Source organism: Kitasatospora sp. NPDC048239, from assembly GCF_043202015.1.
GTDB lineage: Bacteria > Actinomycetota > Actinomycetes > Streptomycetales > Streptomycetaceae > Kitasatospora.
Genome location: NZ_JBICZP010000003.1, coordinates 386,687 through 612,823, shown reverse-complemented (window position 1 = coordinate 612,823; position 226,137 = coordinate 386,687). Strand labels below are relative to the sequence as shown.

Genomic DNA, 226,137 nt, shown 5'->3' with positions numbered 1-226,137 from the left:
TCGACGAGCAGCCGCTTCCATGTGTCGTAGTCGGTGCTCGGCACCAACGGCCACCCGAAGGGAGAGGTGAAGACGTATCCGCTGTCGTGCCACTCCTGCCCGGCCCGGCGGCGGTCGCGCTCCTGCTCCTCCCGGTGAAGCTCCAGCAGCCGGATCAGTTCGTCCGGCAACCCCATGACCCGGCGGCCGGCCTTCGACTTGGTGTTCGCGGTGTCCTCGTTCCTCCGCAGCCGCTGCTTGCAGTAGCCGGGCTTCCGGCCGCAGTCGCCCCCGCAGCCGTGCTTGTACTTCGGCCGGAGACGGTTCTTCCGCACCCGCAGAGTGCCCGTCTTGAGGTCGACGTCCATCCAGCGCAGACCCAACGTCTCCCCCTGCCGGAGCCCCAGCGCGAGGGCGATGGACCACCGGGTGCTGTTGGGCAGCTTGGTGGCCTCGGCAAGCAGCCGCTGCACCTCCTCGATGTCGTAGGGCTCCACCTCTTCCTCCTCGATCCGGGGCGGCACGGCGAGGGAGGCCACGTTCCGGGTCACGTGACCGCGGCGGAGGGCGTGGTTCAGGGCGGTGTGGACTGTGCGGTGGACCTGGTGGACCGTGCCGGCCTTGCTGCCCTTGGTGCGCATCTTCGTGTAGAAGCGCTCCAAGTGCTCCGGCTCCAGCTTGTCGAGCCGGTGTGCGCCGACCCCGGGGATCAGGTGCACCCGGACAGCCACCTCGTAGCCGCTGTAGGTGGTATCGCGGACGGAGGGCTTGGCGATCTCCTCAACCCAGTGCAGCAGCCACGCCTTCAGGGTCCAGGGCTTCCCGGGCTTGCGCACCTTTCCCGCGTCGCGCTGCTTCTCCAGCTCCCGCACCTTGCGGATGACTTCGGCCTCGCTGACCTTGCTCATCACGTGGCGGCGGTCAGGCTTGCCGTCGTCGCGGACTCCGACGGTGACACGGCCGTGCCAATAGCCGTCCGAGCCGAAGTAGATGGACGATGTCCCGTCAGGGCGCTTGGCGCGCTTGGTCACAGGCACTTCTCCTCAGGCGGCGATCGGGGTGGTGGTGTGCATCTGCATGCGGCGGCGGGTGAACTCGACAACGGCCTCAGCCGGCACCCGGCGGGCTCGGCCGATGGGGATGGTCTCGATCTCGCCGCCCTTGATCAGGGCGTACATGGTGGTGCGGCCGATGCTGAGTCGGCGGGCGGCCTCTTCGACGGTGAGAGCCACCAGGGTGGGGTCATGCTCGGGCTGGGCGTCGCCCGTGTCATCAGCCATGCGGAACCTCCTGCGAGGGACGGCGCTGAAGCCTGGAAGGCCCCAGGGGCCGACAGAACTGACAGAACCCCGCTACATGCGCCCTGACCTGCGGTTTCGCCCTTGATCACCGCTCTGACAGAACCGGTAAAAACCTCGACAGAACCTCGACGGAGGGGGTTTCGCGCGGCGGGGCGGGCTGCGTGGAAACCTGGGCGCGGGGGGTTCTGTCAGAGTTTTAAGTGGTTCTGTCAGAGCGGCGATCTTGAGCATTTCCGCAGGTCGGGCGGCATTTCGGGGAGTTGTGTCAGTTCTGTCGGCGCCCCGGGGGTTGTCGGCGAGTCAGGGCGTGGAGTGAGTCAGGTGGGGGTGGGCCTGGTAGCGGGGGGAGGGCGGGCGGCCGCCCTTGCCGGAGCGCGGCGGCGGGGCCTGCATCCGCACCCAGCCGTGTTCCTCCAACAGGTCCAGGGCGGGGTCGAGGTCGCCCATGGTGGGGAAGTCGGCGCGGGAGGCGGAGCGGAACAGGTCACGCTTGGTGAACCCGCCGGGGGCCGCGGGGTTGGTGCGCAGGTGGCCCAGGAGCAGGCGGGCGGCGTCGCGGGCGGGGTCGGCGCCCATGGCGTCGAAGACGTGCAGGGCGTGGATGGTGAAGTAGTCGCCCAGGCGGCAGGCGTCGGCCATGGTGGCGGCGTCGATAGGCAGGCGCCAGCCGTCGGTGGGGTGGGCGGCGAGGTGGAGCAGGGCGGCGATCCGGGCGACGGCGCCGTCACGCTTGCTGGCCCACTTCACGATCGGGGCCAGGGTTCCGCCCTTGCCGAGCCTGGATTCGGTGACCTTCTGGAAGGCGAGCAGGACGGCGTTGGCCTCGGGGGTGAGCTGGATGATCGCCGGGTCCGTCCAGTCGGCCAGTTCCGTGGTCAGCGCCACCAGATGCTGGCCGTAGGTGTTGACGACCTCATCCGAAATCGGGTCGGGTTCCACGTCGCGGGAGCCGACCAGGGAGACGGGGACGGAGTAGAGGTAGCGGGCGAGCAGCCCGCGCCCGTCCGCGCCCTTCACCTTGGCGATCGCCTCCAAAACTTCGGGCTGGATGGCCAGGCCCATGGTGACGGCCGGGCGCTCGACATGCTGGGAGGGGCGGCCCTGCCGGTTGACCCGGACCCGGTCCCCGGCATGGCCCTTGAGAAAGATGGTCATGTCCGGGGGACCGGAGTAGAGGCCCGCGATGATGTCGAACACCCCGCCCTCGGGGCTCATGATGGCGATCCGCCCGCCCTGCTCGGCCAGCAGCGTGGCCAGAGAGGCCTGCGTGGCGTCGTCGGCGATGAGCTGCGTCTCGGCCGGGACCGTGACGGCCTCAGCCTCCCGGGCGAGCGCTACGGCCTCGGCGGTGGCCTTGGCCCGGTCGTCCGGTTCGGCGTTCGCGGCCTTGGTGGCAGCGCGTTCGGCGGCGGCCTTCAGCAGCCGCTGCGTGGTCTCCGCCTCGGTCCGGCGGATCACACTCGCCGCGCACAGCTGCTTCTCCACCTCCATGAGCGGCCTGGTCATCAGGTCGAACACCGCGCTCTTGCGGTTGCCCGGGGGCAGGGCGACGGCGGTGTAGATGTTCACCGGCTCGTGCCACCGGCCCCGGATCCGGACGACCACGCGGCCGCCGGCCGAAGCGGCCAGGGCCGCCAGGGCCAGGCACCCGGCGAGGTCGGCCGGGGTCTGCGTCTCCTCGGCCACCGCCGAGACCATGTCGCCCAGCCAGCCGGGCAGGACATCGGTGGGGAAGGCGGGCAGAGTGCGGGACTCGCCGAGCTGGACCGGCGCGTCCCATGCATCCGGTCCGGCCTGGGGCTCGGCGTCGTCCTCCCAGCCGTCGCGGAACAGCGGGCTCACATTGTCGGGCGGTCCGTCAGGGCGGGGGGCGGGGACGGTCACGTGTGCTCCTTCGGGCGTGTGGTCGGGTGGTGAGGTGGCCCGCGCGGGGCCGGGGGCGTGTGGGCGGGACGGGGCCATGGGGAGGCCGGATAAGCGCTGTTCCGGTCCCCCATGGCGGCGGGCCCGTTCTCAGGCGGCGCGGGAGGCGGTGGCGGCGGCCAGGAACCCGCGCCGGATGGTGTACTCGCATTCGGCGGGCTTCAGGCCGGTGGCCAGTCCGGCGTCCAGCAGCGCGTCATGGGCCAGGGCCTCATCGAGGGCTCGGGTGTGGATGAGGCGTCCGACAGCAGCGCTGCTGGCCCACAGGCGGTTCTTGCGGCCGCCCTGGGTGGTGGCGCGGACCTTGTCGGCCTCGCGGGTTAAGACGGCCCGGGTGTAGGCGTCTTGGTGGTGGATCCGTTCCCGGAGCCGGTTCGAGTCCGGGGCGGCGGCCGGGACGGGTTTGGGGGCCAACGCGGTGAGCAACTCCAGTGGGGCGGGGGCGATGGTGCCCGGGTCGGTGCCGGGAACGAACCGGTAGCGGCCGGCGGCGCCGATGGAGCCGGGGCCGACGAGGTAGCCGCCGGAGCCGCGGACGTCCAAGCCGTGCGAGTGGTCGCGCTGCTTGCCCACGGAGTTGAGCACGCGGGTGCCGGGCGGGGTGGTCAGCCACAGGTGCCAACCCCCGCTCGGCGTGGCCACGGTGGCGGTAGCCGGGACCGCGAACGCGTGCGCGGCCTCCAACGCTCGAAGGTCGGCGACGCCGTCGAGACCGTCCTTCACATCGAGGTCGATGCCGATGAGGCGGTGCGGGGCCCGGCCGCAGGCGATGCCATAGCCGGTGGACCATGGGGCCCGCTCGAACATCCGCTGAACGACGGCGTGGTCGGTGGCGGCGTCGTGGACTCCGTGACCGAGACGCCCGCACTCGCCCCGGCACTGGCCTGCCTGCCGGGATGGGTGGGCGCGGGGAAGGGCCGGCTTCTTGTGGGCCGTGAGCGGGAACACCGCGAGACCCCGTTCAACAGCATGGCGGGCGGCGCCGAGGGCGCTCTCCCAATCAGGCATGGGCTGCTCCTTGCCGAGTATCGGAGCGAAGTCGGGGAATAGCGTGTCGGCCCCGGACGGGACCGGGGCCGACACGGTCAGGGGCGGGTGGTGCTGCTCGTCCCACGACAGGGTGGGGCGACCGCACCAACGACACGGCCGGACTCCGGCCCGCGCGCCTTCCGGGGCTGTGGGCGGGGGCTGCAGTCGGGGTGTGGGGTCAGCTCCGGGGGAGGCCGCGGCGGCGCTCCCACTCCCGGATGCAGCTCTGGACGATGCTCTGCGTGACGGGGTCGGTGTCGTCCTGGTGCCGCTCGATCGCGGTGGCCAGCTCGGTGTCGGTGTACTCGGGGACGGGCTTGTCGGGCCAGCGCTGCTCGGTCATGGCGGGCGCCTTTCGTGTGGGTGGATCAGGCGGCGGGGGTGTGGCTGACGATGATCGTTCGGGCGGGGTTGTCGGGGTCGGAGCGCATGACGAACCCCTCTCGGGTGGACCACTCCTGGGCGTTGTTGTGGTTGTTGTTGTTGCTCTGACCTGCAACAACACCGGACTCAGGGGAGGGATCGGAGGGGGAGGGGAGCGGGGGCACGTCGTCGTGGTGGATGCCGGGCACGCTGATGCCGCCCACCTTCACCCCGTCGCGGACCCTCACGCGGGCCTCCCGCAGGAGTGCCTTGGTGGCCTTCCCGGAGCGGTCCCAGAGGGGGTGGGCGGCGGCCAGGTGGGCGGTCACGGCGGTGAGGGCGACGTGGGTGCCGGCGGCGCCGAGGAGGGCCACCGTGTGGCGGGCGTCAGCGGGGGTCGGGTCGGCGGTCACGGTGGGTGTCTGGGCGGGCTCTTGACCGGGGGTCGGAAGCGGGTCCTCCTGGGCGCCGTCCTGGTCGGTCTGCGGCCCCTGCTCGGCGTCGTCGGCGGTGTCCTTGCCGGGGGAGGGGGCGTGGATGAGCGCGGCGATCCACCACGCGCCGATCAGGAGGCCGATGCCGGGCTCGATCAGGGGTCGGGCGAGGGACCAGATGAGCGGGCCGCCGACGATCAGCAGCAGGGCGCCCGCGCCGGCGGTGTCGCCGAGCTTGCCGCGGGCGGCCTTGCGGGCGGTCTTGGCCTGCTCCAGCTCGAACTGGCGGGCCGCCACCTGCGCGGCCTCCCGGGCCTGGAGCATGGCAGCACGCTTGGCGGGGTCGGTTTCCGCGGCGGCCTTCGCTGCCCAGGCGGTCTCGGCGTCGATGAGGGCCTGGGCGGCGAGTTCGTTCTGCTTGGTCTTGAGTGCGGCGGCTTCGGCGCGGCGCTCGCGCTGGGGGGCGGTCAGCTTGCGGATGAGGACGGGCGTGCCTGCGGCGAGGCCGGTGACCGGGTACAGGATGGTGGAGATGACCGTGTCGGTGGGGAAGATGTTCTCCATCGCCGTCAGCCGATGAACGAGGTGATCAGGCCGCTGAGGATGCTGGCCGGGAGGGCCCAGAGGCCGCCGGCAGCGGCGAACAGGGACGGGGCGACGGCGCCGCACAGCGCGTCCTTCCACGGCTTCGGCTTGAGCCCGAACACGGCGATCGTCAGGACGGCCGCGGTGGCGCCGGTCTGCCACTCCCCCAGGGCGGCGTTCCCCTGGAAAGAGCTGCTCAGCTGCTGGCCGATGCCCGCCAGCTGCTGGAACGCGGTGCCCGCGTTGGCCGACAGCAGACCGATCCCGAACGCCCAGTAGGGGACGTGCTCGTCCGCGACGTTGATCTTGTTCTTGCCGCGGACGCCGACGTAGAGGTACATGGTGGTGACGGTGGCGGCGCCGCCGGTGCCGAGTGCGATGAGGCTGCTCATGGTGTGTCTCCTTGGCCGAGAGTTAGAGGGAGAGGGCGGCGAGAACGTGGTCGAGGCCGGCGGCGACGGCCAGGCCGGAGGCGACCGGGATGCGCACGAGGACCAGCAGCACGAGCGGTCCGGGCCGGGTCACCTCGCTGACGCGTTGGCGGCCCCGGTCGCGGATGTGGAGGTCGAGGGCCCAGCCGCCGGCGGCCAGCAGCAGGCCGACGTAGGGGCCGCCGGGGGCGATCAGCGTTACGAGGCCGGTCGAGCAGCCGCCGATCGCGCTGATCGCGGTGAGCACGCACCAGCGCCGGAAGCGGCGGGTGCGGTCGGAGGGACCGGCGGTGCGGGCGGCGCGGCGGCGCTCGCGCCGGGCCCGGGTCGAGGCCGTGCGCTTGTCGGCGAGCCGCTGCTGGCGGTGCCGGCGGGTGCGCTGTTCCGGGGTTTCCCCGGCCGCGGCCCGCTCGGCGTCCTCCCGGGCCCGCGCCCGCCGCTTGTCGAGCTCCCGCTCGGCGTCCAGGCGGGCGGCCCGCTCGTCGGGCGTCTCGCCGATCCGCTCGGCGAGCAGGTCGACCATGCCGACGAGGTCGTCGCGGCGGTGGCTGGGGGTGAGGACGTTCTCGACGCGGTGGCGTTCGGCGCGCTGGGCGGCGCTCTCCCCCGCGGCGGCGAACTGGGCGTCGCGCACGGCTCGCTGGGCGTCGCGCACGGCCTCGTACTGCACCTGCTCGCGGGCCGAGCGCTGGGCCTCGGTCTCGGTCATGAGCTGGGTGACCTGCTGGCCGATCTGCTCGGCGATGTGCGGGACCTGCTCGGCCAGGATCCGGCCGACGGGGGCCCAGAACGCCTGCGCGGCGGCCTCCATCGAGGCCGGGGCGGCCGGGCCGCCGGCGGCGATCGGGACGGGGGTGTGCACGGTGGCACCCGGGGCCGGGGCGGGGATGCGCGGGCCGTCCTTGCGCCACCACTCGGCCACGGGCTCGGAGGCGGGGGTGGGCATGCCGGCGGTGGGCGGGTAGCCGGGGGGCGGGGGCGGAGTGGTCACCGGTTCCACCCCTCGGCGCGGATGAGGAGGCGGATGCAGTACCAGGCCAGCCCCGCGTCCCCGAGGACCAGGGCCAGGCAGATGAGCGTGCCGATCACGGCGTATCTCCAAGTCGGGTGGGGGCCCCGGCCGGTGGTGGCCGGGGCACCCCGGGGCGGTCAGGAGGAGGCGGGGTGGCCGAGCTGGTCGCGGCTGTGGCCGGTGCGCGGGGCGTGCACCGTGCTGCCGTTGGCGCGGGCCTCGTCGTAGTCGGCGCCGGTCCAGGTGCGGCCGTCGGCGGCGACGTGGTCCGGGGTCTCGGTACGCGTCGACGGCTTGGCCTCGGAGCGGGAGCGACCGAACATCAGGGGTTCTCCTTCGGTTCAGCGGTTGGCGACGGGCTTGTCGAGGTCGCGGTGGGTGAGGTGCACGGGGGTACCGGTCTTGGCGAGGCGCCGGGCTAGGGCCATGGCGACGGCGGCGGCGCGGTGGCGGCCGCCCGCGCAGCCGACCGCGACGGTCAGCGGCGCCTCGGACGGACCGGCGTCGAACGCGTCGACCAGCAGCGCGGCCGAGGTGATCAGCTCCCGGATGCCCGGGGTGGCCATGACGGCGACGCGGACCGGCAGGTCGGCCGCGGTCTGGTGCCGGAGGGCAGGGTCGACGTGCGGGTCGCGGAAGTGGCGGCGCAGATCGAGGGTGAGGGTGGCGTCCGCGGGCGGGGCGCCGTGAAGGTAGCCGAAGCTCACGACGCGGATTTCGGTCACGGACATGACATGAGCCTCCTGTTGCTGGTGGCAGCGGGGCGGTTCAGGGGTGGTTTCAGGCGGCCATCGGGGCGCTGTCGGCGCACGGCAGGCAGGTGCCGAGGTGCGCGGGGAGCACGTAACCCGCGTCGTGCCCGCAGGCCGGGCAGGTCCGGCGGGCGGCGTTGGCCTTGGCGAGGGCCGCGGCCCTCGCGGGGGTCATCGGCCTCACGGGCTTGGCGAGGGTCAGGCGGTAGAGGTAGGCGGCCCGCATGCCAGACGTGCTGCGGCGGGAGCGCCAGAGGACCTGCGCGGCGACCGGCTGGCCGCCGGGGCGAAGGCCCCGGGCGCGCAGCTGCCGCTTGGTGAGGTAGCCGGTCGGGGCCATCCGCCACGGGTAGGTGGGGTGCCGCCGTGCCGGTCGCCGGTCGGGTCCCAGAAGCGTGGGCGTCCCATGGCGCTACTCGCCGGTGCCGTCGGTGTCGGGCAGGTTGTAGAAGCCGTTGACCTCAACGGGGACGCCGTGGCGGGTGCCGTGTGCGGTCAGCCAGTGGGTGGTGTCGCACTCGCCGGTGTCGGTGGTGGCGGGGTCCAGGCCCAGGGCTTCGCGCCACTGCTCGAACGCGTCGAGGCCGCGGTGCAGCGACAGCGTCACGCCCCACGCACCCCACGGGATGTCGGTGCCGGGCCGGAAGAACTGCTTCAGTCCAGCGGTGGGGGTGGGCAGGTCGGCGTGGGCGCTGAGGATGGCCAGCAGGGCGCCGGCCGCGCTGAGCTGGCCGGTCACGGTGGTGGCGTTCTCGGTGGTGGTCACGATGCCTTCTCCTCGACGTTGCTCGGGGTGCCGGTGGCGGGCACGGCGTGCAGGGCGGGCCGCTCGGCTTGGGCGGTGCGCAGTTCCTGGTAGCGGGCTGCGATCCACCCGGCGGACCAGCCGGTCAGCTCAGCGGCCGAGCGCTGGGGCAGGCCGGCCGCGAACGCGCCCTTGGCGATCTCGCGGGCGCGTTCCTCCGGGAGCCGCTCGGCGGCCGGGGCGGCGGACAGCAACTCCTCGCGGGCGCGGTCGGCGGCCTCCCGCTCACGCTGCTCACGGGTCTGGGCGGCTTCGCGCTCACGGCGCTCACGCTCGCTCACCGCGTGCTCACGGCGTTCGCGCTCGACCCGGTCGGCGGCCTCCCGTTGGGCCCGTTCGGCCCGTTCCTCGCGCACCATCCTGGCCTCGTGCTCACGCTGATCGCGGGCCATGCGCTCCTCGTGCTCACGGCGCTCACGCTCGCGCCGCTCGGCCGCGGCGAACTCGGCCAGCCGGTCCTCGCGGGCCTGGCGGCGCTTGTCCTCGGCGAGGCGTTCGCGTCCCTCCCGCTCGGCGCGCTCAGCGGCTTCACGGGCGGCCAGCGCCGCGGCGATCGCCCGCCGGTAGGCCAGTGAGGCTTCGGCGGTGACGATCAGCAGCAGGGGCGCCACCGCGTGCACCGCCACGCCGACCGGGTCGCGGTCCAGGGCCGACTGACCGGTGTTGAGCAGCACGGTCATGAGGCCGGTCATCCAGCGCAGCACCACCGGCCAGCGCCCGCCGTCCCCGCCAAGGCGTACAAGCGTGCTGTCGAGGCGGACCACGATCACCACGGCCGCGTCCACGACCAGCGGCAGGATCGGCGCCGTCCACTCCCAGCCCGCCGGGCTGTGTCCGGACATCAGCGGGGTCACCGTGAGCACGCTGTAGAGGACAGCGCCGAACGTGATCGTCCACGTCCCGACGCTCAGCGCCTGCTCGGCGGAGCGGATCTGTGCGGGACTCACCGGGGCCCTCACCACGACCACCGCCCCCGCCGGGATGAGCGGGTGGTGAGCGCGGACAGGGCGCCCGTGAGCGCCGTGAGCGCGACGGTGCGCATCGCCAGCCAGGCCAGGACATCCATCCGGCCGGCGGCCCGCTTCACGCCGCCACCCGGTCGACGCTCGCCGTGCGGCGGATCACGGCCGGGCGCCGCAGCGGCACCGGCGCCATCCTCAGCAGCGCGGCGGCGTAGGCGGCCAGCTCCGGGTCCTCCCGACGCAGGTCCGCCAGCACCGCGCCCGCCGCGTCCAGCCGGGCCGCACGCTCCAACTCGCTCTCACCGGGCACCCCGGCGAACAGCTCCTCGTCCACGCCGAGCGCCAACTCGGCGAACTCGGCCCCGCCCAGGGGCATCTGGCCTGCAACAATCGACCTCACGGGTCTACCTCTTCTCAGTTGGGGGCGTGGACCCGAGGGCCGCCGCGCGTTCCTTGGCCGGAGCGCGGCGGCCCGACTTCGTTCGGGTCCGAGCCACTCGTCATGTCACGAGCAGCCATGGCCCCCGACCCGGCCGACGAGCGGACGGATCGGGGACCAAAGACACTCGAAACGCTGCGGACGTCACCCGGTCCGCACGGGGACGGGGACGAGCCCCGTCGTGAAGCACTCTGTGGAGTTTTCAAAGGTCGAGCGCTGCCTTCGGGGGGCTGTCACCCCACCCCTCCGGGCTTTTGACGTGCAGGAATAACGAGGCTCGGGAGAGCTTTGTTCTCTCTGCCTCAGAGCCCACTGTGAGGCAGAGAGGCAGAGTTGGCAAGTCCATCGGCTGGGCAACATGCGGAAGCATTGGTTCCGGCCGGGCATTGCGGCACTATGAGGCAGAGACGCAGAGGGATGTGGAGTGTTGATGGTCGAATGGACCGGAGAGAGGCCCGCCTACCGGCAGGTGGCGGACGACCTTTGCGCGCGGATCGCGACTGGCGAGTTCGCTGCCGACGGGAAGATCCCGTCGCTGGCCAAACTTCAGGAGCGCTACGAGGTGACTCCGACGGTGGCGCGCGCTGCCGTCGCCCACCTCCGCGAGGCGGGCCTCGTGAGGAGCCACCAGGGCAAGGCTGCGTTCCTTACTCCCGATGCCGCCGCCAGGGCGGCCGAGGCCTCGCCGGCAGCGGAGGCCGGGCAGTTGCGCCAGGAGCTGGCAGCGGTCCGCGGCGAACTCCAGGAGCTGAAGGCTCGGGTCGCGGAGCTCGAGGCCCGGTGACGCGAGAGCGGGGGAGTCAGGGGATCGCAGTCTCGCTGCGGTCCCCTGACTGCATATTGGGGCGGGTGGACTTTCATTGATCCCTCCTGGGGGCGGAATGAGTCCAGTTCACACCCGCCAGCACGGAATCTGTATCACGGAACCTTACCTGTCTCTGGTTGCAGATTCTTATACGCCTGCTATCACGACTGCTATCACGATTTTCGGGTGACTCAACGAGCCGCTACACTCGCGGCACGAGCAGTTTCCTAGGAGGGGAATATGGCTCGGCAACGCTCAGAATGGAATCCGGCGATCCTCAAGCAGGTCAGAGAATCCCACAACCTGACGCTTGAGGAAGTCGGCGAGAAGCTGCGAGAAATCGGCGAGCGGCACAATCTCAGCCTTGCCGCAAATTTTCAGACCGTCTGGTCACACGAGAGTGGGGGTTCATGCCCTCGCCCCAACTATCGCCGAGCGTACTGCATTCTCTACCGCCTGAACGAGGCGGAACTGGGCTTTCGCCGGGCTCTCCCCGGAGAGGTCACCACGGTGCCCAACCAGCGTGCAGCAGAGACCACCCTGGACCTGACCGAGGCCGTCCGCGAAGCTCTCGGTAGCATCCGTGAGGGCGCGGGCGGCGTTGACGCCGAAGCCTTCCGGAACCGTTTGGTCGATGAGTGGAAGCGCCGAGCAGACGGAGAGGGAACAGGTCCGTTCATCCTGTTGATCGGCGGGTACGCAGGGTCCGGCAAGAGCGAGTTCGCCAAATTCATCGGCCGCCTCACTGGATGGCCGATCCTCGACAAGGACTCACTGACCCGCCCGCTGGTGGACCAGCTACTAGTGGCACTCGGTGGCGAGGCTAACGATCGGAGCTCCGCCCTCTACCGCGAGAAGATCCGGCCGCTGGAATACCGCTGCCTCATGGAGGCCGCATGGGACAACGTCGATTGCGGCACGTCCGTAATCCTTGACGCACCTTTCCTACTAGAGTTCTCGCAGCCGGATTGGATGCAACGATTCCACAATCGGTGCAGGGCGAAGCGTTCCACGGGCGTATCGATCTGGGTGGAATGCGACCCGGAGTCAATGCGGGAGTACATCGAATTCCGTGGCGCCGCCCGCGACATGTGGAAGATGGAGGCTTGGACGGAGTACCTGGCCACCGTCGACCTGGCGATGCGCCCGCAAGGCCCGCATTTCGTCGTGGACAACCGCCTGGGTGCGGCCATCGCCGCCGCCGACCAGGCCCGCGATGTGCTGAGCGGCGGTGGACTGTGACCGCCAGGGGCCTCATCCTTTATGGCCCGCCAGCCGCCGGAAAGGACACGGTGACCAGGGCTCTCCAAGAGGTCAGCGCGGAATACATGCTGTACTCCCGGTTGAAGGTCGGATCGGGGAAGTCCGCGGGCTACCGGATGGGCACTGCCGAGCAGCTTGCCGAACTGGAGAAGTCCGGCGACGTCGTGTACCAGAACAGCCGGTACGACAACACCTACGTTATCGATCGCCCCGGACTGGGCGGCGCGTTCAACGCCGGCGTTCCGATCGTGCATCTGGGGCAGATCGAGGGCATCGACGCCCTGGTGACGGGCTACACGGCGGACTGGTCAGCCGTGCTGCTCTGGTGCTCGCGCGAGGTGGCCGAGGCCCGTTCCGCCGGCCGCGGCGACAGCGACACCGAGGCCCGGCTAACCGCGTGGGATGCCACGCAGGCCGACATCGATGCGCACCCGGGGCAGGCCTGGGACCTGTCGCTGGACACCACCAGCGTTGGACCGGTGGAGGCTGCTCGGCACATCCACGCTCTGCTCTCACGCGGCGGTGAAGGCGGTCGGCCGCAGTAGATGACTCCGGCCGCTACGGACGGGCCAGACGGTCAAGGGCCTCGTCGGGCGTCAGCCCGACGAGGTCTTTGCTGTCCTCCCATCGGGCCAGGGTCTGGGCTGCTGCACGCAGCAGCTCGTCAGGGAGGCCAGCGGCGGACAACATGTCGGCGGCCTCTTCCATCTCCGGACCCCAGCGCCACGCCCGCGCCGCAGTCTTCGCGATGTATCCCGTCTCCACCAGGTAGCTGCCCTGCCGCTTGCCGGCCACGTCGAGCAACGCCTCGTCCACGCCGTGCGCCCGCGCCGCGCCGAACGCCACGGCTGCCAGCACGCGGGACGCCTTCTGGTAGGAGCTGTACGCCAACTTCAGGGCCGACGCCTGGCCAACGGCACTACCCAGCACGGGAGTCTCCACCAGGCTTCCGGCGAACAGGCCTTCCAGCAACGAGACGGCGTCAGCTGGCCCGGAGAGGTAAAGCCGGGTCCGCTTGCCACCGACCGGCGGTGAACCGATCACGGCGCCGTCGACCACCGCTCGGGCGCATCCGTCCAACACCGCGGCGATGCGCTGCGTCCGTTCGGGGTTGATCGCGTTGGCTTCCACATAGACTCCCGCGTATCGCCGGTCGGCGACAGCGCGGGCCAAGTCCTCGGCGGCAGCCGGCGGGCAGAGGCTAAGGACGATGTGAGCGTGCTCCAGCAGCTCATCCAATCCGGCAACCGGTTCCAGCCCGGCCCGCTCGGCCCGTGCCTTGGTGGCCGGACTACGGCCCGCTGGACACCACAGCACCCGCGCCGCGTTCGGTCGGGCGCAGGCGGCCACTGCGGCGCCCATGCTCCCGGGGTGGAGGATGCCGACGGTCGGCTTGATGGTCATCGTGAAGTCTCCGAAAGTCCAAGCAGGAAGTCTGCGGCATCGACGGCGGTCTCGGCGATGTGGTCGGGAGCCAAGCCCGGGCTGCTCCAGTCGCTCCCAGCCGAGATCCAGACGGTCCGCAGGCCAGCCGCACCGGCCCCGACGATGTCTGTCACGGGGTTGTCGCCGACCATCCAAACGTCGCCCGGCAGCTCTCCCCCGCACCGCGCAACCGCCACCTGAAACGCCTTCGGCTCAGGCTTCCGGGCCCCAACCTCCTCCGAGATGCAGACCGCGTCCACGCGGTCGAGGATGCCTGTAGCGGTGAGCTTGGCCCGCTGGATGTCGGCCGCACCATTGGTCAACACGCCCACCGACCAGCCAGCAGCCCGCAGCCGATCGAGTCGAGACAACATCGCAGGATCGCAGACCACCCGCGCGGCTAGCCCAGCCACGTAGCTGTCCCACAGCTCCAAAGCAGACTCCGCTAGGCCGAGGATGCTGCGAAGGCCCTCGAACGTCTCCGGCGTCGCGCGCTCCCGAAGTGCCTCGGACACCGCCTGAAGAGCCTCTACCGACAGCCCCCGGGCCGCGCTGAAGTCGGTGGCCCAATCCGTCACGGCACCGTTCCGGTTGACCAGCGTGTTGTCGAGGTCCATGAGAACGAGCCTGCCCATGACGGTGACCCTACCCGCGCTCGGCTTCGTTCCGGTTCTAAGCCGCGGGCTCCTCGACGGGTGGGTCCAGCGGCTCTCCGCGCATCTTGGACTTGTAGTAGAGCGTCTGCCCTGGAAGGGCGAACACCAGGGTGGGCGGCCAGTGCTCACCAGGAGCAAGCGTCGAGGGATCGCGGAAGCGCCAGGACCCTTCCTCGTCAGGCACCCTGACGAGACCATTGCAGGGAACCAGGAGATTGACGATGCCGATGGTCCCTTCGTCCTGGCCGTCGTCAACACGAACCCAGGGGCGCAACTCCACGGTGCCCGGTTGGCCAGCCTCACGGGCTTCGGCCTGCTCAATCCAAGCGCTCAGGGGAAGGTATTCCTCCATCGTGAACGTGATCGTGTCGCCGCTGGGTATGTCGATGGGCAGCGACAGGTGATCGCGGTTGTAGTGCGGGTCGTCGGGGGCGAGCCTGGCGCTCACGTTGATCTTGGTGTCGTACCCGATGTTCTTCACACTGAACGTGTAGCGGAGTCCCACCGGCATACTCGCTTCGCGCGGTGTCCTGAAGATGTAGTCGCTCTCCCACGGGATACCGGGGGAGTGTTCGACATCCACCTGTCGCAGTGGGGGCCACTGCACGGTGCCGCCGGCCACCGAGATCCTTGGTGCCGCCTCCACGAGCCGAGCCTTCTGGGCGTCGACCGCACCACGTTCCGAGACGGACAGGGCCCGCTCGGCAATGCTGTTCGCGCGGGTGCTGTTGTCGTTGGCTTCCTTGGCCGCCATGAGTGCCCGTTCAGCGGTGTTGCGTTGGAGGATGGCCCATACCCAACTACCGCCGGCGGCCACGGCGGAACCGATGGAGATCCAGGTCGAGGTGTCCACGCGCGGCACGCTACCGAGGCGATCCCTCGAGGTGGAGGCCACGGGACGAATCGTGATCAGAAAGCCACCCAGCAACTGGAGCGCAGTCTCATCCACAGTCTCATTCGCCACCGTTCAGGGACGTTCAGACAGTGATGCAGAGACTCTAGGACCAGCCATCTGAACTGAGGCGAACCGCCCCGAATGCTGACATGCAGAGTTGGAAAGCGTGTTGGGAGCAATCCCTCACGAGTTCGAATCTCGTATCCTCCGCCTTGATCGAAGGCTCGGACCGCTCAGCGGTCCGGGCCTTCGTCGTCGTTCACGGGCGCCTACTCGAAACGACTCGACACGGTACGCCGCGGATCGCGCCATGAGCGCACCACATCGGCCGCCAGTCGCAGGATCGTCCGCACCGATCGAAGCAGCGCGGCGATGAACGCCACGATCCCGAGCGCGACACCACCTCCGGTGACTGCAGGCCTCCACACGCCAGGCTTCCAGACGTTCCCGTCATGTTCCCGGCCCACAGCGCGGAAGTCTGCACCTAACTAGGTGCATCTGCACATTGACTTCGGAACATGTTCCGAAGTAGTGTGGCCACATGTCCACTCTCACCGTGTCGTTCTCCGATCTGTCGAAGAACTCGAAGCGTGTCGCGGACACCGTCGAGCAGGCCCAGCGCATCCACGTCACCAGACGTGACGGTGAGGATCTGTACCTGACCACGGAACGTCACGACCGCCAGCGCGAGGAAACCGCGGATGTCACCGCACGCCTGTTCGCGGCCCTGATCACCAGTGACGAGGGTGCACGCGCTGTTCTCCTCGCCCTCCCCGAGGTCTTCCCCTGGACCCGGCACCTGTCGGCCGAGGAGGTACGGGAGTTCGTCGTCGACCTCGTGGACGCCACCCGAGACGTGGTGGAGTTGGACGTCCACGCCAACCTGCACCGCGTGATCGTCGAGTGGCGGGCCACCGCCAGGATCCTGGCCGACCCCGAGTTGAGCGTCCAGCTCACCGAGCCGCTACCCGGTGACGACCACGGCGAGGTGCTCGCCCCGTGAGCCCCAAGCGTGGAGACGACGTCCCACCGCCACCGATCGGTGACGAGTGGCGGCTGCGATTCGCCACCAACGAAGCCGCCAAGGGGTGGGGCGATCTCTGCACGGAGGCACCGGGGAACACCCGCCGCTGCTTCGAAGCCCTCCGTACCGACCCCCGGTCCACACGTGACCCCGATCGACAGCACCGGCTCCGAGGCCGTCTGGCAACGCGCGTTCTCGGCGGGGACGAGCTACCGCAGTGGGAGTACGAGGTGACCGCCGGCGGGCGCGTACGCTACCTCGTCGACGAACCGGGTCGGACCGTCCATCTCGTCTACGCCTCACCTCGGCATCCCAAGGACACGGACAGCTGACCAGCGGCGGAGCGGATCGATCGAGCCGCGGGCGCCAGGCGGCATGGTCTCCGTTTTGGTCTCATTCACCTCCGTCCGACCAGGTTCAGACACCGTCCAGTGGTTCGCTCCACCGCAGGCCGGGACAGGCATGACCCCCGGCGGACGGCGTTCGGGAGAATTGGAAAGCGTGTTGGGAGCAATCCCTCACGAGTTCGAATCTCGTATCCTCCGCCTTCACGAAGGCCCCGACCGCTCAGTGGTCGGGGCCTTCGCCGTTCCGTGATCGCGGTTGCGGCGGCCCACCGGACCAGCGGAAGGTCGGCAGGAGAACGCGGCCGGTACCGCCGCGCTCCGGACCGTCGCCAGGCCAGAAGATCCGCGAGGGCGGCCGGGTCGCCAACGTCCACTGCCCCGTCGCTGTCGGCGTCGACAACGAGGGCCGACGCGAGGTCCTGGGCCACGGGTGCGTCGGATCGACAACCTCGCCGCTGCGGGGTGTCCGCCCGAAGGTGCCGGGCACCAGATCGACCACCGCGACCGCGCCGGGCTCGGCCGAACAGGGAGTAGCCTGGAGATTACCGAAGGCACTTCGCATGCCGGTACCGGATATTGGCGTCGTCTGCGGCGAACGGCAATGCCGGACCCGACCTCTCGGCCGGGCCCGGGGACAGGCCTTTGATCATGACCACGACCCTCGATCGTGCGACGACGCCCACCGCCACGGATTCCACGGCTCGGCTCTCCCTTACGCCCAGCGGCGTGCGGCCCGGCCGTCTGGACGGAGCCTGGTGGCCGCGCTCGCGCGATCTTCTTCTCGAACTCCCCGCCCTGGCCGCCGAGATCGACGGGCGGTGGGGCCGGATCACCCGGATCACTGTGAACCCCGCGCAGTGGCCCGTCATCCCCCGGCGGATAGCGGTCACTGGACACACCGTCCACGCGGGGTGGTTCACCATCGAACAGGACCTGCACGTGATCACGGTCTGTTCCTACGCCCCCCGCCGGCTGAACCTACTGGTCGTCCCGCCCCAGACGGATGCCGTCGAGGCCGCCCGGCTGATGGCCGAGGCCGCCGATCCCGCGAACACCAGGACCGCGAGCGAGCTGCTCGCCGCCGAGTCGAGCGCCGGTGCGGCCGGGCCGGACGCCGGTTCCGACTTCCTGCCGTCGGCCGTCACACCCTCCACCGGGCTTGGCGAGGCCGACCGGCGAGCCGATCTCGCCCGGAGCCGGGCCGCCTCCTGGCCGGCAACCGCGTAGGCGGCCGGCGGGAGCCGCCCCGGGCCGGGGCCGGGCCTGCGTCACTCGCGTGACCACTCGGTCGCGGCCTGGGGCTCGCCGTCGATACCGGTCCCTTCCCAGAGCCGGACCCGGACTGCCCGGGGGCCCGGCGCGGGTCGGGAGAGGGTCCGAACGAACACGTCCCGGAGGTGGTTGGCCGCCCGCTGCGGCGGACCGTCGTACTCCAGCGGATTCGGCATCTCCGTGTCGTCCTGCCGGGACCAGCGGCCGTCGTCGTCCTGGGTCTCCAGAATCCACCGGTAGCGCTGCATCGTGCCCTCCTTGACAACGCTCCTGCCCTGACACGACCGTACGAGGCGGGCGGGCGGAGGGCGACCGGGGATGTCGGCCGGCAGCTCCGGTGCCACGATGGAACCTGGAGCGGAGGAGGTGGCCGATGTTCGAGGCCGGCGACATCCGGGAGTGGCGCGGCCATGACGTGGTCGACGCCGGCGGGCACAAGATCGGCACGCTGGAGTCCGTCTACGTGGACACCGCGACCGATCAGCCGTCCTTCGCCACGGTCACGGTCGGCCTGCCCACCCGCCGCCGCCTGGTGTTCGTCCCACTGTCCGACGCGACGGTAGGTCCCGGCTACCTGAAGGTCCCCCTGCTCAAGAGCCAGGTGAAACACGCCCCGGGCATCGACACCGACGGCGAACTCCCCGCCGGGGACGAGGCAGCGGTCTTCGCCCACTACGGCCTGACCTACGCACCGGGCACGGGCGGGGAGCGCCGCCTGGCCCGCCGCTAGGAGCCCCTCCGGACCATGAAGGAGGCCGACGATGGCACTGGTGCTGTTGCTCGTCATCGTGGCGATCGTGCTCGGACTGGTCGGTGTCGTCGCCGAGGGCCTGGAGTACCTGCTGTTCATCGGCATCGCCGTACTGATCGTCGCGCTGATACTCTCCGCCGTCCGGTTCCGGCGCGGGGGCCGGTCCGTGAACCGCTGAGTACCGTGCCGGGTCCGGGCCGGACCGGGAGTAGCCTGGGCATCACCGAAGGCACCCCGCATGCCGGCACCGGACACTGGCGTCGTCTCCGGCGAACGGCAATCCCGGGCGTGGCACCGGTCAGGTTCGGAGACGGGTCCTTGATCATGACTGTGATCGACGGCGCGACCCTTGCCGGTCCCGAACCCGCCCTGCGGTTGTGCCTGGCACCGTCCGGCTCGCGAGCCGGACGGCTGGACGGGGCGTGGTGGCCCCGATCGGACGACCTTCCTTTCGAACTCCCCGCCCTGGTCGGCGAACTGGACACGCGGTGGGGCCGGGTCGCCAGGATCACCGTGAACCCCGCCCAGTGGTTGACCGTCCCCCGTCGGATCCCGGTCGCGGGCCACACCGTCCACGCGAGCAGTTTCACCGCTGTGCAGGACCGGCACACGATCTCGGTCCGCTCGCACCTTGCCCGCCGGCTGACCCTGCTGGTCGTCCCGCCGCGGACGGGGGCCGTCGCTGCCGCCCGGCTGATGGCCGAGGCCGCCGATCCCGCGAACACCAGGACCGCGAGCGAGCTGCTCGCCGACGAGCCGTCCGCGAAGGTACCCGACCAGCGGGGGATCGTCTGGCCCGTACGCGACCCCTCGGTCTCGGCCTGGAGCTCCGCCCGGTCGGGCGGCCCGTCGCCCCCCGGCGCTCCGCCTCGGGCCCGCGGCCGACCGGCGGTGACGCCGACCACTGGTGACGCCGCCGTCCGATCCGTCGCTCCTGCGCTCCCGGCGGACCGCCGTCAGTGCTCGGAGCCGCTTCGCAGGTAGGTACCCATGACCTGGAGCCACGCTCCGGGGCCGACGCACGCCTCGATCCGGTGCGGGGTGTCCTCGAAGACCCGCAGGACACGAAGCGCCCCGCTGGAGTGCAGGTCGCACTCGAAGGTGACGCCGTCCGCGCCGTCCTCGTACCGCAGGTCCAGCGGCCCACTCGACGGCTCCGCCGGCGGAGAGCAGCGGCGGGGTGCCGCTCTCAGCGCCACTCGATCAGGAACAGGGTGGCGTCGTCGCTCGTGTGCCCGCCCCGCTTCTCCTTCAGCACGTGGGAGAGCGCCCGCACCACGGCCCGCACCCCCTCCTGCGAACGCTCGACGCGGTTGACCCAGTCGATGAGCTGATCCTCCCCGAACTGTTCCCCGCCGGCCTCGCGCTCCTCGACCAGGCCGTCGGTGAAGCACAGGACCCGGTCACCGTGCCGCAGCACCCGCTCACTGATCACCGGCTCCTCGCCGCCGAACCCGACCGGCAGAGTGGTGACGCTCTCCAGCCGCTCGACGACGACGTGGTCGCGGATCAGCAGCGGACGTGGATGGCCGGCGTTGACCCACTGCAGGTGGCCTCTGACGGTGTTGAGGCGCATCATCTGCGCGGTGACGAAGTGGTCCGGCCCGAACTGCTCCGCGATGGCCCGGTCCATGAACGCGTAGATCTCGGCCAGTCCGATGTCGGCTCGCCTGGCGTGCCGGTACGCGCCGATGGCCACGGTCGCCATGGCAGCGGCGTCCAGCCCGTGGCCCATGGCGTCGATCGTGGCCACGTGCAGTAGGTCGTCGTTCAGCGCGTAGTCGAAGCTGTCGCCGGCCACCTGGTAGGCGGGTTCGAGGATGCCGGCCACGGCGACCCGCGGGGCGGTCATCGCCAGCGGAGGCAGCAGTGACCACTGGATCTCCGCGGCCACGCTCATTGGCTGGAGGCGCCGGGCCTGAAAGATCCGGTCGGTGTAGCCGCTCTTGGTGACCAGCAGATCCGCGACCAGGGAGGCGAAGCGCCGCAGGAGCCGCCGGTCGTCGCCATCGACGTCGTCCAGCGTGAGTGCCAGCACTCCCACCTCGTCCCCGCCGTCCAGCAACGGCAGGTACACCCGCACCCCGTCGCCCTGCGGCACCTCGACGGAGACAGCACGCAGAAAAGCCGCGCCTGCGGGCGAGCCGTCGATCGGCACCGGCTCCCCGGCGGCCAGCCCCCGGCCGGACAGCGGGACCAGCACCAGCTGCCCGTAGTCCTGCAGCAGGAGCACCGGGTCACGGCCGCCGAACCCACGCACCGCGTCGGCGACCAACGGAGCGATCAGCTGGGGCGGAAGCTCGTGGGCCTGGTCGAGCAGCGCGCCCAGCAGGTGTTCGCCGAACCCCTCCGACCGGTCCGGGCGCCGCTCGCCGTCCCTGCCCACCGACGGATCCTTCCTGTCCCGTACGAGTCGGCACGGGCGCGATCAACCCCGGCACTCCGGTGCGGTTCACCGGGCCGGTCCTTCCATTACGCCCGACGGCGACGCATTCCGCCCCCGGTCACGCCCCTCCCCGCGGGGCGACGCCTCCGAGAAATCGGCCCTGCAGACCGTGGGCACGACCCCGATGCGCTGCGCAGACGCCGATCCCGGTCTCCGTTCTGGTCTCATTCACCCCCGTACGGCCGCGTTCAACCGCCGCTCAACCAGACACTTCGCCGCAGGTCAGAACCGGTGCGAGTGCTGGCGGACAGCGCTCGGGAGGAGAATTGGAAAGCGTGTTTGGGGCAATCCCTCACGAGTTCGAATCTCGTATCCTCCGCCTCTGCCAGCCATGGCAGCACGAAGGCCCGGACCGCACAGCGCACAGCGGCCCGGGGCTTCGTGCTGCCTACACGCCCTGGCCGGTTGCGGCCGCCAGCAGGACTTCGGCGGCCTCGGTGCGGACGTAGAGCACGTACCGCCCGCTTCGATGTGCATTCACCAGGCCCGCGGCGCGCAGTGCTGCCAGGTGCTGGGAGACACCGCCGGCCGTGATCCCGGTGCGCCGGGCCAGGTCGGTCGTCGATGCCGGGCTCGCGAGTTCGGCCACCAGCACAGCCCTGGAGCGGCCGAGGACCGATGCCAGGGCGTGTGGGGCACTCGTCCGGCGTTCCCAGAGCGTGGCCACTCCCTGGGGCGGGAAACGCAGCACGGGCTGCCAGGTCGGGCTGGTCACGGAGAAGATCCGGGGCCAGACGAACACCGACGGTACGAGGAGCAGACCCTGCCCGCCGAGGTGTCGGATGCCTTGGGTATGACGGTGCTGGACGTGCAGCGTGTCGGCGTCCCAGGCCACCTTGGGGTCGAGGTCGTTGAGCAGTCGCTGGGCGCCGCCTTCAGCGAGGAGCCTGGCTCGGCGGAGCACGTCGCCTTCCAGCAGGGAGCGCATCCGCGGCCAGTACGGGGCGACGGCGATCTCCCAATAGGCGTGCATGGTCTCGGCGAGTTCCGCCAGGCCGCGGTGCGGATCGTTCAGGAGCGCGTCGATCCGCTCGGAACGCGGTGCCCGCCGACCGCCGAGGCCCGAGCGGAGCTGCTCCGGCGTGGTGGATTTCAGGACGGCGAGCTCAAGTCCGATGTCGGGCACCGAGGTTGTGGGTGGTGGAGCGATGAAGACCGGTATGAGCCGCGGCGGCTGCGGGACGAGGTCGGCCAGCAGGGCCCACTCCAGCCCCGCGGCCGCAAGCCGTGGCCGGACCTCGTCGCTCCACGGCCGGAAGAACGGGTGCTCAGCGGGGTGCTTGATGATCCGGACGCTGGCCACCAGCTCCCACAGAGGCGACAGCGCGAACCTGGTACGGGCCAGATCGCGGGTGGAGAACGCCAGGTTCAGCACGGTGCTTCCTTTCGATTCAGCACAGCCTAAATTCATCGCCCGCCGGGTCGGGCGGGCCGCAGGCTCGCTCCATGACCACGACCGATCGAATGCGGCAGTCCGGCCTGCCCACGCCCGTACCAGGACCACGCCGTTCAGTGCTCCGCAACCAAGGCTTCCGGCTACTGATCAGCGCGGCGGCGGTGAGCAAGCTCGGCACTTCGGTCAACTCGCTCGCCCTCCCGCTGGCGGCGGTGTTCGCCCTGCACGCCTCAGCCGGCCAGGTCGGCCTGCTGGCGATGCTGGGCACCCTCTCCTTCCTCCTGATCGGCCTGCCGGCCGGTGCCTGGATCGACCGGATGCGGAAGCGCCCGGTGATGATCGCCGCCGATCTGGCCCGGGCGGCACTCTTCGGATCGGTGCCGGCCGCCTGGCTGCTGGACGTTCTGACCATCCACCAGCTCTATCTGGTCGCCCTGTTGTCGGGCGCGGCCACGGTTTTCTTCGACGTCGCCGTGCAGAGCCATCTCCCCGACCTGGTCGGACGCGAGCAGCTCACCGACGCCAACTCCCACCTGGTGACGGTGGACGCCATCACCCAGGTCGGCGGCCGAAGCGCCGGCGGCTTCCTGGTCTCGCTGCTGTCCGCTCCCGCGGCCGTCGCCGTCGACGCGGTCAGCTACCTGTGGTCGGCGGCCTGCCTGCGGCGGATCCGCCAACCCGAACCGCAACCGCGACAGCGCGCCGATCGCAGCCTGGCCAGTGAGGTCCGCCAGGGCCTGCGGTTCGTGTTCGGCCACCCGCTGCTTCGTCCGATCGCCCTCGCCGGGGCGGCCACCAACCTGTCCGTCCAGCTCTGCCAGACCGTGCTTCCCGTGGTGTTCGTCCGGGAGCTGGACCTCCCCGGCAGTGCGATCGGTCTGTTCTTCGCCACCGGCGGGATCGGCGTGTTCCTCGGCTCGCTGTCGGCCCGATGGCTCACCCGCCGCTTCGGCGCGGGCCGGGTGCTGTGGCTGATGGGCCTGGCTGTCGCTCCGCTGGGCGTCCTGGTCGCGCTGGTCGACCGTGGCCCAGCACTCTGGCTGGCCGCTGGGGCCTGGCTCGTCACGACCTGCAAGGTCGGCATCGACAACGTGATCAAGGTCAGCTTCCGCCAGCACGCCACCCCCGACCCACTGCTCGGCCGGATGAACGCCACCATGCGTGTGGTCCTCACCGGCTCCCTCACCATCGGCGCCGCCCTGGCCGCCCTCCTCGGCGAGTTCGCCTCCCCTCGTACCGCTCTCTGGATCGGCGCGACCGGCCTCGCCACGGCCTGGATCCCGATCCTCTGCTCCCCCCTCCGCACCACCCGCCACCTGCCCGGACCAGCGCCAGCACCAGCCGACAGCGAGGCACGAGCCTTCACCACCGTCCCCCAGCAGAACCGAGGGTGAGGCCACGGCCGTTCCGGGAGCACGCCCCGCCGCCACCGGCCTGACGCCACTCCCGATCGAACCGGTACACGCCGGAGCGTGCCGTCGAGAAGGCGGTCCGGGCCTGCGTCGTTCGGTGATCAGCACGGCAGCCCACCGTGGGGGTGAATCCTTTCCGGGCCACCCGGCCTCTCATCCATGTGACCGGCGCACAGGCCGGTGGATACCTGGAGGAGAAGAACCATGATGATCGTCGGCATCGCAGTGATCGGCACGCTGCTCGTGGGTGCGTGCACCTGGCACCTGTTGCGGCGCCGGAAGAGCCGCGTCTGACGAGCCCTTTCCGGATACCAGGAGGGCATATGAACCAGAGTCTCCGCTGGCCGGACGCGCGGCTGATCGAAGCCGCCCAGGCCGGCGACGTCACGTCGCTCACCACCGTCGTCGTGGAGTCGCAGCCCCATGTACGCAGGTTCGCGCTGTCCCTGTGCGCCTCGCCGCAGGACGCCGAGGACGCGGCGCAGGAGGCGCTGATCATCCTCTACCGGAAGATCGGCACCCTGCGGGCGACCGGGGCGCTCGCCTCATGGGTGTTCCGGATCGTCCGCAACGAATGTCTTCGGCAGGTGCGGGTGCTCGTCTCCCGTGCCGACGAGGCGTCCGCCGAACCGGAGGCGGGTGCGGAGCCGTCGGCCGAGGAGGCGGTGCTGCGCAGGCTGGAGGCGGAGCGGATCGCGGCCGCGATCGGTGCCCTGCCCCGTGAACAGCGGCAGGTCCTGATCATGCGGGACGTGCAGAACCTGCCCGGCAGGGCCGTGGCCCGCTCGCTCGGTCTGAGCACGCCCGCGATGAAGTCACGGCTGCACAGAGCCCGCGCGGCGCTGCGGCACTCCTTGGCCGTGCCCGATGAAGTCGTCGATCCACCAGTCGCAGGAGCAGGAGAACAATGACCGTGACGCTCATGAAGGCACCAGCGGCGCCCGAGACGGGTTTCGCCAGCAAGTCCGTTCCGCGCCACCTGGCGCGCGGCCTGGTCGGCTTCGGGCTGATCATCGGCTCGATCGCCCTGACTCCCCTGGTCGGCCCGGCCGTCTTGCTGGCGGCGCCGCTCGGCCTGATCCCGCTGCGCGGCTGCCCCGCCTGCTGGACGATCGGCCTGGCGCAGACGATCTCCCGCGGCCGTCTGCAGCGCGAGTGCGTGGACGGTGTGTGCACCCTCACCGCGGCGCGGCGTCCGGGCGGGGAGGCACCGTAGCCGCCTGGACGCCGCATCCACGCGGTGGTGCCCGGGCGGGGCCGGGGCCTTCGGCGTTCCGCGGTCGCCTCAGGACACCGTGGTCGACGGCCCCCCGTCCGCGGTGAGGCCGGTGGCGACGGCGAGGACGGCGAGACGGATGCGGTTGTCCCGGCCCGTCTTCGCCATCAGGTTCGCCACGTGTGTCTTGACCGTGGTGACGCCCAGGTGCAGGCGGTCGGCGATCTCCTTGTTGGACAGGCCGCCGCCGATCAGGCCGAGCACCTCCCGCTCGCGCGGGGTGATGTCGGGCGCCACCGGGACCTCGGCGCGAGAGCCGCGGGACACCCCGACGCGGGCGTCGACGGCGTGGCCGACGAGCCGGTCGAGAGCGTCCCGGCTGAACGGGGCCTCGCCGTCCGCAGCCCGGCGTACGGCGTCGATCAGCTCGGCCGGCGGGGTGTCCTTGACCAGGAAGCCGCAGGCCCCGGCCGCAAGCGCCGGGTAGAGGTGATCGTCGTCGTCGAAGGTGGTGAGCGCGACCACGCGAGCGGCGGGGCAGGCGGCCAGGATGCGGCGGGTGGCGGTGATGCCGTCCATGACGGGCATCCGCAGGTCCATCAGGACGACATCCGGCCGGAGGCGCTCGGCCAGCCGCACCGCCTCTGCGCCGTTGGCCGCCTCGCCGAGGATGTCGATGTCCGGGGCCTGCTCGAAGAGCATGCGCAGGCCCATGCGGACGAGCTGCTGATCGTCGGCCACCAGGATGTGGATCACGGTGTCTGCTCCGGGACTCGTACGGACGCGGGCGGGGCGGGGAGTGCGGCCGCGAGCCGCCAGCCCCGGGGTGTCGGGCCTGCGTCCAGGCGGCCGCCGAACAGGTCCACGCGTTCGCGCATGCCGATCAGCCCGTGCCCCGACGGGCCCGGGGCCGACGGTCCGGGACGACCCGCGCCGTCGTCCTGGAGCGTCAGGTGCACGGCGTCGTCGTCGGCCACCCGTACGGTCAACTCGGCCGTGGTACCGGGGCCCGCGTGCTTGGCCGCGTTCGCCAGGCCCTCCTGGGCCAGGCGGAGCACGGCAAGGCCGCGTACCGCGTCGAGGCGCGCGAGCGCCGGGTCCACGTCCGCGGTGACGGCCAGACCAGTGCGGCGGCTGCCTTCCAGCACCGACTCCAGCACGGTCGGCAGCGCCCCGGGCGTGACCAGGGCGGAGGCCGTCCCGGCTCCCGCGACGCTGTCCGGGTCACGCAGGACGGCCACCAGGCGCCGCAGATCGGCCAGGGCCTCGCTGCCGCTGGAGTGCAGGTCGTCGAAGACCTCGGCGACCCGCGCATCGACGGTGGCGGGGATGACGTGCCGGGCGATACCGACGCGCAGCACCATCGACGAGACGTGGTGGGCCACCAGATCGTGCAACTCGCGTGCGATGGCCGTGCGTTCCACGGCGCGGGCGGCCAGCAGCCGCTGACCGGCCCGGGCCTTCTCCTGGTCCGCGTGCATGCGGGCGGCGCGGGCGGCGTCGCGGGTGACCCGTACGTAGGCGCCCATGAGCAGCGGCAGGCCGGCCACGATGCCCATCTTGTAGAGCACCGAGGGGAGTTCGCCGGGCAGGTCGGCGAGGCGGTTCACGGCGACGGCGAGCGCCAGTACCGTCGCCCCGGCCGCCGGGCGTCGGCCGCACCCCCGTAGGGCCAGCTCGAAGAGGACGACGGCGGCCAGCACCTTCACCGCGGGGACGATGTCCGAGCCGAGGACGTGCGCGGCGACGAGAAGGCCGGACAGCGCGAGCAGCGCGCCGAACGCCCACCGGCCCGCGACCGCACACAGCGCGAGCCCGACCGCGGCGAGGCCCCAGTCCCGGGCGCCGGCGGGCCGGTGCACCAGCAGGAGGTCACCGACGAGCACGCCGACCAGTACCACCGCCCTCACGGCGGCGAACCGTTGATCGAACACGAGCTCAATCCCTGATCGATTCACGCGCTTCACGATAGGCGGGTGCCGCTGCGCCCCGGGTCCTGCGGTGGGAGGAGGCGCCTCCTCCCACCGGCCGCGATGACCGGCCCGCGGGAGGAGCCGGACACCCGGTCCGGACTGCGAGTGTGGTCGCCATGGATACGAACGGGAACGGGATGAACGGGAACGAGAAGACGAACGGCAACGGGAACGCCGGTTCCCTGCACCGGCGTTCCCTCCTCGGCGGCGCGGCCGCCCTCGGGGTGGTGGCGGGCTCGGTCCTCGGCGCGGGCGCACCCGCGGCGAGCGCCGCCCAGGGCGGGTCGCGCGCCAAGGACGGGCGGTTCCAGGGGAAGTCGGTGCTCATCACGGGCGGCACCTCGGGTATCGGCAGGGCCACCGCCCGTGCCTTCGCGGCGGCCGGCGCCCATGTCGGATTCTGCGGCAGGCGGGCCGAGTTGGGGCGCCAGGTGGAACGGGAGATCCGGGACGCGGGCGGCGAGGCCACCTACATCCAGGCCGATGTGCGGGTGGCCGACCAGCTGCAGAACTTCACGGACCGGGTCGCGAGCCGCTACGGCGGCATCGACGTGGCCTTCAACAACGCGGGGATCGGCAGCGGCCGGCTGCCGCACGAGCTGAGCGTCGAGGAGTGGGACGACGTCCACGCCACCAACGCCCGGGGCGTCTTCCTCGCCGTCAAGTACCAGGTCCCGTACATGCTCAAGGCCGGGCACGGCGTCATCGTCTGCACCTCCTCCTCGGCGGCCGACCAGGCCCGGCCGACCAGCGCCGCGTACACCGCGAGCAAGCGGGCGGTGCAGGGCATCGTGAAGGCGGCCGCGCTCGCCTACGGGACCCGGGGCATCAGGGTCAACGCCCTGCTGCCCGGCACCACCGACACCCCCTTCGTCCGCCCGCCCGGCATCCCGGACGAGGCCTGGGCGGCGTACAGGAAGGCGTTCGGCCCGCTCAACATCGACGGCCTGGAGCGGATGGCCGAGGCCGAGGAGATCGCGCGCGCCGTGCTCGGGCTCGCGTCCGACGACTTTCCCTACATGACGGGCGCCTCGGTCGCGGTGGACGGCGGAAGCACCGCCGGCCGGAAGATGGTCCAGCCGAGCCGCGGCTGAGGACGCGGTGGACTCGTCGGTCGATCCGGTGTGCCCGTAACGGCAGGAGCCTTCCGATGCACACGGGAGCACGGGCCGCGACCCCCGGTGCGGCCGTTTCCGCCGGTCATTTCGGCGATCGGGCAGTGGTCCCGGCGGCATTTCCCGGCTCCGGGTGCCGGGTGAACGCGGTGCGATAGGCGCTGGGGGTCAGGCCGGTCCGCCTCCACAGGTGCTGGCGCAGGGAGTCGGTGGTGGCGAGGCCGCTGAGCCCGGCCACCTGGTCCATCGGCAGGTCGGTCGCCTCCAGGAGCTCCTGTGCGCGGATCACGCGCTGGTGGAGGAGCCACTGCAGCGGGCTCAGTCCGGTTTCGTCGTGGAACCTGCGGGTCAGGGTGCGGACGCTGACTGCCGCGTGAGCGGCGAGGCCGGCACGGGTGAGCGGTGCGTGCAGGCGGTCGAGCGCCCACGCGCGGGTCGCGGCCAGCGAGGTGCCCGTCTCGGGTGGCAGCGGGGTCGCGATGAACTGCGCCTGCCCGCCCGGCCGCACCGGCGCCGCCACCACCAGCCTGGCGACGGCGTTGGCCGCCACGGCGCCGTAGTCGGTCCGTACGAGGTGCAGGCACAGGTCGATACCCGCGGACAGCCCGGCGGAGGTCAGGACGTTGCCGTCGTCGACGTACAGGACGTCGGGCCGCAGCTCGACCGCGGGGAAGCGCGTGGAGAACTCCTCGGACATGGCCCAGTAGGTGGTGGCACTACGTCCGTCGAGCAGTCCGGCCTGGGCGAGGACGAAAGCCCCGGTGCAGATCGAGGCGACGCGCTTCCCCTCGGCCGACGCGCGGCGCAGTGCCGCGAGGACACGCGGGTCGATGTCCTCGCGGGCACTGGTCCCGGTCACGATGACGGTGTCGGCGTCGTCGACGGCCTCCAGCCCGTGCGGGACGCCGACCTGCAGGCTCCCGCCGGTGGCGAGGGGACCGGGTCGGGCGGTGCAGACGCGGACCCGGTAGCCGGGGCGGCCGTCGACGACCGTCTCGCCGAGGACGAGCTCCGGGATGGACAGGTCGAAGGTGGTCGCAGGGGGGACGGCGATGACGGCAACCCGGTGCATGGCCCGAACCTCCGGATCTTTGGCATTCGGGCCACTACCTTACGGATCACCCGTGGCGGAGGGTAGAGCCGTCGGGGCGGCCAGCCCCATCTCTTCGACCAGGGAGTACCCGTGCCATTGCACGTCATCGTTGGAGCCGGAGCCACGGGATCGGCCGCGGCGCGCCTGTTGGCGGACGCCGGTGAACAGGTCCGGCTCGTCACCCGCCGGGGCGGCGGACCGCGGCACGAGCGGATCGAACGGGTGGCCGCCGACGCCGCCGATACCGGCCGGCTGACCGAGCTGACCGCCGGGGCGGCGGTCCTGTTCAACTGCGCCATGCCGGCCTACGACCGGTGGCCGTCCGAGTTCCCGCCGCTGGCCGCATCGCTGCTGGCCGCCGCGGAACGCAGCGGGGCGGACTACGTGATGCTCGGCAACACCTACGGCTACGGGCTCGTCGACGGGCCCGTCACCGAGGACCTCCCGATGGTGCCCAACAGCGTCAAGGGGCACGTCCGGGCCCGGATGTGGCTCGACGCACTCGCCGCACACGATGCGGGCCGGGTGCGGGTGACCGAGGTCCGGGCGAGCGACTACCTGGGCGCGGGCGCCTACTCGCCCTTCACGCTCATGGTGGGGGCCCAGGTGTTGAGCGGCGCGCCCGTCGCGTACCCGGGAGATCTCGACGCCCCGCACAGCTGGACCTACACCGGCGACGCGGCGCGCACGCTGGTCGCCGCCGCCCGGAACGAGCGGTCCTGGGGCCGCGCCTGGCACGTGCCGTCCACCTCCCAGGCCCCGGTTCGCGAGCTGGCCGCGGACCTGGCCCTGGCAGCCGGTGCGCCCGCTCCCGACCTGGCACACCTGACGAGGGCCGACCTGGAGGCGATCGGACGGACCGACTCCGTCATGGCCGAGTTCCCGGAGATGCTGTACCTGTACGACCGCCCCGGCCTCCTCGACGCGGCGGACACGGCGGCGATCCTGGACCTGACTCCGACGCCGGTTGCGGCGGTCCTGGACGAGATGGCCGCAGATCGCCGGGCATGAGTCCGACGCCTGGCCGACTGCCCGCCGCGGAAGCGACAGGTGTCAGCCGGCGCCGCAGCGCCAGGTCTGCTTCCGAGGTCAGAAACCAGTTCAGAACCATCCAGCCGTCCACGCCGTTCACCCGATCGGTACACAGGGCGACGTCGGCAGGAGCCGGGCGCGTTATGATCATCTGATGATGATTCCGTGACCGCGATCTCATCCCACGGGTGGTCCCGGACCGATAGCGTCTGAGCGGGACGTGTGAGGCGGGGACGGCCGCGCCGGGGGTCGAGGGGAGCGTGGGCATGCAGCCGCTGGAAGCGGACGATCCGCGGCAGGTGGGCGAGTACCGCTTACTGCGACAGCTCGGGGCTGGCGGGATGGGCCGGGTCTACCTCGGCCGGACGGCGGGCGGGCGGACCGTCGCCGTCAAGGTGGTCCGTCGCGACCTGGCCGGGGATTCCGAGTTCCGCGCCCGGTTCCGTCAGGAGGTCACCGCCGCCCGTCTGGTCGGCGGGGCCTGGACGGCACCGGTGCTGGACGCGGACACCGAGGGCGAGCACCCGTGGGTGGCCACCGGCTACATCGCCGGGCCCGCGCTCGGCGCCGCCGTACGGGAGTTCGGACCGCTGCCCGAACCGGCCGTGCGAACCCTCGGCGTCGGACTCGCCGAGGCGCTCGCCCACGTGCACGGCCTCGGGCTGGTGCACCGGGACGTCAAGCCGTCCAACGTGCTGCTCACCCTGGACGGGCCGCGGCTGATCGACTTCGGCATCGCCCGCGCGCTGGACGCCGCCACCATGCTCACCCGGTCCGGCCAGGTGTTCGGCTCGCCGGGCTTCATGTCGCCGGAGCAGGCGAACGGGCTGCCCGCCGGGCCCGCCGGCGACGTCTTCTCGCTCGGCGCGGTGCTCGCGTACGCGGCGACGGGCACGATGCCGTTCGGCTCCGGGGTGAGCGCGCCCATCCTGCTCTACCGGGTGCTGCACGAGGAGCCGGACCTCTCCGGGCTGGCCGACCCGCTGTACTCCATCGTCCGTGGCTGCCTGGCCAAGGACCCGGCCGCCCGGCCGACCCCCGAGCAGTTGCGGGCCCGCCTGGAAGGCGACGGCTCGGCGGCCGCCCGGCTCGGACACGGGGACTGGCTGCCGTCGGCACTGGCGGCGGCGGTCGGGCGCAGTGCCGTGCAACTGCTGGACCTGGAGGGGGAACGAGGGTCCGGGGAGGGGACGGCCGCGCCGGCTCCGGAGGCGCCGGCCGCCGAGGCCTGGGCTCCCACCGGGGGCCGGACGGTTGCCGAGACGGCGAGGGCCGCGCGAGCGGCCGAGGCGGCGAACGCCGCACCGGGCGGCGGGGTGACCGGGGTGCCCGGGTTCGGGCCGCCGGCCCCACCGGGTTTCGGCCCACCGACCGTCGGGCCGGTCGGCCCGTACTCGCCGACGCCGCCCCCGACCCCGCTCCCGACGCAGCCGCCGGTGCCGGTGCCGGGCTACGGGCCGTACCCTCAGCGGCCACGCGACCGGCGGGGGTACGGCGTCCTGGCGGCCGTACTGGCCGTCGCATTGCTGCTGGGCGGCGGCTACCTGCTGATCGAGCGGCTGCGGGACAACGGCCGACAGGCCGACGCGTCCGGCCCCGCACCGACCGCCCCGGCCGGGGACAGGACGGCACCGACCGCCCCGGCTTCGAAGAGCCCCGAGTCGACCGGTGACGGCTCCGACCCGTCCGACGAGAGCTCCGAGCCCGGCGCGGCCCCCACGGACCCGGGGCCGGGCATCGTCCCCGCGAAGTTCCTCGGGACGTGGGTCGGCGAGCTCATGGCTGCCAACGGGGACGTCACCACTCTCACCCTGACCATCGCCCAGTCGGCGAAGAGCGAGGAGAAGAGCAGGATCCGCGCCGAGACACCGAAGACCGGCACCTGGTGCGAGGGCGCGTGGACGCTCACCGACGCCGACGAGACCAAGGTCTCCTACGCGTCCCGGATGACCGGCACCTCGGCCGGTGAGAAGTGCGTCGCCGACCGGTCGGTCTACCGGGTGATCACGATGCAGCCGGACGGCACCCTCCGCTACAGCATGGACCTGCTCAAGCCGGACCAGTACCTGGTGCTGCGGAAGAAGGGCTGAGGCGCGGCCGGGCGGGCGCGCCGTACGCGGACCGACAGGACACCGCCGGGCACGCGGCCCGGCGGCTACAGGTAGCGGTAGACGTCGCGGCGGTTGTCGGGTGCCATGCCCCAAACGATCAGTCGGCCACCCCCGATCGTGCAGACGGCCCGGCGGTTCCCCGCCCCTGGGACGCCGGCCTGCGCTGCGCCCTTGGAGGGGCTCGGGCCGGACCGGGCGACGTGAAGCGGGTCAGGCCGCCCGGGCCCGGGCCCGGCAGAGGTCGATCAGCCGTTCCCAGGCGGGCACCGGCTTTCCGGTCTGGGCGGCCATGAGTGTGACGGCGACCAGGGCGTCGAGCGCCAGGATGGGCTCGGCACCGTCCGAGTCCGGTGCCCGGAGGCCGCCGAAGTCGTTCACGTCGTCCGCGAGGGCCTCCAGCCGCGGGTCGTCGCGGTCCCAGTCGGCGGCCTGGTCGCAGGTCAGGTAGAGCCGCTGGAACGCCGGGTCCTCGAACATCGCCTGCTTCTGCAGCGCCCACCCCGGCACCTGGTCGGGGTACTGCGCCACGAGCAGGATCCAGGTGTCGCGTTCCGTGCGGACCGTCGCCGGGCTGAGGCCGATCTCCTGGAGGCGGTCCAGCAGGACCACGACCTCCTCCGGCAGGAACAGGCGGTCGCCGCCGGTGAGTTCGGCGATGCGGCTGCGGCGCCGCTTCAACTCCCTGATCTGCTGCTTCAAGTCGTCGTCGATCGCCGCGACCGACTCGGAGAACCGCGCGGGCGAGGCCCCCATCAGCTCCTCGATCCGCGCCAGCGGGACGCCGGCGTCCGACAGCGTCCTGATCCGCACCAGGGTGACGACCGCGTCGGCCCCGTACCGCCGGTAGCCCGAGACGTCGCGCTCCGGCTCGGGCAACAGGCCCTTCTGGTGGTAGTGGCGGACCGCCCGCACCGTCACGCCCAGATAGGCCGCGACCTGGCCGATCGTCAACACGCTCGATCCCCCGAAGCACTTGCGAACGGACCGCTTGACCTTGACCCTGCGTCAGGGTCGGACGATCTGCTCATGAACACGACGCCGACGTATCGACAGGCTACCGAAGCCGCCCTGGCCCCACCCGCCGCGATCACCGCAACCGGCCTTCGCAAGGCCTACGGCGACCACCGCGTCCTGGACGGCCTCGATCTGACCGTCACCGCGGGCACCGTCTTCGCCCTGCTCGGCCCGAACGGGGCCGGCAAGACCACCACGGTGCAGATCCTCTCGACGCTGATCGCGGCCGACGGCGGCCAGGCGCGGGTGGTCGGCCACGACCTGGCCCACGACCCCGGCGGGGTGCGGGCCTCGATCGGCGTCACCGGCCAGTTCTCGGCCGTGGACGGTCTGCTGACCGGCCGGGAGAACCTCATCCTGATGGCGGACCTGCACCACCTGGGACGGGCCGAGGGCCGGCGCCGCGCCGACGCGCTGCTGGAGCGGTTCGACCTGGTCGAGGCCGCGCGCAAGCCCATCTCCAGCTACTCCGGCGGCATGCGGCGGCGGCTCGACCTGGCGATGACCCTGATCGCCGACCCGCGTCTGATCTTCCTCGACGAGCCGACCACCGGCCTGGACCCGCGGAGCCGCCGCGACCTGTGGGAGATCATCCGCGGACTGGTCGCCGACGGGGTCACGATCTTCCTGACCACGCAGTACCTGGAGGAGGCCGACCAGCTCGCGGACCGGATCGCCGTCCTCGACCAGGGCCGGCTGGTGGCCGAGGGGACCGCGGCCGAGCTCAAGCGGCTCGTCCCCGGCGGCCACATCCGACTGCGGTTCGCCGACCCGGTCCGGCTGGAGGCCGCGGCCCGGATCCTCGACGTGACCTCCCGCGACGACGACGCACTGACCCTGCAGATCCCGAGCGACGGCGGTGTCGAGTCCCTGCAGACCCTTCTCGACCGGCTGCGGGCCGCGGCGATCGTCGTCGAGGAGCTCTCGGTGCACACCCCGGACCTCGACGACGTGTTCCTCGCCCTGACCGGGAGGCCCGACGACGACCGCAGCCTGTGCAGCACCGGCGCCCGCGCCGCCGACGCCCACCGCGCCGACGCCCGTACCACCGGCGCCCGTACCGCCGGCGCCCGCGCCACCGACGCCCGCGCCACCGACAAGGAGACCGCCGCATGAGCACCCCGACCCACACCCGGACCGGCACCCGCACCTACGCCCTGACCGACACGGCCACCATGCTGCGGCGCAACCTGCGGCACACCCTGCGCTACCCCTCCATGACGCTCGGATCCGTCTTCGGCCCGGTGATCATGCTGCTGCTGTTCGTCGGGGTCCTGGGCAGGACGCTGGGCTCCGGACTCGCCGCGGCGGGCGGGCACCACGGGGGCGGGTACGTCGACTACATCGCACCCGGAATCATCATCATGGCGGTGGCCTCGGGCAGCATGGCCACGGCGGTGGCGGTCTGTGTGGACATGACCGAGGGCATCGTCGACCGGTTCCGCACCATGCCGATCGCCCGGGGTTCGATACTGACCGCGCACGTGATCAACAGTGTGATCACGACGGCGGCCAGCACGGCATCGGTGATCGCCGTCGCGATGCTCCTGGGCTTCCGGCCCACCGCCGGCCTCGCCGCCTGGGCCGCCGCGGCCGGGCTGCTCCTGCTGCTGACCTTCGCCCTGACCTGGCTGGCGGTGGCGATCGGGCTGGTGTCCCCGACCCCCGAGGCGGCCAGCAACAGCCCCATGCTGATCGTGTTCCTCCCGTTCGTCGGCAGCGCCTTCGCCCCGGCCGGCTCGATGCCGCCCGGCATCCGCCAGTTCGCCGAGTACCAGCCCTTCACCCCCGTCATCGAGACCGTCCGGGGCCTGCTGACCGGCACCCCGATCGGCCACAACGGCGTCATCGCGATCGCCTGGTGCATCGCCATCGCCCTGGGTGGCTACTTCTGGGCGCGCGCCGGGTTCACCTCCCACCGTGCCCGCTAGCCCCGGTCGGGCACCCCGCCCGAAGTACCGGTGGTCAGAGCCGCACGATGACCAGGGCGGTGTCGTCGGTGGCACCGCCGGTCGGGAGGAGGTCGTGCAGGAGGGCGTCGGCGAGGGGTTCGGGGGCGAGGCCGCAGTGCCGGGTGAGGGAGCCGGCGAGGCGGGCGAGGCCGGTGTCGATGTCCTCGCGGCGGCGTTCGACCAGGCCGTCGGTGTAGAGGACGAGCATGTCGCCCTCCTCGAACGCGATGGCGGCCTCGGGGCGGGGGACGTGTTCGGGGCGGGCGCCCAGCGGGGGGTCGGTGGCCTGGTCGAGGAAGACGACGGTGCCGTCGGCGTGCAGCAGCGCGGGCGGGGGGTGGCCGGCACTGCTGTACGTGATGGTGTGCGCGTCCCAGTCGATGTGCGTCTCCACCGCCGTGGTGCTCTCGGCGCCGTCGACCGAGCGCGCGTACAGGCCGAGGACCTCCAGCGCCCGGGCGGGACCGTCGGCGACCAGCGAGGCCGCGCTCAGCGCACTGCGGAGCAGGCCCATGACGCAGGCGGCCCGCAGACCGTGCCCGACGACGTCACCGACGGCGACCCCGATCCGGTCACCGGTCAGGTCGACCAGGTCGTACCAGTCACCGCAGACGTTCAGCGCGCCCACGGCGGGCCGGTAGCGCACGGCGGCCCGGTGGTGGCCGACCGGCCTCGGGGCGGGCAGCATCGCCGCCTGCAGGGCGAGGGCCACCTCGCGCTCCCGGGCGTGGGCCTGCCGCAGCCGGTCGTTGATCACCTGCAGCTCACGGGCCCGGGTGTAGAGCTCGGCTTCGAGGACACGGGCCCGGCTGCCGTCCTGGCCGCCGCGGGCCTTGATGAGCTCGGTCACCTCCTCCACCCGGTGCACCAGCAGGACCACCCGGCCGTCCGGCCCGAGCACCGGGGCGTTCACCGGGCTCCAGTACCGCTCCGTCCAGGTGCCCGGCCGCTCCCGGGACTCGACGTCGTACCGCTGCAGGGCCATGGCATCGCGCTCCCCGGTCTCCAGCACGCGGGTGAGCGAGGCGAGCAGGTTCCGCGCACCGGTCGCATCGGGATCGTTCGGGTTGTCGGGGAAGACGTCGAAGAGGTAGCGGCCGATCAGCTCCTCACGTGAGCGGCCGGACATGCGCACGAACTCCCGGTTCGCGTCCGCGTAGACCAGCTCAGGGGTCAGCAGCGCCACCATGCCGGGCAGTGCCTGGAACATGGCCGCGTAGTCGATGTCCGCACCGGCGCCCTTCATGCTCAGCCCGCCTCACCGTGCACCACGTGATCTGGTTCAACGATAGGAGCAGGAGCAGGGGAGCCGCCGGACGAGCGGCATCCGGGGCCGCGGTCCGGGGGATCGGATCCCGCCCGGGGCGGTCCGCCGACCGCCGCCCGGGGAAGCCGCCGAGGACTGCGCCGGGGCTGGCGGCGGCCCTCCCGCCAGGAGGAATTGACCCGTGATTTCGGTGCAGAAATGCACCCGGCACGGGGGTCGATACCTCCGTAGATTCATCGTCATGACGAACCCCACCGCACCCGCCGCCACCACCGCCAAGACCCCCCGGGTCAACTTCGCCAAGACCGCCCCGAAGGCCTTCAAGGCCCTGATCGCCTTCGACTCCGCCGCCCGTGAGGGCCTCGACCCGGCCCTGGTCGAGCTCGTCCAGATCCGCGCGTCCCAGCTCAACGGCTGCGCCTACTGCCTGCACATGCACACCTCCGACGCGCGCAAGGCCGGCGAGAGCGAGGAGCGGCTGCACATGGTCGCGGTCTGGAAGGACGCCGCGCACTTCTTCACCGCGAAGGAGCAGGCCGCCCTGGCCCTCGCCGAGGCCGTCACGCTGATCGGCCAGGGCGGCGTGCCCGACGCCGTCTACGAGCGGGCCGCCGCGCACTTCGCGGAGGAGGAGCTGGCCCGGCTGCTGGCCCTGATCTTCACCATCAACACCTGGAACCGGATCGCCCTCAGCACCGCCAAGGTCCCCGGCACCGACGAGCGGGCGGCGGGCTGACGGCCTCGGCCCCGGCCGCGAAGGAGCGGCCCTCAGGCCCCGTCGCGGTGGAGCGCCTGGACCTCCTCGTAACCGGGCACCTCGGCGGTGACGGGCCGCCCGGCCCGGACGGCGGTGGCGGCGTCCACCGCGGCGGCCAGCGCGGCCCGGTAGAGCAGCGAGCCGAGGCTGACCCGGGCGACGCCCAGCGCGGCGAGGTCGGCGAGCGCGGGGCCGGCCGGGGAGTGGAGGACGTTGAGCGGGACGGCGAGCCGCTGCACCAGCGCGCCGATGGCGCCCGGGTCGGCCAGGCCGGGCACGAACACGCCGTCCGCTCCCGCCTGTTGGTAGGCGGCGAGGCGGTGCCCGGCCTCCGCCTGCGGCCGGTCGAGCCGCAGCCAGTACGGGTCGGTCCGGGCGTTGACGAAGAGCCCGGGCGCGGCGGCCTTCACCGCGGCGATCTTCGCGGTGTGCAGGGCGACGGGCGCGAGCGTGCCGTCCGCGCGGCCGTCCTCCAGGTTGATGCCCGCCACCCCGATATCAGCCAACTCGACTGCCAGATCGGCGACTTCGGCCGGATCGTCGCTGAAGCCGCCCTCGACGTCGACGGAGAGCAGGAACCGCCCCCGGGCGAGGCGCCGAGCCAGGCGGAGGGTCTCCTCGCGGGTGGCCGCCACACCGTCGGGCAGGCCGGCGGCCGCGGCCACCCCCAGGCTGGTGGTGCCGATCGCGGGAAAGCCCTGCTCGGCGAGGGCGGCGGCGGAGCCGTGGTCCCAGGCGTTGGGGAGCACCAGGGGTGCGCCCGGGCGGTGGTGGAGCTCGGCGAAGCCGTTCATGATCCGACCTTCTCCTGACGGGTCGGGCCGACGACGGCGTCCGCGCCGCCGGCCGGGGCAACTGCGAGAAGCGGCTCCTCAGTGGACGCGACCTCGGACGCGCCGTACAGGACCTCGGACGCGCCGTGCAGGATCCCTGCGGCGAGGGCGAGGGCGTGCTCGCGTCCGGGGCAGACCCGGGGCGCGGCGCCGAAGGCCAGGGCCGGTGCTCCCGGGCATCCCGTCACCGCGGCGGCGGTCTCCAGGACGACCTCGGTGCCGGCCGGGATCGCCACCGCGCCGACGGTGGTGGCGCGGACGGCCTGCCGCCGCATCGCCCGGACCGGCGGGTCCCGGCGCAGCGTCTCGGCGAGCAGCCCGGCCACGGGCGCCCCCAGGGCGGCGGCGCGGCGGGCATGCTCGACCAGCCGCCCGGTGGCGTCGCAGGCCTGGACGAGGAGGCCGATCCGGTTGGCCGCGTGTTCGGGCGAGGCCTCCCCGGAGTCGGGGAGCATCCGGGGCAGCAGCCAGGCCACCGCCGCGTCGGCCTCCCCGTCCTCGGGCCGGTCGGCGAAGTACGCCCCGGCCACCACCGCGACCGCCCGCGCCACGGCCTGCGGCTCGGCCAGCCCGAGGGCCTCTGCCAGGACCCGGACGGCCCGCAGCCGGGCGTCCCCCTCGAAGCCCGCGGCAGCGGCGAGCCGCAGACGGGCGGGGTCGAGGCGGGCGAGGTCGGCCTCCACCAGGGCGCGGCGCCCGGCGTGCGCCTCGCCCGCGCTGAACCGTGCCACGGTGGCGCGCAGCCAGGCCACGCCGCCCGGCGGTCCGGGCTCGGCGGGCACCGGCACCAGCGCGGGGTCGGCGAGGGCGGCCGTCACATCGTCGTACCGGTCGAGGACAACTGCGGTGGTGGTCATGGGGCCCACGCTAGGGGCGGAACGTTTCGGCCCTGGCCGAAACGTGGCTGCGGCACGATGGGGGCATGTCGCTAGCCCAGTTCGCCGGACTGCTCGCCGATCCGACCCGCGCCGCCTTCTGCACCGCGCTGCTCGACGGCCGCGCCTGGACGGCGGGCGAGCTGGCCCGGCACGCCGGGGTCGCGCCGTCCACGGCCAGCGAGCACCTGTCCCGGCTGATCGCCGGGGGCCTGCTGGCCGAGGAGCGGCAGGGGCGCCACCGGTACGTGCGGCTGGCCGACCCGGCGGTGGCCACCCTGATCGAGGACCTCTCGGCGTTCGCGGAGTCCGCCTCCTCCGGGCGGGCTCGGCCGCGCACGCTGCGCGAGTCCACCCGGCTGAGCGCCGAGGCGCGGGCTCGGACGTGCTACGACCACCTGGCCGGCCGCCTCGGGGTGGCGGTGTCGGACGCCGTGCTGGAGCGGGGCCTGGTGGCGGACGACGCGGGCCTCGCGGTGACCGGGCTCGGCCAGGCGTGGCTGGCCGGTATCGGCATCGAACTGCCGCCCCGGGCGGGCCGCCGGAGCGCCCGCCCGGTCGTCCGCAGCTGCCTGGACTGGACGGAGCGCCGCAGCCACCTGGGCGGGGCGCTCGGGGCCGCCCTCTGCCGGACGGCCCTGGACGGGGGCTGGGTGGAGCGGATCGGCACCGGGCGGGCGCTGCGGGTCACCGCGGCCGGCGACCGCGCGTTCCACGAGCTGCTCGGCGTGCGGCTCGACGCGGCGCCCGGTGCCGACCCGGGCCCGGCCGGCTGACGCGCCGCCCCGCTGCCGTGGGCTCCACAGCCCTCAGCCCATCGTCTTCGCGCCGTCCAGCGACTCCCGGATGATGTCCGCGTGCCCGGCGTGCTGCGCCGTCTCCGCGAGGATGTGCAGCAGCACCCTCCGCACCGACCAGCTGGCGCCCGGCTCGAACCAGGGCGCCGCCGGCAGCGGGTGGGTGTGGTCGAGGTCGGGCAGGGTCGAGACCAGCTCATCGGTCTCGTGCGCCACCCGCTCGTACTCGGCGAGCAGCCCGGCCAGGGTCTCGCCGTCCGCCATCAGGAACTGGCCCTCCCAGTCGACCGGCTCGCTCTCCATCCTCTCCGCGCCGCCGACCGCGAACCGCATCCAGCGCTCCTCGACCCCGGTGACGTGCTTGATCAGGCCGCCCAGGCAGAGCGCGCTGACCGTGGTGCGCTGGGCGGCCTGCGCGTCGGTCAGGTCGCGGACGGTGTAGCGCAGGAAGCCGCGGTGCTTGTCCAGCGTCCGGACCAGCTCGGCGCGCTCGCCGCTCATCAGGCGTCCGCCATGACGGGCATGTCCCCCGCGGTCTTCCCCAGGTCGATCAGGCCGAACGCCGCGCCCTGCGGGTCGCCGACCGCCGCGAAGCGACCGAACGGGCTGTCCATCGGGCCGAAGAACAGCCGGCCGCCGCCCGCGGTCACCCTGGCCACGGCGGCGTCGCAGTCGTCCACCGCGAAGTAGACGCTCACGTACGACGGCGCCTCGGGCGGGAGGTCGTCCGGTCCCACCTTCATCCGGCCGAGCGCGGGCTGGCCGCCGACCTGGAAGATCTTGTAGTCGACCTGATCGGTGTCCATCCGCTTCACGCTGAACGGGAAGACCGCGGGGAAGAAGGCGTCCGCCTTGCCCGGCTCCCTGGTGAGCACCTCGGCCCAGGTGTACGCGCCCGGCGCGCCCTGCTTCTCGAAGCCCTCGTGGTTGCCGGCCTGCCAGACGCCGAAGGCGACGCCGGCCGGGTCCTTGCCGATCACCATGGTGCCGAAGTCGCCGACCTGCATCGGCCCCATCAGCACCTCGCCGCCACTGGCGCGGATCCGGTCCGCGGTGGCGGCCGCGTCCGGCGAGGAGAGGTACAGGCACCAGGCCGACTGCGCCTCCTGGCCGGGCATCGGCGGGACCACCGCGGCCACCGCCTTGCCGTCCGAGTAGGCCGTCGTGTAGTTGCCGAACTCCGACGAGCTCTCGCCGAAGGTCCAGCCCAGCACGTCGCCGTAGAACGTCTTCGCGCCGTCCAGGTCGGTGAACATCGCGTCGGCCCAACAGGGCGTGCCTTCAGGTAGCGCGGCCATCTCTCTGCCCTCTCATGTGACGTTTTGCCCCGATTCGCCACAGTATCGAGTCCACCGTCCGAGCGCGCGCGTTCGATGCGAACGGCGACGGCCCGCCGGGTCCACCCCGGCGGGCCGTCCCAGGCGCCTGCGCCGCTACCCGATCGGCGCGGCCGCCGCCGGCGAGCCGAACGGCGCGCGCGCGCCCGCCGTCCCGAAGCCGCTCGGCCCGAACGGCACCGCACCGGCCGGCACCGCACCGACCGGCCGGGCGCCCACCGGCACGGCGCCCACCGACGCGGGCACCACCGGCACGGGCTCCGCCCCGGCCGCCGCCCTGCCGCCGAAGTGCCTCCGCAGATCCGCCTCGCCGTACCGGTGGCAGTCCCGGTGCCAGACGTGGATGCCCGCGAGCCAGTTCTCCAGCTCCTTCACGTACCCGTCCAGCATCGCGCGCGCCTCCGGCCCCAGGTCGAAGTCGTCGTACAGCACCGGGAACTCGCTCTGCGCCACGTGCTGGAACTGGGCCACCCGCGAGTTCATCAGGTCGTCGACGATGCGCACGGCCGTCGGGTAGTCGCAGTTGAAGAAGTTCTGCACCACCAGCACCACGTTGTGCACCTCGCCCTCGTACTCCACCTCCTTCTGGTACGAGAACAGGTCGTTCATCATGCACGCGTAGTCGGCGGCGGAGTTCTCCAGCGAGCGCATCGGCCCGCTCTGGTAGATCTCCGGCGGCACGGCCTGCCCGTGGGCGATCCGGCAGAGGCTCATGGTGAGGTCGGACCCGAAGGTCTTGCGGCGCATCTCGATGTAGTCCACCGGGTCGGGGATCCGGTGCTGCGCCTGGTTGTTGAGCTCCCAGACCCAGCTCAGCACCATGTCCTCGACGGAGGTGCGGAACCTCTGCCGGGCCTCGGGCGCCATCGGCCCGGCGGTCCGCGTCCAGAGGTCGGCCAGACCGCGCTCCAGGGCGTTCAGCGGCACCGGAGTCGGGCTGTCGTCGACCGGCATGAAGGCCGAGAACCGCTCGGTCAGAGCCTTGGCCCCGACCAGGTCCCTGGTCCGCCCGAACACCACCGGGTAGTAGTCGTCACCGTACGTCCCCCAGGTCAACCAGGCCGAGGTGAGGTCGAGTTGCTCGGCGGTGGCGTCGGGGTGGATGCCCGCCGAGCAGAGCGGGAAGTCGTAGTCGGCGACCTTCGCCGCGGTCCAGATGTCCGAGCCCGGAACGCCCGGCTGGGCCTCCAGCATGCCCATCTCCGCGGCCCACACCACGGTGTTGGCCCGGGAGGCCTCCAGGTGCGGGCTCGGCTGCACGGTGAACGGCAGCTTGAACTCCGGCAGTCGCGACGGCCCGACCCGCTGGAACGGCACATGGCTGTGCGAGCGCGCCCGCCGCAGCGCCGGCTCGACGCCACCGGGCGACCCGGGCGTCCCGTCCAGCGTGTTGACCCCGCTGAGCGAGCCCAACTCGCCGAGCCCGCCGGGGAATCCGCCCCCGGCCGGGACCCGGAACAGATCCAGCGCCGAGGTGCCCACCCCGCCGATCGCGAACTGGTCCCACCAGTTGCCCGAATCCGCCGCCGCACCACCGCCGTTCATGTACCGGCTGGAGCGCATGTGCCATTCGTGGCCGCCCGACTGCCAGTCCTGCAGGCCCTTGACGTAGGCCAGCACCCGGGCACACTCCTCCGGGTCCAGCCCGGTCTCGGCGAACAGCGGCGGGAGTTCGGTGAAGACGGTGTTCTCGAACTGCTGCAGCCGCGAGGTGAGCAGGTCGTTGACGGCCTCCGCCGCCTCCTGGGTCGAGCACCCCAGGAAGGTCTCCAGCACCAGGACGCCGTTGCTCAGCTCACCCTCGTCCTCCACCTCCCGCTGGTACGAGAAGAGGTCGTTGCGCAGGTGGACACCGTCCGAGAAGGCGTCCATCAGCACCCGCAGCGGGCGGGAGCCCGAAACCGACTTCGGCACCTCGGCGTTGGCCGCGTACTCGATCAGACCGGCCGACCAGGGCGCGCCGCCGACCTTGCGGCGCATCTCGATGTACTCGACCGGGTTGGCGATCCGGCCGGCGTTGATGTTGGCGAGCTCCCAGAGCGACTCGTTGAGCAGGTTGCGGGTGCTCTCGGCGAACCGCAGCCGCCAGTCCTCGCCCATCGCGGGGACGGTCCGCCGCCACAGGTCGGCCAGACCGGCCTCGACCGGGTTGGTCGGCTCGGGCATCGGGGTGGCCGGGTCGGCCGGCATGAACAGCGGCAGCCGGTCCAGGTAGGCCTTGCCGCCCTCGCGGTCGTTGGTGCGCTTGAAGATGTCGAGGAAGTGGTCGTCGAAGAAGAACACCCATACGTACCAGTCGGTGACCAGCGAGAGCGCCTCGGCGGAGGCGTCCGGGTGCGTGTAGGCACAGAGCAGGCCGTAGTCGTGGGCCTCCAGATCGGCCTGTTCCCAGATCCCCGAGCCCTCCAGCATCCCCATCGTCCGCGCCCACGCGGTGGAGTGGGTGCGGGCCTCCTCCAGATGGGGGTTGAGACGGGCCGGGTGCGGCACGTAGAAGGAGGGCAGTTCGAACGGCTGAGTCACCGGGCGAGCCTTTCTGGACGCGTCGAGGAGGCCGACCGGCACGGCGAGGAGCGCCTCGATCCCCCAGCGCCCGCCACCCGGTCGGCTCAGCATTACCCCTGGGCAACGATCTCCACCGAAGAACGGCAACAGTCATACGAGTTGGCCCGGGTTGGGCCGAGCCAGTCGAACGACAGCCCGATTGAACGGTTGGTTCTGGTTCATCTGTACGGTCGCGGGCCGACCTCGCCGCCACCCCGCCCGCCGGTTTCGGACCGCGCCGGGCGCACGGTCCGGACACGCCGAGAGGGGCGAGCGGTGAACCGCTCGCCCCTCTCAGGCGCGTTGTTCCGGCCCGGCCCCGGACGCTCTACAGCAGGAACAGGGAGGCGGCGGCCGGCGCCATGTAGATCAGCGGCCACTGCACGTGGCCGAACGAGCGGGCCCGCAGGACGGTGATCGCCGCACCGGCGAAGTACAGCACCAGCCCGATCGCGGCCAGCACCCCGATCACCGGCAGGAAGAGACCCGCCACCAGGCCCGCGGCGCCGGCGACCTTCGCCGCACCGAGCAGGTTCCACCACGACTGCGGGACGCCGTACTCGACCAGCGGGTCCACCACGAACCCGGCCCGGAAGAAGATCGAGGCGCCCGAGAAGCCCGCCATGAAGGCGGCCAGGGAGGTGACGACAACGTAGGTGACAGACATGGGGGTTGCTCCTCAACGGGCGAGTCGTGCGGTCCACCGGTGCGTTGCCCGCCCCGGCCGGAGTGCCTTGCGCTCTTTCACTCCTCTGACCCGCCGCACCGCGCAGGTGTGACACGACCGCCGAAGAATTTTCCGCGGCCGTCACGACAGCGCGGCGGCACGGCATCCCGACAACGCGGCACCACGACAACGCGGCCGGCACGACAGCACGGCCTCGCGAAAACACGGCCTCGCGAAAGCACGCCGAGGCCCGGCCCGACAGTGTTCACGAAGCCCGGTGCTCGGGCGCACAGTCGGCCCCCGTGTCCCGGAGCCTGCCGGAGGATCGGCCTGACGGCGGCGGGGGATTCGTCCGGGGAGTCGACGGAGTCGCCGTTCCAGGCCGCCCGACCTTCCGCCCCGAACACCGCCCACTCACCGACGATCCTCCGAATGCGCAGGCGATTTGCCACCGGACAACAAGTCCGCTGACGAACCATCCAGCCGTTCCTAGGTTTGCCCTCCGCTGGGCGTGTTGACCCCGCCCCCTCCTCACCCGTCCAGCAGACTGGGCGGCGACCCGAGTCTCCACGCTCAGAGGAGGGCTACCCCATGAACGTCACCGTCCGGCTCGCGCAGCAGCCTGAGGCCGACGAACTGCTCGGGCGCAGCGCGCTCGCCGCGCTCGTCGGGATGTTGCTCGACCAGCAGGTGCCCATGGAATGGGCGTTCACCGGCCCGCTCACCATCGCGCAGCGGCTCGGCCGGGACGACCTCGACGCGCACGAGATCGCGGTGTACGACCCGGAGGCCTTCGTCGCCCTGCTCTCCGACAAGCCGGCCGTGCACCGCTATCCGGCCGCGATGGCCAAACGGGTGCAGCAGCTCTGCCAGTTCCTGGTGGCGCAGTACGACGGGAACGCCTCCGGTGTGTGGCAGGGCGTCGCGACCGGCAAGGAGCTGCTCAGCCGCCTCAACGCCCTCCCCGGGTTCGGGAAGCAGAAGTCGCAGATCTTCCTCGCCCTGCTCGGCAAGCAGTACGGCGTGCAGCCCGAGGGCTGGCGCGAGGCGGCGGGCGCGTACGGCGAGGAGGGCGCGTACCACTCGGTCGCGGACATCACCGGCCCGGAGACCCTGGAGAAGGTGCGCATCCACAAGCAGGAGGTCAAGCGCGCCGCCAAGGAGGCGAAGGCCAAGGTCTGAGCCCACCGGCGGCGCGTCAACACCCGTGAGGCGGCGGTCGGCCGGTGCCGGTCCGGCACCGGCCGACCGCCTCACCGCACCCGCCGGTAGGCGTACCGCCCTCGGATCTCCCGGACGAAGTACCGCCCGTGGCTCTCCGCGGCCATCAACCCCTCGTGCACCCGCCCGGGCACGGCCTCGTACACGTACACGCACCCACCCGTGAACTCCAGCTCCAGCACCAGCAGCACCGCGTCGTACCCGACCGAACGCAGTGCCGAGGAGTCCACCGCCCGACGCTCCATAGCCCTTCCAGTGTGCGCACGAGGCCCCGGCCGCGCATCGCGACCGGGGCCCGCCACCGCACACCGTCAGACCAGGACGGGCTCCCGGTTCGAGGCCTCCGCAGCGTCCGCGTCCTCGACCGCCGGCGCCCCGGCGACCGCCGCCTTCCGCTTCGGCAGCGCGCACATCAGCAGGAACACCACCACCAGCACCCCCACGACCCACCACATCGCGTGGACGAACGCCCCGTTGAACGCCGTCCCGACCTCGGCCGGAGCCGGCGTCGCGGGCATCGCGCCGAAGAACGCCACCGAGACCAGCCCGAGCCCCAGCGCCATCCCCACCTGGTTCACCGTGTTGATCAGGCCGGACGCCGACCCGGCGTGCTCACGCGGCACCTCCGCCAGCACCGCGTCCGTGATCGGCGCGACGATCAGGCCCATCCCGAGGCCCATCACCACCAGCGGCAGCGCCATCTGCCACGGCGCGATGGCCGTCCCGTACCGCTCCGCCTCCCAGACGTAGGTGAGGACGCCCGCCGCCATCACCAGCGCGCCGGCCTGGAGCACCTTGCGGCCGAACCGCGGCACCAGCTGCTGCACCGAGAGCCCGGCCGCCACCGAGACCGCGATCGAGAACGGAATGCCGGTCGTCCCGGCCTTCAGCGGGCTCCAGCCCAGGCCCAGCTGCATGTACAGGGTCCAGCACAGGAAGAAGATCCCGGTGACGACCCCGAAGGTCAGCTGCACACCGATGCCGGCCGCGAAGCTCTTCACCCGGAACAGCGAGAGCTCCACCAGCGGCGAGCCGTCCCGCCGGGTCTTGACCCGCTCGTAGACGACGAACAGCGCGAACACCGGCAGGCTCCCGGCCATCGACAGGTAGCCCCAGAGCGGCCAGCCGGCCTCCCGGCCGTGGGTGAGCGGGTAGATCAGCATCAGCAGGCCGGCGCTGGCCAGCAGCACGCCCAGCAGGTCCAGCTTCAGCGCCTTGTCCGCCCGCGACTCCCCGATGAACGCCCGGCCCAGCAGCAGCCCGGCGATGCCGACCGGCAGGTTGATCAGGAAGATCGGCCGCCAGGCCAGGCCGAAGAGGTCCCACTCGGTCAGCAGCGCGCCGATCAGCGGGCCGGACACGGCGCCCAGGCCGACCACCGCGCCGAACATCCCGAACACCTTGCCGCGCTCCTCCGCCGGGAAGGTCGCGTGGATGATCGACAGCACCTGCGGCACCATCAGCGCCGCCGTCGCACCCTGCAGGATGCGCGTCGCGACCAGCATCTCGGCGCCGGTGGCCAGCCCGCAGAGCGCGGAGGCGACGGTGAAGCCGCCGATCCCGATCAGGAACAGCCGCTTGCGGCCGTAGATGTCTCCCAGCCGGCCGCCCGTGATCAGCCCGATCGCGAAGGCCAGGGCGTAGCCGCCGGTCACCCACTGGACGGCGCTGAACGAGGCGCCGGTGTCCTCCTGGATGCTCGGGATGGCGATGTTCACGATGGTGACGTCCACCAGGTCCATGAAGGAGGCGGTCATCACGATCGCCAGCGCGATCCACCTCCGCCGGTCGGCAACCGCCGCATCGGTCTTCATTGCGTTCTCCCCTACCTCGCTCTTCGGCACGTCTGTGACGATAGAGCGGATGTAGGTCAGATCCTGTCCGCCTTGTCCGGCATCCTGGAGCGCATGACAGACACTCCGGCACGCCTGCTGAACCTGCTGTCCCTCCTCCAGACCCCGCGCGAGTGGCCCGGCAGCGAGCTGGCCGAACGCCTCCAGGTCAGCGCACGGACCATCCGCCGCGACATCGACCGGCTGCGCGAGCTTGGCTACCCGGTCGAGGCGACGATGGGCTCCATCGGCGGCTACCGGCTGGTGGCGGGGACGGCGATGCCGCCGCTGCTGCTGGACGACGAGGAGGCGGTGGCCATCGCGGTCGGCCTCCGGGCGGCGGCCGGACACGCCGTGGTCGGCATCGAGGAGGCGTCCGTCCGGGCGCTGGGCAAGCTGCTCCAGGTCCTGCCGGGCCGTCTGCGCCACCGGGTCGGCGCCCTGAACGCGGCCACCGTGCCCCTGCTCAGCGGTGACGGGCCGACCGTCGACCCGGAGGACCTCACCGTGCTGGCCAACGCCGTCACCAACCGGGAGCGGCTGCGCTTCGGCTACCGGGCCGGCAACGGCGCCGAGACCAGACGCCAGGTGGAGCCCAACCGCCTGGTCTCGGCCGGGCGGCGCTGGTACCTGGTCGGGTACGACCTCGACCGCGACGACTGGCGGCTCTTCCGGGTGGACCGGCTCACCGAGCCCTTCGCCACCGGCGCCCGCTTCGCCCCGCGCGAGCTCCCCGCCGAGGACGCGGCCGCGTACGTGGCGAGCAAGCTCCGCCGCCTCTCCCCGACGTACACCCTGGTCGCGACCCTGCACACGCCGGCCGCGAACGTCGAGCGCTGGACCCACGGCAACGGGGGCTCCGAGGTCGAGCCGATCGACGAACAGAGCTGCCGCTTCCGCTCCCGCGGGGACTCCCTCGAATGGCTGGCCATGCGCCTGCTGATGCTCGGCTGCGAGTTCGAGGTCCACGAGCCCCCGGAGATGCACGCCCACCTGCGCGCCCTGGCCGCCCGCGCGGCCCGCGCGGCGGACGCGTCCTCAGGATCGCTCTAGGGCCATTCCTCAAACCCCCGCCTGACACGGCCGGTTCACCCCGTACGGGCCGGCCGGCCCAGGACACGGCGGCCCGCCCGGGCGTCCTCCCCGGGCGGGCGCCTCCCCTCAGACGCCGAACTCGGCGGTGAGCACCGCGCGCGCCAGCGTGTGGAAGGTGATGTTGAAGCCGACCTGGGCCGGCGGGAGGTCGGCGGCGACGTCCAGCTTCTCCACGTCCAGCGCGTGCACGGCGAAGGCGTAGCGGTGCGCCGGGCCGGGCGGCGGGGCGGCGCCGTCGTACTTGTTCCCGGGGAAGTCGTTGCGGCCGTGGAAGGAGTCCGCGCCGGGCAGGTCGGCATCCGAGGCACCGGCGCCGCGCGGCAGGCCGACGGCGTCGGCGGGCAGGTTGAGGGCGAGCCAGTGCCACCAGCCGGAGCCGGTCGGCGCGTCCGGGTCGTAGCAGGTGACGGCGATGCTCCGGGTGCCCTCCGGCAGGCCCGACCAGGCCAGCTGCGGCGAGAGGTTGGCACCGGCGTAGGTGAACTCCTCGGCCAGCTTGCCGCCTTCGGAGATGTCCTCACTGGACAGCTCGAAGGACGGCACCTGCGGCAGGAACTCGTAGGGCAGCGGCGGACGAACGCTCACGGTTGGTCACCTCTCGACAAGCCTGGGCAGCCCGGCTCGGGCTGAACGACGCGATTCACTGTAGTGGGGTGCACCGGCGCACCGACCCGTCCTAAAGTCGGGTCATGGCCTCCACCTTCGCCCGCCTGATATCCGACTCGCGCCGTGCGCTCCTCACGATGCTCGGCGCACTGGCCGTCATCTGGGCGGTGCAGCTGGTGAACTGGATGGACGACTACCGGCTCTCCTACGAGTACGGGGTCTCGTCGCGCCGGCTCGACGAGCTGCCGGAGATGTTCACGATGCCCTTCCTGCATTTCGGTTGGGAGCACATCGAGGCCAACTCCTGGCCGCTGTTCGCCTTCGGCTTCCTGGCCGCCTACCGGGGCATGAGGAAGTTCCTCTGGGCGACCCTGCTGATCACCGTGGCCTCGGGCCTCACGGTCTGGCTGTGCGAGCGCCCCAACGTGGTGACGGCCGGCGCCAGCGGCGTGGTCTACGGGTACTTCGGCTACGTGGTGCTGCGCGGGCTGCTCGACCGCAACCTGCTGGACGCGGTGATCGGCGTCGTCATCGGCGCCGGGTACTCCTACCTCCTGGTCGGCGTGCTGCCCACCGCCCAGGGGGTCAGCTGGCTGGGCCACCTGGGCGGGCTGGTCGGCGGGCTCGCCGCGGCCTGGCTGTTCCGCAACCGCGGCCCGCGACCCGCCGCGGCCACCACCGACTCCGCTCCCGGGGCCGCCCCCGGCCCCCGCTCCGCGCTGCTCAAGGAGCTGGACGACCTGGGCCTGTAGACACGGCCGCCAGGTATAGACCATTTCGGGGCCCTGCGGTTAGCGTGAGAGGAATCCGCCCCCTGCTCCGGAGCCGCACCGTGGAGTCGTCCGTCCTCGCCTTCGCCACCGACCTGATCGACGAGGGAGCCGACACCTTCTTCGGCAACCTCACCGACCGGGCGGGGGTCGGCGGCGTCACCCTCGCCTCCGTCTACCACGAGGCCCGCGACGTCTTCCCGCACAACCCCCGCCGGGTGATCCGCTACCTGGAGCCCGGCGCGGCGTACTTCCGGCCCGACCCGGCGCGCTGGGCCGGGCGGCGCCTCGTACCCGCACCCGCCGCCGCGATCGGCGAACGCGACCCCTTCGCCGAGGCTGCCGCCGAGGCGCAGCGCCGCGGGCTGAGGCTGCACGCCTGGACGGTCTTCTGCCACAACGACCGGCTCGGCTTCCAGCACCCGGACTGCGCCCCGGCCAACGCCTTCGGCGACCGCCACCTCACCGAGCTCTGCCCCGCCAACCCGGAGGTCCGCGAGTACGCGGTGACCCTCGTCGCCGAGCTGGCCCGGTACGGCGTGCAGGCCGTCCGCGCCGAGTCGCTGCACTTCCACGGGCTGCGGCACGGCTACCACCACGAGCGCTACTTCGAGGAGCTCGGCCCGATCGCGGAGGCGCTGCTCGGCCTCTGCTTCTGCGACCACTGCCGGGCCGCCGCCACCCGCGCGGGCGTGCCGGCCGACGAGGTCGCGGCGGCCGTCCGCACGGAGCTGCGCCGCCGACTGGCCGACGATGCGGCGGCCGCCGAGCCGGGGGCCCTGGACGAGCTGGCCGGCGGTGCACTCGCCGCGTACGTCGACGCCTCCGCCGCCACGGTGACCTCGCTCGCCGCCGAGGTGGCCGAGGAGGCGCAGCGGCACGGCATGCGGCTGAGCTTCATGGACGGCGGCGGCCCGGGCACGGGCTGGCTCTCCGGCATCGACCTGCCCGCGCTCGCCAAGGCCGCCCACCAGATCGAGACCCTCGGCTACGCGAAGACCCCGGAGGCCGTCCGCGAGAAGATCGCCGCCTTCGCCCTGCACGGGGTGCGCCCGCAGGACATGGCGGTGATCCTGCGCCCGATGGCCTCGGACTGCGACGGGCCGGCCAACCTGGCCGCCAAGATCACCGTCCTGCGCGAGCTGGGCGTGCCGGAGGTCGAGTTCTACAACTACGGCCTGATGCGGCTCTCCTCGCTCGACCGGATCGGCGCGGCGCTGGGCTAGGGCCCGGGGGGGTTACCGTCGGCGCCGGGACGTCCCGAACAGGCTGCGGGAGATCTCCCGCCCGAGCTGCGTCCCGGCCGAGCGGGCGAAGGACTTGACCGCCGGGTTGCTCAGCAGTGAGCCGAGCAGTCCGCCGCCCTCCTCCTTCTCCTTCCCCTTCTCCCGTTCCCGCTCCCGCCGGGGCTCCGGCGCCGGCTCCTCCGCGGGCGGCTGACCGGGCGCGGGCTCCGCGACCGGCGCCGCCTGCGGCCGGGCGGCCCGCGCGGCCAGCTTCTCGTACGCCGACTCCCGGTCGATCGCGTCCCGGTAGCGGGCGGTCAGCTCCGACCCGTCCACCGCCGCCTGGAGCGCGGCCGGCTCCACCGGCCCCATCAGCGACTGCGGCGCCCGCAGCCGGGTGGCCGCCACCGGCGTCGGCGCGCCCTTCTCCGAGAGCACCGTCACCACCGCCTCACCGGTCCCGAGCGAGGTCAGCACCTCGCCCAGGTCGTACGCGGGCGACTTGGGGAAGGTGGAGACCGTCGCCTTGAGCGCCTTGGCGTCGTCCGGGGTGAAGGCGCGCAGCGCGTGCTGCACCCGGTTGCCCAGCTGGGCGAGCACGTCGGCGGGGACGTCCTTCGGCGTCTGGGTGACGAAGAAGATGCCCACGCCCTTGGACCGGATCAGCCGGACGGTCTGGGTGATCGCCTCCAGGAAGGACTTGGACGCGCCCTTGAAGAGCAGGTGCGCCTCGTCGAAGAAGAACACCAGCTTGGGCTTGTCGAGGTCCCCCACCTCGGGCAGCTCCTGGTAGAGGTCGGCGAGCAGCCACATCAGGAAGGTGGAGAAGAGCCGCGGCCGGTCCTGCACGGCGGGCAGCTCCAGCACCGAGACGACGCCCCGCCCGTCCGCAGCGGTCCGCAGCAGCTCGGCGGTGTCGAACTCCGGCTCGCCGAAGAACGCCCCGGCACCCTCGTTCTCCAGCATGGTGAGCGAGCGCAGGATCACCCCGGCGGTCGCCGCGGAGAGTCCGCCGATGCCCTTCAGCTCCTCCTTGCCCTCCGGCGAGGCGAGGAAGGTGATGACGGCGGTGAGGTCCTTGAGGTCGTACAGCTCGAGCCCGCGCTTGTCGGCGTAGTGGAAGACCAGGCCGAGCGAGGACTCCTGGGTCTCGTTCAGGTCCAGCACCTTGGCCAGCAGCAGCGGGCCGAAGCTGGTGACGGTGGCCCGCATCGGGATGCCCGCGCCCTGCCCGCCGAGGGAGAAGAAGTCGACCGGGCAGCCCTGGGCCGACCAGCTCTGCCCGACCTCGGCGGCGCGGGCGGTGGTCCGCCCGCTCGGCGCGCCCGGTGCGGCGATCCCGGAGACGTCGCCCTTGATGTCGGCCAGGAACACCGGCACGCCCTGGGCGGAGAGCTGTTCGGCGATCAGCTGGAGCGTCTTGGTCTTGCCGGTGCCGGTCGCACCGGCCACCAGGCCGTGCCGGTTGAGCACGCCGAGCGGGACGCGCACCTGGGCCGCCGGGTACGCGGTGCCGTCGAGCAGCACCGCCCCGAGGTCGAGGGCGGGGCCGGTGAAGGCGTAGCCCTCGGCGATCCCCCGCACGGCGGGTGGGACGAGGGCGGCGGACGGCAGCTCGGTGGACGACGGCTCGGCGGTCGGCATCGGGGCACTCTCCAGGGCAGAGCAGAGGGACGACGTTCGCGACATTTCCCATGAAACAGCCGCAATCGTCCGCTCGCAGCTCGCACCGGTGCGCGTGGCGGCGCCGCGGCTGCTGGGCCATCCGCCGCCCAAACGGTAGGCTTTCCGTGTGATCTTCAAGCGCATCGGCAATGGGCGGCCGTACCCGGATCACGGCCGGACCAGCACCCGCCAGTGGGCGGACGTCGCCCCGCGCCCGGTGCGGCTGGACCAGCTGGTGACCACCAAGGGCCAACTCGATCTGGAAACCCTCCTGGCGGAGGACTCCACCTTCTATGGCGATCTCTTCGCCCACGTCGTGAAGTGGCACGGCGACCTCTACCTGGAGGACGGGCTGCACCGGGCCGTACGGGCCGCGTTGCAGCAGCGCCAGGTCCTGCACGCGCGCGTCCTCGAAATGGAGTGACGGGCCCCTTCGACCTGCCGTCGGACCGCCCTCCGGCCACCCCCGGGGGGCGGTCCGCACGTCTGCGGTACCCCTTTCGGGTGCCGCCGTACTCCAGATGATGATCATTTAGTACCTTCACAGCCGGACGGCACTAATCTGCTGACTACGGCCGCGATCCGTGGCGCACCTCCGCGCCGGCCGGACCCGTCACACGAACCCCGCCCTGGCACGAGGGGGAGACAAAACGTGAGCATGTTGACTCCCCAAGGCCTGAAGGGGAAGCAGTACCGCATCACCGGCAACGCCTATCCGCGGCTGGGCCGGCCGCCTAAGAAGAGCCGCAAGGTCCTGGCGCTGATCGGCTCGATCCTCGCGCTGTCCCTGATCGCCCTCGGCGGTGTCCAGCTGTGGGACATCTTCAGCGGCAAGCTCAGGCACTCCTCCGCCCAGGCCTGCGCGACCCAGTCCGGGAAGCCGCTGGCCGCGCCCACCCCGGACGCCTCCCCCGCCGCCCCCGGCGGGGACCCGCACGCCGTCCCGCAGCCGGCCGCCTTCAAGGTGAACGTCTTCAACGCCACCACCAAGGCCGGCCTGGCCGGGCGGACCGCCGACGAGTTCACCAAGCGCGGCTTCGCCGTCGACAAGAAGGGCAACGCCCCGGCCGAGCTCGACAAGAAGGTGCCCGGCACCGCGGTGGTGATCGCCGGTCCGGCCGGCGCCGGCGCGGCCACCCTGATCAGTTCGCAGATCGCCGGGGCCACCGTCACCACGGACGCCCGCACCGACAACAGCGTGGACGTCGTCGTCGGCGACAGCTACAACGCCCTGCTCGACGAGACCCAGGCCGCCGCCGCACTGGCCCTGGCCACCAAGCCCTCGCCGACCCCGAGCGCCACCGGCAGCTGCTGAGCCGCCCGGACGTACGAGAGCCCCCCGGCACCGCGCCGGGGGGCTCTCAGCCGTTCTGGGGAGGTCAGCCCGCGGTGCCGTACAGGCGGTCGCCCGCGTCGCCGAGGCCGGGGACGATGTACCCGTTCTCGTTCAGCCGCTGGTCGACGGCGGCGGTGACGACGGTGACCGGCAGCCCGGCCAGCTCCTTCTCCATCACCGCGACGCCCTCGGGGGCGGCCAGCAGCACGACGGCGGTGACGTCGGTGGCGCCCCGCTCGATCAGCATCCGGATCGCGGCGACCAGCGTGCCGCCGGTGGCCAGCATCGGGTCGAGCACGTAGACCTGGCGGCCGGAGAGGTCGTCCGGCATCCGGGTGGCGTAGGTGGAGGCCTCCAGGGTCTCCTCGTTGCGCACCATGCCGAGGAAGCCCACCTCGGCGGTCGGCAGCAGCCGGGTCATCCCGTCCAGCATGCCGAGGCCGGCCCGCAGGATCGGCACCACCAGCGGGCGGGGGTAGCTGAGCCGGGTGCCGGTGGTGACCGCCACGGGCGTGGTGATCTCCACCTCTTCGGTGCGGACGTCCCGGGTGGCCTCGTAGGCGAGGAGGGTCACCAGCTCGTCGGTCAGGCGACGGAAGGTCGGCGAGTCGGTGCGCTCGTCGCGCAGGGTGGAGAGCTTGTGGGCGACCAGCGGGTGGTCGACGACGTGGATCCGCATGCGTCGAGGTTAGCCCGGTACCGGACGCCCGTACGACACGCCGTGGCCCGCCCGGCCCGGACCCTGACCCGGCCGGCGGAGCGGCCGGGCTCACTCAGACGTGACACGCCGTGACGCACCGCGAATGCCCGGGCGAAACCGCCTCCTGTGGTATCAACCGGGCCGATCTGGGAAAGTCACGTCGTATGACGAGCAACCCGAAGCCCGGGGGCGGCTCGGCGGACGAGCCACAGAGCCCGTCGAGCGGCCTCTCCGGGCCGCCCCCGGACCATCCGGAGACCGAGGCGGAACGCCGTAAACGGCGGGCCGCCTTCCTACGCGAGCTCGCCGAGGCCCGCGAACTGCGCGAGCGGGTGCAGCCCCGCCGGACGAAGGAGCGGCGGATGCGCGAGGCCATGCGGATGCGAACCTTCCGGATCTGACCGGACCGGCGGCCGTTCACCGGCATCCGGCCCGTGCTTCCGACACGACCTGCAAAGACGCGCTGCCGAACACCCCCCGCAAGGGCGGGCTTTCTGTCACGATTCCGATGGGACGGTCCGAACAGCGGACCGCCTCTGGCGCGGGGGCGGCCAGATTCCGCGTTGCCCGAGAGCGCCGACAGCCGAGACCGAGATCCTGGGAGTGTCCCTGGTGGCGTACTTCGCTGCAGTGCTTGCTCGCACCGAGGACGGGTGGGATGTGAGCGAGGCGGAACTCGACAACGTCGAAACCCTGGCCGATCTGGCCGATCTGGCCCGCGAGGCCGCCCAGGACGACGACAGCGTCCTGGTCTTCATCGAACAGGAGGACGCCTGGTTCGCCATCGTCCGGGTGGACGGCGAGGAGGATCCGCGGATCTTCGTGTCGGACGGCGCCGCCGCCGCCCGCAGCTCGTACGGCTCCGTCCTCACCGACGAGCTGGTCGACCAGGCCGGCGAGAGCGAGTTCGGCGACCTCGACAACCTGGTCGCCGAGCTGGAGGAGGAGCAGGAGGCCGAGGAGCTGGACGAGGAGGACGCCGACTCCCCGCACGGCGGCGTCCCGGTCGGCCCGCTCGGCGACGCCCACCTGCTCGGCGAGTTCGGGCTGCCCGCCGACGAGCTGCTCGCCCTCAGCGGCGAGGGCGCGGTGCCCGGTGACGCCCTGGAGGAGATCGCCGAGGCGCTCGGCTGCGGAGAGGTCCTGGAGGCGGTCCGGTAGCGGCCGGTGCCCGCCCCGGGATACCGGACACTGGATGTCATGCAGTCCGCCCCGCAGATAGCACCACTGCCCGCCCCCGTCCGCCCCGACCCGGTCCGCGACCGCTGGGCGGCGCCGATGCGCCTCGCCATCGCCGAGGCGTCCCTGGCGCCGTCCGGCGGGGACGTCCCGGTCGGGGCGCTCGTCCTGGGCCCGGACGGCGAGGTGCTCGGGCGCGGCCACAACGAGCGCGAGGCGGTCGGCGACCCGACGGCGCACGCCGAGGTGGTCGCGATCCGGCAGGCGGCGGAGAAGCTCGGCGAGTGGCGCCTCAGCGGCTGCACACTGGTCGTCACCCTGGAGCCCTGCACGATGTGCGCGGGCGCCATCGTGCTGTCCCGGATCGACCGGGTGGTCTACGGCGCCCTCGACGAGAAGGCCGGCGCGGCCGGCTCGCTCTTCGACGTGATGCGCGACCGCCGGCTCAACCACCGCCCCGAGGTGGTCTGGGGCGTCCTGGCAGAGGAGTGCGGCGAGCAGCTGCGCGAGTTCTTCGAAACCCACCGCTGACGCCCGCCCGATCCGCCGCCACGGCCGCCCTGCGCCGCACCCACGGCGCTGACCTGGACCGGAACACCCGCCCGGATACGGATTTCGTGACGGCGCCACCCGTCCGGTAGAGTTCCCCTTGGTAGCGTGTCCGAGCGGCCAAAGGAGCACGCCTCGAAAGCGTGTGTGGGGGCAACTTCACCGTGGGTTCGAATCCCACCGCTACCGCCAGCATCACGAAGGGCCCGTCCGATCCGGACGGGCCCTTCGTCGTTCCCCCGCACGAAAGAACTCCGCACCCGAGGCCGATGACCACCAACGCCCGGCGAGTACGGAGCCTGAAGGGGGGAGCGGCTCGGGGGACCAACCGCTCCCCCGGGCGGAGTCCCACAACCGGGGCCGCGTCGGGGGGAGTCGCGGCGCCCGGTCCCACAGCGGGGGCTCCGGATCCACGTACCGGGAATTCCTGCCAGGTCCCCGGTACACCACCCATCGTGCTGCACCGCTCGCGCCGGGGCACCCGGAGAAAGGCCCCACTCGCGGGGACCTTCGTCCCGCCGGGTGAACGCGTCGCACACGTGATAGGCCGTCCGGTGGATAAGCTGCCCAATGCAGAGGGCCGCTCGGGGACCGAGTGGCGGCGGCCCACAGCAGGGAGGAAGGTCACCGGATGGCGCAGGCGAAGAAGATCGGCATGGTTCTCCTGCTCGTCTTCGTGCTCTACACGATCATCACCTCTCCGGCCCGGGCCGCCGAACTCGTCCAGCTCGGCTTCGAGGGGATCTCGAACGCCGCCAAGGCGATCGGCACCTTCATGACCGGGCTGGTGAAGTAGCCCCACCGGCAGCGGCTACGGTGGGCGGGACCCTCACCCCCCGTCCGCGAGGAGCGGCATCGTGATCCGGCACCTGGTCCTGTTCAAGCTCAACGAAGGCGTCACCAAGGACGACCCGCGCGCGGTCGCCGGCGCCAAGGCGTTCGAGGAGCTCGGCGCGCTCATCCCCGAGCTGCGCGAGTGGGAGTGCGGCTGGAACACCACCGACCGCGACATCGCGTACGACTACGCGATCAACAGCCTCGTCTCGGACCGCGAGACGCTGCAGTCCTACATCGCCCATCCGGCCCACCAGGCCGCGGCCGGGCAATGGCGCGAGTTCGCCACCTGGGTGATCGCCGACATCGAGGTCTGATCCCCGGGCCACCCCCCGAACGGCCGCGGCGCCCCGCCCGAGACCCGGGCGGGGCGCCTTGGTGTGTGCCGGAACGGTGCCCCGGGCAGGGTCCCCGGAGGCTCGGCGGGGCGTCACCACCCCACCAACACACCTCCACACGGTGCTTGCCCGACCTGTGCCCGCCTTGTGATGCTATGACCGGTTTTGCCGGACATGGCGAGGTGGTGAGACGAAACGCGACTCCCGATCCGCAGGTCCCGCCATTCATCGAATTCGGGAGGGGTGACGTGTCCGTGCGGACACCAGGGAGCGCGCCGGACACCGGCACCGGGCCCACCGGCCCACAGGCCGCCGAGCAGACCACCGAGCGGCCCCCGCCGCCACCACCGGGGGACGAGGTCCTGGCCGCCATCATCAGCCCGGCCGGGGAGCTGCGCCCGGACGGCCTGCGCGGCCCCGGCGGCCGCCCCGTGGTGGACGTCCGGACCCTGACCCGGGTGCTGTTCGAGCGGCTGGCCGAGCTGCCCGCGGACGCCCCCGAGCGGGAGCGCGTCCGGGCCGCGCTGATCGAGGTCAACATCCCGCTGGTGCGCTACGCGGCGACCCGCTTCCGCAGCCGCAGCGAGCCGATGGAGGACGTCGTCCAGGTCGGCACGATCGGCCTGATCAACGCGATCGACCGGTTCGACCCGGGCCGGGGCGTGCAGTTCCCGACGTACGCGCTGCCGACCATCCTCGGCGAGATCAAGCGGTACTTCCGCGACAACGTCCGCACCATGCACGTGCCGCGCCGGCTCCAGGAGCTCTGGGTGCAGGTCAGCGGCGCGATGGAGGAGCTGACGGTGATGCACGGGCGGGCCCCCAAGGTCCCCGAGATCGCCGCCAGCCTGCGCATCCCGGAGGAGGACGTCCGGGCCTGCCTGGACGCCGGGCGGGCCTACAACGCCGCCTCGCTGGAGGCCGCGCAGGAGCACGAGGGCGGGCTCGCCCTGCTCGACCGGCTCGGCTACGAGGACGCCGCGCTGGACGAGGTCGAACACCGGGACATGGTCCGCCACCTCCTGGTCCAGCTGCCGGAGCGGGAGCGGCGGATCGTCATGCTGCGGTTCTTCGCCAATCTGACCCAGTCGCAGATCAGCACCGAGCTTGGCATGTCCCAGATGCATGTGTCCCGGCTACTTTCGCGCATCCTGACCAGGCTTCGAACCGGCAATTCCTGGGAAGACTGACCGTCATAATCCCGGACAGTCCGGGGCAAATGAATGTCCGAATCAAGATTGCTACGCGTTACCGACGCGTGACATCTTGCGACGTTCGGGTTTGCCGGGGGCGGTGGGCCGGTATGGAGGGGGAGGGCACCGTGCGGGAACCCCCGCACGGCGGCACCCGTTCAAATGTCAGTCACAAGGGGGTGGGCGCATGTCCGGAGAGCTCGGCACTGCGGAGATCCACGGGGCGCTGGTCCACGTCGGCGACGCCGATACCGCGACGGTCACCGCCGACCTGATCCCGGCCCAGCGGGCCGGGGCCGCGACACCCGTCCCCGAGGCCCCACCCGCCCCTCCGGGCGCCGGGCTGGACACCCGGACGCTCTCCCGCTCGCTCTTCCTGCGGCTGGCCGTCCTGGAGCCCGGCAGCGGGGAGCACACCTACGTCCGCGACACCCTCATCGAGCTCAACCTGCCGCTGGTCCGGTACGCCTCCGCGCGCTTCCGCAGCCGCAACGAGCCGATGGAGGACATCGTCCAGGTCGGCACGATCGGCCTGATCAAGGCGATCGACCGGTTCGACCCGGAGCGCGGGGTCGAGTTCCCCACCTTCGCGATGCCCACCGTGGTCGGCGAGATCAAGCGCTTCTTCCGGGACACCAGCTGGTCGGTGCGGGTGCCGCGGCGGCTGCAGGAGCTGCGCCTGGCGCTCACCAAGGCCGGCGACGAGCTGGCGCAGAAGCTGGACCGCTCCCCCACCGTCGCCGAGCTGGCCACCTGCCTCGGCGTCAGCGAGGAGGACGTGGTCGAGGGCCTCGCGGTGGGCAACGCGTACACCGCGAGCTCGCTCGACTCAAGCCCCGGCGAGGAGGACGGCGACGGGCCGCTGGCCGAGCGGCTGGGCTACGAGGACCTCGCCCTGGAGGGCGTGGAGTACCGCGAGTCGCTGAAGCCGCTGCTGGCCAAGCTGCCGCCGCGGGAGCGCCGGATCATCATGCTGCGCTTCTTCGGCAACCTCACCCAGTCGCAGATCGGCGAGGAGATCGGCATCTCCCAGATGCACGTCTCCCGGCTGCTCACCAAGACCCTCACCCAGCTGCGCGAGGGCCTGACCAACGAGGGGTGACGGCGGCGTCCGCCCGGTGGGAACGGGCGGACGCGGCCAGGACCCGTCCGGCCGGTCCGGCCTGACAGGTCCTGAGCGGGCGGGCCCCTAGGCGAGCAGGTTGGCGCGCAGGCCCGCCAGGACCTCGTCGTCCAGGCCCAGGCCGTCCTGCCAGAACTTCTCGAAGGTGACCCAGCCGGCCTCGACCTCGGCGAAGGCCGCCTCCAGGTAGCTTCGCTCGGCCCGGAACACCGGCAGCAGCAGCCCCGGATCCTGCATCAGGCCGCGGGTGCCGAAGCTGTCGACGATGTTCTCGACGATCTCGGCGGAGCGCTCGTTGGTGAGCAGGTAGTCGGCGAACACAGTCTCGCGGTCCACCCCGAGGACGGTGAGCAGGATCGCCGCCGTCCAGCCGGTGCGGTCCTTGCCGGCCGAGCAGTGGAACAGCAGCGGCGCGCCGTCCGGCGCGGCCAGCAGCCGCAGCACGGTGGCGAAGCGCTCGCGCGCGACCGCGTCGGTGACGAACCAGCGGTAGAGGCCGACCATCATCGCGGCGGCCCGGCCGTCACCCAGCAGGGCGTGCTGCTTCTCCGGGCTGCGGTCGGCCAGGGCGTCGCGCAGCGCCACGTAGATGTCGAAGTCGGCGGCGAAGACCGGCAGGTGGTGCAGGGTGATGCCGTCCGCGGTGGTCCGCTCGACGGTGATCGGCCGGGCGGACAGCTCGGCGGCGGCGATGTCGGCGACCGGCAGACCGGGGACCCGGTCCGGGCCGGCCTCACGGACCTCGTCGAGGCTGCGCAGGTCGACCACCTGACGCAGGCCGAGGGCGACCAGCAGGTCGAGGTCCGCGTCGGTGAGCCGGTTGAGACCGTCGCTGCGCAGCGCGACGCCGTGCCGCAGCACCCGGCCGTCGGCCGTCCGGTAGCCGCCGAGATCGCGGGCGTTGACGGCCCCGCGCAGCCCGAGGCTCCGGGCCGCCGGATCGTTCTCCGCGGCCCCCGTGGCGGCCTCGATAACGACGTTCTCGGTCTGCTGCTCGGTCACCCGGTGCCCTCCAATGGATATTCGGACTGTGACATGGCACAACCCTGCGCGATATTGCATGAACCTGCCCACCAGAACGGACAGATGTGCAAGAGTGTCACGCGCAACGCCGCCAGTGTAGGGCGCGCCACCCCCGCCCCAGCCACACGCTTGGTGACCAGCGGTAACGCTCCGGCAGCGCTTTTTAATTTTCAATTCATTATTTGCGTAACCGGTCCACTTCCGGCCACAATCAGCGCCTTCATGGCATCGCCATGAACGTTGGTAACAGATTCGCTGCACTCCCGCCCATTTGGTCCCAATCGGTGCGGAGTCTCCACCAGGATGGGCGCCGGGCAGCCTGCTGCCCGCGAACAGCGACCGGGCAGATGAGCGCCGAGCAGCGGAGCGCCCTGCCCAGGGGAGGAACACACATGGGTCGAGCGACCCGAAGAGTTGCCGCTTGCGCGGCAGCCGTCCTGCTGGCCGGCGGCCTGCAGTCGTCCCTCGCACACGGCGCCACCACGGCTCCCAGGATCGACCTCACGGTCCTGGTGATCGACGATGGCGGCCCCGCGACGGCGGCCATAGCCGCCGAGCTGAAGAGCCAGGGCACCCCGTACAAGATCGTCAATCTCAACGACGCCAACCGTCCGGTCATCGATGCCGCCTTCCTCAGCGACACCGTCAACGGCCAGCCGCGCGGCAAGTACCAGGGCATCGTGATGCCCAACGACAACCCCTTCACGGCCGGTTCGGCCGAGATGACGGCGCTCGCCACCTACGAGGCCGCCTTCGGCGTCCGCCAGGTCGACGCCTACACCTACGCCAGGCCGGACGTCGGCCTGAACTGGGCGCAGGACCCGGGGTACATGGGCAAGCTGGACGGTGTCCAGGCCCAGGTCACCGGCGCCGGCACGGCCGGCCCGTTCGGCTACCTCAAGGGCGCCGTCCCGTTCGAGGACAACGACCCGACCGTCGACGAGAGCTACGGCTACCTGGCCACCCCGCTGGCCTCGCCGCCGGCCGGCGCCTCGTTCACGCCGCTGGTGGACGCCCCGATCCCGGGCTCCACCGCCCGCGGCTCGCTGGTCGGCGAGTACAGCCACGACGGCCGCAAGGAACTGGTCGTCACCTTCGTCTACAACCAGTACCAGCAGCAGTACCGCCTGCTGGCGCGGGGCATCGTCGACTGGATCACCCAGGGCGTGCACCTCGGGTACGACCGCAACTACTTCGCGGCCCACGTGGACGACGTCTTCCTGGCGGACGACCGCTGGGACACCGTGCTCAAGTGCACCCCCGGCGACGTCACCTGCCCGCCCGGCACCCCGGAGACGGCCAACCCGATCCGGATGAACGCCGCCGACGCGCAGTACGCGAAGCAGTGGCAGACCGCCAACAACTTCACCATGGACATGGTGTTCAACGGCGGCGGCAGCGAGGACTGGAAGGCCGACCACAGCGTCACCGCCGACCCGGTGGTGGACCAGATGGTCGCCGACCAGGCCAGCTACCGGTGGGTCAACCACACCTACACGCACCCGTACCTGGGCTGCCTGCAGGACGTCTCGGTGGTCCCGTGGAAGTGCACCAAGGACGCCGCGGGCGGCACCGTCTGGGTCGACCAGGCCACCATCACCTCCCAGGTCAAGAACAACATCGACTGGGCCGCGGCGCACAGCCTGGTCATCGACAAGACCGAGCTGGTCACCGGCGAGCACTCCGGGCTGCTGACCGCCCCGCAGGAGACCAGCGACAACCCGTACCTGGCGCCCTCGCTGGTCGCCAACGGGGTCAAGTGGACCGCCAGCGACGCCTCCCGCGAGCCCGCCCAGCGGTCCGTCGGCTCGTCCGTGCTGACCGTGCCGCGGTACCCGATGAACGTCTTCTACAACGCCGGGACGGCGAAGGAGGAGGCCGACGAGTACAACTGGATCTACACCAGCGTGGCCAACGGCGGAAGCGGCGTCTGCGAGAACAACGCCAACTCCACCTGCCTGCCGACGCCGCTGAACGTCAACACCGGCTACCAGTCGTACATCGTGCCGCTGGAGGCCCGGATCGACCTCGGCCACGTGCTGAGCAACGACCCGCGCCCGCACTTCATCCACCAGTCGAACCTGTCCGAGGACCGGATCGTCTACCCGGTGCTGGAGCGGATCCTCTCCACCTACCGCTCGCTGCACGCCGACAACGCCCCGGTCGTGAACCTCCCGCAGAAGGAGATCGGCGCCGAGTTCCAGCGCCGCGCGGCGTGGAGCACGGCCCTGGCGTCCGGCCAGGTCACCGCGTACCGGGTCGGCGACACCGTCACGGTGAGCGCCCCGGCCGGTGTCCAGATCCAGGCCACCATGCCGACCGGCACCACCCAGAAGGTTTCCATCGGAACCGCGCCCTTCGGCACCGCCTACGCCGGTACGCTGTCCGGCTGGGTGAAGCCCGCACAGCTGCAGAGCAGCGTCACGCTCAAGCTGACCGCGGCCAACACCCCGGCGACCCCGGCCGTCGCCGCGCCGAACGCCGCCGCCAAGGCGGTCACCGCGCCGGCGCCGGCCGACAAGAAGGTGGTGCCCCAGGGCACCGCCGACGCCGTCCCGGCCGGCCCGAGCGACACCGCCCGGACCGACGCGCCGACCCTGGTGCCCGGCAGCGGCGCTCCGGTGGCCGGCAAGGGCGTCACCGGCGGCAACGCCAAGGGCGTCGCCAAGGGCAGCACCAAGAGCGGCAAGGCCTCCGGGGGGAAGGCCGAACCCGCCCGCAAGACCGCCGGTCAGCCCGGCACCCGTTAACAGGTGATACCGGTGGTGGGGCCGGGCCGTCCCCCGGCCCCACCACCGGTAACCCGACCCGGCCATCCGCGCCGGGCGCTTGACGCAAGGACAGGAGGGGGGACAGGCAATGCGAGTCACCCTGCTCACCGAGGGGACGTACCCGCACCAGCACGGCGGCGTGAGCGTCTGGTGCGACCAGCTCGTCCAGGGCATGCCGGACGTGGACTTCGACATCGTCGCGGTCACCGGAACCGGCCACGAACCACTGGCCTGGGAGCTGCCGGCCAACGTGCGGTCCGTCACGACCGCCCCGCTGTGGGGCCCGGCCATCGAGGCCAGAGCACCGCGCGGCAAGGAGATGCGCCGCTTCCTCAACGCCTACGAGCGGTTCCTGCACTCCATCCTGGACCCGGTCTACACCACCCACTTCGGCACCGAGCTGTACGGCTTCGCCGACCTCGCCCGGCGCGGGCTGCTCAGCCCGGCGCTGCGCAGCGAGCGCGCCCTGCGCACCCTCCAGCACGTCTGGACCCGTGACTACCTCTCCACCGCCGTCTCCCGGCCCACCCTGCACGACGCGCTGAACGCCACCGACCTGCTGGAGCACGCGCTGCGCCCGCTGTCGGTCGAGCCGCCCCAGGACGGCGTCGCGCACGCCGCCAGCGGCGGCCTGGCCACCCTGCCGGGGCTGATCGCCTCCCAGCAGTACGGCGTACCGTTCCTGCTGACCGAGCACGGCATCTACCTGCGCGAGCGCTACCTCGGCTACCGCACCGGCCCCTACCGCTGGCCGGTCAAGGCGCTGCTGCTGGGCTTCTACCGGATGCTCGCCGAGGAGAGCTACCGGCGGGCCGCGCTGGTCACCCCCGGCAACCGGTACAACCGGCGCTGGGAGGAGCGCGGCGGCACGCCGTCCGCCCACATCCGCACCGTGTACAACGGCGTGGACCCGGCGGCGTTCCCGCCCGCCGGACCGGAGCCCGAGACGCCGACGCTCAGCTGGGCCGGCCGGGTCGACCCGATCAAGGACCTGGAGACGCTGATCCAGGCCTTCGCGATCGTGCAGCGCGAGATACCCGACGCCCGGCTGCGGCTGTTCGGCGGCACGCCCAAGGGCGGCGAGGCCTACCGCGACCGGTGCATAGCCCTGGCCGCCGAGCTCGGCGTCGCCGACTCGGTGGCCTTCGAAGGCCGCGTCGCGGACATCACCGACGCGTACGCGGCGGGGAACGTGGTGATGCTCTCCAGCATCAGCGAGGGCTTCCCGTTCACCCTGATCGAGGCCATGTCCTGCGGCCGCTCCACCGTCTCGACCGACGTGGGCGGCGTGCGCGAGGCCGTCGGCGACACCGGCCTGGTCGTCCCTCCGCGCGAACCCGAACCCATGGCCGCCGCCGCCATCGAGCTGCTGCGCGACCCCGAGCGGCGGGCCCGGCTCGGTGAGCAGGCACGGCTGCGGGTGATCGAGCAGTTCACGCTCCGCCAGAACATCGACGGCTTCCGCAGCATCTACACCGAGCTGCTCGGCACCTCCCGCTGGCTGCCGAACGGCGTGGTCGCCGTCGCCGACGGCGCACCCGCCGACTGGGACGAGCCCGTGGCCCTCGGCGAACGCAGCGAGGTGGGCGCGTGAACGACCAGACCATCGACCGGCGCGCACCCCGCGAAGCGGCCGCCGAGCGCAGCGAGGTGAACGCATGAGCGGGCCCCTGCGCCTCGTCCCGGACGAGGCCGGCCCCGAGTGGGCCGAGCAGACCGTGCAGTTGCGCACCCTGCCGCGCAAGCGCCGCCGCCCGGTGCTGCCCGCGCAGCGGACCGAGCCCGACGAGCAGCTGGACCTCTCGCCGGACCCGCTGGACGAGCTGGCCGACCGGCTGGCCGACGTCTGCGCCGACGCGGTCCACCCCTACGAGATCGCGGCCTACCTGGAGTCCGACGGCCTCTCCGACGAGCAGGCGGCGCTGCTGTACGGCCGCCCCGACGCGTTCACCGTCGCCGAGGAGCTGTTCCAGAAGGTCGAGCGCCGCTACCCCGGCCCGAGCTCCGAGTTCGCCAACCCCTGGCGGGCCGACCCCTGGCGCTGTGTGGTCCGCGGCCTGGTGTTCGCCCTGCCCGGCCTGGGCTACCTGCTCGGCGCCAACCTGTTCGCGGCCACCCGGATGCGCTTCGGCCTGCCCTCCGGCATGCTCGCGCTCTCGGTGTCCACCCTGGTCAGCTGGTCCTGGAACCAGGCGCTGGCGCACCGCTCGTACGCCTGGCTCGGCCGCGGCCGGCGCCGGGCGGCCGGGATCTGCCTGGCCGTCGGCGCACCGGTCGGCGCGCTGACCGCGGCCATCGCCGGGTACGTGGTCGGCGGGCCGCTCGGCTCGCTCGGCTTCGCCGCCGGGCAGTCCGGCTACCTGGCCGCCGCCACCGTGCTGCTGGTCCTCGGCCGGGAGAAGTTCCTGCTGGTGGCCCTCGCACCGTCGGCGATCGGCGCGGGCGTGGTGCTGGCCGTGGACGTACCGCAGCTGGCCCGGACGGTCGTGCTGCTGGCCTCGCTCGGGTTGGCGCTGGGCCTGGCCACCCGCGAGATCATCCGCTGCCTGCGCAGCGAACAGGACGCCACCGTGCTGCGGCTGCCGCTGCGGCACGAGATCCCGCACCTGCTGTTCGGCCTGGCCGTCGGCACCCTCACCCTGATCGCCGGCCTCGGCGCCACCGTCCACCAGGCGGTCCGCACCGGGGCCGCGGACGGCGCGGCCACCAGCCCGACGGGGCCGGCCATGATCGCGCTGACGCTCAGCCTCGGCCTCGCCGAGTGGTTGCTCTTCCGCTACCGGGCGATGGCCGTGGCGGCACTGCGGACCAGCCACACCGCCGCCGAGTTCGTCCGCCGCACCGGTGGCGTGCTGCTCGGCTGCCTGTTCATCTACCTCACCACCGTGGCCGCGCTGGACGCCGCCGCCACCGTGCTCTGGCCCGGCGCCCCGGCGCTCGGGGTCCGCGAGCTCGGCGCGCTGCTGCTGCTCGGCGGCTCCCTCTGGCTGGCGCTGCTGCTGAACGCCTTCGGGCTCAGCTGGAGCACCGCCCTGATCTGTCTGGCCGCCGCGGGCGCCGAGTGCGCCGGGCTGCTGACAGGTGTGGACCCGACCCTCCTGCAGCTCATCGGCTGCGGGGCGGCGGCCGTCGTCCTCACCGCCATCGCCGGGCCCGTGCTCGGCCGCACCACCAAGCACCGCTGAACCGAGCACGACCCGAACCGCACCACCGCACAGCACACCCGGCTGGGCCACCACACACCGCCCAGCCCGTCCCCGATCACCGAGAAAGCGAATACCCAGCATGAGCAGCGTCGCCGTCACCGGAGCCGAGGGCTTCATCGGCTCCCACCTCGTCGAGACCCTGGTCGCGGACGGCCACCAGGTCCGCGCGATGGTCCAGTACAACTCCTTCTCGTCCTTCGGATGGCTGGAGACCCTCCCCAAGGAGGTGCTCGACTCGGTCGAGATCGTCCTTGGCGACGTCCGCGACCCGGGCTCGGTCAACGGCCTGGTCAAGGGCACCGAGGCGGTCTACCACCTGGCCGCCCTGATCGCGATCCCCTACTCCTACCGGGCCCCGCACTCCTACATCGAGACCAACGTCACCGGCACCCTCAACGTGCTGGAGGCGGTGCGCCACCTGGAGATCCCCCGCCTGGTGCACACCTCCACCAGCGAGACCTACGGCACCGCGCAGACCGTGCCGATCACCGAGGACCACCCGATCAACACCCAGTCCCCGTACGCCGCCTCCAAGGCCGGCGGGGACCGGCTGGCCGACAGCTACCACGCCAGCTTCGAGACCCCGGTCGTCACGCTGCGCCCGTTCAACACCTTCGGCCCGCGCCAGTCGATGCGCGCCGTCATCCCGACCGTGATCGCCCAGCTGGCCGCCGGCGAGCGCGAGATCACCCTCGGCGACCTGCGCCCGACCCGCGACTTCACCTTCGTCAAGGACACCGCGAGCGCCTTCCGCACGGTCGGCACCGCCCCCGCCGAGGCCGTCGTCGGCAAGACCTTCAACGCCGGCACCGGCGGCGAGATCTCGGTCGGCGACCTGGTCACCCTGGTCGGCAAGCTGATGGGCGTGGACGTCACCGTGAAGGAGGACGAGCAGCGCATCCGGCCGACCAACTCCGAGGTCATGCGCCTGGTCGCCGACGCCACCCGGCTGCGCACCGCCACCGGCTGGGCCCCCGCCTTCTCCCTGGAGGAGGGCCTGGAGCAGACCATCGAGTTCTTCCGCGACCCGGCCAACCTGGCCCGCTACAAGACCGACATCTACAACGTCTGATCCTCGCCGTCCTGGCATCCGGTAATCCGACCCGAAGGCTCCTGTCGCACCGACTTCCGTGGGGGAAACACCATGCATGCAGTGATCCTGGCCGGCGGTAAGGGCGTTCGCCTGCGCCCGTACACCACCGCGCTCCCCAAGCCGCTCGTCCCGATCGGCGACCAGCACGCGATCCTCGAGATCGTGATGCGCCAGCTCGCCGCCGCGGGCTTCAAGACCGTCACCCTGGCCATCGGCCACCTCGGCCACATCATCCGCGCCTACGTGGGCAACGGCTCGCAGTGGGGCCTGCGGGTCGGCTACGCCGTCGAGGACAGCCCGCTCGGCACCATGGGCCCGCTGCTCACCATGCAGGACCGGCTGCCCGAGCACTTCCTGGTGATGAACGGCGACATCCTCACCGACCTGGACTTCGCCGGGGTGCTCAAGCACCACGAGGCGTCCGGGGCGCCGCTCACCATCGCCACCTACGCCCGCCAGGTGAAGATCGACTTCGGCGTGCTGACCACCGAGTCCGGGAGCATCACCGGCTTCCAGGAGAAGCCGAGCATCGACTACCGGGTCTCGATGGGCGTCTACGGCGTGTCCCGCTCCGCGCTCGCCGCGTACACCCCCGGCCTGCCGCTGGGCTTCGACGAGCTGGTGCTGGACCTGCTGGCCGCCAAGACCCCGCCGGCCGCCTACGAGTTCGGCGGCTACTGGCTGGACATCGGCCGCCCGGACGACTACGACCGGGCCAACGCCGAGTTCACGCTCAACCGCTCGCTGCTGCTGCCGGGCGAGCCGGCCGAGGGCCTGTACGCCGTGCCGGACGGGCCGGAGCTGCCGATCCCGGCCGCCCGCACCGCAGCCGACAGCGCCGACGGGCAGCCGGCCGCCGCCGGCGGCCCCGGGAACGACGGACGGGCCGCGTGAGAATCCTGCTGCTCGGTGTGGACGGCTTCCTCGGCCGCCACGCCGCCACCGTCCTGCGGTCACTGCCCGGTGCCACCGTGCTGACCGCGGGGCGGCGGCCCGACCACGACCTGCGCCTGGACCTGGCCACCGCCCAGGCCGGCCCGCTCGGCGAGGAGTTGGCCGCGCTCGCCCCCGACGCGGTGGTCAACTTCGCCGGCGCGGTGGCCGGCAGCGCGGTCACCCTGGCCGAGGTCAACGCCCGCGGCCCGGCCGTGCTCTGCGAGGCCCTCCAGCAGGGGGCTCCGAAGGCGCGCCTGGTGCACATCGGCTCGGCCGGCGAGTACGGCGTCTGCGAATCCGGCACCTCGCTCGCCGAGGACGCCGACGCCCGCCCGGTCGGCGTCTACGGCGCGACCAAGCTGGCCGGCTCCCTCGCGGTGGCCGGCTCGCCGCTGGACGCCGTGGTGCTGCGGGTGTTCAACCCGGTCGGCCCCGGCGCGCCGGCCGGTTCGCTGCCCGGCCGGCTCGCCGCCGAGCTGCGCAGGGCGGCGCCGGAGGGCGCCGAGGGCGTGGTGAAGGTGGGGGACCTCTCCGCCCACCGCGACTTCGTCGACGCCCGGGACATCGCCCGTGCGGTCGGCCTGGCCGTCACCGCCGAGCGCCCGCTGCCCCGGGTGCTCAACCTCGCCTCCGGACAGGCCAGGCCGGTCCGGGCGATCGCGGACGGCCTGGCCGCGGCGGCCGGGTTCACCGGCCGGATCGACGAGAGCGGGGCAGGCTCCGAGCGCTCGGCCGCCGTCTCCTGGCAGCAGGCCGACGTCTCGGCCGCCGCCCGGGAGCTCGGCTGGCACCCGGAGACCGGACTCGCCGACACCCTGCGCGATCTCTGGCTCAGCACCGCTCCGGCCGCCCCGGTCGTCGCATGACCGGCGTCAGCCACGCCGACGGCCGCCTGCTGGTGCCGCTGTACGTCCACCCCGCGGTGGACCCGGCGGCCTGGCAGGCGGTCGCCGCCGCCGAACCGGGCCGGATCGCCGCCGTCGTGCTCAACCTGGCCGACGGCCCGGGCGAGGCCCCCGACAACGTCTTCGCCGAGGCCGCCGAGAAGCTGCGCGCGGTGGGCCTGCCGCTGCTCGGCTACGCGGACACGGACTACGGCCGAAGGCCCCACTCCGCCGTGGTGGCCGACATCCTGACGTACCGTCAGCGGCACGGCATCACCGGCGTCTACCTCGACCAGGTCGCCACCCATCCGGGCGCGCTGGCCCACTACCGGCGGCTGGCCACCGCGGCCCGGGCGGCCGGCTGCGGCACCGTGGTGTTCGGCCACGGCGACCACCCCGACCCCGGGTACGCCGAGGTCGGCCTCGCCGACCTGCTGGTCACCTTCGAGGGGGACTGGGAGGCGTACCGCTCGATGACCCTGCCGTTGTGGACCGGCAGGCACGCCGCCGCCCGCTTCTGCCACCTGGTGTACGACGTGCCCGCCGAGCTGGCCAGGGAGGCCGCCGCGCTGATCGCCGCCCGCCGGGCCGGCGTCGGCTGCGCCGTCCCCGGCGCCGGGGAGAACCCCTGGCGCACCCTGCCGTACGGTCTGACCGCCGCTGAACTTACCTGACCCGATCCGGAGTTCGAGTACCGTGACCCGCCGTACCCGGCCCCTGCTGGCCGCCCTCGCCCTCGCCACCACCCTGTTGGCGACCTCGTGCAGCAGCTCCGGTTCGGAGGACGAGGACGACCCCTCGGCCGACGCCACCGGCGCGCAGCCCCCCGCGGCCACCGCCGCCCCCGTGCCCGGCACGCCGAGCACGTCGAGCGCCCCGGGCACCCCGAGCGTCCCCGGCACCCCGGGCACCCCGACCAGCGCTCCGGCGGGCACCCCGACCGGCACCCCGACCGGCGGTCCGGCGCCGCAGCCCGCCGGCTCCCGCTGGCAGCCGGCCCCCGGCCTCGCCTGGCAGTGGCAGCTCGGCGGCGGCGTCGACCAGTCGGTGGACGTCCCGGTCTACGACATCGACGGCTTCGAGACCGACGCCTCGGTGGTCGCCGCGCTGCACGCCAAGGGCCGCAAGGTGATCTGCTACATCAACGCCGGTTCCTGGGAGGACTTCCGCCCCGACTCCGCCGCCTTCGCCAAGGCCCTGCAGGGCGGCGGCAACGGCTGGAAGGGCGAGAAGTGGTTCGACATCCGCAAGCTCGACCAGCTGAAGCCACTGATGGCGGCCCGCTTCGACATGTGCAGGTCCAAGGGCTTCGACGCGGTCGAGCCGGACACCATCGAGGCCTACAACCAGGACAGCGGCTTCCCGCTGACCGCCGAGGACCAGCTCCGGTACAACCGCATGCTGGCCGCGCTCGCCCACGAACGCGGCCTGGCGATCGGCCTGAAGAACGATCTGGACCAGATCCCCGCCCTGCTGGGCGACTTCGACTTCGCCGTGAACGAGGAGTGCTCGCAGTTCAACGAGTGCGCCCGGCTCTCGCCCTTCATCCAGGCGGGCAAGGCGGTGTTCCACGTCGAGTACAAGCTCGGCACGGAGAAGTTCTGCGCCCAGACCAAGGCCCTGGGCTTCAGCTCGATGCAGAAGAAGCTCGAACTGGACGCCTGGCGGCGGCCCTGCTGAGGGAGCAGGGGCCACTCGGCCGCCAGGCACCAGTTGTTACTTGACCGCCAGCCAGATGACGGCCGCCACCACGACCACCGCGACGACGGCGATCGCCGCGATCACGCCGGTCCGGCGGTTGCCGCCACTGCTGTAGGTGGAGACGGAGCCCGGTGCCTGGGGTGCCGGGGTCTCGTCGACGAACGCCCGGAACATCTGGGTGCTGCCGGCGGGGTCGTAGTCGTTGTCAGCCATGGCAGGGACTCTAACGAATCCGCCCGCCTCGACGACACCCCGGACCCCGCCCCGGTGATCACCTGCGGCCGCCCGCGCGATCGTGCCCGCCCAGTGCAACGGCGACACGACAAGCTCGTGAAGACCTGCGGGTCCGAGGAATCGCCGCCGACCCGATCGGGTTGACTTCACTCATGACCGAAAACCACAGTGACGCCCCCAGGGTGAAGCTCGGCACCTCCGACCTCGCGGTGTTCCCGCTCTCCCTCGGCGGCAACGTCTTCGGCTGGACGGCGGACGAGGCGCAGTCCTTCGCCGTGCTCGACGCGTACACCGCCGCCGGCGGGAACTTCGTCGACACCGCCGACACCTACTCCTCCTGGGTGCCCGGCAACAGCGGCGGCGAGTCCGAGACCATCATCGGCAAGTGGCTGCGCAGCCGCGGCCGCCAGGACGACCTCGTCGTCGCCACCAAGGTGGGCATCCACCCCGAGGCCACCGGCCTGAGCGCGGCCAACATCAAGTCCGCCACCGAGGCCTCGCTGCGCCGGCTCGACGTCGAGCGCATCGACCTGCTCTACACCCACCGGGACGACGACACCCCGGTGGAGGAGTTCGTCAGCGCGCTCAACGAGCTGGTGAAGGAGGGCAAGGTCGCCGAGATCGCCGCCTCCAACATCAGCGCCGAGCGGCTCGCCGAGGCGCTGGCCTTCTCCGAGCGCGAGGGCCTGGCCAGGTACGTCGCCGTGCAGCCGCACTACAACCTGGTCTCGCGCGCCACCTTCGAGGGCGCGCTGGCCGACACGGTCGCCGACCACGGCCTGTCCACCGTGCCGTACTTCGCCCTCGCCTCCGGCTTCCTGACCGGCAAGTACCGCCCCGGCGGCCCGGGTGTGGACAGTGCCCGGGCCCAGGGCGCCGCCCGGTACCTGGAGGACGAGCGCGGCCCCAAGGTGCTGGACGCGCTGGACGCCGTCGCCGCCGAGCACGGTGTCGAGCTCGCCACCGTCGCGCTGGCCTGGCTCGCCGCCCGCCCGACCGTCGCCGCACCGATCGCCAGCGCCCGTACGGTCGAGCAGCTCCCCCCGCTGCTGGCCGCCGCCTCGCTGCGGCTCACCCCGGAGCAGACGGCCCTGCTGGACGCCGCCTCCCGCTGACCCGGCGCGCCGGACCGTCCGCCGGCCGTGGGCCGTGGGCCGGACCAGTCCGGGGCAGCACGCGGGGCCTTCGCCGGGACGACTCCCGGCGAAGGCCCCGCGCTCATCGGCTACGGACGGCCGAAGTGGGTCGGGCGGAAGCCGTTGCTGATGGTGGATATCCGCACCGTCTTGCCCGGCCTGGGCGCCTCGACGAACGTGTTGCCGCCCAGGTATATCCCCACGTGGTGGATGCCCGAGGCCCGGCCGCTGTCCGACCAGAACACCAGGTCCCCGCGGCGCAGCTGCCCGGCGCTGATCGGCGTGGTGGCCGCGTACTGGTCGTCCGCCACCCGGGGCAGGCTGATCCCGCTGCGCCGGTACGCCTGCTGGACCAGTCCCGAGCAGTCGTACCCGGACGGGCCGTTGCCACCCCAGACGTAGGGCTTGCCGAGCTGGGCGAGCGCGTACTCGACGGCGGCCTCGGTACTGCCGGAGGCCGAGGCGGCGGGCGCGGCGGGCTTGGCCGCAGGTCGGGCCGCGGGTTGGGCGGGCGCCGAACCGCCGGAGGCACCGGACGCGCCGGACTGCCCGGTTCGGCTCAGGTAGATGTCGTAGTGGCTGGTGTACCGCCACTCGCCGCCACCGTTCTTGAACCAGTACTTCGAGCCGTCCCAGCCCTGCCTGATCCCGGAGGACGCGGCCGAGCCGTTGGAGGCCGCCGCCTTGCCGCTCGAACCGCCGGAGCCACCGGAACCGCCCGACGCGCCGGACGCGCTGGAGCCGGCGGGCTTGGCGATGTGGTCGGCGTACACGTCGTAGTGGCTGGTGTAGCGCCACCTGCCGTCGGCGTTCTTGAACCAGTACTTGGAGCCGTCCCAGCCCTGCTTGCCGGCCGCGGCGTGCGCGGACCCGGCACCGGCCGTCAGGCCGACCACACCGGCACCCGCCAGCACGGTGGTGGCCAGGCAGGTACTTCGCACGGCGCGGTGTATTCGTCCGCCGCCGCCCGCACCGGCCGACGCCCCTCGCGCGGTCCGCGGGCGACCGGCGCAGTTCAGGCAGCCGCACCCCGCCATCGCCGGAATGCTGCCGAGCATCTCCTCGAACCCGATCAGCGCGGCGTCGGCGTCGATGTCGATGTCGATGTCGAACGCGCTGTCGAAGTCGGCGTCCGTGCCGGTGGCTATCCTCATGCCGGTCGTCCTTCCTTCCGCCCGGCCCGGGCGGCCGGGGACGGTACCGAGGCGGCCACTCCGGCCGGGGCGACGAAGGCGACCAGCAGCTGCTCCATCAGCGCACTGCGGGCGGCCTCGTCCAGTTCGTGCGCGGTGGCGCGCTCCAGCCGCCGCACGGCGAGCGCCGCGGCCTCCACCGCGTCGTCCACCAGCACCGTGCGCAGGCCCGCGTCCAGGTCCGCCAGCCGGCGGCGACGCATCGACTCGGCGACCTCCGGCGCGTAGTCCAGCGCCAGCGGCTGCGCCGAGTAGACCTCCAGACCGGCCGGGGCGACCTCGGCGGCCAGCCCCCGGGTCAGCTCGTCGGCGAACCACTGCCCGTCGCGCAGCGCGGGCCCGGGCGCCGCGTTGCTGTCGCAGGGCAGCATGGACGCGGTGCGGGTCAGCACCGCCTGGACCTGCTCGCGCAGGTAGTTCTCGTGGTCCTCGATGGCCAGCAGCGCCCGGGCGGTGTCCTTGACCCGCCAGACGATCAGCAGCCGGACGATGATCGGTGTGCCGGTGCGGTCGACCACCTTCACCGGCTCGCTGCGCCAGTGCCGCAGCCGTACGTCCACCCGGCGGCGGCGCAGCAGCGGGTTGATCCAGACCAGGCCGGTACGGCGGACGGTGCCCCGGTAGCGGCCCCAGCGGCTGAGCACCCTGGTCTCGCCACCCGCGTTGGCCAGCAGACCGGCCAGCACGACGAGGATCAGCAGACCGGCCACGGTGACGGCGGTGATGGACCGGGCGTCCACCTCGGAGCCCCCGCTCGCCTTCGCGGCGGCGCTGCGCAGGTCGGGCACCGCGTCCCAGGCCGGGATGACGCCGTCGTGCAGCAGCACCAGCAGCACGGCGGCCACCCCGACCAGCAGCGCCAGCAGGGCGATCCAGCCGGGCACCGTGCCGGCGGCGTGCTCGCGCAACGCCTGGTCGGCCCGCGGGGGGCGGCGGGAGGTGACGGCGGCGACGGCTCCGGCCGGCGCCGGGTCCGGGATCGCCAGCGCCTCCGCGACGGCCGTCTCCAGGGGATCCCGCAGGTCGACGGGGGTGCCCGAGGTGGCCGCCGGGAGCGGGACGACCGCCATCGGCGCGGTGGCCGGGCCGGTCGGCGTGGCGTTCCGGCCCGCCTTGGCCAGCGGGCTCGAACCGGAGGCGGAACGTTCCGGCAACGCCGGGGGGAGCGTTTTCGGCAGGTGGTCGGGTCGCTGCGAAGAATCGCGGGTGACGTCCATGCACGGATCCTCGTGGTCGGTGTGTCGCGCAACGGGCGGCCCGGATCTGACGGGCAGTGCCAAGATCAGGCTAAGTTCATACGTCATCAAATGCGACATTTGAGGTGTCGTGTGTCGACATTTCCTGACGAATCGTCCGAAGCCGACCTGACGCGCAGGCACATGGGCTAATGGTTCGGATTGGCTCAGCGGCGCCGAGCGCCGGGCCCCCGGGCGAAGACCCGGCGGGTGATCAGGCCGATCCCGGTGAGCAGCAGCAGGAAGCCGGCGAGCGCACCGCGCCAGCCGCCCGAACCGGGCCGGTCGGCCGCGGTCTCCGCGGCCACGGCCCCGCCGGGCGGCGCGGCCAGTGCCCGGGAGGACTCGGCAGCGGGTTGCACCTCCGGGTCACCTGAGACGGGCCCGACGGGGGCGGGCGCAGCGGACACCGGACCGGCCGCAGCCGACGCGGCAACCGGAGACGGGGAGACGGACAGGGCGGGAGAAGGAGAGGGAGAAGGAGCCGCGGACAGGCCGCCGCTCGGGCTCGCCGCCCCACCGGCCGGCGCGGACACACTCGGCGACACCGAGGAGCCCGACACACCAGCCGGCGCGGACACGCTCGGCGAGACGGACACGCCCGGGGAACCAGGCACGCTCGGCGACACCGAGGAGCCCGGCACCGCCGGCCGTCCGGGAACGGCCGCGACCGGCGGCACGACCACCGGCACGACGACCGGCAGCAGCCCCGGCGCAACGGGGTCGAGGGCGGGCACGGACGGGACGGACGGACTCGCCGAGCCCACCGGGACGGACGGCGACACCGTCGGGACGGGTGCCGAAGGCACCGAGGCCGAGGGCACCGGAACGGTGGGCGCCGACGACGGGGTCGGACCCGCGACCGGCGGCACGACCACCGGAACGACCACCGGCAGCAGCCCCGGCGCAACGGGGTCGAGGACGGGCACGGACGGGACGGACGGACTCGCCGAGCCGACCGGGACGGTCGCCGAGGGGCTCGGCGCCGTGGGGATCGGCGCCGTGGGGATCGGCGCCGTGGGGATCGGCGCCGTGGGGATCGGAGAAGCCGCCGCGGGTGAGGCCGGCACGGCTGCCGGGGACGTCGGGGTCGGAACGGCCGATGCCGACAGTGACGGGACCGGCACCGAGGACGTAGGCACGGGCGAGGCGACGAGGGGCGAGGGCACCGCCGAAGCAGGCACCGACACCGAGGGCACCGCCGAAGCAGGCACCGACGCCGTGGGCACCGACGCCGTGGGCACCGACGCCGTGGGCACCGCGGGCGAGGGAACAGCCGTCGGGGGAACGGTCGGCACGGGCACCACCGGCAGGGACACCGACGGCGATGCCGTCACCGGAGGTGTCACCGGAGCCGCCGCCGAGGGCGACGGCACGACCGGTGAAGGAGTCGAAGGCACTGGCACCGCCGCCGCGACCCGGATGCCGACCGGATCCCCCGACGTGCCGTTCCCCGCGAGGTCGGTCGCCGTGACGAGCAGCCACTGCTCGCCCTCCGGCAGATCCCGGTTGGCCGTGCAGGTCCAGCTGCCGTCGATGGCCGCCGTCGCCCCGCAGGCCACGATCCGCTCGGCCGAGGCCGAGTCGGAGGCCGGCCCCGAGCCGCCCGCCCGGGCGGTGACGATCACCCTGGCGCCCGCCTCCGCCCGCCCCGCGAGCTTCGGCCGGGCGATCCGGACGGTCTCGCCGGCGGCCGGGGCGGTGAGCACCGGACGGGCCGGCGCGACGGTGTCCACGACCAGTCCGGTGGCGCGCCCCGCCGTCCGGTTCCCGGCCGCGTCGACGGCGGTCGGGGTGAGCTGGTGCCGACCGTCCGTCAGGTTCTCCACCGGCAGACAGGACCACGCACCGTCGGAGCGGACGGCCGTGCTGCACAGTTCGACCCCGGCGCCGCGCACTCCGGCCGGCTGGTCGGTGACCGAGACGGTGCTGCCCGCCTCGCCGGTGCCGGTCAGCTGGAGTCCCGGGTCGTTGGTGTACTCCGGCAGGGTGAGCGCGGGGGCGGCCGGCGGCGCGGTCTTCACGGTGATCCGGATCGGTTCGCCGCGCAGCACCACCCCGCCGCTGGTGGTCTCGACCGGGGTGAGGGCGTGAACGCCGGGGCTGAGCGCTCCGCCGGGGCGGCAGGACCAGTCGCCCTTCTTCCCCGCGTGGGCGCGGCAGAGCGTGGCGTCCCCGTCGCGGACCTCCACCGTCGCGCCCGAGACCGCGCCCTCGCCGCGCACCTGTGGGCGCGCGTCGGCGACCACGGCGCCGTCGACCGGTTCGGCGATCTCGGGGCGGGCGGCGCCGACCGTCAGCCGGATCCGCTGGTCCAGCACCTGTCCGGAGTCGGCGAAGCCGCCGGGCGGCACCAGTTGGGCGGCGTCGCGGCCGATCCGCAGCCGGGCCCAGGTCTCCCCCGAGGATGCGCCGGCGGGGACGGTCCACTCCAGGACGGTGTGGTCGGCCCCGGCCGGTACTTCGCTCTGCACCCGCTCGGTGGCGTCGAAGCGGCCGTTGCGGTCGAAGTCGACCCAGCCGGCCAGGGTGGCGGTCGCGCCGCCCACCGCGACCGGCACGGTCAGCCGGTAGTAGCGGCCGATCGCGGCCTCGGCGGGGTAGCCGATGCTCGGATCCGCGCCCTGGTACTCACCGCGCCCGGGCTGGAGCTGCGGCGGCGCCGGGCTGGACCAGACGCTGCGCCGCCCCGCGCCGTGGTCGAGCTGTACCAGCGGCTCGTCGGCCGGATCCGCCCCGGGGGTCGCGCCCTCGGCGGAGGCGGGGGCGGGCACCGACGACCGGACGGCGGTCCGCCGGGCGAGTCGGGCCGGAGAGGCGGCTTCGGCGCCGAGGAAGAGGTCGGAGAGCAGGTGGGAGGCGTTCCCGTAGCCCTGCGGGGCCGTCCCGACGCCCTCGTCCACGGTGACGGTGTACGCCTGGTTCAGCCGGACGGGGGCGGTGGTGCTGCCGGCCCTGGCGGTGGAGCGCTGCTCGACCCGGAGCACGGCGGTCCGGAACGTCCCGGCCAGCTCCAGGCTGCCCTCGGCGGCCGAGCCCCCCGATCCGTCGGAGGCGCCGTCGGCCCCGGCCGGGGCGAGGGAGTTGCCGTCGACCGTCCAACCGGGCCAATCGGTGCGGTTGACCAGGGTGGGCGCGTCCGGCGAGCCGCCGGTGACGGTCAGCCGGGTGGCGGTGCTGGTGGTGCCGTCCCTTCCGGTGGCTACTGCGGCGAGTCCGCTGAGGTGCAGCCGGGGATTGCGGACGGCCCCGGAGAAGGTGAGCTGGAGCGTTCCGACGGTGCGCCAGGAGCCATCCGCCTGCGGGCGGTCCTCGGTGATCCGGAAGGTCTCGGCCGGGTCGCCCGGCCGCAGGCCGTCCGTGTAGAGCGCGGCCGACCGTCCCCCTCCGGCGCGGTCGGCCAGCTCGCCCGGCTCGGCGGTGACGCCCGTTCCGGGAGCGGGCGAGAAGTCGAGCTGGACGGAGAGCCCGGAGGGCAGCAGTGCGCGGTGCTCGCCCGACCAGGTGTCGGGTGACTGCTGGGCGGCGGAGAACGGCGGATTCCAGCCGATCAGCAGTCCGGCGGCCAGCACGGCGCAGACGCCCGCCGTGGCCAGGGGCAGCCGCCTGGTGCTGCCCGTCCGGCGAATCCGCCGCTCCGGGGCCGGGCCGGACAGGACGGCGTCGCGGGGAGACTGTCGGCTCATCCGGCTCTCCTTCGGTGTCGGCTGCCTGGGGCGGGCAGTCTGGGCACAAGATCTGACAAAACGGAATCACGATCCTGGTCCGGTCATACTTCGACACCTGCGCTATTGGCCGTGTCCCACCCGAACAGCCGTCATCCGACCGGCAGGAAGGATGTACCCGAAAGGGATGTATTTCATCCATTAGGCGGCGTATCGCAGTGAATCCGACGATTCCAACCAGGCGCCACCACGCAGCACCTGACGGCCCTTCGGGATGCTCTGTTCGAATGAGCCGACCGCTCGGGAGCGTCGGGGCCCGTGACCATGGACCCCACTCCCGCCAGGAGCGGCCTCTCGGCGGTCGCGCCCTGCGGCCCCGCCGTCTCCGGGGGCTCTGTTCGAACTCGATCCCGGCGTCCGCACACTGTCCGCCGAACGCCTGGACGATCAGCGGGACCGGCTCCGGGCGGCACTCGGAGCCCCGTCACCCACCTGGAGGACGCCGCCCCCGAATCCCCCTGCCGCGGGAGCCGGGCGGCCGCCCCCGGCGAGGCCCGGACTCCGAAGACCGAGGCCTTCCGGACGACCGCCTACGGCGCGATCGCCGACACCCCGGGACGGGGCCCGACCACCGCCCGGGAAAGCGGAGAAGCCCCCGGCCGATGGCCGGGGGCTTCCCTGGTGGTGCGCTCAGCAGGATTCGAACCTGCAACCTCTTGATCCGTAGTCAAGTGCTCTATCCGTTGAGCTATGAGCGCAAGTGCCGGGCGAACCCGGTCTTGCGAAGGTTTGGTGCGCTCAGCAGGATTCGAACCTGCAACCTCTTGATCCGTAGTCAAGTGCTCTATCCGTTGAGCTATGAGCGCTCGCCCTGGTGAACGTGCCACCGGGGCGGTGCGGGAACAACATTACATGACCTGCGACTCGGGGCGAAATCGATTGATCCGGGCCGTACCGGACCCCGCCGGGCGATCATGCAGAGAGCCCCGCCGACGTGCTCGTCGGCGGGGCTCTCAGAGGCGGAGGCTGAGGGATTTGAACCCTCGATCAGGAATAACCCCGAAACCGCATTAGCAGTGCGGCGCCATAGACCGGACTAGGCGAAGCCTCCTCCACATGGAGCGCGCCCGTCTGGCGGACCCGTTCCGTGTGCCTGTGATGATGCCACAACCCAAGGGCCCGACACCAACCACCGCCAACGTTACTAGGCGGGTCGTCCCCGCCGCAAAGAAGAATGAGATACTGCCGTCTCCGGAGGAGCTGCCCTGAGCCGAGGAGACCTGTCGACGTGAGCAGCAGGCCGATCCGAGGCGCTGCTCGCCTCGCCGCCATACTCGACGCCCTGCCCGACGCGCTGCTGCTGGTGAACAGCAACGGCACCGTCGTCGATGCCAACAACGCGGCCGTCCGGGCGCTCCAAGCCCCCGGCACCTCGCTGGTCGGCATGGGCGTCCTGGACCTCCTGCCCGAGTTCGACCCGAGCCGGATCCCCGGCTCGATGCGGCCGGCGCCCCGCGAGGACGACGCCCTCGACCGCCCGGTGCGGATGACGGCCCGCCGCACCGACGGCACCGCCTTCCCGGTCGAGGTCTCCGGCAACGACTTCGCCGACGACGGCGCCAGCGAGGGACGCGGCTACGCGCTCTCCCCGCTCGTCCCCTACGACCCGTACCGCGAGGGCTCGTCCTCCGGCAGCGACCTGCTGCTGCTGCTGGTGCGCGACCTGTCCAGCCGGCTCGGCGTCGAGGCGGAGCTGCGCCGCCAGCACAAGCAGACCGAGATGATCCTGCGGGCCGCCGCCGAAGGCGTGCTCGGGGTCGACCTCGAAGGCCGTTGCGTGCTCGTCAACCCGGCCGCCGCGCACATCCTGGAGTACCGGGCGAGCGAGCTGGGCGGGCGCGAGCTGCACCCCCTGATCCAGCACTCCCGGGCCGACGGCACCCCGCTGGCGCTGGAGGAGTCCGCGCTGCTGGACACCCTGACCTCCGGGCGCAAGCACCGGGTGCGGGGCACCGTGCTGTGGCGCAAGGACGGCCGGCCGGTCACCGTCGACCTCACCACCGCCCCCGTCCGGGACGGCGACCAGCTGGTCGGCGCGGTGATGACCTTCACCGACCGCAGCCGCGAGCTGGCCCTGATCGCCCGCAACGAGCACCTCACCGCGGTTCTGGAGAGCGAGCTGGGCGGCGCGCTGACCGCGCTGCACCGCCGGATCGACGCGCTGGCCGGGGACCCGGCCGGGCAGCTCTGGCCGGAGGCCAACTGGACGCTGCGCCGGCTCGCCGACGAGTGCCGGCGGTTCGGCAAGCTGATCGACGGCGTGCTCGCCCACCAGCGCTCCGAGGCCGGCGACAGCGGACCGGCCGGCCCCGGCGACGGCCGCACCGACGGCAAGGGTGAGCAGAAGGCCGCCGAGCGCGTCCCGGTCGCCCTGGACAAGGTGGTCCGACGGGCCGTGGAGCACGCGGGCGAGCTGGTCGGCGCCGGCCGGGTGCGGTTCTCCGTGCACGCCGCCGCCGTCGAGGTGATCGCCGACGAGCAGCGGCTCGCCCAGGCGCTGGCCCACCTGGTCGCCGACGTCAGCGGGGTCGCGCTCTCGCTGGATGCCGCACCGGCGGTGTCCTCCCCCGGGCTGGCGGCCCCCGGCACCGCCGCCCTGCCCCCGGCCGACGGCGACGTGCCCATGGTGGTGCTCGCGGCCGCCCAGCGCGGCGAGGTCGCCCGGGTGGAGATCCGCGGCCCCGGGCGCGGCGGCAGCCCCGTCCACCTGCCGATAGCCCGCACGGTGGTGGAGCGTCACGGCGGCGTGCTCCAGCCGCACGAGCTTCCCGGCAAGGCCGGCACCACCTATGTGGTCGAGCTGCCGCTGGACCCGGTCGCGGCGAAGGCCGCCGCCGAGCGCGCCGCCGCCGAGGGCCGGTCGGACCGGCCCAAGGAGACCGACAGCGCCGTCCTGCCCGACCTGCCGGGCATCCCGGAGCTGCCCGCCGCCGCACCCCGCCCGGAGGAGGACGCCGCCGAGGACGCGGCGGCCCCGGGCGACGGCGCGCCGGAGCAGCCCGCCGAGCAGCCGGTGCCCGAGCGGCGCGGCCGCCGCGGGCGGGCCGCCGCCGAGGAGCCGACCGCGCCCCCCGCCGCACAGGAGCCGGCCGCCGAGCAGTGGCCGAACGCCCCCGCGCGGGTCGAGCGGGCCGTCCCCGAGCAGTGGAACGGCACCGGGAACGACCCCGCCTACGGGCGCCAGGGGATCGGCGGACCGGAGAACCCGGCCAGCGACCCGTGGGGCAAGGACGACGGTGGATCCGGTCCGGCCTACGCGGTACCGGTCGACGGCGAGCACCAGGACGGTCCGGCCGCCGAGGAGGCCGACGCCCCCGGCGGCCGCGGCCCGATCGCGCTCGGCCCTGCTCCGGAGCACCCCGCGCCGGAGGGCGCCGAGCCGACCCCGGCGGCGGGGACGGCCGTCTCCGCCGACGCCGAGACCGAGCAGAAGCCGTCCCGTCGGCGCCGGGCCCTGCCGGCCGCCGAGGACTCCTCCGGCGCGCTCTCGCTGCCGGGCGTCCCCGACCCCGGCACCCAGCTCTACCCCGGACTGGAGCACGCGCTGCCGGCCGGCCCGGCCCCCGCCGCGGCCGAGCCGCCCGCCGTCGCGCCGACCGGTCGGCGCCGCCGGCTGGCCGTCCCTCCGGGCGCGGACACGGAGGCCCCGGAGGCACCCGCCCCGACGCCCGGCACCGCCCTGGAGCCGGCCCGGCCCGCCCTTCCCGCGGCCGCCGTCGAGCAGGCGCCGCAGGCACCGCAGCCGCCGCGCCCGGTCGGCAGCGGCCTGGCCGAGCTCGCACCGCCGCGCCCGCTCGGCGGACCCGGCGAGGCCTACGCCGGCGGCATCCCCGCCCCGGCCGCGCCGCCGATGCCGGCCGGACCCCCGCAGCTGCCCGCCGCCCCCGAGCTCCGGACGGCCCCCCGCCCGATGGCCGAGCTCCCCGCCGCCGCCCCGCACGGGGAGGACACCGGCGACCACCCGGCCATGGCCACGCCCGCCGCGGACGGCGGCCCGCGCCGCCTGCTGGTCTGGCCCGAGCCCGACGCGGCCACCCGCCAGGCCCTTCAGGACCGCGGCTACCGCCCGGTGATCGTCCGCTCCCGCGAGGAGGTGGACGCCCAGGTCTCCGGCTTCCCCGCCGCGCTCTTCGTCGACCCGCTGACCGGCCCGATCACCCGCACCGCGCTGCAGTCGCTGCGCACCGCGGCGCTGAACAGCCGGGTCCCGGTGCTGGTCACCGCCGGCCTCGGCCAGGCCACCCGGGACGCCGCGTACGGCGCCGACCCGGCCGTGCTGCTGCGCGCGCTGGCCCCGCGGGACGGCGAGAACCACGCCCCGCGCGTGCTGCTGGTCGAAGGCGACCCGGACATCGCCGCCGCCATGATCAGCAGCCTGGAACGGCGCGGCATGCACGTCGAGCACGCGTCCGACGAGAACGACGCCGTGGCCCGGGCCAGCAGCGTGCAGCCGAACCTGGTGGTGATGGACCTCTTCCAGATCCGCCGCCGCCGGGTCGGCCTGCTGGACTGGCTGCGCACCAACGACCGGCTGCACCGCACCCCGCTGGTCGTCTACACCTCGGTGGACCTCGACCCGCGCGAGCTGCCCCGGCTGCGGACCGGCGAGACGGTGCTGTTCCTCGCCGAGCGCTCGACCAGCGCGGACGTGCAGTCCCGGATCGTCGACCTGCTCGGGCGGATCGGCGCCATGGGCGAGGCGGGCGTCGCCGCCGCCGGCTGACGCGGCGGAGGGCCGGCCACCCGTGGTGGCCGGCCCTCCGGTCCGTTCCGCTCCGCGCGGCCCGGTCTACTCCTTGCCGAGCACCGTGACGTCCAGGCCGTCCGCCGCGTAGGTCGCCCGGATCACCTTCTTGTCGAACTTGCCGACCGAGGTCTTCGGCACCGACTCGACGATCGCCCAGCGCTCCGGCAGCTGCCAGGAGGCGATCCGCTCGGCCAGGAAGGCCCGCAGCTCCGGCAGCCCCGCGGTGGCGCCCGGCCGCAGGACGACGGTGGCCAGCGGCCGCTCGCCCCACCGCTCGTCCGGGACGGCGACCACGGCGGCCTCGGCGACCTCCGGGTGGGCCATCAGCTGGTTCTCCAGGTCGACCGAGGAGATCCACTCACCGCCGGACTTGATGACGTCCTTGGCGCGGTCGGTGAGGGTGAGGTAGCCGTCGGGGGTGATGGTGCCGACGTCCCCCGTGCGCAGCCAGCCGTCCTCGCTGAACTTGTCCTCCGGACGCTCCGGGTCGTGGCCGGCGCCGCCGTAGTACGCCCCGGCGATCCACGGGCCGCGCACCTCCAGCTCGCCCGCCGAGACGCCGTCGTGCGGCATCCGCTCGCCGCCCGGGCCGGTCAGCCGGGCCTCGACGGAGGCCGGGAAGACGCCCTGGGTGACGCGGTACTCCCACTCCTCCTCGGGGGTCAGGCCGCCGGGCGGCTGGGCGAAGGAGCCCAGCGGGGACGTCTCGGTCATGCCCCAGGCGTGCACCACCTTGATGCCGTGGCGCTCGTCGAAGCCGCGCATCAGGGCGGGCGGGCAGGCGGAGCCGCCGATGACCACCATGCGCAGGCTGGAGGTGTCGTAGTCCCCCGCGTCGAGCTCGTCCAGCAGGCCGCTCCAGATGGTGGGCACGGCGGCGCTGACGGTGGGCCGCACCCGGGCGATCATCTCGGCCATGGGCTTGGGCTGGAGGAAACGATCCGGCATGAGCAGGTTGGCACCCGACATGAAGGCGGCGTGCGGGATGCCCCAGGCGTTCACGTGGAACATCGGGACGACCGGCAGCGCGGTGTCGCGCGGGGTGAAGGCGAAGTTGTCGCCCGTGTTGACCTGGAGGCAGTGCAGGTAGACCGACCGGTGGCTGTAGAGCACGCCCTTCGGGTCGCCGGTGGTGCCGGAGGTGTAGCAGAGCACGGCGGCCTGGCGCTCGTCGAGGTCGTCCAGCCACGGGTACTCGGTGGGCCGGTCGGCGATCAGGTCCTCGTACTCGTGCACGGTGCCGGCGAAGCCGTCCAGGACGGACCTGTCGCCGGGGCCGCTGACCACGATGTGCTTGAGGGTGGGGTTGAGGGCCGGCAGGACGGCGGCGAGCAGCGGGAGCACGGTGCCGTTGACGATGATCACGCGGTCGGCGGCGTGGTTGACGATGAACGCCAGCTGCTGGCCCGGCAGCCGCAGGTTCAGCGTGTGCAGCACCGCCCCCATCGACGGCACCGCGAGGTACGCCTCCAGGTGCTCGGCGTTGTTCCACATCAGCGTCGCCACCCGGTCGTCGCCGGTGACCCCGAGCTCGTCGCGCAGCGCGTACGCGAGCTGCGCGGCCCGCGCCCCGACCTCGGCGTACGTCCGGACGACCGGCCCGGCGCCGTCCCAGGTGGTGACGGTCGACCGGCCGTGGATGGTGGCACCGTGGGTGAGGATCCTGGCGACGGTGAGCGGTACGTCCTGCATCGTGCTGAACACGGGTCCTCCTTGACCTGGCGGCACCTGGGCGGGCTCCCCCGCGCCTACTGGGCGGTAATCTCGGGCAGCCGAGGCCGATTGTGCCTCCCGGCGGGGCCGATGTCAGCATCCTCGGCCCGTTGAACGGATCACGGCTTCGCGTTGGTGACGATTCGTGGAACGCCGGTCGGAAACAGCGGAATCTGTGGCGGTGTCACCTCCGCGCGGATAGAGTACTGCTTCATTATGAAGGACGTACATAACTCAGAGTTGACTCCCGACTCCGACGGCCTCCTCCACGACCCCGGGGTCAGGGCGACCATGCGGGCGTTCGCGGCAGGCGACCGCACGCTCACGCTGGAGGCGGCCGCGGCGGTCCGCTCGGCTTCGCAGGCCGTGGACCGGTTGCGCGCGCAGGGCGCGGGCGGCCGTGGTCTCAGCGCGGGTGCGCTCGACCTCCTCGCCCGGCTGAGCGTGGCCGCCGACGAGGGGCTGAGCATCGGCGACCTGGCCCGCGCGGCCGGTGTGAGCTCGCGCAACGTCACCGGCCTGGTCGACACGCTGGAACGCGACGGACTGGCCCAACGGGTCCAGGACCGGCACGACCGCAGGTCGGTCAGGGCCCGGATCACCCCGGCCGGCAGCGACTGGCTGGAGGCCTTCCGCCAGCCGACGCAGCGCGCCATGTCCGCCGTCTTCCGCGGCTTCACCGAGGACGAACTCGCCCAACTCCGGCACCTGTGCCTGCGCCTGGTCGAGAACCAGCACCGGATCGAGCAGTACCTGGCCGACGTTCAGCCCGACCAGCCGGCCTCCTGACCCAGGACGAGGAGCACCGCATGACCGCCGAGCCCTCCAGCCGACACCCCGTCAGGACGTACTCCGAGGCCCGGTTCCGCGGCGATGTCGCCACGGCCGCGGCCCAGATCGGCGAAGGATTCGTCTTCCGAAGCCCGTTCATCACCTCCGACAGCCCGACCGGCCACCTCGACGGCCTGGACGGACTCCTGGGCATCGTCACCGAGGTGGAGCCGGTCAGCGCCCTGTACGGCGAGGCCGAGGCGACGCTGGTCTACAACCTCCACACCGTCCCGGCCCTCGGCATCACCCAGCGCACGGCCGAGCACTTCCGGCTCCGCGACGGCCTGATCACCGAGATCACGCTCGTCTTCGACTCCGCCCCCTGGCAGGCCGTCATGGCCGCGGCCGGCCCGCCCGGCGACGGTGCCGCGGGCCCGGCATGACCGGGTGGGAGCGGCCGCGGCGCGCAATACTGAACGGCATGAGCGACAGCCATGACGATCGCCAGGTGCAGCGCGAGCCGGCCAGATTCCGGGTGCCGTGCCCGAACTGCGCCGGGGGTGTGCGGACCCGCGCCCGCCTCGGGGTGCGGGCCGACCGGACGGGCACGGGGTACATCTCCGAGACCTGTCCCGACTGCGCCGGGCAGGGGTGGATCCCACTCGGCAACGGCGAGTGGAAGCGGGGGTCGGCCTAGGCCTGCCGACTAGGCCGGCGCCTGGGCCGGGGTGGCGCGGTCGGTGCGGCACAGGCGGACGCAGACCTCGGGTTGAGGGGTGTACGCCGGGTCGAGGTGCCAGCCGTGCTCGGCCGCGATGCGCAGAACCTGCTGGGCGCCGGCGCCGCGGTAGGTCGCGAGGTTGATCCGGATCCGGCGGACGAAGGTGCCGTCCGCGGCCACCACGCCGCGGTCGGGCCCCTTGTCTCGGGCGGCGTCCTGGCGGATGTCGCGGGCCAGGATGCGGCGGACGTGGCGGTCCCAGGCCGCGGCGCCACCGGTCAGCTCCGCCCAGAACGCGCGGGGCCCGACCGCCCAGCGGGCACCCCAGCGGTCCCAGTAGTCGGGCTCGGTGCGGTCCAGCCAGAAGGTGGAGAGGCAGTACACGGGAACGTAGACGACCTGCAGCACCAGGATGACGGGGAGCAGCAGGGCGAACCTGCCCGGGCGCGGCCCCCACGGCGTGCCGGGCGCGGCGGGCGGGTCCTGCGGACCGGGCGCGTGGATCTGCGCGGGCGCGGGGAACCGGCGGCCGAGCCGGACGTGGTTGCGGTCGCCGCCGTCGGCCACCCCGTGCCAGCCGTAGCGCTCGGCGAGGCGCACCACGCCGGCCGCGCCGAGGCCGCGGTAGAGGCGTACGGCGAGCCTGACCCCCATCGCGCGGCTGAGGTCGGCGGCGACGTCACCGGCGCCGGCGGCGTACTCGGCCTCGGCGCTGCGGATCCGGCGCTCCAGGATCGGGGCGACGTAGCGCTCCCAGTCCTCGGGGCGGCCGGTGAGCTCGGCCTTCAGGCGGCGGGGCGGGATGAAGGAGCGGTTGACCTTCAGCCAGGCGTCGGAGTCCGGGCCGGACGGGCCGCCGCCGCCCGCCCAGAGCAGGAGCGCGATCAGGGCGGCCAGGGCGGCGATCCAGAGCGGGGCGTAGATCCACTGGAACGTGAACTGCAGCAGGACGGCGGTCCGGCTGCGGCGCGGCTCGGGGCCGGGGAAGCCGCCGGGGTTGCCGCCGGGCGTCTGCGGGGCGGGGGCCTGTTGGGCGGGCGCCGGCTGTAGGGGCGCCCGCGGAGGCGGCGCGTACTGCGGTGACACGGGCTGCGGCAGGACCGGCTGCGGCGGGACCGGCTGCGCGTACGGGTTCTGCTGGTACGGGTCCTGCTGCTGGTACGGGTTCTGCTGGTACGGCGCCGGTTGCTGGTACGGGTTCCCCTGGCCGTACGGGTGCTGCGGCGGTGTGCCGTACCCGCCTCCGCCGTGGTACCCCTGCTGCTCCGACACGCCCGTCCCCCTGTGCCTCGATCGAGTCGACGGCACACCCTATCCGGGACGCCGGACGGGGGGAGGTACGAGGACGGCCCGGGCTCAGTTCGCCAGCGGGGTGTCGACCTGGTTGCGGTCGATGGTGAGGGCGGCTCCCCCGTAGGTCTCCTCGACGTTGCCGCGGTACTGGTGGACGCGCTGGTGGCCGGTCCAGAGATCGGCGGCGAGCGCGCCGCCGCCGGCGGTGTCGGCGCCGTCGTTCCAGCGCGCGTACCAGACGCTGTCGGGCAGCGGGGAACTGCCGGCCCGGGCGGCCGCCGCGAGGTCGGCGATCCCGGAGTCGAGGCTGGAGTAGAAGCCGGAGCGGTAGCCGGCCGCGTGCAGGCCCTGGGTCCAGCCGAGGGTGAAGTCGACGACCGCCTGACCGCAGGCCGCGTCCCGCATCGGGTACGCCTCCATGTCGAGGAAGACCGGACTGCCCGCGCCCAGCCCGACGGCCTTCAGGCCGCCGACCGCCTCGACCGCCTCGTCCCGGCCCTGCTGGACGGCGTGGGCCGGGTCGATCCGCGCGGGCTTGCCCTTGAGCTCGCTGCACGGTGCCTGAAGTCCGACGTGGACGGGCAGGAACCGCCAGCCCATCGCCCGCGCCTGGCGGACCCAATCGGCGCTGAGCCGGGGCTGGGCGCAGCCGCGCTGGGCACCGCTGGTGTAGATGCCGACCGCGCCGTACGGGGAGGTGCCGCGCCAGGCGCGGAGGGTGTCCAGCGGGGGCGCGGTACAGGTGTCGAAGGCGGCACCGCTGTAGAGGTCGCGGGTCCGGGCGGCGGGTGGACCGGGCCGGTCCGGTAGTACGGTGCCGCGGATGCGGGGGGCGGCGGCGCCGACCGGGGAGGTCGCCTCGGCGCTCAGGCCCGTCAGGCCCGTCCCGTCGGTGGCGAGGAGCAGGACCAGGGATGCGGCGGAGAGGGCCGCCGGGCGGAGATAGCGCACCCGCCATTGATACTGACGGACCATCGGATGATTGCGGCAACCGCGCCGCATGCACCGCCGGAGCTCACCCTTTCAGCCGCACCCGTCCGTATCCGTCCGCATTTTGGTAACGAGCTTGCCCCGCACTTACTCCTTACGGCAAACTCGCCTCTATGCCCACGTCCCCTCCCGTCGAAACCGCCGCCCCGACGCCGGCCGCCGCCGTCGCCGAGGCTCTTGCCATGCCGCCCGCCCCCAAGGGCGAGCCCGCCGGCGAGCGCGGTGGCTGGCGACGAGACGGGGCGCCCGGCACCGAGCCTCCCCCAGGCGCGCAGCCCGCCCGGCCGACCGGTCGGCGGATCCCGAAGCTGGTGCGGCGCCCGGAGCGGATCCCGGCGCCGCTCCTCTGTCTGGCCGCGATGTTCCTGGTGCAGCTCGGCATCGCGCTCTCCAAGCCGCTGTTCGGCCCGCTCGGTGTCAGCGGCACGACCTTCCTCCGGCTGGGCTTCGCCGCGGTCCTCCTGCTGGCCGTCACCCGGCCCCGGCTGCGCGGGCGCCGTCCGCGGGACCTGGCCGCGGCCGGACTGCTCGGGATGGCCTCGGCCGGGATGACCCTGCTGTTCGCCGGGGCGATCGACCGGCTGCCGATGGGCACCGCGGCGACCATCGAGTTCCTCGGCCCGCTCGCGGTGGCGCTGGTCTTCGCCCGGCGGGCCAGCCACCTGCTCTGGGCACTGCTGGCGGCCGGCGGGGTGGCGCTGCTGACGCTGCTCGGCGAGGGCGACGGCGGTTCGTCGCTGGACCCGGTCGGGCTGGCATACGCCTTCGGAGCGGCCGCCTGCTACGCCGCGTACATCCTGTTCACGGACAAGGTCGGTGCCGCGTTCCAGGGCTTCCAGGGCCTCGCCGTCTCGATGACGGTCGGCGCGCTGACGGTGGCGCCGTTCGGGTTCGGCCAGGCCTGGGACGGGCTGACCGCGCCCGGTGCCTCGCCGCTGGTGCTGCTGCTCTCGGTGGCCGGGGTGTCGCTGCTGCTGCCGGTGATCCCGTACACGCTGGAGATGACGGCGCTGCGGCGGATGCCGCAGCGGGTGTTCAGCGTGCTGGTGAGCCTGGAGCCCGCGGTGAGCGCACTGGTCGGCCTGGTGGTGCTGGGCCAGCTGCTGGGCGGGCCGCAGCTGGCCGGCATCGGCTGTGTGGTGGCGGCCAGCGTGGGGGCCACGCTGACCGGGCGGCGCTGACCGGGCCGGGGCCGCGCCGCCTTCGGGGGCTCACGGGCTATCTGCGGCCCATGGCTTTCCGAGGCTGAGGGTTTCCCGCGGGCCGGTCGCTCAGGGCCAGAGCAGGGTGCGCGACCACTCCGGGGTGCGGACCGGACCCGTCCGGGTGTAGCGCAGTCGGACGTGGCGGCGGTCGGCGTCGCCCTGCCAGAACTCCACCTCGTGCGCCCACAGGGTGTAGACCGCGTGGCCGGCCGCGACGGCGTCCGGGGTGGCCTCCAGCCGACGGCGGGCGGTCGCGGAGGCCTCCTCGTACTCGCCCAGGGCGGCCAGCGGCTCGCTCTGCCGGCCGACCAGGGAGGCGACCCGGGAGGCCGGGGACCGGGTGGCGAACTCGGCCGCCGCGACCTGGTCCGCGGCCCGCTCGACGGTGCCGCGGACCCGGATCTGGCGCCCGAGCGGCGGCCAGTAGAGGGTCATCGCGGCCGCCGGGTGGTCGGCGAGCTGGCGGCCCTTCGGGCTGTCGGCGGCGGCCGAGAAGACCCAGCCGGTACCGGAGGCGTCGACGTCCCGCACCACCAGGACCCGGGCGTCCGGGAGCCCGTCGGCGTCGACCGTGGAGAGCGTGACCACCTGCGGGTCCAGGACGCCGGCCGCGAACGCGTCGGCGAGCCAGTCGACGAACAGCGGGCCGGGCTCGACCGGGGCGGTGTCCGGGTCGAAGGACGGCAGCGGACGGGCCATCGGCGGGCGGCCGAGCAGTAGCTCGGGTACGGACCTGGCTTCGGACCTCGGCTCGGACCCGTGGTCCGGCCGCGGTGCGGGCGTGGACTCGCCCGGGCCGGTCAGGCCCTCCTCCTCCGCTGCCATCGCGCCCTTCCCTCCGGTTGCCGCGGCCGCAGCCCGGTCGGTCGGGCCGAGACGGCCCGGGCGCGGGGTGCGCTGTCGGAGCGCAACCGTACCGCCGAGGGGTGACGGACCCGGGCGCGGGCCCTTGCTGCGGGGTGTCCGGGCGGGGCCGGGCCGGGCCGCCGGACCGTTCCGAGGGCGCTCCGAGAGTGATTCGGAGTGATTCGGGAGTTCTTCAACGGCAAGTCACAGGCGCTTTCGAGGGAGCGTCAAGGGAGCTTCAGAAGGGGTTCGAGGCTGCTCCGGCGGCGGGCCCGGACGCACCGGTGGGCGGTGCCGACGATCGGCACCGCCCACGAGCCCGGCTCGCGGTGACCCTTTCCGCTACCCGGTTCCTGCTTCGCTTCGAACCCCGCCGCGGGCGCTCAGCTCACCCGCGGCCACCCACCTCCGGCGCCCCCGCCGGCGGTGGGATCCGCCTCCGTCAGTGGAAGACCGGGGCGAAGACGATGTTGAAGTTCCTGTTGTCCTGGCCGGCCAGGATGACGCCCGCGTTGTCCTTCACCGCGAGGGTGTTGGCCTGGTTGGAGGCACCGGAACCGGTGGCCGTCTGCTGGGTGGAGACGTAGTTGCCGTCAACGGATCCGAAGACGTTGCCCGTCCCGACGTTCGACACCACACTGCCGTTGGAGCCGTCGTTGGACGCCGCGCCGTTGTCGGCGGCGGCGGCACCGGCTCCCGCGAGCAGCAGACCGGCGGCAAGCGGAGCCGCGAGCAGAAGACCGGCCACTCGGTGGGTGCGGATGCGAGCCATAAGAATCCTCCAAAAAACTGAAAATCATGCATTGTCGTACATGGTGTGCGGGAGTCCGTCGGCCAGACGAACACCTGCGGGCTGCGACGCCGAGAGACAGACTTCCGCAACAAATCGACAAAGCACCACCTCCCGGCGGCCTTTTCGCCCGTTAGCGTGATATCCGGACTTGGGCGCATAACGATCGAACCAGCGGCGACCACGCCGACACACCGCCACCGAGCTGGGATTTCGCTCGAACGGTGGCAGCGCCGCGCAGCCCCGGAGCGGGCGTGCGTGCACCATTCGGATGACCCCGCGCACCACCCCAGCGCGCAGCACCAGTGAACGCGCCCCCTAAGGGTGCGGTCAGCCATCCTTGTCGATATATCCAGCCATTCTCGGACTATTCAAAAAATCCGATAAAGCGGGAAAGCGCCCCGACATTTCCACTCCTCGGAAATGCGGGGCGCTTGACGGCAGGGATGCGGGATTTCGGGCAACAACCGGTCGGACGATCAGACCGCCTTGCCCGGGTTGAGGATCCCCAACGGGTCGAAGACCGCCTTCAGCTGCCGCTGCAGCTCCATGGCCACCGGCCCCAGCTCGCGCGCCAGCCAGTCCCGCTTCAGCAGCCCGACCCCGTGCTCGCCGGTGATCGTCCCGCCCAACTCCAGCCCGAGCGCCATGATCTCGTCGAAGGACCGCTGCGCCCGCGCCGACTGCTCGGGGTCGGCCGCGTCGAAGATGACGATCGGATGGGTGTTGCCGTCACCCGCGTGGCTCACCACACCGATGGTCAGCTCGTGCCGCTCGGCGATCACGGCGACGCCGTTCAGCATCTCGGCCAGCCGCGAGCGCGGCACCGCCACGTCGTCGATCATCGTGGTGCCCAGCCGGTCCATCGCGGGCAGCGCCAGCCGCCGCGCCTCCAGCAGCATGTCGGACTCCGCCTGGTCCTCGGCCGGCACCACCTCGGTCGCGCCGGCGGCCCGGCAGATCGCCTCCACCGCCGCCAGTTCGGCCACCCGGTCCGGCCCGTCGAAGGCCACCAGCAGCAGCGCCTGGGTCGACTCCGGCAGCCCCATCTGCCCGAGTTCGTTGACGGCCCGCACGCTGACGGCGTCCATCAGCTCCATCAGCGACGGCGTGAGGCCGCGTGCCATCACCTCGCAGACCGCCGCACCCGCCGTGTCCGCACTCGGGAACTCGGCGGCCAGCGCCAGCTGCGCCGCGGGGGCGGGTCGCAGCGAGACCACCGCCCGGACCACCACGCCCAGCGTGCCCTCCGAGCCGACCAGCAGCCGGGTCAGGTCGTAGCCCGCGACGCCCTTGGCGGTCCGACGGCCGGTGGAGAGCAGTCGGCCGTCCGCCAGCACCACGTCGAGCCCGAGCACGTACTCGCTGGTCACCCCGTACTTCACACAGCACAGGCCGCCCGCGCCGGTGCCGATGTTGCCGCCGATGGTGCAGGACTCCCAGCTGGACGGGTCCGGCGGATACGCCAGGCCCAGCCCGGCCGCCGCGCGGGAGAGTTCGGCGTTGATCACGCCCGGTTCGACCACCGCGATCCGGTTCACCGCGTCCAGCTCCAGGATGCGGTTCATCTTCACCATGGACAGCACGATGCAGTCGTCCACCGCGTTGGCCGCGCCGGAGAGCCCGGTGCGGGCGCCCTGCGGAACCACCGGGACGCGCAGGGCGGTGGCGGTCCGCAGCACGTGCTGGACCTGTTCGACCGTCTCCGGGAAGACCACCACCGCGGGGGTGCCGGCCGCGCAGAAGCCCGCCATGTCACGGCTGTAGGCGGCCGTCACATCCGGGTCCACCGTCAGCGCGCCGGGCGGGAGGCCCTGGGCCAGCCGGTCCGTCAGATCACTCATCGCCGTCTCCGATCGCCGCCGGGTGCGGGCCCGCCCCGTCCCGCCGCACTCTGCCCCGTGCCCGTGGGAGCGGCAAGTACGCGCACCGACTGCTTCAGGGCCGCTTCAGGGCCGCTTCACTGCCGCTTGGGGGCCGCTTGGGGGCCGCCGCCTGTCGGCCGTGTGCCTCGCCCGGTCCGCGTTCGTGCTCCGTGCGGCCCTCTGGCCGGTCCTCCGGTCGGCTCGGTGGCCGGCTCGCTGCCCGGCGGAGCGTGGCAGATCCGAGTGCGGCAAGCCCGGCGGCGCCGGTGGCGAGCGCACAGAGCGCCGTCGGCCAGCGGGCGCCCACCGCGTCGGCGAGCAGTCCCAGCAGACCGGTCGAGAAAACCAGGGCGGCGCTCTGCACCAGCGTCAACACGGCCTGCACCCGGGCGAGATGGCTCGACGGCGCACCGCCCAGCACCAGCGGGCCGAGGTGGCAGGCGAACAGCCCCGCCCCGATCCCGGCCACCGCACCGCCCGCCACCGCCACCCCCGCACCGGGCGCCCAGGCCAGTGCCGCGATCCCCACCGAGGCCGTGCAGAGCCCGGCCGCCGCCCCGACCCCCGCCCTCGGCAGACCTCCCCGCCAGGACACCAGGCCCGCCACCACGAGTACCCCGGCCCCCTGCCCGCCCGCCACCAGGCCGGCGGCCCCGGCACCCCAGTCATGGGTCCGGGCGAGCAGCGGACCGAGCAGCGAGACCACCGGCAGCAGCGCCCCGGCGGCGGCGCCGGTGAGCAGCAGCGCCGCCCGCAGCAGCGGGTCGCCCAGCGCCAGTCGGACCCCGGCGGCCGCCTCGCGCAGCAGTCCCTCCCGTCCAACGCCGGCACCGGGCGGAGCCGCCGTCGGAACGGCCGTCGGCCGGGCCGGGTGGACCCGGAGCAGGACCAGCAGCAGCGCCCCGAAACTGAGCGCGTCCGCCAGGGCCGCCCCCGGCAGCCCGCCCGCCGCGACCAGGGCACCGCCGAGCGGCGCCCCCAGCAGGGCGGCAAACTGCCCGCCCGCCTGCCGCAGTGCCAAGGCGCGCGGCAACTGTCCGGCGTCCACCAGGAGGCTCGGCATCGAACCGCTCGCCGGAAGGTAGAACGCGTCGACGGTGCCGATCACCACCGCCGTCGCAACCAGCAGCCACAGCGGGGTCCCCCAGCCGCCCGTGGCCAGGGCGAGCGCGGCGGTGGCGACGAGCATCACCGCGTCCCCCGTGAGCATCACCCGGCGGGCCCCGAACCGGTCCGCCACCGCACCGCCCAGCAGGACGAAGGCGGTGCGGGGCAGCGTGATCGCGGTCAGCACCAGTCCCGCCGCGCCTCCGCCGTGGGCCGAGGCGGCCCAGCCGAGGGCGAAGTAGAGCGCGGCATCACCGAGCAGCCCGACCTCCGTCCCGGCCAGCCAGAGCAGGTACGGACCGGGCAGCGCGGCCCGGCGCGGGGCGTCGACGGTGGTGGTTGCCATGCCCGGTGACCGTAGGGTCCTCGACCAGGTCGAGGGCAAGGCCCGCCCGCCGCGCGCGCCGGGCCGTGCCTCAGCCGCGGACCACCGGCTCCTGGAACTCCGTCACCCACTCCGCGGTGTCCTCGGGGCACTCCAGGTACAGCTCCCGGGCGTACCCGGTGGAGCGGTAGCCGGCCTCGTCGACGAAGCGGGCGAGGGTCTGGAAAGAGGGCAGGCAGTCGTCCATCGCACCGCGGTGGACGATGGTCGCCGCCTCCTCGATCTCCGGCAGGTCGAGCACCGCGAAGTCGTACGCCCCGGGCACGTCCACCCCGGCGCCGACCGTCACGGCCGCCCGGATCAGCACCGAGCCGTCCCCCTCCGGGGTGTCCTCGTACCGGGCGACCGACGGACCGGCCGCCGCCACCCCGGCCGCCGCCATCCGACGGCACAGCTCCTCGAAGAGCGGGCCGATCACCGGCCCGATGTCCTCCGGCTGGTAGCTCGCCGCGACGGCGGTCAGCTCCGCCACCCGCACCGACGGGATCCGCTTCACCACGACGTCGTCTGCCGACATGATTCCCTCGCTCTCGATGGTTCGGAGCCTCACCTCGACCCGGGCCAGCCGCTGGGCGTCCGCCGCCATCGCGGCGGCCAGCTCGGCACGCCGCAGCCGCAGCATCCCGCGCAGCTCGGCCGCGTCCACCTGGTCGTCCAGGACGGCCTGCACCTGCTGCAGTGTGAAGCCGAGGTCCTTGAGCGCGATGACGCGGTTGAGCCGCGCCAACTGGGCTGCCTCGTAGGAGCGGTAGCCGCTGGCCGGGTCGACACGGGCCGGGCGCAGAAGTCCGATGGCGTCGTAGTGACGCAGCATGCGGACCGACACCCGGCCGTGCTTGGCGAAGTCTCCGATGTTGAACATGATTCCTCCAGTGCAGACCCTCACACCGTGTCATGGTCAAGCACCGGACGACGCCGCCTCCCGCCGTACCTCCGTTCCCGCTCCTTCGGCCCCTCCGCCCACCGGCCTGCCGGCCTGTCAGTCCGTGACGTCGAACCCCCGGCGTGCGCCCAACTCCCGCAGGCTGCGCTGGCCCGGGATGCCGTTGGCGTCCGTGCCCGAGTAGCCGAGGCTCCGCTGGAAGTCCGCGTACGCCTCGACCGTCCGGGTGCCGAGCGACCCGTCCACCCAGCGCTGCTCCAGGAACCCCTCGTCGGCCAGCGCCTGTTCGACGATCCGCACCTCGCCGCCGTACGTCTGGTGGCCCTGTTCGGCCCCCGGGTCGGTGCGCGCGGCGCTGACGACGTGCGCCAGCGAGACCCGCCGGGGCGAGGGCAGTCGGCCGAGCAGCCGGCGCAGCGACTCCTCGCCCGGCACGCCGTCCGCGGCGGCGCCCGAGTAGCCCAGACCGCGTTGGTAGTCCTGGTAGTTGAGGGTGTCGGCGTCGCGCCAGTCCTCGTCCGGCCCGGAGGTGTAGTGCGAGCCGTGACCGGCGGCCACCAGCGCCTCGCCGACCTCGCGGACCTGCGGGCCGTGGGCGCCGTAGCCGTACTCCAGCCCGTTGATGGTCACCCGGTACCGGGCCGGGCCGGAGTCCGCCCGGGGCGGCGGCAGCGGGGTGCTGCCGCCCGTGCCACCGCCACCGCCTCCACCTGCGGCCCCGGCGACGATGCCGGGCAGGACCACGTCGTAGAACTGCCGCACCCGGGCGTCCCCCGGGCAGGCCGTCCCGCCGTCCGACCAGTCCGGGAACATCCGGTGGAAGCCGTACCCCGGGTCGTCCGCCGTCCGGCAGGCGCGCAGCGGGATCCCGTGCGTGCGGTGCAGCCACACCCCCAGCGCGGTGAGCGCCGCGACCTGCGCGTCCGTCCACGGATCGGTGTGCCGGTCGTTGCTCGCCGACTCGATGCTCACCGCCCCGGTGCCGTCCGCCCGCCGGTTCGCCCGCATGTTGGCGTCGGCGCGGGTCTGCGTGCCGACGAACTGGCCTACACCGCCGTCGTATCCGACCCCGAAGTGCGACTCCAGGTTGGTGCTGTCGCGCCAGTACTCGTAGATCCGCTGCGGCGTCCACGGCGCCGCGATGCTGTGAAAGATCACCTGCGTCGGCACGATCGCCGGCTGCTCGTCCGACTCGGGCTGCAGCTCCATCCGCTCAGCACCGGGGTACCAGGCCATCCGCGTCTCCTCGCCGGGCACGCACCAGGGGCAGTTCGCCCCCTTACGTCCGACTAACGCCGACCCCTCCCCCTCACGAGGACGCCCCCTCCCCAAACCCCCCTTCCGAGTGAAACCGGGACAACTCCCCCTGACACCACGGCGGTCCACACACCATGCCCAGAACCGGCACCCGCACCGGGAAACGCAAAGGGCGGGTGCCGGAAGCTTCCGGCACCCGCCCTGAGCAGGTTGTTCTCCTACCAGCGGAGAGCGTGGGATTCGAACCCACGGTACGGGGTCACCGCACGACAGTTTTCAAGAACGCAGCGGTCGCCCTAGTTGCCCGCCGCTCACCTGCGATGCGACCCAGAGATGATCACCAGCGCGCTGGATGTGCCACAGGGGTTCCATGGCCTGGCCTACGACCACAGTCGCCAGCCCCACCAGTGGCCGTATGACAGCTATCCGACCGAACGGGTGTGAAGTAGAGTGTGAAGCATGGCAACCGGACTGTTCAGCGACCTGCCCGCACCAGAGGTCCCTCTCACCCGTGCACCGTTGACCCGTGTCCTCGCGCAGATCAAGTTCCCCTCCGCGCCAGATTTGACCGCACCAGAAGGACAGCGCGAGCTTGCCAAGCTTCTGCGCAATCGATACCCGGTAGCCCGGCAGCAAGCAGGGATCAACCTCGTTATCACGCCCAACGGCGTAGTACAGCAGCCGGACCAGAATGTTGTACGGCAGCTTCACAGCAAAGACTCGACCTGGATGGTCTCGTACTCCGACAACTTCGTTTCGCTAGAGACCAGTTCCTATGAATCTCGACGACAATTTCGCGAGCGACTCGAGGAAGTCCTTTCGGCGATTAGCAAAACAGGCGATCCCGTACTCGCAGATCGAATCGGAATTCGATACATCAATCAAATCACCGGACATCACCTCTCTCGCCTCCACCAATACCTGCGTCCCGAAACTCAAGCAGGGCTGGCGCTTGGCAGGATGAGCAAGCACGCCACGCTGGTCCAGTCGGTCACCGAGTCCCTCTACGCAGAGGGCAACGATCGCATGCTAATCCGGCAAGGCTGGGTGCCAGCCAGGGCTATGATGGAGCCCACGATTCCAGTGCTGGAATCTGACAGCTGGGTAATCGATCTAGATTCATTCACTGACGGTCCATGCGATTTCACCGTCAGTGACATTGGTGAGCGAGCAGAACAGTTGGCAAGCGGAGCATATCGAGCCTTTCGCGCGTTGATCACCGACGAATTCTTGCAAGATTTCATCTAGGGGGCCGACGTGACTGCTCTGGCAATTAATCAAGCGGCCACAAGTCCACCCACTCTCACAACGCGCGGGTCGAGGCTGATATCGGCTGCGGTAATCACCTTCGCTGGCCTTGCGGGTGGTACCACTGGCGCGGGCGTTCCCGCCCTGCCCCGGGGTCAAGAATTCGTCTACGTCAGCTTTCAAACCAGCAACGGGGCCGCAGCGGGAGCACCCGCAACCTCGACCGCACACAACACCGCAGTGGATATTCGGCGGTTGCATGACACTTCTGGGCTCAGTTGGGACCAAGTCGCCCGGCTCTTCGGTGTCAGCCGGCGAGCCGCTCACCTGTGGGCATCTGGCGGTCGAATGACGGAGCACCATGCTGAGCTACTGAGGGCACACCTTGGCGTCCTCGAGAGCTACGACCAGGGAACCGGCGAGGCCACCCGCCAAACGCTACTGACAGCCAGTCCAGGAGAGCGGTCGCTCTACCAACTCATGGTCGACTACCGGCTACGAGCGCACGGCAACCCACTCCGTGGCGAGCTCGCCCCCGCTACGCTGTTGGCTAGCAGCAGTTCCACTTCCTTGTCACCCGCCGAGGTGGTTCGCGGCGGGCGGAGGCTAGGAAAGTCAGCTACCCGGAGCGTGAATGACAGCCCAGCCGACTCCTGACGACCAGTCCGACCTGTTCAGGCAGCAGGTTGACGCGGTGGTGCTCCAATGGAGCCAAGGGGACGTACTGGACGGCCTCTTCGGCCTCCGCCTGGTAGACCTGCAGCGCCCATTGAGCCCCGGCGCGGAGACCCTAAGGGCAATGGAAGGGGTCTCGCTATCCTCTTCACTTGCTACTGATGAATACACATCAGAACTGGCCGTGCTCGACAGCGAAGATCCTCACGGGTATGCAGTAGTCAGCCAGACATGCGATGTGGTGAGAGATTGCGGCAGGCAGCCTTATATTCAACTCTGCCCGGTTGTAGAGGAGATCGGGGAGCAGGGAAGGATGGCGCGGAAGTTTGAGTCAACTCAGCTTGCATGGCTTCCAGCGCTCGGAGAAAACCTATTCGCAGATCTGACTCGAGTATTCACCGCCGAGAAAAGCGTGCTGCTCAATCGAACTCCGCTTCACGGCGTGACAACAGATGCAGAAATCCGATGCCTTTCTGCGGTAATCGCAAGAAGATTTGGCAGGTTTGCGTTCCCTGACGACCTCCACCCCGCCCTCGGAAGACTTTCTGGCAGGATCCGTGATAAGCACTCGAAATCTGGCGACGAGTCCCGAGCCCTGCAGGAGCTCTATCAGATCCGCGCCGAAGCGCTTCCACATTGGGGGGCCGAGAGCGTTGAAGTTGTCCTCCATTTCATACTAAATCCCCAAATAATCCCAGAGGCTGACGCGTGGGTCCAGGTGTCCGACGCGCTTGATCCACGCCCGGCGGCCGTCGTTGCAAAGGATCTTCGCGCAGCTCAGGGTTCCGCCGCCGTCGATCTCTGGCAGGAACTCCTCCTGGCCTGGACCGCCCTCTGCGAGCCCCACGGGCGCATAAAATCCTTCAGTGCGACACTCTCAAGCACTGACACATTCACTCTCGAGCAGTATCGCCAAACCGAACAGCTCGACCTGGAATACCTTTCCAGTCCATCATAGATGGAACCTGGCGGCCTACTTGAGGGTCTCATTTGCCAGAACAACGGGCGATGCCGCATATATTTCGAGCCAAACAGCGATATAGGCAAGCCTCAGGAGTGGAACTTCTCATGCCCGCGCCAAAGCCTCAGCAATAGTCTCCATCAATTCCACGACCACCACAGCACCGGCAGCAGCGAGCTTCGCGTCTTTCCCTGGCTTATTGGCGTAACCAATCGTCGTGACGCCAGCAGCTTCTCCCGCCTCGACGTCGCGGGCCGCGTCGCCGATGAAGATGCTGTGCTCCGGTCCGGTGCCCGCGGCTTCCATCGCTTCGAGCAGGAGGCGCGGGTTCGGCTTCATAGAGGACGGGTCACCCGGGGCGCGTCCGAAGACGCCAGCCACGTAGTCGCTGAGGCCGTGCTCGGCGAGGTAGACCGTGATGGCCGCGCCCGCGTTGTTGCTGACCACGGAGACCAAGCGACCGGAGCGGGCAGCGGCGCGCAGGACCGATTCTCCGCCCGGGGTCGGGCGGGCTACGCGAACGGCTTCGGTCTCCAGCGCGGCCAGCTCAGCATCCATGCTCTCCGTGAGCTCAGGTCGGGCGTCTGAGATAAGCCGGAACAAGGCGAGCGGGTCGGTCTCACCCTCCGCGCCAGCCGGGTCCTGCTCACCGGCGATGAGCAGGCCCTCGCGGAGTCGCCGAGCGACCTCCGGGGCGGGGAGGCCGGCGAAGACCGAGCACACCGGGCCGTCGAAGTCGAGCAGCACATGCTTCACCGGCCGCAGCACGTCGGCGAGTTGCTGAGAGGTGGCGGTCATGGCTGCCGCTCGTAGGCGATCGTGCTCCACACGCTGTCGAACCACATCTGGGCCTGCTGGACGTACTGCGAGCCGAGCGAGGCGTCGTCCGGGCCGGCGGCGTGGTGGAACAGGGTCGTGTCCTTGCCGGTCACGTCGTAGAAGGTGTGAGCGGTGTCATCGATCGCCACGGTGCGCTCGCGGAGCGGGTAGAAGCCGAAGAACGCCTCCTGCCGGTTCAGGATGTACAGCTTGAAGAGGCTGGACGCCCGGTGGACCTTGACCGCGACACTCGCCTTCTGGACCAGCCCCAGCTCGGCCAGCATCTCCACCGAGTGGGCGATGCCGCCGGCATTCGTCAGGGCGATGTTGCGGGCGCGCTGCCGGAGGGCGGCTTCGTCTTGGAGGCCGTCGACGAGCACCGGGACGGCCATGGGCGCCGTGGTGTCCGGCAGCAGGAGCCGGATGGTGATGGACTCCGGCGCCAGCCGGCCGGAGCGCACCTTGTCGAGCGGCTCCTGGAGCGCGTTGTGGAGCGTCTCGCTGGAGAAGCCGGCGAAGTCGAGGGTCACCTGCTGCTGCTCGAAGGCCGCCTCGAGGTGAGGCCGCAGCCCGACCGGCCGGGATGTCCGCTCCCGGACGAAGGAACCGCTCCCCTGCCGGGTCACGATCAGCCCCTCGGTGCGGAGCAGGTCGAGCGCCTTGTCCACCGTGCCGCGCGCCACGCCGAAGTGCTTCGCCAGCTCGGGGCCTGAGGGGAGCTTGTCGCCGGTCTCGAAGCCCGGCTTCTTGGTGAGGATCGAGGCCCGCAGAGAGCTGCCGACCTGCTGATACGGGGGGCGAGAGTCGTCCGGGTCCAAGGCCATGGGGCAATGCTAGGGGAGGTGCTCAACAGGCGCGAGAAACCCAGCTCTCTTGACCTGCCTAAGCAGGTTCTCTATGTTGTGAGTGTCGCACCGAGTGAGACAGGGGTGACACAGAGGGGCCTTCTTTGGGCTGCTCTGACCTGCACGAATGCGCCCGTGGATGGCCGGCCTTCCGCCGTGCCCAGGGCGAAGGGGCCCGGGACAGATCGGGCCGAGGCATCCCGGCGCCTTGTCAGATCGGAGACCTAGATCAAAAGGCCGCGCCCGCCTGCAAGGGCGCAGACCTGCTGGCCGTCCTGGGCAACCGGGGCGGCCAGTGCTGTTGATCAACATTGGCCGGGCCTGTGAGAACGGGGCCGCCGCGCCTTCCTTGGCCGGAGCGCGGCGGCCCCTCACGGGCCCACACCCCAGAGAAGAGGTAGGCCCATGAGGCTGATTATCGCGGGCCAGACGGCCGCGGACGACGACGAGTTCGCCGAGTTGGCGCTCGGCGTGGACGAGCAGCTGTTCGCCGGGGTCGCCGGCGAGGACGAGATCGAGCGCGCGGCCCGGCTGGACGCGGCGCACGCGATGCTGGCGGACCTGCGCCGGGAGGACCCGGTGCTGGCCGCCTTCGCCGAGCGTCTGCTGCGGTCGGCGCCGGTGCCGTTGCGGCGTCCGGCCGTCATCCGCCGCGCCGCGAGCACCTACCGGGTGGCGGCGTGAACGACAACGTGTTCACCGCGCTCACGGTCACGGTGAGCGTGCTCACCGGCCGCTCACGGCGCCCGGTTTGGGGGCCGCGATGAAGGCGGCGATGAGTCCTGCTCAGATCCGTTCGGCGGAGCGGGCGCTGAGCGTCGGGACGTGGGCGATCACGTTCGGCGCGGTCCTCTACAGCGTGCTCACGGTGACCCCGCTCATGGCCGGCCACAGCCCGAAGGGCTGGGAGTGGACGGCGCCGATCCTGCCGCTGGTCGTGGACGCGGCGGTGGTGATCGTCGTGCGCATGGACGCCACGCTCGCCCGCCTGAACGGCGACGGCGGTCGCTGGCCCGTGGTCCTGCGCTGGATGACCGGCCTCATGACGGTCCTGCTCAACGTGGGTCTGTCCGCCCTGGACCGGGACGGCGTCGGGGTCGCGGTGCACTCGGTGGCACCGCTGCTGCTGATCGTCACGGCCGAGACCTCCCTCGCCTACCGGCGCGCCATCGGCGCCGCCCTGGCCGCCCGTGAAGCCGCTGAGCGCACCGAGCGCCAGCAGCGCGAACAGCGGGCCGAAGCCCAGCGGCAGGAGGAGCGGGCCGACCGCATCGAGCGCTTCGAGGCCGCAGAGCGGGGCGAGCGCGAGCGCCGTGAGCACGAAGCCCGGCTCGCCCGTGAGCAGCGTGAGCACGATGCGAGCATGGCGCGCGACGAGCGCGCGGAGACCGCCCGCCGTGAGGCCGCAGCGCGCGAGGAGCAGGCCCGGCAGGAGGCTGCCGTACGGGCCGAGCGTGAGCGCCGTGAGCGGGAGGCGAGCGAGCGTGAGCACCGTGAGCACGCCGCTCGGGCCGAGCGTGAACAGAGTGAGCGGGAGGCTGCGGAGCGGGCCAGCGCCGAGTTGCTGTCCGCCGGCCCGGCCGCCGAGCGGCTGCCGGAGGAGCGGGCCCGTGAGGTGGTCAGGGCCGCCGTCGAGGCCGGGTTGCCGCAGCGCCAGGCGGTGGAGCTGACCGGCTGGTCCGCCGGCTGGATCGCAGCCCGCTACAAGGAACACCCCACCGTCCGGCCCGCCCTGCACGCCGTCCCCACCACGACCGCTGAGGAGCAGGCATCGTGACCAGCAACAACACCGCTTCCGGGCTGATCAACGCCGCCGGGGCACTGATGGCCGCGCTCAGCGCCCACGCCGACCTGCCCGTTCCCAGGATCACCAGCGAACAGGTCGTGTCCGCCGAACGCGACGCCTCCGGCGACCTGGTCCTCGTCTGGGGCCTGTGCTTCGGCTTCCACCGCGACACCGCGCTGAGCGACTTCGAGCAGTGGCGCCAGGCTCTCGGGGTCGACCCCGCCGCTGTCGAGCACGGCAGCACCGGTCCCCACGCCTGGCTGAGCGCCGCCACCACCTACGCCGGCGTCCCGCTGTCCCTGACCGGCTACTACAGCCTCGCCCTCGGCAATCACGTCCGCGACCCGCACGTCGACCCCGGCGTGCCGGTCGGCGAGGGCGGCGGTGCGAAATGAGCAAGCCGATTAATTCTCTGCCGCTGGTCGGCATCGTCCGCCGCGACGGCATCGCCTACCGCGTCGCCGACCCCGTGCCGCTGGACGTGGTCAGCGGCCTGATCCGCGAGCCGTGGTGCTCGCGCCTGGTCGTCACCGACGCCAGGAGCGGCGGCGCCTGCCCCGGCGAGTTCACCGCGATGTGCGTGGTCGACGGCGAGCCGTTCGTCCTCGTCGGCCGCATCAGGCAGCGCTGATGTTCGGCCGCGACCCGAAGCCGCCCGAGTCCGGCCGGCAGCGGCGCGCGAAGGCCGTCCGCGAGGCGGACCGCGCCGGGCAGCGCCAGATCGACTCCCACCGCACCAGCCGGTCGACCACCGCCTGGCACCGCGCCGAGTCCCCCCGCGCCTGGTGGCGCTCCTCCTGACCCACTCCCCGGTGCGCACCCCGCACACCCACCCGCGCACCCTCCGGTGTGCGGGGTGCGCACCCTCTCTGACCTGGGAGCTTCCGTGCGCTACCTGCTGGACGTCCTGAACGTGTTCTTCATCCTCCTCAACGCCTCGATCGTCTGCGGCGCCATCTGCGAGCTGATCCGCCGGGGGTGGAACCGATGACGACCCCCCAGAACGGCGACTGGGACGACGACCTGGCCGACCTGTTGCAGCGGCTCGTCACCCTCGGCCCCACCCCCGCCGGACCCGCCGCGCCGGCCACCGCGCCGGTTTCGCCGCAACCCTCCGTGCCGCCGATGCCGACGGTGCCGCCCCAGGCCCCGCCCGCCGCTCCGGCCGGCACCGGGCAGCCGGTGGTCGACGAGTGGTGGCGCAAGTCCGGGCCCGTCGTGCACACCCCGGTCCCGCTCGGCGGCGACCAGCCCACCCGCCCCTCCTTCGAGGCCGCCGCGGCCGCGTTCTGGGCCCCCGTCGGCCAGATCCTCACCCAGCAGGTGCCCCACATCGCCGAGCAGGTCGGGCAGCAGGTCACCCAGCTGATGACCGAGACCGAGGCCCAGCGCCACGCCCGGGAGCAGGTCCAGTACGAGGCCGTCGTCGCCGCTCAGCGCGCTGTGCGGGACAGCCAGTTCGCCGCCGCCGGTGAGAGCACCGAGCAGCGGGCCGAGCGCCACCGCGTCGAGCAGCTGCTCGCGCCCGGTCAGCACCGCGACGACCTGGTCGGCATGGTCGACCTGCTCGCCGATCGGATCGGCGAGACCCCGGAGGAGCGGACCGCCCGGCGTCAGGCCGAGCAGGAGCTGCACCGGCAGCGGGCCCGCGCCCGGGAGGACGCCGCCCTGGCCGCCGCAGGGGAGACGCCCGAGCAGCGCACCCGCCGCCACCGCGAGCAGCAGCTCGCCGACCAGCGCGAGGCACGCACCCGGGCCCGCCGCCAGCGCCGCCGCGCCGCCCGCACCGCCGGCCCGTCCGACCGCACCCGCCGCTTCCGGCGCTGGTGCGTGCTCACCGCGATCAGCGCCACCGGCGGCTACGCGACCGGCCTGGTCGCGCTGATCACCCCCGGCGGCCCCTTCGTCGGCCTGCTCCTGGCCGCTTTCGGCTGGGCCCTGGAGCTCCAGGTCCGCGACCGGGGCCGCCAGCGCGTCTCCGAGGTTCGCGGCCCCTGGCCCCTGATCACCCTCGTCGCCCTGCGCGTCCCGGTCGCATCCGGCCTCGCCGTCGCGCTCGGCCTCGGTCCCGTCCTCGCCGCCATCCCCCTCCACTGAAGACCAGGAGACACAGCATGAGCAGCATCATCGCGCTGGGCACCGGCGGCGCCGCCACCGTCACCACGATGTACCTCTACGTCGGCATTCGCGGCAAGGGCAAGATCAACGTCGACCCCGATCACGTCCCCTACTGGGCGTTCGGCATCGGCCTCCTGAGCGCCAACGCGGGCACCGCCTTCAAGCAGCTCGCTGGCGTCGGCCAGCAGCTGAGCACCTCCTTCCAGGGCAACCCTGCCCTCGGGCAGTGGGAGACCGGCGCGACCGCAGCGCTGCTGACGATCGCGGTGTTCGGGCTCAAGCCCAAGGCATGGAAAGACGCCATCTGCGGCGCGATCACCCCGAGCCTGTTCGCCGCCGCCGGCGGACTCTGGGCCATCCCCGCGTCCGTCATCAGCGGCCTCATCACCTCGGTCATCAGCTGATGACCGACGAGAAGATCTTCCCCACCGAGAAGTTGAGCGCCACCCTGCTCTACCCGGTCACCGGCCTCGCCGCGGGCACGCCCGTCCTCGTCCGCAAGCTGATGGCTCCCCAGCGCGAGCGCCGCGCCGAGGCCGCCGCCCTGAAGGCCAAGCGGGACGAGATCACCGCCGAGGCCACCGAGGCCGCCGAGGCCGCCTTCACCCGCAAGCTCGTCTCGGAGGCGGACCCGGTCAAGCGCGCAGCGATGCTCCAGGCCCGGGAGGCCGCGCAGGTCACGGCCCGCCAGGTCGAGCTGGAGCAGGCCAAGGCCGCCCGCAAGGAGACCCGCAGCAAGCTCGGCGACACCGCCGGCGCGGCAGCCCTGCTGCTGATCGTCGGCGGCCCGCTGGTCTGGTCCCTCGCCCGCCCCTGGATCCAGCCCGGGATCGGTGTCCTCCTCGGGGTCTGGTGGATCGCCGCCCTCATCCACGCCCCCGCCCGCGGCGAGGCCGCCCCGGCCGAGGGCCAGGAGGAGCAGGACGGGCCGGTGCCCGTGGTCGAGGAAGAGCCCGCCGGGGAGGACCCCGTCGAGGCCCCCGAGGAGACCGTCCCGACCCCCGTCGAGGTGCACTCCCTGACCGCCTCCCTGACGGCCTCCGGCAGCTCCGTTTTGCTGACCCGGCTGGCCGCCGATCTGGGCGCCGCCCACCCCTCCTGGACGGGCTCCACCAAGGCCGTCCGCGCGCTCCTCTCCCAGGCCCGCGTCCCGGTCCGCGAGGGGGTCCGCACCCCGGACGGCAACGGGCCCGGCGTCCACCACCAGGACGTGCCCCCGCTCCCCTCCCCCTCCGAGACCCCCGCTGTTGCCAACGTTGGCCCAGGTCAGAGTGCCAACGCCAACGCCAACAACACCCGGGAGTGGTCCACCCGAGAGGGGTTCGTCATGCGGGCCGACCCCGACAACCCAGCGCGGACGATCATCGTCGGCCGCACCACCGCCGCCTGAACCACCGGCCCGGTCCAGCAGCGCGGCACCCGCGCCGAGCGGGAGGCCGGCCGGGCCGGCCCCGCCCGAAAGAGACCCGAATGACCACCGAGCACGACGACCCGTACGACACCTGGAACGACTGCTACGACATCGACGGACCGACCCACGCCGAGGAGAAGGCGTACGAGATCGCCCTCGACGTCGCCGACGAACAGCGCCGCGCCGAGGAGGAGGGGGCCGCCGGCCCGCAGCCCGGTCACACCGAGACGTGCGAGGGCTGCCACGGCACCGGAGGCGGCTACGAGGACGAGGTCTGGGACGACGACGCCTACGACCTCGTCACCGTCGACCACGACCGCTGCCCCGAGTGCGGCGGCTGCGGCTTCTACGACTGCGACGGCGCCTGCGAGACCGACCAGGACTGACCCGGCCCGCCCGGCCGGCCGTGCCGTCCGCACCCCCGCCGCAGCCGACGGCCCGGGGGCGCGGGCGGCGCGGGGACCGGACAGACCGGATCCGAACCTCCCTGAAGGGAAAAGCACATGGCCGACCCTCACGCCCTGTACTTCCAGGACGTCCTGACCGCGCTCGGCGCCAGCGCCGACCGCACCGAGTCGTTCGCCCAGTACTGCAACGACGACGGCAAGCAGATGCTCGCCGAGATCTTCATCCAGCTCGACAACGACCGCGCCAAGGCCGCCGGCCACCCGCACGGCCTGGGCCTGTTCTGGAACCAGGTCACCGGCTGGCTGTGGATGCGCGGCACCAGCGACGGCCGTCTCTCCAACGAGCAGCCCCTGGTCCTCGCCCTGATCGCCACCCCCGCCAGCATCGCCGCCGCCGTCCACGCCCTCCTGACCGATCGGGCCACCGAGCTGCCCCTGCACGACGAGGAGGCCTCGGCCACTGCCTACCCGGCGGTGGCGGAGCTGGCTGCCGCGGCCCGGTCCACCGAGGACGACGACCAGGTCCCGCTCGACATCTGACCTCCCACAACCGTTGGGCGGTCCGCGCCCGACGTCTTCCGTGGCTCGGGCCGCCCTGCTCCGCACGAAAGGAGCTTCGTTGAGCACCGAGCCCGCGCACCCGAACGTGATCCCGTTCCGGCCCGAACCCGCCGAGGTCAAGGCCGCCGAACAGGCCGTCATCGGCGCAGCCCTGCTCGACCCCGTCCAGATCCCCGCGCTCGCCGCCCAGCTCGGCGACCCCGGCGCGTTCTACCACCCCGCGCACGAGACCATCTGGCGCACCATCACCCGCATGGCCGACGGCGAGCGGCCGGTGGACCCGCTGCTGCTGACCGGCGTCCTGCGCGCGCAGGGCGACCTCGGGCGCATCGGCGGCCCCGGCTACCTGCACGCCTGCGTCGAGGCCACCCCGACCGCGGCGAACGGCGACTACTACGCCGAGATCGTGCGCGTCGCCGCCGAGCGCCGCCGGATCAACACCGCCACCAGCCGCCTGGCCCACATGGCCGGCGACGGCCAGGCCGACCTGGACGACGTGCGCGCCGCCGCCCTGGCCGCGCTCGCCGACCTCGCCACTGGCGAGAGCTGGCTCGACCCCGTCCCGCTCGGCTCCCACGGCACGCTGCCGACCTTCCCCGTCCACGCCCTCCCGAAGTGGGTCGGCGCCTACGTAGAGGCGGTCGCGGAGTTCACCCAGACCCCGCCCGACATGGCCGCCACCATGTCCCTCGCCGCGCTCTCGACGGCCGCCGGCGGCCGGGTCGGCGTGGAGATCCGGCCCGGCTGGCGCGAGCAGTCCAACCTCTACCTGGTGTGCGCGATGCCCCCGGCCAGCCGCAAGTCCGACGTCTTCGCGACCATGACCGCACCGATCTACCGCGTCGAGGACGAGCTCCGCGCCGACGCCCGGGCCCGGATCATCGAGGCCGAGACCGCCAAGGAGACCGCGCTCGCCGAGGTCGACGCGCTCATGGCCAAGGCTCGCAAGAATCCCGACCTCGACCGCGCGCACCTGGTCGCCGAGATCGCCGGCGCCCGGATGCTGGCCGACGAGATCGTGGTACCGCCCAGCCCACGCCTCACCCTGTCCGGGGACATCACCCCGGAGACCGTCACCCACCAGCTCGGCGTGCACCGATGCCTGGCCGCGCTCTCCCCCGAGGGCGACCTGTTCGACAGCATCGTCGGCCGCTACAGCAGCAAGCCCAACCTCGGCGTGTTCCTCCAGGCCCACAAGGGCGAGCGACTGCAGGCCGACCGGATCACCCGCGAGCAGCCCACCGTCGACAAGCCCGCGCTGACGATCGGTGTCACCCCGCAGCCCGCCGTGCTGCAGGAGCTCGGCGCCGCCCCCGGCGCCCGGGACCGGGGCCTGCTCGCCCGCTTCCTGTACTCCCTGCCGCCGTCCAACCTCGGCTACCGCAAGATCCGCACCACGCCCGTTCCGGAGCAGGTCGCCTCCGCCTACGATCTGCGCCTCACCGCGCTCCTGCACATGCTCACCGCCCTCGACGAACCGGTCACCGTCAAGATGACCGAGGCCGCCGACCTCGCCGTGGAGAAGCTGCAGGAGAAGTTCGAGGTCCAGCTCCGCCCGGACGAGCCTCTCGCCCACATCAAGGACTGGGCGGGCAAGCTGGTCGGCCACATCGCCCGCGTCGCCGTCCTGCTCCACCTCGCCGACCACGTCAACGGCGACTGGCGCGCGCCCGTCGAGGCCGCCACCGTCGACCGGGCCGCCGAGATCGCCGAGTACTACACCGCGCACACCCTCGCCGTGTTCGACCTCATCGCCGCCGACCCCGCCACCGAGGACGCCCACGCCCTCCTCCAGTGGCTCCGGCGCCCGAAGAAGGACGGCACCCACCGCACCCACATCAAGGCCCACGACGCCGTCGCCAGCAGCCGCCGCTTCAAGAAGGTCGCCGACGTCGAACCGGCCCTCGCCCTGCTCGAACAGCACGGCTGGCTCCGCACCGACCAGCCGCCCGCTGGCGGCCAGCGCGGCCGCACCCCGGCCGTCACGTTCCGTGTCCACCCGGCCGTGAGCACCCCCACGGGCGGGGCCGAAGCCCCGTAACCGTCAGGGATGTCAGGGGAAATCCCTGACCAGCCACAACGTCGCCGGACGGCCTGTCAGGGCACGTCAGGTTTGTCAGGGGAAAGCGGAGTTTCCCTGACATCCCTGACAATCCCTGACGGCCCGCCAGGAGCCAAACTCGCAGGTCAGTGATTTTCCCTGACATCCCTGACGGCTTCCGCCCTCCGCCTCCGTCCACGAGAGGGCCAGTAACGCACCGCAACCACCATTCGCACTCGCCAATGGAGTCGCCGCCATGCCCACGCAGGACCCGAAGCTCAAGCTCGCCGAGGTGCTCGAAGAGCTGGAGATGTCCCGCTCCGCCTTCTACCGCATGGTCGCCCGCGGGAAGGCACCGAAGCTCATCAAGCTCCCCAACCAGCAGATCCGCGTGCGCCGGAGCGATCTCGACGCCTGGTGGGCCGCGCAGGAGCAGAACGCCGCCTGACCCCGTCCCGCTTCCTCTTCGCAGCCCCGGCCGAACGGCCGGGGCTGCTCTCGTTCTGGAGCCCGATTTGCTCACCTACGACGTCCAGATTCACACCATCCGCGATCTCGGACGCGGTCGGCGGCCGCACCAACTCCGTTGGCGGGTAGGGAAGAACCCCCACTCCGCGACCTTCACGACCTTCCCGCTCGCCGACGGCAGGCGGGCGGAACTGCTGACCGCCATGCGCAAGGGCGAGCAGTTCGAGACCGAGACCGGCCTGCCCGCGTCCGAGTTCCGGAAGCTGAACCAGGTGACGTGGTTCGCCCACGCCAAGGAGTACGCCGAGGCGAAGTGGCCGCGCTCGTCGGCGAAGAACCGCGCCACCCGGGCGGATGCCCTGGCCACGCTCACCGAGGCTCTGGTGACGGACCGTCGCAGCAGGCCCGAGCGGAAGGTGCTCCGCCGCGCGCTCTCCTGCTGGGCGTTCAACTTCTCCGAGCACCTGGCCGAGCCACCCGAGGAGATCACCTCGGCCCTCGCCTGGGTGACCAAGAAGTCCATCCCCCTCGACGAGTTGGACGACTCCGAGAACGTTCGCCTCGGCCTGGAGGCCATCGCCCGGCTGATGGACGGAAGCGTCGCCGCGGACACCACGCTCGCCCGGAAACGGATGGTGTTCAACAACGCCCTGCGGTACGCGGTGGAACGTCGGCGACTGCCCAGCAACCCGCTCCAGTTCGTCGACTGGACACCGCCGGCCACGAGCGACGAGATCGACTTCCGGTGGGTGCCCAGCCCGGGGCAGGGCCGCACGTTGCTAGAGGCCGCCGGGCAGGTCTCGGCCCGGGGCCAGCACTTGCGGGCGTTCTACGGGTGCATCCTGTACGCCGCCACGCGGCCGGCCGAGGCGACGAACCTGCGGCTGGCGGACTGCAGCCTGCCGGAGAGCGGGTGGGGCGAGCTGGTGCTCGGCAGCAGCTCGCCCCGGGTCGGGTCGCGCTGGACGAACGACGGGCAGTCGCACGAGGAGCGCGCCCTGAAGCGGCGGGCCCGGAACGCCACCCGGGAGGTGCCGATCCCGCCCGTGCTGGTCCAGTTGCTCCGTGAGCACGTCGCCGCGTACGGGGTGGCGCCGGACGGCCGACTGTTCCGGGCGGCGCGGGGCGGGCGGCTGCTGACCAAGGAGACCGCGGCCGTCTGGAAGCAGGCCCGGGAGATCGCCCTTACCCCGAGGGAGGTGACGACCAAGCTCGCCGAGGTGCCGTACTCCTGCCGCCACACGGCCGTCTCCGGGTGGCTGGCGGCCGGCGTCGACCAGACCGAGGTGGCCCGGCGGGCGGGGCACAGCGTGGCCGTCCTGCTCCGGTTCTACGCGAAGGTCATCAACGGGCGTCAGGAGCGCGCAAATACCCTGATCGAGCGGTTCCTCGACGGCGAAGAGCCTGCCGCGTAGGGCCCTGATCCGTTCCACAGGCGTTCCACACAGGGTGGTCCGGAGGGGCATCCGGGTGGGACACCCCGGGACGGAATCGAAAAGGGCGGGTATCGGCAAGTTGCCGATACCCGCCCTGATCTGGGCTTTCACCACCAGCGGAGAGCGTGGGATTCGAACCCACGGTACGGGGTCACCGCACGACAGTTTTCAAGACTGTTCCCTTAGGCCGCTCGGGCAGCTCTCCAGGCGGAGGTCAGCCTAACGGGTCCGGCGGGGTTCGGTGCACATGGTTATCGGGTCGGTTACTTGTCTCCGACGCGCTTGTCGAAGGTGACCTTGGTCTTGGCGGTCTGGCCGTTGCGGGTGTACTCGACGTCGACGGTCTCGCCGGGCTTGTGGGTCCAGATCTTGCTGACCAGGGCGGGGCCGTTCTCGATGGGGCTGCCGCCGAGCTTGGTGATGACGTCGCCGGGCTTGAGGCCGGCCTTGTCGGCGGCGCCGCCGGGAGTGACGGCGGGGGTGCCCTGGATGTCGCGGGTGGAGATCTGGGCGCCCTCGCCCTTGTAGTCGTCGTTGCGCAGGACGGCGAGCTGGGCGTAGACCGGCTCGCCGCTCTGGATCAGGGTCTCGGCGACCCACTTGGCCTGGTTGATCGGGATGGCGAAGCCCAGGCCGATACTGCCGGCCCGGCCGGTGCTTGAAGTGTTGGACTGGATCGCCGAGTTGATGCCGACCACCGCGCCGCCGGCGTCGAGCAGCGGGCCGCCGGAGTTGCCCGGGTTGATCGAGGCGTCGGTCTGCAGGGCGTTCATGTACGAGGACTGGGCACCGGTCTCGTCGCCGGAGGCGACCGGGCGGTCCTTGGCGCTGATGATGCCGGTGGTGACGGTGGACTCCAGGCCGTACGGGGCACCGATGGCGATGGTGGCATCGCCGACGTTGACCTTGTCGGAGTCGGCCAGCGGGAGCGGGGTGAGCTTGCCCTTCGGCGTGTCGTCGAGCTTGACGACGGCGACGTCGTAGCCCTCGGCGCGGCCCAGCACGGAGGCGCCGTAGGTGCTTCCGTCGGCGAACTTGACGGTCAGTTTGCCGCCGTTGGACGCGGGCGCGACCACGTGGTTGTTGGTCAGGATGTGGCCCTGGGTGTCGAAGACGAACCCGGTGCCGGTGCCGGACTCGCCGTTGCCCTGCGCCTTGATGGTGACGACGCTCGGCAGCGCCTTCTGCGCGATGCCCGCGACGGAGCCGGGGACGGGCTCGCTCTTCTGCGGGCTGTTGGCCTGGACGGTGGTGCTGCGGTGGTCGTCCGCGGCGCTGACGCTGCGGTCGTTGCGGTCCGCGACGGCCACGCCGACCGCGCCGCCGGCCACACCGGCGACCAGGGCGACGGCGGCGATCAGGGCGATCAGGCCGCCGCGCTTGCGGCCCGGGCCGCCGGGGCCGCCGGGGCCGGGCGCACCGGGGTAGTCGGCCGGGTAGCCGAGCGGGCCGCCCGGGTAGCCGGGGCCGCCGGGCGTACCGGCACCGGCCGCGCCGCCGGCCGTGGCGTCGTGCAGGCCCCAGCCGCCGAGCGGCTGGCCCGCGCCGAAGGGGTGCTGGGGGTGTGCCGGGGCAGCCGGCGCACCGGGGACCGGCGGGGGGCCGTACGGGTCGTGCGGGGCGGCGGCGAGCGGGGCTCCGGGCGTCGCGTACGGGTTGGTCTCGTGCACCGCGGGCGCGGCGGGCGCCACCGGGGCGACGGGTGCCGGCGCCGCGGCGACGGGTGCCGGCGCCGCGGCGACGGGTCCGACCGGGGCCGGCGGCAGGACGGGCGGCGGCGCGTCGATGTACCCGGACCCGACCGGAGCGACCGGAGCGACCGGGGCCGCCGGGGCTGCCGGGGGCTCGACCGGCTCCGGGGCGCTGAGCTTGCCGAACGCCAGCGTCGGCGTGAAGCCGCCGGTGGCAGGGGCCTCGGGAGCGGCCGCCGGGGCGGGGGCGGCAGGCTCGGCCTGCTGGGCCGGACCGTCATGAGCGGGGCCCACCACCCCCTGGCCGCCGGAGGGCTGCTCCCCCTGCGGCCCGGTGGACCCAACCTCGCGCTCGGTGCTCACGGACGACCTCCATAGCTGACAGGACCAAGAACCATAGTTTTTCGCACACCCGATTCGATTGCCGTAAGGACCCCTCTGAAGAACTCATAAGAATCCTTAGCCCGGCCAGACAGACCGGCACGGCGAACCAGGCAGACCGGCTCGGCGAACCGGACGGACCGGCACCGCTGACCTGCCGGACGAACCTGCCGGACGGGCCGGCCGGACGCCCCCGCACGGCGGACCGGTGTGCCCCCCGGCGCACCGTTCACTCCGTCCACGACGGACACCCCTGACGTCCCGCGATGCGGACCGCAGGCCGTCTGGCCTTGGCGTTCACCGCCCCGCCGGTTAGCCTGTCGCTCCAAACTGACACGCGGGAGCTTGGACCGACCAGGCTGAGAGTGCGCTGGTCGACGGTACGTCACGGGATCCGTGGCCGGATCGTCGAGGGGGCGCAGACCGCCGGAACCTGTCCGGGTAATGCCGGCGTAGGGAGTATCGGCCATGCCGCCTGCTTCGCCATCCTCTTCTTCGGGCGCGTCCGCGTCCAAGGGTTTCCCCGAACCGTCCACGACCGTTCACTCGGACGCCGACGGCCGCGCGCCCGGTTCCACGGCCGGTGCACCCGCCGCGACCGCGACCTCGGTGCTGGACCGGCCCGACCAGGCCGCGGGCCGGGTCGAGGCCCCGCTGGTGCTGGACACCGAGCCGCCGCGCACGCTCCGCTTCCGGGACCACTTCGCGCTCTGGATGAACCTCGGCGTCAGCCTGATCGGCTTCACCACCGCCGCCACCGTGCTGGGCGCCCCGGGCAGCGAGCTGTCCCTGGCCGCCGCCGTGACCGCGATCGTGGCCGGCACCGTGGTCGGCACCGCGATGCTCGGCGTGGCCGCACTGATCGGCGCCCGCACCGGCGCACCCGCGATGGCCAACCTGCGCGGACTGTTCGGGACCCGCCTGTCGTACGTGCCGACGGTGCTGAACATCGTCCAGTGCCTCGGCTGGGGCGTGTACGAGCTGCTGGTGATCGCGATGGGCGCGCAGACCGTCGCCCACACCGAGGGCTACCGCTGGGTCTTCGTCGTGCTGGCGGGCGCCGTGACCACCGCGCTGACCATCTGGCCGCTGGGGGCGATCGCCGTACTGCGCCGCTTCGTGGCCGCGGCGGTGGCGGTCGCGATGGTGTACTTCACCGTCCAGCTGGGCCGCCAGGGCGTGCCCGACCCGGGCGCGGGCAACTGGCACGGCTTCCTGAAGGCCACCGACGCGATGATCGCCGTCTCGATCTCCTTCGTGCCGCTGGCCGCCGACTACACCCGGCACTCGCGCACCCCGCGCGCCGCGTTCTGGGGGAGCTTCTCCGGCTACACCGTCGCCCAGATCTGGTGCTACGTGCTCGGCCTTTTCGCGCTGCTGCAGTCCGGCGGCGACGCGACCCGGATCTTCGACTCCTTCCTGGGGGTCTGGGCCGGCTGGGCGTTCCTGCTGGTGCTGGTGCTGCGCGAGACCGACCAGTCCTTCGCCAACGTGTACTCGACGGCGATGTCGGTCCACAACCTGCTGCCGAAGGTCGACCGCCGGGTGCTGACCGGCGCCACCGGCCTGCTGATCACCGTGCTGGCACTGCAGATCACCGAGTTCACCGACTCGTACTACGCCTTCCTGGGCCTGATCGGCTCGGTGTTCGTGCCGATGTTCGCGGTGCTGGCGGTGGACTACTTCCTCGGCGCCGGCCGGCGCGGCTGGAACCTCGCCGACGACGCGCCCTCCCGCTGGCTGATGCTGCTGCCGTGGGCGCTCGGCTTCGCGGTCTACCAGCTGATCGCACCGACCGCGATCGCCGGCTGGTGGACGGACTTCTGGACGTCCCTCCAGGAGGCGCTGCACTTCACGCCGCAGGAGTGGACCTCGGCCTCGCTGTTCGGCTTCCTGGTGCCCGCCCTGGCCACCCTGGCGCTCACCCCGCTGACCCGCGGCCGGCGCTGACCACCGCGCCCGCACCCGAAGACGGCCCCGCAGGTTGGGGCCGTCTTCGCGTTCGCGTCACCTCCGGCGCCTATCGTGGACGCGTGACCAGCCCTGACCTCTCCCCGGCGACGGCGCGCACCGGGCCGCCCGTCCAGGTGATCGCCCACCGCGGCTCCTCGCACGCGCTGCCCGAGCACACCCTCGCCGCCTACCGCCGGGCGCTCGACGAGGGCGCCGACGCCGTCGAGTGCGATGTCCGGGTGACCGCCGACGGGCAGCTGGTGTGCGTCCACGACCGCCGGATCGGCCGGGTCTCGGACGGGCGGGGCACGGTCTCCGCGATGACGCTGGCACAGCTGGAGGCGCACGACTTCGGCGCCTGGAAGACGGGCGTGCCGAGCGCGGACCCGGAGCTGCGGAGCGTGCTGCGGCTGGAGAGCCTGCTGGAGCTGGTCGCGGACTGCGGGCGCCCGGTGGACCTGGCGATCGAGACCAAGCACCCGGTCCGCTTCCGGGGCCGGGTGGAGGCCGAGCTGCTGCGGATGCTGGACCGGTTCAAGATCACCGGTACGCCGGACGGCGACCGCCCGCAGGCCCGCATCATGAGCTTCTCCGCGCTGGCGCTCGGCCGGGTGGCCGCCGCCGCGCCGCAGTACCCGAGGGTGTTCCTGTTCGAGAGCGCGCTGCCGCTGCGCGGCCGGCTGCGGCCGGGTGCGCCGCTGCCGGGCGGGGCCCGGATCGCCGGTCCCGGCATCGACCTGGTGCGGGCCCGGCCGGAGCTGGTGACGCGGCTGCGCGGGCTGGGCCACCAGGTGCACGTCTGGACCGTGGACGAGCCGGCCGACGTGGAGCTCTGCCTGGAGCTCGGGGTGTCGGCGCTGATCACCAACCGCCCGGCGGAGGTGCTGGCCCAGCTCGGCCGGTGAGCCGGCCCGGGCGCTCCCACCCGGGCCGGGCACCCCCGTCCGGTGTGCCCGGCCTCCAGGGCGCCCACAGATCGACTGGAGCCGGGCCAGCGGACCGGTCGATCGATCCGGGGCTGGATCAAACGTTTCGCCGACGTTCTTTGCCGGAAATTATGCGCTTTCACAACGCAGGGTGAGCACCGAATCACCTGTCGCGCACCGTGCGTCGCACGGCTTGAAATGTCCGCGCGGGATCGGCCCGCGGTCGTTTCCGACGCATTACCAAGGGGCATCCATCCCTCGGCATACGCTGAAGGAGGTCCGGGGGTGGCGTTGATGGTGGCGCGTGAAGTGCCGACTTCATCGACCATGGCAGTGCCGCACGGCCCAGCGAGTGTCGGGGTCGCACGGCGCCGACTGCGTCGAGATCTGGGTGACCGGGAGATACCGGAGCCGGTCATTGATGATGCTGTTCTGATCCTTTCCGAACTGTTGAGTAATGCCTGTCGTTATGCCCGGCCGCTCGGCCCGCTGCCCGCCCTCGGGCGCAGCGCCCGCGCGGAGGTGGTCGACAGCGTGCTGGTCGGTGTGCCGACCGGCGCGTCCGCGGCCCCCGCCGATGCCGGGCAGGACGCCGGCGGAGTGCTGGTGCGCTGGCAGATGCACACGGACGGGATCCTCACCCTGGAGGTCACCGACGGCGGGGCGCAGACCCGGCCGTCGCCGGCCAGTCCGTCGCTGAGCTCGCGCGGCGGCCGGGGTCTGAGCATCGTCGACCAGTTGTCGAGTGACTGGGGCGTGCGCGACGCGCCCGGCGAGGTGACGGTGTGGGCCGCGCTGCCCGCCCGGGCCCGCCATGCGAGACGGACCGGCGGTGATGCCCGCAGCGCCTGACGGCGCACCCCTGTCCACCGGGGCCCTGCGGCCCCGGGTCCGCCCCGGCGCGTGCCCACGCGCCGGGGGAACGTCAGTAGGCTGCCCGGAGCACAACACAACCGTCCCCGGGAGAGCCGCACCATGGGCAAGAAGGCCGCCAAGAAGGCGCCGCAGCGCAGCCAGTCCACCACCACCGCCACGGGCGAGATCCCCGTGGTCGGGGCCCGCGAGAACTGCCCCTGCGGTTCGGGCCGCCGGTACAAGGCATGCCACGGCCGGGAGGCCTCGCACGCCGTGCAGGAGCTGGTGCACCGCCCGTTCGAGGGGCTGCCGGGTGAGGCCGACTGGGTGGCGCTGCGTGAGCTGGTGCCGGCCGCGACCGCGCCGCTGACGCTGGCCGCCGCGGTGGCCGAGGGCGCCAACGGCGAGGTCCCGTCCGTGACGCTGGCCACCGTCCTGCCGCTGGCCTGGCCGGCCCTGCGCCGCCAGGACGGCTCGATCCTGCTCGGCCTGCAGACCCAGTCCGCCTCCGGCGACCTCAGCCGCGACCTGGCGGACGCGCTGGAGCTGGCCCTGGCCACCGAGCCGGGTACGCCCGTCCCCGCCCGCCGGACCGTCCCGGGCGGCCGCCGCCTGCAGGACCTGCTGGACGTCGAGGCGCCCTTCACGCCGACCGTGCACACCGGCTTCGAGTTCTGGCTGGAGGACGCCGAGACCGCCACCGGCGAGGTGGCCGCCTCGCTGGAGCGCGCCAACGCCTCGGCCATCCCGACCGAGAAGCTGGCCTCCGCGGACGCCGCGTACTGGTGCGGCACGCCGGACAAGAACCACCTGCGCTGGGTGATGACCGTGCCGGAGGAGCAGCTGCTGGACGCCCTGGCCCGGCTGACGGCCGCCGACCAGTCCTCGCTCGGCCCGGACACCCGCCTGGTCGGCTCGTTCCGCGCGCACGGCCTCACCGTCCCGGTCTGGGACCTGCCGGTGACGATGACCGCCGCCGACTGTGAGAAGCCGGCCGCCGAGTTCGCCGAGCGGCTCGCCGCGACGCTCGCCGACACCACCCCGCTCACCGCGGAGGAGCGTCGCGCCCGGGCGAACCTGGTGAACCGTCAGGTCACCTTGAACTAAAGGCGACCCGGGATCACGTGATACGCGTCACATTACCGCCGGAGGCCGCAATTTCCGGGCTGCCAGGGCGTCTTGGAAATTGGCGTGGACGCGGATCCTTGTTACTGTCTAAAGAGTCCGGTCGCTGGTGCATCCCCCGTCGCCAGCGGCCGGATCTTTTGTTTTCCGGGCGGGCGTTCCCGACCGGCCGGATCTGCGGCCCGATCACAGTCCCGGTCACCGGCTTGACCGACGGCCAGGCGCCCGGCCCGATCATCACCGCCGGATCAACACCGCCGCGATCGACACCCCGCCGCGATCAATACCAGACGAACACGTCGGACCAACACGCCGGACGGCAAAGGCCGAACGGCGACTGCCCCGGGCCGACGGCCCGGGGCAGTCGCCGGAAACGAACCGCGGGATCAGTACGAGCGGCCGCCGTCCAGTTGCACCGTCGCCTCGACCAACTCGCCCAGCAGCGGCCCGACCTGGGGCAGCCACACCCCGCCGTCCGCCGCCGGCCGCGGCGCCAGCACCCAGCGCACCCGGGCACCGGAGCCGCCGCCGCCGGGCGGCAGCGGCAGGAAGCCGCCCGGCCCGTGATAGCGCAACGAGCCCGGCACCCAAGGCTGTTGGGAGAGCATCTCGCCGAGCGCATCCAGTGAGTAGGGGGCGACCAGCAGGGCGTAGCGGCCCGGCAGCGCCAGCACCGGTCCGAGCGGCAGCCGCAGCGCGCCCAGGTAGGCGATCGCCCGGGCGCCGGCCGCCGCGGGCAGGCTGACCGCCGAGACGGCCCCGCCGGTGGCCGCCAGGACCGGCGCGTCCGGGCTCTGCCGCTCCCACCACCAGCGGACCATCCGGGCGTCGGTGGTGGCCGCGAGCAGCGGCGGGTCGTACGGGTGGGCGCCGGGGACGGGGCAGTCCGCGTCACCGCAGGAGCAGCCGTCGGCTCTCAGCAGCGCGCCGGGGACCACGGGCCAGCGATGGTCGACGGCGGCGGCCAGGGCCGCAGCCAGCCGGGCGGCCCGGGCCGTCGATCGGCCCTTCGGGTTCTCACGCATGGCGCTCGTTCCTTTCCGTGACCGCTCGGGTCGCTCCGGGCCCACCGGCGCACCGCGGGGGAAACGCCGCGCGGGCCGCAGGGGAGGCACGGGCATGGCGGACGCCGTGGCAGGCATGGCGAGGCATGACGGACATGGCGGGCGTGACAGGCATCGCGGGGCATGGCGGGCATGGCGAACATGGAGCACGGTGTGGTGCACGACATGAAAAGGACCGCAGATCAGAACAGCCCTGGGACGAGAATCCCGCATGCGACCGGATGGACGCCGCCCGGGCGCGATTGGTTCCACCGTACGAGTGAGTGACTTCCGGCCAGCCCGGCCGACGAGCGGCGAAAGCATACGATCCGGGCGGCCGCCGGACCCGTCCTCACGGTTCTGCCCGTTCTCGGCCGCTCCATGCCCCCGCCGTCGGCCGGGGCGTGCGCGGCCCCCGGGCGCGCCCCCGACGGGTTCCGGAGGGAGGCGGAACCGGCCACCCACACCGTCACGGATCTGGACATGCCCCGAATGGCCTGTGTAGAAGTGGTGGCATTGCTGACGATCAATGACGAGTAGTAGCGAATCCAGGCGAAACGCGCCGTTCGGCCGTGCTCGCTCCGATCGGCCGTACCCGGGGGGTTCCGCATGACCCGTACCACCGCGTCAGGAGTGGCGGCATGACCGAGTCCCACCCATCGTCGACGCCCTCGGATCCGGCCGAGACCGGTTCCTCCAGCGGGCTCTCGGTGCTGGACCCGCCAGGCCTCCCCGGCCCGGCCTCCGGCCCCGGCGAGGAGCAGCACCCCGACGGCCGCAGTGCACCCCCCGCCGGCGTGCAGGACCGTTTGGCCGGACGGCTGTCCGATTTCACCAGCCTGTACGCGCACACCGAACAGCTCGCCCGCACCCGCGGGCTCGCGGCCGCCCTGGACACCGTCCTGGCGTCCGGCTCCGCGCTGCTCGGGGCCCGCCGGGCGCTGCTGGTCACCGCGCTGCCCGGCGGCGGGCCCAGCCAGCCGATCGGCCTCGGCCTGGACCGCGCCAGCCTCGGCGCGCTGGAGACGGTGCCCCCGGAGCAGAGCCTGGTCGCCAGGCTGCTGCGCGAGCACGACCGGCCCGTCCAGCTGCAGTCCCGCGACCTCGCCGACGACCCCGCCATCGGCACCCGGCTGCGCGAGCTGGCCGGGCACCTCGGCCTCGGCGGCTGCTACGGCCTGCCGCTCGCCACCGAGGAGGACGGGCCGCTGGCCGCCGCCCTCTGGTTCTACGACGAACCCGCCGAGCCCACCGAGCGCCAGCGCGAGCTGGCCCGCCGGTACTGCGGGGTCGCCGCCCCCCTGCTGGCCAAGCAGCTGGACGCGGAGAAGGTCCGGCGCACCACCGAGGCGCTGCGCCGCGGCCTGCTGCCGGACCGGCTCCCGCAGCTCGCCGGGCTGCGGCTGGCCGCCCGGCTCGACCCGGCCGGTCTGGACGACTCGGTCGGCAGCGACTGGTACGACGCCATCCCGCTGCCGGACGGCACGGTCGGGCTGACCGTCGGCAGCGTCTCCGGGGACGGCCCGGGCGCCGGCCCCGGCAGCGCCCCGGGCGCGGCCGCCGCGATGGGCCGGGTCCGGGCGGCGCTGCGCGCCTACGCCGTCCTGGAGGGCGAGGACCCGGTCTCCGTCCTCGGTGACCTGGAGCTGCTGCTGAAGACCACCGAGCCGGCCCGCAGCGCCACCGCCGTCTACGCCTGGGTGGAGCCGGAGGAGCGCCGGATCACCCTGGCCGGGGCCGGGCACTGCCCGCCGGTGCTGGTCGGCCGGTACGGCGCCGAGTTCGTGGAGACCTCGCTCTCCGCGCCGCTCGGCATGCTGTCCTGCTGGGAGGCCCCGGGAGTCGAGCTGACCGCCGGGCGCGGCGACACCCTGCTGCTCTACACCGAGGGCCTGGCCCGCCGCTGCGGCCCCACCCTGCACGCCGGGCAGGCCAACCTGCGCCGGGCCGCCGCGGACGCCCCGCGCGACGTGCGGATCGACCCGGACCGGCTCTGCGCCCACCTGCTGGCCGTCTGCCCGGACCGGGGCACCGGCCCGGCCACCGACGACCTGACGGTGCTCGCCGCCCGCTTCGAGTAGCCGCTGTCATGACCCCGCAGGGGTCGGCGGCCGGGCGTCCGTACCATGGACGCACGGCCGCCCACGCGCGTCGCGATCCGACGCGTCCGGGGCGGCAAGACTCGCAAGGAGGCGACGTACGTGACCGAGGACCGTAGCCCGGCGGTGGCCGAGAACCCCGAGGCGGCCGGGGGCGACGAGGAACCGAAGTTCAGGGGCGGCCGCAGGAACGGCCTCTACTCCGAGGTCTCCGAGGAACTCGCCGCCTCGATGAAGTCCGGCTGGGCCGACACCGAGCTGCGCGGTCTCGAACCCATCGCCCAGGCCCCGTACACCGCCGAGCGCCGTGCCAGGCTCTCCGCAGCCTTCCCCGGCGAGCGCCTGGTGGTCCCGGCCGGCAACCTGCGGATGCGCTGCAACGACACCGACTACGACTTCCGTGCCGCCAGCGAGTACGTGCACCTCACCGGCGACCAGACCGAGGACGCGGTGCTGGTCGCGGAGCCCACCGGCGACAGCGGCCACAGCTTCGGCCTCTACCTGCTGCCCCGCTCCAACCGCGAGAACGGCGAGTTCTGGCTGGACGGCTACGGCGAGCTGTGGGTCGGCCGCCGGCACAGCCTGGCCGAGTCCGAGCTGCTGCTCGGACTGCCCGCCCGGGACGTCCGCAAGGCCGCCGAGGAGCTGGCCGCGCTGGCCGCGTCCGGCGGTGCGCCGACCCGGATCGTGCGCGGCTACGACGCCGGCCTGGAGGGCGCCCTCGCGGACGTCCTCGACGCGGACCGGGACGCCGAGCTGAAGGAGTTCCTGAGCGGCCTGCGGCTGGTCAAGGACGAGTGGGAGATCGGCGAGATGCGCGCGGCCTGCGCCGCCACCGTCAAGGGCTTCACGGACGTGGTCCGCGAGCTGGGGCAGGCCGTCGCCACCTCCGAGCGCTGGATCGAGGGCACCTTCTGGCGCCGCGCCCGGGTCGAGGGCAACGACGTCGGCTACGGCTCCATCGCCGCCGCCGGCCCGCACGCCACCACCCTGCACTGGGTGCGCAACGACGGCGACGTCCGCCCCGGCGAGCTGCTGCTGCTGGACGCCGGCGTGGAGACGCACTCCCTCTACACCGCCGACGTCACCCGCACCCTGCCGATCGACGGCCGGTTCAACGACCTGCAGCGCAAGATCTACCAGGCCGTGTACGAGTCCCAGGAGGCCGGCATCGCGGCGGTGCGGCCGGGCGCCCGGTTCCGCGACTTCCACGAAGCCTCGCAGCGCGTCCTCACCGAGCACCTGCTCGCCTGGGGCCTGCTGGACGCATCGGCGTACGACGTGGAGAAGGTCCTGGAGCTGGGCCTCCAGCGCCGCTGGACCCTGCACGGCACCGGCCACATGCTCGGCCTGGACGTCCACGACTGCGCCCACTCCCGCACCGAGGAGCACGTCGACGCCCTGCTGGTCCCCGGCATGGTGCTCACCGTCGAGCCCGGCCTGTACTTCCAGCAGGACGACCTGACCGTGCCCGAGGAGTACCGCGGCATCGGCGTCCGGATCGAGGACGACATCCTGGTGACCGCCGACGGCAACGAGAACCTCTCGGCCGGCCTGCCGCGCCGCGCGGAGGACGTCGAGGCCTGGATGGCCTCGCTCGCCTGAGCCCGGACGAGCCCCGGAACAGCCGAACGGGCCCGGCCCCCCTGGAGAGGGGGCCGGGCCCGCGGCCCTTCCGGACGGTACCGGCCGGTACCCGCCGCGCTACTTGGTGACCCGCACCGGGATGCTGCGCTCGCCGATCACCACCAGCTCCTTGGTGCCGTCGTAGGGCAGCGTCGCCTTGGCCGTGACCGGCATGACCCCGGCCCCGTTCGCGCCCGCCAGCGTCATCCGGTACTTGACCGTCCTGCTCTGGCCCGGCGCCAGCGGGAACGACGCGTCCTTGCCCAGCGTCGCGTAGTCCATGCCACCGCCCGGCGCGATCGGCAGGGGCTTCCAGACGGTGCCGTCCAGCCGCTCCAGCCTGCCCTCGTTGATCGGCACCACGTCGGCGGGCGTACCCGCGTACTCCTCGGTGTAGACCAGCGGCTGCACCGAGGCGTAGGTGCTCTGGCTGCTGTTCTTGAACGTCACGGAGAAGGACACCGCCGGACCGTTGTTCACGACCTGCTGGCCCGTGGTCAGGCCCTCGAAGGTGATGGCGATGTCGCTCTGGTTCGGCTTCAGCACCGGCGCCTGGCGGCCGCTCAGGTCCATGGTGTCCAGGATCGACACCAGGCCTGCCTGGAGCTCGGGCTTGAGCCCGATCGCGGAGAGGAAGACCTGGTCGTTCGGCAGGCCCCAGAGCTGTGCGGTGAAGCTCTCCTTGGCGTTGCAGGAGGCCTGCCACTGGGTCTTGCGGACGGCCCGGCCGGCCACGATGTCCCTGGTGCGCACCGGGGTGCCGACGGTCTTCAGCTGGTCGGCGGCGCCGACCGTGTGCGGGTTGCCCCAGATCGGGCAGTACGGCTGGGCACCCCAGCCGGACTCCGATTCGAGGGCCCCGATCGAGGGCCAGTTGCCGTGCTCCACCTCCTCCGCCGTGTTGTAGGAGGTCAGCTGGGCACCGTACGGCGCGCAGTCGCCGAACTTCGCCGACTGCGGCGCTCCGGGGGCCAGCAGGCAGATCGCGTCGCGGCCCGGCGCGTCGTCCGCTGCGAGCCGCCAGCCGGCCGGGATCTGGAACTTCACCCCGCGGAAGGTGTGCGGGGTCGCGGGCGAGAGCGGCGAGGTGGTGGTGGATGACGCGGTCGGGCTGGTGCTCCCGGAGGACGTCGGGGCCACGGGCGCCCCCGGGTCCCCGGTCGTGGCGGCGGTGGGGCCGGCGGTCGGGCTCGGGCCCGCCGTCGGCTCGGCGCTCGGGCTCGCGGTCGGGCCGGGGGTCGGCTCGGCGGTCGGGCTCGGGCTGGCGCTCAGGGTCGCGGCCGGGTTCGGCGAGCGGTCCTGGTCGGCCACGGTGTCGGCGCGGAAGTTGAGCAGCCCGAACGCCAGCGCGGCGGCCAGGGCGAACATCGGCACCGCCGCCAGGTACACCGGCCGCAGTCTGCGCACCCGGCGGTTCGGCGGTTCGGCCGGTCGCAGGTCGTGCGCGGTGATCGACGAGGCCCGGGCGCTCATCGCCTCGCGGAGCAGCTGTTCCATCGGGGACTCGCCCGACCCGGCACCGTCGCCGCCGTTGCGGCGGGGAAGCTTGTCGGTCATCGAACCTTCTCCAGGTGCTTTTCCAGAGCGTCCAGAGCCCGGCTGGCGGTGGACTTCACGGCACCCCGGGACAGCCCCAGGGTCTCGGCTATCTGTGCCTCCGACATGTCGGACCAGTAGCGCAGTACCAGCACCTCGCGCTGGCGGGACGTCAGCTCCTGCATGGCGACCAGAACGCGCCGGTGCTCGTCGTTGAGTACGGCGTGGTCCTCGGCCGACGGCGCGTCGGCCTCGTGCGGCGGCACGTACTCGCGGGCGGTCTTGCGCCGGCGCAGCATCGACCGGGCACCGTTGACCACCGAGGTCCGCAGGTACCCGAGCGCGTTGTCCAGGTCGTCGAGGTTCTCCCCGTGCCGCTGGTAGAGCTGGGTGAACGCCTCCTGCACGACGTCCTCGGCCAGGTCCTGGTGGTCGACCAGCAGGACCGCCATCCGGACCAGGCCGAGCCGGTGCGCATGGTAGAGGTCCGTCAGGGTGGGCCGTTCCTCGACGGGCTTGCGCCCGCCGCGAAGCAGCCGGAACCCCGAGCGGCGCTGCGCCGCCTCCTGTTCCGAACCCCGGCCGGCGACCACCTCGCCGGCCTCCTGCGCGCCGAACAGCAACCCGAGCAGCCCCGTGAGGGAGAAGCCGCGCCCCCTCGCAGGTCCCACAACCGGCCCGATGGCCATGGACATGTACGTTCTGCTTTCCCCCGGGACGGCACCCGGTGCGAACCGGGTCCGTCAGGACAAGTGATCAAGGTCGTGATCAGCGGGAATCATGTCAGTACAGGTCTCCCGACTTCCCCACCCCCCTTGCTTATGGACGTTCGGAACGCCCCGGGGTTGCAGGTGGATTCGAAGAAACCGGCGATGGCCGGAACGGCTACACTCACCGGCATTCCGCCAGCCGCCACCCAGCCCGCGAGGGGACCTCATGGCCGACCAGCAGACGTCCGGGCCGGTGGCCGTCACGATCGGGCGCCGCCCGGAGCCGGTCCACGACGTCGCCGTGTACGCGTTCGACGGCATGACGCCCTTCGAACTCGGCGTGGTGGTGGAGGTCTTCGGGCTGGCCCGGCCCGAGCTGAGCGGGCTGCTGGCCGCGCCCTGGTACGGGCTGAAGGTCTGCGCCGACCGGCCGGGCACCCCGCTGTCCTCGGTCGGCGGCTTCTCGCTGACCGCCCGGCACGACCTGGACGAACTCGCCGCCGCCGACACCGTGGTGGTCCCCGGCGTGCCGAACGCCTTCGGCGGCGAGGTCTCCCCCGGTCTGGTCGCCGCCCTGCGCACCGCGCACGAGCGCGGCGCCCGGATCGTCTCGATCTGCTCCGGCGCCTTCGCGCTGGCCGCCGCCGGCCTGCTCGACGGCCGCGAGGCCACCACCCACTGGCGGTACGCCGACCTGCTCCAGCAGCGCCACCCCTCGGTGCGGGTCAACCCGGACGTGCTGTACGTGGACAGCGGAGACGTCCTGACGAGTGCCGGCAGCGCGGCCGGCATCGACCTCTGCCTGTACCTGGTCCGCCGGGACCACGGCGCCAGGGTGGCCAACAGCGTCGCCCGGCGCTTCGTGGTGCCGCCGCACCGGGACGGCGGCCAGGCCCAGTTCATCGAGGCGGCGGTCCGCCCGGTCGAGGAGGAGGACGACGGCATCGCCCGCAGCATGCAGTGGGCGATGGACCACCTGTCCGCCCCGCTGACCATCTCCCTGCTGGCCCGGGCCGCCCAGATGTCCGACCGCTCCTACCTGCGCCACTTCACCGCCCGCAACGGGACCAGCCCGATGCGCTGGGTCGTCACCCAGCGGGTCGCGGCCAGCCTGCCGCTGCTCGAAGCCCCGGGCGGCACGGTGGAGGAGGTCGCCGGCGCCGTGGGCTTCGAGAGCGCCGCGACCTTCCGCCACCACTTCGGCCGGGTGATGCGCACCTCCCCGACGGCCTACCGGCGCAGCTTCGGCCGCGGGGTGGCGTAGGCCCACCCGGGCGGCCCTGGCCGGGGCTTCGCCCGGAAGCGGCACGGCACGGGCCGGCGCCCCGTGCGGGGTGCCGGCCCGTGCCGTGTCGTCAGGCCTGCCCGCCGGTGCGGTGGTCCGCGTTGGCGAGGATGGCGTCGTGCAGCCACTGGGCCAGGCCCGGGGCGAGCTGCTCGTAGGTTGCGGTGAAGCGCGGATCGGCGATGTACATCTGCGCGAGGCAGCGGTGGATCTCGAAGGTGCAGTCGTAGAAGTTGTCGGTGATCTGCCGGCGGTGGGCCTCGGCGAGCTCCATGGCCTCGGCGCCGTCGGCGGGCAGGCCGGCGGTGTGGGCCTCGGCCAGACGCGCGTTGAGCCCGTCCATCTCGGCCTTGACCCGCTGCCAGTCGTCCTTGCCGTAGCCGCCGGTCCGGCTCTGGGACTGCGCCCAGGCCTCGGTACCGCCCCAGCGCTGCTCGGCCTCGCCCTCCCACTCCTCGCGGTAGGACTCGCCGAAGACCTCGAACTTCTCCTCCGGGGTCAACCTGATACCCATCTTCTGTGCCTCCATGGCGTGTTCGACGGCCGCGGCCAGCTCCTGGAGGTGCCTGATCCGGTCGCTCAGCAAACGGTGCTGGCGCCGCAGGTGTTCGCTCGGGCTCACCGAGTCGTCGTCCAGGATGGCCGCGATCTCCTCCAGGGGGAACCCGAGCTCGCGGTAGAACAGGATCCGCTGCAGCCGGTCGAGATCGGCGTCCTGGTACCGGCGGTAGCCGGCCCGGGTGCGGCCCCGGGGGGACAGCAGTCCGATCTCGTCGTAGTGGTGCAGGGTCCGGACGGTGACCTTGGCGGTCCTCGCCACCTCGCCGACCGAGTAGCCGCCGCTGCTGCTCATGCGGGTCGCTCCCTTCTTGCTGACCACGACCCTCCCGCCTCCCGTTACGTGAGGGTCAAGCCCAGTTTCACCGGCCCCGGCGGCCGCAGGGGTGCGCAGTCCCGTGCGAGCCTCCGAGCGGGCGCGCGCCGGACGGCCCCGGGTTGGACGAAGCCGCCAATTGCCGGGCCCGGGCGGCGGCCGGGACGATGTCGGCTATGACCACGACCGCTGTGCCCCTGATCCGTCGGCTGGCCGCGGAGGCGGTCGGCACCGCGGCGCTGGCCGCCGTGGTGGTGGGCTCGGGCATCCGGGCGAGCGCGCTCAGCCCGGACGGCGGGGTGCGGTTCCTCGCCAACGTCGGGGCGTCCACGCTGGCCCTGGTCGTGCTGATCGAGCTGTTCGGCCCGGTCTCCGGCGGGCACCTCAACCCGCTGGTGTCGGCCGCCGACTGGTGGACCGGGCGGCGGTCCGGCGGCGGTCTGACGCTGCGCGAGCTGGTTGGGTACGCGGGCGCGCAGCTGGCGGGCGCGGTCGCCGGGACGGGGCTGGCCAACGCGATGTTCGAACGGTCCTTCGTCGAGCCCTCCGGGCAGGCGCGGGACGGCGCCGCGCGCTGGCTCGCCGAGGCGGTGGCGACCGGGGTGCTGCTGCTGGTGGTGTTCGGCCTGGTGGGCAGCGGGCGCGGGCGGCTGGTGCCGGTGGCGGCGGGGCTGTGGATCGGCGCCGCCTGCTGGGCCACCTCCTCGGGCAGCTTCGCCAACCCGGCGGTGACGCTCGGGCGCTCCCTGACCGACAGCTACACCGGGATCGCGCCCGGCTCCGTCCCGGGCTTCCTGCTGGCGCAGTTGGTCGGCGCGGTGGTCGGACTGGCCCTGGTGGCCCTGCTGTTCGGCCGGTCCGCCCGGACGCCGGCGGTGCCGGACGACGCCCGGGACCTGGTGGCGGGGTAGCGGGGGTCTCCGGCCACACGGGTCAACGCGTCTGGGCGCCCGCGCCGACCAGGGGTCGACCGGACCGGGCAGGGTCTAGGCGCCCGCGCCGACCAGGCGGCGTTCGCGGCGGCGGGAGGTCCGGCCGTGGTGGGCGCCACCGGCCGCTCCGGAGCCCGGGCCCGGCCGCCGCGACCGTTTGGTGGGCCAGAGCAGCACGTACGCCGCCGAGACGGTCACGAACGCGAGCCGGAGGAAGCCCCGTGCCGAGTCGGACGGGATCAGCAGCGTGCCGCCGTAGAGCGTGGCCAGCGCGATCCAGCTCCACCACGGCACCAGCCGCTTCTGGCCGACCGCGTCCCAGAGCAGCGTGCCGAGCAGGATCGAGGCGGAGTAGTAGGTGTAGACGCTGGGGTCGAGCAGGATCCGGGCGTCGGCGCCCAGCAGCACGACGGCGGGCCAGCGGCCGCGCCAGACCGCCAGACCGCCCAGTCCCAGGCCCAGCGCGAACTGGGTCGGGCGGTCCCACCACGGCGTGGCCGGGTCGGTGACCCCGAACCAGCGCAGCGCGGAGGCCGGCTGGTTGGGGATGGTGAACTTGGCCGCGGCCATGGTGTCCAGGTTGCCCAGGTAGAACGGCAGCCAGGCGACGGCCACCAGCCCCGCGAACCAGAGCGCGGTACGCAGCCAGGCCGGCCGGGGCAGCGCGAGGATCAGCGGGGCGAAGGCCAGTGCCCAGGGCTTGGAGTCCACCGCCAGCGCCAGGTGGACGGCCACCATGGTGGACCGGCCCCGGCTGAGCGCGTGGGCGGCGAGGGTGGTGAAGAACAGCGCCAGCACGTCGTCCAGGTGCGCGAAGCGGACCGAGACCTCCACCCACATCGGGATGAACGCCAGCCCGGCGACCAGCAGCCGCTGCTGGAGCCGGCGGTGGTTGGTCCCGGTGCCCAGGTAGTACCAGGCGGCGGTGCGGCCGACCAGGACCAGCATCACCAGGCCGAGACCGGACATCGTCGCCTCGGCCAGGATCTGGCCGGTGTGGGCGGGGAAGGGGTCGAACAGGCGGGCGGCGGCCAGGCTGACCGGGCCGATCTGCAGCTCGGGGTGGTGGGCGTAGAGCGAGAGCCCGCCGTCGGACTGGCCGCTGAACAGCAGCTCCTCACCCTGGCGCAGATAGTGCCAGGAGAAGCCGCCGCTGGGCTCGACCAGCAGGAACCAGAGCACCGTCCAGGCGACCAGCAGCACGTGGTGTCTGCGGATCGGGGTGCCCGCGATCCGCCCCGTGGCGGCCCCGTAGTCGGTCGTACCCCGTGCCGAACGTGCTCCCCGCACCTGTGCGCCTCTTCCCGGCCGTTCCGCCCCCCTCCGGCCGGTCATCCTAAGCGATCGGGGGGAACGCGACGCGCCCCGCGGAGGTCCGGTGACCGGACCTCCGGGGGGCGCGTGACGGTGCTAAGCGCTACTGCTCCGGGGTTGGTGCCCCGGGGCGTTGGTGCTCCGGGGCGTTGGTGCTCCGGGGCGTTGGTGCTCCGGGCTCAGCCGTGCTGGGCGGACTTGCGGCGGCGCAGCACCACGAGGGTGCCGACACCGGCGGCCAGCACCGCGGCACCCGCGGCGGCGATGGTGGTGGTGTTGTCACCGCCACCGGTCTGGGCCAGGTCCTTGTCCGCGTTGTCGGCGGCGGCCTTCGCCTTGGTGACGGTGGCCGGGACGAGCTTCGGCGCGGGGACGGTCGGCACCGCCACCGGGAGGTCGATCGGCTGCTGGGCGGCGCTGCTGCTCACGGCCGGGGCCGGGGCGGAGCTGGAGGCCGACGCGCTCGGCGAGGTGGAGGCCGAGGGCGAGACCGCCGGGCCCGAGGTCACCGGGGTGGTCGGCGTGGTCGGGGCGGTCGGCTCCGTGCTGGCGGTCGGCGAGGCCGGGGCGCTGCTGGTGACCGTCGCGGAGGGCGAGGCGCTGGTGGTCGCGGTCGCCGTGGCGGAGGGCGAGGTGGACGCGGAGGGCGAGGTGGACGCCGTCGGCGAGGTGGGCGAGGTCGGGGTCACGGTGGCACTCGGCGAGGTGGTGGCGCTCGGCGAGTGGGTGGCCGTCGGGCTCGGCTTCGAGGTCGTCGGCTTCGAGGTGGTGGGCTTCGAGGTCGGGCTCGGCTTGCCCCCGCCGCCCTTGATCGTGAAGCCGGCGCCGCGGATCCCGTCGCAGCTGAAGTGGCCGTTGTCCACGGCCTCGTGGGTCTTGTCGTCGAGCTGCGCGGAGAAGACCACCGGCACCACGCCGGCCTTGCCGAGCGGGGCGCCCGCGGTGAAGGAGACCCGGACCTTGATGACGATGTTCTTGCCGCGGTTCACGCCGAGCAGGGCGTCGTCCGCGACGTTGCCGTCCGGGCCGACGCCGCCGAGCAGGGTCAGCACCGCGTCGTCGTCGGAGTCCCCGCCACCGGGCGCGACCGAGCCGGTCAGCCACTGGCCGCCGGGCAGCTGGTACTCGACCTTGAGGTCCTTCGCCTCCAGGCTGCCGTCACGGTTCTTGAACTTGAGCAGCGGGATGAAGACGAAGTCGTGCTTGGTGGAGTTGTCGATCTTGAACGTGAACTCGCGGGCGTCGCCCCCGGCTATGAACGTGTCCGGCACGCCGTGCACGGACAGGTCGAGGTCCTGGCGCGCGGACTTGTCGGCCTGCGGCGCGACCGCGGCGGACGGGGAACCGGTGGTGCCGACGGCCAGGGCGCCCTGCGCGCCGGCCAGCACCAGGGAGGAGGCGAGCGCTGCGGTGCCGGCGAAGGCGAGGCTGCGACGGATGGTCATGGACAAGGGAGACCTCACGTGAGTGTCCGGGCGCGGCCCGGGAACGCGGCAGGGGCGGGGCTGTCCGGACAGCGATCCCCCCCGCGGAAGCTGAAAGTCCGACGGAGACTACCGAACGATCCGGCCACTTTGGAAGGCGGGTGCCACTCTGTGTGCAAGCCCCCCGCACATGATGTCCGTTTGGCCCAACTCCGTCACTTGCCAGGGCTTTTGCACCTGACCGGCGGGTAGCCCCGGAGTGACCGGTACACGTCCGGAGGGCCGTGTCGTACGACCCTCCGGTGGCGTGAAATCGACGGTGTACCGACGGACTTCGGCCGCGCCGGCGCTGCTCCGGGCTCGGCCCGTCAGGAGTCAGCCCGCGAAGAAGGACTTGGCGGCCAGCAGTGCCGACTCGTCGCCGAGCACGTCGCCCGGCCGCGTCCCGCTGCCCAGCAGGACGCCGCCCCAGCGCATCCCGAGGTAGTCGGCGCAGAGCCGCAGGGTGCCGATCAGCGGGTCGGCGTTGGACCGGTCGGTGGCCAGGGCGGTGACGCCCCAGATGGTGCCGCCGGCCATCCGGGCGCGGAAGTCCGCACCCTGCACCCGCTGCCAGGCCGACCAGTGGTCGAGGTAGAGCTTGGCGCTGGCCGGCACCGAGTACCAGTACAGCGGGGCCACGAACACCAGGTCGGTGGCGGCGAGGGTGGCGTCCAGCAGGGTGCGCTCATGGCCGACGGGATCGCGGTAGCCGGCCCCACCGGTGTGCCGGAGGTCCTCGAACGGCGCGAGCGGCAGCTCGTCGAGCCGCAGCCAGCGCTGCTCGGCCCCCGCGGGCAGGCTCGCCTCCGCCGCCAGCCGGGCGAGCTGCTCGGAGTTCCCGTTGGTCCGCGAACTGGCGTTGAGGAAGAGGAAACGGCGCGGCTCGGTGGCCGGCGCGGCGGCGGCTATGGGCTGGTCGGACATCCGGACTCCCCGTGAACGGTGCTGACAGAGGATCCGGGCCGACGACCGCCGGGCCCGGACCAGGGCCGGGACGGGCCCCGCCCCTACAGCCCGGTCCGCCGTGCGCCTGTTCCCGGCGGGCGGCCCGCCGCTACGCGCTGCGGGCGAACGCGCGCCGGGACGCCCGCGCGGGGCCGGCCTCCAGCTCCGCGAGCACCCGGCCGCGCAGCAGTTCGTACTGGGCCTGGAGCCGGCCGGGACGCTGCGGGCGGGCGACCGGGCGGCCGGGGCCGACCAGCTCGTCCGGGCCGAACTGCTCGCGGGTGAGGTCGATCTCGACGCCCGTCGTGAACCGGTTCCACCAGTGCAGGTCCGTGCGGACCCCGCCGACGTGCACCTCGCCCATCATCAGCTCGCCGCCGAGCAGGTCGTGCACGACCATCGCCGTCACCCCGCACTGGCCGCGGGCCGGATTGTCGGGACGCCAGTGGGCCAGGTCCTCGGGCGCACAGGTGTCGACACCCCAGGAGGAGCGGATCGCACGTTCGATGTCGTTGAGGGTCCACGCCGTCATACCGGGAAGCCTGCCACGGGCCACTGACACCGGCACCGGCTTTTCAATGAGCCACCCCGTGTTCTGCGCTGACCTTCTCAATCTTCACCCGTACGAGGAGCTCGCCCGGGACCCCGTTGCGCTCCCCGTACTGCTCGGCCAGGTCCTCGCCCATGTAGCGGGCGGCGATCCTGGTCGCCCACGCCCGGACCTCGGGCAGGTCGTCGCCGAGGGTGGCCGCGCCCTGGACGAGGACGTAGGAGAACGGCGGCCGGTCGTCGTCCACACAGAGCATCACCCGGCCGTCCCGGGCCAGGGTGCGGCCCTTGACGGTGGCGGCGCCGGTGTTGAAGAGGATCTCGTCGCCGTCCAGCAGGAACCAGACCGGCGCGACGTGCGGGCGCCCGTCGATCCGGGTGGTGGCGATCTTGGCGGTACGGGTGCCGGCGGAGAGGAACGCGCGCCACTCGGGCTCGGTCATGTGTGCCATGGGCCCATCCTGGCCGTCGCCGCGGCCCGGCGCCAGGGCGGTCCGCGCCGGTCGCGCGGGTGCGCCCCGCGCCCGGCCGCGCACCCGCGCGACCCACGTGCGACCGGGCGCCACCACGGACGACCGCGCGACAGCCGGGTGCGACCGGGACGGTCGGGGGCCCGTCCCGGTCGCACGGCGGCGCCCGGCCGCCCGGCGGCTACTTGCCGAGCGCCGCGACGCCCGCCTGGGCGAACTGCTCGTCCAGGTCGCCGCTGGGCGCACCCGCGACGCCGATGGCCGCGACCGGCGCGCCCTTGGCCTGCACCGGCGCGCCCCCGGCCAGGAACAGGGTCCCCGGGATGTCCTTGAGGTTCGGCGCCTGGGCCAGGCGCTTGGCCAGCTCGGAGGTGGGCGCGTTCCAGGAGACGGCGGTGAACGCCTTGCGCTCGGCGGACTCCGGCGACTGCGGGCCGGCGCCGTCGCCCTTGAGCAGGACCCGGGTGATGCCGTCCCGGTCTACGACCGCGACCGAGACGTGCTGGCCGGCCTTGGTGGCCGCGTCCAGGGTGGCCTGGGCGGCCTTGGTGGCGGCCTCGATGGTCAGGCCGGTGGTCTGGGTGAGGTTCCGGTTCTGGGTGTCCGCCTTCACCGCGGAGGCGGCGGCCGGGGTCTCGGCGGTGTCGGCGCTGGCCGAGACGGCGCCGACGGTGGCGGCGGCCAGGGCGGCGACGGCGACGGTACCGGTCAGCACCCGGGTACGCACGGCGGTCTTCTTCATGGTCCAGCTCCTCGGGGGTCGGTCGGGCCTGGTCGGGCCCGGCTGCTCTGCTTCGATCCTCCGGTCGGCACCCCGCCCGGCACATCAACGGTCCGGCGCGGCCTCGCAGGCATGATGGACGACAGGGGCGTCAACCGATCGGCTGATGCGCGAGGGGGCCGGACGGGCCACCATCGAGGGATCGGCCCAGGTCGGCGCGGTGCGCAGCCGGGCCCGTCGACCGCGTGCGGCCCAGCCGTCCCGGGGCGGTCGGGCGCCGCCGCCGGTGGCGCGGGAGGCGCGGCACCCCAGGAAGGAGCACCCCGTGGAGCAGCCCCGACCCGCCGTCGGCCAGGGCGCGACCGGCCAGGGCGTGGGCGGCCGGAGCGCGGCCGGCCCGGCCGCCGACGGCCAGGACGCCGGGGACCGCGACGCGGGCCGGCTGGCCGTCCTGCTCGACTCCGCCTTCCTGCTGCTGCTCGCCACCTCGCTCAGCCGCTACCTCACCCACCACGCCGACAACCCGCAGGTCCCCTGGGTCCTCGGGCTGAGCCTCGCCCTGGCCGTCGCCCAGCCGGTCGGCTCCTGGCTCGCGCACCGCCGCCCGGTCGCCCCGGGGCGCCGCCGCCGGCTCTGGCCGCTGGCCGTGGTGGTCTCGCTCTGGGTGGTCCTCGTCCTGCTCGCGCCGAGCTTCGCGTGGTGCGCCGTCCCGCTCGTCTACACGGCGCTGCGCACGCTGCCCGCGCGGACGGCGATCCCCCTGGTGGCCGCGCTCACCCTGCTGGTGGTGGTCGGTGAGATCCGGCTGCCCGGCGGGGTGGACGCCAACCTGGTGCTGCTGCCGCCCGCCGTGGCGGCGCTGGCCACCGCCGTCTTCCTGTACATGGAACGGCAGGCCGGGCGGCAGCGCGTGCTGATCGCCGACCTGGTCCGCACCCGGCGCGAACTCGCCGCCACCGAACGGCGGGAGGGCACCCTCGCCGAGCGCGAGCGGCTCGCGATGGAGATCCACGACACGCTCGCCCAGGGGCTCTCCAGCCAGCAGATGCTGCTCCAGGCCGCCGACCGCACCTGGGACTCCGATCCGGCGACCGCCCGCACCCATGTCCGGACCGCCGCCGAGGTGTCGGCCCGGAACCTGGCCGAGGCCCGCCGGTTCGTCCACGACCTCGCACCGGCCGAGCTCGCCGACGGCCGCACCCTGGAGCAGGCCCTGCGGGCGCTCGCCGAACGGGAGTCCGCCGAGAGCGGGCTTCCGGTCCGCTTCCTGCTGGACGGCGCTCCGGTGCCGCTGCCCGCCGCCGCGCAGGCCGCGCTGCTGCGGATCGCCCAGGGTGCGCTGGCCAACGTCCGGGAGCACGCCGGGGCCTCGGCCGCCGCGCTGACGCTGTCCTTCCTCGGCGACCAGGCCGTGCTGGACATCGCCGACGACGGGCGGGGCTTCGGCCCGGTCGGCGAGGCCGGGCCGGGCGCCGACGGGCCCGGTGCCGACGGGCCGGACGCCACCAGGCCGGGTACCGGCGGGCGCGGCCACGGTCTGCCCGCGATGCGCGCCCGGCTGCGCCAGTTCGGCGGCACCCTGACGGTCGAGAGCAGCCCCGGCGAGGGCACCGTCGTCTCCGCCGCGATCCCCCTGGAGGTCCGATGAACGCCGCCGCCCCGACGCCCCCCGCACCCGTGCGCCTGCTGGTCTGCGACGACCACGCCGTCGTCCGGGCCGGCCTGCTGGCACTGCTGGCCAGCGCCGGCGACATCGAGGTGGTCGGCGAGGCGAGTAGCGGGGAGCAGGCCGTCTCCCTGGCCGCCCGGCTGGCCCCGCAGGTCGTCCTGATGGACCTCCAGCTCGGCGAGGGCATCGACGGGGTGGAGGCCACCCGGCGGATCACCGCCGGTCCGGGCGCCCCGCACGTCCTGGTGCTCACCACGTACGACACCGATGCCGACATCACCCGGGCGATCGGTGCGGGCGCCACCGGCTACCTGCTGAAGGCCGAGCGGCCTGAGGAGCTGTTCGCCGCGGTGCACGCCGCCGCACAGGGCCGGACGGTGCTCTCCCCGCCGGTCGCCTCCCGGGTGATGGCCCAGATGCGGGCGCCCGCGCCGCAGCTCACCGAGCGCGAGCAGGAGATCCTCGCCCAGCTGGCGCAGGGCCTCGGCAACCGGGAGATCGCCCGCGCGCTGTTCATCAGCGAGGCGACGGTGAAGACCCATCTGGGCCGGATCTACGACAAGTTGGGCGTCGACACCCGGGCCGGCGCGGTGGCCGTCGCCAAGGAGCGCCGACTGCTGCGCTGAGCAGCCTTCCGCTTCCGCTCGGTAGTGGACCGATGGTCGGAATGTCGGATTCCGGGAGACCGCACTCCGGGCGCCGACAGCGGATCCGGCCGGGCGCGTCCACGTCCGGCCTACCCGGAGCACCGGAACGGGTGATCCAGGGCTCTGGGCGGCCCGTCGGGACGTACACGAACGACAGCGGGCATACAAGGGCCGTTCCGCCCGCCTTCGATGACCGGACGTCACCCGCCCGCACCCCGACCGGACGCTTGGGGTCAAGTTGTGGATATTTCATGGATCCCGGCATTGACAAACCAACCACTCGGTTTGTTAGCGTGAGATCAACGACGCCCCCGGTGGTGGGGCTCGCCGAGGTCCGTGCGGACCACTCTCGCCGGAGGGTGCGCCAGGGGGGACGGCGAGAGCCTGGGGAGTCGGGGGGAGCGGCGCGCCAGGGCCGTGCGACGAGGCGACGCGGAGCGTGTCCGGGGGGACTCGCTCCGCGTCATCTCCCGCCTTCCACCCGCCCGTTCGGCAGGCGGGGGCAGTCCTCACAGCATGGGGCTGCGGCCGGACGGGACGTGGGCCCAGTCCGGCCGATCCTGCCGGGCGGGACCTAGTCGAGCGCGGTCCAGAACGGACAGCGCACCTCCGGAACCGGCGCGACGTCGGCGGCCGGCTCCTCGGAGACACCGGAGACACCGGGGACGCCCGGCGTGCCCAGCGGGTACGGCAGCTGCTCCGAGTGGAGCACCCCCGGCGAGGCCGCCGTCAGCCAGGCGTTCCCCCACGGGCCGAATCCCAGCGCGAGCCGGTAGCCGTCGCGGGTGACCGCACTGACCCCCGGCGGTCCCGCCGCCACCGTGACCACGACCCGGCCGCGCCGCCGCCAGTGCTGCTCGACCGCGCCCAGCAGCGCCCTTCGGCGGGCCGCCGAGATGATCGTCGTGATGTGCCGACTGCGGGTCACGTACCAGTGCACGTCCCCGTCGCCCGGGCCGGCTCCGGGCGCGGGCAGCCGGGCACCCGCCCCGGGCACCCCGTACCTCCAGGCCAGCGCCGGCCGGACGGCACCGAGGGTGTCCCGCAACAGCCGCTCGCAGTGCTCCGCCGCGGCCGCCTGGTCGGTGAGCGCCTCCCGGACGCCGATCGGCCCCGCCGGTTCGCCCGGGTGCTGCTGCCAGACCTGCACACAGTCCTCCGCGACTCGTCCCGGCGTCCGGACCGGTCCGGGCCGGGGTTCCGTTTCCCCCTGGGACGGCCCGCCGCCCGCCACGGTTCCGCCGGATCTGACGGCACGTCCGGTCGCCCTCCCCCACCGTACGACGCGGCCCGCCACACCGCCAAGGGTAAACTGCACCGAGTAGTGCACCTTTGCCGAAGGAGAGACGCCCGATGACCCCAGGGAACCCCACGCCACCCGCGGGCTCGCGCCGGATGCCGGAGAAGCGGCAGGCCATCGCGCGCGCGGCGAGCACGGTGTTCGGCCGCGAGGGCTACACGCGGGCGAGCGTGGACGCGATCGCCGCCGAGGCCGGCGTGTCCAAGCGCACCATCTACAACCACTTCGGTGACAAGGAGAAGCTGTTCCTCTCCGTCGCCCTGGAGACCGCCGGCGAGCTCACCGAGATCATCGCGGGCCTGGCCGACCGGCACCTGCACAAGATCGTCGACCTGGAGGCCGACCTCACCGCCTTCGCCGTCGACCGGGCCAAGGCCGTGATCGCGGCGGGCGACCACTACGCACTGGGCCGCACCATCCGCGCCGAGGCGGGAAACATCCCGCCCGACGTCCTCGCGGCCTGGCTGGACGCCGGCCCGCTCGCCTCGCACCGGGACATCACCGCACACTTCGACCGGCTGGCCGGACAGGGGCTGCTGCGCTTCGACGAGGCGGAGCAGGACGCCGGGCTGGCCGCGACCCAGTTCACCCTGCTGACCTTCAGCGGCGCCGCCGACCGCACCTTCTACGGCGCCGTCCCGATCCCGGACACCGAGCTGGCCTCCGGCATCGCCGTCGGGGTCCGCGCGTTCCTGCGCCTCTACGGCTGACCGCCACCACGACCGAACCGCCACCGCCGACCGCCCCCTCAGGGCCGGACCCCACCACCGGGGCCGGCCCTGAGGCATGTCCCGCCCGGACCGCCCCGGAAAGTGCACTGCACGGTGTAGTTGATCCCATGCCCTACACCGTGTAGTTTACTTTCTTGTCAGCCCGCACCGACGGGCCGGCAGCAGACCGGACACCCACCCCGAAAGCAGAGGACCTCAGCCATGCCCAACGTCACCGTCGGCACCGCCCGCATCCCCTACCGCATCGTCGGCCAGGGCCCCGCCACCCTGGTGCTCGTCCACGGCACCGGTCCGGGCTCCGGCATGTGGGACCACCTGCTGGACCGCTTCACCGACCGCTACACCGTGCTGCTCCCCGAACTGTCCGGCAGCGAGAGCGCCGAGGACGACGGCGCCGAGCTGACCGTCGAGACCCTCGCCGCCCAGGTCAACGCGGTGATCGAGGACGCCGGCCGGGGCCCGGTCGACCTCGTCGGCTTCTCGCTCGGCGCGGTCGTCGCCACCGCCGCCGCGGCCCGGCGGCCCGAGCAGGTCCGCCGACTGGTCGCCGCCGCCGGGTGGGTCAACGCCGACGACGAGTACCTGCGCAACATGATGACCGTCTGGCTGGCGATCGCCGACGACGAGGCCGCGTTCGGCCGCTACGCCACGCTCACCGCGTTCAGCCGCGGCTTCCTCAACGGGATCGGCCGCGAGGCCGTCGAGTCCAACGCCGGGTTCATGCGACCGGCCCCCGGCACCCTGCGCCACATCGCGCTCAACCTGAGCCTGGACATCAGCGCGCTGCTCCCCCGCGTCCAGGCCCCGACCCTGGTGATCGGCTGCGCCCAGGACGCCACCATCCCGGTGGAGAACGCCCGGCTGCTGCACGCCGGCATCCGGGGCAGCGAGTACGCCGAGTTCGACACCGGCCACGTCGTGGTCTTCGAGCAGGCGGAGGCCTTCAGCCGGAAGGTCCGCGACTTCCTGGCGGCGGCCTGAGCCGCGGGCCGGGCCGGCGCCGCCGGTCGCTCCGGCGGACACCGCGAGGCCACCGCGAGGCCACCGCGGCCGCACCCCTCGGAGCACACAGTCCGCACCGTGGCAAGACCTGCGCCAGAACGTCCGATTACCGACGCCGATCGGAATAGAAATTGACTCTGCGTCAGCTTGCAGGGAGAGACTGCCCCGATCACATGATTCGCCCTCAAACGGCAAGGAGACACCCGTGCGCATACTCTTCACCGGCCCGGCCGCCGCCGGTCACCTGTTCCCGATGGTGCCGACCGCGCAGGCGCTGCGCGCCGCCGGCCACGAGGTGCTCTTCGCGGGCGGGCAGCCGCTGGACCAGCTCCGCTCCGCCGGCTTCCCGATCACCGAGGTCGGTGACGGCCGCACCATCCGCGAGGTCTTCGAGGAGGTCTCCGGGGGGAAGATCCGCTACGTCAACCCCGACCTGACGCAGGACGAGATCCTCGACGGGGCGGCCACCGCCTTCGCCGCGGCCTCCCGCCCCACGGTGGACGGCCTGCTCGACGCCGCCACCGGGTGGGGCGCCGACCTGCTGATCTACGACTCCTTCCAGGGTGCGGCGCCGCTGGTGGCGGCCAAGCTCAAGCTTCCCTCGGCGATCCAGAACTTCGGCGTCACCTCCGGCCACTCGATGGTGGGGCGCCTTGCGGCCAACCTCACCGACGTCTACGAGCAGCACGGCCTGGCCGGCCCGGCCGAGTCGCTCGCCATCAACGTCGTCCCGGCCGAACTCGGCGGCGACGCGGACGGCCTGCGGATGCGCTACATCCCCTTCAACGGCGGCGGGTTGGTCCCCCCGGACCTGCTGCACCGCGGCACCCGCCCGCGCGTCGCGGTCACCCTGGGCACCGTGCTCACCGCGATGGACGGCGTCCGCGCCATCGTCCGCCTGATCGAGGCCGCGGCCTCGGTGGACGCCGAGTTCCTGCTCGCGGTCGGCGACGCCGACCTCACTCCGCTGGGCACCCTGCCCGCCAACGTCCGCCCGCTCCCCTGGGTCCCGCTGGCCGAGCTGCTGGGCACCTGCGACGCGCTGATCCACCACGGCGGCGCCGGCACCATGCTCACCGCCCTCCAGGCCGGCCTGCCCCAGCTGCTCCTCCCGCAGGGCGCCGACCACTTCGTCAACGCCGACGCCCTCACCGCCGCCGGCTCCGCCCTGCAGGCCACCTCCGAGGCGGTGGACAGCGCGCTGCTCACCCGCCTGTTCACCGACCCGGCCCTTCGCGCGGCCGCCACCCGCCTCCAGGCCGAGAACGCCGCGCTCCCCTCTCCGGCCGCCATCGTCCCCACCCTCGAAGCCCTGGCCACCGCAGCCCGCTGACCTCGGTGGACATCGAAGCCGCAGGTCCCGGCGACCTGCGGCTTCGCCGTGCGGGGAGGGGGTCCGGCTCCCCGTGCCGACCGAGGACCGCGCCGGGCCGGGGCCGGGCGGGAGGCGGGTCATCCCCTTGCCTGGCGCATTGGTCTAGTCCAAACTGATCTTCTTCGAAGCCTCTGCAGAGTCGGCCGCGCACGGGGCCCGCAAGGCCGCCGCCGGTCGCGACCGACGGGTCGCGGTCGCCGGATGAGGGGGATGCCATGTCGGAGCGGACGTCGGCCACGGGGCTTCCCCGGGGAGGTCCGGCAGGCGGTCCCGGCCCGTTCGGCCCACGGCTCCAGTCCTTCCGCAGCCGCGCCGGGCTGAGCCAGGAGGCGGCCGCGACCCGGGCCGGGATCAGTACCAGGGCACTGCGCGACATCGAGCACGGCCGGGTCCGGCAGCCCCGGCCGCACACCCTCCAACGCCTGGGCGAGGCACTGGGGTTGACCGGCTGCGAGCTGGCTGACCTGCTGGCCGCCGTCCACACCGGGCCACCGCCCGGCGCCGGCCGGCCGCGTCTGCTGATCCTCGGCCCGCTCGCCCTCCAGCGCGGCCGGACGCCCGTCCCGGTCACCAGCCCGATGCTGCGCCGGCTGCTCGGACTGCTGGCGCTCAAGCACCCCGAACCCGCCACCCAGCAGGAGATCACCGACACCCTCTGGCCGTCCGGACCGCCCGGCTCCCAGCAGAGCCTGATCCACACCTACGTCAGCCAGGTCCGCCGGTTGCTCGACCCGGGCGGAGTGCGGACCGTCCCGGCGCCGACCGTCGTCCGGACGCCCACCGGCTACCTGCTGGAGGCGGCCCGGAACCAGATCGACCTCGGCCACTTCGACGAGCTGCTGGCCCAGGCGAGACGCCTGCACCAGGCGCCCGACCCGGCGGCCCCGGAGGCCGCGTACGAGTCGCTGGCCCAGGCGCTGCAGTGGTGGCGAGGTCCGGTGCTGGCGGATGCGGACCCGGTGCTGCGCCAGCATCCGGCCGCGGTGGCGGCCAACGAGCGGCGAGTCAAGGCGGTGCTGCTGCACGCCGACGCGGCGCTGCTGCTGCACCGCCCCGAGGATGCCGCCCCGGTGCTGTGGGACATGGTGAACACCGAGCCGCTGCACGAGGGTCTGCACGCCCGGCTGATCCTCACCCTCGCCGGCAGCGGGGAGCAGGCCGCCGCGCTCAACGTGTTCGGCCGCCTGCGCGAGCGGCTCGACGAGGAACTGGGCATCGAACCCGGTGCGGAGGTCCGCGACGCCCACCTGCGGGTGCTGCGCCGGCAACTGCCCCTCGCCCAGCGCCCCGACCGGCCCGCGCGCCACGACCGGCCCGCGCGCCCCGCGCCGACCGACCGCCCCGCGCTCACCGGCCCGCTCACCGGCCCGCTCCCAGCCCAGCTGCCCGCCACCTCCGGCACCCATGTCGGGCGGCGGCGGCAGCTGACGGAGCTGGACGCCCTCGTCTCGCCCGACCCGGCCCGGCGCCCGCACGTGGTGGCGGTGGTCGGCGCACCCGGGGTCGGCAAGACCGCCCTCGCCACCCGCTGGGCGCACACGCGCCGCGAACACTTCACCGACGGACAGCTGTTCGTCGACCTGCGCGGCCACTCCCGGCTACCGACGCTGCGCCCCGGCGACGTCCTCGCGCAGTTCCTCCGGGCACTGGGCACCCCGCCCGACCGGCTGCCCGCCGACGAGGACGAGGCCGCGGCGCTGTACCGCACCCTGCTCGCCGACCGGCGGATGCTGATCGTGCTGGACGACGCGCGCGACGCCGAGCAGGTCAGGCCGCTGATCCCGGGCGCCCAGGGCTGCGCGGTGGTGATCACCAGCCGCAGCCGGCTCGCCGGGCTGGTCGCGAGCGACGGCGCCCGCCGGCTCGGCCTGGACGTGCTCGACCCGGACGAGGCGCGCCAACTCCTGGGCGGCACCATCGGCGCGTGCCGGGTCGCCGCCGAGGAGGAGGCGGCCCGCAGGCTCGTCCGGCTGTGCGGCGGCCTCCCGCTGGCTATCCGGATCGCCGGCGCCAACCTGGTCGCCGGCAACGCCGGCATCGCCGACCACTGCGCCGAGTTGGCGGGCGACGACCGGCTCAGCCGACTGCACATCGAAGGGGACCAGCGCTCGACGGTGCGGGCCGCCTTCGACCTCTCCTACCGCGCGCTCCCGGCCGAGGCCCAGCGGATGTTCCGGCTCCTCAGCCTGATGCCCGGCCCGGACCTCACCGTGGACGGCGCCGCGGCGCTGGCCGACACGGCCCCGGCCGGATCGGGCGGACTGCTGGTGAGCCTGGCGGACGCCCACCTGGTGCAGGAACGGGCGCCCGGCCGGTTCGGGCTGCACGACCTGCTGCGCTGCTACGCCCGCGAGCTGCTCGGCAGGGAGGAGGCCCACGCCGCCCGCCAACGGCTGTTCGACTGGTACCTCCACCACGCCGACGCGGCGGCCCGCCCGCACCACCCGGCGGAGCAGGCCGCAGGCCGGCCCGGGAGGACGGCACCCCCGGGCGCGCCCGACGCATCCGAAGCCGAATTCACCACCGTTGCCTGGCGGTTGGCGGAGACCTTGCACGACTACCTCTCGGCGGGGCTGTACACCGGCGACTGCCTCAGGGTCGCGACCGCCGGCCTGTTCGCCGCCGTCGCCGACGGCGAGCTGCGGGCCGAGGCCACCGCCCGGTTGCGGCACGCCGATTGCCAGGGGGCACCGGCGGACCACGCGCAGGCCCTGGAGCTGGTCGGCCGGGCACTGGAGCTCGCCCGGCAGGCCGGCTGGCTCGACGGCCGGGCCCTGGCGCTGCGCCGCATCGGCGCCGCGCACCAGGCGGCCGGCGCCGTCCGGCCTGCGCAGTCGGCCCCCGGCGCACGGGGCAGGGCGTTCGAGCACTGGCGCGAGGCGATACGACGCTCCCGGACGACGAATCGGGGCCGAATCCGCTGAACACCGGCCCGGTCCTGCCGCGGCCCGGCGGCAGGACCAGCGCTCCGGCAGTCTCCCCCGTTCTGCCGGTTCCCCTGCCCGGCCCGGCGACGACCGACAGATCCGCAGGTCAACACCGTTTCGCCCGACCGGGATCGGGCTCACCGGGGGCCTGCCCTCCTCTGGCCCGGCTGTAGGAGCCCGACCAGGCCGGCTCCGTACGGTGGTCGCACCGCAGGCCCGATTCAGACGGACGCCCGGCAGACGCCCGGCGCGTCGCGCCGACCAGGCCCGACCGAACCGGACTTGAGGCGCGTCGCTTCCACACGCCGACAACCACGTTCCACGACCGAGGGGTTGAACAGTCATGGCGGAATGCCTGACCGAGCACACTGCGACGGCGACGCCCTCGCAGGTCCAGGACCGGCCCGCCGAGCCGCCGCCGACCGGCGAACCGGCGATCTGGTCCCGTAACTTCCGGTACTACTTCACCGGCCGCAGTGCGGGCCTGCTCAGTTGGGCCATGCTGCCGGTCGCGGTCTCGGCCGGCCTGCTCAGCGGCGGGTACGGCCTGGACACCGCCGGGTACGCGATGGCCTTCCTGGTGGGCCCGTTCGCCGGGTTGGTGCTGTTCGGCGGGGTGCTCGCCGACCGCTTCACCGCCCGCCGACTGATGATCGCCGCCGACCTGGCCAACCTCGGCGCCCACGTGCTGCTCGCCCTTCTGTTCATCCACGGCATCGACCATCTCTGGCAGCTGTACGCGCTGTTGATGGTGGCCGGCACCGCCAACGCGATGTTCCAGCCGGGCTCCGCCTCGACCGTCCCGCTGGTGGCCCGCGACGTACAGGGCGCCAACGGCGTGCTGCGCACCTCCGAGGCGCTCACCGGGCTGGGCGGCCCCGCACTGGCCGGCGCCCTGGTCGGATTCGGGGCCACCGGCTGGGTGATGGTGATCTCCGCCGTCGCCTACGGGACCAGCGCGGCCTGCCTGTTCGCGCTCCGGCTCGGGGCGGTGCCCGCCCCGCCGGCCGGCGAGAGCCTGTGGCACAACCTGGCGGTCGGCTGGCAGGAGTTCCGCGCCCGCAGCTGGCTCTGGGGCGTGATCGTGATCTGGATGTTCTTCGCGGTGCTCTCCTGGGGCCCGCAGCTGTCGGTGGCCGCCGGTGTGATCGTGCCCGAGCACGGCGCGACCGCCTTCGGCCTGCTCAACGCCGCGCTGGGCGCGGGCACCGTGGCCGGCGGCCTGCTGGCGATCCGCTACAAGCCCGAACGCCCGCTGGCCGCCGGGGCCGTGGCGATGCTGGCCTACCCGCTCTACCCGCTCGGCATCGTGCTCGACTGGCCGGTCTGGCTGCTCGTCGCCGCCCAGGTCGCGGTCGGCGTCGGAGTCGGCGTCTGGGGCGTCATGTGGGCCACCAGCGTGCAGACCCAGGTGCCGGGCGAGGTGCTCAACCGCGTCCACGCCTACGAGGTCGCGGGCTCCGTCGGCATGTACCCGATTGGCAGCGCGCTGGCCGGCCCGGCCGTCGGCGCCTTCGGCACCGACCGGGTCCTCCTGGTCGGCGTCGCGGTCGCCCTCCTCACCGCCGCCGCCCTCCTGGCCACCCACCCCATCCGCACCCTCCCCCGCGTCCCGCCCCGCCCCTGACCACCACCCGCCCGAGCGCCCCGACCACGCCCCGGCGCCACCCCCGGAAAACACGAAAGCCGCAGGTCAGGTGACCTGCGGCTTTCGGCAACGGAGCGGGCGACGAGAATCGAACTCGCGCTATAAGCTTGGGAAGCTCATGTTCTACCATTAAACTACGCCCGCCTGACGGGCTGTCAGAAACCGCCCGTCCACCATCACTGTACCCCATCCGCAACGGCGGGCGCACAGGCGATCCCCGAGCGCGGCGGAGCCGCGGGGGGCGGGGTCGGAGGCGTACTGTGTGGGCCGCGTGAGAGTGCTCCGGCGGTGGGTTTCGGGGCGGCGAGCCGCGGTGTGGAATGTCCGGAACATCCCCTAATGTGACGCTGTCCCGGGGGCCCCGCCTCTCGGGGCGCGATGAGTACGGGTGAGTACCGGGGTAAGGATGGGAAGGGGATCGATGGAGCAGCGCGCCGTCGTTCGTTGTGCCGAGGGGCACCTGTTCAGCACCACCACGTTCCCGATGCAGAACCTCGGGCCCGGTCGGCTGGGGCCCGGTCGGCTGATCCGCTGTCCGCAGTGCGGACGCCTGCGCAGCTCGGTGCTGGCCGACGTGCGGGAGCTGTCCGAGCCGCAACTGGCCCGGGCGATGCGGCTGGAGGCCGCGGAGTTCCTGGCCTGACCGGGACGGATGTGACGGATGCGGCCCCGGGCGATTCGTCCGGGGCCGCGTCGTGCACGTAACCTCGAAGCGTGCTGCTCTCTGACAAGGACATCCGGACGGAAATCGACAAGGGTCGGGTCTCCATCGACCCGTTCGACCCGGCGATGATCCAGCCCTCCAGTATCGACGTGCGGCTGGACCGCTTCTTCCGCGTGTTCGAGAACCACCGCTACCCGCACATCGACCCCTCCGAGGAGCAGCCGGACCTGACCCGGCTGGTCGAGCCGGAGGGCGACGAGGCGTTCATCCTGCACCCGGGCGAGTTCGTGCTGGCGTCGACCTATGAGGTCATCACGCTGCCGGACGACGTCGCCTCGCGGCTGGAGGGCAAGTCCAGCCTGGGCCGCCTCGGCCTGCTCACCCACTCCACGGCCGGCTTCATCGACCCCGGCTTCAGCGGGCACGTCACGCTGGAGCTGTCGAACGTCGCAACGCTGCCGATCAAGCTCTACCCGGGGATGAAGATCGGGCAGCTCTGCCTGTTCCGGCTCTCCTCGCCGTCCGAGCACCCGTACGGCTCCGCGCGCTACGGCTCGCGCTACCAGGGCCAGCGCGGCCCGACGCCGTCCCGCTCGTACCTGAACTTCCACCGCACCAAGGTCTGAGCACCGCGGGCCCGGAGCGGCACTGCGGCACAACGGAACAGCGGCACAGCGGCACAGAGCGCACGCACCGCGGGCGGCCACCCCTCACTCCGAGGGGCGGCCGCCCGCAGGCGTTGTAGGGGGCGCCGGAGTCAGGCGCGCTTGGGCCGGGTGACGGCGACCAGCTCGCTGCCGTCCTCGGAGAGGCGCAGCTCGGTGCGGAGCTCGGCCAGCTCACCGAGGTGGTGCAGGTGGGTGCCGCCGCAGAAGATCCGGGCCGCGCCCTCGGGCAGCTCGCAGTGCCACTGGCGGCGGGCGGTCAGCTCCGGTCCGGGGACCTCGATGCGGACGGGTGCGTCGGCGGCGACCCAGGCGGCCAGCTGCCGGTTGACGGCCTCGGTGAGCTCGGGCAGCGCGTCGGCCAGGGCGGGGAGGTCCTCGGTGGCCTCGGTGGTGAAGCCCTTCTTCCGCAGCGACTTGCCGAGCCGGTAGGTGTCGGTGCTGGCCTCGGTGTCCATCACCGAGGTGTCCATCGCGAGGCTGTCGAAGTCGGGGTTCCCGAAGGCGTCGGAGCGGCCCGGGTCCTTGCGCCAGCGCGGCGCGAGGGCGGCGTTCAGGGCGAGGGCGAGCAGGTGGCAGCCGCTGTGCGAGGCGCACAGCGCGGCGCGGCGCCCGGCGTCGACGCTGAGGGTGGCCACCCGGCCGACCAGGTCCCCCGGGTCGCCGTCGACCACGTGCAGGACCAGCCAGGACCACTCCTCGTCACCGCGCCGGACCGGGATGTCCTTGCCGGCCAGCGGCGCGCCGCCGTCCGGGCCGACCGCGCCGGTCAGGCAGTCCACGACGGCCAGCCCGGTGCCGTCCACGGTGAGCGTGCCGAGGTCGGCGGGCTGGTCGGGCCAGGTGTGGTCGAGCGGGTGGAACGGGGTCGCCTCGGTGACGACGGCGTACCGGCCGCCGTCCAGCGGGTGCACCGCGAGCACCGGCGACTCGCCGGTGACCGCCCCGGCGGGGAAGCTGACGTGGGTGGTGGGGAGGGTCATGCGCTGGCTCCGTGCGGATCGCTGGCGAGGGTGGACGAGGGTGGAAGCGGATCGGGCCCCGAACCCGGGGCCCGCCGCCCATTCTCCCCCGGCCGGACCGGGCTCAGCCCAGGGTCGGCAGCTTGATCAGCACCAGCAGCGCGAGCAGCTGCAGCGCTGCCGCGCCGGCCGCCTTGCCCCAGGGCAGGTCGTGCACCCGGCGCACCATCGTGGTCAGCAGGACGGCGCAGAGCAGCCAGGTCGCCCAGCCGACGACCTGGACGACCAGGTTGTCGGACGGCAGCACCAGCGCCAGCAGCAGCCGGGGCGCGTCGGTGAGCCAGCCGATCAGCACCGCCAGGCCGACCGTGGACTGCCAGGGGCCGTCCCCGCCGAACTGCCGGGCCAGGGCGAAGGTCACCGCGCCGAGGGTGGCACCGGCCAGGGTGAAGCCGATCGCGGCGGCGGCCATGGCGGTCAGCGCGACGGTGAAGGTCGAGTCGACCACGTCGTTGCGGGTCAGGCCGATGCCCAGCACGGCGAGCGCGCCGTACAGCAGCGAGACCGTGACGGCGGGCAGCCAGACCTGGTGGTCGCGGGTGCGGTCGAAAGTCGCGGTCGGGGCGCGGAAGAGGCCGATCAGCAGTTCGCGCCAGGGCGGGCGGGGGCCTGCGGCGTGCGGGGCGGACTGGCCGCCGGCCCGGTACACGGCGACGTTGTCCTGCTCGTGCGGGGCGGGCTCGTAGTAGCCCTGCGGCCCGTGCCCCTGTCCGGGCCCCTGCCCGTGCTGCTGCGGGTAGCCCTGGTAGTGGTCCCCCTGGTACTGCTCCCCCGGGTAGGGGCCGCCGGGGTACTGCTCCCCCTGGTACGGGCCCCCCGGGTACGGCCCCCCGCCGTAGGGCTCGCCCGCGTACGGGTCCGCGCCGGTCGGGAAGGCCCGGGTGTGACCGGGCTGGTCCGCGGCGTACGGGTCGTAGCCCCCCGCGGCACCGTGACCGCCCCCACCGGGGCCGCCCGCAGGCGCGCCGCCGGTCCCCTGGTGCGGGCCGGTGAAGTACTCCGGCCCGTCCGTCTGCCCGTACCCCCCGGGCGCCGCCGCGGAGGGCGGCGGGGCCGACCACCCGCCACGGGGGTCGGCACCCTGCCCGCTGTCGTATCGATTACCAGCCACGCTCCGAAGGTACCCGTCCGGCTGACTCCGTGTAGGCCGCGTACGGACCCGGGGCCGGTTTGCAGCCGGCCTGTGACGCCCGGATCCGGACGGCGGCACTTCAAACGGCGGAGCCCCGGCCGAGGCGCCCCGAAAAGCGCCGCTACCGCTGGGCGGTCACCGTCGGCGCGTGCACCGCCGCGGCCGCCGAGGCGCCCGCCGGGCAGCCGCCGGGGCCCGCCGAGACGCGGACGGCGCCGACCGGCAGCAGCGTGCCGCAGGCGATCCGGATGCCGGCGGGCAGCTCGTTGTCCGACTCGACGATCGCACCGTCGCCGATCACCGCACCGTCCAGCGCCGTACGGTCGCCGACGGTGGCGTAGGCGCCCACGATGGAGTCCTTGACCAGGGTGTCCGGGCCGATCGCCGCACCGGGCAGGATCACGCTGCCCTCGACGATCGCGCCGGCCTCGATCACGGCCCCCTCGGAGACCACCGTGCCGCCGCTCAGCACGGCGCCGGGGTGCACGGTCGAGCCGGGCAGCAGCAGGGCGTCACCGGTCGGCCCGGGGACCGCCGGGGAGTCGACCTTGCCCAGCACCAGGTCGGCGGAGCCGCGGACGAAGGCCGCCGGGGTGCCGAGGTCCAGCCAGTACGAGGTGTCCACCACGCCGCGCAGCAGCGCGCCGGTGGCCAGCAGCTCGGGGAAGGTCTCGCGCTCCACGGACACCTCGCGGCCGGCCGGGATGCGGTCGATCACGGAGCGGGTGAAGACGTAGCAGCCGGCGTTGATCTGGTCGGTGACGATCTGCTCGGGCGTCTCCGGCTTCTCCAGGAACTCCAGCACCCGCCCGTTCGCGTCGGTCGGGACCAGCCCGAACGCGCGCGGGTCGGCCACCCGGGTGAGGTGCAGCGTGACGTCGGCCCCGGCGGCCACGTGGCCGTCGCGCAGGGCCGCGATGTCGACGCCGGACAGGATGTCCCCGTTGAAGACCAGGACCGGCTCGTCGGGGCCGCAGGTCAGCCCGGAGGCGGCGTTGCGGATGGCACCGCCGGTACCGAGCGGCTCGCGCTCGGTCAGGTACACCAGCTCGATCCCGTACGGGGTGCCGTCCTGGAAGTGGTCCTCGAAGACCTCGGCCAGGTACGAGGTGGCCAGCACGACCCGGGTGACCCCGGCGGCGGCCGCCCGGGCCAGCTGGTGTGCGATGAACGGGACGCCTGCCACGGGGAGCATCGGCTTGGGGGTGTGGGTGGTCAGCGGACGCAGTCGCGTGCCCTTACCACCGACCAGCATGATCGCCTCGGTCATGGTCTGCGCTGTTCCCCTTGTGGTCTCTGCGGCCCGGCCCGGCGGGCCGATACCTCCGTCGGTGGTCTGATCACCCGTCCGGAGGGCCGTACGGGTTCGACCGGCACGAGGCCGGTCAGGCGCCTACTGTATTTCCTTCCCACCTCGGCCTGGTCCGGCGGTCTGCCGGTTGGCGTCCCGCCACCTGCGGGACGGCAGGCGAAGCACGGTGGAAAGCCGGGTGGGAGCCGGGTGAAAAGCAGGCGAAAAGCCCGGCCCGGCAGGCGCTCGTGGGCACCTGCCGGGCCGGGCGGTTGTAGCAGAACTGTCGAACAACAGACCGGGGTTACCGCCCTGCTCAGGCGTCGACGGCCTGTGCCTCGGCCTCCGCGGGCGGCGCCGCCTTCACCGAGTCGAGCAGCAGCTGGGCGACGTCCACGACCTTCAGGTGCTCCTTGGCCGCGCCCTCGTTCTTCTTCCCGTTGACCGAGTCGGAGAGCATCACCAGGCAGAACGGGCAGGCGGTGGAGACGATGTCGGGGTTGAGCGACAGCGCCTCGTCCACGCGCTCGGTGTTGATCCGCTTGCCGATGCGCTCCTCCATCCACATCCGCGCGCCGCCGGCGCCGCAGCAGAAGCCGCGCTCCTTGTGGCGGTGCATCTCCTGCTGGCGCAGACCGGGGACCTTGTCCATGATCTCGCGCGGCGGGCTGTAGACCTTGTTGTGGCGGCCCAGGTAGCAGGGGTCGTGGTAGGTGATCAGGCCCTCGACCGGGTTGACCGGGACGAGCTTGCCCTCGTCGATCAGGTGCTGCAGCAGCTGGGTGTGGTGGATGACCTCGAAGTGGCCGCCCAGCTGCGGGTACTCGTTGGCGATGGTGTTGAAGCAGTGCGGGCAGGTGGCGACGATCCGCTTCTTCGGAGCGTCCTCCAGCGCCGCGTTCAGGGTCTCGACGTTCTGCGCGCCGAGCATCTGGAAGAGGAACTCGTTGCCCAGGCGGCGGGCGGAGTCACCGGTGCAGGACTCCTCCTTGCCGAGGATCGCGAACTGCACGCCGGCGGTGTGCAGCAGCTCGGCGAAGGCCTTGGTGGTCTTCTTGGCGCGGTCCTCCAGGGCACCGGCGCAGCCGACCCAGTAGAGGTACTCGACCTCGGCGGGGTCGATGTCCTCACCGATCACCGGCACCTCGATGCCGGTCTCCTTCTTGAGCTCCTTGACCCAGTCCAGGCGCGCCTTGGTGGCCATGCCCCACGGGTTGCCCTTGTTCTCCAGGTTCTTGAGCATCGTCCCGGCCTCGGTCGGGAACGAGGACTCGATCATCACCTGGTAGCGGCGCATGTCGACGATGTGGTCGATGTGCTCGATGTCCACCGGGCACTGCTCGACGCAGGCGCCGCAGGTGGTGCAGGACCACAGCACGTCCGGGTCGATGACGCCGTTCTCCTCGGCGGTGCCGATGAGCGGGCGCTCGGCCTCGGCCAGCGCGGCGGCCGGGACGTCCTTGAGCTGCTCGGCCGTGGCCGTCTCGTTGCCCTCCATGTCCTTGCCGCCGCCCGCGAGCAGGTACGGCGCCTTGGCGAAGGCGTGCTCGCGCAGGCTCATGATCAGCAGCTTGGGGGAGAGCGGCTTGCCGGTGTTCCAGGCGGGGCACTGCGACTGGCAGCGGCCGCACTCGGTGCAGGTGGAGAAGTCGAGGATGCCCTTCCAGGAGAAGTGCTCGACCTGGGAGACGCCGAACACGGCGTCGTCGGCCGGGTCCTCGAAGTCGATCGGCTTGCCGTCGCTGGTCATCGGACGCAGGGCGCCGAGCGCGGTGCCGCCGTCCTCCTCGCGCTTGAAGTAGATGTTGAAGAACGCGAGGAACCGGTGCCAGGCCACGCCCATCGACGGGTTGATGCCGATGGTGGTCGCCCAGGCGAAGGAGATGCAGATCTTCAGCATCGCGAAGAAGTAGATCAGGTTCTCCAGCGTGCCGGGTGCCAGCCCGTTGAGCGCGGAGACCAGCGGGTACGAGACCAGGTGCTCGGGCCCGTACGAGTCGACGCCGTTGAGGGCGCCCTCCAGGGCGCGCAGCATCATGATGCACAGGCCGATGCCGAGGATCGTGTACTCGACGTAGAAGGCCTGCCAGGCGATCGAGCCGGCGAAGCGGGACTTGCGGCCGGACCTGGACGGCAGGCTGAGCAGCCGGATCACGATCAGGGTCGCGATGCCCAGTGTGGTGAGGGTGCCGACCAGTTCGACGAAGAGTTGCCAGATCATCCAGTGGCCGATGATCGGCAGCGCGAACTCGGCGTCGAAGAGCTGGCCGAAGGCGTTGACGATGGTCAGGACCAGGCTGAAGAACCCGACCGCGACGAACCAGTGGGCGACGCCGACGACGCCCCAGCGGTTCATCCGGGTGTGGCCGACGAACTCGACCGCCACGGTCTTCACCCGCTGTGCGGGCTCCCCGAACCTGGTGGGGTCGGACTGGCCGGTCCGCACCACCTTGAAGATGTACAGCGCCGCACGGGCGGCGAGCGCGGTGCCGATCACAAACGTGACCAGCGAGATGACGATCGCTGCTAGTTGCATCGGCTCTCCGTCTCCTGCGGCTTCCTGGGTGAGCAGTCTCTCCGGGGCGATTGTACTCGTCGGTAACTTCCTGGGCCGACGGCCCGGACATTACCGTTTGTCAACTCTTCTCCTGAAGATGCCCAAGGTATGGCGGCAGTCACGTAAGTCCACCCTTGGCACTCCGGACCGGGCCCACCCCATTAGCCGGACTCAGCAAAGTTGAGCCTGCCCGGCTCACCCATGTTGACGCTGCCCGGTCGGTCATGCATCCTTGAGCCTGTAAAGCTCAACTCTTCCGTGGAGGTATTTACGATGGCACGCGCGGTCGGCATCGACCTCGGCACGACGAACTCGGTCGTCAGCGTTCTGGAGGGTGGCGAGCCCACCGTCATCACGAACGCCGAGGGCGCGCGGACCACGCCGTCCGTCGTCGCCTTCGCCAAGAACGGCGAGGTTCTGGTCGGCGAGGTGGCCAAGCGCCAGGCGGTCACCAACGTGGACCGCACCATCCGCTCGGTCAAGCGCCACATGGGCACCGGGTGGAAGATCAACCTGGACGGCAAGGACTTCAACCCCCAGCAGATCAGCGCCTTCGTGCTGCAGAAGCTGAAGCGGGACGCCGAGGCGTACCTGGGCGAGACGGTCACCGACGCCGTCATCACCGTCCCGGCGTACTTCTCCGACTCCGAGCGCCAGGCGACCAAGGAGGCTGGTGAGATCGCGGGCCTCAACGTCCTGCGCATCGTCAACGAGCCCACCGCGGCCGCGCTGGCCTACGGCCTGGACAAGGACGACCAGACCATCCTGGTCTTCGACCTCGGCGGCGGCACCTTCGACGTCTCCCTGCTGGAGATCGGCGACGGGGTCGTCGAGGTGAAGGCCACCAACGGTGACAACCACCTCGGTGGTGACGACTGGGACCAGAAGGTCGTCGACCACCTGGTGAAGGTCTTCCAGGCCGGCCACGGCGTCGACCTGTCCAAGGACAAGATGGCCCTGCAGCGTCTGCGCGAGGCCGCCGAGAAGGCCAAGATCGAGCTGTCCTCGTCCTCCGAGACCTCGATCAACCTGCCCTACATCACGGCCTCCGCCGAGGGCCCGCTGCACCTGGACGAGAAGCTCACCCGGGCCCAGTTCCAGCAGCTCACCGCCGACCTGCTGGAGCGCTGCAAGACGCCGTTCCACAACGTGATCAAGGACGCGGGCATCTCGCTCTCCGAGATCGACCACGTCGTCCTGGTCGGTGGCTCCACCCGGATGCCGGCCGTCGCCGAGCTCGTCAAGGAGATGACCGGCGGGCAGGACGCCAACAAGGGCGTCAACCCGGACGAGGTCGTCGCCATCGGCGCCGCGCTCCAGGCCGGTGTCCTCAAGGGCGAGGTCAAGGACGTCCTGCTGCTCGACGTCACCCCGCTGTCCCTCGGCATCGAGACCAAGGGCGGCATCATGACCAAGCTGATCGAGCGCAACACTACGATCCCGACCAAGCGCTCCGAGATCTTCACCACGGCCGAGGACAACCAGCCGTCCGTGCAGATCCAGGTGTACCAGGGCGAGCGCGAGATCGCCGCGTACAACAAGAAGCTCGGCATGTTCGAGCTGACCGGTCTCCCGCCGGCCCCCCGCGGCCTGCCCCAGATCGAGGTCACCTTCGACATCGACGCCAACGGCATCATGCACGTCGGCGCGAAGGACCTCGGCACCGGCAAGGAGCAGAAGATGACCGTCACCGGCGGCTCCGCGCTGCCGAAGGACGACATCGAGCGCATGATGCGCGAGGCCGAGCAGTACGCGGAGGAGGACCACAAGCGCCGCGAGTCGGTCGAGACCCGCAACCAGGCCGAGCAGCTCGTCTACTCGACCGAGAAGTTCATCGCGGACAACGCCGACAAGCTCCCGGCCGACGTCAAGGCCGAGGTCGAGGCCGCCATCGGCGAGCTCAAGGAGGCCCTGAAGGGCGAGGACATCGCGGCCATCCGCGAGGCGACCGAGAAGGTCTCCACCACCGCCCAGAAGCTCGGCCAGGCGCTCTACGCCAACGCCGACGCCGCCTCCTCCGCCCCGGCCGACGACGCCGCCGGTGCCAAGGACGACGACGTCGTCGACGCCGAGATCGTGGACGACGAGAAGCCCAAGGGCGGTGCGGCATGACGGAGAAGCCGCAGGGTGCTGAGCCCGGCGACGACTCCGCCGCCGAGGAGGCCGTGATCAAGGCGGCCGAGGAGGCCGCCGCGGCCGGGGACTCCGCCGGGGACGACGCCGCCACGGCCAAGCGCGAGCTGGCCGAGCGGACCGCCGACCTCCAGCGCCTCCAGGCCGAGTACCAGAACTACCGCAAGCGGGTCGAGCGCGACCGTCTGACGGTCCGCGAGATCGCGGTCTCCAACATCCTGGAGTCCCTGATCCCGGTGCTGGACGACATCGGCCGGGCCCGCGAGCACGGCGAGGTGACGGGCGGCTTCAAGTCCGTCGCCGAGTCGCTCGAGACGGTCGTGGCCAAGCTGGGCCTGCAGCAGTTCGGCAAGGAGGGCGAGCCCTTCGACCCGACCATGCACGAGGCGCTCATGCACAGCTACTCCTCGGACGTCACCGAGGACACCTGTGTCCAGATCCTCCAGCCCGGCTACCGGATCGGCGAGCGGATCATCCGCCCGGCGATGGTGGCGGTCGCGGAGCCCCAGCCGGGCACCCAGACCACCTCCGGGCCGGACGCCGAGTCGTCGAAGTCCGCGGAGTCGGACAAGGCCGACGGTGGCGCGGACAGCTGAACACCCTTGCGCTGCGGAGTCGTACACCGTCGTCCCGTACGGCGTACGACTCCGCGGCGCGCTCGCTATTGACACCGCAGGTGGCACTGCACTGACTATGGGTCTCGGGAGGTGGCGGCAGCCATGAGCGGCAAGGACTACGTGGAGAAGGACTACTACAAGGTCCTCGGCGTGCCCAAGGACGCCTCCGCCACCGAGATCAAGAAGACCTACCGCAAGCTGGCGCGCGAGTTCCACCCCGACGCCAACAAGGGCGACGTCAAGGCCGAGGACCGGTTCAAGGACATCTCCGAGGCGTATGACGTCCTGTCGGACGAAAAGCGCCGCAAGGAGTACGACGAGGCGCGCACCCTCTTCGCCAACGGCGGCTTCCGCTCCGGCGGCCCCGGCAACGGCAACCACAGCTTCGACTTCGGGGACCTCTTCAGCGGCAGCCAGGGCGGCGGCGGGGGCGGGATCGGCGACGTCTTCGGCGGCCTGTTCAACCGCGGCGGCACCCGGCAGGCCCAGCCCCGGCGCGGCGCCGACGTCGAGACCGAGGTGACGCTCTCCTTCGAGGAGGCGGTGGACGGCGCGACCGTCCCGCTGCGGATGACCAGTCAGGCCCCCTGCCGCACCTGCAACGGCACCGGCGCCAGGACCGGCACCACCCCCCGGGTCTGTCCGACCTGCGTCGGCGCCGGCACCGTCAGCCGCGGCCAGGGCGCCTTCGCGCTCTCCGAGCCGTGCCGGGACTGCCGCGGCCGGGGCATGATCGTCGACGACCCGTGCCCCGACTGCCACGGCAGCGCCAAGGCCACCTCGGCCCGTACCATGCAGGTCCGGATCCCCGCCGGCGTCCAGGACGCCCAGCGGATCCGCCTCAAGGGCAAGGGCGCCCAGGGCGAGCGAGGCGGCGTCTCCGGCGACCTCTACGTCACCGTCCACGTCGACACCCACCCGGTCTTCGGGCGCAAGGGCGACAACCTGACCGTGACGGTACCGGTCACCTTCCCCGAAGCGGCTCTCGGCGGCACCATCGAGGTACCGACGCTCAACGGCCCCTCGGTGAAGCTCAAGCTGCCCGCCGGCAGTGCCAACGGCCTCACCCTGCGGGCCCGCGGAAAGGGCGCCACCCGCAAGGACGGCACCCGCGGCGACCTCCTGGTCACCGTGGAGGTCGCGGTGCCGCAGGCCGTCACCGGTGACGCGCTGACGGCACTGGAGCAGTACCGCGAGGCCACCGCCTCCGACGACCCGCGAGCCGCCCTGTTCCGGGCGGCGAAGGGAGCGTGACGACCAGATGATCCACGACAGCGGCCCCATCGGCCCCGGTATCGGCGAGGGTCTCCCCGGCAGCGCCCCGCGCGCCCGCCGCGCCGCCCCGCCGCCGCAGTACGTCCTCACCGAGGACACCCCGGTCTACGTGATCTCGGTCGCCGCCGAGCTCTCCGGCCTGCACCCGCAGACCCTGCGCCAGTACGACCGCCTCGGTCTGGTCTGCCCCGACCGGACGGCCGGCCGCGGTCGGCGCTACTCCGCCCGGGACATCCAGCAGCTGCGCGAGGTCCAGCGCCTCTCCCAGGACGAGGGCATCAACCTGGCCGGCATCAAGCGGATCATCGAGCTGGAGAACCAGGTCACCGCCCTCCAGTCCCGGATCGCCGAGCTCGCCGACTCGCTCGAGGGCGCGGCCACCGCGCTCCAGCAGCGGGAGGCCGCCGTCCACGCCTCCTACCGCCGCGACCTCGTCCCGTACCAGCCGCCGACCCAGTCCAGCGCCCTCGTGGTGTGGCGGCCGAAGCGCTGACGCGGCCTCGATGCCCGTACCGCCGGTTCCCCTCTGTCCGGGGGGTGCCGGCGGCTTGCGTCTGGTGAGAGAGTGCTGCTTCCGGGCCACCGTCGGGCGGCCTGCGCTCTCACCGGGCCGGGCGCCGGATCGAGGTCTCCGTTTAGGATCCCCCGAGACAACGGACCTCAGTCGCGTTGACGAATTGTCCGGTCGACGACAAGGAGCCCGCAATGAGTGATCGAGAGCAGCTGGTGAACAACCACGGTCGGTCACACATACTGTCCTCCGATGCCCGCAGGCTCTACCTGAAGGCGTTGAACGAGGACGGCCGGCTCAGCCGCGGCGGCTGTGCACCGGACGAGGGCGCCGCGCTCGACGAGCTGCTGGAACTCGGACTCCTGATATCCGACCTGGACGAGCCCGGCTCACTGATCGCCGCCGACCCGGCCAAGCTCGCCGCCAGCCTGAGCCACACCTGGCAGCGGCAGGCGCTCGACCTGCTGTCCCGCGCGGTGGCAATTCCCGGGGACCTGAACGAGCTGGCGGAGGCCTTCCACAACCCCGACCAGAGCGGCGGGCCGATCGAATACGTCCAGGGCCGCGCGCTGATCAACCAGCGGGTCCAGCAGGCCATGGCCAGTGAGATAACCGAGGGTCTCGCCATGCAGCCTGGCGGACCGCGGCCGTCCGAACTGCTGACCTCGTTCATGAAACGCGACCTGGACATCATCCGCCAGGGGGCGTCCATGCGGACGATCTACAACGCCAGCACCAGGCACCACCAACCCACCAGGGATTACGTCTCGACCCTGGCCAAAGAGGGCTGGCAATTCAGGACCCTGGACGAGCCCTATGCCCGACTGCTCATCGTCAATCGCCGACTGGCGGTGATACCGGTCATGGGCGACCACCTGGCCGCCTTCGTCCACGACTCCGCGGTCATCGATTTCCTGGCCCAAGAGGTCTTCGAGCGGAACTGGAGCAGGGCTCTGGATTTCGACGGCGATCGGACCATTCCGCACCAGGTCGTCTCGCAGCTCCGCCAGACGATTATCGACCTGTTGTTGTCGGGTACCAATCACCGGGTAATCGCACGGCGCCTCGGAATAAGCGAGCGAACGCTTGCCCGGCATATTGCGGAACTGCGTGAGGAATACAACGTGGACTCGCTCTTCCAGCTCGGCCACGCACTCGGCCAGGCGGCCAGGACGGGCCACGAACCACGCCAGTAGGCGGCCCCCGTGGTCCCGGCACCGGGAAGAGGCAGTGAAAAGCCGGCCGACGACGCACCGAACGTCGCTGTGCGCCCTAAGCCCGCACAGGCTCAGGGCAGGCCCGGGGCGACCACCGCCCGCACAGGCGGCACCCGCTCAGGAATCCGTCGACCGGTTCGCGTCGGCCCGCACGCCCTCGGCATGCGGTCCTCCACCCGGTCGGGACGCCTCACGCACCCGGGCCGATCAGCACATCACCAGTGAAAGTCGTCCATCATGAGCTGCACCTGGGGCTTGGCGGCAGCCTCATTCACGGTCTCAGCCTGCGCACTGCCGGCCGCAAGCGAGCCGACAACCAGAAGAGAGACGCCGACAACGGCAGACAGCACGGCCTTACGGGCAAGTCGGTACATACGAGACACGGACTTACGCCTCCTTCTCCAGCTCCACGAGCGTGGACCAATAGCACTAACGTCCACATGATGCCGCACACCTTGCCGCAGTGTCATCTCCCCCATGGCATCAGGAGCGTCATCTCTCTGCCAGGCATCCAGATGACAGGGCGGACCGCTGGACGGGGCCGCCGGCACTGATAGACGATCAGTTCGCTCCCGATGGTCCAGGACCGGCAGCAAATCTTGCCGCTGTACCGTCAAATATCAGCCCTGGTTCAGTGACAGATTCTTTGAAGCAGCAACTAACCGCAGCGCCTGCCGGCACCGCATCCTCCACCCGGTCGGCCTTCCCCCCGGAGTCGACAATGACCGAGCCCTACCTGCGTCACCACGACAGCCAGGCCCCCGAGGGCCGGCGTGCACGAGTGTTCCTGGCCGCGCCGCTGATGCGGCTGACCGGGCCGGCGGACAGCGTGGTGACCCTGGCCAGCCGGACGCGGCTGACGACGCTTCGCACCACGCTGCTGCGCAGCGGTGCCGCCGTGTACAGCGCGCACCACAGCGACGCCTGGACGGTGGCCGGCCGGGCCCCCGAGCCGCGGGTGCCCTCCGACTTCCGCGCGATGCAGTCCGCCGACCTGGTCTTCGCGTACGTCGGCGCCCCGCTCTCCGCCGGGGTGAGCCTGGAGCTGGGCTGGGCCTCGGCGCTGCGCAAGCCGGTCGTGCTGCTGGTCGACGAGGCGATCACGCACAACCCGCTGATCGCCACCATCGAGCAGGTCGCTCCCGTCCTGCCGCTGGTCTTCGACGACACCTGGTCCCAGGAGGCCCTCCACCACACCGTGGAGACCGCCCTCGACTGGGCCGGCATGGCGCTCTCCCTGCGCGAGGGCTTCTGGACCGCCCCCGGCGAGCAGTTCAGCGTCCCCCGGCAGCAGCCCCCGGCCGTCGGTCCGACCGGCTACTGGCCGACGGGTGCCGCCACCGGCTGACCGCGGCTCACGCACCGGGCTCCCCCGCCCCGGCCGCTCGCGCGGCTCATCCACGGTGCTCGCCCCGCATCCGCCAGCCGAGCTGGAACAGCGTCTGCACGCCGTGCCGGGAGCGCAGCCGGGAGATGTGGGCGGCGATCGTCCGCTCGCTGAGGCCCAGCCGGGTCGCGACGGCGCGCTGGGTGAGGCCGGCCGCCAGCAGGCGGCCAATCCGGACGGTCACCGGGTCCGCCGGGGCGGCGGACCAGTCGACGACGGTGGCGCGGGCCCAGTCGCGTTCGAAGACGCCGACCAGGAAGGCGACCGCGGCCGGATCGTGGACGAAGACCGCCTTGGTGTCGTCGTCCGCGGCGGCGACCACGGCCACCGTCCGGTCGAAGACCAGCATCCGCCGGTAGGGCTCGTCCAGGACCCGGACCCGGGCGCCGTGCCCGGTCATCACGGCGGCGTACTGCACGACCGCCCGGTCGGCGGCGGCGACCGGCTGGTAGAGGGTGCGCATGGCGCTGCCGCGTCTCAGCAGCGCGATGTCCTGCGGCATCGCCATCCGCAGGCCGGCCGCCGGGCGTTGGCCCGGCTGGGCGGCCAGCAGCTCCTCCTTGCAGTCGGAGAGCAGCTCGGCGACGCGCTGGCGGATGGTGACGCCGCCCTCGACGTGGGTGGCCTCGCCCGAGGGCGAGGTCGGGCGGGTCACGGCGTCGTAGGCCTGCGCGAGCGGTTCCAGGACCTCCGGCAGCCGCTCGGCGCCGACCAGCAACCGGGTGGCCTCGCTGCGCAGTTCGGCACCGAGGCGGTCGCCGGCCGAGCGCGGGCTGACCGCGCTGTAGCCGGTCGCGGTCGGGGCCAGCAGGCCGAGGTCCAGCAGGCCGTCCAGTGCGGCGCCGGCCTCGGGGGTGAGGTCGGTGAGGTCGGCCGCGTGCAGGTGTCCGCCGGCCGCCACGGCGGCGAGGTAGAGGGCCCGTTCGGCAGCGCCGGGCTCGTCACTCACCTCGGCCTCCCCGCATCAGCCAGCCGAGTTGGAACAGCGTCTGGGCGCCGTGCCGGTCGCGCAGCCGGGAGATGTGGCCGGCCACGGTCCGCTCGCTCAGACCGAGGCGGTTGGCGACGGCCCGCTGGGTGAGGCCCCTGGCCAGCAGCCGGCCGACCCGGTCGGGGGCGTTGTGCGCGGGGCCGTGGGCGAGGGCGGCGGCCCAGTCGGTGGTGTCGGCGCGGGCCCAGTCGCGTTCGAAGGCGCCGACCAGGAAGGCGATCGCGGCGGGGTCGGAGATGAAGGCGGCGGTGCTGTGGTCCTCGTTGGCGGAGATCACCGCGACCGTGCGGTCGAAGACCATGATCCGCTGGAACGGCTCGTCCAGGACCCGGATGAGCGAGCCGTGCCGGGTGACCTCGTCCGCGTAGGCGAGGGCGGCCGGCTCGGAGACCGCGATCGGCTGGTAGATGGTGCGCAGCGAGCAGCCGCGCTGCAGCAGCTGGACGTCCTGGAGGACGGCGATCTGCAGGGCGTCGGGCGGGCGGTGGCCGGGCTGGGCGGTGAGCACCTCCTCGCGGCAGTCGGAGACCAGTTGGGAGATCCGCTGGCGGATGTGGACGTGGCCCTCGATGTGGACGGCGCCGCCGGAGCTCTCGGACGGGCGGCGCATCCCGTCGTAGGCCCGGGTGAGGGAGTCCAGGGCGCCCGGGAGGTTCTCGGCCCGGACCAGCAACCGGGTGGCCTCGCTGCGCAGTTCGGCGCCGAGGCGGTCGCTGACCGAGCGCGGGCTGACGGCGGTGTAGCAGGAGTCCATCGGGTTGGGCATCAGCAGGCCGATGCCGACCAGTTGGCGCAGCGCGCCCTGCTCGGCCTCGACGGCGTCGGCGAAGGGGAGGCGGCCGCCGTCGGCGAGGATGGCCAGGTAGAGCTGCCGGGCCGCCTCGTCGGGCTCACCGCCGGCCGGGCCTGTGCCCGGATCGGCCGCCGGATCCGCCGTCACACGAACACTCCCTGCCGGATGGTTCTCGGATCTGCCTGGGCCCCCGCACGCCGTCCGCTCGTGATCGCGGCGGCGGGTACGGGGCGTGATCACGGTATCGGGAGTCGGCGGACCCCCGGGGCCCGGGTGCCGTCGCACGCCGGGCTGCCGGGGGCCGCCGGTACACGCCGAGGTCAGGGCGATTCCGGCGAGGCGGAGCAGCAACGCCTCGCCGACTCCGGTCCCGGGGGCCATCACCACACATGGCGTCCCGGCCGGCGCTCTTCCCCCCGATATGCAGGTACGGACGTACCATTCGCATCCAGTTTTGAAGAGCAAGTCGCCACCATCGGGCTGCGGTTGCCCGGTCGACCCTGGCGTGACTCCACCCTCACAGCGTGACGGCCGGTGAACAAGTGCCGCCCTGCTGCATGTTCTCGCAATTGCAGGAACCTGCAGCGGCCGCCCGGCCCCGGCTCTCGCGCGAAGCGGCGCCGACGGGTAAAAGCACTGGTCAGCTGGGTGGGTCGCGGAGTCCTAGGCTCCGGGCCGTACTGGCGGGTAGCCTTCCGGCCGGCTCGGACGGGCCGACGGGACCAGCGCCTCCCTCATGGATCATGCCGGGCGCGCCGATCCACAAGAGAGGCCCTAGCGCGCGAGCAGTCGCCCGCCCGCGAGGCCGGCGGCGGTGCCCCAGGCGGCGACGGCCCAGGTGGCGGCCAGCAGCACGAACAGCCCGGCCGCGAGGCCGGTGAACCCGGCGAAGCCGGTGTGCCGGGCGAGGGCGGCGGAGCCGGTGACGCAGGTGCCCACCGGGAAGGTGAACGCCCACCAGGTCATCGCGAAGGGCATCCCGGCGCGGCGGGCCCGCAGGTTGACGGCGGTCGCGATCACCAGCCAGAGCATCGCGACTCCGAGCACCGCGACCCCGTACAGCTCGGCGATGGCGAGTGCGGCGGGGGCCAGCCGCGGGGTGACCGGGCGGGCGGCGTCGGCGAGCTGGTGGACGGCGGTGGTGGACTGGCCGAGCGGGCCGAGCACCAGGAACAGCGACGGGGTGAGCACCAGGCTGGGCAGCTTGCTGTGGACGAGCCCGGTGAGCACCAGCGGCAGCAGCGCGAGGGTGGCCAGCAGGCCGATCCCGAACAGCGCGTAACAGCCGTACAGCAGGGCCTCCTGGGCGGCGCCGGCCGGCAGGTGCGGGATGAGCGCGGGGCCGGTGGAGGAGGCCACCAGCGGGGCGACCACGGGCAGCAGCCAGGTGGGGTTGGCCTCCAGCGGGGAGACCGGGTGCCGGGTGATCATCAGGTACGGGATGCCGGCCGCGACGGCCAGTGCGTACAGGGCGCCGACACCCCACAGCACCGCGTCGAGGACGACGGCCGGGCCGGTGCCGATCACCCGGGAGCCGAGCAGCAGCGTCCCGAGCCCGACCGAGAGCAGGGCCATCGGCGGGCAGCCGTAGAAGACCGCGGTGGCCGCGTTGTCCAGCAGCTGGGCCCGGGCGGCTTCGCGGTGCCGGGTGAGGTGGACCAGCCGGGCGGTTCCGAGCACCAGCAGGGCGGCCAGCCCGAGCGCCCACATCAGCTCGCCGAAGCCGATCAGTCCGGGCAGCTCGACCGGGAGGACGGCGGCGGCGTTGCCGAGGATCGCCGTGCCCATGACGGCGGCGTACCAGTTGGGGCCGAGCTGGGCGAGGTCGAGCCGGAAGGGCCGGGCGAACGGAAAGGCGCTGGTGAGGGTGGTGGACATGGCATCCACCCTTCCTCGGAAGCACCCGCTCCGGTAGCGCCGCACGCTCTATGAGGGCATAGCCTGAGGCTATGCCCCTCTCTCCGCACGTCCCTGAACTGGGAGCCCTGGAACTCCTGCTCGCCGTGGCCAGGCTGGGCAGCGTCGGGCGGGCGGCGGCCGAGCTCGGGGTGAGCCAGCCGACCGCCAGCGCCCGGATCAAGGGCATGGAGCGGCAGATCGGCGTCCCCCTGCTGGACCGCTCCCCGCGCGGCTCGCGGCCCACCGAGGCGGGCCGGCTGGTGGTCGAGTGGGCCCGGCACGTGGTGGAGGCGGCGCAGGCGCTGGACGCCGGGATCGACGCGCTGCGCGAGCGGCGGGACGCCCGGCTGGTCGTGGTGGCGAGCCTGACGGTCGCCGAGTACCTGATGCCGGGCTGGCTGCTGGCCCTGCACTCGGCCAGCCCGGGCACGGCGGTGACGCTGCGGACGGCGAACTCGGCGGACGTGGCCGGGCGGGTGCTGGCCGGCGAGGCGGATCTCGGCTTCGTCGAGGGGCCGACCACCCCGACCGGGCTCTCCGGCGTGGTGGTGGCCGCCGACCGGCTGGTGGTCGTGGTGGCCCCCGGGCACCCGTGGGCCCGCCGCCGCCCGGACCGCTCGCCGCTGACCGGGCCGGAGCTGGCCGCGACCGCGCTGGTGCTGCGCGAGCCCGGCTCGGGCACCCGGGAGGTGCTGGAGATGGCGCTGGCGCAGTACGGGGGCGCGGCGAAGCCCCTGCTGGAGCTGGCCTCGTCCACCGCGCTGAAGGCGGCGGCGATGACCGGGGCCGGGCCGGTCTGCCTGAGCGAGCTGGCGGTGGTGGAGGAGCTGGCCACCCGGCGGCTGGTGGAGGTGCCGCTGGCGCCGGGGCTGGACCTGCGGCGCCCGCTGCGCGCGGTCTGGCCGGCCGGACAGCGGCCGAGCGGGCCGGCCCGGGAGCTGCTGGGGCTGACCCGGCGGACCGGACCGCACACCGGCCCCGGACGTTCATCCGAAAGTTGAGCGGAATAGACTCAACTTAGTGCATGCTGTAGTCAGCAGGACTTTCAACCGACGAGGGAGGACACCCCAGCAGTGGACGCCAGCAAGTTCACCACCAAGACGCAGGACGCCCTGTCCGCCGCGATCCGGCAGGCGGGCGCCGCGGGGAACCCGGACGTCAAGCCGGTGCACATCCTGATCGCCCTGCTGGAACAGCCCGAGGGCATCGCCAGGCCACTCCTGGAGGCGGTCGGCGCGGACGCCGCCCGGATCGACGCCGAGGCCCGCCGGCAGTCGGCCGCGCTGCCCAGCGCCATGGGCTCCACCGTGGCCGCGCCGCAGCTGGCCCGGGACACCCTGGCGGTGCTCACCGAGGCCGGGAAGCGCGCCGACGACCTGGACGACCAGTACGTCTCCACCGAGCACCTGATGGTCGGCCTGGCCGCCGAGGGGGGCGCGGTCGCCGAGCTGCTGGCCCGGCAGGGCGCCACGCCCAAGGCCCTGCTCGCCGCGTTCAAGGACGTCCGCGGCAGCGGCCGGGTCACCTCGCCCGACCCCGAGGGCACCTACAAGGCCCTGGAGAAGTACGGCACCGACCTCACCCAGGCGGCCCGGGACGGCAAGCTCGACCCGGTGATCGGACGGGACCAGGAGATCCGCCGGGTCGTCCAGGTGCTCTCCCGGCGCACCAAGAACAACCCGGTGCTGATCGGCGAGCCCGGAGTCGGCAAGACGGCCGTGGTCGAGGGCCTGGCCCAGCGGATCGTCGCCGGCGACGTCCCGGAGTCGCTGCGCGGCAAGCGCCTGGTCTCGCTGGACCTCAGCGCGATGGTCGCCGGGGCGAAGTACCGCGGCGAGTTCGAGGAGCGGCTGAAGGCCGTCCTGAACGACATCAGGCAGAGCGACGGCCAGGTCGTCACCTTCATCGACGAGCTGCACACCATGGTCGGCGCGGGCGCCGGCGGCGACTCCGCGATGGACGCCGGCAACATGCTCAAGCCGATGCTGGCCCGCGGCGAGCTGCGGATGGTCGGCGCCACCACCCTGGACGAGTACCGCGAGCGGATCGAGAAGGACCCGGCGCTGGAGCGCCGCTTCCAGCAGGTGCTGGTCGGCGAGCCCAGCGTGGAGGACTCCATCGCCATCCTGCGCGGCCTCAAGGGCCGGTACGAGGCGCACCACAAGGTGCAGATCTCGGACGCCGCCCTGGTCGCCGCGGCCACCCTCTCCAACCGCTACATCACCTCCCGCTTCCTGCCCGACAAGGCGATCGACCTGGTCGACGAGGCGGCCTCCCGGCTCCGGATGGAGATCGACTCCTCCCCGGTGGAGATCGACGAACTCCAGCGCTCCGTCGACCGGTTGCGGATGGAGGAGCTGGCCCTGGAGAAGGAGTCCGACCCGGCCTCGGTCGACCGGCTGGCCCGGCTGCGCCGCGATCTCGCCGACCGGAACGAGCAGTTGAGCGTGCTCACGGCCCGCTGGGAGCAGGAGAAGAAGAGCCTGAACCGGGTCGGCGAGCTCAAGGAGCGGCTGGACGACCTGCACGGCGCCCTCGACCGCGCCCAGCGGGACGGCGACTTCGAGCGCGCCTCCAAGCTGATGTACGCCGAGATCCCGGCCGCCGAGCACGAGTTGACCGAGGCCCAGGAGCGCGCGGCCGACCAGGACGCCAGCACCTCGATGGTCAAGGAGGAGGTCGGCCCGGACGACGTCGCCGATGTGGTCGCCTCCTGGACGGGCATCCCGGCCGGCCGGCTGCTGGAGGGCGAGAGCGCCAAACTCCTGCGCATGGAGGACGAGTTGGGCCGCCGCCTGATCGGCCAGCGGGAGGCCGTCCAGGCCGTCTCGGACGCGGTGCGCCGCACCCGCTCCGGCATCGCCGACCCGGACCGGCCGACCGGCTCCTTCCTCTTCCTCGGCCCGACCGGCGTCGGCAAGACCGAACTCGCCAAGGCCCTGGCCGACTTCCTCTTCGACGACGAGCGGGCGATGGTCCGCATCGACATGAGCGAGTACGGCGAGAAGCACTCCGTCTCGCGCCTGGTCGGCGCCCCGCCCGGCTACGTCGGGTACGAGGAGGGCGGCCAGCTCACCGAGGCGGTCCGCCGCCGCCCGTACAGCGTCGTGCTGCTGGACGAGGTCGAGAAGGCCCACCCCGAGGTCTTCGACGTGCTGCTCCAGGTCCTGGACGACGGCCGGCTCACCGACGGCCAGGGCCGCACGGTGGACTTCCGCAACGCGATCCTGATCCTCACCTCCAACCTGGGCTCGCAGTTCCTCGTCGACCCGGCCACCCCGGAGGAGATGAAGAAGCAGCTGGTGCTGGAGTCGGTGCGGGCCGCGTTCAAGCCGGAGTTCCTCAACCGGCTGGACGACATCGTGGTCTTCGAGCCGCTGGGCACCGCCGAGCTCAGCCGGATCGTCGACCTCCAGGTGGACCGGCTCGGCGACCGGCTGCGCGAGCGCCGGCTCACCCTGCAGGTCACCGAGGACGCCCGGGACTGGCTGGCCCGCACCGGCTACGACCCGGCGTACGGCGCCCGGCCGCTGCGCCGCCTGGTGCAGTCCGCGATCGGGGACCGGCTGGCCCGCGCCATCCTCTCCGGCGAGGTCCACGACGGCGACACCGTGGTGGTCGAGCGGGACGGTGACGCCGACCACCTCAGCGTCCGGACGCGGGGGCCGCTGGAGAAGTAGACCGGCTGGTCCGGCGGGCCGGCCCCGCCCCCGGGCGGCGGCCCGCCGGACCTGCCCGGACCCCGTCGGCCGCGTCCGGGCGCCCCTGTGAGCGGGGCCCCGAATGAGGCAGGATGGGACATGGAAGGGCGGCCTCTCATTGCCGGCCACCACGTGCACTGAGGAAGAGGACCCCCATGAGCATCGACCCGTCGTCCATCCCGTCGTTCGGCCTCCCGCAGGGCGGTCAGCCCGGCGGCGGTCAGGGTCGCCCGGCCGGCCCGCCGCCGATCATCGTTCCGGACCAGGCCCTGGTGACCCAGCTGCTCGACCAGATGCAGCTCAAGCACGTCGTGGACGAGGAGGGCGACCTCACCGCCCCCTGGGAGGGCTTCCGCGTCTACTACATGTTCCGCGGTGACCAGAAGGAGCTCTTCGCCGTCCGCGCGTTCTACGACCGCGCGTACCCGCTTGAGGAGAAGGGCGAGATCCTCGACCTGATCGACGAGTGGAACCGCGAGACCCTGTGGCCCAAGGTCTACACGCACACCCACGAGGACGGCGTGGTCCGCCTGATCGGCGAGGCCCAGATGATCGTCGGCACCGGCGTCAACCTCGACTACTTCGTCACCACCACCGCCAACTGGACCCAGGCCGCCGTCGGCTTCGAGCAGTGGATCGTCGAGCGCCTCGGCCTCCAGAAGGAGATCGAGGGCGAGGAGGGCGAGGGCGAGTCCCCCGAGGACACCAACGAGGCCTGACCTCCCCCGCGACTTCGGCATCGGCCCGCCACCGGACCCCCGGTCGGCGGGCCGTGCTTGTCCCCGGCCACCGACTGCCCCGAGGATGGGGCCGACGACGAGCCGTGAGGAGCTGCAATGGGTGCGAGGCCGCTGTTGAACCGCCGGCTGGCGGGCATGGGCACGACGATCTTCGCGGAGATGTCCGCCCTGGCCACCGCGACCGGCTCGATCAACCTCGGCCAGGGGTTCCCCGACACCGACGGCCCGCGCGAGATCGCCGAGGCCGCGGCCCGCGCGGTGCTGGACGGACACGGCAACCAGTACCCGCCCGGCCCCGGGATCCCCGAGCTGCGGACCGCGATCGCCGAGCACCAGCAGCGCTTCCACGGCCTGTCCTACGACCCCGACACCGAGGTCCTGGTTACCGCGGGCGCCACCGAGGCCATCGCCGCCGCCCTGCTCGCCCTGCTGGAGCCCGGCGACGAGGTGATCGCCCTCGAACCCTTCTACGACTCCTACGCCGCCTGCATCGCCATGGCGGGGGCCGTCCGCGTCCCGCTCACCCTGCGTGCACCGGACTTCCGGCCGGACCTGGACCGGCTGCGCGCCCTGGTCACCCCGCGTACCCGGCTGCTGCTGCTGAACACCCCGCACAACCCGACCGGCACCGTGCTCACCGCCGACGAACTGGCCGCGATCGCCGCCCTGGCCGTCGAGCACGACCTGCTGGTGATCGTCGACGAGGTCTACGAGCACCTGGTGTTCAGCGGCGCCCACCACCCGATCGCCGCCCTGCCCGGCATGCGCGAGCGCACCGTCTCGATCTCCTCGGCCGGCAAGACCTTCTCCTTCACCGGCTGGAAGGTCGGCTGGGTGACGGCGAGCGCGCCGCTGGTCTCGGCGGTCCGCACCGCCAAGCAGTACCTGACCTACGTCAGCGCCGGGCCGTTCCAGTACGCCGTCGCCGAGGCGCTGCGGCTGCCCGACCCGTACTTCGACTCCCTGCGCGCCGACCTGCTGCGCAAGCGGGACCTGCTCGCCGACGGGCTGGACGCGGCCGGGTTCCGGGTGTTCCGGCCCGCGGGCACGTACTTCATCACCACCGACATCACCCCGCTGGGCGAGAAGGACGGCATCGAGTTCTGCCGCACCCTGCCCGGCCGGTGCGGCGTGGTCGCGATCCCCAACGCGGTCTTCTACGACGACTCCGAGGCCGGCCGCCCGCTCGTCCGCTTCGCCTTCTGCAAGCGGGTCGCGGTGCTGGAGGAGGCCGTCGCCCGGCTCGGCCGGCTGTAGCCGCCGAGCACCCGCGACCAGCGCGGGCCGTCGCGCCATCGCGGCCTGACGCCCAGTCAACTCGACTACCCCACTTGACCCGTCACTGCCCGTGGGGCAATTCCGCCTGCCCCGGCGGCACGGGCCGGAGCCGCCTGCGCCCGGCGCATCCAGGGTGGGGGCGTGCAGGCCGTCCTCGCGGCGCGCGACCAGAGCGCACGGCGCGCGCCCCGGTCCCAGGGGCGCGCGCGGTGCAGAGTCGCACACCGGGTCGATCAGACCAGGGAAGCGGGTGTGCTCGAAACGGTGAATGCTTGACAAAGTTGGGTAAATCACCGACGGACCCGGCGTATTCATGCTTCTCTGCTGCTGAATCTCCAGCCGGAATCCTTCCTTCCACGGTCGGCCGCGCCCTGGACCGCACAGCCACGAACAGCCTCGCCAACGCCTGGGCCTACTCGGATGCTGCACGGCGGGCGCGCACGGAGCTGAAACGCGGAGCCGAGCATGCTCACCACACTGCAGACCTCCTACACGGACACCCGCGCCGGTGACCTGGCCTGGTGCCTGGGCGGCGATCCGCTGCCCGCTCTCGCGGTTCGCGATCTGAGACTCGACACCGCCGGCCGCCCGGGCCCGCCCGGCACCCTCCAGCTGCGGCTGCTGGGCGCCTCGCACCAGGTGGTGATCGCCGCCGGGCCGGGCGAGTGCCTGGAGACGGTCGCCTGCCTGCCCGGCCGCCGCACCCCGCTGCCCGCCCGGGTGGCCAAACAGGTGGCCGGCTGGGAGTACGAGTTCGCGGCCCGGATCGAGGCGCTGCCCCCGCACGAGTTCGCCGCCCGCGCCCAGGAGCTGCTGGCCCTGGTCGAGGGCCATCCGCGCGGCCTGGCCGGCGTCTTCCCCGGGGATCCCAGCGCCTTCACCGCGCTCGTCACCCAGGGCGGCCCGGACCGGCTGCTCTGGCGCACCTGGCACGCCTACCCGCAGGAGGGCCAGCTGGTCTGCACCCGCTCCTCGCTCGTGGTGCCGCGGTGAGGGCCACCACCCGCCCCCAACCGCCGAACAGTCGGGAATCGCACGCAGGAACGGTCCGTCAACCTCCGACACCCCGCTGTCCGTCGAATGGACGCAGCTATCCGTACCGAACGTCGCCTAGCGTTTGTTCGTGATCAACCATCCGGCCGGTCCGCCCGCTCAGTCGGGACTCGACCTCGACGACGGCAGCCCACCCCGGCTCGGGCGGAGCCTGACCCCCCTGCCCGCCCGCCGTCGCGCCCGGCTGCGCTCCCGCCCCCGTCGCGCCCGGCTGGCCGTCCTGCTGGCCGCGTTCGTCTGCGCGGCCTGCGGACTCGTCTACGAGCTCGAACTCGTGGCGCTCGGCAGCTATCTGCTCGGGGACTCGGTCACCCAAACCTCGGTCGTGCTCTCCGTCATGGTGTTCGCGATGGGACTCGGCTCGCTGCTCGCCAAGCGTTTCACCCGCCGCCCCGCCACCGCCTTCGCCCTGGTCGAGTGCGCGCTCGCGCTGACCGGCGGGCTGTCCGTCCTCGCGCTCTACTCCTGCTGGGCCTGGATCGGCCGCTACCAGGCCGCGATGGTCGGGCTGACCTGTCTGATCGGCGTCCTGATCGGCGCCGAGATCCCGCTGCTGATGACGCTCATCCAGCGGATCAGACGGGAGGACGCCGGGCGGGCCGCGGCCGACCTCTTCGCGGCCGACTACGTGGGCGCGCTGATCGGCGGCCTCGCCTTCCCGTTCCTGATCCTGCCCGCCTTCGGCCAGGGCACCGGTGCACTGGTCACCGGCGCGGTCAACGCCGTCGCGGGGGCCGCGGTGGTGCTCTGGCTGTTCCGCGAGGAGCCCGCCCCGAAGGTCCGGATGCTGCTCTGGGGCGGCTGCGCGCTCGTCCTCGCCGTGCTCGCCGCGGCCGCCGCCTGGTCCGGCGCGGTCGAACGCGCCGCCCGGCACGCCCTGTACGGCGCGCAGGTCCGCTTCGCCGCCCACAGCCGGTACCAGGAGATCGTCCTCACCGGCCCGGCCGAGGGGCCGCTGCGGCTCTACCGGGACGGGCGGCTCGCGGTCTGCGGCCCGGACGAGTACCGGGGCAGCGAGGCCCTGGTGCACCCCGCGATGGCCGCCGGACCGGACGCCCGGGTGCTGGTGCTGGGCGGCGGGGACGGACTCGCCGCGCGGGAGGTGCTGCGGCACGGCGGGGTCCGCTCGGTGCTGCTGGTCGACCTCGACCCGGCGCTCACCCGGCTCGCCCGGACCGACCCCGGCCTGGCCGCGCTGTCCGGGCGCTCGCTGGACGACCCGCGGGTGCGGACGGTCGACGCGGACCCGCTGGAGTGGCTGCGCGGCGTCCGACCCGGGGACCGGGCCTTCGACGTGGTGCTCGCCGATCTGCCCGCCCCCTCGGACGGCGGCACGGTGAAGTTCCACTCCCAGGAGTTCTACGGCCTCGCCACCCGGCTGCTCTCGCCCGGCGGGCGGCTCGCGGTCCGGGCGGGGAGCGACGAGCACGGCCTCTGGCAGATCGAGTCCGGACTGCGGGCGGCGGGCCTGCGCACCGTCCCGTACAGCGTCCAGGGCAGCCCGACGGCGAGCTGTGTGCCCGGACCGGACGACGGCCGGGGCTTCCTGCTCGCGGCCGCCGCCCAGCCCCCGCTCGCCCTCGCGCCGGACGCCCCGCCCCCGCGCGCGTTCGACTCGGACGCCCTGCGCGCCTCCTCCGCCCGGCTGGCCGCCCGGCGCCCCGCCCGGCCGCCGGCCGCCCTGACCCTGCTCGGGCCACGCTGAACGGAGCCGCTGAAGCCCCCGGTGGGCCCCATCGCGGAGACCACCGGGGGTTGGGTCGGTAGGCTCCGTGGCATGGAGCATGAGGTTGTCGTCCCGATGCCCGCCGAAGCGGTCCGGCAGGCGCTGCAGGATCCTGCCCTGCTGGCACGTTGCGTGCCGGGGCTGAGCACCGAACCGGCCGCGGCCGGCCGCGGCCCCGCCGACGAGATCAGCGGACGGCTGCGCCTGCGGGTCGGCACCTCCACCATCACCTACAAGGGCGTGCTCTCACTGATCGAGGGCCGCGAGGGCGTCCTCACCGTGTTCGCCGAGGGCCAGGAGGCGCGCGGCAGCGGCGAGGTCAGCGCCACCGTCCGGGTGAGCGTCGCGGACGGCGCCGAGGACGGCACCGGCCTGGTCCGCTTCACCGGCGACCTGAGCACCACCGGGCGGCTCGCCGAGTTCGACGACGAGACCCTCGCCGCCGTCGGCCGCCGGCTGCTGGACCGCTTCGCCGCCGCCCTGGCCGCGCCGGAGGGCGCCGCCGAGGCGGAGCCGGAGGACGACGAGGAGACCACCGAGGGCTCCGAGGACATCGCGGGCGCCGAAGCCGCCGACGACGTGGAGAGCGCCGACGACGTCGACGCCGTCGAGCCCGGCGACGCCGTCGAGCCCGTCGAGATCGTCGAGGTCGTCGAGGAGGAGACCGGCGCCACCGTGCACTTCCTGGAGGACCGCCAGGACGAGCCCGGCGACGACCTGGAGGACGACCTCTCCGACCTGATCGCCTTCTCCGACGCCGACGCGGAGCGCTTCGGCCTCCCCACCGGCGACCGCACCGAGCACCCCGAGCAGGACGACCGCGAGGGCTCCGGCGACTCCGCGGGCCCCGCCGGGGACGGCGACCCGTCCACCGACCTCCCCGCCGAGCTGCCCTTCGAGTACGAGCAGGAGCCGGTTCTCAGCGGCCCGGTCCGCCGCAGCATCGTCGGCCGCTCCGCCGAGGAGGTCGACCACGCCCCGCCGCGCGGCCGCTACGCCCCGGCCCTGCCGGCCCGCAGCGCGCGGGCCCGGGCCGCGTCCCGCTGGGGCGGCGAGGCCGGCGGCATCGTGGTGCCGGGCCCCGGCGGCCGCAACGCGGTGCCGTGGGTGATCGGCGGCGGGGTGGCCCTGCTGGGCGGCGCCGTGGTGCTGGTCAGGGCACTGCGCCGACGCTAGGACGGAGCCCGGGGCCTGCCAAGGCTCTAGACTGAACGCTCATGAGCACCGACCTGAGCAACGACCGCGACGCCCTGCTGGCACAGATCAAGGACAAGGCCGTCGTGCACGGCAAGGTCACCCTTTCCTCCGGCAAGGAGGCCGACTACTACGTCGACCTGCGCCGGATCACCCTGGACGCGCAGGCCGCGCCGCTGGTCGGCCGGGTGATGCTGGACGCCACCGCCGACCTGGAGTACGACGCCGTCGGCGGGCTGACCCTGGGCGCCGACCCGGTGGCCGCCGCGATGCTGCACGCCGCCGCCGCCCGCGGCCGTGAGCTGGACGCGTTCGTGGTCCGCAAGGCGGGCAAGGCGCACGGCCTGCAGCGCCGGATCGAGGGCCCGGACGTCAAGGGCCGCCGGGTGCTGGCGGTCGAGGACACCTCCACCACCGGTGGTTCGGTGCTGACCGCGGTCGAGGCCCTGCGCGAGGCGGGCGCCGAGGTGGTCGGCGTCGCGGTGATCGTGGAGCGCGGCGGCGCCGCGGCGGTCGAGGCGACCGGCCTGCCGTACGTGACCGCGTACAACCTGGACGACCTGGGCCTCTGAGCCCGCGGGCATCCGCACAACGGCCGGGGCCGGTCCTGTTCCACGTGAAACAGGACCGGCCCCGGCCGTTCGTCGTCCAGGGACAGGCCCCGGAGGGGGGATCAGCCCCGGCGGTGGCGGCCGCCGGCCTGGACGGCCTCGCCGTCCTCGGCCACGGCCTCGGCGCCGCCCGCCTTCTTCTTCTTCCGCTCGCGCAGCACCTCGATCAGGATCGGCGAGACGGACAGCAGCACGATCAGCAGCACGGCCGGGATCAGGTACTTGTCGATCACCGGGGCGAGCGCGTCACCGAAGAAGTAGCCGATCAGCAGCATGGACTCGGTCCACAGCACACCGCCGATCACGTTCCACAGGAAGAACGTCCGGGCCGGCATCTCCAGGGTGCCGGCGACCGGGTTCAGGAAGGTCCGGACGATCGGCATGAAGCGGGCCAGCACCACCGCCTTGCCGGGCCCGAACTTGTTGAAGTACTCCTCGGCCTTCAGCACGTACTCACGGCGGAAGATCTTCGACTCGGGCTTGTCGAACATCTTCGGCCCGGCCTTCACCCCGATCAGGTGCCCGAGCTGGGCGCCGGCGACGGCGGCCACCGGGGCCCCGATCAGCAGCACCCCGATCGGCAGCTTCGTACCGTCGCCGAGCACCGACGAGGCGGCGTTCGAGGCGGCGACCCCGGCGATGATCAGCAGGGAGTCACCCGGGAAGAAGAATCCGACCAGGAGGCCGGTCTCCGCGAAGATGATCGCGATCAGCCCGATGGCACCGAGGGACGAGATCAGTGATTTGGCGTCGAGCAGATTGACGGCCAGCTGGTTGTAGTCCACGGCCGCAGGATAGCTGGCTTGTGTTGACGCGGGCTTCGGCCCGGGGGTCGAGAGGGCCGTCATCCCTTCGTCGCATGCGGGCCCCCGTCCCGACAGGCGGGCCACATGGTGGTCCCCGGGCCTGGGATGGGAAGATGACTCCGGCGTCCCGGACCGCGGTCGCAAACACCCTCATTGTCGTACCGCAGCGGCCGCCTCGAACCTTGGTACAGGAGAGCCGCACCGCAGAGCCGCGCGTAGGCCCCGGTACCCCGGAGTCGTCACGAAGGCGTACACAGCGTCGGACAGCACCGTCCGTACGCCGCAACCCGACAGGAGCGGATTCGCATGCCCATCGCAACTCCCGAGGTCTACAACGAGATGCTCGACCGGGCCAAGGCGGGCAAGTTCGCCTACCCGGCCATCAACGTCACCTCGTCGCAGACCCTGCACGCCGCGCTGCGCGGCTTCGCCGAGGCCGAGAGCGACGGCATCATCCAGATCTCCACCGGTGGTGCGGAGTTCCTGGGCGGCCAGCACAACAAGGACATGGTGACCGGCGCCGTGGCGCTGGCCGAGTTCGCGCACATCGTCGCCGCCAAGTACGACGTCACCATCGCGCTGCACACCGACCACTGCCCGAAGGACAAGCTGGACGGCTACGTCCGCCCGCTGCTGGCGGTCTCCGCCGAGCGCGTGGCCAAGGGTCTGAACCCGCTGTTCCAGTCGCACATGTGGGACGGCTCCGCCGAGACCCTGAACGACAACCTGGCCATCGCCGAGGAGCTGCTGGCCCAGGCCGTCGCCGCCAAGATCATCCTCGAGGTCGAGATCACCCCGACCGGTGGCGAGGAGGACGGCGTCACCCACGAGATCAACGACGAGCTGTACACCACCGTCAACGACGCCGTCCGCACCGCCGAGGCCCTGGGCCTGGGCGAGAAGGGCCGCTACCTGCTGGCCGCCTCCTTCGGCAACGTGCACGGCGTCTACAAGCCGGGCAACGTCGTGCTGAAGCCGGGCCTGCTGCGCGAGCTGCAGGACGCGATCGGCAAGCAGTACGGCAAGACCGACCCGTTCGACTTCGTCTTCCACGGCGGCTCGGGCTCCACCACCGAGGAGATCGCCACCGCGCTGGAGAACGGCGTCGTGAAGATGAACCTCGACACCGACACCCAGTACGCCTTCACCCGCCCGGTCGTGGACCACATGTTCCGCAACTACGACGGCGTGCTGAAGGTCGACGGCGAGGTCGGCAAGAAGAACACCTACGACCCGCGCACCTGGGGCAAGCTCGCCGAGGCCGGCATGGCCGCCCGCGTGCTGGAGGCCGCGCAGCAGCTGCGCTCGGCCGGCAACCGCCTGAAGTAGGCCCCCCGCCGGACGGCAGGGTCTGCGGTCGTGCCCCCCAGTGGTTCACTGGGGGGCATGACCATCCACCAGAACCTCCTCGGGGGTCCGCCCCCGACGCACCTGCCCGCCGAGCCCGCTCCGCTGGAGCTGCTGGCCGGCGGCGCCTCCCCGGCCGAGGTCGCGGCGAAGTTCCCGACCTCCTCGCTGGCCTGGGCCCAGCTCGCCGACGACGCCTTCGCCGCCGGCCGCACCGTCGAGTCCTACGCGTACGCCCGGACCGGGTACCACCGCGGGCTGGACTCGCTGCGGCGGGCCGGCTGGAAGGGCCACGGCCCGGTGCCGTGGGAGCACGAGCCGAACCGCGGCTTCCTGCGGGCGCTGCACGCGCTCGGCCGGGCCGCCGCCGCGATCGAGGAGAAGGAGGAGGCTGAGCGCTGCGCGCAGTTCCTCCGGGACAGCTCGCCGACCGCCGCCGCCACCCTGGGCTGACCAGGCCGGTTCGATCGACCGCCCCCGCCGCCCACCCGGGCGGCGGGGGCGCCGTGCGTCGTAAACGCCCTGCGTACCGGGTGCGTGGACATTCACAGGGTCTCCATGCCAGGGTGGGCGGGCGAGGGGGGCGCACCTGTCTGTTCGAATGCTCCGCGGCCCCGCCAGCCCGACAGGAAGCCTTCGACGTGCCCCCAGCAAGATCCGCCCGGCGCGGCACCCGCGCACGCAGCGCCGGCCCGCGCGGCGGCCGGGCACGCGGCAGCCAGGCGGGCACCGGACGGCCGGGCGGCGGTCGGCGCCGCCGCCGACAGCGCCGCCGGCTCGGACCGGGGATGATCGCCGCGCTGGTCGCGGCGCTGGCGATACTCGGCGGCACCCTCTTCATCCTCAACCGGCCCTCCGTGCTGCCCGGCACCGGACCGACCGCCCAGGGCCGGGTCGCCCCGGCCGGCGAGGGCTCCGCCCCGGCCGCCGCACCCGCCACCCCCACGGCGACCCCCACGGCCACCCCCACCCCGGAGCCGCCCGCGCCGCCGCCCGTCGTGGAGCCCAGCGCCCCGGACCCGGGCCCGGCCAAGGGCGCCGGCACCTTCACCATCGCCCCCGGCGCCGCCGCCCCGGTCGGCAAGGGCACCATCCGCCGCTACCGGGTGGAGGTCGAGGACGGCATCGGGATCGACCCGCCGGCCGCCGCCGCCCAGGTCCAGGGCATCCTGGCCGACAAGCGCGGCTGGACCAACGACCGCAGGAACGGCTTCCAGCTGGTGGCGGGCGGCGCGTACGACTTCACCGTGAAGATCGCCTCCCCGGCCACCGTGGACAAGATCTGCGGCGCCGCCGGCCTGGACACCCACGGCGAGGTGAACTGCAACGTCGGCAACCAGGTGCTGGTCAACGTCAAGCGCTGGAACACCGGATCGCCGCAGTTCAGCGGGCCGATCGACGAGTACCGGGCGCTGATCGTCAACCACGAGGTGGGCCACCGGATCGGCCACGGGCACGAGACCTGCCCGGGCAAGGGCAAGCCCGCGCCCGCCATGATGCAGCAGATCTACGGCCTCAAGGGCTGCGAGCCCAACGCCTGGCCCTACACGGCGGAGGGCACCTACCTGGGCGGCCCGGCGGTGCCCTGAACCGGGCCCTGCCGGGCTCTACCGGGCTCTACCGGGCTCTACCGGGACCGATCTGAGACCTGTTCAACGGCGCCCCGCGACAACCCCGACGTAGGCTGACCGAATGACAGCTGACCGCACGACAGCCAAGATGCGCCGCGTCCCCGCCCTGCTGGGCGCCGTCGGGATCGTCCTCGGCGCGGCCGCCTGCTCCTCCTCCGGCGACTCGGGCAGCGGCTCGGGCGGCGGGGGGAAGCTCTCCTACGACCAGGTGCGGTCGACGGCCCAGGGAGTGGCGAAGTCCGGGCCGTGCCCCTTCGGCCTCGACCTCGCGGCGGCTCTGAAGGGCGCCGGGATCGACCGCCCGGTGACCGCCGGGGCCAAGGACGAGCAGCCGGTGGACACCGACCTCGGCGACGGCGTCCCGGCCCAGGACTGGCCCGCCGGCGCCAGCCACCCGGCGGGAATGCCCTCGATGCCGGCCACTCCCCCCTCCGCCTGGGTGACCTGCACCTACACGGTGGGTTCGACGCCCGTCCGGATCGATCTGCTGGCGATCCCCCAGAACGACATCGCGGTCAACATCATGCTGCCGCACATCCAGCGCTTCGGGAACGTCGGAGTGGACCAGCTGACGCAGTTCGCCAACGACAAGCCCAAGGCCGGGGAGACCAGGCTCACCCCGGGCGACGCCTCGGTGGGAGTCGCCCGGGTGGCAGCCAAGGGCAAGGGCGACCTGGTGCTGACGCTCACCCAGGACGCCGACGCGGCGGTGGAGCCCTCCCTGGTCGGCGAGCCGCTGCGGAAGGCCACCGAGCAGCTCGCCGCCCAGCTGCGCCCGTGACCCCTCAGCCCAGCACGGGCAGGTAGGCCCGGAGGTCACTGCGCTCGCCGCCGGCCGACACCGCGCCGGCGTCCACCTCGGACGCCCAGCCGGTACGGCCGGTGGCGAGCCGGATCCAGGTGAGCGGGTCGGTCTCGACCACGTTCGGCGGGGTGCCGCGGGTGTGCCGCGGTCCCTCGACCGCCTGCACCACGGCGTACGGCGGGATCCGCAGCTCCACCGCGCCGCCGGGCACCTGGTCGGCGAGGGCGTCGGCCAGCAGCCGGGTGACGGCGGCAAGCGCCTGCCGCTCGTGCGGGAAGGTCGCCCCCACCGCCGCGGCCAGGTCGTCGGCGTGCACGACCGTCTCGACCAGCCGGGTCACCAGCATGTCGGTGAGCGACATCGAGCCGAGCCGGATCTCGAACCGCCGGCCCGGGGCCGCCGTCTCCGGCTCGGCCAAGGCGGTGATCAGCGCGCCAGCGGCCCGCTCGAAGGCGTCCGCCACCGAGGCCGGCTCCCCGCCGAACGCACCCGCCGCCTGCTCCCTGGCCTGCGCGTCGAGCAGCGGTGCGACCGTGCCGACCCGGGCGACCCACTGCAGCAGGTCCAGCGGCGCCCGCCCCTCCAGCGGGTCCCCGAGATGGGCCGGCACCCAGTCGATCTGGACGGCGAGGTGCGCGATCAGCTCGCGCACCGTCCACTCCCCCAGCCGGGTCGGCCGGGCGAGCAGGTCCACGGCGTCCGGGCGGGCGCAGAGATCCCGGACGGTGTCGCGCAGTGCGGCGGTCTGCGCCGCCAGCGCGGCGCAGACCTTCGGGTGCTGGTACGTACGGGACTTGGCAGGCATGCGCCCCAACATACGCCGAGGGGCGGGCGGTTCCGCAGAACCGCCCGCCCGCTGTAACTCGCCCGCTCGCCTCCGGGCCGCTCGGTCCGGTGCCGACGGTCGGCGCTCCAATGCCGCTCGTACCTCGCGGCCTCCTCGCGCTCTCCCTTTCGGCACCGGCGCGGCCCTTCGGCTCGGGGCGGGCCCGCGACCATGGGGGTGTCAGGCGAGCAGGGCCTCGATGACGCCGGTGTGGGCGTCCTTCAGCTCGGCCAGCGAGACGGTGAACTGGCCCTGGACGTCCAGGACATCGCCGTCGACCACACCGATGCGGGTGGCCGGCAGGCCGCGCGCGGTGCACATGTCGTTGAACCGGAGCTCCTCGCTGCGCGGCACCGCGACAACCGCGCGGCCCGCCGACTCGGAGAACAGGAACACGAACGCGTCCTGGCCCTCGGGCAGGATGATCCGCGCGCCGTGGCCGCCCTTGAGGCAGCTCTCCACCAGGGCCTGGCCGAGGCCGCCGTCGGAGAGGTCGTGCGCGGCGTCGATCATGCCGTCGCGCGAGGCGGCGATCAGGATGTCGCCGAGCAGCCGCTCGCGCTCCAGGTCGACCTTGGGCGGCAGACCGCCCAGGTGGTCGTGGACCACCTGCGACCAGGCCGAGCCGCCGAGCTCGTCCGCGGTGTCACCGAGCAGGTAGAGCAGCTGCCCCTCCTCGGCGAAGGCGATCGGGGTGCGGCGGGTGACATCGTCGATGACGCCGAGCACCGCGACCACGGGGGTCGGGTGGATGGCGGTCTCGCCGGTCTGGTTGTAGAGCGAGACGTTGCCGCCGGTGACCGGGGTGCCCAGCTCCAGGCAGGCGTCGGCCAGGCCGCGGGTGGCCTCGGCGAACTGCCACATCACGTCCGGGTCCTCGGGGGAGCCGAAGTTGAGGCAGTCGGAGATCGCGAGCGGCTTGGCACCGCCGGCCGCGACGTTGCGGTACGCCTCGGCGAGGGCCAGCTGGGCGCCGGTGTACGGGTCCAGCTTGGTGTAGCGGCCGTTGCCGTCGGTGGCGACCGAGACGCCGAGGTTGGTCTCCTCGTCGATCCGGATCATGCCGGAGTCCTCGGGCACCGAGAGCACGGTGTTGCCGAGCACGTAGCGGTCGTACTGGTCGGTGATCCAGGACTTGGAGGCCTGGTTGGGCGAGCCGGCGACCTTGAGCAGGTCGGCCTTCAGGCCCTCACCGGTGGTCGGGCGGGCGAGGCGCTCGGCGGTCGGGGCGTCGGTCTGCAGCGCGTCCTGCCAGCTCGGGCGGGCGTACGGACGCTGGTAGGTCGGGCCCTCGTGGGCGACGGTGCGCGGCGGCACGTCGACCACCAGTTCGCCGTGCCAGAAGATCTCCAGGCGCTCGCCGTCGGTCACCTCACCGATGACGGTGGCGATGACGTCCCACTTCTCGCAGATCTCCAGGAAGCGGTCGACCTTGTCGGGCTCGACGATGGCGCACATGCGCTCCTGCGACTCGCTCATGAGGATCTCCTCGGGCGAGAGCGTGTTGTCGCGCAGCGGCACGGTGTCCAGCTCGATCCGCATACCGCCGGAGCCGGCCGAGGCCAGCTCGGAGGTGGCGCAGGAGAGGCCGGCGCCGCCGAGGTCCTGGATGCCCTTGACGAGCTTCTCGGCGAAGATCTCCAGGGTGCACTCGATGAGGAGCTTCTCCTGGAACGGGTCGCCGACCTGGACCGCCGGGCGCTTGGCCGGGCCGGTGGCGTCGAAGGTCTCGGAGGCGAGCACCGAGACACCGCCGATGCCGTCGCCGCCGGTGCGGGCACCGTAGAGGATGACCTTGTTGCCGGCGCCGGAGGCCTGCGCGAGGTGGATGTCCTCGTGCTTCATCACGCCCACGCACAGGGCGTTGACCAGCGGGTTGCCCTGGTAGCAGGAGTCGAAGACGACCTCGCCGCCGATGTTCGGCAGGCCCAGGCAGTTGCCGTAGCCGCCGATGCCCGCGACGATCCCGGGCAGCACGCGCCGGGTGTCGGGGTGGTCGGCCGCACCGAAGCGCAGCGGGTCCATCACGGCGACCGGGCGGGCGCCCATCGCCAGGATGTCGCGCACGATGCCGCCGATGCCGGTGGCCGCGCCCTGGTAGGGCTCGATGTACGACGGGTGGTTGTGCGACTCCACCTTGAAGGTGACCGCGTAGCCCTGGCCGACGTCGACCACACCGGCGTTCTCGCCGATGCCGACGAGCATGGCGTCGCTCTGCGGCTTCTTCTCGCTGAACTGCTTCAGGTGGACCTTGGAGCTCTTGTACGAACAGTGCTCCGACCACATGACCGAGTACATCGCGAGTTCGGCGCCGGTGGGGCGACGGTCGAGAATCTCGCGGATGCGGGCGTACTCGTCCTGCTTGAGACCGAGCTCGGCCCAGGGCTGGGAGGCGTCCGGGGTCTGCTCGGCGTTCTTGACGGTGTCGAGGCTCATCAGGCGTTCACCAGCTGCTTCAGGACGGAAGTGAAGAAGCCCAGGCCCTCGACGGTCGGACCGGTGAGCGGCTCCACGGCGTGCTCCGGGTGCGGCATCAGGCCGACGACATTGCCGGCGGCGTTGGTGATGCCGGCGATGTCACGGTACGAACCGTTCGGGTTACCGTACCCGTCGGCGGCGCTGCCACCGGTCAGGTAACGGGCGACCACCCGGCCCTCCGCCTCCAGCTCGTCCAGGACGTGCGCCTCGGCGACGAAGCGGCCCTCGCCGTTCTTGAGCGGGACGACGATTTCCTGGCCGGCCGAGTAATCCCGGGTCCAGGCGGTGCCGGCGTTCTCGATCCGCAGCTTCTGGTCGCGGCAGATGAAGTGCAGCGAGTCGTTGCGGGTGAGCGCGCCGGGCAGCAGGTGCGATTCGCACAGCACCTGGAACCCGTTGCAGATACCGAGAACCGGCATTCCCAGCTTCGCCTGCTCGATGATGGTGTCCATCACCGGGGAGAAGCGGGAGATGGCGCCGCAGCGCAGATAGTCGCCGTAACTGAATCCGCCCGGCAGGACGACGGCGTCGACCTGGTGGAGATCCTTGTCACGGTGCCAGAGGGCGACCGGCTCGGCGCCGGCCAGGCGGACCGCGCGCTGGGCGTCGCGGTCGTCGAGGGAACCAGGGAAAGTGACGACGCCGACTCGGGTGGTCACTTGCCCTCCTCCTCGACGCGGACTGTGAAGTCCTCGATCACGGTGTTGGCGAGGAAGGTCTCGGCGGCTTCGCGGATCCGGGCGAGCGCGGCGTCGTCGACCGGGCCCTCCAGTTCCAGCTCGAAGCGCTTGCCCTGGCGGACGTCGGCGATCCCGGCGAATCCGAGACGGGGCAGTGCACGCTGCACCGCCTGTCCCTGGGGGTCGAGGATCTCCGGCTTGAGCATGACGTCGACTACGACGCGTGCCACTGGCACTCCCGGTGGTGTCTTCGTGAAGGCGGGGGAACTCCAGACTACCGGGGGTTTCGGCCGACTTTGCTGGCCGGGGAGGGCGACGCGCGTAGACCCGCGCCCCTTACGCCCCAAGGGTTCCGGCCCTCCGGGCCACCCCATTTCAGGGGTTTCGGCGCCGCGGCGGGAAGGGACGAAGAACGCCCGAATACGGCACTCCGGGACAGATCGGCCAGTCGAGTGCGCCGGTATCCGGCACTCCGACGAAGACACGTGAATATCCGGAAAAGAAAGCCGGACTCTTCGATTTCGACCCGCTTCGGGTGCAGAATAGGGCCACCTGCTGCGGCAAGTGCTGCGTATCCGGCACGCCATCGGGCTGCCCGTATGTGCTTGCGCACGTGGTGCACATCAGGCCCCGGGAGCGCACCCCGCGCCCTTCGGCCGAATTGCCCGAGAGGATTGACACCCATGGCTCAGCGTGTAGTCGTCACGCTCTCCGACGACCTGGACGGCGGCGCGGCCGCGGAAACCGTCCACTTCGGCGTCGACGGGAAGTCGTACGAGATCGACCTGTCCCTGGACAACGCGGAAAAGCTGCGGGAGGCCCTCGCGCCCTTCGTCGCGGCCGGCCGCCGTCAGAGCCGTACCGGTAAGTCCTTCCGCCGCACCGCGCTGACCCCGGACCCGGCCGCCGTACGTGCCTGGGCCCAGTCGCGCGGCATGGAGCTGCCCGCTCGGGGCCGCATCCCGAAGCACGTGTACGAGGCCTTCGCCGACGCGAACTGACCTCGGCGGAGCCCGGTCGCCCCGCCTGCCCGAAAGGGTGGGGCGACCACCCCGATCGATGGGGTAGAGTAATCCTCGTCGCCGCAACGGAGAGATCCCGAGAGGCGGCCGGTGCCCCACCAGGTACCGTGCGGACGTGGCTCAGTTGGTAGAGCATCACCTTGCCAAGGTGAGGGTCGCGAGTTCGAATCTCGTCGTCCGCTCGTAGTGCGCGAGCAACAGTGCGCGAGCACGCTACAACTCAATATCTCCATCCTGCGGACGTGGCTCAGTTGGTAGAGCATCACCTTGCCAAGGTGAGGGTCGCGAGTTCGAATCTCGTCGTCCGCTCCAGTACGAAGGGCCCCCTCATCGAGGGGGCCCTTCGGCATTTCCCCGGCCATTCCCCGGGCATGCACCCATGACATTTGTCATCGCCCACCCGTGGATCCGCACCCCGCACCGGTGACGGCTCGCACTGCCCCCGGCGCCCGGGCGGCGGAAGGCTTGAGCCATGGAAACGAGCCAGCACCGCACCCCGGGCGACAGCGTGATCGAGGTCACCGGCCTGCACCGCCACTACGGTTCCGGCGCCTCCGGATACCGTGCCGTCCGCGGCATCGACCTGGACGTGCGGCGCGGCGAGCTGTTCGCGCTGCTCGGCACCAACGGCGCCGGCAAGACCTCCGCCATGGAGCTGATCGAGGGCCTCGCCGCCCCGACCGCCGGACGGGTGCGGGTGCTCGGCCACGACCCCTACCGCGAGCGCGCCGTCGTCCGCCCCCGGATCGGCATCATGCTCCAGGAGGGCGGCTTCCCCGGGGACCTCACCGTGGCCGAGACCGGCCGCAGCTGGTCCGGCCTGACCAGCGGGGCCCGCCCGGTGGACGAGGCGCTGGAGCTGGTCGGCCTGGTCGATCGCCGCGACGTCCGGGTCAAGCAGCTCTCCGGCGGCGAGCGCCGCCGGCTCGACCTCGCGATGGCCCTGCTCGGCCGGCCCGAGGTGCTCTTCCTGGACGAGCCCAGCACCGGCCTCGACCCCGAGGCCCGCGCCGCCGTCTGGAACCTGGTGCGCGAGCTGCGCGCCGAGGGCACCACCGTGCTGCTCACCACGCACTACCTGGAGGAGGCCGAGGAGCTGGCCGACCGGCTGGCCATCATGCACCGCGGCCAGGTCGTCACCGCCGGCACCGTGGCCGAGGTGATCGCCGGCCGCCCCTCCCGGATCACCTTCGAGCTGCCCGAGTTCAGCGGGGCCTCGCTGCCGCCGCTGACCTCCGCCGAGGTCCTCGCGGTCGGCCGGCGGATCACCGTGCAGACCCCGCGCCTCCAGGCCACCCTCACCGAGCTGCTGGTCTGGGCCGACCACCACGGGATCACGCTCGGCGCGCTCGACGCCCGCAGCGCCTCGCTGGAGGAGGCCTTCCTCGCGATCGCCGCCGAGGCCGCCCACGAGCCCCCGGCCGAGACCCCCGCCGCCCCCGCCGCCCGCCGCCGCCTGATCGGATCCGCCCGATGACCACCGCCGCCCCCGCCGCCCGCAGCACCACCACCACCGGCCGGCTGCTCGCCCTCGGCCGCGCCGAGGCCACCCTGCTGGTGCGCAACCGCACCGCGCTGTTCACCGCCCTGCTGCTGCCGCTGGTGCTGATCGGCGGGCTGAAGAACGTGCTCTCCCAGCAGGCCGAGGACAACCCCGGCCTGGACGTCGACTCGCTGCTGGTCAGCGGCTCGATCGGGATGGTCCTCGCCTTCGTCGTCTACTACAACCTGACCGCCGCCTACGTGGCCCGGCGCGGCGAGCTGGTGCTCAAGCGGCTGCGCACCGGCGAGGCCCGGGACATCGAGATCCTGGCCGGCACCGCGGTGCCCTCGGTCGGTCTCGCCCTGCTGATGTGCACCGTGATCGGCATCGGCGGCGCCTTCGCGCTCAAGCTCGCCGTCCCGGTCAACCCGCTGCTGCTGGCCCTCGGGCTGGTCCTGGTCATCGGCACCCTGATGGGGCTCGCCGCGCTCTCCAGTGCCTTCACCAGGACGGTCGAGAGCGCCGGCATCACCACCATGCCGGTCCTGCTGATCTCCCAGTTCGGCTCCGGCCTCTTCTACCCGCTCGAGGTCATGCCGGACCGGATGGCCGACGTCTGCCGCCTGCTGCCCACCACCCCGGCCTTCCAGCTGATCCGCCTCGGCTGGTTCGGCACCGACGGCTCCGACGCCCCCACCGGCTTCCTCGGCACCTGGGCGCCCGCCGCCCCGTACCTGGTCACCGGCGGCGTCTGGCTCGCCCTCGCCGCCTGGGGCGCCGTGCGCTACTTCCGCTGGGAGCCCCGCCGCTGACGCGGGGCCGGACAGGGCCCGCCGCACCTGATAGGAAGAACGCAGCACGGTCATGATCGAACGGGGAGCGGATCAGATGGACGTCCTGGCGCCGGTGCGCACCTGGAAGGGCTACGGCAAGCCCCAGCGCACCGAGCTCTACCTCCGCTGGTCGCTCTACCTGGTGCCGCTGATCGTGCTGCCGCTCATCGCGCTGGCCATCGCGAGCTCCGCCGGGCAGCAGGACGTCCGCGGCGCCGCCCAGGTCTGCCTGGTCGTCGCCCTGGCCAGCACGCTGGTGACCCTCCGGGCCTTCCGCACCTCGCTCGACCACTACCTGAAGCGGCCCTCCGACCACCTGCGCTGGCTCGCGATCAGCGGCACGGTGGTGGTGGCCGGCTCATGGGCGGTGCTGCTGCTCGGCCCCGCCCACGGCGGACCGCAGGACCCGACCGGCCCGCCGTTCACCATCGTGGCCGTCTCCTCGCTACTGGCCTCCGCCTTCGGCCCGGCGGGGGTGGGCCTGTCGGTACGCCAGGCCTGCGCCGCCGGGTTCGGCGCCATGGCGCTGGTCGCCCCCGCGGTGCTGCTGGCCGGCATCGACTCCGGGACGGCCACCGGCCTGCTGGTCGGCCAGGTGCTGGCGATGACGCTGGTCGCCGGCAGCTGCCGCAGCTTCGCCTGGCTGCAGTCGGTGGTCTGGGAGCTGGACGCCGCCCGCGAGGCGCAGTCCCGGCTGGCCGTGGCCGAGGAGCGGCTGCGGTTCTCCCGCGACCTGCACGATGTGATGGGCCGCAACCTCACCACCATCGCGCTGAAGAGCGAGCTCGCCGTCCAACTGGCCCGCCGGGGCCGCCCCGAGGCCGCCGACCAGATGACCGAGGTGCAGCGGATCGCGCAGGAGTCCCAGCGCGAGGTCCGGGACGTGGTCCGCGGCTACCGCACCGCGGACCTGCAGGCGGAGGCGATCGGTGCCCGCGCGGTGCTCCGCGCCGCCGACGTGGCCTGCGAGATCGACCTCGGCGGGGACGCCGACGAGCTGCCCCAGCCGGTCCAGTCGGTGTTCGGCTGGGTGATCCGCGAGGCGACCACCAACGTGCTGCGGCACAGCGAGGCCGGGCGCTGCGCGATCCGGCTGCACCGGGAGGACGGCCGGGCGGTACTGGAGCTGGAGAATGACGGGGTACCGGACGTCCCGATCCCCTCCCAGGGCAGCGGCACCGGACTGCACGGACTGCGCGAGCGGCTCGCCGCCCACGACGGCGAGCTGCTCGTCCCGGCCGCCGGGCCGGGCCGCTTCCGGCTGCTCGCCAGCGTGCCGCTCCGCCCCGACCCGCTCTGACCTGCCCTGACCTGCCCTGACCTGCCCTGCCCTGCCCCGCTCTGCTCCGTCCTGACCCGCCCCGCTCCGGCCCCGCTCGGCTACGGAAGAAGGCCCGCCGATGACCGACCCCGCCCCCGCCCCCGTACGCGTCCTGCTCGCGGACGACGAGCACCTGATCCGGGGCGCGCTGGCCGCGCTGCTCTCCCTGGAGGAGGACATCGTCGTGGTCGCCGAGGCCGCCTCCGGCCCGGAGGCGCTGGCCATGGCGAAGGCGCACCGCCCGGACATCGCGGTACTGGACCTGCAGATGCCCGGACTGGACGGCATCGAGGTGGCCACCGAGCTGCGCCGACTGCTGCCGGACTGCCGCGCGATGATCGTCACCGGCCACGGGCGCCCCGGCTATCTGAAGCGGGCGCTGGAGGTCGGGGTGCGCGGCTTCCTGCCGAAGACCGTCTCGGCGGCCGACCTCGCCGGGATCATCCGGACCGTGCGGGCCGGCGCCCGGTACGTCGACCCCGAGCTCGCGGCGGACGCGATCAGCGCGGGCGGGACCCCGCTGACCCCGCGCGAGACGGACGTGCTGGAGCTGGCCGCCGACGGCACCTCGATCGCCGGGATCGCCGAGCGCGCGGCGCTCTCCCAGGGCACCGTCCGCAACTACCTCTCCTCGGCGGCCGCCAAGCTGGGCGCCGAGAACCGCCATGCGGCGGTGCGGATCGCCCGCGAGCACGGCTGGATCTGACCAGCCGCGCCCGCGGGCGCCCCGGTCACTGCCAGGTGGTGCCGGTCAGCCGCTCGTACGCCTCGATGTACTTGCTGCGGGTGAGCTCGACGATCTCGGCCGGCAGGGCCGGCGGCGGCAGCTCGCTGTGGCGGTCCCAGCCGGAGGCCGGGGAGGTCAGCCAGTCGCGGATGAGCTGCTTGTCGAAGGACGGCTGCGCGTGGCCGGGCTCCCACTGGTCGGCCGGCCAGTAGCGCGAGGAGTCGGGGGTGAGCACCTCGTCGCCGATCACCAGCTCGCCGTCCTGCAGGCCGAACTCGAACTTGGTGTCGGCCAGGATCAGACCGCGGTCGCGGGCGATGTCCCGGGCCCGGGAGTAGACCGCGAGGGTGGTCTGCCGCAGCTGGGCGGCCAGGTCGGCGCCGATCCGGCGGGCGGTCTCCTCGTAGGGGACGTTCTCGTCGTGGTCGCCGACCGCGGCCTTGAGGGCCGGGGTGTAGATCGGGGCGGGCAGCTCGGAGCCGTCGTCCAGGCCGTCCGGCAGGGCGATGCCGCAGACCGTGCGGTCGGCGCGGTACTCGCTCAGGCCGGAGCCTGCCAGGTAGCCGCGGGCGACGCACTCGACCGGGATCATCTCCAGGCTGCGGCAGACCAGCGTGCGGCCCTTCCAGTCGGCGGGGGCTCCGACCGGGACCTCGGTGGAGACGACGTGGTTGGGCACCAGGTCGGCGATCCGCTCGAACCACCACAGCGAGAGCTGGGTGAGGATGCGGCCCTTGTCGGGGATCTCGTTGGGCAGCACCCAGTCGTGGGCCGAGGTGCGGTCGCTGGCAACCATCACCAGCTCGCCGGACTCGGTGCGGTAGAGGTCGCGCACCTTGCCGGTGTGCAGGTGGACCAGGCCGGGCACCTGGACCGGCTCGGGCTTGGTGACAAATCCGCTCAAGGTCGTCTCAGTCCTCAGGGGTCGTTCGCGTGCATGTGGGACGCGCGAATGGGGAGGTCACTGGACCCGAGTCTGTCATGGAGGCCCGCGCGGGCCGGTCCTGGGTTCTCAGCCGTTCTCTTCTCAGCCGTTCTTGCAGAGGCGGTCGAGCAGGTTGGCGGTGGCGCGCTGGATCCGCTCGTCGGTGTGGCCCGGCCGGTCCAGCGCGGGCGACCAGGCGAAGGTCCCGGCGGCGAACACGTAGGCGCCGCTCGGCGCCCGGTACAGCGAGGTCTCCTGGTAGCGGGTGCGGCCGGCCAGGTCCCGGTACGGGGAGTGCGCGAGCAGCACCCGCTCGGTGTGCTCGGGCAGCGCCACCTTGGGGTAGTAGCGGTCGGCCTCGCCCGCGACCAGCCCGGACAGCTCCTCGCCCTCCTGGACGCCGGTGCCGTCCCAGAGCCAGTGCGCGGTGTGCCGGGCGACCAGCGGGACGGGTGCGGCGACCCGGCCGGAGTACTGGAGGCCCAGCAGGTGCTGCTCCGGCTCGCCGGCGTCCCGCCAGAGCGCGCTGGCGGCGCCCGCCCCGGCGGCCGGGCTGCCGGGCGGGACCTTCTGGCGCTTGCGGCAGTTCAGCAGCCGGTTGGGCTCGCCGGAGGCGGCGGCGGACAGCTCGACCCGCCAGTACATGGTGTTGGCAGAGAGGAAGACCAGCGAGGTGCCGCCGTCCCGGGCCCGCTCGGCGGCCCGGCGCATCGGCTCGGACCAGTACTCGTCGTGGCCGGGGAAGACCAGCGCACGGTGCCGGGACGGGTCGACCAGCCCGGCGTGCAGGTCGGTGGCGGTGGCGTAGGAGAGGTCGTAGCCGTAGCGCTCTGCCCAGCGGATGAAGTCGTAGGCGTGGCCGACGTGCAGCGGCAGGCCCGCGGTGGCGTGCGGGCGGTCGAAGGAGACGGTGACGGCCGCCTCCGACTCCCCGACCAGCCGGCCCTCGTCGTCCCAGGCGTGGTAGAGGCTGGCGCCGCTGCGGCCGTCCTCGGGGAAGAGGTTGTAGGCCTGCCAGGTCACGTCCGGCAGGACCAGCAGCAGCTCGGCGGCGTGCGACTGCTCCTCGAAGTCCCGGACGGTGAAGGGGATGTGGCTGCGGTGCAGCATGTCGGCTGTGGTCAGGACGGCGACGTAGGCGCCGGGCCGCCAGTGGGCGGGGATCTGCAGCCGCCAGGACTGCCACCAGTGGTGGCAGGAGACGGTGCGGCCGACGACCAGCGGGGCGGGCTGGGCCAGCCCGGCGATCAGCGGGCTGGACGTCATGTGGCGGGCGCCGTCACCGCCGTAGTGGCCGATCCGGTAGACGCCCACGGTGAACTCGCGCGGCGGGTTGACGGTGACCCGGAAGTCCACCGAGCCGCCGGGGCGGACGACCCCGGCCGAGGCGAAGCCCTTGATCTGCTGCACCACGTCGTTGGCGCCCTGCGGGGTGCCGACCGGCGGCTTGGGTCTGGCACCGCCCGCGAGCGGCTGCTGGCCGGGGGCATCCACCGAGACGTACCAGGGGAGGGCGCCCTCGGCACCCTCCAGGTACTGGTCGGGGCTGCGCAGCCAGGGCAGCGGGCCCTGGCCGAAGGGGTCGGACACGCTGTACGCGTGCGTTCCGGACTCCCAGCGGCGGTTGAGTTCCGTCCCCACGCGCCCCTCCCACAGGTGCACCCTCCACCGGCTGGCATGTGCCCCCCGGATGTGCGTGCGGTCTAATACACCACACAGTGCTGGCGCTGCGTCACCCCACGGTAGCAACTAGTGGCGGTCAATCTTCCGCCCCGGCGTCCAGAGGGCCCCGGCCTGCGAAGACCCGGCGGGGTCGGCCGCCGCGGGGGCGCGAGCCCGCTCGCCGAGCGCCCCGCCGGGGCGGTCGGCTCAGAGCCGGACCGGCTTCTCCAGCCGGACGTCGGCCGCGTCCAGCCAGGCGCGCAGCGGCCCGTCCTGGCCCTGCTCGACGGCCTGGGCGACCGGCCCGGCGAGATCGGTGCGCCGCACCCCGCCGAGCACCAGCACCGGGCCGTCCAGCCAGTCCAGGCCGGGGGTGGCGCCGGCGGTGTCGACGGCGGCGCAGCAGACCATCGCGGTGACGTGGTCGACCAGCAGGTCCCGGCCGGTGCGGACGGGTTCGAGCAGCGGGGCGGGGGCGGTGGTGCGGGCCAGCTGGGCGGTGAGTGCGGCGGCCAGCGGCTCGCCGTCCCCGTCGGCGAGCCGGACCAGCAGCCGGGTGAGCGTCGGGGCCCCCGGGCGGGCCTGCGGGGCGAGCCGGTCCAGGGCGGCCTGCAGCGCGGCGGCCCGGGCCCGCCAGCCCGCGTCGACCACCTCGGCCGGGTAGTCGGACCACTCCAGCTCCCGCCAGGCGCCGGAGGCCGGGCGCCCGAAGAAGAGGTCGGCGGCGAGCAGCGAGACCGCCTGGTCCACCGCGCCGGGCTCCTCCAGCAGGTCGCAGGCCGGGCGGTCGCCGAGCCGGGTGCCGTAGCCGTCGGCCAGCCGGTCGCGCCGGGAGAGCTCGGTGAGTGCGGCGACCACGCCGGCGTTCAGGTGCGTGGGGTGGCGGCCGAGCCGCCAGGCGGGCAGCGCGACCCGGGTGAGCAGCCGGTCCCAGCCCGCGTAGGCCAGGCCGACCTGCTCCTGGGCGGCGATCCGCAGCCCGTAGTCGACCGTGCGGGCCTGCTCGGAGGCCCAGCCGGCGACCGCCCGCTCCAGCTCGGCGGAGTGCGCACGGCAGGCGCCGAGCAGCCTGCGGGTGATCCGGTCGACCAGCGCGGCCGGGCCCCGCCGGGGCGGCCGGTGCGCCGCGGGTGCGGGGGCGCCGCCCAGGCCCGGAGCGGGGGCGGGCCCGGAGTCCAGGCTGGCGTCCAGGCTGCGCAGGAACCGGCGGGCGGCGGCGATGTCCGGATCGACCGAGGCCGCCGTACCGGCCACCACCGGGGCGAGCAGGGCGCGCAGCTCCCCGGCCCGCATCCACCAGAGGAAGGGCGAGCCGATCACCAGCATCGGCGCGGCGGGCTCGCCCTCGGCCCGGTGGGCGAAGGGCCGGCCGGCCGCGCGGACCGGCGGGAGGTCCTCCAGCCAGCTGTCGCAGTCGGGGGTGAGCGCGATGCGGGACGGCGCGGGGACTTCGAGGCGGTCGGCCAGCTCGTCTATCAGCCGGTACAGCTCGGGGGCCTGGGCCCGGTCGAGCGGCACGGCCGGGGTCTGTGGCGGGACGGCCCGGCGGTAGGCCCTGGCGACCAGTGCGGCCACCAGCAGGGTGGCGGCGGCGACCGCGCAGACCACCCAGCGGACGGCGTCCCAGCCGGCGGCGTCCGGGGAGCCCGGTGCGCCGAGCCGGCCGGTGAACCGGCCCGCCAGCAGGACCACCGCGGTGGCGGCGGGCAGTACGGCGGCGGCGAGGGCCAGACCTCGGACCCGCAGGACGGCGTGGGCATGAGCGCGCGCGGCGTCGACAACGGCCATACGGTGCGGCACCCCCTTCGGAGCCCTCGGGAGCCCGGCGACGGACCCCTGAGCCGACTCGAAACGATCAGTTCCGACCGGGAGACGGCGGCATCCGATCCCCGGCTAGTACATGCTGCGTGGCGCTACTGACAGTTCTGACGCCCGCGTACGGGTGGGTGTTCCGGATCTCCCCGGTTTCCACTCGTCCCGGTGACGGCGCCCGAATTCCGGACGACCCGCACCCGGCCCGTGCGAAGCGATCCCGGGCGTGTCGGCCCGGCGTGCCGGACGCCGTCCAGCATCCCCCCGCGTGACCGCCGCTACCCGGCGGGGACCACAGCGACACGGCCCGCGGCACTGCGATCCAGCGCACCATAAGGCCGAGTACCCGGCTACGTCAGCCGGATGCGGGCGCTATCACTCGATGGGGTTGATTCCGGCCGCCGAACGGTGTGGCGGCCCCATCGGCCGCTCCGGTCCCTCCCACCCCGGAAACGCCGGAGGGCGCTGCGTCCATGGGGGTTGTTTCCCGTGGAACACAGCGCCCTCCGGCGGTGCGCTCGGACCGTCGGGCGCTCGGCCCGCCGCCAGGGCGCGCGCGAGGCGCTACTGCGCGGCCTTGAGCGCGATGTCGGTGCGGTGCTGGCCGCCCTTGAGGCCGATCCGACCGAGCGCGTCGTACGCGCGGCCGCGGGCCTCGGCCAGGTCGGTGCCGGTGGCGGTGACGGACAGGACCCGGCCGCCGGCGCTGAGCACCCGGCCGTCCTCGTCCGCGCGGGTGCCGGCGTGCAGCACGTACGCGGTGCCGTCGGCGGCCTCGGCCTCGGCCAGGCCCTCGATCGGGTCGCCGGTGCGCGGCGCGGCCGGGTAGCCCTCGGAGGCGATCACCACGGTGACGGCGGCGCCGTCGTCCCAGCGCAGCGGCTCCAGCTGGTCCAGCGCGCCGGTGGCGGCGGCGTGCAGCACGCCGGCCAGCGGGGTGCGCAGCCGGGCCAGCACGACCTGGGTCTCCGGGTCGCCGAACCGGGCGTTGAACTCGATCACCCTGGTCCCGCGCGAGGTCAGCGCCAGGCCTGCGTAGAGCAGGCCGGAGAACTCGGTGCCGCGGCGGCGCAGCTCGTCCACGGTCGGCTGCAGGACGGTCTCCAGGACCTCCTCGACCAGGCCCTCGGGGGCCCAGGGCAGCGGCGAGTACGCGCCCATGCCGCCGGTGTTGGGGCCCTCGTCGCCGTCCAGCGCGCGCTTGAAGTCCTGCGCGGGCTGGAGCGGGAGGACGGTGGTGCCGTCGGTGATCGCGAACAGCGAGACCTCGGGGCCGTCCAGGTACTCCTCGATGACCACCCGCTCGCAGGACGCGGCGTGCGCCAGGGCCTCGGCGCGGTCGGAGGTGACCACCACGCCCTTGCCGGCGGCCAGGCCGTCGTCCTTGACCACGTAGGGCGCGCCGAAGGCGTCCAGCGCCTCGGCGGCCTCCTCGGGGGTGGTGCAGACGTAGGAGCGGGCGGTGGGCACACCGGCGCCGGCCATCACGTCCTTGGCGAAGGCCTTGGAGCCCTCCAGCTGGGCGGCCGCGCCGGAGGGGCCGAAGACCGGGATGCCGGCCGCGCGCACGGCGTCGGAGACGCCCGCGACCAGCGGGGCCTCCGGGCCGACCACGACCAGGTCGGCGTCGAGCCGCCGGGCGAGCGCGGTGACCTGCGCGCCGTCCAGCTGGTCGACGGGGTGGACCGTCGCCACCTGCGCGATCCCGGCGTTACCCGGGGCGCAGTGCAGCTCGGTGACGGCGGAATCTTGGGACAGAGAGCGGCACAGGGCGTGTTCGCGGGCGCCGCCGCCGATGACGAGGACCTTCACGCTTGGCAAGGGTAGTCGGTGGCCTGATCGCGCCGCCCCCCGGTCCCGTCCGAACCTCCAGCCGACCGGCCCTCCCCGGCCCGTGGACTGGAGGAACCTCCAAGCGGCGCCCCGGGTGGTGCGCTCCGGGTATCCGGGTCAGGACGGCGGGTGACCGGGGCCTCCCTCGGACGGGTGAAATCTCGCCGACCCCCGCAACCCGCTCACCTCGGCATCCGGTGGCCGAATCCGATAACGATCATTGGCGAAGCGCTCCCATGGTCAGCCATTTGGCGGTAAGAAGTGCTGTTGGACAACCGCCGGCAGCCGCCGGTCCGCGCGGTCCCCGGGTGCCCACACTCACCCGGAGGCGTCGCGGGTCCGATGCGTCATCCGGTGTTTCACGGCCAGTCAGGCGGATGAAACGTCAGGGCGACGCCATGTCAGACCCAGCAGTCCGCCCGCCACAGGGAGCCCCACAGGTGAGCCAGCCGGAAATGCAGCCCGAGGAGAGTGCCTGGGGCAAAGAGGTCGGCGAGGAGGACCAGCCCGCCGCCACCATCGCGCGCCGGGCGTCCACCCGCCGCCGGACCGATCTGAGCGCCCGCCAGTTCCCGCTCGGGGACTGGGGCGAGCCGGCCGAGCGGCTGGAGGAGCTCTACCGCTGGTCCGAGGAGCGGGCGGTCGAGGCGATCGACTGGTACCGCAGGGACCGCGTCTGGAAGCGCCGCTGGGCCCGGCTGCTGAGATTCGGCTCGGCCGGGTTCGCGGTCGGCGGGGTCACCGCCCCGCTGGTGGACCTCACCGGCACGGTGGCGAACGCCTCCGGCTGGGGCTACGTCGCACTGATGCTGTCCGCCGCCTGCTACGGCACGGACCGGGTGTTCGGCCTGACCTCCGGGTGGATGCGGGACGTCTCCACCGCCCAGGCACTGCAGCGCCGGCTGGAGGCCTTCCAGTTCGACTGGGCCTCGGAGTGCGTGCGCGAGGTGCTCGGCCCCACCGAGGGCACCGCGGGCGAGGCGGCCGAGCGCTGCCTGGGCGTGCTGCGGCGGTTCTGCGAGGACGTTTCGGACATGGTCCGCACCGAGACCTCGGAGTGGATGCTGGAGTTCCGGGCGGGCATGACCCAGCTGCCCACCCAGTCCTCCGGGAACTGGGGCGGGCGCAGCGAGGCGGGCGTGGGCGCCCAGGTGCGGATCCTGCCGCCGCCGGGCACCCGGCCCACCATGCCGCGTCAGCGCCCGCCGGAGGGGCCGCTGCGCTGAGCCGGCGGTCCGAGGGGGGCGGTGGTCGTCGGGCTCAGGCGAAGACGATCATCGAGCCCTGGGTGAGGCTGCGGGTCGCCGCCGCGTAGAGGCCGGACCAGGCGTGCCGCTCCCGGGCGAAGGGGTGCAGGTCGTCGATCGGCGGGCCGAACGGCTGCTCCAGGCCGGTCGGGCCGAGCGGCCTGGTCGGGTCCGGCGGGTTGAGCGGGTCGAGGCCCAGGGCCGGGGCGACCGCCTGCAGTTCGCGCAGCAGGCCGTGGGTGGAGCCGAGCGGGCCGCCGGAGGCGAGCAGCGCGTCGTCCACCAGCGGTACCGCGAACTCGATCGGCACATAGGCGCCGGCGTGGTCGAAGTGCCAGACCAGGTGGGACTGTTCCGCGCTGCTCTCGAACATCTCCAGCAGCTGCTCGTAGTCGCCGCCGAGCGCGTCCACCGGCGTGATGTCCAGGCCGGTGAGGCCCAGCAGGTAGGCCCGGCGCAGGAAGTGCAGCGAGTCGTAGTCGAACGCGGCTATCGGCTCGACCGCCCCGCTCATCCCCGGGACGTACTGGTAGACCGGCACCTCGGGCAGGCCGTTCGCGGCCAACACGGCGTTGTAGAGCACGAGATCGTCCCGGAAGGGGTTCTCGGGGCTGTGGCTCAGCACGTCCACGAGCGGGACGAGCCAGAGGTCGCAGGCCATGAGCCGGCTCTTCCTCTCCGGGCGACGGGGTCCGCCTGCAGGGGGCGGACGACGGGTGGACGGGTCGGTACCCGGACGGTCCGTACGAGGACCCTCCGGTACGACGACCGCCCACCCTACCGGCCCGGCGCGCGGTGCGGGTCTGGCGGGGAGCCGGGCTGGGAGGCGGGCCGGGAGACGCCCTGCGGGTCCGGCAGGCGGCGGCCGAACCGGCCGTACGGGACGGAGCGCGGCTGCGGCACCAGGCCGAGGCCCAGACCCAGCTCGCGGCCCAGCTCCCGGCCGAGTTCGCGGCCCTGGTCCCGGGTGCGGTCGGCCTGGTCGGACCGGTCGGATCCACCCGGACGGGCGCCGTCCGCCGTGCGGGCCGGTTCGGCCGGGCCGTGCGCCCTGCCGCTCTGCGCCCCGCCGTACTCCGGGCCGCCCGGTGCCGTGCCGCCGGGCCCAGCCTGGTCCTGCGGCGCCGTCCGGGCCACCGGGCCCGTCTCCAGCGGCCCGGTCAGCAGCAGCAGGACGCCCACCGATTCCTCGGGCTGTCCGGCCAGCTCGGCCAGCAGCCGGACGGTGAAGAGGTTGTAGTCGCAGATGATCCGGTGCGCACCCGCCAGGTCCCGCGCCTCGATCGCCTCGACCAGCTCGACGTGCCGGTCCCAGCAGACCCCGGCCAGGACCGGCATCGTCCGCAGGTAGGGGGCGGCGAACATCCACGACTGCACCCGCAGCCAGTCCAGGTAGTCGCCGATCCGGCGGTTGCCCAGCAGCCCGGCCACCTCCTGCCAGAACCGGCGGTCGCAGCCGACCATCACGTCCAGGTTCCCCGACCGGGCCGCCCGGACCGCCGCGTCCGCGCGGCGGCGCAGCGAGGGCAGCCGGTTGGCGTCCGTGGGCGCGCCCCGCACGGCCAGCTGGCGGAACGCGCTGTCGGTGAGCAGCACCCGCGACTCGAAGATCTCCAGGAAGTCGACCCAGTCGAACTCCGGCACCGTGAAGCCGCGGTGGTGCTCGGCCCGGAGCAGGCCCTGGGCGCCCAGGTCCACCAGCGCCTCGCGGGCCGGGGTCGCCGAGACCCCGTACAGCTCGGCGATCTCCTTGACGGTGAAGTTGCGGCCCGCCGCGATCCGGCCGGCCATCATCTCCTCGCGCAGCGCACCGGCGATCTGCTCGCGCAGGCTGTTGCGGTGGATCACGGGACGGGTGTCGCCAGCGCCGGTACCGGACATGCGCGCGACCTCCTCGGGCGGCCCGCCGGCCGGCTCTCGACGGACCGGCGGAGGAAACGGTGTGAAACACGACGAACGCTCATCTTCTCAAATGTGCCGCGGTCGTGTTCAAGCACCCGGAAATCGCCGTGTCCCGACGCCGGACGGGAGCGTCACCGGGGGCGTCGGGCCCCCTCGGACGTCACCCCCGTACGGAGGTCACCGCCGTACCAAGGTCACCGCTGCACGGGCGCCGGGATGCCCAGCAGCCGGTCGCGCAGCACCGGGAACTCCGCGCGGATCTTCGCCACCTCCGCCGGGTCGAACTCCACGGTGAGCACCTCCTCGCCGGCCCCGGCCTCGGCCAGCACCCGGCCCCACGGGTCGACCACCAGGCTGTGCCCGGCCTGCTCGACCCCGCCGTGGGTGCCCGCCGTGTTGCAGGCCAGCACGAACGCCTGCTCCTCCACCGCACGGGCCCGGTTCAGCAGCGTCCAGTGGTCGCGCCGCCGGGCCGGCCAGGCCGCCGGGACCACCAGCAGCTGCGCACCCGCGTCCAGCAGGGCCCGGAACAGCTCCGGGAAGCGCAGGTCGTAGCAGGTGGCCAGGCCCAGCGTGCCGAAGTCGGTGGCGGCCGTGACGATCTCCTGTCCGGCGCCCATCACCACCGCCTCCCCCTCGTCGAAGCCGAAGCGGTGGATCTTGCGGTAGGTGTGCACCAGCTCGCCGTCCGGGGCGAACAGCAGGGAGGTGTTGTAGATCGGACCGTCCGGGTCCCGTTCGACGATCGAACCGGCGTGCAGCCAGACCCCGGCCGCCTTGGCGGCGGCCGCCATCGCGTCGGAGGTCGGCCCGTCCAGGGTCTCGGCCTCGTCCGACCACCTGTCCTGCGCGAACCCGCCCACCGGCCACAGCTCGGGGAGAACCACCAGGTCGGCGCCCTGCTGCGCGCGGACCAGGGCGGCCGCCCGGGCCCGTCGCTCAGCGGCCGGCTCGGCATCGGAGACCGCGAGTTGGATCAATGAAGCGCGCACAGTACCACCGTCCACGGCAAGAGGCCTACGATCGTCACCCGAAAGCGCTGCCCTGGGCTCATCAGGCAGCGTAACGTGCGGTTAGCGTGTGCGCCCGGAAGGCCGGACTTTCCCGGACCTCCCCGAACCGGGGCGTGCACGGCAAGGCAGCTGACGGAGGGCCGGAGATTCCCGTGACGGACAACCAGACCGTGCAGGCTTACACCGAGGCGTGGACGCAGTCCATCGAGTCCATATCCGGGCTGGTGGCCCCCCTGCCCACGGACGCCTGGAACCGGGCCACCGAGTGCCCCGGCTGGTCCGTCCGCGACGTCGTCTCGCACGTCATCGCCTTCGAGTCCGAGCTGCTCGGCGACCCCCGCCCGATCCACTCGCTGCCGCGCGACCTGCGGCACGTCACCAACGAGTTCGCCCGGTACGTCGAGCTGCCGGTCGACAAGCGCCGCTGCCACACCGCTCCGGAGATGACCGGCGAGCTGGAGTACACGATCATCCGCCGCTCCCGGGCGCTGCGGAACGCCAGGTACGCCCCCACCGAGCCGGTCCGCTGGCCGGCCGGGCCGCACAGCCGCGAGCTGCCGTACCACGAGCTGCTGCGCAACCGGGTCTTCGACGTCTGGGTGCACGAGCAGGACCTCCGCCGGGCCCTCGGCGAGCCCGGCAACCTGGACTCCCCGGCCGCGCTGATCACCCGGGACGTCCTGCTGTCGGCGCTGCCCAAGGCCGTCGCCCACCAGGCCGGCGCCCCGGCCGGGACGGCCCTGGTGGTGGACGTCACCGGCCCGGTCGAGTTCCTGCGCACCGTCCGGGTCGACGCCTCGGGGCGCGGCACCGTCGACGAGTCCATCAGCCTCGCCCCCGACGTCCAGCTCACCATGGGCTGGGAGACGTACGTCCGGCTCGCCTGCGGCCGCGGCCGCCCCGGCCCGGTCACCGTCGAGGGCGACCAGGAGCTGGCCGCCCGCGTCCTCGCCAACTTCTCCGTCACCCCGTAGCCCCGGCTCACCCGCCCGGCGTACACGCACCACCGCACGCCGGGTGGCGCACCTCGCGCCTCCGTACGTCAGCTTGGCACCAGTACCCCACCCGTTCGGCCTCGTTGTTCCGGGCAGTCGTCACCCGGAAGAAGGAGGGGCGTCCAGATGGACGACGAACAGACGCGGATGGTCCTGGTGCGGTCGAGCTTCCCGGTCACCGGGCAGCCGATCAGGGTCGTGATGATCGACTGGGAGCCGTGGTTCGTCACGGCCGACGTGTGCCGAGTCCTGGGCCGAGGAAATCCGACCGATGCGGTGAAGGTCCTGGAGGCACGCCACCATCGAACGGTGGATCTGCGGACCGTAACCCTTGTTCGGAACAAGGGTTACGGCGTTTTCCCAGATCAGAAAGCCTACCGGCGGGGAAATCCGCTGCTCGGGGTGGTGAGCGAGGCAGGGCTGTACGGACTGCTCATGAGGTCGGACAAAGCCACCGCAAGGCCCTTCCAGGAGTGGGTCACCACCGACCTGCTCCCCTCCGTCCGTCGCGGGGACGCCGACATCCCCACCCAGCAGCGACGGATGGCGCAGACGCTGGCCGAGGCGATCGGCCAGCAGGTCCAGATCATCGCGGAGCTCGACCACGGCGGCGGCCCGGGTGTGCACGTGCACTCCGACGGGACGGTGCACTGCCGGCACGGGGAGATGGTCTTCACCATGCCGAGCCGGGAGGACGACAGCGGCCCTCCGTTCGGCGGCTACTTCTCCTGCCCGATCGTCGAGCGGGTCGGCATCCGGGGCGGCAAGGCGATCCCGGGCTGCCCGAAGCTCAAGCTCGTGGACCTGGTCCGCCTGATGGCCGAGGCCCCGGCACCGACCCGGCTCGGCGACGGGCAGCTGCTCGTGGAGCTGCACGGTGCCCGGATCCACGGGACGGCGCGGCAGATCTCCGATCTGATGCGGGAGTACGGGCGCTGATCGAGAGGTGCTGACCCTCAGGACTTCTGAGGGTCAGCACCTTTCCCCGGGTCGGAGACCCTACGAAGCCGCCGTCGACACCTTCCGCCGGAGCCGGAGGATCATCACCGTCCCCAGCAGCATCGGCACGTACAGCCAGCAGAACGCCCAGCGGTACGCCTCCGCCGAGTAGCCGCTGCCGCCTCCGGGGGTCAGGGCGTCGAGCAGGACGCCGATGCCGAAGAGGGTGATCATCGTGCCGATGAAGCCGCCCATGTTGGCGATCCCGGAGGCGGTGCCGAGCCGTTCGACCGGGTTGTGGGAGCGGGCGTAGTCGAGGCCGACCAGCGAGGCCGGGCCGTTGCTGCCCATCACCAGGATGATCCCGACCAGCAGCCAGAGCGGGGGGTGGCCGCCGGGCCAGGCCAGGGTGAGGGCCCAGCCCGCGGAGGTGACGGCGATGACGGTGAGCACGATCGGCATCCGCGCCCGGGCGGTCCGGCTGAGCAGCCGGCCGAAGAGCAGGCCGAAGGCCATGTTGCTGAAGACCAGCAGGGTGAGCAGCCCGCCGGCCGCGGCCCGGGACATGCCATGGGCCTCGACCAGGTACGGCAGGCCCCAGAGCAGGCCGAAGGCGTTGCCGGGGAACTGGGTGGTGAAGTGCACCCAGAGCCCGAGCCGGGTACCGGGCTCGCGCCAGGAGTGCCGGATCTGCTGCCCGACGGCCGGTCGGGCCGCCGGGGCGGCGGCGGACGCCGGCGGGCCCGCCGGGGACTCCCGGAGGAACAGCGCGACCAGGGCGAAGACGGCGACGCCGAGCAGCGCGATGGCGGTGAAGGTGGGCGTCCAGCCCTCGTGGTGCAGGGCCTGGGCGAGGACGACCGTGGTGACCAGGTTGCCGCCCATGCCGGCCAGCCCGGTCAGCTGGGCGACCAGCGGGTTCTTCGCGGCCGGGAACCAGCGGGCGGCGATCCGCAGCACGCTGATGAAGGTCATCGCGTCGCCGCAGCCCAGCACCGCCCGGGAGGCGAGCGCCGGGGCGAAGGAGGCGGAGAAGGCGAAGGCCAGCTGCCCCAGGCTCAGCAGCACCACGCCCAGCAGCAGCACCCGGCGCGGGCCGAACCGGTCGACCAGCAGGCCGACGGGTATCTGCATGGCCGCGTAGACCAGCACCTGGAGGATGGAGAAGGTGGACAGCGCGGAGGCGCCGATGGTGAAGCGCTCGGCGGCGTCCAGCCCCGCCACGCCCAGGCTGGTGCGGTGGATGACCGCGAGGACGTAGACGCTGACGCCGACCGACCAGGCCAGCCAGGCGGCCCGGCCGCCGGGCGGGGAGTGCGGGGCGGGCGCCGGGCCCGCCGCCGGGTCCAGTACCGCGGTCGCCGCCGGGGCCCCCGCCGGGGACGGACCGGCGCCGAGCCGGGGACCGGGGGCGGTGATCGGGCGGGCGGCGGCGGCAGGGTCCACGGTCATAGTGGACCCAGATTAGTCATCCCATCATTCGACGCCGGTACGGGGGCGGCCGCTCCCCGCCCCGGGGATCGGACACGAACGGCCTCACCCCCGTAGCGTCCAGGAGACCGATCTGGTCATGTAGCGGTCCCGGAAGGCCTCGTCCCGCACCCAGTCGGTGGTGTCCCGGACGGTGGCGGTGACGGTGGCGCTCTCGCCGGGCGGCAGGTTCAGCCGGGCGGTGTCCAGCCAGCTGCGGTCCGGCGCCTGCGGTTCGACCGGGAGGCCGTCGACCTTCCACTCCACCCGCAGCTGCCGGGCCCCGGCCAGCGGCAGCGGGCGGACCTCCAGCCGGGGGCGCCCGACGACCTCGCCGGGCGCCGGCACCGGGGTGTCGGTCGGCCGGATCCGCCGGTAGATCTCCTCGATGATCGCCTCCCGCGAGGGCAGGTTGTACGCCCCGCCGAGGGTGCGCATCACCGAGTCCGGGGTGGGCCGGTAGATGCCGTTGGCACTGCGGTACGCCCCGACCGTCCCGGCGCCGTCCGGGGACTCCGCACCCAGCCAGCGCCACCACTTGGTCTGCTTGCGGCGCATGTCCTCGGCGCTCTCGGTGGAGAGGTTGGGGTAGTCGGCGTCGTCCGGCGCGCTGTCGTACTCGTCCCCGAGGTCGCCCACGGTGTGCCCTATCTCGTGCTGGATGATCCGGCCGGCATCGGGGCTGCCGCCGGCCAGGGTGGTCACCCCGGTGCCGCCGGCGCCCCCGTACTCGCCGGAGTTGGCCAGCGCGATCAGGTACTGCGGCCCCTCGCCGTCGCCGGCGTAGCGGGCGGTGGCGGACTCGTCGGCGCAGAGCAGCCGGGCGGTGCCCTCGCACCAGAAGTGCATGCCGAGCGGGGTGCCGGGGTTGCGGCCCCGGCTCTCGGTCTCGGCGATGCCGGAGATCGCGGAGACCACCTCGACCCTCCTTATGTTGAAGAACCCCTGGTAACTGCGGAAGGGCTCGATCTCCATCAGGGAGCGCCAGGCCCGGTCGGCCTGCTGGCGGAACAGCTCCTGTTCCTCGGAGGTGTAGCCGTCGCCGAGCAGCACCAGCGTGATCCGGTTGGCCGGATCCCCGGTGCGCCTTATGTCGACGGTCGGGGCGGTGCCGGCGGCCCGGAGGTCGGCCCGCTGCGCGGTGTGCGGCGGCACGGCCCGGTCGGCCGGGGCCCCGGGTCCGATCACCCCGAACGGCGAGGGACCGGCCAGCTCCAGGGCGGCCGGCAGTACGGCGGTGGACACCAGCACGAGCGCGGCCAGACTCCGGACGAGACGGCCAGGGTTGCCAGGCGGCATACGGGTGCGTCCTCGGGGATCCGGTCACCCGGCGTCGCCCGGGTGGTGGACGCGAAGACGTACCCGGAGCGGCGGCCCTCCCCCACGCACCGGCGAAAAAGTCACCGACCTGGCCGAACGACCCGAATCACCCCGGTCATACCTATGAGTCCGATCAGGTGGCTGCCACCGGCCGGCCGTGACCTCAGGCGGCCGCGCCCGACCGCGCGTGCAGCGCCAGATGGGTGCCGAGGCCGAGCAGCAGGCCCCAGAAGGGCGAGCCGATCCCGCACAGGCTCATCCCGGAGGCGGTGGCCAGGAAGGTCACCACCGCCGCGTCCCGGCCGCGCTCCTCGGCCACCGCGGCGGCCAGGCTGCCCTGCAGCGAGGCCAGCAGGGCGACCCCGGCGATCACCGCGATCAGCTCCTTCGGCAGGCCGGTGAACAGGCTGACCAGCAGCCCGCTGAAGCTGCCCACCACCAGGTAGAACACGCCCGCCGACATCCCGGCCACGTAGCGCCGGCGCGGGTCGGGGTGGCTCTCCGGCCCGGCGCAGATCGCGGCGGTGATCGCGGCCAGGTTGACGCCCGGCGAACCGAACGGCGCCAGCAGGACGGACAGCCCGCCGGTGGCCCCGATCACCAGCCGGTCGTCCGGCCGGTAGCCGAAGGCCCGCATGACGCCGAGGCCGGGGGCGTTCTGCGAGGCCAGCGCCACGATGGTGAGCGGCAGCGCCAGGCCGACCATGGCGGGCCAGGAGAATGCGGGCACGGTGAGCACCGGCCGGGTGAGGCCGCCGGAGCCGAGGTGCAGCGGAAGTCCGGTGGTGGCGGCCGCCAGCACCGCGCCGACCAGCAGCGCGGCCGGGACGGCGTAGCGCGGCGCGAACCGCTTGGCCAGCAGGAAGGCCGCGAAGCTGCCGAGCACCAGCCCGGGTGCGCCGTGCACGGCGCCGAAGATCCCGGCGCCGAACGAGAACAGGATCCCGGCCAGCATCGCGTTGACGATCCCGGCCGGGATCGCCGCGATCAGCCTGCCGAACAGGCCGGTGACGCCGAACAGCGCCACCAGCACCCCGCACACCAGGAAGGCGCCGACCGCCTCCCGGTACGGGTACGCGCCGAGGCTGGTCACCAGCAGCGCGGCCCCTGGGGTGGACCAGGCGGCGATCACCGGGGTACGGGTCCACCAGCTGAGCAGCAGACAGGTCAGCCCGCTGCCGATGGACACCGCCCAGATCCAGGACGCGGTGTGCGCCTGGTCCAGCCGCCCGGCGGAGGCCGCCGCGAGCACCACCACCAGCGGCCCGGAGAACCCGACCACGATGCACACCAGCCCGGCCAGCAGCGCCGGGAGAGAGGCGTCCCGCCGCAGCGAACGGCGCTCGTCCGGTCCGGTCCGACCGTCCACCGGACGGGTTATCAGCTCCTCTGTCATGCCCGGAAGTATCCCGGAGGCGCCTGCTCCACGGGCCGTTCAAAAGATTCCGAAAAAACTTCTGAACCCACCTGCAACCCCCGGCGGGGATGCACGTCTTTACGGATGAAGGCACGGAGAGCGAGACCGGCAAGGCCGGGGGGCGCTACCGCTCAGCAGGAGCAAACGCCGGCCGTCTTCAATCCACGTCAGAACATGCTCTGGGGAGTCACGTCATGCGCACGTCCGTTATCACCGCTTTTGCGAAGAACGCCCGCTCGCTCTCCGGCCGCCGCCGCCTCGCCGTCGTCGCCGCCACCGCCGTCCTCGCCGGCGGCGTCCAGATCATCGCCGCCGACTCCTCCTGGGCCTGCGGCGACATGCGACTGGGCGGCCCGCACGCGGCGATGGACGACAAGAACGTCACCGAGATCGCCCCGGACGCCGCCTTCGCCTCCACCAAGTCCACCGTCACCGCCGACGGCAGCTGGAACGAGGTCAGCGTCAAGGTCACCAACAAGACCGGCATCGACGCCCACGGCATGCTCCCCACCTTCGCCATCCACACCCCCGGCGACGGCGCCTCGCTGCGCACCCAGGACGTCCGCATCCAGGTCCAGGAGAACGGCGCCTGGAAGGCCGTGCCCTCCGTCGCCGGCTGCTACCACACCGTCGACGCCGGCTACGAGCAGCGCCAGCGCCTCGACAACGGCAGCTCGATGACCATCAAGTTCCGCTACTCGATCGCCGCCACCAGCCCCAAGGGCGTCAACACCGTGGAGCTCGTCACCGACACCTGGCGTGCCGGCGCCATGGGCAACGGCGCCACCGACCTCAAGACCGTCAAGGTCGTCCGCACCCAGGACACCGGCGGCACCAACACCAAGCCCACCACCACGGCCAAGCCCAGCACCCCCGCCAAGCCCGCCGCTCCCAAGGCCGCCGAGACCGCGAAGCCCGCCGCCCCGAAGCCCGTCACCCCCGTCGAGGCCAAGACCACCGCCGCGCCCGCCCCCAAGGCCGAGGCCGAGGCCCCGAAGGCCACCCCGAGCGCCGCCCCGGCCACCACCGCCCCGGCCGGCACCCCCGAGCTCGCCCAGACCGGCGCGCACACCCCCAACAGCCTCCTCGCCGCCACCGCCGCCGCCCTGCTCGCGCTCGGCGCCGGCGCCCTGATCGCCGTCCGCCGGATGCGTGGACAGCGCTGACCGGGGCACCCGAAACAGCGGGGCCGTACCTCCACACGGCGGTGTGTGAGGTACGGCCCCGTTCTTACGTCCTGTTGCGCGCGTCCTGCGGTGTGCTCTCCTGCGGTGAGCGTCCCACCGTGCGCGTCCCGCCGTGCGTTCCCGGGCCGGCCTTCACGCCGCCCCGGGAACGCCGGTGCCGGGTCAGCCCCAGGTGATCAGCCGCTTGGGACGCTCCAGCAGCGCGGCCACGTCGGCCAGCACCTTGGAGCCCAGCTCCCCGTCCACCAGGCGGTGGTCGAAGGAGAGCGCCAGCGTGGTGACCTGACGCGGGACCACCTTGCCCTTGTGCACCCACGGCAGCTCCCGGACCGCGCCGAAGGCCAGGATGGCGGCCTCGCCGGGGTTGAGGATCGGGGTGCCGGTGTCGACGCCGAAGACGCCGACGTTGGTGATGGTGACGGTGCCGCCCTGCATGTCGCCCGGCGCCGTCTTGCCCTGCCGCGCGGTGTCGATCAGATCGCCGAGCGCCAGCGCCAGGCCGGTCAGGGTCTTGGCCCCGGCGTCCTTGATGTTGGGGACGATCAGGCCGCGCGGGGTGGCCGCGGCGATGCCGAGGTTCACCTGGCCCTTGATCACGATCTCCTGGGCCGCCTCGTCCCACTGGGCGTTGATCTCGGGGTGCCGCTTGATCGCCGTCAGCAGCGCCTTGGCGACCAGCAGCAGCGGGCTGACCCGGACGTCCCGGCCCAGCTCGCCGCTCTCCTTGAGCCGGCGGACGAACTTCATCGTGCGGGTGACGTCGACCTGGACGAACTCGGTGACGTGCGGGGCGGTGAAGGCCGAGGCCACCATCGCCTGCGCGGTCGCCTTGCGGACGCCCTTGATCGGCACCCGGACGTCCCCGGTGCCCACTGCGGGCACGGCGGGCACGGCGGGCACGGCGGGCACGGCGGCCACCTGCTCCGGCTGCGCGACCGGCGCCGGGGCGACCGGCTCGACCACGGCGGCGGCCGTGGCCGCCGCGGCGTGCGCGTGCACGTCCTCGCGGGTGACCACCCCGTCCGGGCCGGTCGGGGTGACGGCGCGCAGGTCGATGCCGAGGTCCTTGGCGAGCTTGCGCACCGGCGGCTTGGCCAGCGGCCGGTCACCGGTGGACTGCTCCGGCACCACCGGCGCGGGGGCCGGGACGACCGGGGCGGGAGCCGGAGCGACCACCGTGGTGGTCGTGGTCCGGCGGGCCCGGCGCTGGCTGACCCCGGTGCGCGGTCCGTAGCCGACCAGCACCTCGCGCCGCTCCGGCTCGGCCGGCTCGGCCGCGGCGGGAGCGGCGGGAGCAGGAGCAGCCGCCGGGGCGGCGGCGGCCGGAGCCGCGGCGGGGGCCGCCCCCGCCACCGCGACCGAGATGATCACGGTGCCGACGTCGACCGTCGCGCCCTCCGGGAAGAACAGCTGCTCGACGACCCCGTTGAACGGGATCGGCAGCTCCACGGCGGCCTTGGCGGTCTCGACCTCGCAGACGACCTGGCCGTCCGTCACGGTGTCGCCGGGCTTGACGTACCAGCTGAGGATCTCGGCCTCGGTGAGGCCCTCGCCGACGTCGGGCATCTTGAACTCGCGGAGCGAGCGAACTTCGGTGGTCATCTTCGCTCCCCGGTTCAGAACGCGAGCGCGCGGTCGACGGCGTCGAGCACGCGGTCCAGGTCGGGCAGGAAGGCCTCCTCGACGCGGGACGGCGGGTACGGCGCGTAGTAGCCGCCGACCCGCAGGACCGGTGCCTCGAGGTGGTAGAAGCAGCGCTCGGTCAGGCGGGCGGCCAGCTCGGCGCCCATGCCCAGGAACACCGGCGCCTCGTGCACCACGATGCCGCGACCGGTCCGCTTGACCGACTCCTCCAGGGTGGTGAAGTCCACCGGGGAGAGCGAGCGCAGGTCGACGACCTCCAGGCGGCGGCCGTCCTCCTCGGCGGCCGCGGCCGCCTCCAGGCAGACCTTGACCATCGGCCCGTACGCGATGAGCGTGGCGTCGGCGCCGGGGCGCACGATCCGGGCGTCGTGCAGCCCGAGGTCCGCGGCGGCGCCGACCTCGCCCTTGTCCCAGTAGCGGCGCTTGGGCTCCAGGAAGATCACCGGGTCGTCCGACTCGATGGACTGGCGCAGCATCCAGTGCGCGTCGTGCGCGTTGGAGGGGGTGACCACCCGCAGGCCCGCGGTGTGCGCGAAGTACGCCTCGTGCGACTCGCTGTGGTGCTCGACCGCGCCGATGCCGCCGGCGTACGGGATGCGGATGGTGACCGGCATCTTGACGTGCCCGAGCGCGCGGGCGTGCATCTTGGCCAGCTGGGAGACGATCTGGTCGAAGGCCGGGTAGACGAAGCCGTCGAACTGGATCTCCACCACCGGGCGGTAGCCGCGCAGCGCCAGGCCGATCGCGGTGCCGACGATGCCGGACTCGGCGAGCGGGGTGTCGATGACCCGGCTGTCCCCGAAGTCCTTCTGCAGCCCGTCGGTGATCCGGAAGACGCCACCGAGCTTGCCGATGTCCTCGCCCATCAGGACGGTCTTCGGGTCGTTCTCCAGCGACTTGCGCAGCGCCTCGTTGAGCGCCTTGGCGATGCTGAGCTGACCGGCCATCAGAGGTTCTCCCCCGCCTCGAAGGAGGCCGCGTACTGCACGTACTCGGCCCGTTCCTCATCGACCAGCGTGTGCGGCTCCGCGTAGACGTGGTCGAAGATCAGCGTCGGCTCCGGGTCCGGCATGCTGCGCACGCCCTCGCGCACCCGCAGTCCGAGCTGCTCGCTCTCGGCGTCGATCGAGGCGAAGAACTCCTCGTCGGCCAGGCCCTCCTTGTCCAGGTAGGCCTTGAGCCGGCTGATCGGGTCCTTGGCCTTCCAGGCCTCGGTCTCCTCGGCGAGCCGGTAGCGGGTCGGGTCGTCGGAGGTGGTGTGCGCGCCCATCCGGTAGGTGAACGCCTCGATCAGCACCGGACCGTTGCCGCTGCGGGCGTGGTCGAGCGCCCAGCGGGTGACGGCCAGGCAGGCCAGCACGTCGTTGCCGTCGACCCGGACCCCGGGGAAGCCGAAGCCGGAGGCGCGGCGGTACAGCGGGATCTTGGTCTGGGTGGTGGTGGGCTCGGAGATCGCCCACTGGTTGTTCTGGCAGAAGAACACCACCGGCGAGTTGTAGACCGAGGCGAAGGTGAAGGCCTCGTTGACGTCGCCCTGGCTGGAGGCGCCGTCGCCGAAGTACGCGATCACCGCGTCGTCGGCGCCGTCCTTGGTGATGCCCATCGCGTAACCGGTGGCGTGCAGGGTCTGCGAGCCGATCACGATGGTGTAGAGGTGGAAGTTCTTCTCGTTCGGGTCCCAGCCGCCGTGGTTCACGCCGCGGAACATGCCGAGCAGGTTCAGCGGGTCGACGTCCCGGCACCACGCGACGCCGTGCTCGCGGTAGGTGGGGAAGGCGTAGTCGCCGGAGCGCATGGCCCGGCCGGAGCCGACCTGGGCGGCCTCCTGGCCGAGCAGCGAGGCCCACAGGCCCAGCTCGCCCTGGCGCTGGAGCGCGGTGGCCTCCGCGTCGAACCGGCGCACCAGCACCAGGTCGCGGTAGAGGGCGCGCAGCTCCTCCGGGGTCGTGGTGAGCGGGTAGTCCGGGTGCTCGACCCGCTCGCCCTCCGGGGTGAGCAGCTGGACGAGCTCCGGCTGGGCGTCCGTACCCGTGGCGCGGAGGGTGTCAGGGACGCCGGGGGCCGCCTTCTTGCGGGCCCTCGCCGTGCTTTTGACGGTCACGTTCACTCCTCGGTCTGTCCGGCCGCCCGGGGTCGCCGGTGACCGGTCCGGTCACCGCCTCGCGGGGCGCGCGTGGGTGTGCGCACCGGCTGTGAGGCAGGTGGTGATCCTTTTCCGACGGCGTCCCTCAGAGAACGTTACCCAGCGGCGGCTCTGGGCGCGCTGGAGCTAGGACGTCCTACTTGTTGAGCTCTGACAACTGCGGGTGTGGCACAGCTCTCAAATCGGTCGCCGTCAGGACACCAGCGCACGTTATCCGGGCAGAGCTCTCCGCGTAAGGGGGTTACCGGTACGGGTTTGCCCGCTCTGGCCGGATAACGCTGCTCCGCCGCTTCGGGCAAGAGGTCATTTGTAGGGTGATATGGGAGGCTTTGGGCGTGACTGATAAAGGACAAATCCGGGTATTCCTGCTCGACGATCACGAGGTGGTCCGAAGGGGCGTCCACGAGCTCCTCTCGGTCGAGGACGACATCGAGGTGGTCGGCGAGGCCGGCACCGTCGCCGAGGCCCTGACCAGGATCCCGGCCGTGGAACCCGACGTCGCGGTGCTCGACGTACGGCTGCCGGACGGCAACGGGGTCGAGGTCTGCCGGGAGATCCGCTCACGGCTGCCGGAGATCAAGTGCCTGATGCTGACCTCGTTCTCGGACGACGAGGCGCTGTTCGACTCGATCATGGCGGGCGCCTCCGGCTACGTGCTGAAGGCGATCCGCGGCACCGACCTGATCACCGCCGTCCGGGACGTCGCGGCCGGCAAGTCCCTGCTCGACCCGGTCGCCACCAGCCGGGTGCTGGAGCGGCTGCGCGACGGCGGGGAGAAGGAGGACGAACGGCTCTCCCAGCTCACCAGGCAGGAGCGCCGCATCCTCGATCTGATCGGCGAGGGGATGACCAATCGTCAGATCGGCAACGAGCTGCACCTGGCCGAGAAGACGGTGAAGAACTACGTCTCCAGTCTGCTCGCCAAGATGGGGATGGAGCGACGCACCCAGGCCGCCGCCTTCGTCGCCCGCCACCAGGCCGACCACCAGAGCGACCACCAGCACTGAAACAGGCCCCTCATACACAGAGTTGACCACTTGTCAAGGACCCCCGTCAGGGGGCCCTAACCTCTGGCTGTGACTTTCAGCCAGACCCTCGCCTGTCCCCCGGCCCGCCCCGACCTCTCCGCTCCCCCGATAGGGACCCTCAGCCCACCCGTCCCGCACTCCGCGCTCGCCGAGGTCCTGCGCGGCTACCGGGTCGGCCGGCTGCTCACCGCCGAACCGGTCGCCGAGGGCCTGCTGAACCGGGGCTACCGCGTCACCGCCGAGGCCGGGACGTACTTCCTGAAGTGCTACGTCGACGCCGCCACCGCCAACCGCACCTCGATCGCCGCCCACCACCGCGCGATGGCCGCCCTGCAGACCCTCGGACTGCCCGTCGCGCCCCCGCTGGCCCGTGCCGAGCGGGCCGGCACGGTCACCGCCTTCGGGGGCCGGCTGTTCGCGCTCTTCCCCTGGGTCGATGGCCGACACCGGCACGGTACCGGCCTCGCCCTGCCGCAGTGCGACGCGCTCGGCACGCTGCTCGGTCGGCTGCACGGCGCACTCGACGACGTCTGCGCCCCCCTCGTCCAGCCCGGCGGCTACGGCAGCGCGGACCCGCTGGACAGTGCCGAGCTCGCCCGGGACCTGCGCCGCCGGGCCCGGGCCCACCGCCCCTACGGAGAACTGGACACCCTGGTCGAACGGCGGCTCGCCGAGCGCCTGGAGCTGCTCGCCGAGTACGGCCACCGCCGGCCCGCCCCGCAGGCCGCCCCGCCCACCGGCTGGACCCACGGCGACTTCCACGGGCTCAACCTGCTGCACGGGGAGGGCCGGATCGCGGCCGTCCTGGACTGGGACAAGCTCGGACCCCAGCCGCGCGCCGAGGAGGCCGTCCGGGCCGCCACCCTGGTCTTCAACGACCGGGCGTCCGGAGTGCTCGACCTCGTCCGGGTCCGGCGCTACTCCCAGGCCTACCGGGCCACCGGGGCCGCCACCGCGGACCACCTGGCAGCGGCGGTGCACCGGGTCTGGTGGGAGCGGCTGAACGACTTCTGGATGCTGCAGTGGCGCTACCAGCGCGCCGACCACCGGGCCGACCCGCTCTACCCCGCCGCGGCGGGCCAGTTGGCGTGGTGGTGCCAGGAGTACGAGCAGGTCCTGGACGCCTTCGCCAACTGACCCGGACGGTCAGGGGCCCGGCCGGTCAGGGAGCCGGCGTGGTCGCTCCGCCGGTCACCGGCGGCTTCGGGGCGGTGCTCTGGTTCGGCGGCGGCTGCGACTGGGTCTGGCTCTGGGTCGGCGCCGCGGACGGCGAGGTCCCGGTCGTCGGCGTGGTCGTCGTACTCGGCGTGCTGCTCGGGCTCTGGGTGGCCGTCGGGGACGGCTTGGTGCCGGTGGCCGGCGCCGTCGGGGACTGCGTGTGCTTGCCGGAGCTCTGCGGCTGCGCCGGGGAGTTGTTGGTGTTGTCGGACGGCTGCTGGGTGCGCCGGGTGCTGTTCTGGGGGGAGGGCGCGGTCGTCGCGTTGGTCCCGGTCGACGGGGCCGTGGTGGCCTCGGGCGAGGTCGTCACCGACACCGACGGGGCGGGCGTCGGGTTGTGGGTCGTGCCGCCGCCGTTGCCGCTGAGCGCGAACGCGATGCCGACACCGGACGCGACGAGCACCGCGGCCGCACCGGCCACCCAGCCCCACGGTCCGCGCCGACGGCCGGAGCCGTTGCCGTTCCCGCCGTCGCCGCCGTCGCCGCCGTCGTCGTGGCCGCCGTTCCCGCCGCCGTACGGGCCGGACACCGCCGGGTAGGGCGCCGACGGGGTCTGCGGGCCGCCGGGCACCTGGTAGGGCAGCAGCGCCGTCGGGTCGCCGGCGGCTCCCCCGCCGAACGGCCCGGTGGCGGAGTTGTCCCCGTACTCGCCGATCAGCTGGGTGGCGCCGGTCTGGCCCTGCCCGGCGGCGGCCAGCCCGGCCGCGGCCGCACCCGCCGCCCAGGCGCCGGTCGCGCCGTGGATCTCCCGCAGTGCGTGCTGGACGTGGGCGCGGAACTCGTCCGCGTCCTGGAACCGGTCGTCCGGGTTCTTCGCGAGCGAGCGCAGCACCAGCGGGTCGAGCCCGCCCGGCACCCGGTGGTTCGCCTGCGACGGCGGCACCGGCGGGTCCTGGACGTGCTGGTAGACCACCGAGAGCGGGGTGTCGCCGGTGAACGGCGGGCGCAGCGTCAGCAGCTCGTAGAGCATGCAGCCGGCCGCGTACAGGTCGGAGCGGTGGTCGACCGGCTTGCCGAGCGCCTGCTCGGGCGAGAGGTACTGCGGGGTGCCCATCACCATGCCGGTCTGGGTCATGGTGCTGGCCGCGCCGGTCAGCGCGCGGGCGATGCCGAAGTCCATCACCTTGACCGCGCCCGCGGTCGTGATGATCACGTTGGCGGGCTTGATGTCGCGGTGCACGATGCCGTGCCGGTGGCTGTAGGCGAGCGCCTCCAGCACCCCGGCGATGATGATCAGCGCCTGGTCGACCGGCGGCGCCTCCTCGTCCACCAGCAGCTCGCGGACGGTCCGGCCCTCGACCAGCTCCATCACGATGTACGGCGTCGACTCCTCGCCGACGTGCTCCTCGCCGGTGTCGTACACCGCGACGATCGAGTGGTGGTTGAGCGCCGCGACTGCGTGTGCCTCGCGGGTGAACCGCAGCCGGGCGATGTCGTCCTGGGCGAGCTCGGGGCGGAGCAGCTTGACCGCGACGGTCCGGCCGAGCCGGACGTCCTGGGCGGCGAACACCTCGGCCATCCCGCCGCGGCCGAGGCGGTGGGTCAGCCGGTAGCGGCCGTCACCGACGGTGCCGAGCGGGGCGGCCGTGCCGCGGCCGGGCGTCTGCGGGCCGCTGCCGACCGGCGGGAGCGCGGTGGTCGGGGCGCTGTCGCTGCCGGGTGCGGGCGCCTTCGGCGGTCCGCCGGCCGAACCGGCCCGGTGGGCGCCCTCGTCGTCCGGCTGCTGCGTCTGTGCCATCGCTCCTCGCCCCGGGCCTTCGCTCGGATCGCGGTGCCCTGTCGCTTCGTGTCCCCGAACGCTACCGCCTCCGGCCGATCGGCGTAGCCCACCCGATCCGGGCGGAAACCGTCAGAGCAGGCCATTCCGGTCGGTGAAGCCGTCCAGGTGGAGGACGGTGGCCGACTGCCCGGTGTACCGCGAGGTGCTCTTGCCCGAGCTGTCGTTCTGCGCCTTGGTCACCACGATGGCGATGATGATGATGGCGAGCACGATCACGCCGACGATGATGCCGACGATCACGAGCGCGGTGGAGCAGCCGTTGCTGTTGCTCGCCGGGGCGGGCTGGAACGGCGGCGCCGGCATCGGCATAGGCATCGGCGGCGGGGTGTGCGCCTGCGGTGCGAAGGGCGCCGGGGTCTGGAAGGCCGGCGGGGGCGTCTGGTACTGCTGCGGGAACGGCTGCGGCGTCTGCGGGTGCTGCGGCGGCGGGGTCTGGAAGGCCGGCGGCGGGGTCTGGTACTGCTGCTGGAAGGGCTGCGGCGTCTGCGGGGCCTGCTGCGGGGCCGCGTGGGCCGAGCGCGGACCGTCGGTGATCACCAGCGGGGTGCTCGCGGCCAGCTGGTTGCCGCCGCCCCGTCCGGCGGCGATCAGCCGCTCGGCCTCGTCGCGCATCGCGGCCGCGCTCGGGAAGCGGTGCGCCGGGTCCTTGCGCAGCGCCTGGGCGACGAAGGCGTCCACCGCCGGGCTGACCGACCGGTTGAGCGTGGACGGCGCCGGCGGCTCCTCCTGGACGTGCTTGTAGGCGATCGAGAACGCCGAGTCGCCGTCGAAGACCAGCTGGCCGGTGATCATCTCGAAGAGCATCACGCCGACCGAGTAGAGGTCGGAGCGGGCGTCCACCGGCTTGCCGAGGGCCTGCTCGGGCGAGAGGTACTGCGGGGTGCCGACCACCATGCCGGTCTGGGTCATCGAGGTGACCCCGGGCTCCAGCGCGCGGGCGATGCCGAAGTCCATGACCTTGACGACGCCCTTGCGGTCGAACATGACGTTGCCGGGCTTGATGTCGCGGTGGACCAGGCCCTGGTCGTGCGAGGCCTCCAGCGCGTTGAGCACACCGACGGTGACCCGCAGCGCCTCCTCGGCGGGCATCGCGCCGTACTGGGCGACCGCCTCGTTGATCGCGTCGCGCAGGCCCTTGCCGTCGACCAGCTGCATCACGATGAACGGGGTGCTGGAGCCGTCGGGGGCGATGTCCTCGCCGCTGTCGTAGACGGTGACGATGTTCTGGTGCTCCAGCCGGGCCACCGACTGCGCCTCGCGGCGGAAGCGCTCCTTGAAGGTGTCGTCACGGCCGAGCTCGGTGTGCATGCTCTTCAGCGCGACCTGGCGGTCCAGCACGTTGTCGTACGCGAGGTGCACGGAGGCCATGCCGCCCTCACCCAGCAGCCGCTGCAGCACGTACCTGCCGTTGCCCAGGGAGTAGCCCTCGACCGCCGCGTTGCCGTGCTCGCTCATGGTCCTCTGCTCCCCCTCGGTGCGGCGGTGCCGCCGCGCCCGTGACGTTCGGTCTCGTCCGTGCGTTGGTCGGGCCCGGCCCCCTGGGCCTGCCCGACCCCTGTCGCAGCCTCACCCGGCCGACGACAGGGGTCAGGGTATCGGCTCGCGGCGACAGTGATCGGCCCAGGGCCGACACTGTGTCCAGGCCGCGACCGTACCCGTACGTAGGCTCCCCCGGCAGCCCGGGACGGGCCCCTCTACAGGTACGGGCCGGAGCGGATGCCGCGGCCCTCCCCGGGCTCGTCGCCCTCCAGGTCACCGCCGTGCAGACCGGGCGGCAGGGCCCGGCGCATCTGCTCCAGCTGCGCCCGCGCCGCCATCTGCTGGGCGAACAGCGCGGTCTGGATGCCGTGGAACAGCCCCTCCAGCCAGCCCACCAGCTGCGCCTGCGCGATCCGCAGCTCGGCCTCGGTCGGGATGGTGTCCTCGGTGAACGGGAGCGACAACCGCTCCAGCTCGGCGACCAGTTCGGGGGCCAGCCCGAGCTCCAGCTCCTTGATGGAGCTGGCGTGGATGTCCTTCAGCCGGACGCGGCTGGCCTCGTCGAGGGGAGCCGCCCGGACCTCCTCCAGCAGCTGCTTGATCATGCTGCCGATCCGCATGACCTTGGCGGGCTGCTCCACCATCTCGGTCACCGGGAGCTCACGCGGCATGTCACCGTCGTCGCTCCCCGCCGAGCCGGCGAAGCCCGGGCCCACGGGCATCCCGTCCGGTCCGACGATCAGCACCTTCTGGCCGTCCTGCGACTGCCCGCCGGAGGCCTGGTACAACTCCTGCGGCGAGCGCTCGTTCATCGGATTCGTCATGAACAACATTCTCTCTCACTGGGGTTGGTCGGGTGGAAGCCCCCGACCACGCCGCCACCGCCGGAACCGACGCTACGCCTGTGCGCGGCGGCCCGGCATCCGTACGCGTACTCAGTTCGCGCGGGGCCTTCACAGAAGCCGCCCGGTACCCGACCGCCCGGTACACGGCACCCGGCATACGGCGACCGGCACCAGGCCCCGGCGCCCACCGGCTCAGCCCCCGCGCCGACCGGCTCAGCCCCGGCGCAGCCGCAGGCCGATGAGGCCCAGTCCGCAGCCGATCAGGCCGAGGCCCGCACCCAGCGGGAACTGGAGCGTGGAGGCGTCGCTCCAGCGGGCGGGCACGGCGACCTGGCCGGCCACCAGGCCGCGGCCGGCGACGGTGGCGGTCTCGGCGGCCGTCCCGGGCGCGGCGGCCACGCTCTCCTCACCGGCCGCCCACGCCCCCGCCCCCGCCCCCGTCGTCGCGCCGGCCGCGCCGGGGTCCGCGTCGGAGGCCGGCGGGTCGGTCTCGGGCGCACCGGCCACGGTCTCGGCGGACCGGTCCGGGGCGGCCGCGGTCCGCTCGGGCGCCGAGGCCGGGCGGTGCCGGGGGCCGGCCGGCCCGCGGTCGGCCCAGAGGCCGCCGGACTGGGCGGGCCGGGCCGGACCGGGCCGCGGCCGGACGCTCTGGTGCTGCGGCGGCGCGGCGGCCGGCGCCTGGTCCGCGGCCGGGTCCGCGGCGGGCTCCGCCGACGGCGCGGCGGGCAGGGCGGCAGCCGGCCCCGCCGAGGGCGGCGGTGCCGAGGAGGGCTCGACCACCGGCTCGGCGGAGCGGGCGGCCGAGGGCGCGGCAGGGGCGGCGGGAAGGGTAGGGGCGGACGGCGCGGAGGACGCGCCGGACGGCCCGGCGGTCGGCCCGCGGGTGGGCACCGCCGAGGGGTCCGCCGAGGGAGAGCCGGTCCGGTGCGGCCAGTCCCCGGGCCGCTCGGCGGGCACCGCCACGGAGGTCTCCTCCGACCCGGCGGCCGGATCCGCGGCGGCGAGGGTGGCGGATCCGAGCGGGACGGCCAGGCCCAGCACCGCCACCGCGAGCAGCCGCTGCCAGCGGCGCCCACCGGAGGGGGCGCCGCTGCGGCAGCGGCAGGCATCGGCACAGCCGACGGACCTGGCGGAGCGGCCGCGGGTACGGCCGTGGGAGAGCGCGGCGGGCAGCGGCCCGAGGAACGCGAACGAAGGTGCGGCCACGGTCGGAGGTCCTTCCGACGGCCGACCGCGCACGGGCGGGGTCGGCGGCGGGACAGCTCCGGACCAGCCTCACACAATCCGACAATTCAGGCATTCCGAACGACTGTGCACCAACCGCCCCGCCGCCGCTTCCACTGCCGGGCCCCAGGGCCTCAGGCCCTGAGGACCACCTTGCCGACCTGCTCGCCCTGCTCCAGCACCCGGTGCCCGGCGGCGGCCTCGGCCAGCGGCAGCACCCGGTCGATCACCGGCTTCACCACCCCGGACTCGATCAGCGGCCACACGTGCTCGCGCACCGCGGCCACGATCGCGGCCTTCTCGGCCAGCGGCCGCCCGCGCAGGTTGGTGGCGATCACCGCGCCGCGCTTGCGCAGCAGCGTGTTGAGGTTGAGCTCGCCCTGGACCCCGCCCTGCAGCCCGATGATCACCAGCCGGCCGTTCACCGCCAGCGCGTCCACGTTCCGCTGGAGGTACTTCGCGCCCATGATGTCCAGGATCACGTCCGCCCCGGCGCCGCCGGTGGCCTCCCGCAGCACCTCGACGAAGTCCTGCTCGCGGTAGTCGATCACGATGTCGGCACCCAGTTCGGTGCACCGGGCCAGCTTCTCGGCGCTGCCCGCCGTCACCGCCACCCGCGCGCCGACCGCCTTGGCCAGCTGGATCGCCATCGTCCCGATACCGCTGGCGCCGCCGTGCAGCAGCACCGTCTCGCCCGGCCGCAGGTGGGCGACCAGGAAGACGTTGGACCAGACCGTCGAGGCCACCTCCGGCAGCGCGGCGGCCTCCTCCAGGCCCAGCCCCTTCGGCACCGGCAGCAGCTGCCCGACCGGGACGGCGACCTTCTGGGCGTACCCGCCGCCGACCAGCAGCGCGCACACCTCGTCGCCCACCCCCCAGCCGGCCACGCCGGGCCCGAGGGCGGTGATCCGCCCCGAGCACTCCAGCCCGGGGTAGGGGGAGCTTCCGGCCGGCGGGCTGTAGAGGCCCTGCCGCTGCAGCAGATCGGCGCGGTTGACGGCGGTCGCCGCCACCTCGACCAGGACCTCGCCCTCGCCGGGCACCGGGTCGGGCACCTCGGCCCAGACCAGTGCCTCGGGCCCGCCGGGTTCAGGAATCGTCATCGCATGCATGCCCCGAAGCTACTGCGTACCGGCCCGGGCGCGACGGCGCCCCGCTCAGCCCGCGAGGCCCGGCAGCACCTCGGCGCCCGGGAGTTGGGCCAGCGCACGGCCCGGCAGGATCAGCTTGCCGCGCCGCCGGCCGCTGCCGATCAGCACGTACGGCGCCTCGGCCACCGCCGCGTCGATCAGCAGCGGCCAGCCGGCCGGCAGACCGATCGGGGTGATGCCGCCGTACTCCATGCCCGTCTCCGCCACCGCGGCGTCCATCGACGCGAAGGAGGCCTTGCGCGCCTCCAGGTGCTTGCGGACGGCCTTGTTGACGTCCACCCGGGTGGTGGCGAGCGCCAGGCAGGCGGCGAGCGCGGTCTCCCCGCCGCGCTTGGCGGCGACCACCACGCAGTTCGCCGAGGCCTCCAGCGGCGCGCCGTAGGTCTCGCAGAACACCGCGGTGTCGGCCTTCCCCGGATCGGTGTCCACGTACAGCACGGACTCGGCCGCCTCCCGGTCGTCCCAGTTCTTGAGGGCGTCCGCCACCGGGTCGGCGAGCAGGTCGGCGACCGCCAGGGCCGCGCTGACCGACTCGAACGTGCCGAACGGGGCGTGCGGTTGCTCAGTCATGACACGGACTGTAGCCACCCCGGTCACTTGATGACGATCACCCGGTCGGTGAGCTGCAGCACGGCCGCCTCCGGCTCGGTGTAGTTGAGCACCCGCCGGCCCCGGACCACCGCGACCACCAGGTCCGCGCAGTCCCGCGGGCTGTGCCCGGCCTCGGCCCGGGTGACCGGGCGCTCGATCACGTCCAGGCCGTTGCCGTAGGTGAGCAGGTCCTCCATCACCGCCCCCGCGTGCGGGCTGACCATCGACATGCCGAGCAGCCGGCCCGCCGAGCTGGAGCTGGTCACCACCACGTCGGCGCCGCTCTGCCGCAGCAGCGGGGCGTTCTCGTCCTCGCGGACCGCCGCGACCACGGTGGCGGCCTTGTTGAGCTGGCGCGCGGTCAGGGTGACCAGGACGGCCGTGTCGTCCCGCTCGGGCGCGACCACCACCCGCGCCGCGGCGGGCAGCCCGGCCCGGATCAGGGTGTCGGTACGGGTGGCGTCGCCGACCACGCCCACCAGACCGTGCTGGGCGGCCTGGTCGATCACCTTGCGCTGCGGGTCGACGACCACGATCTCCTCCTTGCGCACCCCCTGGCCGAGCAGCGTGTCGACGGCGCTGCGCCCCTTGGTGCCGTACCCGATCACGACGGTGTGCTCGTGCACGGTGGACCTCCAGCGGTTCAACCGCCACTGCTGGCGGGTGCGTTCGGTGAGCACTTCGAGCGTGGTGCCGACCAGGATGATCAGGAAGAGCACCCGCAGCGGGGTGATCACGAAGATGTTGGTGAGCCGGGCGCCGGCACTGAACGGGGTGATGTCCCCGTACCCCGTGGTGGAGAGCGTCACGGTGGCGTAGTACGCCGAGTCGAGGAAGCTCAGCCCGCCGCCGGCGTTGTCGTTGTACCCGTCGCGGTCCAGCCAGACGATCAGGGTGGTGGCGACCAGCACGGCGAGGGCCAGCAGCAGCCGCGAGCCGACCTGGTGCACCGCGGGGCCGCTGCGACGGGCCGGCAGCACGATGCCGGCGTCCGCCCACGGCTCGGTGCCGGGGACGAGCGGGCCCAGCCTGGACTGCCGTTTAGCCTTCACGGGACCTCCAGGAGCTCGACGGCGGTGCCGGCCGCGGCGCCGCCGGGCGGGACGACGGCGAGGGCCTCCGCGCGGGCCAGCCCGCGCAGCATCGCGGGGCCGTCGAAGGCGAGCGGGACGACGCCGCGCTCGGTCCGGCGCACCGGCAGCAGCCGGGTGTCCGCGGGGTGGCCGGGCAGGTCGACGGCGGTGGGTGCGACGGCGGGCTCGACGACCGCCCGGCCGCTGCGGGCGTGCAGCAGCGGCAGGGCGAGGGTCACGGTGCCGGCCACCGCCGCCAGCGGATTGCCCGGCAGGCCCACCAGGTGGCGGCCGCCGGGGAGTTCGGCGAGCAGCATCGGGTGGCCGGGGCGGACGGCCACGCCGTCCACCAGCAACCGGGCGTCGGCCGCGGCGAGGGCCTGGTGCAGGAAGTCGACCGGGCCGGCCGCGGTCCCGCCGGTGGTGATCACCACGTCGGCGGTGGAGTGCCGGATGGCATCCCGCAGCAGCCCGAAGTCGTCCCGGACGGCCCGCCGTTCGCCGACCTCGGCGCCGGCCGCACGCAGCCAGGGCGGCAGCAGCGGGCCCAGCGCATCCCGGACCAGACCGGGCGCGGGCAGCCCGGAGTCGAGCAACTCATCGCCGAGGACGAGCAGTTCGACCACCGGGCGGCGGCGGACGGCCAGCCGGTCGTGGCCGCAGGCGGCGGCCAGCCCGAGCACCGCCGGGCCGACCGGGGTGCCGGTGGCCAGCAGCGCCTCGCCCCGGCGGCACTCCTGGCCGCGCGGACGGACGTCCTGGCCGGTGGTCAGCGGCTCGGGGCCGCGGTCGTACAGCAGCGGCCCGAGCTGCTCGCCGTGCTCGCGGCGCAGGACCGCGGTGGCGCCGGGCGGCAGCTGGGCGCCGGTGGCGATCTCGACGGCCGCGCCGTCGGCCAGCGGCGCCGCGGCCTCCTGCCCGGCCAGCAGCCGGCCGCAGACCCGCCAGGGCCCGGGGCCGGCCACCGCCCAGCCGTCCATCGCGGAGGTGTCGAAGGCGGGCAGGTCGGTGAGCGCGGTGAGCGGCTCGGCGAGGGTGGCGCCGAGCGCCTCGGCGAGCGGGACGGTACGCGGCGGCAGCGGGCGCAGCCCGGCCCGGCGGGCACTCTCGCGGGCCCGGCGCCAGCTCAGCGCGGCCGGACCGGGCGGCCGAAGGCGCACGGCGGTCTCCTCGACGGTGCTCACGGCCGGTCCGGTCCGGCCGCGTCCGCCGTCCAGCGCGAGGCCAGCGCGATGGTGCGCCGGGACGCCTCGGCGACGGCCTCCGGCCCGCCGCCGCGCTGGGCGGCCGCGTACCCGATCAGGAAGGCGGTCAGCGGTGCGGCGGGCCGGGCCACCCCGTGCGCGACCACCCGGGCGAGGTCGAGCAATCCGGGGACGTCGACATCCAGGTCGATGCCCAGTTCGGTCCGGACCTCGGCGATCCACTCATCCAGCGTGCGCTCCATGGCCCCCATGCTGCCTGATCGGCGGTGACCCCGAGGTTTTTGCCCGGTGAGCGGCGCGCGTCGTTTCGCTCACGGCGGGGTGCGGGGCGGCGTGAGCAGCCCTCGGGCGGGCGCTGGTCCGGGGGCCCACCGCAGGGCCGGGCCCTACCCGCCGGCCTCGGCGCGCTCGCGGGCCTGGGCCAGCTCCTCCCAGGTGTCGCAGTCGTAGGCGACGGCGTCGGTGTCCGCCAGCCGCAGGGTGCGCAGGGCCCCGGTGAGCCGGCGCAGCGGGAGGCCGGCCGGGTCGCCGACGGCGGCCAGGGCGGTGCGCAGGGCGGCGGTGCGGTAGGCGGCGGCGAGCGGCTGGTCCCGTCCGGCGGCGTCGACCAGCAGGGCGGCCTCGGCGGCCTGGCCCTCCTCGGCGAGCGCGGCGACCAGTCGGCGGACGGTCCGCTCGTCCAGGAAGGGCAGGTCGGCGGCGAGCAGCAGCACCACGTCCGCGGTGACGTGCGCCAGGCCGGCCGCGACGGCGGCGACCGGGCCGCCGCCGGGCGGCCGCTCCCTGGTCCACCGCACACCGGTGCGGGCGGTGGGCCGGGCCGGGCCTACCACCACGGTGGTCCGGGCGCCGGCGCAGGCGGCGAGCACCCGGTCGAGCAGGGTGGACTCGCCCACGGTCAGGCCCGGCTTGTCCGCTCCGCCGAGCCGCCGGGCGGCGCCGCCGGCCGGAACGATCGCGTCATACGGCGTCATGCCGCCAGTATCCGCCCGCCGCTCACTCCTGCGGCCCGGCCTGGTCCTTCTCCTCGGCGCCCTCGGCGCCCTCGTCCGACTCACCGTCGGCGTCCGCGTCGGCGGCCCCGGCGGCGCCCTCCTCCCGGGGCGCGGTGTTGGCGGCGGCCCCGAGGTCCAGGACGGCCGGCAGGGTCAGCTCCCCGTACCGCTCGTTCACCGCGGTGATCAGCGCCTCCGGGTCGTGCGGGTGCTCGGCCAGCAGGCGGTCGAAGTCCTGCAGGTACTCGCCGGTGAAGGCGAGCACCCGGGCCGCCTCGTCGCCCTGGTCCGGCGCCCGGTGGCCGGCGATCACCCGCTCCGCACCCAGCTCGGCGATCCGGCCGAGGTTGTGGATCCACTCGGTGCGCTGCTCCGGGGTGGTGTCGGCGGTCCACACATGGGTGCCGTTGTAGACGAAGTCCCCCGCGACGACGGTGCGGATGCTGGGCACGTGCACCACCGTGGAGCCGCCGCAGTCGGCCTGGCCGAGCAGCAGCACCGGGATCAGCTGGCGGTCGACCATCAGCGGCTGGGGCAGCAGCGGGGCGGGCACCAGCGGGTGGTCGGGGATGTCGTCCCCGTACACCGGCTTCCACTGGGCGACCTTGGCGGCGGCGGTGCGCAGGATGCCGTCCACCACCGGCGGGGCGGCCAGCAGCTGCGCCTCGGGGAAGAGCCGCAGCACCTCCTCGGCGCCGAAGTAGTGGTCGGGGTGCTGGTGGGTGATCACGATGGCCAGCAGCCGCCGGCCCTTGCCGGCCACCCACTCGGCGAGCTCGCGGCCCGCGCTGCGGGTGAGCTGGGCGTCGACCAGGATCGCCGTGTGCTCGCCGAGGATCAGCGTGGAGGTCGCGAAGAAGGCCGACTCGGGGCCGGTGAAGACGGCGGTCTCCAGCGGTCTGGCGGGCGCGGCCTCGGCGGTCCGCCCGGTCCGCGAGCCGTCCACGGCGTCCATGCCCTCCGCGCCGGCGTTCTCCTCGGGCGGGGACGACGTCACTGGGTGCTCCCTCTGGTCGGCGGTCGGACTTCCTGCGCCCTACAGCATGGGAGCACGGGCCGCCGAATGCGCGGAAGGCGCGCCCGGCGGGGCACGCCTTCCGGATCGGTGCCGGCCGGGCGCCGGGACGCGAAAAGCGCTCGGCCCGTCTGTCCGCGGACAGACGGGCCGAGCGCTCGAATCCGTGCGCGGAGCCTCAGCTCTTCCTGCCCCGGCGACCGGTCAGTCGCGCGAACCGGTCGGCGACACCCCAGGAGGTGACCCGCCAGAGCGCCTCGACCACGATGCTCCGGCTCATCTTGGACGCACCGAGCTCGCGCTCCACGAAGGTGATCGGCACCTCGGCGACCTTGAAGCCGGCCTTCACCGTGCGCCAGGCCAGGTCGACCTGGAAGCAGTAGCCCGCCGAGGCGACCTCGTCCATGCCGAGACCGAGCAGCGTCTCCTTGCGGAAGGCCCGGTAGCCGCCGGTGACATCCCGGATCGGCACCCCCAGCATCAGCCGCGAGTAGGTCGAACCGCCGCGCGAGAGCAGCAGACGGGACTTCGGCCAGTTCACCACCCGGCCGCCCGGCACCCAGCGCGAGCCCAGCACCAGGTCGGCGCCGCGCAGCGCGCCCAGCAGCCGGTCCAGCTCCTCCGGCTGGTGCGAGCCGTCGGCGTCCATCTCCACCAGGACGTCGTAGCCGGCGTCGATGCCCCAGCGGAAGCCCGCGAGGTAGGCGGCGCCCAGCCCCTCCTTGCCCTTGCGGTGCATCACGTGCACGCTCGGGTCCTCGGCGGCCAGCTTGTCGGCGAGTTCGCCGGTTCCGTCCGGGCTGTTGTCATCGGCGACCAGGACATGTGCCTCTGGTACCGAGGCACGAACCCGGCCGACGATCCGCTCGACGTTCTCCGCTTCGTTGAACGTCGGGATGATCACCAGCACCCTGCCGAGATCAGCAAAACTCTGCTGGTTCACGGTCACGTACAAACCTCTCGGCCGGCGGCGGGAAGTGCCAGTCACCGTTGCCCGCACTCTGAAACGCAGCTCTACCCGGCATCCCGCCGCGGTGGAAACCACATGGAAACTACAGCGTGCTGGCATCCTACTACCGCGCCCCGGCAGCTCCGATACGGCCGAGGCACTACCCGGCACCGCCCACCGTTTCCCCGGCGGTGGCGCCGGTCGGCTAGGGTCGATCACCAGCCTTTGCCAGGACGGCACCACCCGCACCACCGGGCCGCCTCTCGGCGATCCGGCACACCCGCCACCGCGGCAAAGGAAAAAAGGAGCAGGACCGCGCGCATGGACAGGCTTGTCAACACTGTCCGCCCGTACGCCTGGGGGTCCGTCACCGCGATCCCCTCGTTGCTCGGGCAGGAACCCACCGGCGAACCACAGGCCGAACTGTGGATGGGCGCACACCCCGGCGCCCCCTCCCGTGCCGACCGGGACGGCGGGCCGCACCGGCTCGACGACCTCATCGCAGCCGACCCCGAGGGCGAGCTGGGCGCCGCCACCGTGGCCCGGTTCGGCCCCACCCTCCCCTTCCTCTTCAAGATCCTGGCCGCCGGCATCCCGCTGTCCATCCAGGCCCACCCCACCCTCGACCAGGCCAGGGCCGGGCACGCCGCGGAGGACGCCCTCGGCATCCCGTCGGACGCCCCGAACCGCAACTACCGGGACGCCAACCACAAGCCCGAACTCATCTGCGCCCTCGACGACTTCGACGGCCTCTGCGGCTTCCGCCGGCCCGCCGAGGCGGCCGCGCTGATGGCCGCGCTGAAGGTGCCCGCGCTCGACCCGCTGATCGCCCTGCTCCAGGACGAGGACGAGTCCCGCGCGCTCAGCCGCACCCTCGCCGCCATCCTCACGATGGCCGATCCGGCCGCCGCCGAGGCCGTCCGGGACACCGCCGAGGCCGTGGACAAGGCCGCCGCCGGCGACCCCGACGGCCCGTACGCGCCGTACACCCGGATCACCCGGGAGTTCTCCGGCGACCGCGGTCTGCTGGCCGGCCTGCTGCTCAACCACATCCGGCTGCGCGCCGGGGAGGCCCTCTACCTCGGTGCCGGCGTCCCGCACGCCTATCTGCAGGGCATCTGCGTCGAGCTGATGGCCAACTCGGACAACGTGCTGCGGGCCGGGCTCACCCCCAAGCACATCGACGTGCCCGAGCTCATGAAGGTGGTCGGCTTCACCGCCGGCGCCCCGGCGGTGCTGCGGCCCGTGCCCGTCCCCGGGACCCCGGGCGAGGGGCTCTACCCCGTCCCGATCGACGAGTTCCGGCTCTCCCGCTTCGACCTGGACGAGCAGCCCCGCACGGTCGACGGCCGCACCCCGCAGATCCTGCTCTGCACCGCCGGCACCGCCCGGCTGACCGCGGCCGACGGCACCGCC

At 73.0% G+C, this 226,137-nt stretch carries 207 protein-coding genes, 8 tRNA genes, 6 pseudogenes and 1 riboswitch (2 of these 222 only partly in view); of the genes and pseudogenes, 113 read left to right on the top strand and 108 right to left on the bottom strand.

Going from position 1 to position 226,137, the window contains the following annotated elements; translation table 11 throughout:
* The 15 genes from ACGFZP_RS10620 to ACGFZP_RS10550 form a co-directional block, all read right to left on the bottom strand.
* On the bottom strand, positions 1-1,010 hold the 5' portion of the coding sequence (locus tag ACGFZP_RS10620; protein WP_392930756.1) for a tyrosine-type recombinase/integrase. It extends 250 nt beyond the left edge of the window; only the first 1,010 of its 1,260 coding nucleotides appear in the window; the start codon lies at positions 1,008-1,010; its stop codon lies beyond the left edge, outside the window.
* A gap of 12 nt (positions 1,011-1,022) precedes the next feature.
* Positions 1,023-1,259 (bottom strand): helix-turn-helix domain-containing protein, encoded by a 237-nt coding sequence (locus tag ACGFZP_RS10615; RefSeq protein WP_392930755.1) that lies wholly within the window; start codon positions 1,257-1,259, stop codon positions 1,023-1,025.
* Between the two features lie 321 nt (positions 1,260-1,580).
* A complete protein-coding gene (locus ACGFZP_RS10610; RefSeq protein ID WP_392931033.1) occupies positions 1,581-3,113 on the bottom strand; it encodes a YfjI family protein in 1,533 nt (510 codons plus the stop codon).
* A gap of 180 nt (positions 3,114-3,293) precedes the next feature.
* Positions 3,294-4,211: a bifunctional DNA primase/polymerase gene (locus tag ACGFZP_RS10605; RefSeq protein WP_392930753.1), complete on the bottom strand. Its 918-nt coding sequence runs from the start codon at positions 4,209-4,211 to the stop codon at positions 3,294-3,296.
* Positions 4,212-4,410: 199 nt separating this feature from the next.
* Entirely contained in the window at positions 4,411-4,575 is a 165-nt protein-coding gene (locus ACGFZP_RS10600; protein WP_392930751.1) for a hypothetical protein, read from the bottom strand.
* 25 nt (positions 4,576-4,600) lie between these two features.
* Positions 4,601-5,593, bottom strand: a complete 993-nt coding sequence (locus ACGFZP_RS10595; protein WP_392930749.1) for a hypothetical protein — start codon at positions 5,591-5,593, stop codon at positions 4,601-4,603.
* A gap of 5 nt (positions 5,594-5,598) precedes the next feature.
* A complete protein-coding gene (locus ACGFZP_RS10590; protein WP_030393886.1) occupies positions 5,599-6,006 on the bottom strand; it encodes a hypothetical protein in 408 nt (135 codons plus the stop codon).
* Positions 6,007-6,028: 22 nt separating this feature from the next.
* The gene (locus ACGFZP_RS10585) at positions 6,029-7,036 is read right to left on the bottom strand and encodes a hypothetical protein (RefSeq protein WP_392930746.1); all 1,008 of its coding nucleotides are present in this window, start codon (positions 7,034-7,036) and stop codon (positions 6,029-6,031) included.
* 158 nt (positions 7,037-7,194) lie between these two features.
* Positions 7,195-7,380, bottom strand: a complete 186-nt coding sequence (locus tag ACGFZP_RS10580; protein WP_392930744.1) for a hypothetical protein — start codon at positions 7,378-7,380, stop codon at positions 7,195-7,197.
* A gap of 18 nt (positions 7,381-7,398) precedes the next feature.
* Positions 7,399-7,788 (bottom strand): ATPase, encoded by a 390-nt coding sequence (locus ACGFZP_RS10575; protein WP_392930742.1) that lies wholly within the window; start codon positions 7,786-7,788, stop codon positions 7,399-7,401.
* A gap of 49 nt (positions 7,789-7,837) precedes the next feature.
* Positions 7,838-8,149, bottom strand: a complete 312-nt coding sequence (locus tag ACGFZP_RS10570; RefSeq protein WP_392930740.1) for an RRQRL motif-containing zinc-binding protein — start codon at positions 8,147-8,149, stop codon at positions 7,838-7,840.
* Between the two features lie 72 nt (positions 8,150-8,221).
* Positions 8,222-8,575 carry a hypothetical protein gene (locus ACGFZP_RS10565; RefSeq protein ID WP_392930738.1) on the bottom strand — a complete coding sequence of 118 codons (354 nt, stop codon included), beginning with the start codon at positions 8,573-8,575 and terminating at the stop codon, positions 8,222-8,224.
* Positions 8,572-9,561 carry a DUF2637 domain-containing protein gene (locus ACGFZP_RS10560; protein WP_392930736.1) on the bottom strand — a complete coding sequence of 330 codons (990 nt, stop codon included), beginning with the start codon at positions 9,559-9,561 and terminating at the stop codon, positions 8,572-8,574. The genes ACGFZP_RS10565 and ACGFZP_RS10560 overlap by 4 nt, the downstream gene beginning before the upstream one ends.
* A gap of 8 nt (positions 9,562-9,569) precedes the next feature.
* Positions 9,570-9,701, bottom strand: coding sequence for a hypothetical protein (locus ACGFZP_RS10555; protein WP_392930734.1), 132 nt, complete (start codon positions 9,699-9,701; stop codon positions 9,570-9,572).
* A complete protein-coding gene (locus ACGFZP_RS10550; protein ID WP_392930732.1) occupies positions 9,698-9,976 on the bottom strand; it encodes a hypothetical protein in 279 nt (92 codons plus the stop codon). The genes ACGFZP_RS10555 and ACGFZP_RS10550 overlap by 4 nt, the downstream gene beginning before the upstream one ends.
* 469 nt (positions 9,977-10,445) lie before the next feature.
* Between ACGFZP_RS10550 and ACGFZP_RS10545 the strand changes: the two genes are divergently transcribed.
* From ACGFZP_RS10545 to ACGFZP_RS10535, 3 genes are all read left to right on the top strand, one after another.
* Positions 10,446-10,799: a winged helix-turn-helix domain-containing protein gene (locus ACGFZP_RS10545; RefSeq protein WP_392930730.1), complete on the top strand. Its 354-nt coding sequence runs from the start codon at positions 10,446-10,448 to the stop codon at positions 10,797-10,799.
* Between the two features lie 261 nt (positions 10,800-11,060).
* Positions 11,061-12,062 (top strand): AAA family ATPase, encoded by a 1,002-nt coding sequence (locus ACGFZP_RS10540; protein ID WP_392930728.1) that lies wholly within the window; start codon positions 11,061-11,063, stop codon positions 12,060-12,062.
* A 50-nt stretch (positions 12,063-12,112) separates the two neighbouring features.
* The gene (locus tag ACGFZP_RS10535) at positions 12,113-12,628 is read left to right on the top strand and encodes a guanylate kinase (RefSeq protein WP_392930726.1); all 516 of its coding nucleotides are present in this window, start codon (positions 12,113-12,115) and stop codon (positions 12,626-12,628) included.
* 13 nt (positions 12,629-12,641) lie between these two features.
* On the opposite strand, the gene ACGFZP_RS10530 is transcribed toward ACGFZP_RS10535, so the two are convergent.
* From ACGFZP_RS10530 to ACGFZP_RS10520, 3 genes are read right to left on the bottom strand one after another with little or no spacing between them, the layout of a single operon-like run.
* On the bottom strand, positions 12,642-13,487 hold the full coding sequence (locus tag ACGFZP_RS10530) for a DUF1932 domain-containing protein (protein ID WP_392930725.1): 846 nt from the start codon (positions 13,485-13,487) through the stop codon (positions 12,642-12,644).
* Complete coding sequence (locus ACGFZP_RS10525) at positions 13,484-14,143, bottom strand: HAD family hydrolase (RefSeq protein ID WP_392930723.1); 660 nt, start codon at positions 14,141-14,143, stop codon at positions 13,484-13,486. The genes ACGFZP_RS10530 and ACGFZP_RS10525 overlap by 4 nt, the downstream gene beginning before the upstream one ends.
* A 37-nt stretch (positions 14,144-14,180) precedes the next feature.
* Positions 14,181-15,017 carry a hypothetical protein gene (locus tag ACGFZP_RS10520; RefSeq protein WP_392930721.1) on the bottom strand — a complete coding sequence of 279 codons (837 nt, stop codon included), beginning with the start codon at positions 15,015-15,017 and terminating at the stop codon, positions 14,181-14,183.
* 583 nt (positions 15,018-15,600) lie between these two features.
* Between ACGFZP_RS10520 and ACGFZP_RS10515 the strand changes: the two genes are divergently transcribed.
* From ACGFZP_RS10515 to ACGFZP_RS10505, 3 genes and pseudogenes are all read left to right on the top strand, one after another.
* A complete protein-coding gene (locus ACGFZP_RS10515) occupies positions 15,601-16,062 on the top strand; it encodes a prevent-host-death family protein (RefSeq protein WP_392930719.1) in 462 nt (153 codons plus the stop codon).
* 709 nt (positions 16,063-16,771) lie between these two features.
* Positions 16,772-16,846: pseudogene (locus tag ACGFZP_RS10510) on the top strand (hypothetical protein); the annotation flags it as partial.
* 232 nt (positions 16,847-17,078) lie between these two features.
* Positions 17,079-17,657, top strand: coding sequence for a DUF5994 family protein (locus tag ACGFZP_RS10505; RefSeq protein ID WP_392930717.1), 579 nt, complete (start codon positions 17,079-17,081; stop codon positions 17,655-17,657).
* A gap of 41 nt (positions 17,658-17,698) precedes the next feature.
* On the opposite strand, the gene ACGFZP_RS10500 is transcribed toward ACGFZP_RS10505, so the two are convergent.
* Complete coding sequence (locus tag ACGFZP_RS10500; protein ID WP_392930715.1) at positions 17,699-17,950, bottom strand: hypothetical protein; 252 nt, start codon at positions 17,948-17,950, stop codon at positions 17,699-17,701.
* 125 nt (positions 17,951-18,075) lie between these two features.
* On the opposite strand from ACGFZP_RS10500, the gene ACGFZP_RS10495 reads away from it, so the two are divergent.
* The 3 genes from ACGFZP_RS10495 (at position 18,076) to ACGFZP_RS10485 (ending at position 19,437) form a co-directional block, all read left to right on the top strand.
* Positions 18,076-18,432 carry a PRC-barrel domain-containing protein gene (locus ACGFZP_RS10495; RefSeq protein WP_392930713.1) on the top strand — a complete coding sequence of 119 codons (357 nt, stop codon included), beginning with the start codon at positions 18,076-18,078 and terminating at the stop codon, positions 18,430-18,432.
* Positions 18,433-18,463: 31 nt separating this feature from the next.
* Positions 18,464-18,631, top strand: a complete 168-nt coding sequence (locus ACGFZP_RS10490; RefSeq protein ID WP_392930712.1) for a hypothetical protein — start codon at positions 18,464-18,466, stop codon at positions 18,629-18,631.
* Between the two features lie 146 nt (positions 18,632-18,777).
* Positions 18,778-19,437, top strand: a complete 660-nt coding sequence (locus ACGFZP_RS10485) for a DUF5994 family protein (RefSeq protein WP_392930711.1) — start codon at positions 18,778-18,780, stop codon at positions 19,435-19,437.
* Here the strand turns inward: ACGFZP_RS10485 and ACGFZP_RS10480 are convergent.
* From ACGFZP_RS10480 to ACGFZP_RS10470, 3 genes are all read right to left on the bottom strand, one after another.
* A complete protein-coding gene (locus ACGFZP_RS10480; RefSeq protein WP_392930709.1) occupies positions 19,410-19,652 on the bottom strand; it encodes a hypothetical protein in 243 nt (80 codons plus the stop codon). The two genes, ACGFZP_RS10485 and ACGFZP_RS10480, sit on opposite strands and share 28 nt — an antisense overlap.
* On the bottom strand, positions 19,643-20,839 hold the full coding sequence (locus tag ACGFZP_RS10475; protein WP_392930707.1) for a PP2C family protein-serine/threonine phosphatase: 1,197 nt from the start codon (positions 20,837-20,839) through the stop codon (positions 19,643-19,645). The genes ACGFZP_RS10480 and ACGFZP_RS10475 overlap by 10 nt, the downstream gene beginning before the upstream one ends.
* 448 nt (positions 20,840-21,287) lie before the next feature.
* Positions 21,288-22,274, bottom strand: coding sequence for a DUF5937 family protein (locus tag ACGFZP_RS10470; protein ID WP_392930705.1), 987 nt, complete (start codon positions 22,272-22,274; stop codon positions 21,288-21,290).
* A 137-nt stretch (positions 22,275-22,411) separates the two neighbouring features.
* Here ACGFZP_RS10470 and ACGFZP_RS10465 point away from each other — a divergent pair, with 137 nt between their 5' ends.
* The 4 genes from ACGFZP_RS10465 (at position 22,412) to ACGFZP_RS10450 (ending at position 24,923) form a co-directional block, all read left to right on the top strand.
* Complete coding sequence (locus tag ACGFZP_RS10465) at positions 22,412-23,689, top strand: MFS transporter (protein ID WP_392930703.1); 1,278 nt, start codon at positions 22,412-22,414, stop codon at positions 23,687-23,689.
* Positions 23,690-23,911: 222 nt separating this feature from the next.
* Positions 23,912-24,001, top strand: coding sequence for an LPXTG cell wall anchor domain-containing protein (locus tag ACGFZP_RS10460; protein WP_392930702.1), 90 nt, complete (start codon positions 23,912-23,914; stop codon positions 23,999-24,001).
* A 29-nt stretch (positions 24,002-24,030) separates the two neighbouring features.
* Positions 24,031-24,618 (top strand): RNA polymerase sigma factor, encoded by a 588-nt coding sequence (locus ACGFZP_RS10455; protein ID WP_392930701.1) that lies wholly within the window; start codon positions 24,031-24,033, stop codon positions 24,616-24,618.
* 11 nt (positions 24,619-24,629) lie between these two features.
* Positions 24,630-24,923, top strand: a complete 294-nt coding sequence (locus ACGFZP_RS10450) for a hypothetical protein (protein WP_392930699.1) — start codon at positions 24,630-24,632, stop codon at positions 24,921-24,923.
* Between the two features lie 69 nt (positions 24,924-24,992).
* On the opposite strand, the gene ACGFZP_RS10445 is transcribed toward ACGFZP_RS10450, so the two are convergent.
* Positions 24,993-25,679: a response regulator gene (locus tag ACGFZP_RS10445; RefSeq protein ID WP_392930697.1), complete on the bottom strand. Its 687-nt coding sequence runs from the start codon at positions 25,677-25,679 to the stop codon at positions 24,993-24,995.
* Positions 25,676-26,857 carry a sensor histidine kinase gene (locus ACGFZP_RS10440; RefSeq protein WP_392930695.1) on the bottom strand — a complete coding sequence of 394 codons (1,182 nt, stop codon included), beginning with the start codon at positions 26,855-26,857 and terminating at the stop codon, positions 25,676-25,678. Before ACGFZP_RS10440 ends, ACGFZP_RS10445 begins: the two co-directional genes overlap by 4 nt.
* A 155-nt stretch (positions 26,858-27,012) precedes the next feature.
* Here ACGFZP_RS10440 and ACGFZP_RS10435 point away from each other — a divergent pair, with 155 nt between their 5' ends.
* Positions 27,013-27,990 (top strand): SDR family NAD(P)-dependent oxidoreductase, encoded by a 978-nt coding sequence (locus ACGFZP_RS10435; RefSeq protein ID WP_392930693.1) that lies wholly within the window; start codon positions 27,013-27,015, stop codon positions 27,988-27,990.
* 106 nt (positions 27,991-28,096) lie between these two features.
* On the opposite strand, the gene ACGFZP_RS10430 is transcribed toward ACGFZP_RS10435, so the two are convergent.
* On the bottom strand, positions 28,097-29,083 hold the full coding sequence (locus ACGFZP_RS10430) for a GlxA family transcriptional regulator (protein WP_392930691.1): 987 nt from the start codon (positions 29,081-29,083) through the stop codon (positions 28,097-28,099).
* Between the two features lie 111 nt (positions 29,084-29,194).
* Here ACGFZP_RS10430 and ACGFZP_RS10425 point away from each other — a divergent pair, with 111 nt between their 5' ends.
* Positions 29,195-30,115, top strand: a complete 921-nt coding sequence (locus tag ACGFZP_RS10425; RefSeq protein WP_392930689.1) for an NAD-dependent epimerase/dehydratase family protein — start codon at positions 29,195-29,197, stop codon at positions 30,113-30,115.
* 287 nt (positions 30,116-30,402) lie between these two features.
* Positions 30,403-32,226, top strand: a complete 1,824-nt coding sequence (locus ACGFZP_RS10420; protein WP_392930687.1) for a serine/threonine-protein kinase — start codon at positions 30,403-30,405, stop codon at positions 32,224-32,226.
* Positions 32,227-32,457: 231 nt separating this feature from the next.
* On the opposite strand, the gene ACGFZP_RS10415 is transcribed toward ACGFZP_RS10420, so the two are convergent.
* Positions 32,458-33,201, bottom strand: coding sequence for a MerR family transcriptional regulator (locus ACGFZP_RS10415; RefSeq protein WP_392930685.1), 744 nt, complete (start codon positions 33,199-33,201; stop codon positions 32,458-32,460).
* A gap of 72 nt (positions 33,202-33,273) precedes the next feature.
* Here ACGFZP_RS10415 and ACGFZP_RS10410 point away from each other — a divergent pair, with 72 nt between their 5' ends.
* Together ACGFZP_RS10410 and ACGFZP_RS10405 are read left to right on the top strand one after the other, a co-directional pair.
* Positions 33,274-34,377, top strand: a complete 1,104-nt coding sequence (locus tag ACGFZP_RS10410; RefSeq protein WP_392930683.1) for an ATP-binding cassette domain-containing protein — start codon at positions 33,274-33,276, stop codon at positions 34,375-34,377.
* Positions 34,374-35,192 carry an ABC transporter permease gene (locus ACGFZP_RS10405; RefSeq protein ID WP_392930682.1) on the top strand — a complete coding sequence of 273 codons (819 nt, stop codon included), beginning with the start codon at positions 34,374-34,376 and terminating at the stop codon, positions 35,190-35,192. Before ACGFZP_RS10410 ends, ACGFZP_RS10405 begins: the two co-directional genes overlap by 4 nt.
* Before the next feature lie 34 nt (positions 35,193-35,226).
* Here the strand turns inward: ACGFZP_RS10405 and ACGFZP_RS10400 are convergent, their stop codons facing one another.
* Entirely contained in the window at positions 35,227-36,459 is a 1,233-nt protein-coding gene (locus ACGFZP_RS10400) for a PP2C family protein-serine/threonine phosphatase (protein ID WP_392930680.1), read from the bottom strand.
* A 262-nt stretch (positions 36,460-36,721) separates the two neighbouring features.
* On the opposite strand from ACGFZP_RS10400, the gene ACGFZP_RS10395 reads away from it, so the two are divergent.
* Positions 36,722-37,216 (top strand): carboxymuconolactone decarboxylase family protein, encoded by a 495-nt coding sequence (locus ACGFZP_RS10395; RefSeq protein ID WP_392930678.1) that lies wholly within the window; start codon positions 36,722-36,724, stop codon positions 37,214-37,216.
* Between the two features lie 50 nt (positions 37,217-37,266).
* Here the strand turns inward: ACGFZP_RS10395 and ACGFZP_RS10390 are convergent.
* Positions 37,267-38,927: pseudogene (locus ACGFZP_RS10390) on the bottom strand (isocitrate lyase/phosphoenolpyruvate mutase family protein); the annotation flags it as partial.
* A gap of 65 nt (positions 38,928-38,992) precedes the next feature.
* Here ACGFZP_RS10390 and ACGFZP_RS10385 point away from each other — a divergent pair.
* Positions 38,993-39,721: an ArsR/SmtB family transcription factor gene (locus tag ACGFZP_RS10385; RefSeq protein WP_392930676.1), complete on the top strand. Its 729-nt coding sequence runs from the start codon at positions 38,993-38,995 to the stop codon at positions 39,719-39,721.
* Between the two features lie 33 nt (positions 39,722-39,754).
* Here ACGFZP_RS10385 and ACGFZP_RS10380 read toward each other — a convergent pair whose 3' ends face one another.
* From ACGFZP_RS10380 to ACGFZP_RS10365, 4 genes are all read right to left on the bottom strand, one after another.
* Positions 39,755-40,243, bottom strand: a complete 489-nt coding sequence (locus ACGFZP_RS10380; protein WP_392930674.1) for a DinB family protein — start codon at positions 40,241-40,243, stop codon at positions 39,755-39,757.
* A complete protein-coding gene (locus ACGFZP_RS10375; RefSeq protein WP_392930672.1) occupies positions 40,243-41,040 on the bottom strand; it encodes a VOC family protein in 798 nt (265 codons plus the stop codon). The genes ACGFZP_RS10380 and ACGFZP_RS10375 overlap by 1 nt, the downstream gene beginning before the upstream one ends.
* Before the next feature lie 135 nt (positions 41,041-41,175).
* Entirely contained in the window at positions 41,176-43,602 is a 2,427-nt protein-coding gene (locus ACGFZP_RS10370) for a germacradienol/geosmin synthase (protein WP_392930671.1), read from the bottom strand.
* A gap of 349 nt (positions 43,603-43,951) precedes the next feature.
* Positions 43,952-44,290, bottom strand: a complete 339-nt coding sequence (locus ACGFZP_RS10365; RefSeq protein ID WP_392930669.1) for a DoxX family protein — start codon at positions 44,288-44,290, stop codon at positions 43,952-43,954.
* Positions 44,291-44,881: 591 nt separating this feature from the next.
* Here ACGFZP_RS10365 and ACGFZP_RS10360 point away from each other — a divergent pair.
* A complete protein-coding gene (locus ACGFZP_RS10360) occupies positions 44,882-45,472 on the top strand; it encodes an HhH-GPD-type base excision DNA repair protein (RefSeq protein ID WP_392930667.1) in 591 nt (196 codons plus the stop codon).
* 71 nt (positions 45,473-45,543) lie between these two features.
* On the opposite strand, the gene ACGFZP_RS10355 is transcribed toward ACGFZP_RS10360, so the two are convergent.
* On the bottom strand, positions 45,544-45,756 hold the full coding sequence (locus ACGFZP_RS10355) for a KTSC domain-containing protein (protein WP_392930665.1): 213 nt from the start codon (positions 45,754-45,756) through the stop codon (positions 45,544-45,546).
* Between the two features lie 66 nt (positions 45,757-45,822).
* Positions 45,823-47,325, bottom strand: a complete 1,503-nt coding sequence (locus ACGFZP_RS10350) for an MFS transporter (protein WP_392930664.1) — start codon at positions 47,323-47,325, stop codon at positions 45,823-45,825.
* 93 nt (positions 47,326-47,418) lie between these two features.
* Here ACGFZP_RS10350 and ACGFZP_RS10345 point away from each other — a divergent pair, with 93 nt between their 5' ends.
* On the top strand, positions 47,419-48,396 hold the full coding sequence (locus ACGFZP_RS10345; protein ID WP_392930662.1) for a helix-turn-helix transcriptional regulator: 978 nt from the start codon (positions 47,419-47,421) through the stop codon (positions 48,394-48,396).
* Between the two features lie 108 nt (positions 48,397-48,504).
* Here ACGFZP_RS10345 and ACGFZP_RS10340 read toward each other — a convergent pair whose 3' ends face one another.
* Entirely contained in the window at positions 48,505-49,023 is a 519-nt protein-coding gene (locus ACGFZP_RS10340; protein ID WP_392930660.1) for a YbhB/YbcL family Raf kinase inhibitor-like protein, read from the bottom strand.
* A gap of 104 nt (positions 49,024-49,127) precedes the next feature.
* On the opposite strand from ACGFZP_RS10340, the gene ACGFZP_RS10335 reads away from it, so the two are divergent.
* Positions 49,128-49,796: a rhomboid family intramembrane serine protease gene (locus tag ACGFZP_RS10335; protein WP_392930658.1), complete on the top strand. Its 669-nt coding sequence runs from the start codon at positions 49,128-49,130 to the stop codon at positions 49,794-49,796.
* An 80-nt stretch (positions 49,797-49,876) separates the two neighbouring features.
* The gene (locus ACGFZP_RS10330) at positions 49,877-51,040 is read left to right on the top strand and encodes a hypothetical protein (protein WP_392930656.1); all 1,164 of its coding nucleotides are present in this window, start codon (positions 49,877-49,879) and stop codon (positions 51,038-51,040) included.
* 12 nt (positions 51,041-51,052) lie between these two features.
* Here ACGFZP_RS10330 and ACGFZP_RS10325 read toward each other — a convergent pair whose 3' ends face one another.
* Positions 51,053-52,684 carry a helicase HerA-like domain-containing protein gene (locus ACGFZP_RS10325; protein ID WP_392930654.1) on the bottom strand — a complete coding sequence of 544 codons (1,632 nt, stop codon included), beginning with the start codon at positions 52,682-52,684 and terminating at the stop codon, positions 51,053-51,055.
* 148 nt (positions 52,685-52,832) lie between these two features.
* On the opposite strand from ACGFZP_RS10325, the gene ACGFZP_RS10320 reads away from it, so the two are divergent.
* Positions 52,833-53,129: a type II toxin-antitoxin system VapB family antitoxin gene (locus ACGFZP_RS10320; protein WP_030061387.1), complete on the top strand. Its 297-nt coding sequence runs from the start codon at positions 52,833-52,835 to the stop codon at positions 53,127-53,129.
* Between the two features lie 234 nt (positions 53,130-53,363).
* Entirely contained in the window at positions 53,364-54,020 is a 657-nt protein-coding gene (locus ACGFZP_RS10315; RefSeq protein WP_392931031.1) for a LytR C-terminal domain-containing protein, read from the top strand.
* 64 nt (positions 54,021-54,084) lie between these two features.
* Here the strand turns inward: ACGFZP_RS10315 and upp are convergent, their stop codons facing one another.
* Entirely contained in the window at positions 54,085-54,720 is a 636-nt protein-coding gene (upp, locus tag ACGFZP_RS10310; protein WP_387947889.1) for a uracil phosphoribosyltransferase, read from the bottom strand.
* Between the two features lie 185 nt (positions 54,721-54,905).
* Between upp and ACGFZP_RS10305 the strand changes: the two genes are divergently transcribed.
* From ACGFZP_RS10305 to ACGFZP_RS10270, 8 genes are all read left to right on the top strand, one after another.
* Complete coding sequence (locus ACGFZP_RS10305; RefSeq protein ID WP_392930652.1) at positions 54,906-55,142, top strand: hypothetical protein; 237 nt, start codon at positions 54,906-54,908, stop codon at positions 55,140-55,142.
* 259 nt (positions 55,143-55,401) lie between these two features.
* Entirely contained in the window at positions 55,402-55,902 is a 501-nt protein-coding gene (locus ACGFZP_RS10300) for a hypothetical protein (RefSeq protein ID WP_392930650.1), read from the top strand.
* Positions 55,903-55,941: 39 nt separating this feature from the next.
* On the top strand, positions 55,942-56,451 hold the full coding sequence (gene tadA / locus ACGFZP_RS10295; RefSeq protein WP_392930648.1) for a tRNA adenosine(34) deaminase TadA: 510 nt from the start codon (positions 55,942-55,944) through the stop codon (positions 56,449-56,451).
* 120 nt (positions 56,452-56,571) lie between these two features.
* Positions 56,572-56,661 (top strand) — tRNA-Ser (locus tag ACGFZP_RS10290).
* Between the two features lie 439 nt (positions 56,662-57,100).
* A complete protein-coding gene (locus tag ACGFZP_RS10285) occupies positions 57,101-57,265 on the top strand; it encodes a hypothetical protein (protein ID WP_174315669.1) in 165 nt (54 codons plus the stop codon).
* Between the two features lie 61 nt (positions 57,266-57,326).
* Positions 57,327-57,620 carry a Dabb family protein gene (locus tag ACGFZP_RS10280; protein ID WP_387947881.1) on the top strand — a complete coding sequence of 98 codons (294 nt, stop codon included), beginning with the start codon at positions 57,327-57,329 and terminating at the stop codon, positions 57,618-57,620.
* A 269-nt stretch (positions 57,621-57,889) separates the two neighbouring features.
* On the top strand, positions 57,890-58,831 hold the full coding sequence (locus ACGFZP_RS10275) for an RNA polymerase sigma factor SigF (RefSeq protein ID WP_392930645.1): 942 nt from the start codon (positions 57,890-57,892) through the stop codon (positions 58,829-58,831).
* A 190-nt stretch (positions 58,832-59,021) separates the two neighbouring features.
* Positions 59,022-59,936: an RNA polymerase sigma factor SigF gene (locus ACGFZP_RS10270; RefSeq protein WP_392930643.1), complete on the top strand. Its 915-nt coding sequence runs from the start codon at positions 59,022-59,024 to the stop codon at positions 59,934-59,936.
* Positions 59,937-60,023: 87 nt separating this feature from the next.
* On the opposite strand, the gene ACGFZP_RS10265 is transcribed toward ACGFZP_RS10270, so the two are convergent.
* Entirely contained in the window at positions 60,024-60,959 is a 936-nt protein-coding gene (locus ACGFZP_RS10265; protein ID WP_392930642.1) for a tyrosine-protein phosphatase, read from the bottom strand.
* Positions 60,960-61,372: 413 nt separating this feature from the next.
* Here ACGFZP_RS10265 and ACGFZP_RS10260 point away from each other — a divergent pair, with 413 nt between their 5' ends.
* The 8 genes and pseudogenes from ACGFZP_RS10260 (at position 61,373) to ACGFZP_RS10225 (ending at position 71,550) form a co-directional block, all read left to right on the top strand.
* On the top strand, positions 61,373-63,730 hold the full coding sequence (locus ACGFZP_RS10260; protein WP_392930640.1) for a hypothetical protein: 2,358 nt from the start codon (positions 61,373-61,375) through the stop codon (positions 63,728-63,730).
* Between the two features lie 109 nt (positions 63,731-63,839).
* Complete coding sequence (gene pelF, locus ACGFZP_RS10255) at positions 63,840-65,345, top strand: GT4 family glycosyltransferase PelF (RefSeq protein WP_392930637.1); 1,506 nt, start codon at positions 63,840-63,842, stop codon at positions 65,343-65,345.
* Positions 65,346-65,409: 64 nt separating this feature from the next.
* A complete protein-coding gene (locus ACGFZP_RS10250) occupies positions 65,410-66,936 on the top strand; it encodes a hypothetical protein (RefSeq protein WP_392930634.1) in 1,527 nt (508 codons plus the stop codon).
* Between the two features lie 100 nt (positions 66,937-67,036).
* Positions 67,037-68,029, top strand: a complete 993-nt coding sequence (locus tag ACGFZP_RS10245) for an SDR family NAD(P)-dependent oxidoreductase (protein WP_392930631.1) — start codon at positions 67,037-67,039, stop codon at positions 68,027-68,029.
* 72 nt (positions 68,030-68,101) lie between these two features.
* A pseudogene (locus tag ACGFZP_RS10240) lies at positions 68,102-68,809 on the top strand (NDP-sugar synthase); the annotation flags it as partial.
* 131 nt (positions 68,810-68,940) lie between these two features.
* The gene (locus tag ACGFZP_RS10235; protein WP_392930628.1) at positions 68,941-69,852 is read left to right on the top strand and encodes an NAD-dependent epimerase/dehydratase family protein; all 912 of its coding nucleotides are present in this window, start codon (positions 68,941-68,943) and stop codon (positions 69,850-69,852) included.
* The gene (locus ACGFZP_RS10230) at positions 69,849-70,544 is read left to right on the top strand and encodes a spherulation-specific family 4 protein (protein WP_392930625.1); all 696 of its coding nucleotides are present in this window, start codon (positions 69,849-69,851) and stop codon (positions 70,542-70,544) included. Before ACGFZP_RS10235 ends, ACGFZP_RS10230 begins: the two co-directional genes overlap by 4 nt.
* Before the next feature lie 22 nt (positions 70,545-70,566).
* The gene (locus ACGFZP_RS10225; RefSeq protein ID WP_392930622.1) at positions 70,567-71,550 is read left to right on the top strand and encodes an endo alpha-1,4 polygalactosaminidase; all 984 of its coding nucleotides are present in this window, start codon (positions 70,567-70,569) and stop codon (positions 71,548-71,550) included.
* 36 nt (positions 71,551-71,586) lie between these two features.
* Here the strand turns inward: ACGFZP_RS10225 and ACGFZP_RS10220 are convergent, their stop codons facing one another.
* Positions 71,587-71,784, bottom strand: a complete 198-nt coding sequence (locus ACGFZP_RS10220) for a hypothetical protein (protein WP_387947861.1) — start codon at positions 71,782-71,784, stop codon at positions 71,587-71,589.
* A 173-nt stretch (positions 71,785-71,957) separates the two neighbouring features.
* Between ACGFZP_RS10220 and ACGFZP_RS10215 the strand changes: the two genes are divergently transcribed.
* The gene (locus ACGFZP_RS10215) at positions 71,958-72,920 is read left to right on the top strand and encodes an aldo/keto reductase (protein ID WP_392930619.1); all 963 of its coding nucleotides are present in this window, start codon (positions 71,958-71,960) and stop codon (positions 72,918-72,920) included.
* 110 nt (positions 72,921-73,030) lie between these two features.
* Here ACGFZP_RS10215 and ACGFZP_RS10210 read toward each other — a convergent pair whose 3' ends face one another.
* From ACGFZP_RS10210 to ACGFZP_RS10185, 6 genes are all read right to left on the bottom strand, one after another.
* Complete coding sequence (locus ACGFZP_RS10210; protein WP_392930616.1) at positions 73,031-74,095, bottom strand: C40 family peptidase; 1,065 nt, start codon at positions 74,093-74,095, stop codon at positions 73,031-73,033.
* Positions 74,092-75,288, bottom strand: coding sequence for an SPFH domain-containing protein (locus ACGFZP_RS10205; RefSeq protein WP_392930613.1), 1,197 nt, complete (start codon positions 75,286-75,288; stop codon positions 74,092-74,094). The genes ACGFZP_RS10210 and ACGFZP_RS10205 overlap by 4 nt, the downstream gene beginning before the upstream one ends.
* A gap of 248 nt (positions 75,289-75,536) precedes the next feature.
* Positions 75,537-79,055, bottom strand: a complete 3,519-nt coding sequence (locus ACGFZP_RS10200; protein WP_392930611.1) for an Ig-like domain-containing protein — start codon at positions 79,053-79,055, stop codon at positions 75,537-75,539.
* 661 nt (positions 79,056-79,716) lie between these two features.
* Positions 79,717-79,792, bottom strand: a tRNA-Arg gene (locus tag ACGFZP_RS10195).
* A gap of 32 nt (positions 79,793-79,824) precedes the next feature.
* A tRNA-Arg gene (locus ACGFZP_RS10190) sits at positions 79,825-79,900 on the bottom strand.
* A gap of 154 nt (positions 79,901-80,054) precedes the next feature.
* Positions 80,055-80,145: transfer RNA gene (locus ACGFZP_RS10185), tRNA-Ser, on the bottom strand.
* Positions 80,146-80,322: 177 nt separating this feature from the next.
* On the opposite strand from ACGFZP_RS10185, the gene ACGFZP_RS10180 reads away from it, so the two are divergent.
* Positions 80,323-83,817 carry a PAS domain-containing protein gene (locus tag ACGFZP_RS10180; protein WP_392930608.1) on the top strand — a complete coding sequence of 1,165 codons (3,495 nt, stop codon included), beginning with the start codon at positions 80,323-80,325 and terminating at the stop codon, positions 83,815-83,817.
* Between the two features lie 66 nt (positions 83,818-83,883).
* Here the strand turns inward: ACGFZP_RS10180 and ACGFZP_RS10175 are convergent, their stop codons facing one another.
* Positions 83,884-85,545 carry a long-chain fatty acid--CoA ligase gene (locus tag ACGFZP_RS10175; protein ID WP_392930605.1) on the bottom strand — a complete coding sequence of 554 codons (1,662 nt, stop codon included), beginning with the start codon at positions 85,543-85,545 and terminating at the stop codon, positions 83,884-83,886.
* A gap of 249 nt (positions 85,546-85,794) precedes the next feature.
* On the opposite strand from ACGFZP_RS10175, the gene ACGFZP_RS10170 reads away from it, so the two are divergent.
* From ACGFZP_RS10170 to ACGFZP_RS10160, 3 genes are read left to right on the top strand one after another with little or no spacing between them, the layout of a single operon-like run.
* Positions 85,795-86,343: a MarR family winged helix-turn-helix transcriptional regulator gene (locus tag ACGFZP_RS10170; protein WP_392930602.1), complete on the top strand. Its 549-nt coding sequence runs from the start codon at positions 85,795-85,797 to the stop codon at positions 86,341-86,343.
* Positions 86,344-86,363: 20 nt separating this feature from the next.
* A complete protein-coding gene (locus ACGFZP_RS10165; RefSeq protein WP_392930599.1) occupies positions 86,364-86,768 on the top strand; it encodes a nuclear transport factor 2 family protein in 405 nt (134 codons plus the stop codon).
* Between the two features lie 38 nt (positions 86,769-86,806).
* On the top strand, positions 86,807-87,022 hold the full coding sequence (locus ACGFZP_RS10160; protein ID WP_392930596.1) for a hypothetical protein: 216 nt from the start codon (positions 86,807-86,809) through the stop codon (positions 87,020-87,022).
* 9 nt (positions 87,023-87,031) lie between these two features.
* On the opposite strand, the gene ACGFZP_RS10155 is transcribed toward ACGFZP_RS10160, so the two are convergent.
* Entirely contained in the window at positions 87,032-88,318 is a 1,287-nt protein-coding gene (locus ACGFZP_RS10155) for a hypothetical protein (protein WP_392930594.1), read from the bottom strand.
* An 84-nt stretch (positions 88,319-88,402) separates the two neighbouring features.
* Positions 88,403-89,290: a DUF1906 domain-containing protein gene (locus ACGFZP_RS10150; RefSeq protein ID WP_392930592.1), complete on the bottom strand. Its 888-nt coding sequence runs from the start codon at positions 89,288-89,290 to the stop codon at positions 88,403-88,405.
* A 152-nt stretch (positions 89,291-89,442) separates the two neighbouring features.
* Here ACGFZP_RS10150 and ACGFZP_RS10145 point away from each other — a divergent pair, with 152 nt between their 5' ends.
* On the top strand, positions 89,443-90,510 hold the full coding sequence (locus ACGFZP_RS10145; RefSeq protein ID WP_392930590.1) for a DMT family transporter: 1,068 nt from the start codon (positions 89,443-89,445) through the stop codon (positions 90,508-90,510).
* A gap of 90 nt (positions 90,511-90,600) precedes the next feature.
* On the opposite strand, the gene ACGFZP_RS10140 is transcribed toward ACGFZP_RS10145, so the two are convergent.
* The 6 genes from ACGFZP_RS10140 to ACGFZP_RS10115 all read right to left on the bottom strand — a co-directional run bounded on the left by ACGFZP_RS10140 (position 90,601) and on the right by ACGFZP_RS10115 (position 97,646).
* A complete protein-coding gene (locus ACGFZP_RS10140) occupies positions 90,601-91,359 on the bottom strand; it encodes a pyridoxal 5'-phosphate synthase (RefSeq protein WP_392930589.1) in 759 nt (252 codons plus the stop codon).
* A 463-nt stretch (positions 91,360-91,822) separates the two neighbouring features.
* A complete protein-coding gene (locus tag ACGFZP_RS10135) occupies positions 91,823-92,152 on the bottom strand; it encodes a hypothetical protein (RefSeq protein WP_392930586.1) in 330 nt (109 codons plus the stop codon).
* Positions 92,153-92,649: 497 nt separating this feature from the next.
* The gene (locus ACGFZP_RS10130) at positions 92,650-94,014 is read right to left on the bottom strand and encodes an FAD-binding oxidoreductase (protein ID WP_392930584.1); all 1,365 of its coding nucleotides are present in this window, start codon (positions 94,012-94,014) and stop codon (positions 92,650-92,652) included.
* 94 nt (positions 94,015-94,108) lie between these two features.
* Positions 94,109-95,488: an MFS transporter gene (locus tag ACGFZP_RS10125; RefSeq protein ID WP_392930582.1), complete on the bottom strand. Its 1,380-nt coding sequence runs from the start codon at positions 95,486-95,488 to the stop codon at positions 94,109-94,111.
* 70 nt (positions 95,489-95,558) lie between these two features.
* The gene (locus ACGFZP_RS10120) at positions 95,559-96,389 is read right to left on the bottom strand and encodes a MerR family transcriptional regulator (RefSeq protein WP_392930581.1); all 831 of its coding nucleotides are present in this window, start codon (positions 96,387-96,389) and stop codon (positions 95,559-95,561) included.
* 117 nt (positions 96,390-96,506) lie between these two features.
* Positions 96,507-97,646, bottom strand: coding sequence for a peptidoglycan-binding protein (locus ACGFZP_RS10115; RefSeq protein WP_392930579.1), 1,140 nt, complete (start codon positions 97,644-97,646; stop codon positions 96,507-96,509).
* Positions 97,647-98,126: 480 nt separating this feature from the next.
* Between ACGFZP_RS10115 and ACGFZP_RS10110 the strand changes: the two genes are divergently transcribed.
* Together ACGFZP_RS10110 and ACGFZP_RS10105 are read left to right on the top strand one after the other, a co-directional pair.
* Entirely contained in the window at positions 98,127-98,915 is a 789-nt protein-coding gene (locus ACGFZP_RS10110; protein ID WP_392930577.1) for a TIGR04255 family protein, read from the top strand.
* Positions 98,916-99,549: 634 nt separating this feature from the next.
* Positions 99,550-100,548: a hypothetical protein gene (locus tag ACGFZP_RS10105; protein WP_392930574.1), complete on the top strand. Its 999-nt coding sequence runs from the start codon at positions 99,550-99,552 to the stop codon at positions 100,546-100,548.
* A 108-nt stretch (positions 100,549-100,656) separates the two neighbouring features.
* On the opposite strand, the gene ACGFZP_RS10100 is transcribed toward ACGFZP_RS10105, so the two are convergent.
* Positions 100,657-101,349 carry an HAD family hydrolase gene (locus ACGFZP_RS10100; RefSeq protein WP_392930572.1) on the bottom strand — a complete coding sequence of 231 codons (693 nt, stop codon included), beginning with the start codon at positions 101,347-101,349 and terminating at the stop codon, positions 100,657-100,659.
* Positions 101,346-102,194, bottom strand: coding sequence for a GntR family transcriptional regulator (locus ACGFZP_RS10095; RefSeq protein WP_392930570.1), 849 nt, complete (start codon positions 102,192-102,194; stop codon positions 101,346-101,348). The genes ACGFZP_RS10100 and ACGFZP_RS10095 overlap by 4 nt, the downstream gene beginning before the upstream one ends.
* Before the next feature lie 426 nt (positions 102,195-102,620).
* On the opposite strand from ACGFZP_RS10095, the gene ACGFZP_RS10090 reads away from it, so the two are divergent.
* From ACGFZP_RS10090 to ACGFZP_RS10025, 14 genes are all read left to right on the top strand, one after another.
* On the top strand, positions 102,621-102,899 hold the full coding sequence (locus ACGFZP_RS10090; RefSeq protein WP_392930567.1) for a hypothetical protein: 279 nt from the start codon (positions 102,621-102,623) through the stop codon (positions 102,897-102,899).
* A gap of 91 nt (positions 102,900-102,990) precedes the next feature.
* Complete coding sequence (locus ACGFZP_RS10085) at positions 102,991-103,992, top strand: DUF2637 domain-containing protein (protein ID WP_392930564.1); 1,002 nt, start codon at positions 102,991-102,993, stop codon at positions 103,990-103,992.
* The gene (locus tag ACGFZP_RS10080; RefSeq protein WP_392930561.1) at positions 103,989-104,396 is read left to right on the top strand and encodes a hypothetical protein; all 408 of its coding nucleotides are present in this window, start codon (positions 103,989-103,991) and stop codon (positions 104,394-104,396) included. The genes ACGFZP_RS10085 and ACGFZP_RS10080 overlap by 4 nt, the downstream gene beginning before the upstream one ends.
* Positions 104,393-104,632 carry a hypothetical protein gene (locus tag ACGFZP_RS10075; RefSeq protein ID WP_392930558.1) on the top strand — a complete coding sequence of 80 codons (240 nt, stop codon included), beginning with the start codon at positions 104,393-104,395 and terminating at the stop codon, positions 104,630-104,632. Before ACGFZP_RS10080 ends, ACGFZP_RS10075 begins: the two co-directional genes overlap by 4 nt.
* Positions 104,632-104,802, top strand: coding sequence for a hypothetical protein (locus tag ACGFZP_RS10070; RefSeq protein WP_392930555.1), 171 nt, complete (start codon positions 104,632-104,634; stop codon positions 104,800-104,802). The genes ACGFZP_RS10075 and ACGFZP_RS10070 overlap by 1 nt, the downstream gene beginning before the upstream one ends.
* 55 nt (positions 104,803-104,857) lie before the next feature.
* Positions 104,858-104,992 carry a hypothetical protein gene (locus ACGFZP_RS10065; protein ID WP_392930552.1) on the top strand — a complete coding sequence of 45 codons (135 nt, stop codon included), beginning with the start codon at positions 104,858-104,860 and terminating at the stop codon, positions 104,990-104,992.
* Positions 104,989-106,098: a hypothetical protein gene (locus tag ACGFZP_RS10060; RefSeq protein ID WP_392930549.1), complete on the top strand. Its 1,110-nt coding sequence runs from the start codon at positions 104,989-104,991 to the stop codon at positions 106,096-106,098. Before ACGFZP_RS10065 ends, ACGFZP_RS10060 begins: the two co-directional genes overlap by 4 nt.
* A gap of 17 nt (positions 106,099-106,115) precedes the next feature.
* Positions 106,116-106,523, top strand: coding sequence for a hypothetical protein (locus ACGFZP_RS10055; protein ID WP_392930546.1), 408 nt, complete (start codon positions 106,116-106,118; stop codon positions 106,521-106,523).
* A complete protein-coding gene (locus tag ACGFZP_RS10050; protein WP_392930543.1) occupies positions 106,523-107,509 on the top strand; it encodes a hypothetical protein in 987 nt (328 codons plus the stop codon). Before ACGFZP_RS10055 ends, ACGFZP_RS10050 begins: the two co-directional genes overlap by 1 nt.
* 80 nt (positions 107,510-107,589) lie before the next feature.
* Complete coding sequence (locus tag ACGFZP_RS10045; protein WP_392930540.1) at positions 107,590-107,916, top strand: hypothetical protein; 327 nt, start codon at positions 107,590-107,592, stop codon at positions 107,914-107,916.
* A 117-nt stretch (positions 107,917-108,033) separates the two neighbouring features.
* Positions 108,034-108,477 (top strand): hypothetical protein, encoded by a 444-nt coding sequence (locus ACGFZP_RS10040; protein WP_392930537.1) that lies wholly within the window; start codon positions 108,034-108,036, stop codon positions 108,475-108,477.
* A 79-nt stretch (positions 108,478-108,556) separates the two neighbouring features.
* On the top strand, positions 108,557-110,539 hold the full coding sequence (locus tag ACGFZP_RS10035) for a DUF3987 domain-containing protein (protein ID WP_392930535.1): 1,983 nt from the start codon (positions 108,557-108,559) through the stop codon (positions 110,537-110,539).
* Between the two features lie 256 nt (positions 110,540-110,795).
* Complete coding sequence (locus ACGFZP_RS10030; protein ID WP_392930532.1) at positions 110,796-110,987, top strand: helix-turn-helix transcriptional regulator; 192 nt, start codon at positions 110,796-110,798, stop codon at positions 110,985-110,987.
* Positions 110,988-111,054: 67 nt separating this feature from the next.
* The gene (locus tag ACGFZP_RS10025) at positions 111,055-112,422 is read left to right on the top strand and encodes a tyrosine-type recombinase/integrase (protein WP_392930529.1); all 1,368 of its coding nucleotides are present in this window, start codon (positions 111,055-111,057) and stop codon (positions 112,420-112,422) included.
* Between the two features lie 138 nt (positions 112,423-112,560).
* Here ACGFZP_RS10025 and ACGFZP_RS10020 read toward each other — a convergent pair.
* Together ACGFZP_RS10020 and ACGFZP_RS10015 are read right to left on the bottom strand one after the other, a co-directional pair.
* Positions 112,561-112,648, bottom strand: a tRNA-Ser gene (locus ACGFZP_RS10020).
* A gap of 58 nt (positions 112,649-112,706) precedes the next feature.
* Positions 112,707-114,497 (bottom strand): S1C family serine protease, encoded by a 1,791-nt coding sequence (locus ACGFZP_RS10015; protein ID WP_392930526.1) that lies wholly within the window; start codon positions 114,495-114,497, stop codon positions 112,707-112,709.
* Between the two features lie 345 nt (positions 114,498-114,842).
* A riboswitch (TPP riboswitch) is annotated at positions 114,843-114,991 on the top strand.
* A gap of 133 nt (positions 114,992-115,124) precedes the next feature.
* Here ACGFZP_RS10015 and ACGFZP_RS10010 point away from each other — a divergent pair.
* The 4 genes from ACGFZP_RS10010 to ACGFZP_RS09995 all read left to right on the top strand — a co-directional run bounded on the left by ACGFZP_RS10010 (position 115,125) and on the right by ACGFZP_RS09995 (position 119,356).
* A complete protein-coding gene (locus ACGFZP_RS10010; protein ID WP_392930523.1) occupies positions 115,125-116,465 on the top strand; it encodes a purine-cytosine permease family protein in 1,341 nt (446 codons plus the stop codon).
* A gap of 83 nt (positions 116,466-116,548) precedes the next feature.
* Positions 116,549-117,373, top strand: a complete 825-nt coding sequence (locus ACGFZP_RS10005) for a glycerophosphodiester phosphodiesterase family protein (RefSeq protein ID WP_392930521.1) — start codon at positions 116,549-116,551, stop codon at positions 117,371-117,373.
* Positions 117,374-117,688: 315 nt separating this feature from the next.
* Positions 117,689-118,246 (top strand): ATP-binding protein, encoded by a 558-nt coding sequence (locus ACGFZP_RS10000; protein ID WP_392931029.1) that lies wholly within the window; start codon positions 117,689-117,691, stop codon positions 118,244-118,246.
* Between the two features lie 123 nt (positions 118,247-118,369).
* Positions 118,370-119,356: a DUF5926 family protein gene (locus ACGFZP_RS09995; RefSeq protein ID WP_392930518.1), complete on the top strand. Its 987-nt coding sequence runs from the start codon at positions 118,370-118,372 to the stop codon at positions 119,354-119,356.
* Positions 119,357-119,760: 404 nt separating this feature from the next.
* Here ACGFZP_RS09995 and ACGFZP_RS09990 read toward each other — a convergent pair whose 3' ends face one another.
* On the bottom strand, positions 119,761-120,399 hold the full coding sequence (locus ACGFZP_RS09990) for a bifunctional DNA primase/polymerase (RefSeq protein ID WP_392930516.1): 639 nt from the start codon (positions 120,397-120,399) through the stop codon (positions 119,761-119,763).
* Positions 120,400-121,058: 659 nt separating this feature from the next.
* Here ACGFZP_RS09990 and ACGFZP_RS09985 point away from each other — a divergent pair.
* Both ACGFZP_RS09985 and ACGFZP_RS09980 read left to right on the top strand, forming a co-directional pair.
* Positions 121,059-122,498 (top strand): PP2C family protein-serine/threonine phosphatase, encoded by a 1,440-nt coding sequence (locus ACGFZP_RS09985; RefSeq protein ID WP_392930513.1) that lies wholly within the window; start codon positions 121,059-121,061, stop codon positions 122,496-122,498.
* Between the two features lie 120 nt (positions 122,499-122,618).
* On the top strand, positions 122,619-124,121 hold the full coding sequence (locus ACGFZP_RS09980; protein WP_392930511.1) for an aminopeptidase P family protein: 1,503 nt from the start codon (positions 122,619-122,621) through the stop codon (positions 124,119-124,121).
* 99 nt (positions 124,122-124,220) lie between these two features.
* Here the strand turns inward: ACGFZP_RS09980 and ACGFZP_RS09975 are convergent, their stop codons facing one another.
* Complete coding sequence (locus ACGFZP_RS09975; protein ID WP_392930509.1) at positions 124,221-125,699, bottom strand: hypothetical protein; 1,479 nt, start codon at positions 125,697-125,699, stop codon at positions 124,221-124,223.
* Positions 125,696-126,349 (bottom strand): RNA polymerase sigma factor, encoded by a 654-nt coding sequence (locus ACGFZP_RS09970; protein ID WP_392930507.1) that lies wholly within the window; start codon positions 126,347-126,349, stop codon positions 125,696-125,698. Before ACGFZP_RS09970 ends, ACGFZP_RS09975 begins: the two co-directional genes overlap by 4 nt.
* 265 nt (positions 126,350-126,614) lie before the next feature.
* On the opposite strand from ACGFZP_RS09970, the gene ACGFZP_RS09965 reads away from it, so the two are divergent.
* The gene (locus ACGFZP_RS09965; RefSeq protein ID WP_392930504.1) at positions 126,615-127,652 is read left to right on the top strand and encodes a helix-turn-helix domain-containing protein; all 1,038 of its coding nucleotides are present in this window, start codon (positions 126,615-126,617) and stop codon (positions 127,650-127,652) included.
* A 91-nt stretch (positions 127,653-127,743) separates the two neighbouring features.
* Here the strand turns inward: ACGFZP_RS09965 and ACGFZP_RS09960 are convergent, their stop codons facing one another.
* Positions 127,744-128,526 carry a MerR family transcriptional regulator gene (locus ACGFZP_RS09960; RefSeq protein ID WP_392930501.1) on the bottom strand — a complete coding sequence of 261 codons (783 nt, stop codon included), beginning with the start codon at positions 128,524-128,526 and terminating at the stop codon, positions 127,744-127,746.
* A gap of 197 nt (positions 128,527-128,723) precedes the next feature.
* Here ACGFZP_RS09960 and ACGFZP_RS09955 point away from each other — a divergent pair, with 197 nt between their 5' ends.
* On the top strand, positions 128,724-129,458 hold the full coding sequence (locus ACGFZP_RS09955; protein WP_392930499.1) for an aquaporin: 735 nt from the start codon (positions 128,724-128,726) through the stop codon (positions 129,456-129,458).
* 75 nt (positions 129,459-129,533) lie between these two features.
* Here ACGFZP_RS09955 and ACGFZP_RS09950 read toward each other — a convergent pair whose 3' ends face one another.
* From ACGFZP_RS09950 to ACGFZP_RS09925, 6 genes are all read right to left on the bottom strand, one after another.
* Complete coding sequence (locus tag ACGFZP_RS09950) at positions 129,534-130,769, bottom strand: hypothetical protein (protein WP_392930496.1); 1,236 nt, start codon at positions 130,767-130,769, stop codon at positions 129,534-129,536.
* Between the two features lie 203 nt (positions 130,770-130,972).
* Positions 130,973-132,238: an LAETG motif-containing sortase-dependent surface protein gene (locus tag ACGFZP_RS09945; RefSeq protein WP_392930494.1), complete on the bottom strand. Its 1,266-nt coding sequence runs from the start codon at positions 132,236-132,238 to the stop codon at positions 130,973-130,975.
* A gap of 354 nt (positions 132,239-132,592) precedes the next feature.
* Positions 132,593-133,183: a flavodoxin family protein gene (locus ACGFZP_RS09940; RefSeq protein WP_392930493.1), complete on the bottom strand. Its 591-nt coding sequence runs from the start codon at positions 133,181-133,183 to the stop codon at positions 132,593-132,595.
* A 130-nt stretch (positions 133,184-133,313) separates the two neighbouring features.
* Positions 133,314-133,736, bottom strand: a complete 423-nt coding sequence (locus ACGFZP_RS09935; protein WP_392930492.1) for a hypothetical protein — start codon at positions 133,734-133,736, stop codon at positions 133,314-133,316.
* A 43-nt stretch (positions 133,737-133,779) separates the two neighbouring features.
* Positions 133,780-134,196, bottom strand: coding sequence for a PPOX class F420-dependent oxidoreductase (locus ACGFZP_RS09930; protein ID WP_392931028.1), 417 nt, complete (start codon positions 134,194-134,196; stop codon positions 133,780-133,782).
* 208 nt (positions 134,197-134,404) lie between these two features.
* Positions 134,405-134,965, bottom strand: a complete 561-nt coding sequence (locus tag ACGFZP_RS09925) for a heme-binding protein (protein ID WP_387947786.1) — start codon at positions 134,963-134,965, stop codon at positions 134,405-134,407.
* Positions 134,966-135,317: 352 nt separating this feature from the next.
* Between ACGFZP_RS09925 and ACGFZP_RS09920 the strand changes: the two genes are divergently transcribed.
* Positions 135,318-136,592 (top strand): sensor histidine kinase, encoded by a 1,275-nt coding sequence (locus ACGFZP_RS09920; RefSeq protein WP_392931027.1) that lies wholly within the window; start codon positions 135,318-135,320, stop codon positions 136,590-136,592.
* Positions 136,589-137,239 carry a response regulator gene (locus ACGFZP_RS09915; protein ID WP_392930490.1) on the top strand — a complete coding sequence of 217 codons (651 nt, stop codon included), beginning with the start codon at positions 136,589-136,591 and terminating at the stop codon, positions 137,237-137,239. Before ACGFZP_RS09920 ends, ACGFZP_RS09915 begins: the two co-directional genes overlap by 4 nt.
* Before the next feature lie 595 nt (positions 137,240-137,834).
* On the opposite strand, the gene ACGFZP_RS09910 is transcribed toward ACGFZP_RS09915, so the two are convergent.
* Positions 137,835-138,410 (bottom strand): hypothetical protein, encoded by a 576-nt coding sequence (locus ACGFZP_RS09910; protein ID WP_392930488.1) that lies wholly within the window; start codon positions 138,408-138,410, stop codon positions 137,835-137,837.
* Positions 138,411-138,613: 203 nt separating this feature from the next.
* Here ACGFZP_RS09910 and ACGFZP_RS09905 point away from each other — a divergent pair, with 203 nt between their 5' ends.
* The 5 genes from ACGFZP_RS09905 to ACGFZP_RS09885 all read left to right on the top strand — a co-directional run bounded on the left by ACGFZP_RS09905 (position 138,614) and on the right by ACGFZP_RS09885 (position 146,222).
* Positions 138,614-139,270 (top strand): TetR/AcrR family transcriptional regulator, encoded by a 657-nt coding sequence (locus ACGFZP_RS09905; RefSeq protein ID WP_392930486.1) that lies wholly within the window; start codon positions 138,614-138,616, stop codon positions 139,268-139,270.
* Positions 139,271-139,492: 222 nt separating this feature from the next.
* On the top strand, positions 139,493-140,272 hold the full coding sequence (locus ACGFZP_RS09900; RefSeq protein WP_392930484.1) for an alpha/beta fold hydrolase: 780 nt from the start codon (positions 139,493-139,495) through the stop codon (positions 140,270-140,272).
* Positions 140,273-140,498: 226 nt separating this feature from the next.
* A complete protein-coding gene (locus ACGFZP_RS09895; RefSeq protein ID WP_392930482.1) occupies positions 140,499-141,626 on the top strand; it encodes a glycosyltransferase in 1,128 nt (375 codons plus the stop codon).
* Positions 141,627-141,883: 257 nt separating this feature from the next.
* Complete coding sequence (locus ACGFZP_RS09890; protein WP_392930480.1) at positions 141,884-144,592, top strand: BTAD domain-containing putative transcriptional regulator; 2,709 nt, start codon at positions 141,884-141,886, stop codon at positions 144,590-144,592.
* Positions 144,593-144,938: 346 nt separating this feature from the next.
* Complete coding sequence (locus tag ACGFZP_RS09885) at positions 144,939-146,222, top strand: MFS transporter (RefSeq protein WP_392930478.1); 1,284 nt, start codon at positions 144,939-144,941, stop codon at positions 146,220-146,222.
* A 94-nt stretch (positions 146,223-146,316) separates the two neighbouring features.
* Here ACGFZP_RS09885 and ACGFZP_RS09880 read toward each other — a convergent pair.
* Positions 146,317-146,387 (bottom strand) — tRNA-Gly (locus tag ACGFZP_RS09880).
* A gap of 262 nt (positions 146,388-146,649) precedes the next feature.
* On the opposite strand from ACGFZP_RS09880, the gene ACGFZP_RS09875 reads away from it, so the two are divergent.
* Both ACGFZP_RS09875 and dcd read left to right on the top strand, forming a co-directional pair.
* Entirely contained in the window at positions 146,650-146,886 is a 237-nt protein-coding gene (locus tag ACGFZP_RS09875; RefSeq protein ID WP_148643912.1) for a hypothetical protein, read from the top strand.
* Positions 146,887-146,957: 71 nt separating this feature from the next.
* On the top strand, positions 146,958-147,533 hold the full coding sequence (gene dcd, locus ACGFZP_RS09870) for a dCTP deaminase (protein WP_392930475.1): 576 nt from the start codon (positions 146,958-146,960) through the stop codon (positions 147,531-147,533).
* Between the two features lie 131 nt (positions 147,534-147,664).
* Here dcd and ACGFZP_RS09865 read toward each other — a convergent pair whose 3' ends face one another.
* The 4 genes and pseudogenes from ACGFZP_RS09865 to ACGFZP_RS09850 form a co-directional block, all read right to left on the bottom strand.
* Positions 147,665-148,555 (bottom strand): metal-dependent hydrolase, encoded by an 891-nt coding sequence (locus ACGFZP_RS09865; RefSeq protein WP_392930474.1) that lies wholly within the window; start codon positions 148,553-148,555, stop codon positions 147,665-147,667.
* A 103-nt stretch (positions 148,556-148,658) separates the two neighbouring features.
* Positions 148,659-149,705 carry a Yip1 family protein gene (locus ACGFZP_RS09860; RefSeq protein ID WP_392930472.1) on the bottom strand — a complete coding sequence of 349 codons (1,047 nt, stop codon included), beginning with the start codon at positions 149,703-149,705 and terminating at the stop codon, positions 148,659-148,661.
* Positions 149,706-149,922: 217 nt separating this feature from the next.
* Positions 149,923-150,996 (bottom strand): annotated as a pseudogene (locus tag ACGFZP_RS09855) (sugar phosphate nucleotidyltransferase); the annotation flags it as partial.
* A gap of 337 nt (positions 150,997-151,333) precedes the next feature.
* The gene (locus ACGFZP_RS09850) at positions 151,334-153,553 is read right to left on the bottom strand and encodes a (Fe-S)-binding protein (RefSeq protein WP_392930470.1); all 2,220 of its coding nucleotides are present in this window, start codon (positions 153,551-153,553) and stop codon (positions 151,334-151,336) included.
* 294 nt (positions 153,554-153,847) lie between these two features.
* Between ACGFZP_RS09850 and dnaK the strand changes: the two genes are divergently transcribed.
* The 5 genes from dnaK to ACGFZP_RS09825 all read left to right on the top strand — a co-directional run bounded on the left by dnaK (position 153,848) and on the right by ACGFZP_RS09825 (position 159,306).
* Positions 153,848-155,686, top strand: a complete 1,839-nt coding sequence (dnaK, locus tag ACGFZP_RS09845; RefSeq protein ID WP_392930468.1) for a molecular chaperone DnaK — start codon at positions 153,848-153,850, stop codon at positions 155,684-155,686.
* Positions 155,683-156,303 (top strand): nucleotide exchange factor GrpE, encoded by a 621-nt coding sequence (gene grpE, locus ACGFZP_RS09840; RefSeq protein WP_392930467.1) that lies wholly within the window; start codon positions 155,683-155,685, stop codon positions 156,301-156,303. The genes dnaK and grpE overlap by 4 nt, the downstream gene beginning before the upstream one ends.
* A 123-nt stretch (positions 156,304-156,426) precedes the next feature.
* The gene (dnaJ, locus tag ACGFZP_RS09835) at positions 156,427-157,578 is read left to right on the top strand and encodes a molecular chaperone DnaJ (RefSeq protein WP_392930466.1); all 1,152 of its coding nucleotides are present in this window, start codon (positions 156,427-156,429) and stop codon (positions 157,576-157,578) included.
* A gap of 7 nt (positions 157,579-157,585) precedes the next feature.
* The gene (locus ACGFZP_RS09830) at positions 157,586-158,092 is read left to right on the top strand and encodes a heat shock protein transcriptional repressor HspR (RefSeq protein WP_392930464.1); all 507 of its coding nucleotides are present in this window, start codon (positions 157,586-157,588) and stop codon (positions 158,090-158,092) included.
* Between the two features lie 212 nt (positions 158,093-158,304).
* Positions 158,305-159,306, top strand: coding sequence for a hypothetical protein (locus ACGFZP_RS09825; RefSeq protein ID WP_392930462.1), 1,002 nt, complete (start codon positions 158,305-158,307; stop codon positions 159,304-159,306).
* A gap of 236 nt (positions 159,307-159,542) precedes the next feature.
* Here ACGFZP_RS09825 and ACGFZP_RS09820 read toward each other — a convergent pair whose 3' ends face one another.
* The gene (locus tag ACGFZP_RS09820; protein WP_392930459.1) at positions 159,543-159,710 is read right to left on the bottom strand and encodes a hypothetical protein; all 168 of its coding nucleotides are present in this window, start codon (positions 159,708-159,710) and stop codon (positions 159,543-159,545) included.
* Between the two features lie 338 nt (positions 159,711-160,048).
* On the opposite strand from ACGFZP_RS09820, the gene ACGFZP_RS09815 reads away from it, so the two are divergent.
* A complete protein-coding gene (locus tag ACGFZP_RS09815; RefSeq protein WP_387947744.1) occupies positions 160,049-160,675 on the top strand; it encodes a hypothetical protein in 627 nt (208 codons plus the stop codon).
* Positions 160,676-160,721: 46 nt separating this feature from the next.
* Here the strand turns inward: ACGFZP_RS09815 and ACGFZP_RS09810 are convergent, their stop codons facing one another.
* From ACGFZP_RS09810 to ACGFZP_RS09800, 3 genes are all read right to left on the bottom strand, one after another.
* Positions 160,722-161,663: a LuxR C-terminal-related transcriptional regulator gene (locus ACGFZP_RS09810; protein WP_392930456.1), complete on the bottom strand. Its 942-nt coding sequence runs from the start codon at positions 161,661-161,663 to the stop codon at positions 160,722-160,724.
* Complete coding sequence (locus tag ACGFZP_RS09805; RefSeq protein ID WP_392930450.1) at positions 161,656-162,645, bottom strand: LuxR family transcriptional regulator; 990 nt, start codon at positions 162,643-162,645, stop codon at positions 161,656-161,658. Before ACGFZP_RS09805 ends, ACGFZP_RS09810 begins: the two co-directional genes overlap by 8 nt.
* Before the next feature lie 627 nt (positions 162,646-163,272).
* Positions 163,273-164,376: a TDT family transporter gene (locus tag ACGFZP_RS09800; protein WP_392930447.1), complete on the bottom strand. Its 1,104-nt coding sequence runs from the start codon at positions 164,374-164,376 to the stop codon at positions 163,273-163,275.
* Between the two features lie 71 nt (positions 164,377-164,447).
* Between ACGFZP_RS09800 and ACGFZP_RS09795 the strand changes: the two genes are divergently transcribed.
* From ACGFZP_RS09795 to pyrE, 8 genes are all read left to right on the top strand, one after another.
* Positions 164,448-165,398 (top strand): LysR family transcriptional regulator, encoded by a 951-nt coding sequence (locus ACGFZP_RS09795; protein WP_392930444.1) that lies wholly within the window; start codon positions 164,448-164,450, stop codon positions 165,396-165,398.
* Between the two features lie 72 nt (positions 165,399-165,470).
* On the top strand, positions 165,471-168,077 hold the full coding sequence (gene clpB / locus ACGFZP_RS09790; RefSeq protein WP_392930442.1) for an ATP-dependent chaperone ClpB: 2,607 nt from the start codon (positions 165,471-165,473) through the stop codon (positions 168,075-168,077).
* Between the two features lie 176 nt (positions 168,078-168,253).
* Positions 168,254-168,817, top strand: a complete 564-nt coding sequence (locus ACGFZP_RS09785) for a YbjN domain-containing protein (protein ID WP_392930440.1) — start codon at positions 168,254-168,256, stop codon at positions 168,815-168,817.
* Between the two features lie 117 nt (positions 168,818-168,934).
* Entirely contained in the window at positions 168,935-170,095 is a 1,161-nt protein-coding gene (locus ACGFZP_RS09780) for a pyridoxal phosphate-dependent aminotransferase (RefSeq protein ID WP_392930437.1), read from the top strand.
* 486 nt (positions 170,096-170,581) lie between these two features.
* Positions 170,582-171,109 carry a DUF2617 family protein gene (locus ACGFZP_RS09775; protein WP_392930435.1) on the top strand — a complete coding sequence of 176 codons (528 nt, stop codon included), beginning with the start codon at positions 170,582-170,584 and terminating at the stop codon, positions 171,107-171,109.
* Positions 171,110-171,239: 130 nt separating this feature from the next.
* Entirely contained in the window at positions 171,240-172,874 is a 1,635-nt protein-coding gene (locus ACGFZP_RS09770) for a polyamine aminopropyltransferase (RefSeq protein ID WP_392930432.1), read from the top strand.
* 72 nt (positions 172,875-172,946) lie between these two features.
* Positions 172,947-174,071 (top strand): SRPBCC family protein, encoded by a 1,125-nt coding sequence (locus tag ACGFZP_RS09765; RefSeq protein WP_392930430.1) that lies wholly within the window; start codon positions 172,947-172,949, stop codon positions 174,069-174,071.
* 41 nt (positions 174,072-174,112) lie between these two features.
* Positions 174,113-174,661: an orotate phosphoribosyltransferase gene (pyrE, locus tag ACGFZP_RS09760; RefSeq protein ID WP_392930427.1), complete on the top strand. Its 549-nt coding sequence runs from the start codon at positions 174,113-174,115 to the stop codon at positions 174,659-174,661.
* Positions 174,662-174,762: 101 nt separating this feature from the next.
* On the opposite strand, the gene ACGFZP_RS09755 is transcribed toward pyrE, so the two are convergent.
* Positions 174,763-175,485, bottom strand: coding sequence for a DedA family protein (locus ACGFZP_RS09755; RefSeq protein ID WP_392930426.1), 723 nt, complete (start codon positions 175,483-175,485; stop codon positions 174,763-174,765).
* Positions 175,486-175,812: 327 nt separating this feature from the next.
* On the opposite strand from ACGFZP_RS09755, the gene fbaA reads away from it, so the two are divergent.
* From fbaA to ACGFZP_RS09735, 4 genes are all read left to right on the top strand, one after another.
* A complete protein-coding gene (fbaA, locus tag ACGFZP_RS09750) occupies positions 175,813-176,835 on the top strand; it encodes a class II fructose-bisphosphate aldolase (RefSeq protein WP_392930423.1) in 1,023 nt (340 codons plus the stop codon).
* 57 nt (positions 176,836-176,892) lie between these two features.
* A complete protein-coding gene (locus ACGFZP_RS09745) occupies positions 176,893-177,306 on the top strand; it encodes a DUF3151 domain-containing protein (protein ID WP_387947715.1) in 414 nt (137 codons plus the stop codon).
* 188 nt (positions 177,307-177,494) lie between these two features.
* A complete protein-coding gene (locus ACGFZP_RS09740) occupies positions 177,495-178,442 on the top strand; it encodes a DUF3152 domain-containing protein (protein ID WP_392930420.1) in 948 nt (315 codons plus the stop codon).
* A 103-nt stretch (positions 178,443-178,545) separates the two neighbouring features.
* Positions 178,546-179,265: a hypothetical protein gene (locus ACGFZP_RS09735; protein ID WP_392930418.1), complete on the top strand. Its 720-nt coding sequence runs from the start codon at positions 178,546-178,548 to the stop codon at positions 179,263-179,265.
* 4 nt (positions 179,266-179,269) lie between these two features.
* Here the strand turns inward: ACGFZP_RS09735 and ACGFZP_RS09730 are convergent, their stop codons facing one another.
* The 4 genes from ACGFZP_RS09730 to purS all read right to left on the bottom strand — a co-directional run bounded on the left by ACGFZP_RS09730 (position 179,270) and on the right by purS (position 183,503).
* Positions 179,270-180,094, bottom strand: coding sequence for a sterol carrier family protein (locus ACGFZP_RS09730; RefSeq protein WP_392930415.1), 825 nt, complete (start codon positions 180,092-180,094; stop codon positions 179,270-179,272).
* 201 nt (positions 180,095-180,295) lie between these two features.
* Positions 180,296-182,551, bottom strand: a complete 2,256-nt coding sequence (gene purL / locus ACGFZP_RS09725) for a phosphoribosylformylglycinamidine synthase subunit PurL (protein WP_392930413.1) — start codon at positions 182,549-182,551, stop codon at positions 180,296-180,298.
* On the bottom strand, positions 182,551-183,252 hold the full coding sequence (gene purQ / locus ACGFZP_RS09720) for a phosphoribosylformylglycinamidine synthase subunit PurQ (RefSeq protein ID WP_392930410.1): 702 nt from the start codon (positions 183,250-183,252) through the stop codon (positions 182,551-182,553). The genes purL and purQ overlap by 1 nt, the downstream gene beginning before the upstream one ends.
* Positions 183,249-183,503 (bottom strand): phosphoribosylformylglycinamidine synthase subunit PurS, encoded by a 255-nt coding sequence (gene purS, locus ACGFZP_RS09715; RefSeq protein WP_033250393.1) that lies wholly within the window; start codon positions 183,501-183,503, stop codon positions 183,249-183,251. Before purS ends, purQ begins: the two co-directional genes overlap by 4 nt.
* A gap of 453 nt (positions 183,504-183,956) precedes the next feature.
* Between purS and ACGFZP_RS09710 the strand changes: the two genes are divergently transcribed.
* From ACGFZP_RS09710 to ACGFZP_RS09680, 7 genes are all read left to right on the top strand, one after another.
* Positions 183,957-184,274 carry an Lsr2 family protein gene (locus ACGFZP_RS09710; protein ID WP_392930407.1) on the top strand — a complete coding sequence of 106 codons (318 nt, stop codon included), beginning with the start codon at positions 183,957-183,959 and terminating at the stop codon, positions 184,272-184,274.
* 130 nt (positions 184,275-184,404) lie between these two features.
* Positions 184,405-184,477 (top strand) — tRNA-Gly (locus ACGFZP_RS09705).
* Between the two features lie 54 nt (positions 184,478-184,531).
* A tRNA-Gly gene (locus tag ACGFZP_RS09700) sits at positions 184,532-184,607 on the top strand.
* A 160-nt stretch (positions 184,608-184,767) separates the two neighbouring features.
* Positions 184,768-185,772, top strand: coding sequence for an ABC transporter ATP-binding protein (locus tag ACGFZP_RS09695; RefSeq protein ID WP_392930404.1), 1,005 nt, complete (start codon positions 184,768-184,770; stop codon positions 185,770-185,772).
* Positions 185,769-186,590, top strand: coding sequence for an ABC transporter permease (locus ACGFZP_RS09690; protein ID WP_392930401.1), 822 nt, complete (start codon positions 185,769-185,771; stop codon positions 186,588-186,590). The genes ACGFZP_RS09695 and ACGFZP_RS09690 overlap by 4 nt, the downstream gene beginning before the upstream one ends.
* A gap of 76 nt (positions 186,591-186,666) precedes the next feature.
* A complete protein-coding gene (locus ACGFZP_RS09685) occupies positions 186,667-187,911 on the top strand; it encodes a sensor histidine kinase (RefSeq protein WP_392930399.1) in 1,245 nt (414 codons plus the stop codon).
* Positions 187,912-188,011: 100 nt separating this feature from the next.
* Positions 188,012-188,638 (top strand): response regulator, encoded by a 627-nt coding sequence (locus tag ACGFZP_RS09680; RefSeq protein WP_392930397.1) that lies wholly within the window; start codon positions 188,012-188,014, stop codon positions 188,636-188,638.
* 25 nt (positions 188,639-188,663) lie between these two features.
* Here ACGFZP_RS09680 and ACGFZP_RS09675 read toward each other — a convergent pair whose 3' ends face one another.
* From ACGFZP_RS09675 to purD, 4 genes are all read right to left on the bottom strand, one after another.
* Positions 188,664-189,563 (bottom strand): phosphoribosylaminoimidazolesuccinocarboxamide synthase, encoded by a 900-nt coding sequence (locus ACGFZP_RS09675; protein WP_392930395.1) that lies wholly within the window; start codon positions 189,561-189,563, stop codon positions 188,664-188,666.
* A 123-nt stretch (positions 189,564-189,686) separates the two neighbouring features.
* On the bottom strand, positions 189,687-191,225 hold the full coding sequence (locus ACGFZP_RS09670; RefSeq protein ID WP_392930394.1) for a N,N-dimethylformamidase beta subunit family domain-containing protein: 1,539 nt from the start codon (positions 191,223-191,225) through the stop codon (positions 189,687-189,689).
* Between the two features lie 228 nt (positions 191,226-191,453).
* Complete coding sequence (locus ACGFZP_RS09665; RefSeq protein ID WP_392930392.1) at positions 191,454-193,034, bottom strand: hypothetical protein; 1,581 nt, start codon at positions 193,032-193,034, stop codon at positions 191,454-191,456.
* A 588-nt stretch (positions 193,035-193,622) separates the two neighbouring features.
* The gene (purD, locus tag ACGFZP_RS09660) at positions 193,623-194,870 is read right to left on the bottom strand and encodes a phosphoribosylamine--glycine ligase (RefSeq protein WP_392930390.1); all 1,248 of its coding nucleotides are present in this window, start codon (positions 194,868-194,870) and stop codon (positions 193,623-193,625) included.
* Positions 194,871-195,331: 461 nt separating this feature from the next.
* Here purD and ACGFZP_RS09655 point away from each other — a divergent pair, with 461 nt between their 5' ends.
* The gene (locus ACGFZP_RS09655) at positions 195,332-196,117 is read left to right on the top strand and encodes an SLATT domain-containing protein (RefSeq protein WP_392930389.1); all 786 of its coding nucleotides are present in this window, start codon (positions 195,332-195,334) and stop codon (positions 196,115-196,117) included.
* Positions 196,118-196,151: 34 nt separating this feature from the next.
* On the opposite strand, the gene ACGFZP_RS09650 is transcribed toward ACGFZP_RS09655, so the two are convergent.
* The 3 genes from ACGFZP_RS09650 to ACGFZP_RS09640 all read right to left on the bottom strand — a co-directional run bounded on the left by ACGFZP_RS09650 (position 196,152) and on the right by ACGFZP_RS09640 (position 199,032).
* Positions 196,152-196,799, bottom strand: a complete 648-nt coding sequence (locus ACGFZP_RS09650) for a hypothetical protein (protein ID WP_392930387.1) — start codon at positions 196,797-196,799, stop codon at positions 196,152-196,154.
* Between the two features lie 116 nt (positions 196,800-196,915).
* Positions 196,916-198,019, bottom strand: a complete 1,104-nt coding sequence (locus tag ACGFZP_RS09645) for a GntR family transcriptional regulator (RefSeq protein ID WP_392930385.1) — start codon at positions 198,017-198,019, stop codon at positions 196,916-196,918.
* Between the two features lie 215 nt (positions 198,020-198,234).
* Positions 198,235-199,032, bottom strand: a complete 798-nt coding sequence (locus tag ACGFZP_RS09640; RefSeq protein ID WP_392930382.1) for a carbon-nitrogen family hydrolase — start codon at positions 199,030-199,032, stop codon at positions 198,235-198,237.
* A 173-nt stretch (positions 199,033-199,205) separates the two neighbouring features.
* On the opposite strand from ACGFZP_RS09640, the gene ACGFZP_RS09635 reads away from it, so the two are divergent.
* Both ACGFZP_RS09635 and ACGFZP_RS09630 read left to right on the top strand, forming a co-directional pair.
* Positions 199,206-200,027, top strand: coding sequence for a maleylpyruvate isomerase family mycothiol-dependent enzyme (locus tag ACGFZP_RS09635; protein WP_392930380.1), 822 nt, complete (start codon positions 199,206-199,208; stop codon positions 200,025-200,027).
* Between the two features lie 147 nt (positions 200,028-200,174).
* Positions 200,175-200,987 (top strand): Bro-N domain-containing protein, encoded by an 813-nt coding sequence (locus ACGFZP_RS09630; RefSeq protein WP_392930377.1) that lies wholly within the window; start codon positions 200,175-200,177, stop codon positions 200,985-200,987.
* Between the two features lie 60 nt (positions 200,988-201,047).
* Here the strand turns inward: ACGFZP_RS09630 and ACGFZP_RS09625 are convergent, their stop codons facing one another.
* The 3 genes from ACGFZP_RS09625 to ACGFZP_RS09615 form a co-directional block, all read right to left on the bottom strand.
* Positions 201,048-202,439, bottom strand: coding sequence for a nitrate/nitrite transporter (locus ACGFZP_RS09625; RefSeq protein WP_392930375.1), 1,392 nt, complete (start codon positions 202,437-202,439; stop codon positions 201,048-201,050).
* 84 nt (positions 202,440-202,523) lie between these two features.
* A complete protein-coding gene (locus ACGFZP_RS09620; protein WP_392930373.1) occupies positions 202,524-203,756 on the bottom strand; it encodes a M64 family metallopeptidase in 1,233 nt (410 codons plus the stop codon).
* A gap of 184 nt (positions 203,757-203,940) precedes the next feature.
* The gene (locus ACGFZP_RS09615; RefSeq protein ID WP_392930371.1) at positions 203,941-205,173 is read right to left on the bottom strand and encodes a benzoate/H(+) symporter BenE family transporter; all 1,233 of its coding nucleotides are present in this window, start codon (positions 205,171-205,173) and stop codon (positions 203,941-203,943) included.
* Between the two features lie 215 nt (positions 205,174-205,388).
* On the opposite strand from ACGFZP_RS09615, the gene ACGFZP_RS09610 reads away from it, so the two are divergent.
* The gene (locus tag ACGFZP_RS09610; RefSeq protein WP_392930369.1) at positions 205,389-206,360 is read left to right on the top strand and encodes a hypothetical protein; all 972 of its coding nucleotides are present in this window, start codon (positions 205,389-205,391) and stop codon (positions 206,358-206,360) included.
* Between the two features lie 183 nt (positions 206,361-206,543).
* Here the strand turns inward: ACGFZP_RS09610 and ACGFZP_RS09605 are convergent, their stop codons facing one another.
* Genes ACGFZP_RS09605 through pdhA form a run of 3 tightly spaced genes read right to left on the bottom strand, consistent with a single transcriptional unit; the run spans position 206,544 to position 210,126 of the window.
* On the bottom strand, positions 206,544-207,983 hold the full coding sequence (locus ACGFZP_RS09605) for a dihydrolipoamide acetyltransferase family protein (protein ID WP_392930366.1): 1,440 nt from the start codon (positions 207,981-207,983) through the stop codon (positions 206,544-206,546).
* Between the two features lie 14 nt (positions 207,984-207,997).
* Positions 207,998-208,972: an alpha-ketoacid dehydrogenase subunit beta gene (locus ACGFZP_RS09600; protein WP_392930364.1), complete on the bottom strand. Its 975-nt coding sequence runs from the start codon at positions 208,970-208,972 to the stop codon at positions 207,998-208,000.
* Positions 208,972-210,126, bottom strand: coding sequence for a pyruvate dehydrogenase (acetyl-transferring) E1 component subunit alpha (gene pdhA, locus ACGFZP_RS09595; RefSeq protein ID WP_392930363.1), 1,155 nt, complete (start codon positions 210,124-210,126; stop codon positions 208,972-208,974). Before pdhA ends, ACGFZP_RS09600 begins: the two co-directional genes overlap by 1 nt.
* 377 nt (positions 210,127-210,503) lie before the next feature.
* Between pdhA and ACGFZP_RS09590 the strand changes: the two genes are divergently transcribed.
* Together ACGFZP_RS09590 and ACGFZP_RS09585 are read left to right on the top strand one after the other, a co-directional pair.
* A complete protein-coding gene (locus ACGFZP_RS09590) occupies positions 210,504-211,175 on the top strand; it encodes a response regulator (RefSeq protein WP_392930361.1) in 672 nt (223 codons plus the stop codon).
* Positions 211,176-211,244: 69 nt separating this feature from the next.
* Entirely contained in the window at positions 211,245-212,333 is a 1,089-nt protein-coding gene (locus tag ACGFZP_RS09585; RefSeq protein ID WP_392930359.1) for a phosphotransferase, read from the top strand.
* Positions 212,334-212,358: 25 nt separating this feature from the next.
* Here the strand turns inward: ACGFZP_RS09585 and ACGFZP_RS09580 are convergent, their stop codons facing one another.
* The 12 genes and pseudogenes from ACGFZP_RS09580 to ACGFZP_RS09525 all read right to left on the bottom strand — a co-directional run bounded on the left by ACGFZP_RS09580 (position 212,359) and on the right by ACGFZP_RS09525 (position 224,721).
* A complete protein-coding gene (locus tag ACGFZP_RS09580) occupies positions 212,359-214,152 on the bottom strand; it encodes a protein kinase (RefSeq protein ID WP_392930357.1) in 1,794 nt (597 codons plus the stop codon).
* Positions 214,153-214,263: 111 nt separating this feature from the next.
* Positions 214,264-215,649, bottom strand: a complete 1,386-nt coding sequence (locus ACGFZP_RS09575) for a protein kinase (protein ID WP_392930355.1) — start codon at positions 215,647-215,649, stop codon at positions 214,264-214,266.
* Positions 215,650-215,888: 239 nt separating this feature from the next.
* Positions 215,889-216,497: a bacterial proteasome activator family protein gene (locus ACGFZP_RS09570; RefSeq protein ID WP_392930353.1), complete on the bottom strand. Its 609-nt coding sequence runs from the start codon at positions 216,495-216,497 to the stop codon at positions 215,889-215,891.
* Between the two features lie 234 nt (positions 216,498-216,731).
* Complete coding sequence (locus ACGFZP_RS09565; protein WP_392930352.1) at positions 216,732-217,724, bottom strand: hypothetical protein; 993 nt, start codon at positions 217,722-217,724, stop codon at positions 216,732-216,734.
* A 152-nt stretch (positions 217,725-217,876) separates the two neighbouring features.
* Entirely contained in the window at positions 217,877-218,854 is a 978-nt protein-coding gene (locus ACGFZP_RS09560) for an NAD(P)H-quinone oxidoreductase (protein ID WP_392930350.1), read from the bottom strand.
* Positions 218,855-218,899: 45 nt separating this feature from the next.
* Positions 218,900-219,463: a YbaK/EbsC family protein gene (locus ACGFZP_RS09555; protein ID WP_392930349.1), complete on the bottom strand. Its 564-nt coding sequence runs from the start codon at positions 219,461-219,463 to the stop codon at positions 218,900-218,902.
* Positions 219,464-219,486: 23 nt separating this feature from the next.
* Complete coding sequence (locus tag ACGFZP_RS09550; protein ID WP_392931025.1) at positions 219,487-220,512, bottom strand: potassium channel family protein; 1,026 nt, start codon at positions 220,510-220,512, stop codon at positions 219,487-219,489.
* Between the two features lie 20 nt (positions 220,513-220,532).
* Positions 220,533-221,741: a molybdopterin molybdotransferase MoeA gene (locus ACGFZP_RS09545; RefSeq protein WP_392930346.1), complete on the bottom strand. Its 1,209-nt coding sequence runs from the start codon at positions 221,739-221,741 to the stop codon at positions 220,533-220,535.
* Positions 221,738-222,023 (bottom strand): annotated as a pseudogene (locus tag ACGFZP_RS09540) (DUF6457 domain-containing protein); the annotation flags it as partial. The pseudogene ACGFZP_RS09540 and the gene ACGFZP_RS09545, both read right to left, overlap by 4 nt.
* Positions 222,024-222,164: 141 nt before the next feature.
* Positions 222,165-222,736 (bottom strand): annotated as a pseudogene (locus ACGFZP_RS09535) (molybdenum cofactor guanylyltransferase); the annotation flags it as partial.
* Positions 222,737-222,758: 22 nt separating this feature from the next.
* Positions 222,759-223,754 carry an MBL fold metallo-hydrolase gene (locus tag ACGFZP_RS09530; protein WP_392930344.1) on the bottom strand — a complete coding sequence of 332 codons (996 nt, stop codon included), beginning with the start codon at positions 223,752-223,754 and terminating at the stop codon, positions 222,759-222,761.
* 196 nt (positions 223,755-223,950) lie between these two features.
* Complete coding sequence (locus ACGFZP_RS09525; protein WP_392930342.1) at positions 223,951-224,721, bottom strand: polyprenol monophosphomannose synthase; 771 nt, start codon at positions 224,719-224,721, stop codon at positions 223,951-223,953.
* A gap of 321 nt (positions 224,722-225,042) precedes the next feature.
* Between ACGFZP_RS09525 and manA the strand changes: the two genes are divergently transcribed.
* On the top strand, positions 225,043-226,137 hold the 5' portion of the coding sequence (gene manA, locus ACGFZP_RS09520) for a mannose-6-phosphate isomerase, class I (protein ID WP_392930341.1). Its footprint extends 105 nt past the window's final position; 1,095 of the gene's 1,200 nt are visible here — the first part of the coding sequence; the start codon lies at positions 225,043-225,045; its stop codon lies off the right edge, out of view.

Bases quoted from the DNA above. Each gene is read 5' to 3' on its own strand.
- ACGFZP_RS10615 (WP_392930755.1), bottom strand. From the start codon at position 1,259: ATGGCTGATGACACGGGCGACGCCCAGCCCGAGCATGACCCCACCCTG.
- ACGFZP_RS10605 (WP_392930753.1), bottom strand. From the start codon at position 4,211: ATGCCTGATTGGGAGAGCGCCCTCGGCGCCGCCCGCCATGCTGTTGAA.
- ACGFZP_RS10600 (WP_392930751.1), bottom strand. From the start codon at position 4,575: ATGACCGAGCAGCGCTGGCCCGACAAGCCCGTCCCCGAGTACACCGAC.
- ACGFZP_RS10595 (WP_392930749.1), bottom strand. From the start codon at position 5,593: ATGGAGAACATCTTCCCCACCGACACGGTCATCTCCACCATCCTGTAC.
- ACGFZP_RS10590 (WP_030393886.1), bottom strand. From the start codon at position 6,006: ATGAGCAGCCTCATCGCACTCGGCACCGGCGGCGCCGCCACCGTCACC.
- ACGFZP_RS10580 (WP_392930744.1), bottom strand. From the start codon at position 7,380: ATGTTCGGTCGCTCCCGCTCCGAGGCCAAGCCGTCGACGCGTACCGAG.
- ACGFZP_RS10575 (WP_392930742.1), bottom strand. From the start codon at position 7,788: ATGTCCGTGACCGAAATCCGCGTCGTGAGCTTCGGCTACCTTCACGGC.
- ACGFZP_RS10570 (WP_392930740.1), bottom strand. From the start codon at position 8,149: ATGGCCCCGACCGGCTACCTCACCAAGCGGCAGCTGCGCGCCCGGGGC.
- ACGFZP_RS10545 (WP_392930730.1), top strand. From the start codon at position 10,446: ATGGTCGAATGGACCGGAGAGAGGCCCGCCTACCGGCAGGTGGCGGAC.
- ACGFZP_RS10540 (WP_392930728.1), top strand. From the start codon at position 11,061: ATGGCTCGGCAACGCTCAGAATGGAATCCGGCGATCCTCAAGCAGGTC.
- ACGFZP_RS10530 (WP_392930725.1), bottom strand. From the start codon at position 13,487: ATGACCATCAAGCCGACCGTCGGCATCCTCCACCCCGGGAGCATGGGC.
- ACGFZP_RS10525 (WP_392930723.1), bottom strand. From the start codon at position 14,143: ATGGGCAGGCTCGTTCTCATGGACCTCGACAACACGCTGGTCAACCGG.
- ACGFZP_RS10515 (WP_392930719.1), top strand. From the start codon at position 15,601: ATGTCCACTCTCACCGTGTCGTTCTCCGATCTGTCGAAGAACTCGAAG.
- ACGFZP_RS10505 (WP_392930717.1), top strand. From the start codon at position 17,079: ATGACCACGACCCTCGATCGTGCGACGACGCCCACCGCCACGGATTCC.
- ACGFZP_RS10500 (WP_392930715.1), bottom strand. From the start codon at position 17,950: ATGCAGCGCTACCGGTGGATTCTGGAGACCCAGGACGACGACGGCCGC.
- ACGFZP_RS10495 (WP_392930713.1), top strand. From the start codon at position 18,076: ATGTTCGAGGCCGGCGACATCCGGGAGTGGCGCGGCCATGACGTGGTC.
- ACGFZP_RS10490 (WP_392930712.1), top strand. From the start codon at position 18,464: ATGGCACTGGTGCTGTTGCTCGTCATCGTGGCGATCGTGCTCGGACTG.
- ACGFZP_RS10485 (WP_392930711.1), top strand. From the start codon at position 18,778: ATGACTGTGATCGACGGCGCGACCCTTGCCGGTCCCGAACCCGCCCTG.
- ACGFZP_RS10460 (WP_392930702.1), top strand. From the start codon at position 23,912: ATGATGATCGTCGGCATCGCAGTGATCGGCACGCTGCTCGTGGGTGCG.
- ACGFZP_RS10455 (WP_392930701.1), top strand. From the start codon at position 24,031: ATGAACCAGAGTCTCCGCTGGCCGGACGCGCGGCTGATCGAAGCCGCC.
- ACGFZP_RS10450 (WP_392930699.1), top strand. From the start codon at position 24,630: ATGAAGGCACCAGCGGCGCCCGAGACGGGTTTCGCCAGCAAGTCCGTT.
- ACGFZP_RS10435 (WP_392930693.1), top strand. From the start codon at position 27,013: ATGGATACGAACGGGAACGGGATGAACGGGAACGAGAAGACGAACGGC.
- ACGFZP_RS10430 (WP_392930691.1), bottom strand. From the start codon at position 29,083: ATGCACCGGGTTGCCGTCATCGCCGTCCCCCCTGCGACCACCTTCGAC.
- ACGFZP_RS10420 (WP_392930687.1), top strand. From the start codon at position 30,403: ATGCAGCCGCTGGAAGCGGACGATCCGCGGCAGGTGGGCGAGTACCGC.
- ACGFZP_RS10410 (WP_392930683.1), top strand. From the start codon at position 33,274: ATGAACACGACGCCGACGTATCGACAGGCTACCGAAGCCGCCCTGGCC.
- ACGFZP_RS10405 (WP_392930682.1), top strand. From the start codon at position 34,374: ATGAGCACCCCGACCCACACCCGGACCGGCACCCGCACCTACGCCCTG.
- ACGFZP_RS10400 (WP_392930680.1), bottom strand. From the start codon at position 36,459: ATGAAGGGCGCCGGTGCGGACATCGACTACGCGGCCATGTTCCAGGCA.
- ACGFZP_RS10395 (WP_392930678.1), top strand. From the start codon at position 36,722: ATGACGAACCCCACCGCACCCGCCGCCACCACCGCCAAGACCCCCCGG.
- ACGFZP_RS10385 (WP_392930676.1), top strand. From the start codon at position 38,993: ATGTCGCTAGCCCAGTTCGCCGGACTGCTCGCCGATCCGACCCGCGCC.
- ACGFZP_RS10380 (WP_392930674.1), bottom strand. From the start codon at position 40,243: ATGAGCGGCGAGCGCGCCGAGCTGGTCCGGACGCTGGACAAGCACCGC.
- ACGFZP_RS10375 (WP_392930672.1), bottom strand. From the start codon at position 41,040: ATGGCCGCGCTACCTGAAGGCACGCCCTGTTGGGCCGACGCGATGTTC.
- ACGFZP_RS10365 (WP_392930669.1), bottom strand. From the start codon at position 44,290: ATGTCTGTCACCTACGTTGTCGTCACCTCCCTGGCCGCCTTCATGGCG.
- ACGFZP_RS10360 (WP_392930667.1), top strand. From the start codon at position 44,882: ATGAACGTCACCGTCCGGCTCGCGCAGCAGCCTGAGGCCGACGAACTG.
- ACGFZP_RS10355 (WP_392930665.1), bottom strand. From the start codon at position 45,756: ATGGAGCGTCGGGCGGTGGACTCCTCGGCACTGCGTTCGGTCGGGTAC.
- ACGFZP_RS10350 (WP_392930664.1), bottom strand. From the start codon at position 47,325: ATGAAGACCGATGCGGCGGTTGCCGACCGGCGGAGGTGGATCGCGCTG.
- ACGFZP_RS10345 (WP_392930662.1), top strand. From the start codon at position 47,419: ATGACAGACACTCCGGCACGCCTGCTGAACCTGCTGTCCCTCCTCCAG.
- ACGFZP_RS10335 (WP_392930658.1), top strand. From the start codon at position 49,128: ATGGCCTCCACCTTCGCCCGCCTGATATCCGACTCGCGCCGTGCGCTC.
- ACGFZP_RS10325 (WP_392930654.1), bottom strand. From the start codon at position 52,684: ATGCCGACCGCCGAGCCGTCGTCCACCGAGCTGCCGTCCGCCGCCCTC.
- ACGFZP_RS10315 (WP_392931031.1), top strand. From the start codon at position 53,364: ATGTTGACTCCCCAAGGCCTGAAGGGGAAGCAGTACCGCATCACCGGC.
- upp (WP_387947889.1), bottom strand. From the start codon at position 54,720: ATGCGGATCCACGTCGTCGACCACCCGCTGGTCGCCCACAAGCTCTCC.
- ACGFZP_RS10305 (WP_392930652.1), top strand. From the start codon at position 54,906: ATGACGAGCAACCCGAAGCCCGGGGGCGGCTCGGCGGACGAGCCACAG.
- tadA (WP_392930648.1), top strand. From the start codon at position 55,942: ATGCAGTCCGCCCCGCAGATAGCACCACTGCCCGCCCCCGTCCGCCCC.
- ACGFZP_RS10285 (WP_174315669.1), top strand. From the start codon at position 57,101: ATGGCGCAGGCGAAGAAGATCGGCATGGTTCTCCTGCTCGTCTTCGTG.
- ACGFZP_RS10270 (WP_392930643.1), top strand. From the start codon at position 59,022: ATGTCCGGAGAGCTCGGCACTGCGGAGATCCACGGGGCGCTGGTCCAC.
- ACGFZP_RS10260 (WP_392930640.1), top strand. From the start codon at position 61,373: ATGGGTCGAGCGACCCGAAGAGTTGCCGCTTGCGCGGCAGCCGTCCTG.
- pelF (WP_392930637.1), top strand. From the start codon at position 63,840: ATGCGAGTCACCCTGCTCACCGAGGGGACGTACCCGCACCAGCACGGC.
- ACGFZP_RS10250 (WP_392930634.1), top strand. From the start codon at position 65,410: ATGAGCGGGCCCCTGCGCCTCGTCCCGGACGAGGCCGGCCCCGAGTGG.
- ACGFZP_RS10245 (WP_392930631.1), top strand. From the start codon at position 67,037: ATGAGCAGCGTCGCCGTCACCGGAGCCGAGGGCTTCATCGGCTCCCAC.
- ACGFZP_RS10230 (WP_392930625.1), top strand. From the start codon at position 69,849: ATGACCGGCGTCAGCCACGCCGACGGCCGCCTGCTGGTGCCGCTGTAC.
- ACGFZP_RS10220 (WP_387947861.1), bottom strand. From the start codon at position 71,784: ATGGCTGACAACGACTACGACCCCGCCGGCAGCACCCAGATGTTCCGG.
- ACGFZP_RS10215 (WP_392930619.1), top strand. From the start codon at position 71,958: ATGACCGAAAACCACAGTGACGCCCCCAGGGTGAAGCTCGGCACCTCC.
- ACGFZP_RS10210 (WP_392930616.1), bottom strand. From the start codon at position 74,095: ATGAGGATAGCCACCGGCACGGACGCCGACTTCGACAGCGCGTTCGAC.
- ACGFZP_RS10200 (WP_392930611.1), bottom strand. From the start codon at position 79,055: ATGAGCCGACAGTCTCCCCGCGACGCCGTCCTGTCCGGCCCGGCCCCG.
- ACGFZP_RS10165 (WP_392930599.1), top strand. From the start codon at position 86,364: ATGACCGCCGAGCCCTCCAGCCGACACCCCGTCAGGACGTACTCCGAG.
- ACGFZP_RS10160 (WP_392930596.1), top strand. From the start codon at position 86,807: ATGAGCGACAGCCATGACGATCGCCAGGTGCAGCGCGAGCCGGCCAGA.
- ACGFZP_RS10145 (WP_392930590.1), top strand. From the start codon at position 89,443: ATGCCCACGTCCCCTCCCGTCGAAACCGCCGCCCCGACGCCGGCCGCC.
- ACGFZP_RS10140 (WP_392930589.1), bottom strand. From the start codon at position 91,359: ATGGCAGCGGAGGAGGAGGGCCTGACCGGCCCGGGCGAGTCCACGCCC.
- ACGFZP_RS10135 (WP_392930586.1), bottom strand. From the start codon at position 92,152: ATGGCTCGCATCCGCACCCACCGAGTGGCCGGTCTTCTGCTCGCGGCT.
- ACGFZP_RS10130 (WP_392930584.1), bottom strand. From the start codon at position 94,014: ATGAGTGATCTGACGGACCGGCTGGCCCAGGGCCTCCCGCCCGGCGCG.
- ACGFZP_RS10125 (WP_392930582.1), bottom strand. From the start codon at position 95,488: ATGGCAACCACCACCGTCGACGCCCCGCGCCGGGCCGCGCTGCCCGGT.
- ACGFZP_RS10120 (WP_392930581.1), bottom strand. From the start codon at position 96,389: ATGTTCAACATCGGAGACTTCGCCAAGCACGGCCGGGTGTCGGTCCGC.
- ACGFZP_RS10115 (WP_392930579.1), bottom strand. From the start codon at position 97,646: ATGGCCTGGTACCCCGGTGCTGAGCGGATGGAGCTGCAGCCCGAGTCG.
- ACGFZP_RS10110 (WP_392930577.1), top strand. From the start codon at position 98,127: ATGGCAACCGGACTGTTCAGCGACCTGCCCGCACCAGAGGTCCCTCTC.
- ACGFZP_RS10105 (WP_392930574.1), top strand. From the start codon at position 99,550: ATGACAGCCCAGCCGACTCCTGACGACCAGTCCGACCTGTTCAGGCAG.
- ACGFZP_RS10100 (WP_392930572.1), bottom strand. From the start codon at position 101,349: ATGACCGCCACCTCTCAGCAACTCGCCGACGTGCTGCGGCCGGTGAAG.
- ACGFZP_RS10095 (WP_392930570.1), bottom strand. From the start codon at position 102,194: ATGGCCTTGGACCCGGACGACTCTCGCCCCCCGTATCAGCAGGTCGGC.
- ACGFZP_RS10090 (WP_392930567.1), top strand. From the start codon at position 102,621: ATGAGGCTGATTATCGCGGGCCAGACGGCCGCGGACGACGACGAGTTC.
- ACGFZP_RS10085 (WP_392930564.1), top strand. From the start codon at position 102,991: ATGAGTCCTGCTCAGATCCGTTCGGCGGAGCGGGCGCTGAGCGTCGGG.
- ACGFZP_RS10075 (WP_392930558.1), top strand. From the start codon at position 104,393: ATGAGCAAGCCGATTAATTCTCTGCCGCTGGTCGGCATCGTCCGCCGC.
- ACGFZP_RS10070 (WP_392930555.1), top strand. From the start codon at position 104,632: ATGTTCGGCCGCGACCCGAAGCCGCCCGAGTCCGGCCGGCAGCGGCGC.
- ACGFZP_RS10060 (WP_392930549.1), top strand. From the start codon at position 104,989: ATGACGACCCCCCAGAACGGCGACTGGGACGACGACCTGGCCGACCTG.
- ACGFZP_RS10055 (WP_392930546.1), top strand. From the start codon at position 106,116: ATGAGCAGCATCATCGCGCTGGGCACCGGCGGCGCCGCCACCGTCACC.
- ACGFZP_RS10050 (WP_392930543.1), top strand. From the start codon at position 106,523: ATGACCGACGAGAAGATCTTCCCCACCGAGAAGTTGAGCGCCACCCTG.
- ACGFZP_RS10045 (WP_392930540.1), top strand. From the start codon at position 107,590: ATGACCACCGAGCACGACGACCCGTACGACACCTGGAACGACTGCTAC.
- ACGFZP_RS10040 (WP_392930537.1), top strand. From the start codon at position 108,034: ATGGCCGACCCTCACGCCCTGTACTTCCAGGACGTCCTGACCGCGCTC.
- ACGFZP_RS10030 (WP_392930532.1), top strand. From the start codon at position 110,796: ATGCCCACGCAGGACCCGAAGCTCAAGCTCGCCGAGGTGCTCGAAGAG.
- ACGFZP_RS10000 (WP_392931029.1), top strand. From the start codon at position 117,689: ATGGTGGCGCGTGAAGTGCCGACTTCATCGACCATGGCAGTGCCGCAC.
- ACGFZP_RS09995 (WP_392930518.1), top strand. From the start codon at position 118,370: ATGGGCAAGAAGGCCGCCAAGAAGGCGCCGCAGCGCAGCCAGTCCACC.
- ACGFZP_RS09990 (WP_392930516.1), bottom strand. From the start codon at position 120,399: ATGCGTGAGAACCCGAAGGGCCGATCGACGGCCCGGGCCGCCCGGCTG.
- ACGFZP_RS09985 (WP_392930513.1), top strand. From the start codon at position 121,059: ATGACCGAGTCCCACCCATCGTCGACGCCCTCGGATCCGGCCGAGACC.
- ACGFZP_RS09975 (WP_392930509.1), bottom strand. From the start codon at position 125,699: ATGACCGACAAGCTTCCCCGCCGCAACGGCGGCGACGGTGCCGGGTCG.
- ACGFZP_RS09965 (WP_392930504.1), top strand. From the start codon at position 126,615: ATGGCCGACCAGCAGACGTCCGGGCCGGTGGCCGTCACGATCGGGCGC.
- ACGFZP_RS09960 (WP_392930501.1), bottom strand. From the start codon at position 128,526: ATGAGCAGCAGCGGCGGCTACTCGGTCGGCGAGGTGGCGAGGACCGCC.
- ACGFZP_RS09955 (WP_392930499.1), top strand. From the start codon at position 128,724: ATGACCACGACCGCTGTGCCCCTGATCCGTCGGCTGGCCGCGGAGGCG.
- ACGFZP_RS09945 (WP_392930494.1), bottom strand. From the start codon at position 132,238: ATGACCATCCGTCGCAGCCTCGCCTTCGCCGGCACCGCAGCGCTCGCC.
- ACGFZP_RS09940 (WP_392930493.1), bottom strand. From the start codon at position 133,183: ATGTCCGACCAGCCCATAGCCGCCGCCGCGCCGGCCACCGAGCCGCGC.
- ACGFZP_RS09935 (WP_392930492.1), bottom strand. From the start codon at position 133,736: ATGACGGCGTGGACCCTCAACGACATCGAACGTGCGATCCGCTCCTCC.
- ACGFZP_RS09930 (WP_392931028.1), bottom strand. From the start codon at position 134,196: ATGACCGAGCCCGAGTGGCGCGCGTTCCTCTCCGCCGGCACCCGTACC.
- ACGFZP_RS09925 (WP_387947786.1), bottom strand. From the start codon at position 134,965: ATGAAGAAGACCGCCGTGCGTACCCGGGTGCTGACCGGTACCGTCGCC.
- ACGFZP_RS09915 (WP_392930490.1), top strand. From the start codon at position 136,589: ATGAACGCCGCCGCCCCGACGCCCCCCGCACCCGTGCGCCTGCTGGTC.
- ACGFZP_RS09905 (WP_392930486.1), top strand. From the start codon at position 138,614: ATGACCCCAGGGAACCCCACGCCACCCGCGGGCTCGCGCCGGATGCCG.
- ACGFZP_RS09900 (WP_392930484.1), top strand. From the start codon at position 139,493: ATGCCCAACGTCACCGTCGGCACCGCCCGCATCCCCTACCGCATCGTC.
- ACGFZP_RS09890 (WP_392930480.1), top strand. From the start codon at position 141,884: ATGTCGGAGCGGACGTCGGCCACGGGGCTTCCCCGGGGAGGTCCGGCA.
- ACGFZP_RS09885 (WP_392930478.1), top strand. From the start codon at position 144,939: ATGGCGGAATGCCTGACCGAGCACACTGCGACGGCGACGCCCTCGCAG.
- ACGFZP_RS09875 (WP_148643912.1), top strand. From the start codon at position 146,650: ATGGGAAGGGGATCGATGGAGCAGCGCGCCGTCGTTCGTTGTGCCGAG.
- ACGFZP_RS09865 (WP_392930474.1), bottom strand. From the start codon at position 148,555: ATGACCCTCCCCACCACCCACGTCAGCTTCCCCGCCGGGGCGGTCACC.
- ACGFZP_RS09850 (WP_392930470.1), bottom strand. From the start codon at position 153,553: ATGCAACTAGCAGCGATCGTCATCTCGCTGGTCACGTTTGTGATCGGC.
- dnaK (WP_392930468.1), top strand. From the start codon at position 153,848: ATGGCACGCGCGGTCGGCATCGACCTCGGCACGACGAACTCGGTCGTC.
- grpE (WP_392930467.1), top strand. From the start codon at position 155,683: ATGACGGAGAAGCCGCAGGGTGCTGAGCCCGGCGACGACTCCGCCGCC.
- dnaJ (WP_392930466.1), top strand. From the start codon at position 156,427: ATGAGCGGCAAGGACTACGTGGAGAAGGACTACTACAAGGTCCTCGGC.
- ACGFZP_RS09830 (WP_392930464.1), top strand. From the start codon at position 157,586: ATGATCCACGACAGCGGCCCCATCGGCCCCGGTATCGGCGAGGGTCTC.
- ACGFZP_RS09825 (WP_392930462.1), top strand. From the start codon at position 158,305: ATGAGTGATCGAGAGCAGCTGGTGAACAACCACGGTCGGTCACACATA.
- ACGFZP_RS09815 (WP_387947744.1), top strand. From the start codon at position 160,049: ATGACCGAGCCCTACCTGCGTCACCACGACAGCCAGGCCCCCGAGGGC.
- ACGFZP_RS09800 (WP_392930447.1), bottom strand. From the start codon at position 164,376: ATGTCCACCACCCTCACCAGCGCCTTTCCGTTCGCCCGGCCCTTCCGG.
- ACGFZP_RS09795 (WP_392930444.1), top strand. From the start codon at position 164,448: ATGCCCCTCTCTCCGCACGTCCCTGAACTGGGAGCCCTGGAACTCCTG.
- ACGFZP_RS09785 (WP_392930440.1), top strand. From the start codon at position 168,254: ATGAGCATCGACCCGTCGTCCATCCCGTCGTTCGGCCTCCCGCAGGGC.
- ACGFZP_RS09780 (WP_392930437.1), top strand. From the start codon at position 168,935: ATGGGTGCGAGGCCGCTGTTGAACCGCCGGCTGGCGGGCATGGGCACG.
- ACGFZP_RS09775 (WP_392930435.1), top strand. From the start codon at position 170,582: ATGCTCACCACACTGCAGACCTCCTACACGGACACCCGCGCCGGTGAC.
- ACGFZP_RS09765 (WP_392930430.1), top strand. From the start codon at position 172,947: ATGGAGCATGAGGTTGTCGTCCCGATGCCCGCCGAAGCGGTCCGGCAG.
- pyrE (WP_392930427.1), top strand. From the start codon at position 174,113: ATGAGCACCGACCTGAGCAACGACCGCGACGCCCTGCTGGCACAGATC.
- fbaA (WP_392930423.1), top strand. From the start codon at position 175,813: ATGCCCATCGCAACTCCCGAGGTCTACAACGAGATGCTCGACCGGGCC.
- ACGFZP_RS09745 (WP_387947715.1), top strand. From the start codon at position 176,893: ATGACCATCCACCAGAACCTCCTCGGGGGTCCGCCCCCGACGCACCTG.
- ACGFZP_RS09735 (WP_392930418.1), top strand. From the start codon at position 178,546: ATGACAGCTGACCGCACGACAGCCAAGATGCGCCGCGTCCCCGCCCTG.
- ACGFZP_RS09730 (WP_392930415.1), bottom strand. From the start codon at position 180,094: ATGCCTGCCAAGTCCCGTACGTACCAGCACCCGAAGGTCTGCGCCGCG.
- purL (WP_392930413.1), bottom strand. From the start codon at position 182,551: ATGAGCCTCGACACCGTCAAGAACGCCGAGCAGACCCCGGACGCCTCC.
- ACGFZP_RS09710 (WP_392930407.1), top strand. From the start codon at position 183,957: ATGGCTCAGCGTGTAGTCGTCACGCTCTCCGACGACCTGGACGGCGGC.
- ACGFZP_RS09695 (WP_392930404.1), top strand. From the start codon at position 184,768: ATGGAAACGAGCCAGCACCGCACCCCGGGCGACAGCGTGATCGAGGTC.
- ACGFZP_RS09690 (WP_392930401.1), top strand. From the start codon at position 185,769: ATGACCACCGCCGCCCCCGCCGCCCGCAGCACCACCACCACCGGCCGG.
- ACGFZP_RS09685 (WP_392930399.1), top strand. From the start codon at position 186,667: ATGGACGTCCTGGCGCCGGTGCGCACCTGGAAGGGCTACGGCAAGCCC.
- ACGFZP_RS09680 (WP_392930397.1), top strand. From the start codon at position 188,012: ATGACCGACCCCGCCCCCGCCCCCGTACGCGTCCTGCTCGCGGACGAC.
- ACGFZP_RS09665 (WP_392930392.1), bottom strand. From the start codon at position 193,034: ATGGCCGTTGTCGACGCCGCGCGCGCTCATGCCCACGCCGTCCTGCGG.
- ACGFZP_RS09650 (WP_392930387.1), bottom strand. From the start codon at position 196,799: ATGGCCTGCGACCTCTGGCTCGTCCCGCTCGTGGACGTGCTGAGCCAC.
- ACGFZP_RS09645 (WP_392930385.1), bottom strand. From the start codon at position 198,019: ATGTCCGGTACCGGCGCTGGCGACACCCGTCCCGTGATCCACCGCAAC.
- ACGFZP_RS09630 (WP_392930377.1), top strand. From the start codon at position 200,175: ATGGACGACGAACAGACGCGGATGGTCCTGGTGCGGTCGAGCTTCCCG.
- ACGFZP_RS09625 (WP_392930375.1), bottom strand. From the start codon at position 202,439: ATGACCGTGGACCCTGCCGCCGCCGCCCGCCCGATCACCGCCCCCGGT.
- ACGFZP_RS09620 (WP_392930373.1), bottom strand. From the start codon at position 203,756: ATGCCGCCTGGCAACCCTGGCCGTCTCGTCCGGAGTCTGGCCGCGCTC.
- ACGFZP_RS09615 (WP_392930371.1), bottom strand. From the start codon at position 205,173: ATGACAGAGGAGCTGATAACCCGTCCGGTGGACGGTCGGACCGGACCG.
- ACGFZP_RS09610 (WP_392930369.1), top strand. From the start codon at position 205,389: ATGCGCACGTCCGTTATCACCGCTTTTGCGAAGAACGCCCGCTCGCTC.
- ACGFZP_RS09605 (WP_392930366.1), bottom strand. From the start codon at position 207,983: ATGACCACCGAAGTTCGCTCGCTCCGCGAGTTCAAGATGCCCGACGTC.
- ACGFZP_RS09600 (WP_392930364.1), bottom strand. From the start codon at position 208,972: ATGGCCGGTCAGCTCAGCATCGCCAAGGCGCTCAACGAGGCGCTGCGC.
- ACGFZP_RS09580 (WP_392930357.1), bottom strand. From the start codon at position 214,152: ATGGCACAGACGCAGCAGCCGGACGACGAGGGCGCCCACCGGGCCGGT.
- ACGFZP_RS09575 (WP_392930355.1), bottom strand. From the start codon at position 215,649: ATGAGCGAGCACGGCAACGCGGCGGTCGAGGGCTACTCCCTGGGCAAC.
- ACGFZP_RS09570 (WP_392930353.1), bottom strand. From the start codon at position 216,497: ATGACGAATCCGATGAACGAGCGCTCGCCGCAGGAGTTGTACCAGGCC.
- ACGFZP_RS09560 (WP_392930350.1), bottom strand. From the start codon at position 218,854: ATGCATGCGATGACGATTCCTGAACCCGGCGGGCCCGAGGCACTGGTC.
- ACGFZP_RS09555 (WP_392930349.1), bottom strand. From the start codon at position 219,463: ATGACTGAGCAACCGCACGCCCCGTTCGGCACGTTCGAGTCGGTCAGC.